We start from the raw sequence: 204,712 nt of genomic DNA, 5'->3' as shown, positions 1-204,712 counted from the left end.
CGTTTAAAAGTCCGAAGACTTGAGTTCCGAAGAACTTGGCTGTTCGCCTCAAACGCCCACGCTTATCGGCTGTATGTTTTTAAGGATCCTGACACTCGACATCTTCTGTCTTGCGTCTTGCTTGCTGCGATCAGCGAAGCCCTCTACTATAACACGATTTTTTGAAGTTCAGAAAAAATTTTTGAAGATTTTTTCTTTTCTTCCCTCCGCCTAACTCGCTACACCCCGAAGGATCTAACTCGTTGCCGTGTTTGGCGAAGCCCTCGATTATGACAGGTTTTTTGAAGAATCGAAAAACTTTTTGAAGTTTTTCTTTTTTCTTCTCCGCCTGACTTCATCGGCCCTTTCGGACTTCTGGGCCTCTAAGCGCTGTCGCGTTTAGTGGAGCCTGCAATTATGACACTGTTTTCGAGCCGCTGGCAAGTCGGCCCGACCTTTTTTGTTCAACCCTACTGCCGTGCAGTGCGTACGTTCTCGGGCAAGGCCTGCGGCCAGCTGGTACGGAACGGATTGATATCCAACCCACCCCTGCGGGTGTACCTCGCGTAGACCGCCAGCTTGTTGGGCTGGCAGCGGCGCCAGACGTCCGTGAAGATCCGCTCCGCGCACGGCTCGTGAAACTCGTTGTGATTGCGGAAGCTGACGATGTACGCCAGCAGGCCCGCCTGATCGATCGGCGGCCCGCTGTAGCGGATCTCCACGCTCCCCCAGTCGGGCTGGCCCGTGACAAGGCAATTGCTCTTGAGAAGACGGCTGCTCAGCGTTTCCGTCACCGGCACCTGGGTCGTGTCGCTTGTCAGCAGCTCAGGCGCGGGCTGATAGTGGGTGCACTCGATATCCAGTCGGTCCAGATCGAGTCCCCCCAGTTCGCGCACCGTCTCGTTCTCGAACGCCGCCGGCGGCACCAGCTTGACGCCGACGCTGCCGGAACGGTCGCTCCCTCGCCAGACCGCCTCGCTCAGGTCCGCGCGCAAGCGCTGCCGAACGGCATCCTGATCCACGAAAACGCTGCTGTTGAAGCTGTTGAGATAGAGCTTGAATGACTTGCTCTCGATGATGTTGGGCGTCTCGCAAGGTACGGTGAAGTGCGCAATGGCGAGTTGTGGCTTGCCGCGGGGGTTGAGCCAGCTCAATTCGAAAGCCGTCCAGAGATCCGCGCCGAAAAACGGCAGCGCGCCTTCCCTGATACCCATCGCTTCCCGTTGCGTGGCACGCGCAATCGGGAAAAGCAGGCTCGGGTCGTATTGGTCAGCGTAAGCAGAGGCACGGCCCAGCTGCGATTGTTCCGGGGTGTTATCGAGGCTCATGATCGGTTCTCGGCCGTCTGTAGAAAAGGAACGATGTGCTGCAGGAGGATTTCGATCACGGGCGGCGGCAGATCGTGCCCCATGCCTGGAATGCCGACGAAACGCGCCCCGGGGATGCGCCGCGCCGTGTCCTTGCCGCACGCGATCGGCACCAGCGGGTCGGCCTCGCCATGCAAGACCAGCGATGGGCTTTCGATGCGCGAGAGCAGATCTGCCCGCCCGTTGTCGGCAGTTATCGCGAGGATTTGCCGCACGACGCCCGCGGGCCGATACGCGCGTCGAAGCGCCCGGGCGATGCGGTCCGCCTGGGTGCGTTCGTCGCGCGCAAAGGCAGGACTCGATATCAAGCGGCTGAACTTGAGGCCATGCTCGACCAAAGCCGCCTCGGTCCGGCTGGCGGGCCGCCGCAGCAACGCGGCGGTCACATCCGCCCGCGGACCCGGCAGGTTGCGCGCCCCGCTTGAACTCATGATGCTGACCAGGCTCGCCATCCTCCCGGGTGCACTGGCCGCGAGCCGCTGCGCGATCATCCCGCCCATCGAAGCTCCGATGACATGCGCGCGCCCGATGCCCAGCGCATCGAGCACGCCGAGCGCATCGTCGGCCATATCCTGAAGCGAGTAGGCCGAACGCACCGGCAGGCCCAGGCGCTGACGGATGCCCTGCCAGATCACGCTGCCGGTGCCGGCTTCGTCGAAGCCCTGGCTCAGCCCGATGTCACGGTTGTCATGCCGGATCACCCTGAATCCACCGTCGACCAGCGCTTGGACGAATTCCGCCGGCCACCCGATCAACTGCATGCCGAGCCCCATGATGAGCAGAATCACCGGGCGCCCCTCGCCCCCGCTGTCTTCGACCTCGATCTGGATCCCGTTCGCCGTGACCTTCATGAGAGCGCGCTCAGCTGGTCAATTGAACTCGCGCTCGCGCAACCATTTGGTCGCGACCCACTTCTCGCCTGCCAGAACCGGCGCGCCTCCGTGCAAGGTGCGCGTCGCCGGGTCCGGGCGCTCGTAGCTGAAGAAGACGCCGGTGCCACGTTTGGGAGCAACTTCCAGCCCGACGTCCGGAAATGTCGTCGCGCCGCCCTGCTCAGGTTCGTGCAGATACATCACGAGCGTGGCAACACGCTGCCCGCCCCGCTTCAGGATGATCGGCGTGCCGGGCTCGCTCGGGTCGAAATAGTCGTAGTGCGGCCGGTACTGCGCGCCGGGCGCGTAGCGAAGGATCTGCAGCCCCTCGCCGAATTCGAGCGGCCACCGCAGTAGCGTGGCGATGCGCTTCTCGATCCGCGCGACCACCGGGTTTTCGCCGCGCTCGAAGAACATGCCGTCACTGGTCCGGTCGACGTTGAGCGCCTCGCCGCCCGTCTGCGTCTCGACGGTCAGGGAGCGCGCCAACCGCTGCCGTGCCGCGGCGATCAGCGCTTCGCACTCCTCGTCGGACAACAGGTCCCCGAAGACGATGACGTGCGGACTCCGCAGGGTCTGCAACACGTAGACACGGCGATCGCCCGCGTCGATGTAGAGCGGCGAGTTGGAGAGATCGGGCCCGGGCATCGCTCTCGTGGCTTCAGCCGCGCCAATCGCTTCCCGCTCCACTTCGGCCAGCGCCGCATCCGCGGCAGCGTCATGCCAGCCGGCAGCCCGCATGGACGCACGCAGGCTCGGGACCGAATGGCCGGCAGCCAGTTGAGTCGCGATCCACTCGCGAAGCTCTGCGCTGATGACTTGTCCTTGACTCATGACGCCCTCCGTCGAAACACCAGCCGATCGGGCTTCGAGGCCGAAGCGTCGAAACCATAGCCTTCGAGGTCGAACTTCTCCAGTGCCCTGGGGGTCGCGGCCTTGTGAAGGACCGCCCAGCGCGCCATGAGGCCGCGCGCCCGCTTGGCGAAGAAGCTCACGATCTTGTAACGGCCGGGATCAGCCGCACCCGCGCCGCCCTTCCATTCTTCGAACACGCACTCGACGACACGCGCCTTGAGCGCGCTCTGATCGACCGACTTGAAATATTCCTGCGAAGCGAGGTTGATGACAACCGGCGTCCGATCCGCGGCAAGCCGCTCATTCAGATACTCGGAAATGCGGCTGCCCCAGAAAGCGTAGAGATCCTTGCCGTGCCGATTGGCCAGTTGGGTTCCCATTTCGAGGCGGTAGGGTTGCAGCAAATCGAGCGGCCGCAGCACGCCGTAGAGCCCGCTCAGGATGCAGACATGGTCCTGCGCCCACGAAAGCTGGCTGGCCGTCAGCGTCTTCGCGTCGAGCCCGCCGTAGACGTCGCCGTCGAATGCGAGCGCCGCCTGCTTTGCGTTCCCGCTGGTGCTCTTGGACGACCACGCCGCGTAGCGCGCCACATTGAGCGCCGAGAGCTTGTCCGACAGGTGCATCAGTTCGGCGATCTGCTGGGGTGACTTCTCCCTCAGGATCTTGATGAGTTCGGCTGCCGCCCCTCTGGGGCCTTCGAAACGAGGCTGAGTGGCCGGAAGGGTGTCGGAGACGGGGGTTTCGAAATCGAGCGACTTGGCAGGCGAAAGCAGGAAAAGCATCGCCGGATTATCAGCGGCACCACGATGGCCGCACCCTGCGGTGCCCCAGTCCCGCCGTCGAATAAAATCTTCCCACTTCCACCCACAAGCGGCATCCTGCGGGATGCCGTTCGTTTTTGTACCGCCATGAGTGAGACCCTGCCCCAACCCGGCCTCGAAAGCCTGTCCAAATCCTTCGAACCTGCCGCCATCGAAGCGCACTGGGGGCCAGAGTGGGAGCGGCGCGGCTATGCGGCCGCCGGCTTCCGCGGCACGCAGAAGCCGAAGGACGGCGCGCCCTCCTTCGCGATCCAGCTGCCGCCGCCGAACGTGACCGGCACGCTGCACATGGGGCATGCGTTCAACCAGACGATCATGGACAGCCTCACCCGCTATCACCGCATGGCGGGCGCCAACACGCTGTGGGTCCCGGGCACCGACCACGCCGGCATCGCGACGCAGATCGTCGTCGAACGGCAGCTGCAGGAGCAGAAGATCAGCCGCCACGACCTCGGTCGCAAGAACTTCGTCGCACGCGTGTGGGAGTGGAAGGAAAAGTCCGGCAACACCATCACGAGCCAGATGCGCCGCATGGGCGATACGGTGGACTGGAGCCGCGAGTACTTCACGATGGACGAGAAGCTATCGAAGGTCGTCACCCAGACCTTCGTGCAGCTCTACAACGAGGGGCTCATCTATCGCGGCAAGCGCCTGGTCAACTGGGACCCGGTGCTCAAGACAGCGGTGAGCGACCTGGAAGTCGAGAGCGAGGAAGAAGACGGGTTCCTCTGGCACATCGCCTATCCCCTGGAAGACGGTTCGGGCTCGCTCACCGTGGCGACCACCCGTCCCGAAACCATGCTGGGCGACGTCGCGGTGATGGTTCATCCGGAGGACGAGCGCTACAGGCACCTCATCGGCCAGCGCGTGAAACTGCCGCTGGTCGACCGGCTGATTCCGGTCATCGCCGACGACTACGTGGACAAGGAATTCGGCACCGGCGTGGTCAAGGTCACGCCGGCGCACGATCACAACGACTATGCGGTCGGCCTTCGGCACGGCCTGCAGACCATCGGCGTGCTGACGCTCGATGCAACCATCAACGACAACGCGCCTGAAAAATACCGCGGCCTGGATCGCTTCGTGGCGCGCAAGGCGGTGGTGGCCGATCTCGAGGCGCTGGGCCTTCTCGTCGAAACCAAGAAGCACAAGCTCATGGTCCCGCGCTGCGCGCGCACCGGGGCCGTGGTCGAGCCGATGCTGACCGACCAGTGGTTCGTCGCGATGACCAAGCCCGACGCCAACGGCCAGTCGATCGCGCAAAAGGCGATCGAGGCGGTTCGCTCCGGCGAGGTGCGCTTCGTCCCGGAGAACTGGGTCAACACCTACAACCACTGGATGGAGAACATCCAGGACTGGACGATCTCGCGCCAGCTCTGGTGGGGCCACCAGATTCCGGCGTGGTACGACGAGCAGGGCAAGGTCTACGTCGCGCACGACGAGGCGGAAGCGCAGGCCCAGGCGCCTGGCAAGAAGCTCACGCGCGACGAAGACGTGCTCGACACCTGGTATTCCTCGGCGCTGGTGCCCTTCTCCTCGCTCGGCTGGCCCGAGAAGACGGAAGACCTCGACCTCTACCTGCCCTCATCCGTGCTCGTGACCGGCTACGACATCATCTTCTTCTGGGTCGCCCGGATGATCATGATGACCAAGCACTTCACCGGCAAGGTGCCCTTCAAGCATGTGTACATCCACGGCCTGGTGCGCGATTCGCACGGCAAGAAGATGAGCAAGTCCGAGGGCAACGTGCTCGACCCGGTCGACCTGATCGACGGCATCGCGCTGCCCGAGCTGCTCGACAAGCGCACGCAGGGGCTGCGCCGGCCCGAGACCGCACCCACGGTGCGCAAGAACACGCAGAAGGAATTCCCGGACGGCATCCCGGCCTTCGGCGCGGACGCGCTGCGTTTCACCTTCGCCTCGCTCGCGTCGCTGGGCCGCAGCATCAACTTCGACTCGAAGCGCTGCGAGGGCTATCGCAACTTCTGCAACAAGCTCTGGAACGCCACACGCTTCGTGCTCATGAACTGCGAAGGCCACGACTGCGGCCTGCGCGAGCACACCAAGGAAGAGTGCGCGCCCGGCGGACCGGCCCATGGCTATCTGAGATTCAGCCAGGCCGACCGCTGGATCACGTCCCAGCTGCAGCGCGTCGAAGCCGAAGTGGCAAAGGGTTTCGAGGAGTACCGCCTCGACAACGTGGCCAACGCCATCTACCAGTTCGCATGGGACGAGTTCTGCGATTGGTACCTGGAGATCGCGAAGGTCCAGATCCAGCAGGGCGACGACGCCCAGAAGCGCGCCACGCGCCGCACACTGATCCGTTCGCTCGAGACGCTGCTGCGCCTGGCGCATCCGGTCATTCCTTTCATCACCGAGGAGCTCTGGCAGAAGGTCGCGCCGGTCGCCGGTCGAGCCGGTGATTCGGTCATGACCGCGGCCTACCCGAAGAGCCAGCCCGAAAAGATCGACGAGGCGGCCGAAGCCCATGTCGCCCGACTCAAGTCGCTCGTGGATGCCTGCCGCACGCTGCGCGGCGAAATGAACGTCTCGCCGGCCACGCGCTTGCCGCTGTACGCAGTTGCCGACGATGCAGCAAGCGCCGCGTTCCTGCGCGAGGCGGCACCCGTGCTTCAGGCGCTCGCCAAGCTCAAGGAAGTGAAGGTCTTCGACGACGAAGCGACCTGGGCCGCGGCAGCCGAAGCCGCGCCGGTCGCGGTGGTCGGCAGTGCCCGCCTCTGCCTGCACATGGAAATCGACAAGGCTGCGGAAAAGGCACGCATCGGCAAGGAACTGGCCCGGATCGAAGGCGAGATTGCGAAGGTCAACGGTAAGCTCGGCAACGAGGCCTTCGTCGCGAAGGCGCCGGCGGCGGTGATCGAGCAGGAGCGCAAGCGGCTCACCGACTTCACCGCCACGCTCGAGCGCCTGCGGGATCAGCTTGTCCGCCTAGGCTGACAGACGGGTGGCATGGCGGTAAATAGTATGTGAGCATGTGGGTTGAGCGTCTGCGACGCCAGCCCTCTTCGATCCACGTCTTCGATTCACACGAAATTCACATGTCCAACTCTCCGATTCGCAAAGCCGTGTTCCCGGTAGCCGGTTTTGGCACCCGTTTTCTGCCGGCCACCAAGGCGCAGCCCAAGGAAATGCTTCCGGTCGTGGACAAGCCACTAATCCAGTACGCGGTCGAGGAAGCGTATGCCGCGGGCATCCGCGACATGATCTTCGTGACGGGGCGCAACAAGCGGGCGATCGAAGACCACTACGACGCCGCCTACGAGCTCGAATCGCAGCTCGAGGCCAGCGGCAAGCACGAACTGCTGGCGATCGCCCGTTCGGTCATGCCCGACGACATGACCTGCTCCTACGTCCGCCAGCCGCGCATGCTGGGCCTCGGCCACGCCGTGCTGTGCGCCGAGCACCTCGTCGGCAACGAGCCTTTCGCGGTCCTGCTCGCTGATGACTTGATGGTCGGTCCGCAGGGCGGCGAGCCGGTGCTGGCACAGATGACCCGCGCCTTCGCGAAGCTCGGCGGCTCGCTGCTCGCGGTGCAGGAAGTGCCGCTGGAGCACGTCAAGCGCTACGGCATCGTGGCCGGCGATGTGATCGAGGAAGGCCTGGTCAAGGTCAATCGCATGGTCGAGAAACCCAAGCCGGAGGACGCACCTTCACGCCTCGGCGTCGCGGGCCGCTACATCCTGACGCCCGCGGTGTTCGGCCACATCCGCAACCAGCCCAAGGGCGCCGGCGGCGAAATCCAATTGACCGACGGCATTGCCGCGCTGATGACCAAGGAACCGGTCTATGCCTACTCGTACGCCGGCACGCGCTACGACTGCGGCAGCAAGGAAGGCTTCCTGCAAGCCTCGGTCGAACTGGCTCTGGCGCATCCTGAAGTGGGCGCCTCGTTCCGCCAGTATCTGAAGAGTCTCGAGCTCTGAGTTCCCCCGCTGCGCCGTTCGCTCAGCGACGGCGCAGCACGTGAATGAACTCGTCGCCGACCGTCTGCTGGTCGACGAGATCGTTGCCGGTCTGCCGGGCGAAGGCCTGGAAGTCGCGCACCGAACCCGCGTCGGTCGCCACGACCCTCAGAAGTTCGCCGCTGTGCATCTCGTTGAGCGCCTTCTTGGCCTTGAGAATGGGCAGCGGGCAATTCAGCCCGCGCGTGTCGATTTCCTTGTTCACTTGCATGTGATTTCCTCCTGCGCGCAACTCAAGTGGTGAGTCCGCGTCGGCGCTCCTCATTCTCGGCATCGGTAAAAAAGCGCGGCTCGTGACCGCGCGAGCGGAGCCACTCGGCCAGCGCATACCCAGTGCCGGCAGGCCAACACTTCAGATCAGGCAGATCGTAGAGCCGGTAGTCCACCAGCTCCGGTGACAGCGACACTTCGCCGTCGGCCACCACGTGATAGGCAATGATGACCTGGTTCATGCGCTGGAAGTCGTAGACGCCCACGAGGTTCACCTCGCTCACGTCGAGGTTCGTCTCTTCCTTCACCTCACGCGAGATACCTCCCTGCGGCGTCTCGCCGGCCTCCATGAAGCCGGTGATCAGCGCATACATCTTGTGCGGCCAGGCCGCGTTGCGGGCAAGCAGCACCTGCCCGCGGTATTCCACGATCGCGGCCAGCACCGGTGTCGGGTTGTTCCAGTGCGTCCAGTCGCAGGAAGAGCAACGGAGCCGCGACTTCGGGCCTCCATCCTCCAGTGCTTCGATTTGGGCCAGCGGCGTGGCGCAGGAGGGGCAGAAGCGGGGTTCGTTCATGACTTGGATGGGCTCGGAAATCAGGCGGGGAACACGCCGGTCGACAGATAGCGGTCGCCCCGGTCGCACACCACGAAAACGATGGTCGCGTTCTCGACCGTCTTGGCAATCTCGAGCGCCACACAGAGCGCACCTGCGGCCGAGATGCCACCGAAGATGCCCTCTTCCCGGGCGAGCCGTCGGCACATTTCCTCGGCGCTGTCCTGGCTCACGTTGACCACTTGATCCACCCGGCTCGGGTCGTAGATCTTCGGCAGGTATTCCTGCGGCCACTTACGGATGCCCGGGATGCGCGACCCTTCGTCGGGCTGGGCGCCGACGATCTGAATGGCCGGGTTCTTTTCCTTGAGGAAACGCGAGACCCCGGTGATGGTCCCTGTGGTCCCCATCGCGCTCACGAAGTGCGTGATGCGGCCTTGCGTGTCGGCCCAGATCTCGGGTCCGGTCGTCTCGTAGTGGATGCGCGGGTTGTCGGGATTGGCGAACTGGTCGAGCACACGCCCCTTCCCCTGCTGCACCATCTGCTCCGCGAGATCACGGGCGTACTCCATGCCGCCGCTCTTCGGCGTCAGCACCAGTTCGGCGCCGAAGGCCTTCATGGTCTGCGCCCGTTCGACGGAGAGGTCCTCCGGCATGATGAGGACCATGCGGTAACCCTTGATGGCGGCCGCCATCGCAAGGGCAATGCCGGTGTTGCCTGACGTCGCTTCGATCAGCGTGTCGCCCGGCTTGATTTCGCCGCGCTCCTCGGCGCGCTTGATCATCGACAGCGCGGGCCGGTCCTTGACCGAGCCGGCCGGGTTGTTGCCTTCGAGCTTGCCCAGGACCACGTTGCCGCGCTTTGCATTCGCTTCCGCGTCGATGCGCTGCAGAGCCACCAGGGGCGTCTTGCCGATCGCGTCTTCAATCGTTGGATATTGCATGGGAGTCACTGTGCCATAATTTCGGGCTTCCTTCCTTCCAGCCCGGGTGGTGAAATTGGTAGACGCAGGGGACTCAAAATCCCCCGCCGCAAGGCGTGCCGGTTCGATTCCGGCCCCGGGCACCAGCGCTTTTCGGTCCGTTCAACGATCGGACACAAGTCCCGACTCGACCGTCGGATAGCGCAGCCGGATGCGCAGTTCGCGCTTGAGGCGCGTGTTGTCGAGCCGGCGCGATTCCCCCATGAAGCTCAACAACGACAGCGGAAGCTGCGCCTGCGCCTCCTCGCGCGCGATGCGCGGTGGCGGCGGCATCCCGTACAGCCTCGCGGCGAGTTCGACGTAGTCGCCCATCTTGATCTCGCTGTCGTCGCTCACGTTGAACACGCGCTGTGGTCCGCCGCGCCACAAGGTCGCAAGGCAGACGCGGGCGAGATCGTCGGCGTGGATGTGGTTGGTGTAGACGTCGTCTTCCGCACGCAGCACCGGCGTGCCGCGCTGGAGTCGCTCGCGCGGTGTGCCGCCCTCGCGATCGGGCGCGTAGATGCCCGGAATGCGCAATATGCGCACAGAGACGCCGGCGCGACCGAGCCACCGCACACTGCGCTCCGCATCGACGCGGCGGTGCGCGCGCGGGGTGTCGGCCCGCACGGCGCGGGTCTCCGCGACCCGCGCGCCACCGCAATCGCCGTAGACCCCGCTGGTCGAGCCATAGACGAACGACAAAGGCATCGACCGCAGGCGCATCGCCTGCACGAGTGCCTGCGTTCGCGCATCGCGCCACCATTCACCGCCTTCGACGCGCGGCGGCGGCGCGAGATGCAGTACCCGGGTCGCAATGCCCGAAAGACGTCGGAGCGAGGTCGGATCATCGAGATCCGCGACAATCGGCCTCGCGCCGACCTGTCGCAGCGCAGGCACGCGCGGCGGTGACGAGGTCGATGCGAGCACGTTGACCCGCCCGCGCAGCAACCCGACCACCCGCAGCCCGACATCGCCGCATCCCACCACGAGCACGCGCTCCCGGCGAAAGCGCGAGGGCTTCGCACCGAGAGGGCTGTTGATTGAGGGCAAAATTTATCTCCCTTTGAGTAGCGGTAAAGAATAACCATGACCAGTGCGGCCCCGAACGAGTCGGGCTTTCATATCACGGTGGAGCCGAGCGGACGCCACTTCCAGGCGTATTCGGACGAGACCATTCTCGCGGCCGGCATCCGCCAGGGCATCGGCCTGCCCTACGGCTGCAAGGACGGCGCCTGCGGTTCCTGCAAGTGCAAGAAGCTCTCTGGCACGGTCACGATGAAATTGCACCAGAGCAAAGCCCTGAGTGCGGAGGAGGAACTGGCCGGCTACGTCCTCACCTGCTGCGCGACCCCCGAAAGCGATGTGGTGCTCGAGTCGCGCCAGGTCACCGAAGCGGGTGCCTTCCCGATCCGCAAGATGCCGGTTCGCGTCGCCGCCATCACGAAGATGTCGCACGACGTCGTGATGCTTCGCCTGCAACTGCCGGCCGGCGAGCCGCTGCAGTTCCACGCGGGCCAGTACATCGAATTCATCCTGCGCGACGGCACCCGCCGCAGCTATTCGATGGCCAACGCACCGCACACACTTCAGGAACCGGGAACAGGCATCGAACTGCACCTGCGCCATCTGCCGGGCGGCAAGTTCACCGACCACGTCTTCGGCACGATGAAGGAAAAAGAGATCCTTCGCATCGAAGGCCCCTACGGCAGCTTCTTCCTGCGCGAGGAATCCGGCAAGCCGCTGATCTTCCTCGCCTCGGGCACCGGCTTCGCGCCGATCAAGGCGGTCATCGAGCACATGAAGCACAAGGGCATCACGCGTCCGGCCAGCCTGTACTGGGGCGGCCGCCGGCCCGAAGACCTCTACATGGACGACTGGGTGCGCGCACAGCTCGCCGAGTTGCCAAACCTGCGCTATGTGCCGGTGATCTCGAACGCGGTGCCGGAAGACAACTGGAACGGACGTACCGGCTTCGTCCATCTTGCGGTGATGGAGGACTTCGACGATCTGTCGGGCCATCAGGTGTATGCCTGCGGCGCACCCGTGGTCGTCGACTCCGCCAAGCACGACTACGTGTCCAAGCGCGCCCTTCCCGAGGAGGAATTCTTCGCCGACGCCTTCACCACGGAAGCGGACAAGGCCATCCCCTGAACATCAAGAAGACATCAACGAACAACAGAGAGACATGAACGCCAGAAGACATTTCCTCGCCGCGCTTGCGGCCACCACGGCCGTCATCGCCGCGCCTCACGCCATTGCGCAGAACCGCCCGATCCGGCTCATCGTGCCGTATGCGGCGGGCGGGCCGATCGACGTCACCGCGCGCGTGCTCGCCGAGGGCGTCAAGGATTCGCTCGGAACGGTGATCATCGACAACAAGCCCGGCGCGGGCGGCAACATCGGCGCGGACATGATCGCCAAGGCGCCGCCGGACGGGCTCACCATCGGCATCGCGGCGACCGCGACGAATGCGGTCAATCCGTGGCTCTACGCCAAGATGCCTTTCAACGCGGCAAAAGACTTCGCACCCATCACCCAGATGGTCCGCGTGCCCAATGTGCTGGTGATGAACGCGGACACCGCGAAGCGCCTCAACATCAACAGCCTGCGCGATCTCATCGCCTACGCCAAGGCGAACCCCGGCAAGCTCAACTACGGCAGCGGCGGCAACGGCAGCGCCGGGCATCTGGCCGGCGAGATGTTCAAGAAGGAAGCGGGCATCTTCGCGGTGCACATTCCGTTCAACGGCGGCAATCCGGCACAGCTGGCGCTGCTGTCGGGGCAGGTCGACTTCAATTTCGACAACCTCGCGACCGCCGCACCCAACATCCGCTCGGGCAAGTTGAAGGCCATCGCCGTGACCACCGCCGATCGCAGCAGCGCGCTGCCCGACGTCCCGCCAGTCGCCGCGACGCTGAAGGGCTTCTCGATCGATACCTGGTGGGGCCTGGTCGCGCCGGCAGGCACGCCGCCGGAGATGGTGGCCAAGCTCAATCAGGCGTTCGTCGCGGCCCTGAAGACGCCCGAGACGAAGACGCGCTTCGCCTCCCTGCTCGCCGAACCCGTCGCGAGCACGCCCGAACAGTTCGGCGCATTCATGAAGAGCGAACTCGCCAAGTACGAAAAGGTCGTCAAGGCCACCGGCGCCCAGGTCGACTGACCGAGGCCCGAACCCAGGGCCGCCGCGGAACCGGCGCCGCCGGGCCGCCGGCGGCGCCCCCTGGAAGGGGGTGGGCGGCTACGCGAAGCGAGCAAGCTTGGGGGTCATTCCCCAAGATACGCGGCGCGCACCTTCGGGTCGTTCAGCATCACCTTCGCGTCGCCGCTCATGGTGATCAACCCCGACTCCATCACGTAGCCGCGATCGGCCAGCTGCAGGGCTCGGCTGGCGTTCTGCTCCACGAGCAGCACGGTGACGCCCTGGTCGTAGACCTGCTTCACCACCTCGAAGATCTTGTCGACCATGATCGGCGACAGGCCCATCGAAGGCTCGTCGAGCAGCAGCACCTTGGGGCGCGCCATCAGCGCGCGGCCCATTGCGAGCATCTGCTGTTCGCCGCCGGACATCGTTCCGGCGAGCTGGCTGGCGCGCTCCTTGAGGCGCGGGAAGGTCGTGAAGACACGGTCGATGTCGCGCGCGATCTCCGCCTTGTCGTTGCGGATGTACGCACCGATCTGCAGGTTCTCGGTGATGGTCATGCGGGTGAACACGCCGCGGCCTTCCGGCACCATGACCAGCCCCTCGCCCACCAGATCCCAGGCGCCGCGTCCCTTGATGCTCTTGCCCAGGAACTCGATGTCGCCACCGAGGAACGGCAGCGTGCCGGTGATGGCCTTCATCGTCGTCGTCTTGCCGGCGCCGTTCGAGCCGATCAGGGACACCAGCTCGCCCTCGCGCACCTCGAAGTCCACGCCCTTCACGGCCTGGATGCCGCCATAGGCAACCTTCAGGCCGCTGACTTTCAATAGGGTTTGCGCCATCTCAATGTCCTCCGGTGCCGAGGTAGGCCTCGATCACCTTTTCGTTCTTCTGCACGTCCGCGGGCGTTCCCTCGGCAATCTGTTTTCCGTAGTCGAGCACCGTGACCCGGTCGCACAGGCCCATCACGAGCTTCACGTCGTGCTCGATCAAGAGGATGGTGCGGTCGTCCTTGCGGATGCGGTCGATGAGCTGGCGCAGTTGCACCTTCTCGGTGGCATTCATGCCGGCCGCAGGCTCGTCGAGTGCAATGAGCTGCGGATCGGTCGCCAGCGCGCGGGCAATCTCCAGACGGCGCTGATCGCCGTAGCTCAACGTGCGCGCCTTGTAGTCGGCGAACTTGCCGATGCCCACGTAGTCGAGCAGTTCGTGCGCCCGCTTGGCAATCGCCGCTTCCTCGGCCTTGAAGCCGCCGGTGCGGAAGATCGCACCGAGCACGCCCGAGTGGGTGCGGATGTGACGCCCGACCATGACGTTCTCGAGCGCGGTCATTTCCGCGAACAGGCGGATGTTCTGGAAGGTGCGTGCGATGCCGGCCTTGGCCACCTCGTGCACTGCGGTTGGCTGATACGGCTTGCCGGCCAGCTCGAAGGTGCCGCTGTCTGGCGTGTAGAGACCGGTGATGACGTTGAAGAACGTGGTCTTGCCCGCGCCGTTGGGGCCGATCAGGCCGTAGACCTGGCCGCGCGTGATCTTCATGCCTACATCGGACAGAGCCTGCAGGCCGCCGAATCGCTTCGAAATGCCTTGTACGTTGAGGATGGTGTCGCTCATGTTCGTTCTCCCATCGCTCAAGGATTGATCGACATCGGACGCGATGCCACGCCAGGCACTTCGTCGGCCGGTTGCTCTACGCCCGGCGCGGCGGCCGGCATGCCCGAAGCAGGCGCCGTCCCCTTGCGGGCCAGCGACTTGCCGTGCTCCGGCGACGGCCAGAGACCGCGCGGTCGCACCAGCATGATGATGATCATCGCGAGCGCGATGAACAGCTGGCGCAGGATCGAGGCGTCGAGACGCCCATCGGTCATGGCCTGCAGCGGAGCCGCGACATAGCGCAGCACTTCCGGCAGCGCCGCGAGCAGCACCGCACCCAGGATGACGCCAGGCAGGTGGCCGATGCCGCCGAGCACGACCATCGCGACGATCATCACCGACTCCATCAGGCTGAACGACTCGGGCGAGACGAAGCCCTGGAAGGCCGCGAACATCGATCCCGAAACACCGCCGAAGCTCGCGCCCATGCCGAACGCCAGCAGCTTCATGTTGCGGGTGTTGATGCCCATGGCCTTGGCGGCGATCTCGTCTTCACGGATGGCCATCCAGGCGCGGCCGACGCGCGACACCTGCAGGCGGTGCGACACCAGGATGGTGACGAGCACCAACGCCAGGAAGAGGTAGTAGTACAGCGTGACCGACGAGATCGTGAAGCCGTCGAACTTCAGCGCCTTGCCCAGATTGAGCCCCCAGAAGTGCACCGGCTCGATGGCGGTAATGCCCTTGGGACCGTTCGTGATGTTGAACGGCTGGTCGAGGTTGTTGAGGAACACGCGGATGATTTCGCCGAAACCGAGCGTCACGATCGCGAGGTAGTCGCCGCGCAGCTTCAGAGTCGGTGCACCGAGCAGCACGCCGAACAATGCTGCGACGCCGAACGCCAATGGAATCACGATCAGCAGCGAACTGTGCAAGCCGCCCGGGAACATGGCCTTGAAGGCCGGGAAGGTCTCAGACAGATGCGGTGATTCGAGCAGTGCAAAGAGATAGGCGCCGATCGCAAAAAAGGCCACGTAGCCGAGGTCGAGCAGGCCGGCGTAGCCCACCACGATGTTCAGGCCCAAGGCCAGCATCACATAGAGCAGCGCGACGTCGGCAATGCGGACCCAGGCATTGCCCTGCGTCTGCAGCAGCAAAGGCAGTGCCAGCAGCGCGATGGCTCCGATCACGACGAAAAGGAGGTTCTTGCCTTGTTTCATGGCCATCTCCTCAGGCACGGTCCGCCACACGCTCGCCGAGCAGGCCGGACGGCCGCAGCGTGAGCATGATGATCAGCACGACGAACGCGATGATGTCGCTGTACTGGCTGCCGAGCACATCGCCGGTCAGCGCGCCGAGGTACCCCGAGCCGATCGCCTCGATCACCCCGAGCAGGATCCCGCCGACCACCGCGCCCGCGAGGTTGCCGATGCCGCCGAACACTGCCGCGGTAAAGGCCTTGAGCCCCGGAATGAAGCCCATCGCATGCTGCGCGATGCCATAGTTGGACGCGTACATCACGCCCGCCACCGCCGCCAGGACGGCGCCGATGATGAAGGTGGCCGAAATCACCATGTCGGGCCGGATGCCCATCAAGGCCGCGACGCGCGGGTTCTCGGCGGTGGCGCGCATGGCGCGGCCGAGCTTGGTGTAGTTGACCAGCCAGGTCAGGATCGCAAGACAGATCGCGGTCACGCTGAGGATCATGACCTGCGTCGGCGAGATCACCGCGCCGCCCACATGAATCGGTGTGGTCGGGAGCAGGTTGGGGTAGGCCTTGTTCGTCGGCTTCCAAATGATCATCGCCAGCGTCTGCAGCAGGATCGAGACGCCGATAGCGGTGATCAGCGGTGCCAGCTTGGGACTGTTGCGCAGCGGCCGGTAGGCCACCTTCTCGATCACGAAATTGAGCGCGGCGGCCACCACGCACGCGATGATCAGCGCGAGAAGCAGAACCACCCAACCCGGCGTGCCCGGCATGGACTGCTGCATGAGGCCGATGACGCTCCAACTGGTCAGCGCCCCGACCATCAGCACTTCTCCGTGCGCGAAATTGATCAAATTGATAATGCCGTACACCATCGTATAGCCCAAGGCTATCAAGGCGTACATGCTGCCGAGAACCAGACCGTTGATGATCTGCTGCAGCAAGATGTCCATAGCGAGGATTCCCTTTTTTTGTGGTGACACCCTTGAGAGGTGCCTCGGTCGACCCGGCGTTCCGGATTGACGCCTGGTTTCACTTAGCAAAAAACCCGCCAGCATGTGTCGACGGCGGGTTTCTTGTGGGCGGAATTCTAGACACGGCTCCCTGACATTTCGGGCGTTTTGGGACCGGGGTTTTCCCGCTGGCGCAAAGAGTCAGGCGCGTCGGGGTCGGAAGTCGCTCACCCTGCGCGCAAATGCGTATCAGCGCGCATCTTCGTTGCGCTTGCGCAGCGCCCTGACCTTCTCGGCGATCTTGATTTCGAGGCCACGCTCGACCGGCCGGTAGAAAGGCGGGGGCTCGACGCCATCGGGCATGTAGCGCTCGCCGGCCGCGAAGCCGCCCTCTTCGTCGTGGGCATAGCGGTAGCCTTTGCCGTAGTCGAGTTGCTTCATCAGGCGCGTCGGCGCATTGCGCAGATGCATCGGAACCGGCCGCGTTCCATCCGACTTGATGAAGGCCTTGACCTCGTTGTAGGCCTTGTAGACCGCGTTCGACTTCGGTGCGATTGCAAGATAGACGACGCACTCGGCCAACGCGAGTTCGCCCTCGGGCGAACCGAGGCGCTCGTAGACCTCGGCGGCATCGAGGGCGAGACGCAGCGCCCGCGGGTCGGCCAGCCCGATGTCCTCGCTCGCCATCCGCACGAGCCGCCTTGCCATGTAGCGCGGATCTGCGCCGCCATCGAGCATGCGCACGAACCAGTAGAGCGCCGCATCCGGATCGCTGCCGCGCACCGATTTGTGCAGCGCCGAGATGGTGTCGTAGAACTGGTCGCCACCCTTGTCGTAACGGCGCATCCGTTCGCCGAGGACGCGCAGAAGCCATTCGTCGGCGATGTGGTCGAGCGACTCCGCGCCGGCGGCGATGGCGAGCGTTTCGAGCGTGTTGAGCAGTCGCCGCGCATCGCCGTCGGCATAGGCGATGAGGCGATCGATCGCCTTCGCCTCGATCGCAGGGACTGCCTGGATGTCCTGCGCGCGGCTCACGATCTGCTTGAGGTCGTCTTCGCCGAGGGGCTGGAGTACGTAGACGGCCGCACGCGAGAGCAGCGCGGAGTTCACCTCGAACGAAGGGTTCTCCGTCGTCGCGCCGATGAAGGTGAAAAGGCCCGACTCCACATGCGGCAGGAATGCGTCCTGCTGGCTCTTGTTGAATCGATGCACCTCGTCGACGAACACGATGGTGCGGCGCTGCTCGAGTCCGTCGCGCGCCACGACGGCACGATCGACCGCGTCTCGGATGTCCTTCACGCCCCCAAGCACGGCGCTGATGCTGAGGAACTGCGCGTCGAATGCGTCCGCCATCAGCCGGGCGATGGTCGTCTTTCCGACGCCGGGCGGCCCCCAGAGGATGCACGAGTGCGGCTGGCCCGACTCGAAGGCAATGCGCAGCGGCATGCCGGGACCGAGCAGGTGCTGCTGCCCGATGACCTCGCCGAGGCTCCTGGGTCGAAGGCGCTCGGCGAGTGGTTGATGCGTGGAGGTGGCCATCACAGGGATGCCGGCCGCCTATTGGCGGACCACATCGGCGCCTGCTGGCGGCTTGAACTGGAACGTGCTGGCCGGAAGGGAGGCATTCACCTCGACCTTGGCGAACTTCAGCACCGACTTCTGGCCGAAGCTGTCGAGGATCTCCAATGCGGCGAGCGAATCGCCCTGGAAACCGATCTGCACGCTCTGGAGTTGGCCATCCCTGCTCTTCGGCGTCGCCTTGACCCACTGCAAGCCGTCGCGCTCGGGCGCGGACTCGAGTGCGAAATCTGCCTGCAGGGCCTTCAGATCGGGCGCGGACGCAATGAGCGCGGCCGGCGTCGAACCGAGCGCCTGCGCCTGCTTGCGCTGGGTGACCTGGTTCAGATCGGCATCGAAGAGCCAGAGCGTTTCACCGTCGGCGACGATGTTCTGCACGAAGGGCTTCTTGTAGTCGAAGCGGAATTTGCCAGGCCGCTGGAATTCGAAGGTGCCGGTCGACACCTTCTCGCGCACCGTCTGCCCTTCCTTCGGCGGCGAGGTCACGGTCTGCGTGAACTCGGCCCGGCCCGACTTGGCGTTCATCACGAAGGCCTCGAGGCTTTCCAGGCCACCGGCCGATGCACTGGCCACGAGCGCCGCAAGCCCGATGCCCGCGATCAGTTTCTTCAGCAACATCTCTTTTCTCCCCGGAAGCGCGCCGGAATCACTCGGTTCGGGCCGGCACCAGGATCTCCCGCTGCCCGCTGCCGCTCATCGCGCTCACGAGGCCGGCCTGTTCCATTTCTTCGACCAGCCGCGCCGCACGGTTGTAGCCAATCTTCAGGTGGCGCTGCACCAGCGAGATGCTGGCCTTGCGGTTCTTGAGCACGACTTCGACCGCCTGGTCGTACATCGGATCCTTCTCGCCGCCTTCGCCGCCCTCGCCGAGCATCTCGCCGTCGCCATCGACTGTGCCACCTTCGAGCACACCCTCGATGTAGTCCGGCTCCCCTTGCGACTTGAGGTAGGCGACGACGCGATGCACCTCGTCGTCGCTGACGAACGCACCGTGGACGCGCACCGGAAACCCGGTGCCGCTTGCCATGTAGAGCATGTCGCCCATGCCGAGCAACGCCTCGGCGCCCATCTGGTCGAGGATGGTGCGCGAATCGATCTTGCTCGACACCTGGAACGCGATGCGGGTCGGGATGTTGGCCTTGATGAGCCCGGTGATCACGTCCACGCTCGGGCGCTGGGTCGCGAGGATCAGGTGGATGCCTGCCGCGCGCGCCTTCTGCGCCAGGCGCGCGATCAGTTCCTCGATCTTCTTGCCGACGACCATCATCAGGTCTGCCAGCTCGTCGATGACGACCACGATGTGCGGCTCGCGGGCGAGCGGCTCCGGGCTGTCCGGCGTGAGGCTGAATGGGTTGTAGATGAACTCCTCGCGCGACTTCGCCTCGTCGATCTTGGCGTTGTAGCCGGCAAGATTGCGCACGCCCAGCTTGCTCATGAGCTTGTAGCGGCGCTCCATCTCGGCCACGCACCAGTTCAGGCCGTGCGCCGCCTGCCGCATGTCGGTGACCACGGGCGCAAGCAGATGCGGAATGCCTTCGTAGACCGACATTTCGAGCATCTTCGGGTCGATCATCAGCAAGCGAACGTCGCGCGCCTCGGCCTTGTAGAGCAGGCTCAGGATCATCGCGTTGATCCCCACCGACTTGCCCGAGCCGGTGGTGCCGGCGACGAGCACGTGCGGCATCTTTGCCAGGTCGGCAACGACCGGATTGCCGACGATGTCCTTGCCGAGCCCCATGGTCAGCAGCGACTTGCCTTCGTTGTAGACCTGCGAGCCGAGAATCTCGCTCAGGCGGATCGATTGGCGCTTGGCGTTCGGGAGCTCGAGCGCCATGTAGTTCTTGCCGGGGATCGTCTCGACCACGCGGATCGACACCAGCGACAGCGAACGCGCAAGGTCCTTCGCCAGGTTCACGATCTGCGCGCCCTTCACGCCGGTGGCCGGTTCGATCTCGTAGCGCGTGATCACCGGTCCCGGCGACGCGAGCACCACGCGCACCTCGACGCCGAAGTCCTTCAGCTTCTTCTCGATCAGCCGCGAAGTCATCTCGAGCGTGTCTGCCGAAACGGTCTCCTGGCGCGTCTGTGCCGCGTCGAGCAGGTCGACCTGAGGGAGCTTGCTGTCAGGCAATTCCCGGAAGAGCGGCTTCTGGCGTTCCTTGGCGACGCGGTCACTCTTGGGCACCTCGACCATCGCAGGCTCGATCTGGACCGGCGGCGAAGGTGCGCGCCGCTTGGGACGCGGCACCGCCCGCAATTCTTCGTCGGGGGCATCCGGCTCCACGCCGGTATCGAAGGCCGTCACCTCCTCGCGCTCGCGGACGGCTTGCTTGCCCATCGCGATGTCATGGGCGATCTCACGCCGCTCGCGCCGCATTTCGAAGAGCGAATACAGGCGCGCGCCGATGCGCTCGGCGATCTGCCCCCACGAGAACCGGAACACGAGCGCGGAGCCGATGACGCCGCAGGCAATGGCGATGAGCGCGGAGCCGGTGAAGCCCATCCACTTGACGCTGGCCGGCCCGACGAAATAGCCCAACACACCGCCGCCATGGCCTGGCAGACGGAATTCCAGGCGATAGAGCCGCGACCACTCGAGGACGGCGCTGGCGCACAGCAGCAGGATCAGGCCGAACCAGAACGCAAGGCGGCTGCGATTGAATCGGCCGCGGGGCGGCTCGTCCGGCTGCGGCGACCCGCCGCCACGCATCCAGTGGGCCAGCGAAGAGAGCCAGACGCGCAGGCCGGCCGCAAGGCACCACCAGACCGAATAACCGGCCAGGAAGTAGCTCGCGTCCGCGACCCAGGCCCCGATGCGTCCGCCCCAGTTCTTCACGTCGCCACCGGTGCCGGAGGTCGACCAGGCCGCGTCCGAGGGCGTGAAGCTCAGCATCGCGAGAAGCCAGAACAGCAGAACGACAAAGCCCGCGATCAACGTGATCTCGTGCGCAAAACGCATCGCGCGCGCCCGGACCGGTTGTCCCTCGGCCGACGACGATTGAAGGGTATTGAGCGAATAAGTCATGAAAGGCAAAGCGACCCGCCCAGGGCAACGGACCGGTGGCTTGAGGAAACTACAACGAAACCCATCGCGGCCGAGATGTCACGGCCGGCGAAGCAGAGAAGCCGGCGCGCCATGGCGCGGCCGGCAGAACCATCAGGCCAGCGATGAGAGCCGTTCCTTGATGATCATGGACCCGTCGGACTGCGTCTGCACGAAGCCGCGCTCCTCGAGATCCTTCATGACGCGGCTGACCATTTCGCGCGATGCGCCGACCATCTTGGCGAGATCCTGACGAGAGATCTTGTCACGCACCTTCATGTTGCCGGCGCCATCATCCACCGCGAATTCGAGCAGCGAACGCGCGACACGACCGTAGACGTCCATGAGCGCCAGCGACTCGATCTTCCGGTCGGCATGACGCAGTCGGGCCACCAGACCGCGCATGATGTTGTAAGACATCGAGGAACTCTCCGGCAGGCAGCGCGCGAAGGCCTCGCGGCCAAGCATCAGCACGTCGGTCTGGATCTCGGTGCGAACCGTGGCCGAGTGCGGTTCATCGTCGATCATGCTCATCTCGCCGATGTAGTCGCCCGGATGAAGGGTCGCCAGGATGACCTCGCGGCCGCGGCTGTCGGTGCTCATGACTCGAGCGCGGCCGGTCAGAATGATGTAGAGGGCATCGGACTTCTTGCCTTGCTCGACCACGACCTCGGCGCGCTTGAAGCGCTTCTTGACGATCGCGTCGGCGATGCTCGCGGACTGCGTGGGCGTCAGCGCTGAGAAGAGCGGCACGCGACGGAGCAATTCAAGATTGGACAGCATCGACATTCATCAATCCCCGGATTCCGCGCGATTCGAACCCCATGGATTAATACAATCGCGCGCATTGAAAACAGCCCCCGCACGGTCTTGAACCGAACGGTGATACTCCATATCTATCACCCCTGAAAATGTACACGCTGACGCAGCGTCAATCCTAGGTTTTCTACTCATGTCCACGTCACGCCACGCCAAGGTTCTCATTCTCGGCTCCGGCCCCGCCGGTTATACCGCCGCAGTCTATGCGGCCCGAGCCAATCTCCAGCCCCTGCTTATTACCGGAATTGCACAAGGTGGTCAGCTCATGACGACCACCGAAGTCGACAACTGGCCCGCCGATGTTCATGGCGTGCAAGGCCCCGATCTCATGCAACGCTTTCTGGAGCACGCCGAGCGTTTCAAGACCGAGATCGTCTTCGACCACATCAACAAGGTCGACCTGAGCAAGCGCCCGTTCACGCTGACCGGTGACAGCGGCACCTACACCTGCGACGCCCTGATCATCGCGACGGGCGCTTCGGCCAAGTACCTTGGCATTGAATCCGAACAGCATTTCATGGGCCGCGGCGTGTCCGCATGCGCGACGTGCGACGGCTTCTTCTACCGCGAGCAGGACGTCTGCGTGATCGGCGGCGGCAACACCGCCGTCGAGGAGGCGCTCTATCTGGCAAACATTGCCAGGAAGGTGACCCTGGTGCATCGCCGCGACAAGTTCCGTGCGGAGCCGATCCTCGTCGACAAGCTCAACGAAAAGGTCGCCGAAGGCAAGATCGAACTCAAGCTTCACAGCGCGCTTGACGAAGTGCTCGGCGACGACTCCGGCGTCACCGGCATCCGGATCAAGAACCTCCAGACGAACGAAACGGAGCAACTCGACCTGAAGGGCTGCTTCGTCGCGATCGGCCACCATCCGAATACCGACATCTTCCAGGGACAACTGGAAATGAAGGACGGCTACATCGTCACGCGATCCGGTCTGCAGGGTTTCGCCACGATGACCAGCATCCCGGGCGTGTTTGCGGCGGGCGACGTGCAGGATCATGTCTATCGCCAGGCCATCACCAGCGCAGGCACGGGCTGCATGGCGGCTCTGGATTCGCAGCGCTTCCTCGAGCAGGAGTAGGCTCGCCCCCAGGCTGCGCGCACTTCGTGTCGCTTCGCCAACCCCCTACCGGGGGCAACACCAGCGGCCCGGCTGAGCCGGTTCTGCGGTGCTTCCCTCAGGGGTGCTGGGGCTGATGGACAGCTGGGTTATAATTTCCGGCTTTGCTGAATTTGCCCGGCTTCTGGCCGGCATGAGCTGCAACTTCCGGGCTACCGCCACCCGATTCTGGCGAGGTCAAGCTGCAAACCATCTCTCGCAACACCCCGTTGCGCCAGGTGCCAGCTGTTCAAGAAAGAGTGTCCTCATGGCACGCGTATGTGAAGTTACGGGCAAGGGCCCGATGGTCGGAAACAACGTTTCCCACGCCAACAACAAAACCAAGCGCCGGTTCCTGCCGAACCTGCAATACCGTCGTTTCTGGGTCGAATCCGAAAACCGTTGGGTTCGCCTGCGCGTTTCGAGCGCTGCCCTGCGCCTGATCGACAAGAACGGCATCGACGCCGTGCTCGCAGACCTGCGCGCACGCGGCCAAGCTTAAGGAGCTGAATCATGGCAACGAGCAAAGGCGGACGCGAAAAGATCAAGCTGGAATCCACCGCGGGTACCGGCCATTTCTACACGACCAGCAAGAACAAGAAGACGATGCCTGAAAAGATGTCGATCATGAAGTTCGACCCCAAGGCACGCAAGCACGTCGAATACAAGGAAATCAAGCTGAAGTAATTCAGGCTTTCCCCTTGTCAAGAACCCGCTGCAATCCAGCGGGTTTTCTTTTTGCCTATTCGCATTGCCGACAAGCAAGGAGACACAAAAAAGCCGGCTCGACGAGCCGGCTTTTTCTTTTGGAAATACCGAGAGGCTGTCAGGCGCGCGCGGCACGCAGGCGCGTGGAGAACTCTCGCAGACCGGCAATGCCGCTCGCCTCGGCGCGGTGGCACCAGGCCGCAAGATCGGCCGCAAGCTGCTCGCGCGATTGCGAGGTGTTGAGCCACAGCTGGCGCAACTCTTCGCGCATCGTCATCATCTTGTCGAGCGCCGGATGGGCAGCGCGCGCCTGAACCAGATGGCTCCGCGCCGCGGCGGGCACCTTGTCTTCGTCTCGGTGCAACCAGCGCTTGGCCGCCTTGAGAACGGAAAGGTCCGCACCCTTGGCCTTGAGCGATGCGAGCTCACCCTTGGTCGCACGGCGCATTTCGCGCGCAAAGTTCGCCATGACCTCGTAACGATTGGCGATGACAGCTTCGAGCGTCTTCGCGTCAGCCACCGGCTGCACGTCGCCCATCTGCATCTTCGGCGGGACCTTCTTGACCTTGGCCCAGCCAATCTTCTGCATCAGGCTGATGTAGACCCAACCGATATCGAACTCGTATTTCTTGACCGAGAACTTGGCCGACGTCGGGTAGGTGTGATGGTTGTTGTGCAACTCTTCGCCGCCAATGATGATGCCCCAGGGGATCAGATTGGTGCTGGAGTCCATGGCTTCGAAATTGCGATAGCCCCAATAGTGACCGATGCCGTTGACCACGCCAGCCGCCCAGAACGGAATCCACAGCATCTGGACCGCCCAGACCGTCAGGCCGATGGCGCCGAACAGCGCCAGGTTGAGGATCAGCATCAGGCCCACGCCCTGCCAGCTGTAGCGCGAATACAGGTTGCGCTCGAGCCAGTCATCGGGCGTGCCGTGGCCGTAACGCTCCATCGTTTCCTTGTTCTTCGATTCCTTGCGGTACAGCTCGGCGCCGCGCCACATGACTTCGTCGATGCCCTTGACTTGCGGGCTGTGCGGATCGTCTTCGGTCTCGCACTTGGCGTGGTGCTTGCGGTGAATGGCCACCCACTCCTTGGTCACCATGCCGGTGCCGATCCACAGCCAGAAGCGGAAGAAATGCGAGGGGATGGGCCCGAGGTCCATGGCCCGGTGCGTCTGGGTCCGGTGCAGGAAGATCGTGACCCCTGCGATCGTGATGTGCGTGGTGACGAGCGTGTACAGCACGATCTGCCACCATGCGAGATCCCACAAGCCGTTTCCGAGCCAATCGATGGCCGCGCTCAGGACGGCAGAGTCAGGAAGCAACATTGAATTCGGTACTCCATGGCCACACGAAGGTGCAGCCTTCAGATAACCACCAATTTTAAAGGATCACCCCCTAAAAAGGGGCTTAAATCCTTGATACATCGCAAGTTTTGGCCGTCTTTGGAGCCTCGTACCTACTTCCGGCTCCAGACGGCGGCAAAGAAGCCGTCCGTCGCGTGGCGATGAGGCCAGAGCCGAAGGTAGCGCTTGCCAACTTCACCGCCCGAGCACAGGGTGTCGGCGCCGTCAACCTTGAGGCCATTCAGCAGCTCGGCCGCATCCACGGCCTCGAAATCCGGGTTCGCGGCACCGAAAGCTTCGGCAATCGCCTCGTTCTCCTCAGGCAACACGCTGCAGGTTGCGTAGACGAGGCGCCCCCCAGACTTCACGAGCCGGGAGGCGCTCTGCAGGATCGCCGTCTGCTTTGCCGTCAGTTCCTGAACCGACTGCGCCGACTGGCGCCATTTCAGGTCGGGATTGCGCCGCAGCGTGCCAAGCCCCGAACATGGCGCATCGACCAGCACGCGATCGATCTTGCCCGCGAGCCGCTTGATCCGGTCGTCGCGCTCATGGGCGATCGCGGCTGGATGCACATTCGAAAGCTTGCTCCGCGCCAGCCGCGGCTTGAGCGCATCCAGACGATGTGCCGAGGTGTCGAAGGCGTAGAGCCTGCCCGTGTTGCGCATGGTCGCGCCGATCGCCAACGTCTTGCCGCCAGCGCCGGCGCAGAAATCGACCACCATCTCACCGCGCTTCGCTTCGAGCAGGAGCGCCAGCAGTTGCGATCCCTCGTCCTGGACCTCCACTGCACCGCGGGCAAAGGCATCGAGCTTCGTCAGTGCCGGCTTGCCTTCGATCCGGAGACCCCAGGGGGAATACGGCGTCGGGCTCGCCTTGATGCCGGCAAGGCCCAGTTCCTTCTGCACGTCCGCCCGCTTGTCCGTGAGCGCGTTGACCCGCAGGTCCAGCGGCGCCGGCTGCTGCAGGTTGTCCGCCAGCGCCCGGAACTCGTCTCGCAACTGCGCCTTGAGAGGCTCGACCAGCCATTCCGGGAGGTTGTGCTTGTGGCGCTCGAGCAGTTCGTCGGGCTTGACCGAATCGCAGTTGTCAAGCCAGCGCCGTTCGGAGTCGTTCAGCGCGCTCTTGAGGAATTCCCTCTGGCCGTGGAAGCCGAGGATGGCCATCCGGCGCTCCTTGGGACCGGTGCCCGAGCGTGCCAGGTGTTCAAACAGGAGTTTCTTGCGCAGGACGGTGTACACCGTCTCGGCCAGCGTGGCGCGCTCGCGCGGACCCAGCTCGCGGTGTTCGCGGAAGAAGCGGGAGACGACCTGATCGGCCGGATGATCGAATTTCAGGACGAGGCCGACCAGGTCGGCCGTGGCCTCAAGCAGGGCTTTGGGATGCATGCCCCGATTGTCTCAGCCACCATCGATGTCATGTGGCGCGTGTCCAGACCGGGCCAAAAGCGTGCCGCTCGATCTCGGTGAGCGTGGGCGAATGCCCTGCCCACAGGACCAGCGCGGCGCCTGGTAGCGAGAGGGTCTGTTCGAGTTCACGGCACAGGCTCCAACGCTCGTCGTCCGTGAGCCCCGGCAGCTCGAGGAACACGATGTAGGCGCGCCGCCACGGAAATTCCCGAAGGTTCTTGCGCACCACCCACGCGCGAGCGACTGCGCTGGACCGCACGAGATCGGCCCGCAACTCCCCGAGCTCGAATTCGCTCAGGTCATGGCGCGCGATCTGCGTGAAGGACGGGGTCGCCGTCATTTCTTCCCAGGCGCGCTGCTCGGCGGCTTCCGCCGTCTTCGCCCGTTCGCGCCAGAGCTTGAGGGAGCGCTCGTCGTGCGCCCCGGCATCGGGATCCTCGAGGATCGACACGGCCGTCTTCGCGGCCCACCACTGGCTGGCGTTGCTGGATTCGTGCAGGCGCTCGAGCACCGCGAGGCGGGGGGCGCGGTCGCGCACGGGCAGCACCTGCGCCAATCCGCGCAAGGCACCGGCGTGGTTGGGCGTGATTTCCAGCGCCCGTTCATACAACGCGCGGACATCGGCTTCGGCATGGAGACGACGGGCGCAATCGGCCCATTCGACCATCTCTTCGGCGTTGTTGCGACCGGCGCTCGCCGCGAGCGCTGCCACCCGCTCGCGCACGCGCACCAGGTAGGCGTGGTGCTGCGTCCAGTCGCTCGCATGACCGCTGCGCCACTCGGCGTCGAAATGCGCGATCCACTTCGGCGCATCCGCCAGGAGCGCCAGCGCCGATTTGGACGACCAGGACGGGACGACGGATTTCTCATCCAGCGCTTCCAGGCGATCGCGCAGCACAGGATGGGTGTCGTCGACGTCGCTGATGCTGCGCAGCGCACCGCGCAACGCAGCGCGGGCGAACTCTTCCTCGACCGGCGCGCAAAACTTCGGCGCGAGAGAGGAGAACGGCCCGACGGGCACCGGCTCGTCGATCGCGCGCGCCCAATGACCGGGCCAGAACCGCTCCGCGTACCAGGCGCTCTTGATCGAGATTTCCTTCAACGCCGAGGCCACCACGCGGGTGCCGAGCAGCCGGGCGGCGACACGGTCGGCTTCGTATTCGTCCTGTCGCGCCAACGCGAACGTCTTCGCGGCAAAGCGCGGGAAGTACCAGCGGAAGAACGCCTGCGAGGCGAAAGCCATCAGGCCCTCGTTGCGCTGGAAGTTGGCATCCAGCTTGAGCCATGAAAGTCGCGTCCGGTAGATCCAAGCGCTCAGCTTTCCGTGGTTGCCGCGCAAATGGCCGTACTCGTGCGCCAGCACGGACACCAGGCGGCGACGGTCCAGCGCCATCAGCAGCGGCAGCCCCACGTTGAGATAGTTGGTCGCGCCGCCGAAAAGACCGTAGCGAGGCAGTTGGCGAATGCTGGCGTTGAAATCGCTGTCGAGATACACGCGATGGACCGGGGGACCGTCGATACGCTGGCGAATGCGGTCGAGCGTTTCGAAGAGACCGGGGGCGTCCTCGCGCCGCAGCTCCACGCCTTCCGGCTCCTCCAGCCGGACCCACAGCGCCCTCAATGTGGCCCACAGCAGGCCAAGCGCAAAAAGCATCAGCCATCCGCGGGTGAAGGTGAAGCGTCCGCCCTGGCCCAGGCCGCCGATGACCCAGACGATGATGCCGACCGCCAGTGCCAGACAGGCGAAGACCCACAGGTATCCAAGGGCGGCGAAAAAAGCGACGCCCCGCCGGTAGCCGAGGCTGTCGTCGGCACTGGCATGCTCGCTCAGTCGCACCAGATGTACAAAATCCGCCCGATTCATCCTGACCTTTCAGCCTTCGAAGGAGTGCCCCCGCTTGTCAGACGCCAGCCTTCCCCCATTGATCGAAACCCCACCCGGCCGCTACCGCCACTACAAGGGTGGCGAATACGAAGTGCTCGGCACCGCACGCCACAGCGAGACGCTGGAGCCGATGACGCTGTACCGCGCCCTCTACGGCGAGCGTGGACTCTGGGTTCGCCCGGCTGCCATGTTCGACGAGACCGTGGACGTGAACGGGGTGAGCCAGCGGCGCTTCATCAAAATCGACTAGACGGGAAGCGAACGCGGCGATCTCCTCCGCCCCCGCGGCACGCCAGGAAGGATTGTGTCAGTTTGTGTCTGCGCGCCGGAGCCAGTCGGCCACCGCCCTAGGGTAAACCCTGTGTTCTTGAGCCAACACCCGGGCCGCCAAAGCATCGGGCGTGTCGTCGGGCAATACCGGTACGGCAGCTTGCGCCAGGATGGGCCCATGATCGAGCTCGACGGTCACTTCGTGCACCGTCACGCCGGCCACCCGACAACCCGCCTCGATCGCACGCCGGTGCGTGTTCAATCCCGGAAAGGCGGGCAGCAGAGAGGGATGGATGTTGACGAGCCTGCCGGCGTAGCGCGTCACGAACCAGGGCGTCAGGATCCGCATGAATCCCGCCAGGACCACGAGCGCCGGCGCATGAACATCGACCTCCCGTGCCAGCGCCGTGTCGAATTCCTCCCGGCTGGCGAAATCCTTGTGTGAAACCACGGCCGTCGGAATGCCGTGCTCGCGGGCGATCGCAAGCCCGCCCGCGTCCGACTTGTTGCTGATGACCGCGGCAACCCGCGCATCGAGGCGAGCCGCCCAGCGCTCGCTTTCGGCAGCCTTGACGATCGCCGCCATGTTGGAGCCACCGCCGGAAATCAGGATCACAATGTTCTTCATGGGACGCGGGATTATCTGTGCTCGCTCGGGCGGCCCTGGCTTGTCGCGACGCGGACACCCCGAACTAGCACGACCGTGCTAAAACCGCCGCTCCCGGAGACGCGCCGCCTTTCGCGGCGTTCGATCAACACAGAGAGGCACGCATGGATTTGAGCTTCACCCCCGAAGAACAGAAGTTCCGCGAAGAGATTCGCGCCTGGGTCAAGGAAAACCTCCCCGCCGAGATTTCGCACAAGGTGCACAACGCCCTTGAGCTCACGCGCGACGATCTGCAGCGCTGGGCCAAGATCCTCGGCAAGAAGGGCTGGCTGGGCTACGGCTGGCCCAAGGAGTTCGGCGGCCCCGGCTGGACCGCGGTCGAGAAGCACCTGTTCGAGGAAGAGGCCGCACTCGCAGGTGCGCCACGCATCATTCCCTTCGGCCCGGTGATGGTCGCTCCGGTCATCATGGCCTACGGCAACGCCGAGCAGCACAAGCGCTTCCTCCCCGGCATCGCAAGTGGCGAAGTCTGGTGGAGCCAGGGCTACAGCGAGCCGGGTTCGGGCTCCGATCTGGCGTCGGTGAAGACCAAGGCAGAGCGCAAGGGCGACAAGTACATCGTCAACGGCCAGAAGACCTGGACCACCCTCGGCCAGTACGGTGAGTGGATCTTCTGCCTCGTGCGCACCAGCAATGAAGGCAAGCCGCAGACCGGCATCAGCTTCCTGCTGATCGACATGAAGTCGCCCGGCGTCACGGTGCGACCGATCAAGCTGCTGGACGGCGGCCACGAGGTCAATGAAGTGTTCTTCGACAACGTCGAAGTGCCCGCGGAGAACCTCATCGGCGAAGAGAACAAGGGCTGGACGTACGCCAAGCACCTGCTCTCGCACGAGCGCACCAACATCGCCGACGTCAACCGCGCCAAGCGTGAGCTGGAGCGCCTCAAACGCATTGCGAAGAGCGAAGGCGTCTGGGAAGACCAGCGCTTCCGCGACGAGATCGCCAAGCTCGAAGTCGACGTGGTCGCCCTCGAAATGCTCGTGCTGCGCGTTCTCTCGGCCGCCACCTCGGGCAAGAACTCGCTCGACATCGCCGGCCTGCTCAAGATCAAGGGCAGCGAAATCCAGCAGCGCTACTCCGAGCTGATGATGCTGGCCGGCGGCCCCTATTCGCTGCCGCTGATCCGCGAGGCCATGGAGGCCGGCTGGCAGGGCGACTTCCCCGGTGGCCATCCGCAGCTCGCACCGCTGTCCTCGACGTACTTCAACATGCGCAAGACCACCATCTACGGCGGCAGCAACGAAGTGCAGCGCAACATCGTCGCTCAAACGGTCTTGGGCTGAACGCGGACTCACAAGGATCAAGCAATGGACTTCAATTTCAGCGACGACCAGCAACAGCTTCGCGACGCGGTCGCCAAGTGGGTCGAAAAAGGTTACGGCTTCGAGCGCCGCCGCGCCACCGAAGCCGCGGGCGGCTTCTCGCGGGAGGCGTGGGACGAACTGGCAGAACTCGGACTCGGCGGGCTTTACATCCCCGAAGACGAAGGCGGCCTGGGCATGGGTCCGGTCGAAGGCATGGTCGTGATGGAAGAGCTCGGCCGCGGCATCGTGCTGGAGCCGCTCTCGCAATCCTTCATCGCCGGCGCCGTGCTGGCCGCCCACGCCGACGAGGACACCAAGGACAACTGGCTGCCGCGCATCGCCGGCGGACAGGCGCTGGTGGTGCTCGCCTGCCAGGAGCGCAAGGCGCGCTACCGGCTGGACGTCTGCGAGACCAAGGCAACGAAGGCGGGCAGCGGCTGGACCGTGAGCGGAACCAAGAGCCTGGTGCCCGCCGGCGACGAGGCCGACGCCTTCATCGTGCCGGCGCAGATCGACGGCAAGATTGCGCTTTTCCTGGTCGAGCGCTCCGCTGACGGCGTCGCCGCGCGCGGCTACGGCACGCAGGACGGCAGTCGCGCCGCCGAAGTCGTCTTCGACAAGGCTGCAGGCATCCTCATCACGCAGGATGGCCTGCCCGAGCTCGAGCGGGCGGTAGACATCGGCATCGCCGCCACCTGCGCCGAAGCCGTCGGCGTGATGGACAAGACGCTGGCGATCACTGTCGAATACATGAACACGCGCAAGCAGTTCGGCGTGGCGATCGCCACATTCCAGGCCCTTCGCCATCGCGTGGCCGACATGAAGATGCAGCTCGAACTGGCCCGCTCGATGAGCTACTACGCCACGCTGAAGCTCAACGCGCCGGCCGCGGAGCGCCGTCAGGCGCTGGCGCGCGCCAAGTACCAGTTGGGCGTCTCGATGCGCTTCGTCAGCCAGCAGGCCGTGCAGTTGCACGGCGGCATCGGCGTGACCGACGAGTACATCGTGAGCCACTACTTCAAGAAGCTCACGCAGCTCGAGATGACCTTCGGCGACACCCTGCACCACCTGGCCGAAGTGTCGGCACGCATGCAGGACAACGCAGGCGTCTTCGCCTGACGACCCCGAACCGCTGACGATCGCGACAGCATGCGACGCCCGCCGGCCCCAAGCTGGCGGGCGTTTGCTTTGGAAGGCCATTCAACATGCACACTCGCCGCCAACTGCTCCTTCTTGGTTTCTCGACAACCATGCTCGCCGCCTGCACCACCCCGCCGTCCAGCAACGAGCGTCCGCCGATCTTGTTCGTGCACGGCAACGGCGATTCCGCCGCGCTGTGGCAGACCACGATCTGGCGCTTCGAATCCAACGGGTGGCCGCCGGGCCGCCTGTTCGCGCTTGACCAGCCCTTTCCGCTGGCGCGCGACGACGACACCGTGGCGCAGCCCGGCCGCAGTTCCACGGCGGAATCGTTGGCCTTCCTGAAGTCGGAGGTCGAGCGCGTGCTGAAGACGACCGGCGCCACGCAGGTGGTGCTGATCGGCAACTCGCGCGGCGGCAATGCGATCCGGAACTACGTCCAGAACGGCGGCGGCGATCGCGTCGTGAGCCATGTGGTGCTCGGCGGCAACCCGGCGCACGGCATCTGGTCGATCAAGGGGCGGCAGGAGCGCAGCGAGTTCTCGGGGCTGAGTCCCTTCCTGCAGCAGCTCAACGCGCCGAAGAACGGCAATGGCGACGAGGTCCCGGCCGGCGTGAAGTGGCTGACGCTGCGCTCCGACAGGAACGACAAATACGCGCAGCCCGACGGCATCTGGATCGGCATCCGCGGCACGCCGACCAACGTCGGCTTCGATGGCCCGGCGCTCAAGGGCGCGACCAATGTGGTGCTGCCGCGCGTGGACCATCGGGAAACCTCGTTTTCGCCCGCTGCTTTCGACGCCACCTGGCGCTTCCTCACCGGCGAGGCGCCGCGCACGCTCAAGGTCGAGCCCGAAGCGCAGATCACCCTGTCCGGCCGGGTCACCGGCCTCGACATCGATCCGCTGAAGCCGGACAGTGGTGCCTTCAGCAACAACCTGCCTCTGGTCGGTGCCCGCCTCGATGTATTCGCCATCGATGCGTCCACCGGCGGGCGGAACGGGCCTGCGGTGTGGCAGCAGACCATTGCGCAGGACGGCCGCTGGGGACCGTTCCAGGGCAGGCCGGACACGCGCTACGAGTTCGTGCTGAGCGCCCCCGGATATGCGACCACGCACATCTACCGCAGCCCATTCCCGCGCTCGAGCAATGTGGTTCATCTGCGACCCGAGCGCATCGCAGAGACCGACCGCGATGCCAAGGCCCTGGTGACCTTCACCCGCCCGCGCGGCTACTTCGACGTCGAGCGCGACTCCTTGCGCTTCGACGGGCAAACCTTGCCGCCGGGCGTGCCGCCGACGGGTTCGGGGGTGTCGAGTTCAAAGATCAAGCTCACGAACGACGCCGCTCGCACGATCGAGGCCGAATTCAATGGGGAAACGCTGATCGGCCAGACCTGGCCAGCGTCGCGCGGCGACGTCAGCGTGCTCGAACTGACCTACTGAACGCTAGCCGTGCAGCCTGGAGCTCTGTGGCAGATGCGCCATCAGGAACTCCATCTGGTCCGCCAGGATGCGCCGATTGCGCAGGATGAAGTCTTCCCACAGGCTCGGCACGTACGGCGTGTACAGCAGCGGCATCCCGGCCTGTTCCGGCGTGCGGCTGCTCTTGCGGTGATTGCAGGGGCGGCACGCGGTGACGACGTTCATCCAGGTGTCGATGCCGTTCTGGGCGAACGGGATGATGTGCTCGCGGGTCAGCTCTTCCTCGTGGAAATGACCGCCGCAATAGGCACAGACGTTCCGGTCGCGGGCAAACAGCTTGGCATTGGTGAGCCCCGGCCGCTGCATGAAGGGATTGATGCGCGGCACGCCCTTCGTGCCGATGATGCTGTTGATCACGATCTGCGACTGCTGGCCCGTGATCGCGTTGTGGCCGCCCCTGAACACCGCGACCTGAGCGCCCACCTCCCAACGAACTTCGTCGGAGGCGTAGTGGATCACCGCCTGCTCGAGCGAAATCCACGATTGGGGCAGCCCTTGGGCCGACAGCTTCAAGACCTTCACCACACGCTCCTCATTCGAAGGAAACACGGAAAGACCAAGACATGGCGCCCGCCGGATCGGCTTGCGCATGACGCAGTGCGTCACAATATACCGGCTTTGTGACAAGACGCGCTGTAGTGCCCATCCTGCGGGCACAAAGTGCTATCAAAAAGATACCGACCGATGCAGATTTTCCGGGGTTTTCGGCATCCGGGGGTGGCTCCGGCCTGCGCCCTGACCATAGGCAACTTCGACGGTGTCCACCGCGGTCACCGGGCCATGCTCGGGCTGCTCAATGCCGAAGCCCGCGCTCGCGGGCTGCCGAGCTGTGTCCTGACGTTCGAGCCGCACCCGCGCGACTATTTCGCGGCGGTCACCAAGCGGCCCGAGTTGGCGCCGGCCCGCATCGGCACGTTGCGCGACAAGCTCAGCGAACTGGCCGCCAGCGGAGTCGCGCAAACCATCGTGCTGCCGTTCGATGCGCGGCTGGCTTCGCAATCGCCCGAAGACTTCATCCGGCATGTCCTCATCGAGGGCCTGGGCGCCAAGTACATCCTGGTCGGCGACGACTTCCGCTTCGGCGCCAAGCGCGCCGGCGACTACGACATGCTCGATCGCGCCGGGGAGCAGGCCGGCTTCGACGTGGCGCGGATGAACAGCTACGAGGTCCACGGACTGCGCGTATCGAGTTCGGCCGTGCGCGAGGCGCTGGCCGAAGGCCGGATGGCCGACGCCCAGGCCCTTCTGGGGCGGCCGTACGCCATCTCGGGCCATGTGGTCCACGGCCGAAAGCTGGGCCGGGCGCTGGGCGCGTCCTCACCCGGCCGCGACGACGGCTTTCGCACGCTCAACCTGCGCTTCAAGCACTGGAAGCCTGCTGCCAGCGGGATCTTCGCGGTGCTTGTGCATGGCCTGACCGAAAAGCCACTGCCAGGCGTCGCAAACCTCGGCGTGCGCCCTTCCCTCGACGCCAACGATGTCAACGGCGGCCGCGTGCTGCTCGAGACCCACTGCCTGGATTGGCCCGCGCATCTCGGCTCGGAGGGGGCCTACGGTAAAATCGTCCGCGTGGAACTGCTGCACAAATTGCACGACGAATTGCGCTACACCAGCCTCGAGGCCCTCACGGCGGGCATCGCGAAGGACGGTCGCGACGCGCGTGCATTCTTTGCTTCCACCCACGCCGAGACCCATCGCCAGACCACGCGCGATCGAATTTAAAGCGGGACCTTCGCTTTCCGCCGCGTCCGGCCGCGCCTTGTTTCGCGAAGGCCGCACGCTTCCCCCGATCCCTTCGCGCGTTGCACGGCAGCGCAGATTTCTGGAACTTCCATGGCTGACAACAAGACCGACGGCGGCACCGATTACCGCGCCACGCTGAACCTGCCCGACACCCCTTTCCCGATGCGCGGCGACCTGCCCAAGCGCGAGCCGGGCTGGGTCAAGGAATGGAACGAGCAAGGCGTCTACCACCGCCTGCGCGACGCGCGCCACGGCGCGCCCAAGTTCATCCTGCATGACGGCCCGCCTTACGCCAACGGTCAGATCCACATGGGGCACGCGGTCAACAAGATCCTGAAGGACATGATCACCAAGGCGCGCCAGCTCGAAGGCTACGACGCGCTCTACGTGCCCGGCTGGGACTGCCACGGCCTGCCGATCGAGAACGCGATCGAAAAGAAATACGGCCGCAACCTGAGCCGCGACGAAATGCAGGCCAAGAGCCGCGCCTACGCGACCGAGCAGATCGCGCAGCAGATGACCGACTTCCAGCGCCTGGGCGTGCTGGGCGAATGGGACCATCCGTACAAGACGATGGATTTCGCGAACGAGGCCGGCGAGATCCGGGCGTTCAAGCGCGTAATCGAGCGCGGATTCGTCTATCGCGGCCTGAAGCCGGTGTACTGGTGCTTCGACTGCGGCTCGTCGCTGGCCGAATTCGAGATCGAGTACGCCGACAAGAAGTCGCAGACGCTCGACGTGGCCTTCAAGGCGCACGACCCGGCCAGGCTCGCGGCCGCCTTCGGCCTGCCTGCGCTGCACAAGGATGCCTTCGCGGTCATCTGGACCACCACCGCGTGGACGATCCCTGCCAACCAGGCGATCAACCTCAACCCCGAGCTCGAGTACTCGCTGGTCGATACCGAGCGCGGCCTGCTCGTGCTCGCGAACTCGCTGGTCGAGATGTGCATGACGCGCTACGCGCTCGAAGGCAAGGTGCTCGCGACCGTGAAGGGCGAGCGGCTCGGCGGCCTCGAGTTCGAGCATCCGCTGTACGACGTGGACGCGGGCTTCCGCCGCCTGTCGCCGGTCTACCTGGCCGACTACGCGACCGCCGAGGACGGCACCGGTCTCGTGCATTCCTCGCCGGCCTACGGCGTGGAGGATTTCAACTCCTGCATCGCGCACGGCGTCAAGTACGACGACATCCTGAACCCGGTGCAAGGCAACGGTTCGTATGCAGCCGACTTCCCGCTCTTCGGCGGCCAGAACATCTGGAAGGCGGTCCCGGTCATCATCCACGCGCTGCGCGACGCCGGCCGCCTGATGACGACCGAGCACATCACCCACAGCTACCCGCACTGCTGGCGCCACAAGACGCCGGTGATCTACCGCGCTGCCGCGCAGTGGTTCATCCGCATGGACGAAGGCGACGGCGTCTTCACCAAGGACAAGGCGCCGAAGACGCTGCGCCAGACCGCGCTGGAAGCCATCGAGCAGACGAGCTTCTACCCGGAGAACGGCAGGGCGCGCCTGCACGACATGATCGCCAACCGGCCCGACTGGTGCATCAGCCGCCAGCGCAGCTGGGGCGTGCCGATCCCGTTCTTCCTGCACAAGGACTCGGGCGAGCTGCATCCGCGCACGATGCAGATCCTCGACCAGGCCGCCGACATCGTCGAGAAGGGCGGCATCGAGGCCTGGAGCCGCGTGACAGCCGAGGAGATCCTCGGCGCCGCGGACGCACCGAACTACACCAAGAGCACGGACATCCTCGAGGTGTGGTTCGACTCGGGCTCGACCTTCTCGCATGTGCTGCGCGGCACGCACCCGAACGTGCACCACGAGACGGGGCCGGAAGCCGACCTCTACCTCGAAGGCCACGACCAGCACCGCGGCTGGTTCCACTCGTCGCTGCTGCTCGCCTGCGCGCTCGAAGGCCGCGCGCCCTATCGAGGCCTGCTGACGCACGGCTTCACGGTCGACAGCCAGGGCCGCAAGATGAGCAAGTCGCTCGGCAACGGCATCGATCCGCAGGAAGTGAACAAGAAGCTCGGCGCCGAGATCACCCGCCTCTGGGTGGCCGCGAGCGACTACTCGGGCGACATCGCAGGCGACGACAAGATCCTCGCGCGCGTGGTCGATGCGTACCGCCGCATCCGCAACACGCTGCGCTTCCTGCTTGCCAACACCAGCGACTTCGACATCGCGAAGGACGCGGTGCCGCTTGGCGACCTGCTCGAGATCGACCGCTACGCGCTCAGCCGCGCCGCGCAGTTCCAGGCCGAGATCCTCGCGCACTACAAGGTCTACGAGTTCCACCCGGTGGTGGCCAAGCTGCAGGTGTACTGCTCCGAAGATCTCGGCGCGTTCTACCTCGACGTGCTGAAGGACCGGCTCTACACCACCGCACCTGGCTCGCGCGCGCGCCGCAGCGCACAGACCGCGCTCTGGCACATCACGCAGGCGATGCTGCGCTGGATGGCGCCGTTCCTGAGCTTCACCGCCGAAGAGGCGTGGAAGTTCTGCGGCGACGGCCAGTCGATCTTCGTGCAGACCTACAGCGACCTCGGCACGCCCGACGACGCCCTGCTCGCCAAGTGGAGCCGTATCCGCGAGATCCGCGATGCGGTCAACAAGGAGATCGAGACGGTGCGTGCGGACGGCCAGGTCGGCTCCTCGCTGCAGGCCAACGTGACGATCACGGCGCCGGCCGACGACCACGCGCTGCTTGCGTCGCTGGGCGACGACCTGAAGTTCGTCTTCATCACCTCGGCGATCGCGCTCGCGGCTGGCGACACGCTTGCGGCCACCGTGACCGCCAGCAAGGCCACCAAGTGCGAGCGCTGCTGGCACTGGCGCGACGATGTCGGCCACGACGCGGCGCACCCGGCCATCTGCGGACGTTGCACCAGCAATCTCTACGGCGCCGGCGAAGCAAGGACCATCGCCTGATGGCCCGCCGCCCCTCTGGCTCGAAGGGCCTCGGTATCTGGCCCTGGCTCGGCCTTGCGCTGGTCATCGTCATCATCGACCAGTTCACCAAGACGCTGATCCTCGGCTACTACAAGTACGGCGACGCGACCTACGTCACCAGCTTCTTCAACGTGGTCCGCGCGCACAACACCGGCGCGGCCTTCTCGTTCCTGGCCGGCGCTGATGGCTGGCAGCGCTGGTTCTTCATGGCGATCGGCATCGGGGCGGCGATCTTCATCATCTGGATGCTGAAGTCCCACGCGGGGCAGAAGCTCTTCTCGTTCTCGATGGCGGCCATCCTCGGCGGCGCCATCGGCAACGTGATCGACCGGATGATGCACGGCTACGTGGTCGACTTCCTCGACTTCCACCTGGCCGGCCGGCACTTCCCCGCCTTCAACGTGGCCGACAGCGCCATCACCATCGGCGCGATCTGCCTGATCCTCGACGAGTTGCGCCGCGTGCGCCGCGGCAAGTCGTAGTCCCCCAGCTTCGGTGCTCTATAGTGCTTCTCTTCCATGAAGCACTTGTTGAATCTGCTCGCAGCGATCGCTCTGCTGGTGTGGGGCACCCATCTCGTCCGAACGGGGGTGCTGCGGGTCTTCGGCACCAACCTGCGCAGGATCCTCGTGCACAGCATGCGCAACCGCTTCACCGCAGCGCTGTCGGGGATCGGAGTGACGGCGCTGGTGCAATCGAGCACCGCCACCTCGCTGATGACCTCGTCATTCGTGGGCCAGGGGCTGGTCACGCTCCCTGCGGCGCTGGCGGTGATGCGCGGTGCGGACATCGGCACGGCGCTGATGTCGGTGCTCTTCTCCGCCGATCTCTCGTGGCTGTCGCCGCTCTTCATCTTCGTCGGTGTGGTGCTGTTCATCACGCGGCCGTCGAGCCCCGCAGGCCGCGTCGGGCGCGTGCTCATCGGGTTGGGCCTGATGCTGCTGGCGCTGCAGCTTGTCGTCGAAGCGACCGGACCGCTCTTCGAGAGCCCGGCCATGCGAGCGGTGCTGGCCTCGATCAACAGCGATGTGCTGCTCGAGATCACCATCGGCGCGGGACTTGCGATCCTGGCCTATTCGAGCCTCGCCATCGTGTTGCTGGTCGCGGCCATGGCCAGCTCGAACGTGGTTCCGCTCGACGTCGCGTTGGGCCTGGTGCTTGGCGCCAATCTCGGCAGCGGCCTGCTCGCGGTACTCACCACGGCCAAGTCGTCGGTCGAGGTGCGACGGGTGACGGTCGGCAACCTGATCTTCAAGCTGCTCGGCGTCGCGATCGCAGCGCCCTTCGTCGGAGTCTGGCTGCGGGAGGTCCGGCCCTACATCGACGACGCCACGCAGTTTGTCGTGCTGTATCACCTCGCGTTCAACGTCGTCGTCAGCATCGGCTTCATCGGGCTCACGAACGTGGTGGCGAAATGGGTGACACGGCTGCTGCCAGCGCCTGAAGAACCGGCCGCAACGCGGCGCCCGCAGCATCTCGATCCTTCCGCGCTCTCGACGCCGACGCTGGCCATCTCGAATGCGGCCCGCGAAGCTTTGCACCAGGCGGACGTGGTCGAGACCATGCTGATCGGCGTGCTCAACGTGATCCGCAACAACGACCTCAAGCTCGCGCAGGAGCTGCGCAACCTCGACGACACGGTGGACCAGCTCTACTCGGCCATCAAGTACTACCTGACCAAGATCTCGCGCGAGGCGCTGGGCGAGGAAGAGAGCCGCCGCTGGACCGACATCATCAGCTTCACGATCAACATGGAGCAGATCGGCGACATCATCGAGCGGGTGATCATCGACATCGAGGACAAGAAGATCAAGCCGCAGCGCAACTTCTCGGATGCCGGCATGCGCGAGATCGTCGAGCTGCACGAGCGGCTGGTCGCCAACCTGCGCTTGAGCATGAGCGTGTTCCTCAACGGCAATGTGCGCGACGCGCAGCGGCTGCTGGAGGAAAAGGCGCGCTTTCGCGATCTCGAGCGCGCCTACGCGACGACGCACCTGGACCGGCTGACCGAGCAGACCGCGTCGAGCATCGAGACCAGCTCGCTGCACATCGACCTGATCAGCGAGCTCAAGCGCATCAATTCGCACATCTGCTCGATCGCCTATCCGATCCTCGAATCGGCTGGCGCGCTGGCGCCGACCCGCGTGCGCGAATCCCGCCTCAGCGAACTGCGCTAGACACATCCGATACCAGGAACACCGCGGAACCGGCTCCGCCGGGCCGCTGGTGTTGCCCCCAGTGAGGGGGTTGGCGAAGCGCCACGAAGTGCGCGTAGCCTGGGGGAGAGCTCAATTCAAGGTGAGGATCGTGCAGCCCGTGGTCTTGCGGGCCTCCAGGTCGCGGTGCGCCTGCTGCACGTCTTCGAGGCGGTAGCGCTGGTCGATCGGGATCTTCACCGCGCCGCTTTCGACCACCGCAAAAAGATCGTCCGCCATGGCCTGCGTGCTCTCGCGCGTCGCAATGTGCGTGAAGAGCGTCGGCCGCGTGACGTAGAGCGAGCCCTTCGCGCCGAGGAGCCCGAGGTTGAAAGGCGGCACCGGCCCCGATCCATTCCCGAAGATCGCGAGCAGCCCGAAAGGCCGCAGGCATTCGAGCGAGCCTTCGAAGGTGTCCTTGCCCACCGAGTCGTAGACCACCTTCACGCCCTTGCCGCCGGTGATCTCCTTCACGCGCTGCGCGAAGTTCTCCTTGCTGTAGTTGATCGCGTGCGCCGCGCCATGGTCCAGCGCGAGCTGGCACTTGGCATCGGTGCCCGCGGTGCCGATGAGCTTCAGGCCCAATGCCTTGGCCCACTGGCAGGCGATGAGGCCGACGCCACCGGCGGCGGCATGGAAGACGATGTAGTCGCCGCCTTGCAACCCCTCCACAGGCAGCGTCTTCTTGAGCAGGTACTGCGCGGTGAGGCCCTTGAGCATCATCGCCGCGCCGGTCTCGAACGAAATCGCATCGGGCAGCTTGCAGACATTGCGGCCCGGCATCACGCGCAGCTCGCTGTAGGCGCCGGGCGGCTGGCTCGCATAGGCGGCGCGGTCGCCGGCCTTCAGGTGCGTGACACCCTCGCCCACCGCCTCGACGATGCCCGAGGCCTCCATGCCGAGCTGCAGCGGCATCGGAAACGGATAGAGGCCGCTGCGCTGATAGGTGTCGATGAAATTGAGGCCCACCGCCTTGTGGCGGATGCGGATCTCGCCGGGGCCGGGGTCTCCAACCTCGACGTCGACGATCTTCAGTTCCTCGGGACCGCCATTGCGGTCGATGCGGACGGCTTTGCTCATGGTTGGAATTCCTTGACTGGTGAGCCGCGTATGCTGCCACGGACTTTGATTCGATGCCGTCGCCCGGAAGCACTGCGCGCAGACGGTACAGTTCAGCCCCATGCAGCAGCGTCTCACTCCGGGCACCGCCCTTCTGCTCGCGGTGCCGCCCCTGCTGTGGGCCGGCAACGCCGTCGTCGGCCGTGTGGTGCGGGACCTCGTCTCGCCGATGACGCTGAACTTCATCCGCTGGCTGCTGGCGTTCATCGTGCTGCTGCCCTTCGCCGCATCCATGATCCGCCCGAAGAGCCCGCTGTGGGCGCACTGGAAGCGATTCACCATGCTCGGCCTGCTCGGCATCGGTTGCTACAACGCCTTCCAGTACCTGGCACTCCAGACGTCGACGCCGGTCAACGTGACGCTGGTCGGATCGAGCATGCCGCTGTGGATGCTGGCGACCGGCACGCTCTTCTTCGGCGCGAGGATCACCGCGCGCCAACTGTTCGGCGCCACATTGTCGATGGCGGGGGTGCTGCTCGTACTGAGCCGGGGCCGCTGGGAGCAGCTCGCCGCACTGCGGCTGGTGCCCGGCGATCTCTACATGATGCTGGCCACCATCTCCTGGGCGTTCTACAGCTGGATGTTGTCCCGCACCACCGAACCGGCCGAAGCGCGTCGAGACTGGGCTTCATTCCTGATGGCGCAAATGGTGTTCGGGCTCGCGTGGTCCGCGGTCTTCGCGGCCGGTGAATGGGCAGTGACTGGCGCGCACATCGACTGGGGATGGCCGCTCGCCGCCGCGCTGGTGTTCATCACGCTCGGCCCGGCGCTGCTGGCCTATCGCTGCTGGGGACTCGGCGTTCAGCGCGCCGGTCCGCAGACGGCCGGGTTCTTCAGCAATCTGACCCCGCTGTTCGCGGCGCTGCTATCGGCGGCGTTCCTCGGCGAGGTGCCGCAGTGGTTCCACGGCGCCGCGTTCATCCTGATCGCCGGCGGGATCTGGGTATCGTCTCGCCGCTGACCCTCAGTACGTGCCCGGGTACGCACCGCCGTCGGCGAGCACGTTCTGCCCTGTCATGTAGCCGGCGTGTGCGCTGCACAGGAAGGCGCAGATCGCACCGAACTCGGCGGAGGTGCCGAAGCGCCCGGCCGGAATGGTCTTCTGACGTGCGGCGCGGATCGTCTCGATGTCCTGGCCCGTCTTCTTCACGGCGCCCTGCATCGTTCCGCGAAGGCGATCGGTATCGAAGGCGCCGGGCAGCAGGTTGTTGATCGTCACGCCCTTGGCCGCGATACCCGAGCGGGCGAGCCCGGCGACGAAGCCGGTGAGCCCGCTGCGCGCGCCGTTGCTCAGGCCCAGGATGTCGATCGGCGACTTCACCGCGCTGGAGGTGATGTTGACGATGCGCCCGAAGCCGCGCGCTGCCATGCCGTCCACGGTGGCCTTGATCAGCTCGATCGGCGTGAGCATGTTGGCGTCGACCGCCTTGATCCAAGCCTCGCGGTCCCAGTCGCGGAAGTCGCCGGGCGGCGGGCCGCCGGCGTTGGTGACGACGATGTCGAAATCCCTGTGCACCGCGAAGGCGGCGGCGCGGCCTTCCACGGTGGTGATGTCCGCCGCCACGTGCTTCACGAAGGGCTTGGCCGGATGCGTCGCGGCAACGGCTTCCAGCGATTTCGCCGCGGCTTCGAGCGCCTCGGCGCCGCGCGCCACGATCACCACGTTGACGCCGTCGCGCACCAGCGCTTCCGCGCAACCGAAGCCCAGGCCCTTGCTTGCGCCGCACACAAGCGCAGTCTTCCCTGCGATTCCCAAATCCATGTTGTGTCCTCCGGGCTCAACGGCCCATGCGTGTGAATACGAAGATGCCGGCGATCACCAGCACAGTGCCGGCTGCGATCCACGCTGTGAAGGGTTCGCCGAGGATGACGACCCCCATGAGGATGGTCGACAAGGGCCCGACCATACCCGTTTGCGCCGCCACGGCGGGCCCGATGCGCTCGATGGCCATCATGACGGCAAGGACCGGGAGCGCGGTGCACACGGTCGCATTGAGGATCGACAGCCAGATGACCTGGGGCGCCACTTCGAAGGCCGAGGCGACCGGCCGCAGGAGCACGAACTGCAGGATGCACAGCAGGCAGGCCACGCTGGTCGCGAGCCCGACGAGGCGCAGCGACCCCAGCCGCTTGACGAACTCGCCGCTCGCGACGAGGTAGATCGCATAGCTCACGGCGCTCAGGAACACCAGCAGCGCGCCCCACGCGGCCGAGGCGCTCTGGCCCAACTGCACTTCATGGCCGAAGACCAGCAGCACCCCCGAATAGCTGATCGCCATACCCACGAACTGGCCACGCGTGATGCGCCGCCGGTAGGCGATCCAGCCGAAGAGCAGCACCAGCGTCGGGTTGAGATAGAGGATCAGCCGCTCCAGGCTCGCGGTGATGTAGGCCAGCCCGGCGAAATCAAGGAAGCTCGACAGGTAGTAGCCCGAAAAGCCAAGCCCCACCACGCCAAGCCAGTCGCGCCGCGTGAGCGGCGGCTTGCCGCGCCCCGCCCACCACGCCATGACCGCGAAGAGCGGTAGGGCGAAGAGCATGCGCAGCATGATGAGCGTGACCGCATCGACGCCGTAGCGGTACGCGAGCTTGACGATGATCGCCTTGCCGCTGAAGGCGATGGCGCCGAGCGTCGCCAGTGCGAGGCCCGGACCGAGGCTTTTATGTGCGTGGGGCTCCGCAGGCACCTGTCAGAACCCGGCCGCAAGGCCGTCGCGGCGCGCGTCGCTCGCGGCGACATAGCCTTCCACAGCCGGATCGCCCGCGCGCCAGATGAACTGGCCGGCACCGAAGTCCTGGTAGGAATCGTTGATGACATCGACCTTGTGGCCCAGTTCCACGAGGCCCTTCACCGTCGCCGGGTTCATTGCCGCCTCGGCGTTGATCTCCAGGCCGGAATTGAAGCGCCAGCGCGGCGCGTCGCAGGCCGCCTGCGGGCTCTGGCGGTAGTCGAGCATGCGCACCAGCGTCTGCATATGGCCTTGCGGCTGCATGTTGCCGCCCATCACGCCGAAGCTCATCACCGGCGCGCCGTCCTTGGTCAGGAAGGCCGGGATGATGGTGTGGAAGGGCCGCTTGCCCGGCGCGACCACGTTCGGGCTGTCGGCCTTCAGGCTGAAGCCGTGGCCGCGGTTCTGCAGGCTGATGCCGAATTCCGGCTCCACGCAGCCCGAGCCGAACCCCATGTAGTTGCTCTGGATGAAGCTCACCATCATGCCGTTCTCGTCGGCCGCGGTGAGATAGATCGTGCCGCCCTTGACCGGGTTGCCCGCCTTGAAGTCCTGCGCCTTGTTCACGTCGATGAGTTTGGCGCGCGACGCCAGGTAGGCCTCGTCGAGCATTTGCAGGGGGGTCACCTCCATCGACGATGGGTCGGACACATAGCGGTAGGTGTCTGCGAAGGCGAGCTTCATCGCTTCGATCTGCAGGTGCTGCGAGGCGACCGAATCCACCGGGATCGAGGCGATGTCGAAGTGCTTGAGGATGCCGAGCGCGATGAGCGCCGCGATGCCCTGTCCGTTCGGCGGAATCTCGTGCAGCGTGTGGCCGCGGTATTCCTGCGCGATCGGCTCGACCCACTCGGGCTTCCAGTTGGCGAGGTCACTCACCTTCAGGCTGCCGCCGTTCGCGTTCGAGAACTTCTCGAGCGCCGCTGCGATTTCACCGCTGTAGAAGGCCTCACCCTTGGTCGCGGCGATCGCCTTCAGCGCGCGCGCCGCGGCCGGAAAGCGGAACAGCTCGCCGACTTCGGGCGCGCGGCCCCACGGCAGAAAGCCCTGTTCGAAGCCCGGCTGCGATCGCAGGATCGGCGTGGCCGCCGCCCACTTCTGCTGCACCACCGGCGGCATCAGGTAGCCGCGCTCGGCGATCTCGATGGCTGGCGCCATCAGGTCCGCGAATGGCAGCCTGCCAAAACGCTCCGACAGCGCGACCCAGCTCGCCACCGCACCGGGAACGGTGACCGAGTCCATGCCGCGCTGAGGCGGCGTGGCGACGTCGTTGCCGTACTTGCGGCGGAAGTAGTCCGGCGTCCATGCCTGCGGCGCGGCGCCGGAGCCATTCAGGCCGTGCAGCTTCTTGCCGTCCCACAGGATGCAGAAAGCATCGCTGCCGAGGCCATTGCTCACCGGCTCGACGATGGTCATCGCAGCCGCGGTGGCGATCGCCGCATCGACGGCGTTGCCGCCCTGGTAGAGGATGCGCAGCCCGGCCTGCGAAGCCAGTGGATGCGAGGTGGAGACGACGTTGCGCGCAAAGACCGGGATGCGCGTGGACGTGTAGGGATTGGCGTAGTCGAATTTCATGGGCGTCATCCAATGGCCGCGTACGGCTGCTTCAGTTCGGGGGACACCGCGGAACCGGCTTCGCCGGCCCGCCGGTGTCGCCCCCGGAAGGGGGTTGGCGGAGCGACACGAAGTGCGCGCAGCCTGGGGGCGAGCTTAGTCTCCGGTGATCTTGCGTTCGACGATGATCTTCTTCCACTTGGCGGCGTCCTCCGCCACCATGCTGGCGAACTGCGCCGGCGTGCTGGTCGTCGGCTCGATGCCCAGGCGCGAGAGCTTGTCGCGCATTTCAGGATCGGAGAGCGCCTGGTTCGCCGCGGTGTTGATGCGCGCCACCAGATCCGCCGGCAGTCCCTTGGGGCCGTAGAGGCCGAACCAGGTGTTCGATTCGAACCCCGGGAGCGTGTCCGCGATCGGCGGCAGGTCGGGTGCGAGCGGGCTGCGCTTGAGCGAGGTCACGCCGAGCGCGCGCAGGCGGCCGTCGCGCACATGCGGCATGCCGGTTGGCAGCGAGTCGAAGAGCACATCGACCTTGCCGGTGATCAGGTCGGGAATCGCCAGCGCCGTGCCCTTGTACGGGATGTGCGTCACGAAGATGCCGGCCTGCGCCTTGAACAGCTCCGCCGTGAGCTGGACGATGGTGCCGTTGCCGCTCGACGCGTAGTTGAGCTTGCCGGGGTTCTTCTTCGCGTGATCGATCCATTCGCGCACCGTCTTCGCGGGCGAGTTGTTCGGCACCAGCATGATGCTCGGCGCATCGCCGACATGGCCGATCGGCGTGAAGTCGCGCACCGTGTCGTACGGCACCTTGCTGATGAACGGGCCGATCGAGTGCGTGCTCGTCGTCGCCAGCAGCAGCGTGTAGCCGTCGGCCGGGGCCTTGGCCGCCATGTCGGAGCCGATTGCGCCGCCCGCGCCGGGCTTGTTGTCGATCACCAGCGTGCCGCCGAGCTTCTCGCCCATCTTCTGCGACAGGGTGCGCGCGAACAGGTCCGTCGCACCGCCAGCCGGGAACGGCACGATCAGCCGGATCGGCTTGGTCGGAAAGGTCTGCGCCATGCTGGCGGACGAGGCGGCAAGGCACAGCGCGGCGGCGCAGGCCTTGAGGAACTGGTGGCGTTTCATGGATCTGGATTGTGTCCCTGTGATGAAGCCCGAATCCTATGCAGCGCGGGCACATCAAACCAGATAATCCGCTTTATCGAACTATGAGCCTTGCTTATGGCAAGGGCGCAGCATGGGCATGGAAGAGATCTCCCTGCAACAGCTCCGGGCCCTGGCGGCGGTGGCCGAATCGGGCAGCTTCACACTCGCGGCAGAGGCCCTGCAACTCACGCAGCCGGCGATCAGCCATCTCGTCAAGCGCATGGAGAGCGAGCTCGGCCAGCCGCTGGTCGTACGCGGCCGCCGCATCCAGATGACCAGCGCGGGCCAGATGATGGTCGACACCGCCGTGCGCGCGCTGCGGCTGATCGATGAATCCGTCGGCGCCTGCCGCTCGCAGTCCCAGTTGCGCGAAGGGCGCGTGGTACTGGCCGTGGGCCATCTCACCGCCGGTGCGCTGCTGCCGCCTCTGCTGCGCCGCTTCTCGGAAACGCGCCCAGGCCTTGCGACCACCCTGCTCGACAGCACCGCGGAACAGATGATCTCGCGCGTGCTCACGCAGGAGGCCGACCTCGGCTTCGGGTCGGACATCGGGCAGACGCATTCCGAGCTCGCCACCGAGCCGCTGTTCACCGAGCGCATGGGCCTGTTCATGCGCGAGGACCATCCGCTGGCGCAACGGGTGGTGATCGATGCGAGGCAGCTCGACGGACTGCCCTTCATCCACGTCAATCCGGATGCCAATGTGTGGCGGTCCGTGAGCCGGATGCTCTCCAGCACGGCCAATGTCTACCCGCGCGTCGTGCACCACGTCTCGATGCTCTCGACCGCGTTCGGCCTCATCCAGGCTGGCGCCGGCGTTGCGCTCCTGCCGCGCTACGTGGAGGTCCTGATGCCGGCCAACCTGCGCGCAGCGACGGTGACCCGGCCTGCGCTCGAATACCCGGTGGTTGCGATCCGGCTCGCGAAGCACCCGCTCAGCCCGGCAGCAATGGCCTTCCTGGCAATGGCGCGGCAGCACATGAAACCCAGGAAATAGTTCACCCCCAGCCTCGCCCACTTCGTGTGGCTCGGACACCCCCTCTCCGGGGGGCAACCCCGACGGCCCGGCAAAGCCGGTTCCGTGGGGTTCCTGAGCCCGGATCAATAAAGAAACGGCACCCGAAGGTGCCGTTGAGCGAGGGGGAAGATCGGTGGGCGATCAGGCCTCTTCCTCCTGGAAGGCTTCCTCGCGCTTGGACTTCACCGCAGGCAAGAGCACGATCACCAGCAGCAGGAGTGCCGCGGCGAGCAGGCCCGCCGAGATCGGGCGCGTGACGAAGACGACCCAGTCACCGCGCGACAGCAGCAGCGCCCGGCGCAGGTTCTCTTCCATCATCGGGCCGAGAATGAATCCCAGCAGAAGCGGCGCGGGTTCGCAGCCCAGCTTGAAGAACATGTAGCCGATGAAGCCGAAGGCCGCGACCATCCAGATGTCGAAGGTGTTGTTGTTGGTCGAGTAGACCCCGATCGCGCAGAACAGCACGATGGCCGGGAACAGGAACTTGTAGGGCACCGACAGCAGCTTGATCCACATGCCGATCAGCGGCAGGTTCAAGATGATCAGCATCGCGTTGCCCAGCCACATCGAGGCGATCAAGCCCCAGAACAGCTCGGGGTTGCTGGTCATCACCTGCGGGCCGGGCTGGATGTTGTGGATGGTCATCGCGCCCACCATCAGCGCCATCACCGCGTTAGGCGGGATGCCCAGCGTGAGCAGCGGGATGAACGAGGTCTGCGCACCGGCGTTGTTGGCCGATTCGGGCGCCGCCACGCCCCGGATATTGCCCTTGCCGAACGGCACTTCGCCTGGGTGCAGCTTGGTCTTCTTCTCGATCGTGTAGGCCGCGAAGGCCGCCAGCAGCGCACCGCCGCCCGGCAGGATGCCCAGCGCGGCGCCCAGGCCCGTGCCGCGCAGCACGGCCGGGAACATGCGCTTGAAGTCTTCCTTGGTCGGGAACAGGCCCGACACCTTCGCGGTGAAGACCTCGCGCTCATGCTCGGGACGCGAGAGGTTGGCGATGATTTCGCCGTAGCCGAACACGCCCATGGCGATGGTCACGAAGCCGATGCCGTCGGTCAGTTCGGGGATGTCGAAGCTGAAGCGCGCGACGCCCGAGTTCACGTCGGTGCCGACGAGACCCATCAGCAGGCCCAGCACGATCATGCCGATCGCCTTGAGCAACGAGCCCGAGGCCAGCACCACCGCGCCGATCAGGCCCAGGATCATCAGCGAGAAGTACTCGGCCGGGCCGAACTTGAAGGCCAGTTCGGTCAGCGGCGGCGCGAACGCGGCCAGGATCAGCGTACCGACGCAGCCCGCGAAGAACGAGCCCAGGCCGGCCGCCGCGAGCGCCGGGCCCGCACGGCCCTTGCGCGCCATCTGGTAGCCGTCGATCACGGTCACCACCGAGGACGATTCGCCCGGCAGGTTGACCAGGATCGCGGTGGTGGAGCCGCCGTATTGCGCGCCGTAGTAGATGCCGGCCAGCATGATCAGCGCCGACACCGGTGGCAGCGCATAGGTCGCCGGCAGCAGCATCGCGATGGTCGCGACCGGGCCGATGCCCGGCAGCACGCCGATCAGCGTGCCCAGGATGCAGCCGATCAGGCAGTACAGAAGATTGGTGAAGGTAAAGGCAACGCCAAAACCCAACGAGAGATTGGTGATCAGATCCATGGCGCAGTCCTCAGCCCGTGATGAAGGTCGGCCACACCTGGATCTGCAGCTTCAGCGCCCAGATGAAGGCGACGTAGCTGCCGACCGCCAGAATGGTGGCAAGGACGAGCACATCCTTGAGATTGAAATGCTCTCCCGCGAGGCTCGAAATGATCACGAGCGCGTAGATCGCGATGATCATCCCCATCGCCGGCACGCCGATGCTCGGCAGACCGCCCAGCAGCACGCCGAAGGCGAGGTTGGCGCCGATGATGTAGACGACCTGCCTCCAGGCCCACGTGCCGATCTTTTCGCCATCCTCGGTCTCGACCGTGAGGCCGGTGAACATGACGCCGAGCCCGATGATGGCCATCAGGATGCCCAGCATCAGCGGGAAGTAGCCCGGGCCCATGCGGGCGCCGGTGCCGACGTTGTACGTCGTGGCACCCCAGGCGAAGGCCACTCCGACGACGGCGAACATCACCCCCGAGAAGAAGTCTTTCTGACTCTTGATTTTCACGAACAGTCTCCACGAAAAAAATTCGATCGCGAATTGTGGAGTCAGCCAAAAGTCAGGTCGATGTGGATTCCACCTACCGCAAATTGAGGGTTATCCCTGCCCTTGCGTCTCTAAAATGCAGCCCCTTTTCACTCATGCCCTGCGCTGCCGCTCCCTCATGGACATCGTCGTCAACGAAGAACTCAAGGCCTACATCGATCCGTTGACCGCCGAGGAGGAAGAGTCGCTCGAACGCAGCATCCTCGAGGAAGGCTGCCGCGATGCGCTCGTGCTGTGGGGCGATGTGCTGGTGGACGGCCACAACCGCTATCGCATCTGCCAGAAGCACGGCGTGCCGTTCCAGACGGTGCAGAACACGCGGTTCAAGTCCATGGCGGACGTGCACCTCTGGATGATCGAGCAGCATCTCGGCCGCCGGAGCCTCTCGGACTTCCAGCGCGGCGTGCTCGCACTGCGCAAGCGCGAGATCGTCGCCGACCGGCGTTCGCGCGCCGCGCCCCCGGCGGGCGATGCCGCGGCGGCCGCCGAAGACGCCGGGCCACGGGGCCGCGAAGCCTCCGCCGCCGCGGATGCACCGCCGCCCGCGCCGTTCGAAAGCCGCGAAGCCCTGGCCCGGGCCGCGCGCCTCAGCAGCAATCAGGTGGTGATGATCGAAAAGATCCAGAAACAGGCCGCGCCCGAAGTGGTGGCCGCCGTCAAGGCCGGCACCATCTCGATCAACGCTGCAGCGGCGGTGGCGACCTTGCCCGCCGACGAGCAGGTCGCCGCAGCAACAGGCGGCAAGGAAGAGCTGAAGCAGGCCGCGAAGCGGGTCCGCGAATCGAAGCGAAAGCCCAGGGAGGAATCCGCCGCTACATCGGATGAACCGGGTCAGGTCGATGAGCTGCAGATGCTGCGCCAGCGGGTCGCCGAGCTGACTGCGGAGAACGAATCGTTGAGGCGCCAGCTGGCCGAGCTGTCCGAATCGCAAGCCGCCGCCTAGGTGAGGCGGTCGCCTGGAAGTCAGTGCAGCATGCCGTGGAGGGTGTCTGCCGATTTCTTGAGCTGGCGGGCCATGCCGCGACTGAGGCGGGATTCCTCACGATGGTTCAGAAGGTCGATCAACCAGCCACCTGCAACGAGCAGTGCCAGTGCGCCAATCGTGAAAACCTCAGAGTCCATGTCGTTCCCCCAAGTCGTCGTAGGTGCGACTTTGCGCCTCGGAACAGGCGCTGGGAATCATCCAAAAAGCCGATGTTGCTATCGGCGCCGATCGTGAAATTCTTCCTTTTTCCAGCTCGCAGAGCTGCAGGGAAGCCGGCTATTCGAGCGGCGGCGTCGCGCTGAGCACTTCCTCGATGGTGGTGAGCCCTTCGGCGATCCTGAGCGCGCCGGCCAACCGCAGCGGCCGCATGCCATCTGCCACCGCCTGCCGCCGCAGCGGCGCCATGCTCGGCTCCTTGGTGACTTCGCTCTTGAACGCTTCGGACACGGTGAGCAACTCGTACAGGCCCATGCGGCCCATGTAGCCCGTCATGCGGCAGTCCACGCAACCCACCGGCCGGTAGGCGCGCACCGAACCACTGATCTGCCAGGGCGCAACGAACTCCGCGAGCTTCTCGCGCGTGATCGATTCGTCGGGCGCCTTGCAGTGCGGACACAGCGTGCGCACCAGCCGCTGGGCCAGCACACCGAGCATCACCGCGTTGATGAGGTACGAGGGCACGCCGAGTTCCATCAGCCGCGTGATCGCGCTCGGCGCATCGTTGGTGTGGAGCGTGCTGAAGACGAGGTGGCCGGTCAGCGCCGCCTGTACCGCCATCTCGGCGGTGGCGAGATCGCGGATCTCGCCCACCATGATGATGTCCGGATCCTGGCGCATCAACGCGCGCAGGCCCTCGGTGAAGCCGAAGTCGAGCTGCGGCTGCACCTGCGTCTGGTTGAACGAGGGCTCGATCATCTCGATCGGGTCCTCCACCGTGCTCACGTTGACTTCCTCGGTCGCCACGCGCTTGAGCGTGGAATAGAGCGTGGTCGTCTTGCCGGAGCCGGTCGGGCCGGTCACGAGGATGATGCCGTGCGGCCGCGTCACGAGCTGCTCCCAGCGCTTCGCATCGTGCTGCGCGAAGCCCAGCGCGTCGAGGTCCTTGACCGCGGTGTCCGGGTCGAAGATCCGCATCACCATCTTCTCGCCGAAGGCGGTGGGCAGCGTGGAAAGCCGCATCTCGATTTCTTCGCCGCGGATGTTGCGGGTCTTGATGCGGCCGTCGAGTGGGCGGCGCTTCTCGACCACGTCCATGCGGCCGAGCAGCTTGATCCGCGACACCATCGCGTTCATCACGCCCATCGGCATCTGATAGGCCGGATGCAGCACGCCGTCGATGCGGAAGCGGATCACGCCCTGGTCGCGGCGCGGTTCGAGGTGGATGTCGCTCGCGCGCTGGTCGAAGGCGTATTGCCAGAGCCAGTCCACAACCTGCACCACGCTCTGGTCGTTGGCGTCGAGCTGCTTGTTGGACTTGCCGAGCTCGACCAGCTGCTCGAAGCTCGCGCTGCCCGCGCTGGAGCCCGCCTTCTGCGCCGCGCGGACCGACTTCGCGAGCGCGAAGAACTCCGCCGTGTAGCGCTGGATGTCCGCCGGATTCGCGACCACGCGCCGCACCGACCGGCGCGACTGGCGTTCGACCTCGGGGATCCAGTCGGTCAGGAACGGCTCCGAGGTCGCGACCACCACTTCGCTCGGCGTCACCTGCACCGGCAGCACCTTGTGCCGCTCCGCGTACGCCGCGCTCATGGTGTCGGCCACCTTGCCCACGTCGACCTTCAGCGGATCGATGCGCAAGTAAGCGAGCCCTGCGCGGCTGGCCAGCCATTGGGTGAGCATTTCCAGATCGAGCGGCTTGCCGTCGCTCTCGCGCGTCATCGCGACGCTGGCGAGGCGCACCAGCGGCGCCTGGCGGCTCTGCGCCTGCGCGCAGCGCGTGAGCGTCCGCTTGGCTTCGGGCGGCGAGATCACGCCATCCCGCGCAAGCCATTCGATCAGGTGCCGCAGATCGAGCGGCCCTTCGAACCGGGGATCAGGAGAAGGCAAGGTCACAGCATTCATAGAGGGAGAGCCTGACGGCGCTCAAGCCACGGGCTTGAACACGCGCAGCCATTTGGGAGCGGGCAGACTCCAGCGAGTCTGGATGGTTTGCGCACGGTCGGCAAGCACGGGCCGTTTCGGCCGGCTGGCTTCGCGCTGCGCCAGCACGATCGTGTTGCCTTCTCGCGTCGGCTTGAAGGCCCAGACCGCCTCCTCGCCAAAGACCGCGACGATCTTCGCGAGGCTGCGCTCGTAGCTGGACGAGCGGCCGAAAAGGTTGACCGTCATGCACCCGTCCTCGGACAGGAGACCGCGGCAGTCGGCGTAGAAGTCTTCGCTGTCGAGCACCGGCGCGGCGGCTTCGTGGTCGTAGAGATCGACCTGCAGCGCATCGACGGTGCCGAGCCATTGCGGCTGGCGGATCTCGGTGGCCGCATCGGCCACCACGATCTGGAGCTTCGCATCGTCCGCCGGCAGCTTGAACCAGCCCCGGCATGCTGCGACCACCTGGGGATTGAGTTCGATCGCGGTGGTGCGCATGCGCAGCGTCTTGCGGCAGAACTTGGTGAGGCTCGCGGCCCCGAGCCCGAGCTGCATCGCATGGCGCTTCGCGACGCTGGCCGGGTCGACGAAGAGCAGCCACGCCATCATGCGCTGCACGTATTCGAGCTCGATGTCGAAAGGCGCGTCGAGCTTCATCGAGCCCTGTACCCACTCCGTGCCCAGATGCAGGTAGCGCACGTCTCCCCAATCGGAGAAGTTGACTTCGGGGAGAGAGACTTTCATGGAATGTCCAGATACCTTTCAAACACTTCGCGCCAGGCGTGGACCTTGCGCTCGAAGCTCCACGATGCGTTGGCGGGACTCGACGACGGCAGCCGATGGACCGGCACGCCGAGCGTGCGCGTGTGCCTTGCATGCTTGAAGCTCTCGCCCCCGTTGTGCGCGATGGCCACGAGCTTCGGCAGGCGCAGGCTCACGATGTCGTTCACGACCGCATCGCGGATCGCCGTGTCGAGGCTGCCTTCGCGCCGGCAACTCGCGTAGACGTCCCACACGCCCAGCCCTCGGTCGAGCAGCCACTCGCTACGCTTTTGATAGCTATCAACGCCCGCTGGGAGCGGGTTTGCGGGCCACAGGGCCTGCAAAATTTTCCAGAAATGATTCTGCGGGTGCGCATAATACCGCTGCTCCGTGATCGAACGTGCGCCAGGAAAGCTGCCGAGGATCAACAAGGCGGTGTTCTCGGACACGATCGGTGCGAGGCCCGTGAGCACGGCGTCCGCGTCGATTGGGCGCGAGGCTGGCTTATCCATAACGCTTGCCGGTGTGAATCGCTGGCACTGTGAGGAGAAGAACTTGAATACGGAAGCGATCTGGACGTTCATCACGACGCAGGGCGTCGATTTTGGCCTGAAAGTCATCGGCGCCCTGATCGCCTGGGTCATCGGCCGATGGCTCATCGGCCTGGCCCAGAAGCTCGTCGGCAAGGCGATCGAACGCGGCAAGCGCATGGACCCGACGCTGAGCCACTACCTGATCTCGATCCTCGGCGTGATCCTGAACATCGTCCTGATCCTCGCGATCCTCGACATGTTCGGCATCCGCACCACCTCCTTCGCGGTGCTGCTGGCCGGCGCGGGCCTCGCCATCGGCACCGCCTGGGGCGGCCTGCTCACGCACTTCGCGGCCGGCGTGTTCCTGCAGGTGCTGCGGCCGTACCGCGTGGGTGATTTCGTCACCGTCGGCGGCGGCGTGACTGGCACTGTCAAGGAACTGGGCCTCTTCGGCACCACGCTCATCTCTCCGGACAACACCGTCGTGACCGTCGGCAACAACAAGGTGTTGTCCGAGACGATCCAGAACTTCAGCACGCTGCAGTGGCGGCGTGTCGACATCACGGCCAAGATCGCGAACGGCGTGGATGTCGGCGACGCCATCCAGCGACTCAAGGCTGCGGTGGGCGAAATCCCCAACGTCTCGAAGGAGCAGCCGGCGGACGTGGAGATCCTCCAGTTCACGCCCGAAGGCCCGCTGCTCGCGGTGCGGCCCTACACGCACACCGACCACTACTGGCAGGTCTACTTCGACACGCACAAGGCGATTGTCAAGACCTTCGGCGCCGCCGGCTACCCGACGCCGGAGACACCGCTGGTGCAGCGCCACCTCACGCCACCGCCCGTCAAGCCGGCCTGAAGCCCCCCAAAAGCGAAACCCGCCTTCCGGCGGGTTTCTTCATTGCGGCGCGCGAAACGCGAGGAACTCAGGGCTTCTTCGCTTCTTGCTTGACCTTCGCGTCATGCTGCTCGGTGCCGGGGATCTGCTCCCCGATCTTGTCGCCGGCCTTGCGCGTGGCGCCGGCGGCCGCGCTGCCCGCATCGCTCACGGCCTTGCCGGTGGCGTGCGCCCCGTGCTTGGTGGCGTCCCAGGCCTTCTGGCTGCCGTGCTTGGTGGCGTCCCACGCCTTTTCGCTACCGCTCTTGGTCGCATCCCAGGCCTTTTCGCCGCCGTGCTCGGTGGCCTTCACCGCCTTCTTGGTGCCGCTCTTGGTGGAGTCCCATGCTTCCTTGCTGGTGTTTTCCACTTTCTCGGTCGTCGAGGGCGCGGCGGTGTTCTGCGCCAGGGCCGGCAGTGCGACCGACGCGACGGCGAGTGTCAATGCGGCAGGAAGGATGCGGACGAAAGTCTTGTTCATCTTGGAAGGCTCCTAGTAAGTTGAAGTGGCCTGGCGAGCCACTGGTGCTTGCACATGGCAATACAACGACTGCCCAGAGCCCAAGGATGACACCGAAAACCCACGCCCGGGCCGCTGTCGCGCAAGTCGAGCGATCGGCCTACGCGGTGCGCAGCATACTTGCCGACACGCCGATCAGCGAAGACAGACGCGGCAGCGCCTCGATCGCATTGCGGGTGGTCGCCTCGGCCAGCGCCTCCACGGACATGCCTCGCAAGTCGGCCACCACTTCGCCGATACGCGGCAGTTCGCCGGGCTCGTTGCGCCCCTGCGGCTCGCCGGCATCGCGCTGGGCCTGCGTGCGGTAGATCCACTGCGGCTGGATGTCGGGCGCGTCGGTTTCCATGACGATCGCCTCCAGCGGAACGGCCTGCGCCAGCCGTCGCAGCTGCAGGGCCCGTTCGAAGGTCACCGCCCCGCCGAAGCCCAGCTTGAGCCCGAGATCGATGCATGCCTGCGCCTGCTGCTCGCTGCCGTTGAACGCGTGCGCGATGCCGTGCCAGCGCTGCCCCGGCGCCGCCTGGCGAAGATGCTTCAGCACCTTGTCCACCGACCGGCGCACATGAATGATCACCGGCAGTTCATGCTTGCGCGCAAGCTGCAACTGAGTGTGAAAGAACTTCGCCTGCCGGTCGGCATCGAGGCCTGGGGCGAAGAAGTCGAGCCCGATCTCGCCGACAGCCACCAGCCGCGGGTCGTCGCGCCGGCGCGCCAGTTCGGCATCGAGTTCATCCAGATGCTCGTCCAGCGCCTGCCCGGTGCACATCGGATGGATGCCGAGCGCGTAGGCGTCGCCCTGCAGATGCGCCAGCTCGCGCACCACGGTGAAGTTGAAGGCTGCCACGGCCGGAATCACGCAAAGCCCGACGCCGAGGCTCGCTGCGCGCGCCCTGATCCGGGGCATCTCGGCGCCGAATTCGGGCGCGTCGAGATGGCAGTGGGTATCGACGAAGACGGCCATCTCGCGATCATGCCCGAAGGGCATGCAGACCTCCGGAAAGCGTGCTACCGTGCCTCCTCAAGCGTTCTCTTTTGCCGGAGGTGCCCGATGCGCAGGCCTGCTTTCTACAGCCGCTCGCCCAGAGAGCCGCGCAACGCGGCAGAACCCGGCGCGACCATCGCACAGAACGCGTCGGACGGTACCGACACGACGCAATCGCAACCCGCACAAGCCGCTGCAGTTCCCCAGGCGCCGCAGCGCTGGCAGCCTGGACGCCGCAGCTTCGCGCTGCTCGTCGCGCTCGTGGTCGGCATGGGCGCCACCGGTGCGGTGATGTGGCCCAAGGGCTACCGCCAGCTCACGCAGAAGGACATCGACCAGGCGGTGCTGCGCACTCTGCACACCACCACCTTGCCCTCGCCCGCGGCCAAGGCGGCCGAGATCATCCGGCCCTCGGTGGTGCGCGTGGTCGGCTACGGCACCGAGAAGACGACGCCCGAAGCCAAGGTCGAGAAGCGCGGCCGCAATCTCGCCAAAGGCAAGCCCGCGGAGACGCCCGCCGACGAAGCGGCTGGCCAGCAGGTGGAGCGCGGCGTCGGCACCGGCGTGGTGATCGTGGACAAGGGGATCATCCTGACCAACCTGCATGTGGTCGCAGGCTCCGAAACGATCAAGGTGACGTTCTTCGATGGGCTCGAGTCGCCCGCCACGATCACCGGCGTGCAGCCCGAAAACGACCTCGCGGTGCTGCAGGCGCAGAAGCTGCCGGACGACCTCATCCCCGCCACGATGCGCTCCACCGCCGATCTCCAGCCGGGGGACCAGGTCGTCGCCGTCGGCTTCCCCTTCGGCATCGGGCCGTCGGTGTCGGCCGGCGTGGTTTCCGGACTGAAACGCTCGTTCCGCTCGCCCGAAGGCAAGCAGGAACTGGGCAACCTGATCCAGTTCGACGCCGCAGCCAATCCGGGCAATTCGGGCGGTCCGCTCATCAACATGGACGGCGAGGTGCTCGGCATCGTCACGGCCATCCTCAACCCGACCCAGCAGCGCACCTTCATCGGTATCGGCTTCGCCGTGCCGATCGAGAACGCGGCATCGGCCGCCGGCTCGCCGCCCTTCTGACCCATCGAAAGAAAGAGCATTCGCATGAGCACAGACACCGAATCGACCTCCGCATCCACGGCCGAGCTGATGGAGCAGATCCTCTATCAGGTCAAGCGCGTCGTCGTCGGCCAGGACCGGTTTCTCGAACGGGTGATGGTCGCGATGCTCGCCAACGGCCACCTGCTGGTCGAAGGCGTGCCGGGCCTGGCGAAGACGCTGACGGTCAAGACGCTCGCCGACACCGTGCGCGGGCAGTTCAAGCGCATCCAGTTCACGCCCGACCTCGTGCCGGCGGACTTGGTCGGCACGCGCATCTACAACCAGAAAACGGGCGACTTCAGCACCTCGCTGGGCCCCGTCTTCGCCAACCTGCTGCTGGCCGACGAAATCAATCGCGCGCCGGCCAAGGTGCAGAGCGCGCTGCTCGAAGTGATGCAGGAGCGCCAGGTCACGATCGCCGGCGAGACGCACCTGGTGCCGCGCCCTTTCCTCGTGATGGCCACGCAGAACCCGATCGAGACCGAGGGCACCTACCCGCTGCCCGAGGCGCAGGTGGACCGCTTCATGATGAAGGTGCTGGTCGACTACCCGACGGACGAGGAAGAGTTCGTGATCGTCGAGCGCGTGATCGGTCCCCCGGTCGCGGCCATGCCCGTGGCGACCACCGAGCAGCTCGCCGCGCTGCAGGCCGAGGCGCGCCGGGTCTATGTCGATCCTTCGCTGATCCAGTACGCGGTCAGGCTCGTGTCAGCCACGCGCACGCCGGAGAAGCACGGCCTGAAGGACCTGCGCCGCTTCATCACCTTCGGCGCGAGCCCGCGCGCGAGCATCAGCCTGACCGAAGGCGCACGCGCGCTCGCGCTGCTGCGCGGCCGCAGCTACGCGCTGCCCGAGGACATGACCGCGCTGGTGCCCGATGTGATGCGGCATCGCGTCACGCTGTCCTACGAAGGCCTCTCCGAGGGCTTCACGCCCGACAGCCTCATCGACAAGATCATGCGGGCCGTGCCCGCCCCCGCCAAACCGCTCGAGCATGAAAAGCTGGTGGCCTAAGCGCGGGAAAGCCGCCAACGACGACGCGCTCGCGGCCGCCGAAGCGGCGGCGAGCGGCGTCGAACGCGCGCTGCGCCGGCTCGAATGGACCGTGATCCGCCGCCTCGACGGCCTGCTGCAGGGCGACTATCGCACGCTGATGCGCGGCGCGGGTCTCGACCTCGCCGACCTGCGCGAATACCAGCACCATGACGACGTGCGCCACATCGACTGGAACGTCACCGCGCGGCTGCAGACGCCCTACGTGCGCGTCTTCACCGAAGACCGCGAGATGGCCGCCTGGTTCGTGCTCGACCTGAGCCGTTCGGTCGATTTCGGCTCCGGTGTGCGCGCCAAGCGCGAGATTTCAGCGGGCTTCGTCGGCGTGATCGCGCGGCTGCTCACGCGGCACGGCAACCGTGTGGGCGCGATGGTCTACGGCAACGACATCGAAGCGGTGATCCCCCCGCGCACCGGCCGCCGCCACGTGCTGCATCTTCTCCACGCGATGGAGCGGCGCGCCACGAAGGTGGAGGTCGCCCAGCAGGGAATGACCCGGCTGGCGGATCTGCTCAAGTCCGCCGCCGTGCTGATGCCGCGCCGCTCGACCGTGTTCGTGGTCTCCGATTTCCTCAGCGAGCCCGGATGGGAGCGCCCGCTCGGCCATCTGGTGCAGCGCCACGACGTGGTGGCGGTGCGACTGTTCGATCCGCTCGAGCTCGAGTTGCCCGACCTCGGCCTCGTACCCCTGCGCGACGCCGAAACCGGCGAGCAGCTCTGGGTCGACACGCACGACGCCGGCTTCCGCAAGCGCTTCGCGCGGCTGGCTGCCGAGCGCGAAGTCGCCTTGCGCGAATCGCTTGCCAAGGTGGGCGTTGACACGATCGAACTCTCGACCGACGATGACCTCGTAGAGGCCATCGTGCGATTCGCCGACATGCGAAAGCGTCGCGTACGCACCGGGCTGGCTAACTCGACCGTGGTGGCAGCATGAATTTCCTCTGGCCCCAATTTCTCTGGCTGCTGCTGGCGCTGCCGCTGCTGGTGCTCCTTTACCTGTGGCTGCTGCGGCGCAAGAAGAAACTCGCGCTGCGCTACGCGAGCCTGTCGATCGTGCGCGAGGCGATGGGCGCGAGCCAGACGATCCGCCGGCACATCCCGCCCTTCCTCTTCATGCTGGCGCTGGCTGCAATGCTCATCGCCGCCTCGCGGCCGATGGCGGTGGTGGTGCTGCCGTCGAACCAGCAGACCATCATCCTCGCGATGGATGTCTCCGGCAGCATGCGCGCCGCAGACGTGCAGCCCAACCGGCTGGTTGCCGCGCAGGAAGCGGCCAAGAGCTTCATCAAGGAACTGCCGCGCACCGTCAAGGTCGGCATCGTCGCGTTCGCCGGCAGCGCACAGGTGGCGCAATTGCCCACCACCAACCGCGAAGACCTCGTGACCGCGATCGACTCCTTCCAGCTCCAGCGCGCGACCGCGACCGGCAATGCGATCGTGGTGTCGCTCGCCACGCTGTTCCCCGATGCGGGCATCGACATTTCCGACTTCGGCCCGCAGAGCCGCGAGCGCGGCACGCCGATCGACCGCGCGGGCAAGCAGCCGGCCAAGGAGTTCACGCCGGTCGCGCCGGGCTCGTACACCTCTGCCGCGATCATCATGCTGACGGACGGCCAGCGCACCACCGGCGTCGACCCACTCGATGCGGCCAAGGTCGCGGCCGATCGCGGCGTGCGCGTCTACACCGTGGGCATCGGCACGGTCGACGGCGAGACCATCGGCTTCGAGGGCTGGTCGATGCGCGTGCGGCTCGACGAAGAGACGCTCAAGGCCATCGCCAACAAGACCAACGCCGAGTACTTCTACGCGGGCACGGCCACCGATCTGAAGAAGGTCTACACCTCCCTGAGTTCGCGGCTGACCGTCGAGAAGAAGGAAACCGAGATCTCGGCGCTCTTCGCGATGGCAGCGGCCGGGCTCGCGCTGCTCTCGGCCGGACTCTCGCTGCTCTGGTTCAACCGCATCCTGTGAGCTGCGGCTCGCTTCCTCGATCCACTTCGCGCTTGCACCTTCGGGCAATGCAAACTGCCGGTGAACAAGGGCGCCGCGCCGAGCGCCGGTTCAAGGGCTGCGAAGAAGGGCGGCAAGAAGTAACCCTCATCCGCAAAAAGGAAAGACAAGGATGTTCGATCTGAAGGGCAAGGTCGCGCTCGTCACGGGCGGCAACGGCGGCATCGGCCTCGGCATGGGGTTGGGCCTGGCGAAGGCCGGCGCGCGCGTCGTGGTGGCAGCGCGCAATGCGCAGAAGTCGGCCGCCGCCGTCGACGCGCTGAAGGCGGCAGGAAGCGACAGCTTCGCGCTCGAAGCCGACGTGACGAACGAAGATTCGGTAAAGGCCCTGTTCGACCAGCTCGCGGCCCGCTGCGGCCGGCTCGACATCCTCGTCAACAACGCCGGCACCACGGTGCGCAAGCCCGTGGACCAGCTCGCGCTCGCCGAATGGAACCAGGTGATGGACACCAACCTCACCAGCGCCTTCCTCTGCTGCCGCGCCGCGCATCCGCATCTGAAGTCGGCCGGCGGCGGCAAGATCATCAACATCGGTTCGATGATGTCGATCTTCGGCGCCCCCTATGCGCCGGCCTACGGCGCGAGCAAGGGCGGCATCGTGCAGCTCACCAAGGCGATGGCGGCTTCGTGGGCCGCGGACGGCATCCAGGTGAACGCGGTGCTGCCGGGGTGGATCCAGACGGACCTGACCGACGGCGCACGCGCGCAGGTGCCGGGCCTGAACGAGCGCGTGATCGCACGCACCGCCGCGGGCCGCTGGGGCCAGCCGCAGGATCTCGCGGGCATCGCGGTGTTTCTTGCCAGCGCGGGCTCGGACTTCATCACCGGCACCGCGATCCCGGTGGACGGCGGCTACTCGATCGCGGCCTGATCCATCTGCATCAGGATGTCGCGCAGGCGGTCGAGCGACGGATCGATGTCTTCCGTCTCGATGACGCCGTAGCCCATCATCAGGCCCTGCCGCACGGGGCCGAAGTGATGAAAGCCGTCGAGCGCATAGAGCCCGACATCGACGCGGCGCGAGAGCCGCAGCAGCATCTCCATGTCGAGCGGCCTGCGGCACAGCGCCGCGAGGTGGATGCCCGCGGTCGCCGGCACCAGCTCGAACCAGGGCGCCAGGTCGCCCGCGAAGCGCCGGATGATCCGCTCCCGCCGCTGCGCATAGACCGCATGGCAGCGCCGGACGTGCCGCAGGAGATCGCCGTCGCCGATGAACTTCGCCAGCGCCGTCTGGGCCGGCGTGGCGGTGTGCCAGTCACTCAGGTGCTTGGCGACGCACACCGCTTCGAGGATGGCGGGCGGCGCGATCAGGTAGCCCAGCCGCAACTCGGGTGACAAGGTCTTCGAGAAAGTGCCGACGAAGGCCACGCAACCCTGCGTGTCCATGCTCTGCAGCGAATCGGTTGGGCGGCCTTCGTAGCGGAATTCGCAGTCGTAGTCGTCCTCGATGACGATCGCGCCGAGCGCATGGGCGCGCGCCAGCAGCGCCTTGCGCCGCCGCATGCTCAATGGCATGCCGAGCGGAAACTGGTGCGCGGGCGTGACGTAGATGAGCCGCGTGCCGTCGGGAATTCGATCGACCACGATGCCTTCCGCGTCGACCGGCACGCCGACCACGCTCGCACCCTGCGCGGCGAACAGCAGCCGCGCCGGCGGGTAGCCCGGCTCCTCGACCACCACCGTGCTGCCCGGCTCGACGAGCACGCGCGCGACGAGATCCAGCGCCTGCTGGGCGCCATTGGTGACGATGACGTCGTCCCCTCCGCAGCGCACGCCCCTTGAGAAAGCCGCGTGCCGGGCGATCGCCGCGCGCAGCACCGGCATGCCTTCCACCGGCCCGTACAGCCCGCGCGAACGCGCCCCTTCGCGCAGCGCATGAAGCACGCAGCGCCGCCAGTCGGCATGCGGAAAGAGACTGCGCGCCGGAGCGCCACCGATGTACTCGTAGCGCGAGTTGCCTTCCGGCGCGGGATGCCGCAGCGGCGTGTCCATGCTGCGCCAGCGCGCCGCGGTGGCCGCGCCCGCGAAGGATGGCGCGGCGGCGGTCACGCCCCGGGGCTTCACATCGCCCGCGACGAAAGTGCCGCTGCCCACGCGACCCACCAGGAGCTTGTCGTAGGTGAGCCGTGCGTAGGCCTCGGACACCGTCTTGCGCGAGAGACCGAGTTGCTCGGCCAGCAGCCGCGAAGGCGGCAGTTTCTCGCCTGCCGGCAGCCGGCCGGTGCGGATCGCGTCCTTCAGTTGCCGGTAGAGCTGCCCGGTCAGGTCCTTGTCACCCTCGATGACGACATGCAACTCCATCCGATTGGCCTCCTGCAAATGGCTGGGATTGGCCGCCTTCGCGGAGGCCATCGGTTCCTAGCATTGACCCCATCAACCACCGCGACGGAGCCACACCATGCAACAACGACTCGATTTTTACAAAGCCTCGCCCGATGCACTCAAGGCGCTGATCGCACTGGAAGTCGCGGCCGGCAAGCTGGGCCTCGAACCCGGGCTGCTTGACCTCGTCAAGCTGCGCGCCTCGCAGATCAACGGCTGCGCCTTCTGCGTCGACCTGCACGCGAGCGACCTGCGCAAGAAGGGCGAGAGCGAACGCCGCGTGTACGCCGTGTCGGTATGGCACGAGACACCCTTCTTCACGCCCCGGGAGCGCGCCGCGCTGGCCTGGACCGAGGCCATCACCCGGGTCGCCGACAGCCATGCACCCGATGCGGACTACGACGCACTGCGCGCCGAGTTCAGCGAAGCGGAGATGGTGAACCTGACGCTCGCGATCGGTCTCATCAACACCTGGAACCGCCTCTCGATCGGCTTCCGCAAGACGCTTACTGCCTGAGGACCCGCCATGGCCGCCGCCGCGAATCCGCCGCTTGCGCAGAAGCTGCCGCTGTATGCGCTGATCGCGGCCCTGCCCTTCAGCGACTTCCTGCAGACGGGCATCGTGGCCTTCAACGCCGCGCCGGTCATGGGCGACATCGGTGCCGGCCCGGAGGAATACAGCCTCGTCGCCACGCTCTATGCGATGGTCGCCATCGGCGTGCTGTCGATGCACCGGTGGGTGGTCGAGCGGCTCGGCTGGCGGCGCACGCTGCTCGCCGCCAGCGCACTTTTCGCCGTCGGCGCGCTGGCCTGTGCGTCGAGCGGCAACCTGCTCCAGTTCGCCGCAGGGCGCCTTGTCATGGCGCTGGGCTGCGCGTCCTTCATGACCGCGGGCCGCGTGCTCGTGAGCCGCATCCCGCCCTCCCCGCGTCGCTTCACCGGCGTGAAGTTCTTCGCCTCGGGCGTGGCGTGGGGCATCGTCGCCGGCCCGATCGCGGCATCCGCCGCGCTCGCGACGGCCGGCTGGCGGGCGGCGTTTGCCGGCCTGCTCCTGCCTGCCGCGCTGCTGGCGGCGCTCGCGGCATGGACGCTGGATGACGCCCTGCCCGTGCCCGAAGCAACGTCCCAGCCGCATCCGACCGGCCTGCTCGCGCTGATGGGCGGCAGCTTCCTTCTGCTGCACGCGTTGCAGCGTTCGGGCTTCGACTTCTTCACCGATGCAGGCACGCTCGGCCTGCTGGCGGCGCTCGCACTGCCCGCGCTCGCGCTCTTCGTGCGCACCGACCGCCGCCGTGCGCGTCCGCTCATCCGTTTCGGCGAACTGGCGCAGACGCGCTACCTCGTCGGGTTGGCGATGTTCGGCCTGTGCTATCTCGTGCTGGGCGCCAACAACCTGATGCTGCCGGTGCTGCTGCAGCGCGCACTCGGACTGCCGCTGGAGACGATCGGCCGCTACCTCGGCATCGGCGCGCTGGCCGGCGTGGCGAGCTGGATCGTGCTGTCGCGACTGCTGCCGCACAGCCCCGGCCCGACGCGCTACTACCTGGTCGGCTTCGGCGCCCTCCTCCTCTGCGCGTGGCAACTTTCCCGGCTCAGCGAGACGGCGAACCCGCTGCACAGCGTGGTGCCGGCGCTGCTCTTCAATGGCGCGTTCGTGATCGTGGTGCTGTCGACCACCGCGATGCAGACCTTCCAGACGCTCCAGCGCGACGACACGACCTTCTCGCACGCCAACCAGGTGAAGAACATGCTGGCCCAGTTCGGCATCGCCGCCGGCACGGCGCTCGCGACGCTGTGCATGCAATGGCGCAGCAGCGTTCGCTTCACGCGGCTGAGCGAAAGCCTGTCACCCTCGAATCCCGCGGTCGGGCAGACGCTGGACCAGCTCACGCGCCATTTCGCCGCCACGCACGGCCCTGCCGAAGCACCCCAGATCGCCATCGCGCAACTCGGCCTTCAGGCGGCGCAGGAGGCAACCTTCATGGCGGCGCTCGACTACTTCTTCGTCGTGATGCTGGTGGCGATCGCGTGTCTCGCGCTGGTGCTCGGCGAACGTGCGCTCCGGGGCGCGCCGGCCCTCAGGCGTCGCGCTACGTTCAGCCCGCGAGGCGGCCGGCCGTGAGCCGCAGCACACGATCGCAGCGCGCCGCCAGGCTCTCGTCGTGCGTGACCAACACGAAGGCCGTGCCGCGCTCATGCGCCAGGCGCAGCATCAGCGCAAAGACCGCATCCGCCGTCGCGCGGTCCAGATTGCCGGTGGGCTCGTCAGCCAGCACGCAATCGGGTTGCGTGACCAGCGCACGCGCGATCGCCACGCGCTGGCGCTCGCCGCCGGACAGCTCCGCCGGGCGATGCTGCACGCGCTCGCCGAGCCCCACCGCGCGCAGCATCTCGACGGCGGCGCGATGCGCTTCGGGAGGCTCCATGCGGCGAATGCGCAGCGGCATCGCGACGTTGTCGAGCGCGCTGAACTCCGGCAGCAGGTGATGGAACTGGTAGACGAAGCCCAGATGCATGTTGCGCAGGCGCCCCTGCTCGGCCGCATCGACCAGCGCCATGTTCTCGCCGTGCAGCTCGACGCTGCCGCTGGTGGGCGCATCGAGGCCGCCCATCAGGTGCAGCAGCGTGCTCTTGCCCGAGCCGGACGCACCGACGATCGCGAGCGTCTCGCCGGCATGCACGTCGAGGTCCACGCCGTGCAGCACGGTGAGATCGATGCTGCGGCCTTCGTTGAAGCGCTTGGTCAGCCCGCGTACCTTCAGCACCGCGCCGTTCTTCGATTCACTCATACCGCAGCGCCTCCGCGGGATTGACGCGGCTCGCACGCCAGCTCGGGTAGAGCGTGGCCACGAAGGCGAGGATCAGCGAGATCACGGTGATCGGGATGATGTCCCCGCGCTGCGGATCGCTGGGCATCTGGCTGATGAGGTAGATGTCCTTCGGCAGAAAACTGGCGTGGAAGAGCCGTTCCAGCGCCGGCACGATCACGTCGATGTTGTAGGCGATGCCCAGGCCCAGCAGCAGCCCGCCGAGGGTGCCCATGACGCCGACCATCGCGCCCTGCACGACGAAGATGCCCATGATGCTCTTCGGGCTCGATCCGAGCGTGCGCAGGATCGCGATGTCCGCGCGCTTGTCGGTCACCGTCATCACCAGCGTGGAAACGAGGTTGAAGGCCGCCACCGCGACGATCAGCGTGAGGATGATGAACATCATGCGTTTCTCGACTTGCACCGCCGCGAACCAGGTCTTGTTGGCACGCGTCCAGTCGCGGATGAGGAACTGGCCCGGCAGCGTCGCGGCGAGTTCCTCGGCCACTTCGCGGGCCTGGTGCAGGTCTTTGAGCTTGAGGCGCACGCCGCTCGGCCCTTCGAGGCGGAAGATCCGCGCGGCATCCTCCTCGTGGATCATCGCGAGCGAGGAGTCGTACTCGTAGTGGCCCGAATCGAAGGTGCCGACCACGGTGAACTGCTTGAGGCGCGGCACCACGCCCGCCGGCGTGACCTGCCCGCCCGGCGCCACCAGCGTGACCTGATCGCCTTCGCGCACGTAGAGCGACCGCGCGAGCTCGATACCGAGCACGATGCCGAACTGGCCCGGCACCAGCTTGTCCAGCGCGCCATGCTGCGTGGTGCTCGAAAGATCGGTCACCTGCCCTTCGAGCTTGGGCTCGATGCCGCGGATGATCGCGCCCTTCATGTCTTCGCCGCGGGCAATCAACGCCTGTGCGGCAATGAACGGCGCGACGCCGATCACCTGCGGGTTCTTGCGGGCCTCGGCCATGATCGCGTCGATGTCGCCGAGCGCCTGTCCGTCGCGCGAGAAGATCTCGATGTGCGAGATCACTCCGAGCATGCGGTCGGTCACTTCTTTCTGGAAGCCATTCATCACGCTGAGCACGATGATCAGCGCCGCGACGCCCAGTGCGATGCCGAACATCGACACGCCGGAGATGAATGAAATGAAGCCGTTGCGCCGCGTCGCCCGGCCCGCGCGCGTGTAACGCCAGCCGAGTTGCAGTTCGTAGGGGAGTCGCATAGGGCTCGAATTGTGGCATCCCGGACAATAGGCCCATGTCCGCCCCGCCCTCTCCCCGCCATTTGTTGATTCCCTTCGCCGGCCGCGGCTCTCCCGCCTGCCGCGAAGCCCTGGCTGGGCTGCGGCTGCCGAAGCTCGAAGCGCTGCTGTCGCGGCTCGCGCTGGTCAGCGGCGATACGCAGGAGGACACCACCCTGACACCCCCGCATGAGCGCGCGCTTGCCAAATCGCTGGGCATTTCGGCAGCCGACGGCTGCATTCCGTGGGCGGCGCTGGAAGCACGCAGGCTCGGCCTGCAGCCCACGGACGCCGGCGCGAGCTGGGGCGCCGCGACGCTGTGTCACTGGCAGGTCGGCATCGACGATGTGGTGCTCGGCGATCCCGCGGCGATCGAGATCGATGCCTCCGAATCCGCCGCGCTCCTCGCGGTGGCGCAACCCTTCTTCGCCGAGGACGGCATCGCGCTGCACGCCTCGTCGGTGCCCAGCCGCTGGCTGGCCTGCGGCAAGGTCTTCGACGGTCTCGCGACCGCGTCGATCGATCGCGCGGTCGGCTTTCCGATTTCGGAGTGGTCGCCGCTGTCCGATGCCGCGCGACCCCTGCGGCGCCTTCAGAATGAAATGCAGATGCTCCTCTACACCGAGCGCGTGAACGACGAGCGCGCGGCGCGCGGCGCGCCACCGATCAATTCCTTCTGGCTCAGCGGCACCGGCGCCCTGCCGGGCCTGTTCACCGACAGCCCTTCATCCGAACCGGAGGTGGTCGGCGACCTGCGCGCGCCCGCGCTGCGAGACGACGGCCTCGCGTGGGCGGCGGCATGGCAAGCGCTCGACAAGGGCCCGATCTTCGAACTGCTCACGGCTTGCGCGAACGGCGCGGATGTGGCGATCACCCTCTGCGGCGATCGCGGAGCACAGCGCTTCGGCGTGCAGTCGCGCGGCATCGGGCAACGGCTTCGCAGCATGTTCAGCCGGCCCTCGGCCATCGCGGTGCTCGGAGGGCTGTGACGATGAAGATCATTGCCAGGGACATCCCCCCCCGCAGCGCCTGGGCGCTCGAGCAGGCCGGCGTGCATCCGCTGCTCGCACAGCTCTACGCGGCGCGCGGCGTGCTGAGCCGGGCCGAGCTCGACGACGGCCTCGCGCTGCTGCTGGCGCCAGACACGCTGCGCGGCGCGCGCGAAGCGGCCGTGCTGCTGGCGGATGCGATCCGTGACGACAAGCGTCTGTGCGTGGTCGCGGACTACGACTGCGATGGCGCGACGGCCTGCGCGGTCGCCATTCGCGGCCTGCGCCTGCTCGGCGCGAAGCATGCGACCTACCTCGTGCCGGACCGGGTGACCGACGGCTACGGCCTCACGCCGCCGATCGCGCAGCGCGTGGCGGGCAGCGGCGCGGACGTGCTCATCACCGTGGACAACGGCATCGCGAGCGTCGACGGGGTGGCGGCCGCGAAGGCGCGCGGCCTGTCGGTGCTGGTGACCGATCACCACCTGCCGGGCATCGAGCTGCCCGCCGCGGATGTCATGGTGAATCCGAACCAGCCGGGCTGCGAGTTCGAAAGCAAGAGCATCGCCGGCGTCGGCGTGATGTTCTATGTGCTTCTGGCCCTGCGCTCGGAGCTGCGGCAGCGCGGCGTGTTCGACAAGACGCAGCAGCCCAAGCTCGACACGCTGCTGCCGCTGGTGGCGCTTGGCACAGTGGCCGACGTCGTGAGGCTCGACGCCAACAATCGCAGGCTGGTCGCGCAGGGCCTGCGCCGCATCCGTGCGGGTGCGATGCCGGCCGGCGTCGCGGCGCTGTTCAAGGCGGCGGGGCGAAATGCGGCGATCGCGACCACCTTCGACTTCGGCTTCGCGCTCGGCCCGCGCATCAACGCCGCCGGCCGCCTGGCCGACATGACGCTGGGCATCGAATGCCTGCTGACCGATGACGCCGGCCGCGCCGACGAACTCGCGCGCATGCTCGACGGCATCAACCGCGAGCGCCGCGACATCGAAGGCGGCATGCGCGACCAGGCACTGCGGCTGGCGGAATCGATGTTCGACGACACCCAGCAGCCGCCGGCGGCCATCAGCGTGTTCGGCGCGGACTTCCACGAAGGCGTGGTGGGCATCGTGGCCTCGCGCATCAAGGAACGCTTTCACCGGCCGACGTTCGTCTTCGCGGCCAGCGGCGCCGACGGCAAGGAGCACGAGCTCAAGGGATCGGGCCGTTCCATTCCGGGCTTTCATCTGCGCGATGCGCTCGACCTCGTCGCCAAGCGGCATCCCGGCGTGCTGCTGCGCTTCGGCGGCCATGCAATGGCGGCGGGCTGCACTGTGGCGCGCGAGCAGTTTCCGGTGTTCGAGAAGGCGCTCGCCCAGGTCGCACAGGAGTGGCTCGATGCGGCCACGCTCACGCGCAGGCTCGACACCGACGGGCCGCTCGCGCCGGAGTATCTGCGCGTCGACCTGGTCGACACGCTGCATCGCGAGGTGTGGGGCCAAGGCTTCGCGCCGCCGACCTTCAGCGAGGAGGTTGAGGTCGTCTCGCAGCGGCTGGTGGGCGAGAAGCACCTCGCACTCAAGCTCAGGCACAAGGGCAAGCCTGTCGACGGCATCTGGTTCGGCCACACCGAGCCATTGCCGCCGAAGGTGGTGATCGCCTACCGGCTCGATGCCGACGAGTGGCAGGGCGTGCGACGCGTCAGGTTCCTGGTCGAAGGCGCCGAGATCTGAGTCAACGCACTCGGCCAGGGCGTCATGTATTGCCGGCCTTCATTGTCTGAACGACCGATCCCTCCTGTCGCGTTCGACACAGAATGCATGGATGGGCTCGATTCGTCCGCGCAGCGCCAGCATGCCAAGGTCGTGGGTACGGATGTCAGGTGGCGGACCCAGGGAGGCGAGCGCTTCCGCCGATGCGATGAAGAAGCATCCGACTTCGCGGGTCGCTTGCTCCAGGCGACCGGTCGTGTTCATGACGTCGCCATGAAAGACGATCGCACGGCGCACCTGGCCGACCTCGCCGGCGATGACCTCGCCCAGATGCAGGGCCGCACGCAGTTCCGGTGACACGCCAAAGCGCTGGACGAACCGGGGTGCGTCCGCGGCGAGCGCCGCTCGCATCGCGAAGAAGCAGCGCAGGGCCCGCGCATCGGCAAGGCCGTCGGCCTCGACCCAGGTGATGACGATCTCGTCACCGACGTATTGGTAGATCTCGCCTCGACACAGCTCGATCGGTTCGGCCACTGCCGAGAACACTGCGGCGAGGAAGCGATGCGCCTCCAGCGGGCCGAGGCGCTCGGCGATCGCGGTCGAGCCCACCACGTCGGCAAAGAGGAAGAAGCGACGCTCGACGAAGGGCCTGCGATATCTTCCAAGCAGAAGCGCCGTGAACGTGCGGTACCCGACGAGGCCCGCAGCCTGAAACATCATCACGAGGACGGCAACGGGCACGAGCGAGAGGAAGACCGCAATCAGGCCGGTGCGCGCGTTATAGACGTTGACGACGCCCAACAAGCGCTCCCCCGGCTGTCCAGTGAGGACCACCCCTGCGATCGCGCCATAGACAAGCGTCTTCAGGACAAACACCGCAGCGAAGGGCAGCGCATCGAGCCATCGCATCCAGACGCGAGGCAGCATGAAGAGCTCGATGCCGGCGATCCATGCAGCCGTGACCAGGGCGTCGATGACCCCAATCGGTATGGAGATCAGCAGGGAACCGAGTAGCGCGCGAGCACCCGATCCGGCGATCGCGCCACCGTAGACCGCCCCGACGCCCGCACCGATGACCGCGGCCACGCGCAGGACGCGCATGAAACGTCGCAGCCGTTCTCGCGTGACGGCGGAAAGTGTTTCGACCATTTGCGCTCGAGTCTGAGGACCCCGCCTCACGCAGCCCGGTGGGGCCGAAGTTCCTCGCCCGGCTGCAGGATGACCGGCTCGGCGCCGGCCTCGAACCAGGGTGCCGCATGCAGCCCCGCCAGACGGACCCGCTCGTCTTCCACGTCGAGCCAATCGCCTTCCGGCAAGCCGATGACGCGCATCGCCGGCCGGGCCTTGAGCAGTTCGGCGAGCCGCTCGTTGCGCGTCTCGCCTTGATGGCCCGCCGGCAGCGCATTGGTGTAGTGCGCGTTGATCTGGAAAGGCACCAGCCCCAGCGCGTCGAAGCCGCCCGGGTCGACGATCGGCATGTCGTTGGTGGTGCAGATCGTGGGGCACGCGAGGTTCGCACCCGCGCTCCAGCCCATGTAGTCCGCCGCGCCACTTCGCACGCGCTCGGCGATCGCGCCGAGCAAGCCGCGCTCGCGGCAGCACTTTAGCAGATGGAAGGTGTTGCCGCCGCCGACGATGATGAGTTCGGCCTTGTGCACCGCATTCAGTGCATCGGGCTGCGTATGAATGCCTTCGATCGTGAGCGACAGCGGCGACAGGGCCTGCCGGACCTTGTCGGTGTACGCATCCCATTCGATCGTGACGCCGGCGAACGGCACGAAGAGCGCCCGGCGCCGGTCGCGAATGAGCGCGCGGGCCGGCTCCAGCGCGGCCGTCAGGTATTCGCCCGTGGGCGTGCGTGAGTTGCTCAGGAGCAAGAGGCGCATGACAGAAGCCTTTCAGGAAGGTTGGACCAGTTCCGGCAGCAGCCGCGCGATCACCGCATTGGACCCGACTCGTCATGCGGGATTACCCGGACGAGCGCATGCGACCCCTGGCGCGCGCTCAGCGCTCAGGAGCGACTTGTGAGTTCAGGCATCAAGGTGGGCCGTCGGACGGCATGTGGTGCGGCCACGCCGGGCCGCTGCAGGCGTCTGCGCCTCCCGCTGGAAGGGCGCGCAGTTCTGTTTCGCTCAGAACGTGCGCTGCTGCGCCCGTGATCGCCGGTTGCGGCTTTCGGCTTCGGCGGCCTCGTGGTCTTTGGCGATGGCCGCGATGACATTCGCGTCCCGCTGGCGTCGGGAGAGCTGCGGTTGCTCATCCACGCCCTCTGCCGCGGTCACCACGACGATCTCCTCCACGCAGACCGGCGGCACGTCTTCCACCGCGCCGCGCAGTGCTTCCATGACATGTGCAGTACCGTGCGGCGATTGCATATCGATGAGGATGCGGCGCGCCCCGAAGGCACGCGCGTTGACCTGGAGAAAGTCCGCAAGATGCGCGCGAAGCTCCGACCAATGGAGTTTGTCCCAGATCACCTTGCGCGGCACCGCGCTCAGTGGCAGAGGGAAGAAGGTGGCCGCCTCGTCGCGCTGGTTGATGCGGCTGACGATCTCCTCCACCTGGTCACGTGGAACACGGCGCTTCGTGTAGTGCGGCAAGGGGCCGAAGCCCGAGTCGGCATACGTCAGCACGTGGTAGTCGGAAATCGGGCCTTCGACCTTGTTCGACGGGGTCCGCACGATTCGCATAGCGAGCCTTTCGCGGGGTTTTTTCGACTGCGAATCAGTGTGCAAGGATGCTTCGTATCGCGACATAGCGTGGTCAGTCCTCACTTGCAATAAGCGTGAACTACATCACGGTTGAATGAAGCAGCCATGACGCGCGGCCAGCGCACGCCGCGCATTGCGGGAACCACCATTTCGTCTCCTGTGCCGTTGCGACGAGGCGGAGTCTGCATTCGACAATGGCCTTTGCACATCCGCCGTTCGGGGGATGCATGCGCTCACTCGGCCCGGACGCAGGGCGTATGCCATGCGCCGCGGCGATCGCCTAGAAGCCGCGGAACTCGTGGTTGAGACCGATCGCGTAGCCCCAGACGCCCTGCGTCCCGCTGCGCGAGGCGCTGAGGTCGATGCTGACGGACGGGTTCACGCTGTAGCGCAGGCCGCCGCGCGAGGTCCATGTGCCGAGCGCACGGAAGCGCTCGAAGATCAGCGAGACGGTATCGTTCACCGCCCACTCGGCCTGCAAGCCGCCGCGGCCGGTGCGCTCGCCGGTGCCCGTGGCCCAATCCGCACCGAGGTTGGCGTGGATCCACAGGCTGTCGAGCGCACGCCAGCTCACGGGAATCACCAGTTGTCCACCCGTGCGGCCGCCACGTGTGACATCGAATGTCAGGCTCGCCGACACCGCCGCGGCGAGCCGTGCCTCGGGGTCCTGGCCGAAGAAGGTCCACTTGACCTGCGGCCCGAGGAAATAGGCATGCTCCCCCGGGACCGAATAGCGGTCGATGTTCAGGCCCAGTTCGACCGGGCCGACCCGGCAGGCAGGGCCCAGGTGATAGTCGGTGACCTTGTCCTCGCCGAAGCGGCCGGCCCAGACCTCGTACTGGCAGCGGCCCGGGTCCAGCGTGCCGGCGTCATCGATATCGAAATGCCCGCCCGCCTGAGAACCCGAGGCGAGCGAAAAAAGGAAGGCGGCGAGGATCCATCGAGACATGGCGGCGGATTCTATGGAGCGCCGATGAATGCATCGCAACAATGCCGCTCCGGCGGCCGCGGCTCAGATCTCGAACTGCGGCTGCAACTCCCGGATGCGTTTCATCGCGACGCCGGCCGCGGCGGTCCGGGTCTCGACACCGAGCTTCACGTACACCCGCTCGAGGTGCTTCTTGGCGGTGGCCGGGCTGCTGCCGAGGATCTCGCCGATGTCCTTGTTGGTCTTGCCCTTGACCACCCAGTACAGCACCTCGGCCTCGCGCAGCGTGAGCTTCAGGCTCAGGCTCATGGCCTCGATCACCGCCGTGTCCGACATCTCGCGCATGATGATGAGCCACTCGCCGCCACTGTCGTCCTGGCCGGTCTGCTGGTGCAGGCGCAGGTTGAGGCTGGCTGCACCCTGTTCGATCGACAACACCGGCGGCTCGAGCTGCCGCTCCACGGCATCGGGCAGATGACGCTGCAGCCATTCGATCACCGCGGGCGGCGTCACCGGCGCGCTGGTGCCGCAATAGCGCAGGAGCAGCTCGCGCGCGAGCACGGTCTGCCAGATCAGCTTGCCCTCGGGCATGCGCACCGTGAAGCTCGCATAGCCGAAGGCATCGAGCGCATTGCGCGCCTGTCCGGCCTGCCGCGCGTCCTGCCGCGCCCGCCGCGCACCCTGCAGATGCACGTTCATGCGCGCGAGCACTTCCTTGGGCTTGATCGGCTTGGTGACGTAGTCGACGCCACCGGCCTCCAGCGCGGCGACCAGGTGCTCGGTCTCGGTGAGCCCGGTCATGAAGACGATCGGTATGTGCGCGGTCGCCGCATCGGCCTTGAGCCTGCGCGCGACTTCGAAGCCGTCGATGCCCGGCATCATCGCGTCGAGCAGGACGATGTCGGGCTTGGCCTGCGCGGTCCGCTGCAAGGCCTGCTCGCCGCTGGTGGCGACGAGCACGGTGTAGCCGGATTCGTCGAGCGCATCGTGCAGCACCGCGAGGTTGTCGGGCACGTCGTCGACGATGAGCACGAGGTCGGTGTTGCCGCCGCTTTCCCGGAGCGATTGCACGAGTGGGGTGGACGGTGTCGAACTCATGCCGCACCTGCCGCCGCGTTCAACGCGCGGGTCATGGCTTCGAACTGGAACTGGCGGGCCAATCCGCGCTGCGTGGAAGTCCACTCCGCGCACTCGGGCTGGGCCGCATCGATGTCATCGAGCTGGTTCATGATTCCGCGAAAGTAGCCCAGGCCCACGGCCTCCTCGAGCGCGCGAAGGCGTTCCGGCGTGGGGACGACGGTGCGCAGCGCCTGCGGGGCGGGAGCCGGGGCCGCTGCCGCGTTGTCGGTCCATTGCAGGGCCAGCCGGCGCTCGAGCCAGTCGAGCAGTTCGCTGTGGCGCACCGGCTTGACGAAGAAGTCCTCGGGCGTGATGCCGACGTCGTTCTCCAGCCGCTTGTCGAAGGCATTGGCGGACACGATCGCCACTGCGGCGTCGGCGAGGCCGAGGGCACGAGAGCGACGGATGGTCTCCCATCCGTCGATGCCCGGCATCGCCAGGTCGACGAACATCGCATCGGGGCGCCAGCCGGCCGCGATCAGGTCGAGCGCATCGTGACCACTCGCCGCGGTGCGCAGTTCGAAGCCGAGCGGCGCGAGCACATGCACCAGCAGGTCGCGATCGGCCTCCTCGTTGTCGACCACCAGCAGGCGCCGGCGCTTGCCCTCGTAGCCCCGGCGCGCGCGTGGCGCCCGCACGCGGCGCGCACTGGCCACGGGCGCTTCGTGCACATGCGGCAGGAACAGGCGCACTCGGAACACCGAGCCTACGCCCGGGGTGCTCTGCACCGTCATCTCGCCGCCCATGAGGTCGATCAGCATCTTCGCGATCGTGAGGCCGAGCCCCGCACCCGACGCCGCGCCGGCGGCGGTCGATCCGCGTGCAAAGGGCTCGAAGATATGGCCCAGCTCCTCGGGCGACATGCCGGGGCCGGTGTCCTCGATCTCGATCGCGGCGAACTCGCGCGCATAGCGCACGCGCAGGGCGACCTCACCGGCCGCAGTGAACTTGATCGCATTGCCGAGCAGGTTGATCAGGATCTGGCGCACGCGCTTCTCGTCGGCGCGCACCACCTCCGGCAACGCGCCGGTCGGCTCGAACCGGAACGCCAGGCCCTTCTCGAGCGCCTGCAGCTCGAACATGTCCGCAAGCTCTCGCATGACTTCGGCGAACTGCATCGGCTTCGCACTGAGCGTGAGCTTGCCCGCCTCGATGTGCGCGATGTCCAGCGTGCCCTCGATCAGCGACAGCAGATGCTCGCCGCCGCGCTTGATGACCGCGACCGCCTGCCGGCGATGCGGCGGCACGGCGCTGTCCTCGCCCATCAGTTGCGCATAGCCGAGGATGCTGTTGAGCGGCGTGCGAAGCTCGTGGCTGATCGCGCTGATGTAGCGGCTCTTGGCCTGGTTGGCCTGATCGGCGATGCGCTTGGCTTCCTGCAGCGCGCGATCCGTCTCGCGGTGCAGCTCGATCTCGCGCATCAGCAAATGGGTCTGGCGGTTGGATTCTTCCTGCGCCACCTTGCGGCTCTGGTGCGCGAGCACCAGCCACCACGCGATGATGCCGGCGATCAGCAGCAGCGCCATGTACGCCTTGAGGAAGCCGGAGCGCAGCGCGGCGGGCTGCATGTCGAGCATCGCGCTCTCCGTCAGCGCGCCTTCGGCCAGCGCGCGCAGTTCCTGCTGGTAGAGCACACCGAACACCGCCGCGAGCAGCGGCGCAAGGATCAGCATCAGCAGCAGGAAGTGCCCGAGCCCCGTATCGAGATAGGGCCACACGCGGCGCGGCAGCAACCAGCGCAGCGCACCGGACCACTGCGCCGAAAGGCTCGCGTGCGGCTTGCACAGGTCGCCGCAGCGCGCATCGAGCGTGCAGCACAGCGAGCAGATCGGCCCCTGGTAGGCCGGGCAATGCGCCATGTCGGGCCCTTCGTATTCGCGCTCGCAGATGGCGCAGCGCTGCACGGCCAGCCGCTGGTAGCTGCCGGCATCGTTCTCGGCGCGCATCCAATGCACAGCGCCGACGGCGGGCCGCGCGATGTAGTACTTGCCGCGCGTGGCCCAGGCAATGACGGGCGAAGCCACGAAGGCGGTGCCCAGCGCAATCAATGCAGAGAACGCCTGCGCGAGCGGCCCGAAGACGCCGAGGTGCGCGGTGATCGACACCACGGACGCCAGCGCCATCGCGCCGACGCCGACCGGATTGATGTCCCACAGGTGTGCGCGCTTGAACTCGATGCCCGGTGGCGACAGCCCGAGCGGCTTGTTGATCACCAGGTCGGCCACCACCGCCATCATCCAGGCGATGGCGACGTTCGCGTAGAGACCGAGCACGTCGCCCAGCGCCTCGAACACGTTCATCTCCATCAGCATGAAGGCAATGAGCGCGTTGAACACCACCCACACCACGCGCCCAGGGTGGCTGTGCGTGACGCGCGAGAAGAAATTGCTCCATGCGAGCGAGCCCGCGTAGGCGTTGGTGACGTTGATCTTGAGCTGCGAGATCACCACGAACACCGCGGTCGCGATCACCGCCCAGCCATAGTTCGGGAAGACGTACTCGTAGGCGGCGAGGTACATCTGGTTCGGATCGATCGCGCGCTCGGGCGGCACCATGTGGCTGATCGCGAGATAGGCGAGCAGCGCGCCACCGAGCATCTTGAGCACGCCGAGCACCACCCAGCCCGGCCCGCCGGCCAGCACGCCCGCCCACCAGCGCCCGCGATTGGCCGGCGTGCAGGCCGGCATGAAGCGCAGGTAGTCGGCCTGTTCGCCCATCTGCGTGATGAGCGCAATGCCGACAGTGAGTGCAGCACCGAAGAGGTGCAGATCGAACCCGATCGAGGACGACTTCACGCCAACATAGTGCGCGATGCCCGAGAACGCACCAGGATCGCGCGCGAGCACATAGCCGAAGGGCACCACCAGCATCAGCAGCCAGATGGGTTGCGTCCAGACCTGAAGGCGGCTGATGGCGGAGATGCCGTGCGTCACCAGCGGGATGACGACCAGCGCGCACACGAGGTAGCCCCACACGGGCGGAATGCCGAGCGCCAGTTCCAGCGCATACGCCATCACAGCCGCTTCGAGCGCGAAGAAGATGAAAGTGAAGCAGGCGTAGATCAGCGAGGTCAGCGTGGAGCCGATGTAGCCGAAACCCGCGCCGCGCGTGAGCAGGTCCATGTCTACGCCGTAGCGCGCCGCATAGACGCTGATCGGCAGCCCTGCAAGGAAGATGATGAGCCCGGTGACGAGGATGGCCCAGAAGGCGTTGACGAAGCCGTACTGCACCAGCAGCGTGGCGCCGACCGCCTCGAGGATCAGGAAGGACGCCGCGCCGCCGAACGCGGTGCTCGCCACGCGCCATTCGGGCATGCGGCGAAAGCGCTGCGGGGTGAAGCGAAGCGCGTAGTCCTCGAGCGTTTCCCGGGCGACCCAGCTGTTGTAGTCGCGCCGGACCTTGACGATGCGCTGCGGCGCGTCATCGCTCGGGGCGGGGGGAACGGCGGTCGGGTGCACGGGGAAACGGTGCAACAGTCGTGCCACGGCACGACTGTTGCAAAGCGTCATGCCTGCCCATAATGGCCGCGCCGAAAAAGCGCCAAGGTCCACCCATGGAACTGACACCGAGAGAAAAAGACAAGCTCCTCATCTTCACCGCCGCGCTGCTGGCCGAACGGCGCCGCGCGCGCGGCCTCAAGCTCAACTACCCCGAAGCGGTCGCGATGATCTCCGCCGCGGTCATGGAGGGCGCGCGCGACGGCAAGAGCGTGGCCGCGCTCATGAGCGAAGGCCGCGCGGTGCTGACCCGCGCCGACGTCATGGACGGCGTGCCGGAAATGATCCCGGACATCCAGGTCGAAGCCACTTTCCCCGACGGGACCAAGCTGGTCACCGTGCACCAGCCGATCCTATGAACACCCCCAGGCTCGCGCACTTCGTGTCGCTCTCCACCCCCTTGCAGGGGGCAACACCTGCGGCCCGGCGAAGCCGGTTCCGCGGTATTTCTGGCCTCACGATCCACGGTTGTCTCCGTCATTTGCAAGGACTTTCCATGCGCCCTATTCGCTCTGCATCTGTCATCGCCCTCTTGTCTGCCCTGCCGCTGGCCGCCAGCGCGCACACGGGAGTCGACGGGGGAGTTCATCACGGCTTCGCCACCGGCTTTCTTCATCCGCTGACCGGCGCGGATCACCTCGCGGCGATGGTGGCCGTCGGCATCTGGAGCGCACTCACCGCGCGCCGCGCGTGGCCCGACCTCTTGTGGGCACCGCTGGGCTTTGCCGTCATGCTGCTGGCCGGCGCCGTGGCCGGACTGGCGGGCATCCAGCTGCCGGCCGTGGAGCCGATGATCGCCGCCTCGCTGCTCGTGCTCGGCCTGCTGGTGGCCACGCAGCGCCGCCTGCCAGCCCTCGCGGCTGCATCGCTGGTGGGCGTGTTCGCGGTTTTCCACGGCGTGGCGCATGGGCAGGAACTGGCCGGCGAGTCGGGCGCGGCCCTCACCCTGGCCGGCATGCTGGCCGCAACCGTGCTGCTGCATGTCGCCGGCATCGCCATCGGCTGGTCGCTGCGCCATGGCCATCGCTGGGCGCCGCGCGTGGCGGGCGCGGTCGTGGCCCTCTTCGGTGCCGCGCTGCTCGGCGGCCTGGCCTGAGGCGCAGCCGATGATTCCCGGCGAACTCATCACCGACGAGGGCGACCACGTCCTGAACCCCGGCCGCCGCACGATCACGCTGGTCGTGCAGAACACCGCGGACCGACCGATCCAGGTCGGCTCGCACTACCACTTCGCGGAAACCAACGGCGCACTGGGCTTCGACCGCGAGGCCGCGCGCGGCATGCGGCTGAACATCGCATCCGGCACCGCGGTGCGTTTCGAGCCGGGCCAGCAGCGCACGGTCGAACTGGTCGATTTCGCCGGCGACCGCGTGGTCTACGGATTCCGCGGCCTGGTGCAAGGAAAGCTCTGATGGCAACCATAGGACGCCGCGCCTACGCGGAAATCTTCGGACCCACCGTCGGCGACCGCGTGCGCCTCGCCGACACCGACCTCGTGATCGAAGTCGAGGAGGACTACACCCTGCATGCCGGCGGCTACGGCGAAGAGGTGAAGTTCGGCGGCGGCAAGACCATTCGCGACGGCATGGCGCAGGGCCAGCGCACGCGCGCCGAGGGCACGGTCGACACGGTGATGACGAATGCACTGATCCTCGATCACTGGGGCATCGTGAAGGCCGACATCGGCTTGAAGGACGGCCGCATCGTCGCGATCGGCAAGGCCGGCAATCCGGACGTGCAGCCCGGCGTGGACATCGTGATCGGCGCGGGCACCGAAGTCATCAGTTGCGAAGGCAACATCGTCACCGCAGGCGGCATCGACAGCCACATCCACTTCATCTGCCCGCAGCAGATCGAGGAAGCGCTGGCCTCGGGCGTGACCACCATGCTCGGCGGCGGCACCGGCCCTGCGACCGGCACTTTCGCGACCACCGCGACGCCGGGGCCGTGGCATATCGAGCGCATGCTGCAGGCAGCCGATGCCTTCCCGATGAACCTGGGCTTTCTCGGCAAGGGCAACGCGAGCCTGCCGGCTTCGCTGCACGAGCAGATCGATGCGGGCGTGATCGGCCTCAAGCTGCACGAGGACTGGGGCACTACGCCGGCCGCGATCAGCAACTGCCTGGACGTGGCCGACGCCACCGACACGCAGGTCGCGATCCACAGCGACACGCTCAATGAATCAGGCTTCGTGGAAAACACCATCGCGGCGGTGAAGGGCCGCGCGATCTGCGCCTTCCACACCGAGGGCGCGGGCGGCGGACATGCGCCGGACATCCTGCGCGTGGTGGGCGAGGCGAACTTCCTGCCCTCATCCACCAACCCGACGATGCCCTACACCGTGAACACGCTCGACGAGCACGTCGACATGCTCATGGTGTGCCACCACCTCGACGCGGGCATCGCCGAGGACCTCGCCTTCGCCGAAAGCCGCATCCGCAAGGAAACCATCGCGGCCGAGGACATCCTTCACGACATGGGCGCGATCAGCATGTTCAGCTCCGACAGCCAGGCCATGGGCCGCGTCGGCGAAGTCATCATCCGCTGCTGGCAGACCGCCCACAAGATGAAGGCGCAGCGCGGCAAGCTGCCGGAGGACGCCGAGCGCCACGACAACTTCCGCGCGAAGCGCTACGTGGCCAAGTACACGATCAACCCGGCGATCTCGCACGGCATCTCGCACGAAGTGGGCAGCATCGAAGTCGGCAAGTGGGCCGACCTCGTGGTGTGGAAGCCGGCCTTCTTCGGTGTGAAGCCGTTTGCGATCCTCAAGGGCGGCACGATCGCCATGGCGGCCATGGGCGATCCGAACGCATCGATCCCGACGCCGCAGCCAGTGCACTACCGGCCGATGTTCGGCTCGTTCGGCGGATCGGTCGCGAAGAGCTCGTTCACTTTCGTCTCGCAAGCCGGTCTTGCAGGGGGGATCGGCCAGCGCTATGGACTTGCGAAGCACCTGAGCGCGGTCAAGAACATCCGCGGCGTGCGCAAGCAGCACATGATTCACAACGCGTACACGCCGAAGATGGAGATCGATCCGCAGACCTACGCGGTGCGCGCGGACGGGCAGCTGCTGACTTGCGATCCGGCGGTGGCGCTGCCGATGACGCAGCGGTACTTTCTGTTCTGAATGTCAGGCGCTGCGCGTCCCAAGGCGGGTCCGGACCCACGCCGCAAGGGCGTCCTCATCCATCTGCCCGGCAGCGAGGCCGAGCATCGCGAAGACGCAGTCTTCATCGGACGCGTCGAGTTCGTATCCGTTGAGGTCAAGAAAAAGCTCCAGCGCAACGAAGGCCGTGCGCTTGTTGCCATCGACGAACGGATGGTTGCGCGCAATGCCAAACGCATAGCTCGCCGCGAGCGCCGCAGCGTCGGGCGAGTCATACAGCGCCCGGTGCTGGGGACGCGCCAAGGCGGAAGCCAGGAGGCCTTCGTCGCGCAAGCCGCCAGGGCCTCCATGCTCGGCCAACTGCTCGTCGTGCGCCGCCTGGATCGTGCGCACGCTGAGCCAGGTCCAGGATTCGTTGGCTGCCGTCACTTCGCGAGCTCGCGCAGCACGTTGCGTCGCTTCTTCATGATGCGCCGCGCCGCCTCCATCTGCCGCTCGAACTCATCGTCATACGGCGAGAGGGTCACTCCGCCGTTGCTGGCTTCGGTCAGGTAGACCGTGTCTCCCTTGCCGAGGTTCATTCGCGCCAGGACTTCCTTGGGCAGGATCACTCCGACCGAGTTGCCGATCTGGGTGAGTTTGAGAGCGGACATTGATGGCTCCGTAGGCTCGAAGTTATAACAAGCGTTATATTATCCTTCCGTCATCCAACGCCGCAAGCATCGATGCTCACAGCCAACAAACTCATGCCCCAGGGCGGCGGCCTCGCGCCGGTCCTGCTCAAGCGCGCCGCCACCGTCGAACTCGACTGGGACGTGCGCCAGAAAAGCCGCTTCGACATCACCGATTCGCAAGGCCGCCAGATCGGCGTCTTCCTGCCGCGCGGCACTGCGGTGCGCGGCGGCGACGTGCTGGTCGCGGAAGACGGCTCGCTCATCCGCGTGATCGCGGCGCCGCAGCCTGTCCTGGTCATCACGCACTGCACAGAACACGGCACCCCGTTCGACCTGACGCGCGCCGCCTATCACCTCGGCAACCGGCATGTGCCGATCGAGCTGAAGCCCGATCACCTGAAGATCGAGCCGGATCACGTGCTGGCGGGAATGCTGCGTTCGATGCATCTCATCGTGCGCGAAGGCGAAGAGGCCTTCGAGCCCGAAGGCGGCGCGTACGGTGCGCACGGTGCGGGCCACGGCCATTCGCACGGAACCGCGCCCGTGGGGCCGGTGCTGCATCCGGATGCCTATTCAGGCACGCATGGGCATCACGACCACGACCACGACCACGACCACCATGGCCACGATCACGGCCATTCGCACTGATGGACGACGCTCCGGCCGCCCTCCCCGCCGCAAGCCTCCTGCAGCTGATCTGGCTGGCGTCGCCGGCGCTTCCCGTCGGCGGGTTCTCCTATTCCGAGGGGCTTGAGGCGGGCATCGAATGGGCCGGTATCGACAGCGAAAAAAAGGCGGCCGACTGGCTGGCCGACCAGCTCCACCTGAGCCTTGCGCGAGCGGATCTCGCGATCGTGGCGCAGGCGATTCCGGCGTGGCGCCGCGGCGATTTGTCGCGCATCGGCGCGCTCAACGACTGGGTCTTCCACACGCGCGAGTCGTCCGAGTTCCTGCTGCAGACCGAGCAGATGGGCCGCTCCTTCGTCGAATGGCTCAAGCTGCACCACGACGATGCCGCGCAGGTCTTCGAAAAGCTGCCCGCCAGCTACCCCGTCGCCTTCGCATTTGCCGCAAGCCGCACCGACGCCAGCGCGCACGACGCCTGCCTCGCCTTCGCCTTCGGCTGGGCCGAGAACATGACCGCCGCAGCGGTCAAGGCGGTGCCGCTCGGCCAGAGCGCCGGGCAGCGCATGCTCGCGCGGCTCGCATCGGAAATCCCCACGGCCGTCGGGCATGCGCTCACACTGTCGGATGACGACCGGCAGGCCTTTTCGCCCATGTTGGCGGTGCTCTCGTCCCGGCACGAATCCCAATACTCGCGACTCTTCAGAAGCTAGCATGGAGCTCACCCCCGGACTCGGGCGCCTCACGCCATACGTCAATTTGCTGAGAAACTGATATGTCCTCCGCCCTTCACCACATTCCCCATCGCACCAAGAAGCTGCCGCCGCTGCGTGTCGGCATCGGGGGCCCGGTCGGATCGGGCAAGACGACGCTGCTCGAGATGCTCTGCAAGGCGATGCGCGACAAGTACGACCTCGTCGCCATCACCAACGACATCTACACCAAGGAAGACCAACGCTTGCTGACCGTCGCCGGGGCCTTGCCGGCCGAACGCATCATGGGCGTGGAGACCGGCGGCTGCCCGCACACCGCGATCCGCGAGGACGCATCGATCAATCTCGAGGCCATCGACCGGATGCTGGCGCAGTTTCCCGACGCCGACGTGGTGTTCGTCGAATCCGGCGGCGACAACCTCGCCGCGACCTTCAGCCCCGAACTGTCGGACCTCACGATCTACGTCATCGACGTCGCCGCCGGCGAGAAGATCCCGCGCAAGGGCGGACCCGGCATCACCAAGAGCGATCTCTTCGTGATCAACAAGACCGACCTCGCGCCCCACGTCGGTGCGGACCTCGGCGTGATGGAAGCCGACACGAAGCGCATGCGCAAGCAGCGCCCCTTCGTCATGACCAACCTCAAGACGCTGTCGGGGCTTGCCGATGTCGTCGCCTTCATCGAGGACCGCGGGATGCTCACCGCGCACTGAAACATGTTTGCCGGACGGACCGTGAAATGGTCCGCAACTTGCTGAGGGGTCATAGGACAAAGGACCTATGTTCGGCGTTGCAGTTACGCCAGACACTCTTTGAAACGAGTCAGCAGTTGAGATCCATCATGGCTTCCGAAGCAATCTTCCTCCCCGCGGCCGCCAGCGTTCAGTTCGCCATCTACCCGGATGGCTACGACGGTGCCCGCATCATTGCGCGGATCGACGAGGAGGCGCTCCACAAACGCTTCCACGCACCGGAAGGCCCGGAAGACCTCGTGCAGGCCTACGCGCAGAACTCGGACTCGATCGATGCGCTCGCGATGGAACGCTACCGCGCCAATCCGAACGAGGCGATCTGCCTGCACAGCGCCGATTTCTGACGCCGCACCGCACCATTCAGGAGAGCGCGCACCATCGCTTGACCTTGTAGTCACTTCAGGGTTTCCAATGGGTGCATGGCAAGAAGCTCCCTAGAAACACCGGTCGGCGGCGTGCACGTCGCACGCGGCGCACACGGCGCACATGACCACTGCTGCGCCGCCGATCACGCCCACGAAGCCGCCGCACCGATCGGGCCCGTCGCGGACAACACCTTTCGCATTCCCACCATGGACTGCAGCGCGGAGGAATCCGACATCCGCAGGGCAGTCGAGCCGATCGCCGGCATCCGCGGGCTGCACTTCCAACTCGGCCAGCGCACGCTGAGGATCGATGGCACTCCGGGCGCCGTGGCGCTGGCGCTCGATGCGATCCGCAAGGCCGGCTACGCGCCCTCGCCGCTGGCCCTGTCGTCGACGCACGGCGACGGCGAGCACGTCGATGAGCATCAGCAGGACCAGCCCAGCGGCTACCTGCGCTTCGCCGCCGCACTCGCGCTGGCATTGACGTCCGAAGGCATCGCCTATTTCGCGCCCGACACCATCGCCTGGAAAGGCTTCGGCATGGCGATCGCCGCCATCGCGATCGGACTCGCCGGCCTCGAAACCTATGCCAAGGGCCTGAGCGCGCTGCGGCAGGGCCGGCTCAACATCAACGCGCTGATGTCGGTGGCGGTGACTGGCGCATTCGTCATCGGCCAATGGCCCGAAGCGGCGATGGTGATGGCGCTGTACGCGATCGCCGAGCTGATCGAAGCGCGCTCGGTGGACCGGGCGCGCAATGCGATCAAGGCGCTGGTCGATCTCGCGCCGAGCGATGCCGAGGTGCAACAGCCGGATGGCACATGGCTGCGCATGCCGGCCCAGGCCATCGCGATCGGCGCCGTCGCGCGCGTGAAGCCCGGCGAGCGGCTGGCGCTCGACGGCATCGTCGTGCGAGGCAACAGCAGCATCAACCAGTCGCCCGTCACTGGCGAGAGCATCCCGGTCGACAAGGAGCCCGGCGATCCCGTCTTCGCAGGCACCATCAACGAGCATGGCGAGATCGAGTTCCGCGTGACGGCCGCCGCCAGCAACACCACGCTCGCACGCATCATCCACGCCGTCGAGGAGGCGCAGGGCTCGCGCGCGCCGACGCAGCGCTTCGTGGACCGCTTCGCGGCCGTCTACACGCCGGTGGTCTTCGCGCTGGCCGTGGCGGTGGCGGTGCTGCCGCCGCTGTTCCTCGGCTGGGCCTGGCTGGCGTCGATCTACAAGGCGCTGGTGCTGCTGGTGATCGCCTGCCCCTGCGCACTGGTGATCTCGACGCCGGTGACGATCGTGAGCGGCCTCGCGGCAGCCGCGCGACGGGGCATCCTGATCAAGGGCGGCACGTACCTCGAAGATGCGCGGCTGCTCAAGGCAGTCGCGCTGGACAAGACCGGCACCATCACCGAAGGCGCGCCGAAGCTCGTGGCCTTCAGCGCGTGGGGCAGCATGCAGGCAGACGAAGCCGCCGTATCGCAGCTCGCCAAGTCGTTGGCAGCGAGGTCGGATCATCCGGTCTCGAAGGCCATCGCCGAGGGGCTGGAAGTCGGAGCTGTCGAAGTCGACGGTTTCACCGCGCTGCCCGGCCGCGGGGTCGCCGGCACGGTGGGCGCAGAGGCGCTGGTTCTCGGCAACCACCGGCTCATGAGGGAGCGCGGCCAATCGGATGCGAGGCTCGAAGCGGAACTCGCCACGCACGAAGCGCTGGGGCGCACCGTGACGATTCTGGCGAACGAACGCAGCGTGCTCGGCGTCTTCGCGGTCGCCGACACGCTCCGTTCGGATGCGGCGAGCGCCCTCGCGCAGCTCCGTGCGCTGGGCGTCGCCCCGGTCATGCTGTCCGGCGACAACGAAGCCACCGCGCAGGCCGTCGCGCGCGACGCGGGCATCACCGATGCGAGGGGCGGACTGCTGCCGCAGGACAAGCTCGGCGCGATCCGCGAGATGCGCGAGCGCTACGGGCCGGTCGCGATGGCCGGCGACGGCATCAACGACGCGCCCGCGCTGGCGCAGGCTGACATCGGATTCGCCATGGGCGCAGCCGGCACCGACACCGCCATGGAAGCGGCCGACGTGGTGATCATGAACGACCGGCTCGGCCGCATCGCCGAGACGATCCGCCTGTCGCGCCGCACGCACGCGGTGCTCTGGCAGAACATCAGCCTCGCGCTCGCGATCAAGGCGGTGTTCTTCGTGCTGGCGGTGTTCGGGAGCGCGACGATGTGGATGGCCGTGTTCGCGGACATGGGCGCGAGCCTGCTGGTCGTCGGCAACGGCCTGCGACTGCTGCGCGGCGTGCCGCGCTGAAAAAGAAAACGGCCCCGAAGGGCCGTTGTCGTCGCATGCAGCCAAGAGGCTGCGGCGAATTACTTCTTCGCCTTCTTGGCCGGAGCTGCAGCCTTCTTGGCCGGAGCAGCCTTCTTGGCGGCGGGCTTGGCCGCAGCCTTCTCGGCCTTGCGCTTGGCGGCCTTCGGGTCGATCGCGGCCTTGAACGCTGCGCCCGGCACGAACTTGGGCACCTTCTGCGCGGCGATCTTGATCTTGGCGCCGGCTTGCGGGTTGAAGCCGGTGCGAGCGGCGCGGGCCACCTGCTTGAAGGTGCCGAAGCCGATGAGCTGAACCGGGTCGCCCTTCTTCACTGCGGCAATGATGGAACCCGTCACCGTTTCCAGGATGCGGGCGGCTTCGGCCTTGCTGACGTTGTGGGCGGTTGCGATCTTTTCGACCAGTTCGATACGGTTCACGAGAAATTTCCTTTGATTGAATAACGCCATGTTGCCGATGGCGGCGCAGCATTCGAGACAAGCTGCAAGCGGCGCGGAGTATAGGGCAGCGCGGAAGCGGCCCTTCCGGATCACCTTTCCGAAGGCTTCCTGGAGGACCTCGAAGCATGGTCCGCCATGAAGGAATACTGCGCGGCGGCATCGCCGGTGCGGCCGGTGCGCATCTCGGTTGCGGTCAAGCGATCAGCACCGTTTCCGGGGGACGACGAACGCAGCGTGTCGCCGGTGAATGCCGCGCCGCAGGGCCGGTCGGACAGGACCGTTTGTCCCTTGTCGTCCTTGCAGCGGTGGATCTCGGCCGAGGCCGAAATGCTCGTGATGCCGATCGCCACCACGAGCGCAGCCTGGAAAACGTGCAGAACCTTGGATGGCATGTGTCGCGCCTTCAGAGTTGTTACGACATGTTAACGACATCGTTCAACTCATCCACGGATTTTTCGCGATGGTCACGCCCTTCGTGAAAAAGGCCGCACCCGGCGGCCTTCGATCGCCAACAGGCTAGCCTGCTCGCGGCATGGGCACCCTCGCCACGCGGAACTACTTCTTCGGCTCGACCGGCATCTCGTTGCGACGGATCTTGCCTCCGCCTTGCACGCTGCCGTGGACCTTCGTGTTGCCGGCGCCGGTCACACGCTTCTCGCAAGCCGTGCGCGCGTGGCCGGCGGGCTGATGCTGGCAACGCCTTAGCGCGTTCTCGTCGTAGCCGCCCGGGCTGTTCAGACGGCCTTGCCGCTTGGCCTCTTGCGCTGCCGCCGCTTCGCGGTAGCAGGCGGTCCGGTCGACACGCGGATCTTCGCAAGTGACGGTGGCCTGAGCGAAGGCACTTGCCGCCACCATCACCGCACCTCCAGCGACCAAAGCCCTTGATGCGATGTGAAAGATGGAATTCACGGGCTTCTCCTTGCGAGTTGAGACGGCGCGGAGTTTGGCTCCGTCCACAAGGTTTGCCAAGTCTTTCGTTTGGAGGAGGCGCGCACCGCTTGACGGTGACATGTTGACGGACTCTTGCAAACGGAAGGCGTGCCCCGCCTTCCGTTTTGCGTCATCGAACTTTCGTTTTCAAGGCGTACAGACCGCCGTGAAGTCCCAGGCAAGGTAGAGCGAACGCGCGACACGCCCGCTTTCTTTAGCGTCGCGAAAATCGATTCCATGAGACCAGGCGGCTTCAAGACCTCGGCTGCGATGTGCCTGCGCTGGTACATACGGGATAGCGCTTCTTAGTAGGGAATCCGAAGGGGAAGTCTTGGATTTCGAGACGCGAAGCGACCGGCGGAGAGTGTGAGATTCGAACTCACGGACGATTGCTCGTCGGCAGTTTTCAAGACTGCTGGTTTAAACCACTCACCCAACTCTCCTGGACTGCCCTTGCGTTGCACAACGGCAGGAGCGGGATTTTAGTCGCTGCGCTGCTCGCTTCTCGGCGCCCAGCCTTGCAGGACCAGGTCGGCAATGCCCTCGGCCCAGACGCGGCGCTCCTCGGGCCCGGCCAGCGGCTTCGAAATGAAGAAGCGAACGCCGCCGAAAGCCAGCGTCGACAGTTGCACCGCCGCGAGTTCGGGCTGGGGCACGTGCAGTGTTCCCGCGCGATGGGCCTCGGCGAGGTACTCGACCACCGGCGCGAGCACATAGCTGTTTTCCGCATAGAGCGACTTGGCGAGCTCGGGAAAGCGCACCGCCTCGGCGATCACGAGGCGCAGCAGCGCAAGCGTCTTTGGCTCCGTGGCGCTCAGGTACATGCGCTCGATGAGGTCCAGCAGCACCTGCCGCCGATCCTGGTCGTGTTGGACCAGCGTGGACTGCATGGTCTCGCGGGCCCCGGTCACGGCACGGTGCACCACCTCGCGGAACAGGGCTTCCTTGTTGTCGAATTGGCGGTAGATCGTGATCTTGGCGACGCCCGCCTCCCGTGCGATCGCCTCGATGCTGGTGGCCGCGTAGCCCTTTTCGAGGAAGGATTCGAGCGCCGCCGCGAGGAAGGATTCGCGCAGCGCGATCGCCTGCTCCGGGCTCGGCCTTCCGCGTGACCGGCGCTTGATCTCAGGAGATTCGATGTTGTTGTCCATGGCAGTGTCTCTTTTTCATGAGTCCGGCAGAAAGATCGCCTGAAGGTCGCTCAGGAAGTCGAATCCGCGTGTCGTCGGCCAGACCCGAGCGAGGTCCCGTTCGATCAAACCCTTTCGCTCGGCCTCCTCCAGGCCGCGCTGGATGGCGGTGATCGCCACTCCTGTCCGCTCCCCGAACTGCGCAAGCGTAAACCCTTCTTTCAGGCGCAGCGCGTTGAGCATGAACTCGAATGGCAATGCGGCAATGCCGACATCGTCGCTCTGTGCGACGGCCTGACCCGCGAGCGCCTTGTCCATGTAGAGCCGGGGCTCGCGGAAACGCACCTGCCGCACCACACGATGCGCGAAGCTGAGCTTGCTGTGCGCACCTGCACCGATACCAAGGTAATCGCCGAACTGCCAGTAGTTCAAATTGTGCGCGCACTGGTGGCCGCTGCGCGCGTAGGCGGAGATCTCGTAGCGCTCGAGCCCGGCCGCGGCGGTGCGCTCGGTGAGCCGGTCGAGCATCGCATAGGCAGCATCGTCTTCGGGCACCTCCGGCGGGTACTTGGCGAAGTAGGTGTTCGGCTCAATCGTCAGGTGATAGACCGACAGGTGCGGCGGCGCCAGCGCGAGCGCCTGCGAAAGGTCGGCGTCGAGCCGCTCCAGCGTCTGGCCCGGCAGCGCATACATCAGGTCGAGGTTGAAGGTGTCGAAGGTAGCCGCGGCCTCTTCCACCGCCGCGATGGCCTGGGCGCGATCGTGAACGCGCCCGAGCGCCTTCAGATGCGCATCGTTGAAGGATTGCACACCCACCGACAGCCGGGTCACGCCCGCCGCACGGTAGGCGCGGAAGCGGTCGCGTTCGAAGGTGCCCGGGTTGGCTTCGAGCGTGATCTCGCAATCGGGCGCGAGCCTGAGTCGCGCGCGCAGATCGCCGATGAGGCGGTCGATGGCGGCGGGCGAGAACAGGCTCGGCGTGCCGCCGCCAATGAAGATGGTGTGGACCGTACGGCCCCAGACCAGCGGCAGCGCCGCGTCGAGGTCGGCCACCAGCGCATCCAGATAGCGCTGCTCGGGCAACTCGCCCGTATCGTCGCGCCACTCGTGGGAGTTGAAGTCGCAGTACGGGCACTTGCGAAGGCACCACGGAAGATGGACGTACAGCGAAAGCGGCGGCAGCGCCGACAGCTGGAGCGGGCCCGGACGCATCTGGTGCAGCGCATCGTTCGCGCCGGCAGCGCCGTCGGGCGCGCTGTCGCCGCTGGCTGCGATCGGGATGATCTCGCTCACGACCAGCGCTCGCGCATCAGCGCCAGCATCGCGCGGGCTGCCTGTCCGCGATGGCTGTTCGCGTTCTTCACATCGGGGGGGAGCTGGGCGAAGGTCTTGCCGAATTGCGGCAGGAACATCACCGGATCGAAGCCGAAACCGTTGTCGCCCACCGGCTCCTTCGCAATCAGGCCCGCCACCCGTCCCACCGCGATCAGCGGCTCGGGATCGTCCGCGCTGCGCAGCGCGACCAGCGTGCTGACGAGCGCGGCGCGGCGGTCGGACTGGTTGGCCAGCTGTTCGAGCAGCGCGCGAACGTTGTTCTCGTCGCCCTTCTCGTAGCCGAATTTCGTCGCATAGAACGCGGTGTCCACGCCGGGCAGGCCCCCGAAGGCTTCCACGCAGAGGCCGGCGTCGTCCGCGATGGCGGGCAGGCCGGTGTGCGCGGACGCATGGCGCGCCTTGGCCAGCGCGTTCTCGACGAAGGTGCGGAAGGGCTCCTCGGCCTCGCCGACACCGAGCTCCGACTGACGAACGAGCGTCACGTCGAGCGGCACGAACAAGGCCTGCAGTTCAGCGAGCTTGCCGGCGTTGTTGGATGCGAGGACCAGTTTCATCGCGGTTTCCGTGTTGGCCGAACTTCAACCCGCAAGCGCCTGGCTCTGCAGCCCGATCAATTCGGTGATGCCCTTTTCGGCCAGCGCAAGCAGTTGGTTCATTTCCTCGCGGGAGAAGGCGGCTCCTTCGGCGGTGCCCTGCACTTCCACGAAATGTCCGGCGCCCGTCATCACCACGTTCATGTCGGTGTCGCAGGCCGAGTCCTCGATGTATTCGAGATCCAGCAGCGGCGTGCCCTGCACGAGCCCGACCGAGATGGCCGCCACATGGCCGCGGATGGGCGAGGTGGCGACCCTGCCCTCGGCGAGCAGCTTGTTGACCGCGTCCTGCGCAGCCACGAAGGCCCCGGTGATCGCCGCGGTACGAGTGCCGCCATCGGCCTGGAGCACGTCGCAGTCGAGGTGGATGGTGCGCTCGCCGAGCGCGGCCAGGTCGAAGACCGCGCGCATCGAGCGGCCGATGAGACGCTGGATCTCCTGCGTTCGCCCGCTCTGCTTGCCGCGTGCAGCTTCGCGGTCGCTGCGGGTGTGCGTGGCACGCGGGAGCATCCCATATTCGGCGGTCACCCAGCCTTCGCCACTGCCGCGCTTGTGCGGCGGTACTTTCTCTTCGACCGAGGCAGTGCACAGCACGCGCGTCTGGCCGAACTCGATCAGCACCGAACCTTCGGCATGGATGGTGAAGCCGCGGGTGATGCGAACCGGGCGCAACTGGTCTGCGGCACGGGCGCCGCTTCGTACGAAATCAGTCATGGTGATGAACGGAAAAAGGAAAAGAAGACCTAGCCCTTGCGCGCGGCGGATCGCTTGATCGCTTCGTTGATTTCGGCGATCGACCGCTCGATGGCGTCCTCGTCGAGATCGTCGAGCTCGCTGTCCGAAGGCATGCCGGCCTGGATGGTGGACGCGAACACGCCGTCGCTGATGCTGTCGGTGGAAACGCCGCGCTTCTGCCCCGGCGCGTCAGGCGTTTCCCATTCGAGTGCGATCAGGGTCACGTTGTCGCTGTGGGTGCCACCGTTGCGCAGCGCCATTTCGGCGAGGTCGGGAGCGGCATCCGACACCGGCTTGCCGGACGAGAGCACATGGACGATCACGCTGTCGTCGAGCACGCCCCAGACACCGTCGGAGCACAGCATGATGCGGTCGCCGCGCTGCAGTTGCAGCGGCGCCGAGACGTCGAAGAGCGGCGGTGTCGGCGAACCCAGGCAGGTGAGCAGGAGGTTGCGGTTGACCGGCTCCGGCCCGCCACCGACGCGGGGGCGCTCGGCATGCGAATGGTCGCGGGTGCGCATCAGCAAGGCGCCGTCGCGAACCACGTAGAGCCGGGAGTCGCCGCAATGGATCCAGGTCGCCGTGTTGTCTTGAATGACCGCCGCGACCACGGTGGTGCGGGGCGTGTCGAGCATGCCCTTGTTGCCCGCATACCGCATGATCTGCTGATGCGCGGCCATCACGGAAGACGTGAGGAACGCCTTGACGTCCTTGACGACCGGCCGGGCCTCGCGCTGGTAGAGCGCCGCGATGGTCTGCAGCGCGAGTTGGGCCGCGACTTCGCCCTCGGGGTGACCGCCCATGCCATCGGCCAGCACGAACAGGCCCGATTCGCGCGTGTAGCAATAGCCCATGCGGTCTTCGTTCTTGAGACGACCGCCCTTGCGACTGACCTGGAAGACGGAGAACTTCACAGTACCTGCCCGGCCGCCCGAAAGGCACTGAGCCCCCCCCGGGGGGGCAGCGAATACACGAAGTGATGAGCTTGGGGGGTCATGCCGGACGTGTGGTGGGAGCCGCCGCCTTCGGCAGCCCCTTCTTTTCAGGGGAACGCATGTTGTCGATGGAGAGGCGGACCTTCTCGCCCACCGTGAGTTTGGTATAGCGGCGCTCGCCTTCGCGGCTCAGCTCCTTCTGCAGCGCGAACACCGACTGCGGGCGCGAAAGCGGATCGAGCGACATGCACCATTCGACGACCTCGATCAGATTGTCCGAATAGATGCCGCGCAGCCGGGAGAGCGAAAGCCCGAGGCGGTCCTTTTCGATGCGCTGCGGCGCGTCGTTCGGGGGATAGCCCTGCATGCAGGCGTAGATGCAGGCGCCGATCGCGTAGATGTCGGTCCACGGCCCCATCGAAGAATCGCGCCGGTACATCTCGGGCGCCGCGAAGCCGGGGGTGTACATCGGACGGATGAAGTTGCCTTCCTTCGACAGCACCTCGCGCGCCGCGCCGAAATCGATCATCACCGCCCGGTCGTCGTCGGTCACGAAGATGTTGGCCGGCTTGATGTCCAGGTGCAGCATCTTGTGCTGGTGGACGATGCGAAGACCCCGAAGAATCTCATCGAAGAGCGAGCGAATCGTCGATTCGCGGAATACTTTCTGCTTCTTCAGGTCGCGCGCGGTGACGACGAAGTCCTGCAGGGTCGCGCCCTCCAGGTAGTTCATGACCATGTAGACGGTTTCGTTCTCGCGGAAGAAATTGAGAACGCTCACCACCGAGGCGTGCGAGATCTGCGCCAGCGACCGGCCTTCCTCGAAAAAGCTCTTGAGCCCGAGCCGATAGAGCGACAACTTCTCGGGTGGAACCTGCGGCGCCAATTCCCCCGTTCCCCGTGTTGCCAGGGAGGAAGGCAGATATTCCTTGATGGCGACCTGCTGCCCGCTCTGGTCGACGGCCAGGTAGACGACCCCGAAGCCACCGGCGGAAAGCCGGCGCACGATTCGGTAGCCGCCGATCATCGTGTCTGGCAGCAGAGGCGAAGGTTTGACCTTTGACATAATCCGGGAGTTTCGCCCGAAGGCGAAGGTGCGGCAAGCGAACGCTGTGCCGACGCCACGGTGCAACAACAGATCACAGCGAGGCGCGATGCCAGTTTACAGCATGACCGGCTACGCCAGCGGGCAGAACAGCCCCGCCGGCAGCCACTCCGAAGCCGATACACGGGCTCATCCAGCCCCTCGGCTCGGTGTCGAAATACGCTCGGTCAACAGCCGATTTCTCGACCTGACCTTCAAGCTGCCCGAAGAGCTGCGGCAGCACGAACCCGCCTTGCGCGAAATGCTCACGGCGAAGCTGAAACGCGGCAAGGTCGAGCTGCGCGCCGCGATCGAAAGCGGGGCAGCGTCCGGTATCGGCGACCCGTCCACGAAGCTGCTTCAGCGCCTCAACGCCGTTCAGGACCACATCCAGGCCTGGTTGCCGGATGCGCGCGACCTCAGCGTGGCCGATGTGCTGCGGCTCGCCGCCGGCGACAGCGTCGCCAAGGGCGACTGGGCAGCGGACCTGACCGAGGTCACCGAAAAGGCGCTCAAGGACCTGCTCTCTGCACGCGAACGCGAAGGTACACGCCTTGCCCGCATGCTGCAGGACCATCTCGCGCAACTGCGTGCGCTTGCAACCCAAGCGCTGCCGCTGGTGCCGCAGCTCGTGGAGCAGCAGCGCACGCGATTCCTCGAGCGCTGGCAGGAAGCGATGGGCCTGAGTGGCGGCACGGCACCCGAGGCCGCCCAGGACCGCGCCCTGACCGAAGCCACCGCATTCGCGATCCGGATCGATGTCGCGGAGGAGCTGACCCGGCTGAACTCTCATCTCGACGAGATCGAACGGCTCGTGAAGAAGGGCGGCGAGATCGGCAAGCGCCTCGACTTCCTGATCCAGGAGCTCCACCGCGAGGCCAACACGCTCGGCTCGAAATCCGCCACGCTCGAGCTGACCCGCATCGGCGTGGACATGAAGGTCCTCATCGAGCAGATGCGCGAGCAGGTCCAGAACATCGAATAGAAAACGGAATCCATGGATTACCCCGGCAACATCTTCGTGGTCGCAGCGCCCAGCGGCGCAGGCAAATCGAGCCTGGTCAAGGCGTTGATGGAACTCGACTCCGCCGTCCAGCCCTCGGTCTCCCATACCACCCGGGCGCCGCGCGGCCAGGAAAAGCATGGGCGCGAATATTTCTTCGTGTCCGAGCCCGAATTCGATGTCATGGTGGCTACCGACGGATTCGTGGAGTGGGCGCACGTCCACGGACGGCGCTACGGCACATCGAAAAAGGCGATCGAGGAGCGCATTGCCCAAGGCGCGGACGTCGTCCTCGAAATCGACTTCCAGGGCGCGCTGCAGATCCGCAAGGCCTTTGCCAACGCCGTCATGATCTTCATCCTGCCGCCGAGTTGGGAAGAGCTGCGTTCCCGGCTCGAGCGCCGCGGGGAAGACAGCCCGGAGGTCATCGAACTTCGCCTGCGGAATGCCGCCGAAGAGATGGCACAGGCCTCGGCCTTCGATTTCGTTATAATCAACGAGGTATTTGAGCGCGCACTTTTCGACCTGAAAGCGATCGTCCACGCTCAGCGGCTTCGCTACTCAGCACAGCGCCGCGCACGTGCTGGCACGTTTGCCGCACTGAACATCCCCTGATCCGCCCAACGTTCCGCACACAGTCGAAAGATCATCATGGCCCGCATCACCGTCGAAGATTGCCTGCAACAGATCCCGAACCGCTTCCAGCTCGTGCTCGCCGCCACCTATCGCGCGCGCATGCTGAGCCAGGGCCATGCTCCCAAGATCGAGAGCAAGAACAAGCCCGGCGTTACCGCACTTCGCGAAATTGCAGAGGGCAAGATCGGTCTGGAAATGCTCAAGAAGGTTCCCGGCTAATTGACGTAGCCGTGCAACAAGGAAGCACCGCATGCGGTGCTTTTTTTATGCCTGAATGCGTCTTAGGCGCAGCCACGCTAAAGTGGTGCTCATGAGCGCGGTTGTCAAGCCTCAGTCAGAAGCACGTAGAAGCCCGCAGCCCAGCCCTGCGGCATTGAACGCGGCCGCCGCCAGCTTTGCCGCATTGACCGATCGCCTCGACTACCTGGGCACGGAAGATATCGAACTGGTGCGGCGCGCCTACCGTTTCGCAGACGAAGCCCACCTGGGTCAGTTGCGCAACAGCGGCGAGCCATACATCACCCATCCGATTGCCGTGGCCGCTCAGTGCGCGGAATGGAAGCTCGACGCTCAGGCCTTGATGGCTGCATTGCTGCACGATGCGATCGAAGACTGCGGCGTCACGAAGTCCGAACTGATCGAGCGATTCGGCGCCCCGGTAGCAGAACTGGTCGATGGCCTCACCAAGCTCGACAAGCTTCGCTTCAACACCCGCGAGGAGAATCAGGCGGAGTCGTTCCGCAAGATGCTTCTGGCGATGGCGCGCGACGTGCGCGTGATCCTCGTCAAGCTCGCCGACCGGACGCACAACATGCGCACGCTCGACGATGCGCCGCGAGAAAAATGGGCACGCATCTCGCGCGAGACCCTCGAAATCTACGCCCCCATCGCGCACCGGCTGGGCCTGAACCAGACCTACCGCGAATTGCAGGATCTTTCCTTCCGGCACCTCAGGCCCTGGCGCTATGCAGTGCTCGCCAAGGCCGTGGCCAAGGCACGCGGACGGCGACGCGACCTCATCCAGAAGGTCCAGCAGGAAGTCGAGAACGCCTTCGCCGCCTCGGAGATGAGCGTACGCATCGCGGGCCGCGAAAAGACGCTCTACTCCATCTACCGCAAGATGGTCGAGAAGCACCTGAGCTTTGCGCAGGTCACCGACATCTACGGCTTCCGCCTGATCGTACCGACCGTGATCTCGTGCTACACCGGGCTAGGCATCCTGCACCAGATGTACAAGCCGCTGCCCGGCAAGTTCAAGGACCACATCGCGATCGCCAAGCTCAACGGCTACCAGTCGCTGCACACGACGCTGGTCGGCCCGGCGGGCGTCAACATCGAATTCCAGCTTCGCACCGAAGCCATGCACGTGGTGGCCGAATCGGGAGTGGCTGCGCACTGGTTGTACAAGGCAGCCGATCCGGCGACGGTGGCGACCAGCGACCGTCTCGGCGCGAAATGGCTCCAGTCGCTGCTCGACATCCAGGATGAGACACGCGATGCAGCCGAGTTCTGGGACCACGTCAAGGTCGACCTCTTTCCCGATGCCGTCTACGTGTTCACACCGAAAAGCCAGATCATGGCGCTCCCTCGCGGTGCGACCGTGGTCGATTTCGCGTATGCGATCCACAGCAACATCGGCGATCACACATCTGCTGCACGCATCAACGGCGATCAGGTTCCTCTGCGCACCGAGCTCAAGAATGGCGACGTGGTCGAGATCATCACGGCGCCGGTTTCCACGCCGAATCCAGCGTGGCTGGGATTCGTCCGCACAGGGCGGGCGCGATCGAAGATTCGCCACTACCTGAAGACGCTCGCCCATGCGGAGTCCGAAGGGCTTGGCGAGAAGCTCCTCGCGCAGGCCCTGCGTGCCGAAGGACTGGGCAAGCTGCCCGAAGACGACGCCGACCACCAGCAAGTCTGGGAAAAGCTGCTGCGCTTCACCGGCAACCGCACGCGATCCGAACTACTCACGGACATCGGCCTCGGCAAACGCATCGCCAGCATCGTGGCAAAGCGGCTGATGGCGCTGCTCGCCGAACGGGGCGCGAAGCCCGACGCGCTCATGTTGAGCCGCGAGCGGTTTGCGGCCAGCGATGGCGTGTCGCAAGGCGCGGTGACGCTGGACGGCAGCGAGAATTCGTCCGTGCGCTTCGCGCTCTGCTGCCGACCGATCCCCGGCGATCCCATCGTCGGCTATCTGGGCCACGGCGAAGGACTCGTGGTTCACACAGAGGAATGCGGCGTCGGACAACGGCTTCGCTACAAGGACAGCGAGCGGTTCTTCGCGGTCGAGTGGGCCGACGATCCGGTTCGAACGTTCGAGGCAGGTGTCGTGATCACCGTGCGAAACGACAAGGGCGTGCTCGCACGTGTCGCTGCCGCGCTCGCCGATGCCGAAGCCGACATCACCCACGTCGAAATGGCCGACGAGACGCCGCAGGATTCGACGGACCTTCGCTTCGTGATCGCAGTGCGCGATCGCACGCATCTCGAAGCCGTGCTGCGGGCCGTGCGCCGCACCTCCTCCGTGCTCGCCGCCGCACGGATGATTCCGGTCCCCTGAGAATCTCTGCCCGTCAGTTGGGCTCGGACGAAGGCACTGGATAGCTGACGGTCAGCACCTCGATGTCGTGCACGCCACCCGGTGTGGCGAGCTTGACGACATCGCCCTCTCGCGCCTTGAGCAGCGCCCGCGCGATCGGGGAGATCCAGCTCACCTGCGCGTGCGCGCTGTTGGCTTCATCGATCCCGAGAATCGTGACCTCGCGCTCATCGCCGCTCTCGTCGGCGTAGCGGACCGTCGAGCCGAAAAATACCTGATCGCTGCCGTGATGCACGGAAGGATCGGTGACCTCGGCGATCTCGAGGCGCTTGGTGAGGAAACGGATCCGCCGATCGATTTCGCGCAGTCGCTTCTTGCCGTAGAGATAGTCGCCATTCTCGGAGCGATCCCCGTTCTTGGCGGCCCAATGCACAGCCTCGACGACCTTGGGGCGCTCGACGTCCATCAGCTCCAGCAGCTCCGACCGCAGCCGCGCATACCCGATGGGCGTGATGTAGTTCTTGCCGCCGGCGGGCAGGGGCGGCAATCCACCGCCGTCGCCATCATCGTCGTCGGCTTCGTTTTCCTTCGTGAAAGCCTTGCTCATTTCTACAACTGCCGACCCGCAAGGTCGGGCGGTGGTTGTATCACACGGCAAAGAAACGATTCGAGGATCCGACCTTCGATCCAGGTCGATCTCGGCCGGCCGGTTCAGCCCGATTGCTGGTCAGGCGCTGTCAAATCCGGATCGGGAATCGACTGCTGACTTTGAGGGACACCGGCCTCGAGAACCGCGCGCCGGCCCTGCTCACCTCGCGCGATGCCCTTGACGAGATGACGCGGCAGGTGGTGACTGCGCTGAAGCTTGGCCAATGCCTCGCTGCGCGCGGGCTCCGAAGCGGGCAAGAACATGTGCAATGAACTCATCGTGGTCGTCCCCAAATATGAGCGCCAGATGATGGATGCGTCCGACCCTGGCCGGATGGGTTGGAAACGGTAACGTTCCGGGCGGCCCTGGCTTTGCCGCCGTGACGATTATTGCCTTGGAACAGGCGGGGGCGCATCCACAGCCCTGAAAGCGATAGTGTCAACTGCCGCGCGATGTTGCAGCATGTGACGTAGTTCCTTTCACTGTGCCGCGAAGTGGTTCACAATGGACTCTCTCCTCTGGACTCCAAGGTCCTTAGCCCGCTCCGGCGGGCTTTTTCGTTCTTGGGTCCTGTCGTCTGCAACGTAGCACCGTCGCATGCCGCGCGGGCAGCTGCATTAGCATCCGCGCATGCCCGAACTCACACTGGAAGCCACTTCCGCGATTGCGGTCGCCTTTGCCGCCGTGATGACCGTCGGATTTGCCGCGCGACAACAGCGCTGGGGACCGGGCCTCATGGTGGTCGGCATCCTGGGATTCCTCGGCATCATCAGTTTTGGCATCGTGACGCGACTCTGAATCCAGGACTGCACCGCGCGCGGATGGCGCGCAGGATGCGACTTGGACGCATCAAAAGAAAAAGGGTTGGTCCGTGATGGACCAACCCTTTGTGAAGTGGTGCGGCTGGCAGGATTCGAACCCACGACCCCTTGGTTCGTAGCCAAGTACTCTATCCAACTGAGCTACAGCCGCACAGCTTGCAAGTATAGCATCCAAATTGGAGCCATTTGCCGAAGCCTTGAATTTTGTTGAATCTCTCAAGCAAACAACGTCGCCTGCATTCCAGATTCAGTGGTAGGCCGTGCTGGGCTTGAACCAGCGACCAACGGATTATGAGTCCGCTGCTCTAACCAACTGAGCTAACGGCCCACGCGCTCCGGATTCTAGTGGCCAAGGGCCGCACGCAACTCACTTGCGATGACTCAGCGCGTTCGTGACGAGCTTCGAGGTGATGTCCACGATCTGGATCATGCGGTCGTAGGGCATGCGCGTCGGCCCGATGACGCCGAGCGTTCCAACCACTTGGCCATCGACTTCATAGTTCGCGCTCACGATGGAGAGATCATCGAAAGGAACGATCTGGCTTTCGCCGCCAATGAAGATGCGCACGCCTTCGGCCTGGCTGGAGACATCGAGAAGGCGCATCAGTTGCGCCTTCTGTTCGAAGAGATCGAAAGCCCTGCGCAAGTGACCCATGTCGCTGGAGAAGTCGCTCACCGAGAGAAGATTGCGCTCGCCCGCGATGACCACTTCTTCCTGCGCCTCGGTGAGGACTTCGGAACTTACCTTGACGGCCGCCTGCATCAGCGCCGCGATCTCGCCGCGCAGCTGCTCCATTTCGGACTGAAGCCGATCGCGCACCTGCTCGATGGACAGGCCCGCATAGTTCGCATTGATGTAGTTGGAGGCCTCGACCAGTTGCGACTGCGAGTAGTCGGACTCCGGAAAGATCACCCGGTTCTGAACGTCCCCATCGGGTGAGACGATGATGACGAGCAACCGGCGCTCCGAAAGTCGAAGGAACTCGATCTGCCGGAAGACCGAAGCGCGCCGGGGCGCCATGACCACGCCCACGAACTGCGACAGGTTGGACAGCAGGTTCGCCGCGTTGGCAATGACCTTCTGTGGCTGGTCGGGTGCAAGACTGGGCGCGGCAAATTGCTCGCGCTGCGCAGTCAACATGGTGTCAACGAAGAGGCGGTAGCCTCGGGCGGTGGGAACGCGACCCGCAGACGTATGGGGACTCGCGATCAGGCCCAGAACCTCCAGGTCGGACATCACGTTCCGGATCGTCGCCGGCGAAAGATCCAGCCCGGAAGCCCGGGACAGCGTGCGCGATCCGACGGGCTGGCCTTCGGCGATATAGCGCTCGACGAGTGTCTTTAGCAGCAACTTGGCGCGGTCGTCCAGCATCGGGCAATTTTAATGTTGTAATTTGTTCATGAGCTCTCGCTTTCGTCACGTCGCACTCATTGGCAAATACCAGGCTTCGGGTGGGCGGGCGCAGGGCGGTGCGCTCGATGTCGTCATGGAAGACATTGCCGCTTTCCTCGAAGCCCAGGGTTGCACCGTGTTCGTCGAGGAGTCGCAGGCCGACGGCGTCCCCGTCGGGCGATACAAGGCACTCACGGTCGAAGAGATCGGCGAGGAATGCGATCTGGGTCTGGTCGTCGGCGGCGACGGCACGATGCTCGGCATCGGGCGGCAACTGGCACCCTATGGTGTTCCGCTGATCGGCATCAACCGCGGCCGGCTCGGCTTCATCACGGACATCGCGCTGGACGACTACCAGGCCACGCTGGTTCCGATGCTCGCAGGCGAGTACGAGGAAGACCACCGCAATCTCATGCACGCGCAGGTGATGCGCAACGGCGTGTCGGTCTTCGATGCGCTGGCGATGAACGACGTGGTGGTCAATCGCGGCGGCACCTCCGGCATGGTGGAACTGCGCGTGACAGTGGGCCGCCATTTCGTCGCCAACCAGCGTGCCGACGGGATGATCATCGCTTCATCGACAGGCTCCACGGCCTACTCGCTTTCAGCAGGCGGGCCGCTGCTGCATCCGGCGCTTCCAGGGTGGGTGCTGGTGCCGATCGCGCCGCACACGCTTTCCAACCGTCCGATCGTGTTGCCGGACGCCGAGGAAGTCTCGATCGAACTCGTCGGCGGGCGCGACGCCAGCGCCAATTTCGACATGCAATCCCTCGCCTCGCTGGCCATCGGCGATCGCGTCGTGGTCCGCCGCTCGGACTACCGCGTCCGCTTCCTCCATCCGCGCGGCTGGAGCTATTTCGACACCCTGCGCAAGAAACTGCATTGGAACGAAGGAGGTTCCTGAGATGGCATTGCGCCGCATCGCCATGCGCGATTTCGTGATCGTGCGCGCATTGGAACTCGACCTGTCCACCGGCTTCACCGTCCTGACCGGCGAAACCGGCGCCGGCAAATCCATCCTCATCGATGCGCTGCAACTGGCGCTCGGCAACCGGGCCGATGCCGGATCCATCCGCGAGGGCGCCGAGCGGCTCGACGTGAGCGCCGAATTCGATGCCGATCCGGAGCTTGCCGGCTGGCTCGACGAAGGCGGCTTCGAGCCCGGCGACGGACTGCTGTTGCGGCGGACTGTCGATCTCCAGGGACGCAGCCGCGGCTGGATCAACGGCAGCCCGGCCACAGCCGCGCAGTTGCGGGAGCTCGGCGATCGCCTTCTGGACATCCACGGCCAGCATGCTTGGCAAAGTCTCACACGACCGGATGCCGTGCGCGGTCTGCTCGATGCCTACGCCGGCGTCAGCAACGACGTGCTCGACGGCGCCTGGCAGGAGTGGCGTCGCGCCATCTCGGCTCTCGAGGGTGCACGCTCCGCGCAAGACACCCTGCAGCGCGAGCGCGAGCGGCTCCAGTGGCAAGTCTCCGAAGTCATGAAACTCGCGCCAGGCGCCGACGAGTGGGAAGAGCTCTCGGCCGCCCACTCGAGAATCTCGAACGCCCAGGCCCTGATAGACGCGGCGGAAGGCGCGTCCAGCGCGCTCGAGGACGACGACAACGGCGCGCTGGCAGCGCTGAGCCGAGCGGTCACGCTACTGCAGAACTGCGAACACATCGAGCCGGAGTTCAAGGCGCTCGGCGAGGTCCTGGCGTCGAGCGTGGCGCAGGCGGCCGATGCGGCGCATTCGTTGCACGGCTATCTGAGGCAGGCCGACACCGATCCCGAAAAGCTCGCCGAACTCGACGAGCGGATGGGCCTGTGGATGTCGCTCGCGCGGCGCTACCGGCGCCAACCCGCCGAGCTCCCCGCCCTGCTCGCAGGCTGGCAAGCCGAATTGCAGGCGCTGGACGCCCAGAGCGACCTCAACGCACTGGAGCGTGCGGAGCAGGCCGCACAGCAGGCCTACATGAAGGAAGCGAAGGCGCTCGGCAAGGCCCGCAAGCAGGCCGCGCCCAAGCTTGCGCAGGCGGTGACGCAAGCCATGCAGGAACTCGGCATGAAGGGCGGACGCTTCGAAGTCGCGCTTCAGCCGCTCGCGCAGCCTGCTCGCTCCGGCCTCGAAGACATCGCATTCCTCGTCAGCGGACACGCCGGGAGCACGCCGCGATCGATCGGCAAGGTTGCATCCGGTGGCGAGTTGTCGCGGATCGCGCTCGCGATTGCAGTGACGACCAGCGAGCTCGGCGCCGCGCAGACGCTCATCTTCGACGAGGTCGATGCCGGCGTCGGCGGCGCTGTGGCCGAAACCGTGGGCCGGCTCATGAAGCAGCTCGGCCGCGACCGGCAGGTGCTCGCGGTCACGCACCTGCCCCAGGTGGCTGCGTGCGCGGATCACCACCTCGTGGTGGCCAAGCGGCAGACAAGCGCCAAGGGCCAAGAGGGGACTCGCACCGAAAGCAGCGTCGCGGTGCTGGACGCCGAAGGCCGCACGCAGGAAATCGCCCGCATGCTCGGTGGCGAGCGCGTCTCGCAGACCTCGCTCGCGCATGCGCGCGAGATGCTGGGCGCGAAGACCGCGGAGGCCTCCTCGTGAGCCTCGACCTCGTCCTGATCACCGGAATGTCCGGTTCCGGCAAGTCCGTGGCGCTTCATGCCCTCGAAGACGCGGGCTACTACTGCGTCGACAACCTGCCGCCCGAGCTGCTTGCACCCTTTGTCGCGTTGCAGCGGCAACAGCAGACCGCGCGAGTGGCCATCGCGATGGATGTACGAAGCGGGGTGTCGCTGCCGCTCGTCCCGCAGCAGCTGGACGGCCTGCGCCGCGAAGGGGTGTCGCTGCGATCGCTGTTCCTCGATTCGACCACGGACGCGCTGCTGCGCCGATTTTCCGAGACCCGGCGGCGACATCCGCTGTCGCGCCAAGAGGCCCGCACCGACGTGCCGGACCAGCAGCGCGCGCTGACACAGGCCATCGAACTCGAACGCGAGCTGCTCGCGGACCTGCGTGACGGTGCCGACGTGATCGACACCAGCATCATCCGGCCTGCCCAGTTGCAGAGCTACATCAAGGCGCTGGTCTCGGCACCGGAGAGCACGCTCACGCTGGTGTTCGAATCCTTCGCCTTCAAGCGCGGGGTGCCGCTGGACGCGGACTTTGTCTTCGATGTCCGCATGCTGCCGAATCCGCACTACGTGTCCACGCTTCGGGCGTTGACCGGCCGCGATCAGCCTGTGATCGACTGGCTCCGCGAACATGACGATGTCGCGCGCATGTACGCCGACATCGAGCAGTTCCTCGCGCGCTGGCTGGACGCGCTCGCAAAGGATCACCGAAGCTATGTCACCGTCGCGATCGGCTGCACCGGTGGCCAGCATCGCTCGGTCTTTCTCGTGGAGCAGTTGGCGCGCGCGTTCGGCGCGAAGTGGGGCGCACTCAAGCGACACCGCGAACTCGACGGGGCCTGATCCCGCTCAAGGGCGAAATCAGCCGCCGCTGGCCAGCAGCTTGCGCACAGGGGCCGGCATCCCGAGGGCCGGCCACTCGCGGTCGTCGAACCAGCCCCCCTCCAAGGTGCCGGCATGCGACTCGCGGCACACGACCGAAATCGGGTGCAGGTGAAGATCCTTGTGCGTCAGCACATGCACGAATCCCGCTTCGTCGCGCGCGGACTGGCGATCCGCGGGTGCCAGTTCGTCGAGTAACGCGGACCGGCTTTCGAAGACGGGCAGGCAATACAGCCCTGCCCAGATGCCGCGCGCCGGCCGCTTTTCGAGCCATACGCGCCCCTGGGAATCACGGGCGTTCAACATCCAGAGTGACTGCGCGGTCCGGCGCAGCTTGCGGGTCTTGACGGGGTACTTCTCGGGCCCACCCTCTTCCCGGGCCACGCACATATCGGCGACCGGACAGATGATGCAACTCGGCTTGCGCGGCAGACAGACCGTGGCGCCCAGGTCCATCAACCCCTGGGTGTAGCGACCGATCGACCGTGGTGCGGAGGCCGGCGGCAGGAGTTCGGTCGCCTCGTTCCACAGGGCACGCTCCTGCGCCGCGGACGCGAGATCGCCGCCAAAGCCGAGTACGCGCGAGAGCACCCGCTTCACATTGCCATCGAGAATCGCCACGCGCTCGCCGAAGCAGAAGGCTGCGACCGCCGCCGCAGTCGAGCGACCGATGCCGGGCAGCGTCTGCAGTTCGGCCGCCGTCCGCGGGAATTCACCGCCGAAGCGCGACACCACCTCTTGCGCGCATCGATGCATGTTGCGCGCGCGGCTGTAGTAGCCGAGGCCGCTCCAGAGCCCGAAAACCTCGTCTTCCGTCCCCGCGGCGAGCGACTGCACTGTCGGAAAGCGATCGAGGAATCGCGCGAAGTAACCCAGCACCGTCGACACCTGGGTCTGCTGGAGCATCACCTCGGACAGCCAGACGCGATAAGGATCCTGCGTGTTCTGCCACGGCAACTCGCTGCGCCCATGGCTGCGCTGCCATGCGACGACGCTGTCGGCAAACCTCGGCACGATGCGCTGCGTGGCCGACTGCACGTCTTCAGGCGGCACTGAGTTCGCTGCGATAGGAAGAGGAGTTCGGCGCCTCGTGGTTCAAGAGCACGGCGGTGAGCTCTTCCAGCCGATGGTGCAGGTCGGCGAGATCGCGCTCCTGCGCTGCGAGTTCGGCCAGTCGCTCATCGAGATTGCCCGCCGCACCCTGGATGCGCTCGACGGCCTCGATCCGCTTGGTGAACGTACGGCGCCGCTCCTTGAGCTGGGCATCGAGCTGCGCGCCTGCACCCTTGCTCCAGCGCTCGACCTCGGTCATGGCCGCCTCGTTGACCACGCGCAGGCGGCTCGCGAGCGCGCGAACCAGCTTGTCGCAGAAATCAGGCTGCGCGAGCTTCAGCATGTTGCTCACGCCGAGGTAGTGCACATGGCTCTGCTCGATCTGCGAGAGCTGCTGCTCGAAGTCGGTCAGGTCCGGCTCGGGCGGTGCCTGCAGCGTGAAACCGTGCTCGGCATTGAGCTGCCGGAACGTCGCGTGCAGCATCGACTGGATCTCGGCCGTGGTCGCCTGGACCTCGCGCAGATTGTTGCGCAGCGCATCGAAGGTCTCGCCGTAGACCTTGCGCACATTGAACTTGATGCCGCGCCGCTTCAGCGCGGTCGCCAGACGGCCCATGTCCGCCTTGAGCGCCGTGCTGCCGAGCACTGCATAGACCTCGCGCAGCAGCTTGCCCTGCACCGAACGCAAGGCGAGGATGCGGGTGTTGCTGCCTTCGAATTCCGACTGCTCCTGCTCGATGCGCGTGCGCATGTGCCGGATGACGGAGCTGTTCTTGCCCCGCAGCCCCTGCAACTCCAGCGCCTGCTCCGACAGGTCGCGCTGACGCACGTTCAGGATGCGGGAGGCCTCGGTCCGGAGGGCGGCGATGCTGGCATCGACGGCCAGCCGCAACATCGTTTCGCGCTTGCCGAGCAGCCCCTCGCCCAGAATGACTTCGAGCGCGGGGAGGCGGCTCGCCTGCAACAGCGGCACGTCACGGCGGATCTTGGCTTGCAGGCCCTTTTGAGCGGAGACGGGAAGCACCTGCGTCAGCGGCACACCGAGCACATCGGCGGCGCCCTTGCGCTGCCGCTGGATTTGCGCGTCGACCTGGGCGGGCGTACTCAGGATGTCCCACATCGTGTCGATCTTGTTCAAGACCACGATGCGCGTTTCGGTGGCGTCCCCCTCGGTGACCAGGTGCTCGCGCCAGATCGCGAGATCGGATCGCGTGACGCCCGTGTCGGCACCGAGGATGAAGACCACGGCATGCGCTTGCGGAATCAGGCTGACGGTGAGCTCCGGCTCCGCGCCGATCGCGTTGAGGCCCGGCGTGTCGAGAATCACCAGGCCCTGCTCCAGCAACGGATGCGGCATGTTCAGCACCGCATGCCGCCAGCGCGGAATCTCGACGCGGCCGTCGGAATCCGGTACGGGGTTGTCGTCGGGGCTGTCGTCGCTCCAGAAGCCCAGCGCCTTGGCCTCGTCCACCGGGACCCAGCGCACCTCCGCGACCTTGCTCATCGCCTGCGAGAGCAGTTCGGCGTTATCGACGTCGATGTCGACGTGAGTCCAGCGCGCCGGCTCATCACGCCAGTGAACCAGCGAGTACGGCTCGAGCCGCGTCTCGATCGGCAGCAGGCGCAGGCTCGGCGGCTGAGCCGGGTCGTATCCCAACTCGGTTGGACACATCGTCGTGCGCCCAGCGCTCGCCGGCATGATGCGGCGCCCGTAACCCGCAAAGAAGATCGCGTTGATGAGTTCCGATTTGCCGCGCGAAAACTCGGCGACGAACGCGACCATGACCTTGCTGGTGCGCAATTGCGATTCGACGTCGTGCAGCCGTTCAGCGACGCTCTGGTTCAGCAGCTCGTTCTCATTCAGCCAGCGCGCCAGCCACTTCAGGCGGTGCGCGAAATTTCGCCGCCAGGTGCCGTGTTGGTCGAACTGCTGAGTGAAGGAAGCGGTCAACGGCGTAAATGTAAAAACAATTTACAAAAGATGGTAGCACCGGGCCGGCCCCCCATAGGCCCTATAGAAGCCACTCCCGACGAATGGTCTCATGAATTTTGACACTTCGGGCAGAAATACGTGGAGCGTTGCCCCTGCCGCAACTGGCGGATCGGCGTTGCGCAAACCCTGCATGGCTCGCCTGCACGGCCGTAGACCGTCGCTTCGAGTTGGAAGTAGCCGCTCTGGCCGTCGACATTCGAAAAGTCGCGCAGCGTGCTGCCGCCACGGTCAACGGCACGCGCGAGGATTTCACGGATGGCCGCATGCAGACGGAGCGCCCGGGGCCTGCTGATGCGCGAAGCCGCAAGGGTGGGCCGGATGCCCGCCAGGAAAAGCGCTTCGGACGCATAGATGTTGCCGACGCCCACCACCACGTCGCCGGCAAGCAGCACCTGTTTCACGGGCGCACGCCGGCGGCGCAAGCCCGTGTGGAAGGCCTCGAAGTCGAAGGTGTCGCCAAGCGGCTCCATGCCCAGCCCCCCCAGGAGCTTGCCGGCGAGTGGCGACGCTTCGTCCTCCACATAGACCACGGCGCCGAAGCGCCGCGGATCATTGAGCCGAAGCGTGCCTTGGCTGGTCACCAGGTCGAAGTGGTCATGCGCGCCGGCGGCCGGCAGCGAGGCATCGAAGCGAAGGCTGCCGGACATGCCCAGATGCAGCAGCAAAAGGCCCACGTCGAGGTCCACCAGCAGATATTTGCCGCGCCGGCGCACGCCGCTGACCGTGCGTCCGACGAGCAACCCCGGCTCGACGGACAGGGCCCACCGCAACGGCTTGCCGACGCGGACGGCCTCGATACGGGCGCCGGCGATGCGGTCCGCGAAACCGCGGCGGGTGACTTCGACTTCGGGTAGTTCGGGCATGACGGGAAAGCCTGACGCAAATCACGCCGCATCCGGCGCTGTGGCTCTCGTTTAAGAAGCGTGGATTATTATGGTTCGATGAATCTTTCGCTCCGTCGATCCCGCCTCGCGGCGGCCGCATTCACGGCACTTGTCGCCCTTGCCGCGCAGGCCCAGACAGACCCACCGGCACCTGCCGCTCCCACCAGCCCCGCACCGATCATCGAGCCCGCCGAACCTGCGGTCACGCCGGCGGCAACTGCGCCTGCGCCCGACAAGCCGGATGTACAGCCTTCCGCGATGACTGCGGATCTCTTCTACGAAGTGCTGATGGGCGAACTCAACGCTCGCGGCGGCGACCCGGGTGGCGGCTACGGCCTGATCCTCGATGCGGCACGGCGTTCGCGCGATGACAAGCTGTTCCAGCGCGCGGTCGAGATCGCGCTGCAATCGCGCTCCGGGGACGCAGCGCTCGTGGCGGCCCGGGCCTGGAAGGAATCCATTCCGGAATCGCGCGACGCGCGGCGATTCGAGCTCCAGATCCTGATCGCACTGAATCGCATCGGCGAGACGGTCGAGCCGCTTCGGGCAGAGATCGCGGCCACTCCGCAGATCGAGCGCCCCTTCCTGATGGCGGTGATCGCACGCAACTACAGCCGCGCAACCGACAAGAAGCTTGCCGCCTCGGTGGTCGAACAGGCGCTCACCGACGAGCTCAAGAACCCCGCCACCGGTGGGGCAGCATGGGCAACCGTGGGCCGACTCAAGCTGGCAGCCGGCGACACCGCCGGCGCACTCGAGGCGGCGATCAAGGGCCAGGAGATGAACCCGTCTTCGGAAGGCCCGGCGTTGCTGGCGCTCGAACTCATGGACCCCTCGCAGCCGCAGGCCGAGCCGATCGTCAAGCGCTATCTCGAGGGCGCGAAAGCACAACCTGAGATGCGCATCGCCTATGCGCGCGTGCTGGTCGAAGGCCGACGCTACGCCGATGCGACCGCGGAGCTCACGAAACTCACCGCCGCCAAACCCGAGCTTCCGGAGCCTTGGCTGCTGCTCGGCAGCCTGCAGGCGCAGGCGCGGCAGGACGCAGCGGCCGAGGCCTCCCTGCGCAAATACATGTCGCTGGCCGAAACGCAACGCGACCAGGACGCGAAGGACAGAGGCTTGACCCAGGCCTATCTGCTGATGGCGCAGTTGTCCGAACGGCGCAAGGACTTCGCATCTGCCGACAACTGGCTGGCGCGCATCGACAATTCGGACGACCTGCTCGGCGCGCAAGTCCGTCGTGCATCGCTGCTCGCTCGGCAGGGCAAGCTGCCGCAGGCTCGGGAACTCGTCCGCAGCCTGCCGGAGCGCACTCCCGAAGAGAAGCGGGAGAAGTTCCTTGCCGAAGTGCAGTTGCTGCGCGACGCGAAGCAGTACCAGGCCGCCTACGACATGCTGGGCCAGGCGAGCGCCTCTTCGCCCACCGACACTGATCTCATCTATGACCAGGCGATGGTCGCCGAGAAGCTGAACCGCCTCGACGACATGGAGCGGCTGCTGCGCCGGCTGATCGAGCTCAAGCCCGACAACCAGAACGCCTACAACGCGCTCGGCTACTCGCTCGCGGATCGCAAGGTGCGCCTCGAAGAGGCGAGGACATTGATCCAGAAGGCTGTCCAGCTTGCGCCCGAGGATCCATTCATCGCCGACAGCCTCGGCTGGGTCGAATTCCGCCTCGGCAACACGAGCGAGGCCATGCGCATCCTCGAAGACGCCTACAAGCGCCGCCCCGATCCCGAGATCGGCGCGCATCTCGGCGAAGTCCTGTGGACCACGGGCCAGCGCGACCGGGCCCTCAGTATCTGGAAGGAAGCCAACCTCGCCGATGCCGACAACGAGACGTTGCAGGAAACGCTCAAGCGCCTGCGCGTGAAGCTTTGAACCGGCGCGCCATGCTGCTGGCCGCTTGCGCCGGGGCGCTCGCGGTCGCGGGCTGCGCGACCCCCGGCGCACCGAAGCAATCCGGACTGGTACAGAGCGAGGCATGGAGCGGACGCCTCTCGCTGCGGATCGACAGCCAGCCCGTCCAGACCTTCGCGGCACTGTTCGAACTGCGAGGCGCCCCGTGGGCCGGCAATCTCACGCTCACGAGCCCGATCGGCAACACGCTGGCGCAGCTTCACTGGGCCCCAGGCGAGGCTCTGCTGATGAACGGCAAGGAAACGCGGCGATACGACTCGGTCGACGCGCTGATCGAAGCAGCGACGGGCGCCGCAATTCCGGTCGCCGCGCTCTTCGGATGGCTCGCTGGCCGCGACGAGCAGGTACCCGGCTGGCGGCCGGATCTGTCCCAGGTCGGTGCCGGCAAGCTTCAGGCAACGCGCGAATCACCCGAGCCGCGCGCCGACCTGCGCATCGTCTTCGAACGCGCATGAAGGCCATCTACGACGTGCCGGCGCCGGCCAAGCTCAACCTCTTCCTGCACATCACCGGCCGGCGTGCGGACGGCTACCACCTGCTGCAGTCGGTGTTCATGCTCATCGACTGGAGCGATACGCTTCATTTCGAGCACCGGAACGATGGCCAGGTCACGCGCGAGGACCTGACCACACCGCTGCCCGCCGACGATCTCGTCGTCCGCGCTGCCCGAGCCCTGCAGGGGTTCACCCGGACGACGTGGGGCGTGCACATCGGCATTGCCAAGCGCGTCCCGGCGCAGGCCGGAATGGGAGGCGGGTCGTCCGATGCGGCGACCTGCCTGCTCGCGCTGAATCGCCTCTGGGACCTGCATCTGCCGCTTGCGAAGCTCGAGCAGATCGGCCTGGGCCTGGGCGCGGACGTGCCTTTTTTCCTCCGTGGACACAACGCGTGGGTCGAGGGGATCGGCGAGGAGATCACGCCGGTTTCGCTTCCGCCCGGTCGCTTCGCTGTCGTCAAGCCTGACCGAGGCATCGACACCCGAGATATTTTTTCTGCGCCGGACCTGCAACGCGCAACTCCTGCTGCTATACTCTCTGGCTTTGCTGCATACAGTGAAGCGGAAGCAAACAGTTTTCGCTTTGACTTCGGTCATAACGACTTGCAGCCGGTAGCGCAGAGGCTCTGCCCCGCGGTCACCGAAGCCATCGATTGGCTCGGTCATCAAGGGTTGGATGCACGCATGACTGGCTCGGGAAGTTCAGTGTTCGCGGCGATGCGGCATGATGCAGAATTGGCCGAGCCCCCTCCGGGCTGGCAGGTTCGCAAGTGCAGCAATCTGGCAGTTCATCCTCTGGTGGGGTGGGCGGTCTAGAAATCAGAGCGCTCTGCGGTCTGATGCGACATATATCGGTGAATGGCATTGGCCATTGACCTGTGTAGGGGAGTCGCCAAGCTGGTTAAGGCACTGGATTTTGATTCCAGCATGCAAAGGTTCGAATCCTTTCTCCCCTGCCAAATCTTCATTCACAAGATTGTTGGCGGCTCCTACAAGAGCCATTTCGCATTGCCGGATGCACTTCGCCGGGACGCTCATGCAGGCACATAACCCTGATTTCATGGTTTTCACCGGCAATGCCAATCCAGGGCTTGCCGCTGAAATTTCTCAGCACCTCGGTACTTCGCTGGGCGCCGCGCGTGTCGGCCGCTTCTCTGATGGCGAAGTCACCGTCGAGATCAACCAGAACGTCCGGGCGCGCGATGTCTTCGTGGTCCAGTCGACCTGCGCACCCACCAACGAAAACCTGATGGAACTGCTCATCATGGTCGACGCGCTCAAGCGCGCTTCGGCCGAGCGCATCAGTGCCGTGATCCCCTATTTCGGCTATGCCCGCCAGGACCGCCGTCCGCGCTCGAGCCGGGTGCCGATCTCGGCCAAGGTGGTCGCCAACCTGCTCGAGACCGTGGGCGTGGCGCGCGTGCTGACCATGGACCTGCACGCCGACCAGATCCAGGGCTTCTTCGACATTCCGGTCGACAACATCTACGCGTCGCCGGTGCTTCTGGGCGACCTTCGCCAGAAGAACTACGAAGACCTGATCGTCGTGTCGCCCGACGTCGGCGGCGTGGTTCGCGCCCGCGCGCTGGCCAAGCAACTCAATTGCGACCTCGCGATCATCGACAAGCGCCGTCCGCGTGCCAACGTGAGCGAAGTCATGCACGTGATCGGCGAGATCGACGGCCGCAACTGCGTGATCATGGACGACATGATCGATACCGCCGGCACCCTGGTCAAAGCCGCCGAAGTGCTGAAGGAACGCGGCGCCAAGAAGGTCTACGCCTATTGCACGCACCCGATCTTCTCGGGCCCGGCCATCGAGCGCATCGCGCAGGGCACCGCGCTCGACGAAGTCGTCGTGACCAACACGATCCCGCTCTCCGCCGGCGCAACCGGCTGCACCAAGATTCGCCAGCTCTCCGTGGCGCCGCTGATCGCCGAGACGATCCAGCGCATCGCCAAGGGCGAGTCGGTCATGAGTTTGTTCTCCGACCAGGAAAACCTCTTCTGAGATCCTGATCCGAGCAAAAAGCCGGGCTTCCTTCGGGAAGCCTTTTTTAAACCGGAGTCGCACTGGTCGCGGTCGACTTCCACAGGAGCTAGTTATGAAATTCGTCGCTTTTGAGCGCGCCAAGCAGGGTACGGGTGCGAGCCGCCGTCTGCGCATCTCGGGCAAGACGCCCGGCATCGTCTACGGTGGTGAAGGCCAGCCGCAACTGATCGAACTCGATCACAACGCGCTGTGGCACGCCCTCAAGAAGGAAGCCTTCCACTCGTCGATCCTCGAGATGGAACTCGGCGGCCAGGTCGCCAAGGTGCTGCTGCGTGACGTGCAGTACCACCCCTTCCGTCCGCTCGTGCAGCACGTCGACTTCCAGCGCGTCGATGCCCGCACCCGCATGACCGTCAAGGTGCCGCTGCACTTCAAGGGTGAAGAAGAGTCCACGGCCGTCAAGCTCGATCACAACCTCGTGAACCACGTGATGACCGAACTCGAAGTCAGCTGCCTGCCGGCCGACCTGCCGGAGTTCATCGAAGTCGACCTGTCGGGTCTGACCAAGAACGCGACGGTCACGGTCAAGGACATCAAGCTGCCGAAGGGCCTGAAGTTCGTGGCCCACGGCAAGGGCAACCCGGTCGTGGTGTCCGCCGTGTCGCCGCTGGTCGCGGAAGAAGCGCCTGCCGAAGGCGCGCCTGCAGAAGGCGCTCCGGCTGCAGCCAAGGCAGACGCCAAGGCCCCCGCCAAGAAGAAGTAATTCGCGCATCCTCCGCGCTTTCGATGGCCCGCCCCGTGCGGGCCATTTTGTTTTGGGAATCACCCAACCCAGATAATCCACGCATGATCAAGTTGTTCGTCGGCCTCGGGAACCCCGGCCCGGAATACGAAGCCACGCGCCACAACGCCGGCTTCTGGTGGATCGACGCACTCGCGCGCGATCTGAAGGTCACGCTCACGCCCGAGCGCTCGTACCACGGCCTCGTGGCCCGCACGCAGGTGAACGGCAAGCCGCTCTGGCTGCTCGAGCCGCAGACCTTCATGAACGTCTCGGGCAAATCGGTCGCTGCGCTGGCCCGTTTCTTCAAGATCGAGCCGAAGGAAATCCTGGTGGTCCACGACGAACTCGACGTGGTGCCGGGTCAGGCCAAGCTGAAGCTGGGCGGAAGCCACGCCGGCCACAACGGTCTGCGCGACATTCACGCCCAGCTCGGTACCGGTGATTACTGGCGCCTGCGCCTCGGGATCGGCCATCCGGGCGTGAAGTCCGAAGTGGTCAACTGGGTCTTGAAGAAGCCGCTCAAGGAACAGAGGGAGGCGATCGACGACGCGATCGTCCGCACGCTCCATGCATTTCCGGCCCTGGTGGCCGGCGAGATGGACAAGGCGACCTTGCTCATCCACACGAGCAAGCCGCCCCGCCCCAAACCGCCGAGGCGCGAGCCCGACGGCGGAGGCGAACCCGCCGCGGGCTAGCGGAAGAAGAGAGAAGGAAGGGAGTTACAAGAATGAAGCCGTCACACACAACAACGATCACTGCGCGATGCGCCGCGCTGCTCATGGCGACGTGCATCCCCTGGAGCGCCGTCGCCGCCGAGGGCGGTGGCACCTGGCGCTGCGGCAACGCCTATACCGACCAACCCTGCAAGAACGGCAGGCTGGTCGAGGTCGATGATGCTCGCGACGCCAGCCAGAAGCGCGCGGCCGACGACACCATTCGCGGCGCGCACGCAGCGGCCAACCGCATGGAAGGCGATCGCCGGCGACTCGAAGCGACAGGCGCTCGCAACCGGCCGATCCTCATCGACAACAGCCCGGTACAAGATGGCGGCGAGCGGAAGACCAGCGCCAGCAAGGACTCACCCGAAAAACTCCGCAAGGGCAAGAAGGAAGTGCTCTACACGAGCATGCAGACCGGGCAGGACGCCGAGTCCACGAAAAAATCGAAGAAGGCGAAGAAGAAGAAATCCGGCGACTAGCCGGATTCAGGACATCGAGGCAGCGCCGGCGGAACCCGGCCCGCCCGCTGCTTCCTTGGCGACCGTGAGCCGCTGGAACTTCTGCCACAGGGTTTCACGCGACTCGACGTGCGCAGGATTGACCGGAATGCACGCAACCGGGCAGATCTGCACGCACTGCGGCTCGTCGAAGTGGCCGACGCACTCGGTGCACTTGTGCGGGTCGATCTCGTAGATCTCCTCGCCCATGTAGATCGCGTCGTTGGGGCACTCCGGCTCGCAGACATCGCAGTTGATGCATTCGTCGGTGATCATGAGAGCCATCGCGTGATTATCGGCCCGACGGGCGTCTCCCGCCCGGCACCGCCGGATGCCCCCACAGCCGGCGAAAACGCGCCGCCCCAGGCAAGCACGGGCACGGTCGTTGCGTAACTGCGGTTATGCTGCGCCCCGCCTTATGAGTTTGTTCCTGTTCAAGCGCTTCGTGACGCTGATCGCGACATTGATCGGCGCCTCCATCATCGTTTTCCTCGTGCTCGAGATCCTTCCGGGCAACGCGGCCCAGATCCTGATGGGTCCGGATGCGGCACCCGATGCGGTGGCGGCACTCGCGACCAAGCTCGGGCTCGACCAGCCGGCCTGGACTCGCTACTGGCACTGGATCGGCGGCCTGCTGACGGGGAATCTCGGCGACAGCTACGCCTACAGCTCGCCGGTCATCGACCTCATCCTCGAACGCCTCGCGTTGACCATTCCGCTGGCGCTCCTGGCCATGACCTTCACCACCGCGCTGGCGCTCCTCGTCGGCGTGACGGCGGCGGCGCGCCACAACAAGCTGGGCGACGTGGGCCTGATGGGCCTCACGCAGGTCGGCATCGCGATCCCGAATTTCTGGTTCGCGATCCTGCTGATCCTGGTCTTCTCGGTGCAGCTCCAGTGGTTTTCCGCGGGCGGCTTCGAGGGCTGGGACGAAGGCATCCTTGCCGGCCTCAAATCCCTGCTGCTCCCCGCGCTGTCGCTCGCCGTGGTGCAGGCCGCGATCCTCGCCCGCATCACACGCTCAGCGGTACTCGAAGTGATGCGCGAGGACTTCGTGCGCACCGCACGAGCCAAGGGCGTCTCGCAACGGGCGGTGCTCTGGCGCCACGTGCTGCGCAATGCGCTGATCCCGGTCATTACGGTGATGGGCATGCAGTTCTCCGAACTGCTCGCCGGCACGATCGTGGTCGAAAACGTCTTCTACCTGCCGGGGCTCGGCCGCCTCATCTTCCAGGCCATCAGCAACCGCGACCTGATCGTGGTGCGCAACTGCGTGATGCTGCTGGCGGCGATGGTGGTCATCGTCAATTTCGTGGTCGACGTGCTCTATGCCGTGATCGACCCCCGCATCAAGGCCCACGACATATGAGTGCAGTTCCTGCGGCAGTTCCGAGCGCCGCCGCCCTCCAGATTCCCGGCTTCTGGCGCCGCGCGATGCACCACCGCAGCTTCGTCATTGGCGGCGTGCTCACGCTGCTGCTCGTACTGGCCGCCGCGGTGTCGCTGGTGTGGACGCCGTGGTCGCCCTACGAGATGGACCTCGCCAGCAAGTTGCAGAAGCCCAGCGCGGCGCACTGGCTGGGCACGGACACCTTCGGGCGCGATGTGGCTTCGCTGCTGCTCGTCGGCGCGCGCGCATCGATTCTTGTCGGCATCATCGCGGTCGGTATCGGCCTGACAGTCGGCACCGCGCTCGGCCTGCTGGCGGCGGCCCGCCGCGGCTGGGTCGAGGAAGCGATCATGCGCTTCGCCGACTTCTCCATGGCCTTCCCCGCGATCCTGTCGGCCATCATGATGACCGCGGTCTTCGGCGCGGGCATCGTCAACGCGATCATCGCAATCGGCATCTACAACATCCCGACCTTTGCGCGCATCACGCGGGCCTCGGCCAACTCGATCTGGTCGCGTGAATACATCGCGGCGGCGCGCGCCTGCGGCAAGGGGTCGTTCGCGATCACCATGCAGCATGTGCTGCCCAACATCTCGGCGGTGCTGATCGTGCAGATCACCATCCGCTTCGCGATCGCAATCCTCGCCGAAGCCGCCCTCTCCTATCTCGGCCTCGGCACGCAGCCCCCGCAGCCTTCGTGGGGCCGCATGCTGAGCGAAGCGCAGACCATGATGTTCCAGGCGCCGCTGCTCGCGGTCTTCCCGGGCGTGGCCATCGCGCTCGCCGTGCTGGGCCTGAACCTTCTCGGCGACGGTCTGCGCGACCTTCTGGACCCACGACTTGCCCGTGCCCGCTGAGCCCGACATGCCTCTCCTCGAAGTCAAAGATCTCCACGTCCAGTTGCAGACGCAGCGCGGCCCCGCCGAAGCGGTGCGCGGCATCGACTTCACGCTGGAGCGCGGCGAAACCCTCGGCCTCGTCGGCGAATCGGGCTGCGGCAAGTCGATCACGGTGCAGTCGCTGATGGGCCTTCTTCCCTCGACCGCGAAGGTCAGCGGGAGCATCCGTTTCGACGGCACCGAGCTGGTCGGCCTTTCGGAGCGCGCGATGTGCAAGATCCGCGGCGACCGCATCGGCATGATCTTCCAGGAGCCGATGACGGCGCTGAACCCGGTCCACACCATCGCGCGGCAGGTCGGCGAGCCGCTGCGGCTGCATCGCGGCCTCTCCGCCGCCGATGCACGCAAGGAAGTGCTCGCGCTGCTCGACCGTGTCGGCATTCCCGACCCTTCGTCGCGCCTCGATGCCTATCCGCACCAGTTCTCCGGCGGCCAGCGCCAGCGCATCGGTATCGCGATGGCGCTGGCCTGCGGACCGGACCTGCTCATCGCCGACGAGCCCACGACGGCGCTCGACGTCACCATCCAGAAGCAGATCCTCGACCTGATCCGCGGCCTCGTCGCGGAGCGCGGCATGGCCCTGATCCTGATCTCGCACGACCTCGGCGTGATCGCGCAGAACGTGTCGAAGATGCTGGTGATGTACGGCGGCAGCGTGGTCGAAAGCGGACCCACCTCGTCCGTCTTCGCCGAGCGCGCTCATCCCTACACACGCGGCCTGTTCGCGGCGCGGCCCGAACTCGGCACGCCGCGCGGCGCGAGGCTCGCCACGATCAAAGGCAGCGTGCCCGAGCTGGTCGACCTGCCGAAGGGCTGCCCCTTCGCGGGCCGTTGCCGATACACGGTCGATGCCTGCCACGCGACGCGCCCCCCCGAGGAGCGACTGCCGCACGAGCACCTGGTGCGGTGCATCCGGCTCGAAGAAATCGCCGCCGAGGAGCGCATCGCCGCATGACGAACACTCTGGCCGACACCCCCTTGCTCGAAGTCACGGACCTCGTCCGCCACTACACGCTGCCGCGCGAGCGCCTCTTCGGCACACCGCCGATGGTCAAGGCGCTCAATGGCGTGAGCTTCAGCGTCCGACCGGGCCGCAGCCTCGGCATCGTCGGCGAATCGGGCTCCGGCAAATCGACCATCGCGCGGCTGGTGATGGCACTCGACCAGCCGACGTCCGGCACCATCAAGCTGCTCGGCGAAGACCTGCATGCCTTGCCCAAGGACGCGCTGCGCAAGGCCCGTCGCAACTTCCAGATGGTGTTCCAGGACCCGTACGGTTCGCTCGACCCGCGCCAGACGGTCGCGCGCATCGTGGCCGAACCGCTGGAAGCGCTCGGAGAAACCACGCGCGCACAGCAGCGCGAGCTTGCCGGCGAATCGCTCGCAGCCGTCGGCCTGCGCCTCGCCGACCTGCACAAGTACCCGCACGAGTTCTCCGGCGGGCAGCGGCAGCGCATCGCGATCGCGCGGGCGTTGATCACCCGGCCGAAGCTCATCGTGGCCGACGAACCGGTGAGCGCGCTCGACGTCTCGGTGCAGGCGCAGGTGCTCAACCTGATGCAGGACCTGCAGCAGCAGTACGGCATCAGCTACCTCCTCATCAGCCACGATCTCGCGGTGGTCAACCACCTATGCGACGAAGTCTGCGTGCTGCACCGCGGTCTCGTCGTCGAACGCGGCGAGCCGCAGCACCTTTTCGCGCATGCGGAACATCCCTACACGCAGGCCCTGCTGGCCGCGGTGCCGCGTGCGGAACCCGTCGCTGCGTCATGAGCAAATACTTGCCGAGCCCGTGCGGGCCCGCCATGATGTAACGTTTGTTTCTTCACATCACAGCCTTTCCCTGGAGCCCCGAAACCATGTTGAAACGCCGCACCCTCCTGACCACCGCCGCACTCGCCACCGTGCCGCTCTCGCTGCCGCAGATGGCGTTGGCGCAAGGCCGCAAGGACTCGATGGTGCTGGCGATGACACTCGAACCGCCGGGACTCGACCCGACGGCCAACGCAGCCTCGGCGATCGCCGAGATCGTTCAGTACAACATTCTCGAAACGCTCACGAAGATCAATTCCGACGGCAGCGTCACCCCGTTGCTGGCCGAGAGCTGGGAGGTCTCGCCGGACCTGCGCACGTACACCTTCAAGCTACGCCGCGGCGTGAAGTTTCAGAACGGTGAACCCTTCAACGCGCAGACAGTGAAGTTCTCCTTCGACCGCGCCGGCGGCGAGAAGAGCACCAACAAGGACAAGCGCACCTTCGCGAACATGAGCACCCAGGTGGTCGACGACTACACGGTCGTGATCATCAACAAGGAGATCGACCCCGACTTTCCCTTCCTGCTGGGCCAGGCGACGGCGGTCATCGTCGAACCCAAGAGTGTGGACACCAACGCCACGAAGCCCGTCGGCACCGGTCCCTACAAGCTCGACAGCTGGAGCAAGGGCAGCTCGCTGGTCGTGAGCAAGTGGGACGGCTTCCGCAACCCGGGCTCGATCAAGCTCAACAAGGTGACATTCCGATTCATCTCCGACCCGGCCGCCCAAGCGGCCTCGCTGCTCGCCGGAGACGTCGACGCATTTCCTCGCATTGCCACCCGCGTCGTGGCGCAGTTCAAGGCCAACCCCCAGTTCCAGGTGATCCTGAGCGGATCGCGTGCGAAGACCATCCTGTCGATCAACAACAAGCGCAAGCCGCTCGATGACGTGCGCGTGCGCCGCGCCATCTCCGCGGCGATCGACCGCAAGGCGGTGATCGAAGGCGCCGTCGACGGCTTCGGCGTGCCGATCGGCAGCCACTACGTGCCGGGCGCGCCGGGCTATGTCGACACCACAGGTGTCAACCCGTTCAACATCGAGAAGGCCAATCAGTTGCTGGCCGAAGCCGGCGTGAAGACGCCTCTCGAACTCACGATGACGCTGCCGCCGCCGCCATACGCCCGCCAGGGCGGCGAGGTGATCGCCGCGCAGTTGGCCAAGATCGGCATCAACGTCAAGATCCAGAACGTCGAATGGGCGCAGTGGCTCAGCGGCACCTACGGCAACAAGGACTACGACCTCAGCATCGTCTCGCACGTGGAGCCCTTCGATCTCGGCAACTACGCGAAGGCGGACTACTACTGGCAATACCAGTCGAAGGACTTCAGCGCGGTGTATGACAAGATCAAGGCGACTGGCAACGCGGCCGAGCGCAACAAGCTGCTTGGCGACGCCCAGCGCATCCTGGCCAACGACGCGGCCAACGTCTTCCTGTTCCAGCCGCAGTGGCCCACCGTCGCCAAGAAGGGCGTGAAGGGCCTGTGGAAGGACATGCCGATCTTCGTCAACGACCTGTCGACGCTGTCGTGGTGAGTGGACCACTGAATGAGCTGAGCGCACGGGAACTCGTTGCCGCGTACCGCAAGGGAGACCTGTCGCCAGTCGAGGTGACGCAGGCGGTGCTCGATCATGTCGAGCGCTGGGAGCCGCACCTGCAGGCGACGTGGCTGCTGCGGCCCGGGCCCGCGCTCGAACAGGCGCGCGCATCCGAGGCGCGCTGGCGGCGCAACGAGCCCCGCGGCCCGCTGGACGGCGTGCCCACCACCATCAAGGAAAACATCGCAACGCGCGGCGATCCGATGCCCGCAGGCACCGCCGCAGTCACGCTCCTGCCGGCCAGCGCCGATGCGCCGCCCGCCGCGCGACTGAAGGAAGCCGGCGCGGTGATCTTCAGCAAGACGACGATGCCGGACTACGGCATGCTGTCTTCCGGCCTGTCGAGCTTTCACACGCTGGCGCGCAATCCGTGGGATCTGTCGAGAACGCCCGGTGGTTCCAGCGCGGGCGCCGGTGCGGCGGCCGCGGCGGGCTACGGTCCACTGCACATCGGCACCGACATCGGCGGCTCGCTGCGTCTGCCGGCCGGTTGGTGCGGCATCTTCACGCTCAAGCCCAGCCTGGGTCGAATTCCGATCGACCCGCCCTACATGGGCCGCGCCGCCGGGCCGATGACGCGCGCCGTGGCCGACGCCGCGCTGATGATGCAGACGCTCGCACAGCCCGACGCGCGCGACAGCATGAGCCTGCCTGCCCAGGAGATCGACTGGGACGCTTTCGACACCACCGTGGACGATCTGCGCGGCCTGCGTATCGGCCTGCTGCTGGATGCCGGCTGCGGCCTCGCAGTCGATCCCGAGATCCAGCAGGCGGTCGAGCACGCGGCGCGGCTCTTCGAGCGCGCCGGTGCCATCGTCGAGCCGATGCGCCCCTTCATGTCGCAAGCCATGCTCGACGGCATGGACCACTTCTGGCGGATGCGCTCGCTGGTGGACATGAAGGCGCTCCGGCCCGAGCAGCGCAGCAGGGTCCTGCCCTACATCCGCGCCTGGGCCGAGAGCGCCGAAGGCTTCGGCGGCGAATACGTCTTCCGCGCCTTCAGCCAGTTCCATGCGACCCGCCTCGCGGCAGTCGCCGCGTGCTCAAGGTACGACTACGTGATTTCGCCCACCGCACCGAACATGCCGGCCGCGGCAGAGGCGCCCTCGCCCACCAACGACCCATTGCGGCCGCTGGAGCACATCGGCTTCACCGTCCCGTTCAACATGTCGGAGCAACCGGCTGCGTCGATCAACTGCGGGTACGCAAGGAATGGCCTGCCGATCGGCTTGCAGATTGCCGGAAAGCGCTTCGACGACCTGGGCGTACTCAAGGTCTCGCGCGCATTCGAGCTCATTCGCGAACCGCAGCGGCCCTGGCCGCAACCGCCGGCGGCCTGACGACGCAACTCAGGCGAAGTGCGTCGCCAGAAGTTCACGGGCGCGGGTGACGAAGTCGCTTTCTCCACGTCGCGCAGGCAGAAAGTGAAAGGCCGCACGCGGCAACCCTGGCAAACCGTGCGGCGCCGCGAGCGGCGCAACGCCGTCCGTCAGCGCCGATTCGTTGAGGCAGGCCACGCCCAGGCCCGCCGCGAGCGCCGACTGAAGTCCCGCGACGCCCGACGCCACATGCGCCACTTCATAGGGGATGCGGCGCTCATCCAGCAGCTTGACGGTGTACTGGTGCAGCGAGCACGTGTCGGGCAGCACGAGCAGCCGCAGCGGCTCGCCGCGCACGAGCCGCATGCCGGCAGCGCCCATCCAGGTCAGCGCTTCGCGCCGCAGCACCTGCGAGCGCTCGGGCGCATTGCCTGAGGCGGCGCCGCCCATGATGCGCATCGACAGGCCTACGTCGAAATCACCCTGCGCATAGCCGGCTTCGATCGCGCCGCTCTTGAGGATGTGCACGCGCAGGCGGACCTGCGGATAGCTTTCGCCAAGACGGCTCAGCATCCCCGTGAGGTCGCGCGGCCGGAAGTAGTCGGTCACCGCGAGGCGAAGTTCGCCGTGCAGGATTTCGCCGCGCAGATCGCGAACGGCTTCGTCGCTGAGCGCGAGGATGCGCCGTGCGTGGCCGGCGAGCCGCAACCCGGCGCCGGTGGGCGCGACGCCGGCCTTGCTGCGCGTGAGCAGCGCCTGCCCGGCCCGTTCTTCGAGCTTGCGAATCTGTTCGCTCACGGCCGACTGCGACAGGAAGACCCTCGGGGCGGCGGCGGTCAGGCTGCCGGCCTCGACGACTTCGACGAAGGTCCGGAGCTGTTCGATGTCGAAGGCCTGCATGGATCTATCCATCCGAAATTCCGATGATATCCATCATATCTTCCCGCTTTTCAGATGGTATGGAAACTTTCAGAATTCACTGCACCCAACGCAGAAAGGACGCCACCATGCCCCACATCGTCATCCATCTGTCCGGCAATCCCGACACGACCCTCACGCGGCGCGTGGTCGACAAGGTTGCGGAACTGACGCAGACCGTGCTCGACAAGAAGCTGCCGGTGATCGCCGTCACCGTGCAGTACATCTCGTCCGATGCCTGGTTCATCGGCGGCCAATCACTCGCCGAGCAGGGAAGGTCCGCCTTCCATCTCGACATCAGCATCACTGACGAGACCAACACCAAGGCGGAGAAGGCGCGCTACGTGCGCGAGGTGTACGCAGCGATGGCCGCATTGAGGAGCAACCTGCACGAAGTCTCGTATGTGCACCTGATCGACGCGCGTGCTGCCGCCTACGGCTACGGCGGACGAACGCAGGAATATCGACACCAGCAAGCCGGCGTGTGAACGCCGGGCGTGGCAACATGGCTGCTTCCCCGATCGATCCACGCCAGGAGCCGCCTTGAGTTCAGCGCCCCGCCTCTCCGACAGCCTCGGCAATCCGCTCAGCCTCGATGACCCGACGAGCCTGCGCGCGGTCAATGCCTTCATCGAAGGCTTCATCTCGTGCGAGGCACGCGCGGTGGATGTTCTGGCCGCCGCGCGCGACCCGAGCCCCATCGTGCAGGCGTATTGCGCGACGCTGCATCTGTTCGCGGAGTCGGGCGATGCGGCCGCGAACGCGCGTCCCTTCATCGATCGCGCGCAAGCCGCTTCAGCCCGCGCGACTTCACGTGAACGGCGCTATATCGCAGCCATCGCCGCATGGGCCGAAGGCGACATCACGCGCGCCATCGCGCTGCACGAGGAGCAGGCGAAGGAGCATCCGCGCGACCTCGCTTCGCTGAAGCTCGGGCAGTATCACTGCTTCAACGTCGGCGATTGCCCGGGCATGCTGCGCCTGGCGTTGACGGCGTTGCCGCACGCCGGCGACATCCCTTATCTGCACGGGATGGCCGCATTCGGCCATGAGCAGTGCCACCGGATGCGCGAGGCTGAAGCCAGTGCACGCCGCGCGATCGCAATGGAGCGCAAGGAGCCCTGGGCGCATCACGCGCTCGCCCACGTGATGCTCACCGAAGGCCGGCTCGCGGAGGGACTCGATTTCATGCAGGGCGTGAGCGACACCTGGGTCGGACTCAACTCCTTCATGGTCACGCACAACTGGTGGCACGTCGCGCTCTTCCTGATCGACCTGGGACGTGACGCGGACGCGCTGGCGGTCTACGACAACCACGTATGGGGCGTCGTCAAGGAATACTCGCAGGACCAGATCGGCGCCGTGTCGCTGCTGGCGCGGTTCGAGTTGGCGGGCATCGACGTGGGCGATCGCTGGCAGGACGTGGGCGGCTATCTTGCGCATCGGCTCGATGACCATGTGCTGCCCTTTCTCGACCTGCAGTACCTCTACGGTCTCGCGCGTGCTCGGCGACCGGAGGCGGACACGCTGCTGCAGCGCATCGAAGACTTCGCGCCGAATGCGCCGCGCTCGACACGCAGCGCATGGCAACGCGTGTGCGTACCGGCCGCGCGCGGACTGCTCGCGCATGCGCGCGGGGAGCACGCGACCGCGATCGAGGCGTTGGGGCAGGCGCTGCCGCGCCTGGTCGAGATCGGCGGCAGCCATGCGCAGCGCGATCTCTTCGAGCAGGTCTATCTCGACGCGCTCATCCGCAAAGGTACGGGCAGCTCGCTCGCCGGTGCGCAGGGCATCCTGCAGCAGCAAGTCAATCGCCAACCCGAATCGCGGCGACTGCGGCGGCAGGCATCGGCGGTCTACGCCCGCCTCGGCCTGCCCGCCTGAATTCAGCCCTTCGCGACTTCGTGTGCGGCCATCTGCTCGAGCGCCTTGACCAGCGCCGAGTGGTCGAGCTGGTCCCATCCATGCGCGGCGCAGGACTGCATGAGCTGCGCGGCCGACGCGGTCTGCGGCAGCGCCACCGACATGGCCTTCGCGCCTGCAAGCGCAAGGTTCAGATCCTTCTGGTGCAGGCCGATACGAAAGCCCGGATTGAAGGTGCGCTTGATCATCCGCTCGCCGTGCACTTCGAGGATGCGGCTGGCCGCGAAGCCGCCCATGAGCGCCTGGCGCACCTTGGCCGGGTCCGCGCCGGCCTTGCTCGCGAACAGCAGCGCTTCGCCGACCGCCGCGATGTTGAGCGCCACGATGATCTGGTTCGCCACCTTGGTGGTCTGTCCGTCGCCGTTGCCACCGACCAGCGTGATGTTCTTGCCCATCTTCTCGAACAGCGGCCTGGCGCGCTCGAACACCGCTTCGTCGCCACCGACCATGATCGTGAGGCTCGCGGCTTTGGCGCCGACTTCGCCGCCCGAGACCGGCGCGTCGAGGTAGTCGCAGCCGAGTTCGTTGATCTTCTTGGCGAAGCGCTTGGTGTCGATCGGCGAGATCGAGCTCATGTCGATCACCGTCTTGCCCTTCGAGAGGCCCGAGGCCACGCCGTCTTCGCCGAAGAGAACCTGCTCGACGTCCGGCGTGTCGGGCAGCATCAGGATCACGATGTCCGCCGCGCGCGCCACGTCGGCGTTGCTCGCGCAGGCGGTCGCGGCCTTGAGTGCCTCGGGCACCTTGCTACGCGTGCGCACGAACATTTCGTGGCCGGCCTGCAGGAGGTTCTGCGCCATCGGCGCGCCCATGATGCCGAGTCCGATGAATCCGATCTTCATGATCAATGGTCCTTTCAGTAAGAAGTTGAGCCGGCGGCCGGTTGTGCGGCGCGCATCTTCGCGAGCACCTGCTGCGAGCCCGCGGCCATGAGGCGCGCATCCGAACTCACGGTGACGAACTGGAAGCCCTTGGCAATGCGTGCGAGCGCGCCATCGGGCGTGCCGTTGTGAATGCCGGCGACGAGCCCGTGCGCCTTCGCGCGCTCGAGGATGTGGTCGATCGCCTGCGCGACCGGCGGATCGACATCGTCGAACACCGGCCGGCAGCCCAATGCGAGCGAAAGATCCGAAGGGCCGATGTAGACCGCATCGAGCCCTTCGACCGACATGATGGCGTCGAGGTTCTCAAGCGCCTGCGCCGTTTCGATCATCGCGAAGGTCACGATGGTGTCGTTCGCATGCTGCGGGTAGTCGGAGCCGCCATAGAGCAAGGCCCGGATCGGACCGAAGCTGCGCGTGCCGCGCGGCGCGTAGTGCGTGTAGGCGACGAGGCGCGCGGCTTCGTCGGCCGTGTTGATCATCGGGCAGATGACGCCGTAGGCGCCGGCATCCAGCGTCTTCATCAGCGCCGCCGGGTCTAGCCACGGCACGCGCACCACGGGCACGGTCTCGGTGGTGGAGATCGCCTGCAGCATCGGGATCATCGACTGGTAGTCGACGACGCCGTGCTGCAGGTCGATGGTGAGTGAATCCCAGCCCTGGTGAGCCATGGTCTCGGCCGAAAAGCCGTTGGGAATCGCGAGCCAGCCATTGACCGCGGCGCCTCCCGATTTCCAGAGCGTCCGCAGGGGGTTTTCTCTCATGTCGTCTCCTTGTCGTGTCGTCGAGCGGTCGGCAGGCTCAGCGATCGAAGGCCGGTCGCTTGGGATCGAACTTCCAGCCGGGGATCAGGCACTGCATCGCAACCGCATCATCGCGCGAACCGAGGCCGTGCTGCTTGTAAAGCTGATGCGCCTTCTCGACTTCGGCCATGTCCAGCTCGATGCCGAGGCCGGGCTTCTTCGGCACCTGCACCATGCCGCCCTCGATGCGCAGCGGCTCCTTGGTCAGCCGCTGGCCGTCCTGCCAGATCCAGTGGGTGTCGATGGCGGTCACGCGGCCCGGCGCGGCGGCGCCGACGTGGGTGAACATCGCGAGCGACACGTCGAAATGGTTGTTGGAGTGCGAACCCCAGGTGAGCCCCCAGTCGCGGCAGGTCTGGGCGACGCGCACGGAGCCCGCCATGGTCCAGAAATGCGGGTCGGCCAGCGGGATGTCCACCGACTGCAGCGAGAGCGCATGCGCCATCTGCCGCCAGTCGGTGGCGATCATGTTGGTCGCGGTCGGCAGGCCGGTGGCGCGGCGGAATTCCGCCATCACTTCCCGTCCGGAAAAGCCCTCCTCCGCGCCGCAGGGATCCTCGGCATAGGCGACCACGCCGCGCATGCGATGGCCGAGGCGGATTGCGTCCTTCAGCAGCCAGCCTCCGTTCGGGTCGAGCGTGACGCGCGCCTCGGGGAAGCGCTCGTGCAACGCAACGATGGCATCGACTTCCTCGTCGCCGCGCAGCACCCCGCCCTTGAGCTTGAAATCGTTGAAGCCGTAGCGCTCGCGCGCCGCTTCAGCCAGGCGGACGATCGCCTCGGGCGTCATCGCCTTCTCGTGCCGCAGGCGGAACCAGTCGTTGTCGGCCTCCGGCTCGCGCGCGTACGGCAAATCGGACTTGTCGCGATCGCCGACGAAGAACAGATAGCCGAGCATCTCGACCGCATCGCGCTGCTGGCCTTCGCCAAGCAACGCAGCCACCGGCACTTCGAGGTGCTGACCGAGCAGGTCGAGCATCGCGGATTCGATCGCGGTGACTGCATGAATCGTGGTGCGCAGGTCGAAGGTCTGCAAGCCGCGTCCGCCGGAATCGCGGTCGGCGAACTTCTTCTGCACGCGCTGCAGCACGCCCTGGTAGGCACCGAGGGTCTGCCCGACGACGAGATCGCGCGCATCCTCGAGCGTCTGGCGGATCTTCTCGCCACCGGGCACTTCGCCCACGCCGGTGCGGCCGGCGCTGTCGGTGAGGATCAGCAGGTTGCGGGTGAAGAACGGGCCGTGCGCACCGCTGAGATTCAGCAGCATGCCGTCGCGCCCCGCGACGGGAATCACCCGCAGGTCGGTGATCTTGGGCGTTGAAGTGGACATGGTCGAGGCTCTCAAGAAAAGAAGGTCAATCAGCGGCCGCGCAGCAGGCCCCTTCGCAGGCACCCGCGGAACCGGCTCCGCCGGGCCGCCGGGTGCGCCCCCTCGAGGGGGTGCAGAGCGACACGAAGTGCGCGAGGCTGGGGGCGGTCTCAATCAATCGTGATCTTGCCGGTCTCGATCACTTTCTTCCAGCGGGCGTATTCCTGTTGCTGGAAGGCGGCGAACTGCGCCGGCGTGTTGGCGACGACTTCGAGACCGATGGCGGTGAACTGGCTCTTCACGGTCGGATCGTTGAGGGCCGCGACCATCGCGCTGTGCGCCTTGTCGCGGACCGCCGTGGGCAAGCCCTTGGGCGCGACGATGGCTTGCCACGAATAGACGTCGACGTTCTTCACGCCGGCTTCGGCAATGGTCGGCACATCGGGCAGAACCGGCGAGCGCTTGTCTCCGGTGACCGCGAGCGCCTTGAGCTTGCCGCCCTTGATGTACTGCACCACCGCGTTGACGTTCTGGAACGACGCATCGACCTGGCCGCCCAGCAGGTCGGTGATGGCCGGCGCACCGCCCTTGTACGGCACGTGCAGGCCATGCGTTCCTGTCTGCTGCCAGAAGAGTTCGGCCGTCAGGTGGTCGCTCGATCCGTTGCCGGACGACGCAAAGGTCATCTTGCCGGGATTGGCCTTCAGATTGGCGATGACGTCTGCGACCGATTTGTGCGGTGAGTTGGCCGGGACGACCAGCACGTTGGGCGCCTGCACCGCGACGGTGATGACATCGAAGTCCTTCAGCGCGTCGTATTGAAGGCCCTTGATGAGGTGCGGCGCGATCACCAGCGGACCGAGCGAGCTGACGAGGAAGGTGTAGCCGTCCGGCGGCGAGCGCTTGACCTGCGTCGTGCCGATCGTGCCGGTCGCGCCGGCCTTGTTGTCGACGATGAAGCTCTGGCCCAGCTTTTCGCCGAGCTTGGGACTGATGGCACGGGCGACCATGTCGGTCGAACCGCCGGCCGGGAAGGGAACGATGATGCTTACCGTCTTTTGCGGCCAGTCCTGCGCGTGGGCGCCGGTCGCGGCAGCGAGAGCGATGGAGCACGCGGCAATCAATTTCCCGAGGGTCATGGTGGATGTCTCTCTTTCGATGGTAGCGCTATCTTAGGAATCTGAATGATAGCGCTACCGTGCAATTCGACAACGGGTTCGAACCTAGGGTTTACGCGGATCAGGCGCTGTCGCGCTCGACGATCGAGAAGCCGATGTCGACCACGCGCTGGTCGACCGGGCGCCCTTCCGCGCGCTCGACGATGAACTGCGCGGCCTGGCGGCCGATGGCGGCACCGTCGATGCGGACCGTGGTCAGCGCGGGCTGCAGATCGGCCGCGAATTCGAGATCGCCAAAGCCGACGACCGCGAGCTGGCCGGGCACCGGGATGCCGCGTGACTGCGCTTCGATCATCACGCCCAGCGCCAGCAGGTCCGAGCTGCAGAACACAGCATCGATGCCTGGATGCTCGTCGAGCAGCTCGGCCAGCGCCGCACGGCCGCTCTTCAGCGTCGTCGGCGCAGGCACGCGCTTGATCGGCACCTCGGGCAAGCCGGCCGCGCGCGCGGCGTCGCAGAAAGCGCCGTGCCGCCTGCGCGCACGTTCGTCATCGCCCGCGACCACCGCGAGGTGCCGGCGTCCCTTGGCATGCAGGAATTCGGCGACCTTGCGCCCCACTTCGACGTGCGAAAAGCCTACCAGCATGTCCAGCGGAGTCGGCGTGAGATCCCAGGTCTCGACCACCGGAATGCCCGCCGCCAGCAGCCGCTTGCGCCCTTCGGGCGAATGCATGATGCCGGTGAGCACGATGCCGTCGGGCCGGCGGCCGATGATGGCTTCGAGCAGCGCATCCTCGCGCGAATTCACATAGCCGCTCTGGCCCAGCATGAGCTGGTAGCCACGCTCGCCGAGCGCCTCGGTCAGCGACTGCACCGTCTGGAGGAACACCGGCCCCGCGATCGTCGGCACGACCGCCGCGACGAGCCGGCTGCGCGTCGATGCCAGCCCGCCCGCGAGCACGTTGCGCACATAGCCGGTACGGCTGACGGCGTCGGTGACCTTCCTGAGCACCTCGGCGGACACCTGCGAAGGCGAGCTCAGCGCACGCGACGCGGTGATCGGCGCCACGCCGGCGAGCTTCGCGACGTCGTGCAGAGTGACCGCGCCGCTGCCACGGCGGTTACGGCGAACGGGGGCGGCGCCATCTTTGCTCATGCGCGCCATTCTAGGCGCGCTGATAGCGCTACCGGATGCTGCCGCTGCGCTTACTTCTTCTTCAGATGACGCCGCTGGTCGTAGGTCGGTTGGGCCGGCAGGTCGGCCAAGTGCCGCGTGTCGGCCCAGTCGACGATCTCGATGCGATCCGGCGCGGAAGCGTCGGCAAGGCGAATGCGGTTGAAACCCGCGTTGGGAATCTCGCTCTGGCGCGGACCGTTCAGGCCCAGCCCACGGGCGGTTCGCCAGACCATGTCGAGCACGCCGCCGTGCGTCACCACCAGCACGCTCCGACCCGAATGTGCCGTGGCGATGCTGCCGAGCGCATCCATGATCCGCCCGTGGAACTGCCTTGGCGACTCGCCTTCGGGCATTGCATGGTCCTCGCGGAACTGCAGCCAGTCTTCCCACGCGCGCGGATGCAGTGTCTGGATCTCCTCGGCTCGCATGCCCTCGACCACCCCGAAGTTCTGCTCGCGCAGCGTGACCGTGGTCGCGATCGCCAGTTCGAGCTGCTGCGCCGCCGGCGCGGCCGTCTGCTGCGCACGCATGAGATCGCTGCAAACGAGGTACTGCACGGACTCACCGGCCAGCCGCAGGCCGAGCCGTCGGGCCTGCTCGTGGCCCATGTCGTTGAGGGGCACGTCGATGTGGCCCTGAAAGCGGAGTTCGCGGTTCCAGTCGGTTTCGCCGTGGCGGATCAGGATGAGTTCGGTGGTGGGCATTGGCGCCTATTGTCCGCGCTCGGGGTGACGTCGCGATGTCCGCATGCGATCGCGGAGAATCTGCGCATGCCACGTCTTGTCCTGCTGCCTGGGCTCGCCTGCGACGAGCGCCTCTGGGAAGCGCAGTTGCCCGTCCTGCGCCCAACACTCGATGTCCGCGTCACCGACGTGCACATGCGCCACGACCGCATCGAGGCCATGGCGACGGCGCTGCTCGCAGAGCACCCCGGTCCGCTGGTTCTCTGCGGCGCATCGATGGGCGGCATGATCGCGATGGAGGCAACCAGGCAGGCGCCCGATCGCATCGTCGGACTCGCCCTGCTCGGCACCAATGCGCGGCCCGAGACACCCGACATGGCCGAGCTGCGGGAATCGGCGATCGAACTCTTCGAGCGCGGCGAGGCGCGCGACGTGATCGAGCTCAACGCGGCCTTCGCATTTCATCCTGCGCAGGCGCGCGACGCGGCGCTCGTCCGGCGCTATGTCGACCTGGTCCTCGACGCCGGCGCCGCGCAACTGATCCGCCAGAACCGCGCGCTGATGGCGCGGCCCGACGCAAGACCGCATCTCGCGAATCTGCGCTGCCCGACGCTCGTGCTTTGCGGCGACGGCGATCGCCTCACGCCGCCGGAGTGCTCCCGCGAGATCGCGTCGCTGATGCCGCACGCGGAACTCGTCTGGGTCGCCGAATGCGGCCACATGCTCACGATGGAGAAGCCGGCCTTCGTCAACGCGACGCTCGGCCCTTGGGTGCAACGCGTCATCGAAGCCGCGTGACGAGACGCACCTAGTGCAACCGGCCGCCCGTTTCGCGCACGTCCTCGCGCAGGTTCATTGAGGTCGCAACGGCGATCCGCAGCGCGGCGACCACCGCGTCGAGCGACATGCTCGGCATTCCCGGCAACCGTGCCGCCTGCTCCGGCAGATAGGGGATGTGAATGAACCCGCCGCGCATCCCCTGCACCGGCCGGGTCGCAATGCGGTGCATCAATCCGAAGAACAGGTGGTTGCAGACGAAGGTGCCCGCCGAGTTGGACACCGCCGCCGGAATCCCCGCCGCACGCAGGTCGCGCACGATCGCCTTGATCGGCAGGCTCGAGAAGTACCCCACCGGCGCACCCGCGACCACAGGCTCGTCGATGGGCTGGCAGCCGGCGTTGTCGCAGATGCGGCCGTCGTCGATGTTGATGGCGACGCGCTCTGGCGTGATCTCGCTGCGCCCGCCCGCCTGGCCGACGCCAATGACGAGTTGCGGTCGAAGCTCGTCGATGGCCGCATCGAGCTCGTGCAAGGCCGCGCCGAACACGCACGAGATGCGCCGCGCATGCACCGTGGCGTCTTCGACGCGCGCGCCATCCAGCGCGCGCACCGCTTCCCACGACGGATTGATTGCATCCTTGTCGAACGGCTCGAAACCAGTCAGGAGGATGTTCACGATGTGCGCCGGATCGCTCAGGCGGTGGCGGCGACGGTGATGCCTTCTGCCGCGAGCCGTTCGCGGATGCGTCGCGCAAAGGCCAGCGCATGCGCGCCGTCGCCGTGCAGGCACACCGTCTGCGCATTGACCGGCACCACGCTGCCGTCGATCGCGGTCACCTGGTGGTCGCGCACCAGCGACAGCGTCTGGGCGAGCGACTGCTCTTCCTCCTCGATCAGCGCACCGGGCTGGCTGCGGGGGACGAGGCTGCCGTCGGGCTGGTAGCCGCGGTCGGCGAAGACCTCCTCGACCGGCGTGAGCCCCGCGCGCTCGGCCGCCGTGATCATGCCGCTGCCGGCGAGGCCAAAGAAGCGCAGCTTCGGATCGAAACGCCGCACCGCCTCGCAGATCGCATCGGCCAGCACCGGGTCCTTCACCGCCTGGTTGTAGAGCGCGCCGTGCGGCTTCACATGCGCGAGCGTTCCGCCCTCGGCCTTCACGATCGCCGCCAGCGCGCCGATCTGGTAGAGCATGCCGGCCACGATTTCCTCGGGCGGGAGATTCATCGTGCTGCGGCCGAAGTTCTCGCGGTCCGGAAAGCTCGGATGTGCACCGATCGCCACGCCCTTGTCGATGGCCCAGCGCACGCACTGGCGCATGGTGCGCGCATCGCCCGCGTGCCAGCCGCAGGCGATGTTGGCCGAACTCACCAGTCCGAGCAGCGCTTCATCGTTGTCGCACCCTTCGCCCAGGTCGGCATTGAGATCAATCCGCATGCGTTTCTCCATGGATGGAATTCTGCGCCGGCGCAAGCCACCCCATCGACGCCAGGCCTTGCGCGAGGTGGGCGAGATAGCGCTTCTGTTCGTCCCAGGCCGCGAGCGCCTCGCCGGCATCGACCACGCGGAAGCGCAGGCGGCCATCGAGCGGCGCCTGCGCCAGCTTCCAGAGATCGGCTCGGATGACCACGCCGACGCGCGGATAGCCGCCAGTGGTTTGGGCATCGCCCATCAGCACGATCGGCTGGCCCGAAGGCGGCACCTGGATCGTGCCGGGAATCACGCCCGACGACAGCATGTCCCCGTTGCGCTTGCGCTTGAGCTCCGGGCCTTCGAGCCGGCTTCCCATGCGGTTGCTCTGCGGTGTGATCCGCCACGCATCGCGCCAGAGCTGCTCTCGCGACGCGACCGTGAAAAGCTCGAGTTCGGGCCCGGGGATGATGCGAAGCTCGATGGCGCCATCCGTCGGATCGATGCGCCACGGCGGCATGCGGGCGCCGAACGACCGGCTTTCCAACTGGGCCTTCGTGAGCGGACATGGGCCGCAGGCGAGGGTGTCGCCAGCCTTCAGGGCACGGCCCTGGTGGCCGCCGAAGCCGGCCTTCAGATCGGTACTGCGCGACCCGAGGATCACCGGCACGTCGATGCCCCCGGCCACCGCCAGCCACGTGCGGATGCCCGCCTTCTCGCGCGACCGATTGGCACGTCCGAACTTGAGGATCTGTCCAGCGCGTACCGGTACGCTCCAACCCGGCCAGACCGGTCGGCCGTCGAGCCGGGCGTCGAAGTCGTCGCCGGCCCACGCGACGCGCGTCGGCGACTCAAAGCGCAGTTCGCAGCCGCCCATGGTGAGCTCCAGCCCCGCCGCACCGTCGGGATTGCCGACCAGGCGATTTGCCAGCACCAGCGCCAGCGTGTCGAGCGCACCTCCGGGACAGATGCCGAGCTGCCGATGGCCATGCCGACCCAGGTCCTGAACCGAAGCCAGCATGCCCGGGCGCAGGACCGTGACCGCGCCGGTCAAAGCTCCACCCTTTCCGCGACGAAGCGGACATGATCCCCGGGACGCAGCAGCGTCGGCGCATCGGCGCCCGGATCGAACAGCGGCACGGAGGTCCGGCCGATCAGGTTCCATCCACCAGGCGAGACCATCGGGTAGATGCCCGTCTGCTCGCCACCGATTCCGACCGAACCGGTCGGCACGGCCACGCGTGGCGCCGCACGACGCGGCGTGGCGAGTTCCGGCGCGAGCCCGCCCATGAACGCGAAGCCCGGCAAGAACCCGAGCAGGTACACGACGTAGTCGCCTTCGCAGTGCCGCCGGACCACGTCCGCCGGCGTGAGGCCCGTGTGCGCGGCCACATCGGCCAGATCGGGCCCCCACTCACCGCCATAGACCACCGGGATCTCGATGCGCCGCCCCTCGACGGTTGCCGCCGCCAGTTGCGGCCACGCAGACAGCACCTGCATCTCGAGTTCGACGCCATCGATCTGCTCGGGATCGAAGAGCAGGCTGAGGTTGTTCATGCCGGGCAGCACTTCGCTCACGCCATGCCATTGCACGGCTTCGGCAGCCAGAGCCCAGATCTGCTGCTGCTGCGCGAGCGTCGCGGGCGGCGGCAACTCGCACACCAGCGCCGCCTCGCCGAGGGGATGCAGGCGAGGCAATGCAGCGGCGTTCATGTCATCCCTGGCTGCGCACCTTGGCGAGCAGGGCTTCCTGCACCTTTGGCGAGACGAACTTGTCGACTTCGCCGCCGAGCATCGCGATCTCGCGCACGAAGGTGCTGGAAATGAACTGGTACTTGTCGCTCGGCGTGAGGAACACCGTCTCCACTTCCGGCATCAGCGAACGGTTCATGCCCGCGAGCTGGAATTCGTAGTCGAAGTCGGTTACCGCGCGCAGTCCGCGCACCATCGCCTTGCCGCCGCGCGCGACGACAAAGTCGCGCAAAAGCCCCGAGAAGCTCTCGACGGTCACTTGATCGCTGTAGGCGCTCACCGCAGTGCGGGCCATGTCGATGCGCTCCTGCAGCGTGAAGAGCGCCTTCTTGTGATGGCCAGCGGCGACGGCGACGATGACCTTGGAGAAAAGCTGCGTTGCACGCCGCACCACGTCTTCGTGGCCGAGCGTCATCGGATCGAATGTGCCGGGATATACCGCGATCACGTTGCTGGTCATGGTTGCTCCTCTCATGCAGCCGCTCGCGGCCCTGTGTTTCGGCGGATTATGCAGCCGCGTCCGCGGCGCGCTGCAGAAGGTGCGCATGCACCGCACCGGCCTTGAGATGCCGGTACACGACGAGGCCGAGCGAGGAGAGCTCCTCGTCGTTCCAGCGCCGCGCGGCTTCGAGGTAGATCACGCCGGCTGGCCGCAGCGCGCGCACAGCCGCACTCAATGCGGGCGCGTAGAGGCCCGCGTTGTCGAACGGTGGATCGAGGAAGACGGCATGAAGACTGCCGGCGGGCGTGCGCTCCAGCGCAGTGACGCCGTTACCGCGCTCGACACGCACCGCTTCGGCAGAGAGCTTTGTCTTGAGCACCTGCAACTGCGCGACGAGCGCCGGATCCTGCTCGCACAGCAGCACCGACGCGGCTCCCCGCGAGGCGGCTTCCAGCCCGAGCGCGCCGGTGCCCGCGAAGGCATCGACGCAACGCCATCCGGGCAAATTGCCACCGCCGGCGCCTGCGACGCTGGCGAGCCAGTTGAAGAGGGTCTCCCTCACCCGGTCGGGCGTGGGACGCAGGCCGGCCTTGTCGGCAACGGCGAGGCGGGTTCGTTTCCATTCGCCGCCGATGATGCGGACGAAATGCGGCGCCTTGGCAAGCTTGGCTGCGACGGAAGGCGACTTGGCGGGGGCGGTTTTTCGGGGCGCGGGTTTCACGCCCAAAGCTTAACGGCATCGAAGGCGCGTATTGCGCCTTCGATGCCTTCGCGCCTTCAGGGCTGCTTGGCGCCGACGATGACCGTCACCATGCGTTCCGGCTGCAGCTTGCGCGCGAACGCGCCTTTGACGTCCGCCACCGTGACCGCGTTCATGCGAGCCGTCCAGGTTTCCAGGTAGTCGAGCGGCAGGTCGTACCAGGCGATGTTGGCGACGTTGCCAAGCAACTTGCGATTGCTGTCGAGCAACAGCGGAAACCCGCCGATCAGGTTGTCCTTCGCCGCCTTGAGCTCGGCTTCGGTCGGCCCTTCGGCAACGAATTTCGCCAGCACCTCGCGCGAGACCCTGACCGCTTCTTCGGCCTGGTCCGGCCGCGTCTGGAAACCGATGCGGAATGCGCCCGCCTGCAGGCCCGGCGAGAAGCCGCTGTAGATGCTGTAGGTCAACCCGCGCTTCTCGCGCACCTGCTCGGTGAGGCGCGAAACGAAGCCACCGCCGCCGAGCACGTAGTTGCCGAGGTTCAGCGCGAAGTGGTCCGGATCGGCGCGCCGGTAGCCCGGCTGGCCGATGAGCACGTGCGCCTGCGCGGAATCGAAGGGGATGCGCGTTTCCTTCGCGGCGGCAAGCGGCTCCACTTCGGGCACCGCGGGCAGTTCCGGGCACGATGCCGATGAGGGCAGGCGCGACAGCAACGTCTTGGCAATGTCCTCCGCCTGCGGGCGGGTCACGGCGCCGACGATGCTGATCTTGGCCCGGCAAGGCACGATGAGCTGCTCGTAGCGCTTGCGCATCGTCGCCACGTCGATCTGCGCGAGCGTCGCTTCGGTCGTCTCCACGCCGTAGGGATGCGTGCCGTAGACCGCCTGCGCGAAGGCCTTCTCCGTGACGGTGGCGGGCTTGGTATTGGCTTCCTTGATGGCCGCATTGAGCCGCTCGCGTTCGCGGCCCCATACGTCTGCCGGAAATGCCGGCTCGCCGATCTGGCGCGCGGCGAGTCGCACCGCCTTGTCGAGCAGCGCGGGCTGTGCCAGCGTACGCAGCGTGAAGCTGGTGCGCTCGCCGCCGGCGCTCACATCGAAGTTCGCACCGAGGTCGGCCCAGGCTTCGCCCAGGGCGTTCTGGTCCATCGCCGGGTCGCCGCCGCTCGCGCGAATGCCCTTCTCGACCATCGTGGCGGTCACGTTGGCAAGGCCGGCCTGGGCCGCCGGATCGCGGCGGGAGCCGGCGTCGAAATCCGCTTGCACATCGACGATGGGCAATGCGTTGGTGGCGGCGAGATAGACCTTGGCGCCGTTCGCCAAGGTCCACTGCTGGATCGGAATGGCGGCCTGGACGCTCGCGCCCATCAGCACTGTGGCGCCGAAGAAAATGGCGCGAAGGCCGCTTGTCGGGAACTTGAACATGGATCTCGGGCCTTCCATCAACGCATTTCACCCATCGGCGCGGCGAATCCCCGCGGACGACGGTTCGCCTCGGGCGGCAGCGGACGCAGCGTGGCAACCGTAAGCTGGTCATCACCGAAGTACTTGGCGGCTGCGGCCTTCACCTGCTCCGCGGTGACGCTCTGGAGCCGCTCGATGATGCGCACGCTCGCGTCGAGCGGAAGCCCCTGCACCCAGTTGCTGCCGAGTTCGCGCGCCTGCGCCATGACCGAGTCGAGCTTGTAGGTTTCGCTCGCGACCCACTGGGTCTTGACGCGCGCGAGCTCGGCTTCGCCGACGCCGTCGCGGGCGATCTTGGCGACCTCGGCGCGCAACGCCGCCTCGACCGCTTCAGCGGTCTTCCCAGCGGCCGGCACACCATCGAGCACGAACAGTTGCGGCCCGCGGCCGACGAAGCCCGAGTAGGCACCTGCCGAATCCGCAACCCGATTGGGACCCTGCGTCAAGGCGCGATCGAGCCGCGACCCCGGATAGCCGTCGAGAACCGCCGCCAGCACCACGAGCGCGTAGGGATCGACGTCGCCCTTGAAGGTGTCGGCCGTATCGATCTGGGGCACGCGGTAGGCGAGCGAGACATAGGCCTGCTCTGCCGGCGCCTTGTATTCGATGCGACGAATCCCGCGCTGTGCGGGTTCCGTACGCGGCTTGCGGGTCGGCACCACGCGTGCCGGGATCGAACCGTAGTACTTCTCGGCCATCGCGCGGACCTGTGCCACGTCGACGTCGCCCACCACGACGATCGCGGCATTGGCAGGCGTGTACCAGCGCGCGAAGAAGTCGCGGACATCGTCCGGGGTCATCGCATCGAGATCGCTCATCCAGCCGACCACCGGGCGGTGATACGGCGAGGCGGTGAACACCGCCGCGTTCTGCTGCTCGCCGAGCAAGGCGCGCGGCTGGTCATCGGTGCGCATGCGGCGCTCTTCCTTGATCACCTCGATCTCGCGCTTGAACTCGTCGTTCGGCCACTGGTTGCTGGCGAAGCGGTCGGATTCGAGCTTCATGACCTGCTCCAGCTTTTCGACCGGGATCTGCTGGTAATAGCCGGTGTAATCGCGGGTCGTGAAGGCGTTCTCGCGGCCGCCGAGTGCCGCGACCCGGCGGGAGAACTCGCCCGGCTTGAGCGCCTTGCTGCCCTTGAACATCATGTGTTCGACCGCGTGCGCGACGCCTGAGGTGCCGTCCACCTCGTCCATCGAGCCGACGCGGACCCAGAGCATCTGGACCGCGGTCGGCGCGCGCCGGTCGGGCTGCACGATCAATGTCATGCCATTGCTGAGGGTGAATTTCTCGGCGGCCGGCGTCCCGTTGGAAGGCGACGCCGTTGCGGATTTCGAGGGGGAGGATTGCGCAAAGGCGGGCAGCGCCCAGGGTGCAGAGAGCACCAAGGCCAGCACCGCACCCAGCGCAGCGCGGCGTGGCGAGGGGTGTTTCATAGAATGGCTCGGATTGTAAAAACGCGCCAATGTTCAGTTTCTTCAAGAAAAAACCACAGCCCGATGCCGCCCCGGCACCGGCGCCTTCTCCCGAGGTTTCATCGGGTGAAACACCGGCGGCTCCAGCCACGCCGGCAAGGTCGGTCTTTTCGCCATCCAGCTGGTTCGGCAAGGGTGCTCCGCCGGCACCGCCACCCGCACCCTCGCCTGCTCCCGAAGTCGAAGCACTCGCCACTCCGGCGATTCCCCCTGAAGCGCCGACCCTTCTCGGCCAGCCCGAGAGTCCGCAGCCGACACCCGCCGAGCCTGCCCCTCCGCCCGTCACGGCACCAGCGCCCGCGCCAGTCGTCATCGCGCCGGTCCCCGCACCAGCACAACCCGAGCGCAGCGGCTGGCTGGGCAAGCTCAAGAACGGCCTGCGCAAGACCGGCAACAGCATCACCGCGGCCTTCGTCAACGCCCAGATCGACGACGAGCTCTACGAAGAGCTGGAAGAGGCACTCTTGATGGCCGACACCGGCGTCAAGGCGACCGAGCATCTGCTGGAGGACCTGCGGCGCCGGGTCAAGAGCAACATGGCCACCGATGCCAGCCAGGTCAAGTCGCTGCTCGCGGATGCGATCGCCGACCTGCTGCGCCCGCTCGAAAAATCGCTCGTGATCGGCGAGTACACCCCGACCGTGATCATGGTGGCCGGCGTGAACGGCGCGGGCAAGACGACGTCCATCGGCAAGCTGACGAAGCATCTGGCCAACGAGGGCGCCTCGGTGCTGCTGGCCGCCGCCGACACCTTCCGCGCCGCCGCACGCGAGCAGTTGCTCGTCTGGGCGGACCGGAACACCGTCGAGATCGTCAGCCAGGAAGGCGGCGATCCGGCCGCCGTGAGCTTCGATGCTGTCAATGCCGGCAAGGCGCGCGGCAAGGACGTGGTCCTGGTCGACACGGCAGGCCGGCTCCCGACGCAGATCCATCTCATGGACGAGCTCAAGAAGATCAAGCGCGTGGTCAACCGGGCAGACCCAACGGCGCCGCATGAAGTGCTGCTGGTCATCGACGGCAACACGGGGCAGAACGCGCTGGCGCAGGTCAAGGCATTCGACGAGGCGCTCGGCCTGACGGGGCTGGTGGTCACCAAGCTCGACGGCACCGCCAAGGGCGGCGTGCTGTGCGCGATCGCGCGCGAGCGGCCGATCCCGGTCTATTTCATCGGCGTCGGCGAAAAGCTGGAAGACCTGGAAACCTTCGACGCGCGGGAGTTCGCGCAGGCGCTTCTCGGCTAAATAAACGGTCGGGTTCATCCTCCTGTCGCGCTGGAGCCGCTCTGGCATCATGTCCGCGGCACCAGAACAAGGAGACTGCATGGACACCACCGCCACCCCGCTCGCCGGCAGCGACCGGAAGGTCGATCGCCTGCTCGCCCACTACGAGGAGAGCCATCGGAACCCGGTCAACGAGGCGATCCACATGGTGGCGATCCCGGCGATCATGCTGAGCATCGTCGGACTTCTCTTTGCCTTGCATCCCTGGGTTGCCTACGCATTCGTGGGTGCGAGCCTCGTGTACTACGCGAGGCTCCAGGTCCCCGCTTTCCTGATCACCATGCTCGTTGGCACCGTGCTCCTTCTGGCTGCGGTGCACGCCATGGGAAGCCTTGTTTTGGCGGTGTCCGGCGCCATCTTCGTGGTGGCATGGATCTTCCAGTTCGTGGGCCACAAGATCGAGGGCAAGAAGCCTTCCTTCTTTGAAGATATCCAGTACCTCTGGGTTGGGCCACTTTTTGTACTTTCGAAGATTTTTCAGCGTCTTGGTATCCGTTGGTGATACCTCGAACGCGCCGGACAGCGCCGAAGGCGGTGCTGTCAAGCTATCGCCGCCATTGACGCGGCCAGGGAACCCTTGTCTTAGCACTCCCTCTAATCGAGTGCTAACATGGTCAAGAACGAAGGAGTTTCCCGAATGACAACACTGTCTGGAGCCTCTGCCAACCAGCTCGCCGTCGCCAATCCGTGGTCGATGGTGCCTCCGCTGGGTAACCTGGACGCCTACATCTCGGCAACCAACCGGCTGCCCTTGCTGACGCTCGAGGAAGAGCAGGGCTACGCGCGCAAGCTGCGCGACCACAACGATCTCGAAGCCGCCGGTGCGCTGATCCTGTCGCACCTGCGTCTGGTCGTCTCCATTTCCCGCCAATACCTGGGTTACGGGCTGCCGCACGGCGACCTGATCCAGGAAGGCAACGTGGGCCTGATGAAGGCCGTGAAGCGCTTCGATCCCGATCAGGGCGTGCGGCTGGTGAGCTACGCCATGCACTGGATCAAGGCCGAGATCCACGAGTACATCCTGAAGAACTGGCGCATGGTCAAGGTCGCGACGACCAAGGCCCAGCGCAAGCTGTTCTTCAACCTGCGCTCGATGAAGCAGGGTTTCAAGGCCGAAGCCGCCATTGACGGCGACACGCACCGCGACACCCTGAGCGCCGATCAGGTCTCGCAGATGGCCACCCGCCTGAACGTGAAGCCGGAAGAAGTCCTCGAGATGGAAACCCGGCTCTCCGGTGGCGATGTGGTGCTCGACCCGAGTCCGTCCGACGACGGCGAAGAAGGCTTCGGCCCGATCGCCTACCTGGCGGATGCAAGCCAGGAGCCGACCGCCCTGCTGGAGTCGCGTCAGCGCGACCGCCTGTCGACCGACGGCATCACGACGGCACTGGAGGCCCTCGACGACCGCAGCCGCCGCATCGTCGAAGAGCGCTGGCTGAAGGTGAACGACGACGGTTCGGGCGGCATGACGCTGCACGACCTCGCCGAGGTCTACGGCGTGAGCGCCGAGCGCATCCGCCAGATCGAGGTGGCGGCCATGAAGAAGATGAAGAAGGCGCTCGCGGAATACGCTTGAGGCGCCTGCGCTCCGACAAGCCCGGCCCCGCCGGGCTTTTTCTTTTTCAGACCGGTACGGGCGCCTGCCTGGACAAGGTGCGCAGAGCGCGGCGCGTGATGTAGCGGGTTGCCGACAGGTCGCTTTCGCGCTGCCACCGCGCGCAGGTCTCTTCCACCCAGTCGGGTTGGGTCCGGCTCGCATCATTGAGCCAGTTCGCCACGGAGTTCTGGACGTAGCGGCTCGGGTCGGCCCGCAAGGGTTCGAGGAGTTCGATCGCCAACCAGGGCGCGGCCTTCAGTTGCTCGATCTGGGCGCACCACACGCCACGCGGCCGCGTCAGCTCGCTTGCGAAGCGGCGGATGTTCGCGTCGGGACTGAGCACCCACGGCTGCAGGAGCCGCAACGCTTCATCGAGCGAGCGGATCGTCGCGTCCCGCACGGCCATCCACGCCATCTCACGGACGCCGAAATGGGGATCCGCGGCGAAGCGCCAAGTCGCCTCCAGCTGCGCCTGCAACGGAAGCCCTGACATCGGAATCCAGTGCGTCGCCCAGCAGCGCGCCACATCGCTCCGATGCGTCGCGAGCCGGTGGGCGACGGCATCGCGATCGGCGTGTTCGGCCGTCAAGTCGTACAGCGCGCGTGCGATATGGCCGTGCCGCTGCATGGGCTTGAAGGACGGCAGCATCGCAAAGGTATCGATCAGGCGCTCGCTTTCCGCATCGAGCCCGATGTGCGCCGCGACGTTGCGTGCCAGGCGCGGCAACTCCAGCGCCAGGAACTCGTTGAGATTGACGGTTTCGAGCTTCCCGTCATTGAGCGCCTCGAGCACCTCCGCCGGGATCAGGGCGATGCGGAACGCGCCCTTGCGCGACCTGAGGTGATCGACGCTGTCGTCCACGGCGGTGCGATCAGGACTTCAGCAGCGCCCGTATGTCGGCCACCATCGGCGGAATGCCGGCGCCATACCGCGCATACAGCCTCAGCCGGCCCTGCGGGTCGTAGATGAAGCTCGCCGCGGAGTGGTCCATCGAATAGCTGGTCGGCGTCTTGCCTTCGACCTTCTTGTAATAGACCTTGAAGTCCTTGGCGAGCGCCGGCAGTTGTTCGGCGGTCGGGATCAGCGCGACGAACGACGGATCGAACGCGCCCATGTACGCCTTCATGACCTCCGGCGTGTCGCGCTCGGGATCGACAGTGACGAACACCACCTGCAGCTTGTCGCCGTCGCTTCCGAGCTGCTGCTTGACCTGCGCCATCTCGGTCATGGTGGTCGGACAGACGTCCGGGCACTGGGCATAGCCGAAGAACAGCACGACCGCCTTGCCCTTGAAGTCCGCCATCGTCCGCACACGCCCGTTCGCGTCGGTGAGCGAGAAGTCCTTCGCGTAGTCGGCGCCGGTGATGTCGACGGCATTGAAGGTCGGCTTGGATTCGGTGCAGCCCGCGAGGTTGAAGCCCGCGCAGGCGGCCGCGACCGAACCTGCCGCCATGGCGATCCGGCGCAGGGCCTGACGCTTGTTGATGGTTGAAGTCATCGGAGATAGTGGTCGACGAGCAGTGCGGCGAACAGCACGCTCAGGTGGATCAGCGAAAAGCGGAAAGTCTTGCGCGCCAGCGCATCGGAGTAACTGCGCCACAGCGCGAACGCATAGCCTGTGAACCCGATGCTCACGCCGAAGGCCACCACCAGGTAGAGCCAGCCGCTCATCCCGTAGATGAACGGCATCAGGCATGCCGCGAAGAGGATCAGGGTGTAGAGCAGCACATGCAGCCGCGTGAACTCGTTGCCGTGCGTGACCGGCAGCATCGGCAGACCGGCCTTGCGGTAGTCCTCGACGCGGTAGAGCGCTAGCGCCCAGAAATGCGGCGGTGTCCAGAGAAAGATGATCAGGAAAAGGATCAGCGCCTCGGGGCTGACCTCGCCGGTCATCGCTGCCCATCCAAGCACTGGTGGCATCGCGCCGGATGCGCCACCAATGACGATGTTCTGCGGCGTCAGCGGCTTCAGGATCACCGTGTAGATCACCGCGTACCCGACGAAGGTCGCGAAAGTCAGCCACATCGTGAGCGGATTCACGGCGAACCAGAGGATCGTGGAGCCCAGGGTGCACAGCGCGATCGAGAAGATCAGCGCCTGGCGATCGCTCAGCTCGCCGCGCGCGGTCGGACGCCATGCGGTCCGCTTCATCTTGGCATCGATGCCCTTTTCCACGAGGCAGTTGAACGCCGCCGCCGCGCCGGCGACCAGCCAGATGCCGATGCAGGCCAACACGGCTTGCTGCAGCTCGGCCCAGCCAGGAACACCCGGCACGGCGAGCACCATGCCGATCAGGGCGCAGAACACGATCAACTGCACCACGCGCGGCTTGGTCAGCGCGTAGAACTGCCGCATCACGCTGGCGGTGTGCGAGCTGTGAACGGAAGCCGGTGCGCTCATGCCGCCTCCATTCTTTCGCGCCGGCCGCCGGCGGTCGCCGCCACGGTGGCGCCCTCGCGCCGGCTTTCGCACAAGGTCCAGGTCAATACCACCGCGAGCGCGGCGGCGCCGCCGGTGTGCAGCACGGCGGCCGCAAGGGGCCAGCCAAGCAGCACATTGCCGAGACCGGTCGCGAGTTGAAGCAGCGCGAGCCCGCCCAACCAGCGGGCCTGCGGACGCAGCGGCCGTACGCGACGAAGAGAACGCACCAGCAGCGCGATGGCAATGAAGACGAGATAGGCCATCAGGCGGTGAACATAGTGAATCGCGGTCAAGGCAGCAAAGTCGATGGGGGTGCCGTCCGCCGTTTCCCCGAGATGGCGCCAGAGCTGGAATCCCTGCGCAAAGTTCATCGGCGGCCACCAGCTGTCCTGGCAGGTCGGGAACTGGGTGCAGGCGAGCACCGCGTAGTTGGTGCTGACCCAGCCGCCGAGTGCAATCTGCAGCACCAGCAGCACGGTGGTCGCGATCAGCAGGTTGCGCAGCGCCGAAGGCACCGGCGCCGGCGGACGTCGCATCGCATCCTGCTGGTAGCGCACGGCCTGGATGCAAAGCAGCGCGAGCAGAACCATGGCGCCGAGAAGATGGAGCGTGACGATGGCGGGGAAGAGCTTCCACGTCACGGTCAGCGCGCCGAAAGCCCCTTGGAGGCAGACCCATGCCAATGTTGCAGCAGGCCACCAGGCGCTCAGCGGTCTCGCGCCGCTGTGTTCCGCGCGTTGTCGCCGCCGCGCAACCCAGGTGGCGACGGCCAGTGCGAGGATGAGCGCACCGACACCGGTCGCCAGATAGCGATGGACCATTTCCACCCAGGCCTTGCTGTGCGTGACGGGCCCGGTCGGCTGGGCGGCCTGCGCCATCGCGATCTCGTGCCGTGCACCGACCGGGCTCGCGTTGCCGTAGCAACCCGGCCAGTCCGGACAGCCAAGACCGGAATCCGTGAGGCGGGTGAATGCGCCGAAGAGCGTGAGGTCGAAGGTCAGAAACAGTGTGAGCACGGTCAGTGCGTGCAACCTGCGCGCCGGGCCGGCACCGGCATTGCGCCGCCAGACCCAGATGAGCGGCCCGAGCGCGAGCAGCACGCCGACCGCCAGGAGCCAGGCGATCGGGGTGAGGTCGTAGAGCGAGGTGGTGTCCATGACCCGATCAGCGCCCCGGCTCGTCCCACGACACGGAGGCGCGCATCAGCCTGTCGAGGTCGCGCTTCGCGCGGCTCGCACCGGCGGTGTCCATGCGCGCCGGGAATCGCATCATCCAGTGGCCCATCGGATCGACCAGGTAAAGGTGATCCGCCAGTGCGTGGCCCGCAGCCGGCGCCAGCCATTGCGCCAGTTGCGACTCTGGTACGCGGACGACCGTCGCGCCGTGCAGAGCGTTCTCCAGGCGGTTCGGCAGCGGCGCCGCATCACTGACGATCCATACGCGATCGAGCCTGTCTTTCTCGCGCCCGAGGCTTTCGCGCAGTTGGCGCTGCAGATAGAGCTGCTGTTCGCAGACCGAATCGCAGGCGGCTCCGGCCACCGTGATCAGCAGCCATTGCCCTTGCAGCGATTGAAGCTGGATCGTCGTTCCGTCGGCCGAAGTGGCCTGGATGTTGGGCATCGGGCGCTGCGGATCGATCAATTCGCCGTAGACGCTGCGGCCCTCCGGCCGAATCACGTAGTACGTGAAATACGAGGCGATCACCGGCGCCGCGCAGCACAGCAGGACCAGGATCATCTTCCACCGACCGGTCACCGTGCGGCGCGTCGCCGCCTCGTCGAGCGCCTGGCGCGGCGACGGCATCGAGTGCACCGTCAGGCCGAGCGGCTCGTCAGCTGCGGCGGGCAAGGCGTGCGCGACGGTAGGGGGCGATGAATTGGAACCAGACATAGAGAATTAGGACGAGGGCCGACAACCCGAACCACTGGAACGCATAGCCGTAGTGCTTTTCGACACCCAGCGCGGGAGCCGGCCAATCTCGCTGCAGGCCCTCGGATGCCTCGCCGGTCTGCTGGAGGGAGATATCGGTCCGCAGTGGCAAACCGGTCTCGGCTCGATACGCTTCAAGGTCGAGATTCTGCCGGATGGGGGAAGACCCCGCGCCGTCCGGCATTGGCGCGCCCGGCTCGGCCTTGCCGAGGTCGAGCAGATGCCCCGGCGGCGGCGAAATCGTCCCGACCACTTCGACCAGGCCCGGCGGCGTCACGACCGGCTGGAGCTGGGTCCTGTCGTTGAAATTGCGCTGGATCCAGCCCCTTTGCACCATCACGGTCTGGTTGGAGCCTTCGATGGCGAACGGCGTGAGGACATAGAAGCCGGGGACTCCATGCATCTGCCGGTTGTCGAGATAGACGGTCTGCGGCTGGAGCCAGAGCCCGCGCAGTCGAACCGGCCGGTGGAGGGCCGTTGAAGAAGCATTGTCCAGCGCCAGGAAGGCCGCCTGATCGAGCGGAGCCAGGTTCTTCTGCGCATCGATCTCGGCCTGGATGGCCTCCTTCTGCGCGGCGCGGGAGAGCTGCCAGCGCCCGAGCGAGGCGGTGCCAGCGATGGCGATGACAGCCATCAAGGTGACCACCCAGAAACGGCCTCGGCGCGTGGATGATGCGTTGACAGGGATATCTGTGTTCAAACCGTGAGGCCGTCTCTGCGGCCGATAATGGGATTCATGAAGTACTTTGTCGCCCTCGCCTTCGCGGGCATCCTGGCGAGCCTTGGGTTCGCGCTGTTCTTCATGCTGAGGGATGGGCGCAACGGCCGCGCCAAAGGGGGCGGCATGGCGCGCGCGCTGACGGTTCGGATCGGGCTGTCGGTTGTTTTGTTCCTGTGCATCCTGGTGGCCTGGAAACTCGGATACATCCAGCCAGGGGGCTTGCCGGTGGGCAAGTAGCTCGCTCCCGTTGCGGGAGAACCATGAAAAAAGCGCCTTGCGGCGCTTTTTTGTTGTGCCGTCGATGCTGCTCAAAGCCAGTAGACCGTGATGTAGAGGCCGAGCCACACGACGTCGACGAAGTGCCAGTACCAGGCAGCGCCCTCGAAGCCGAAATGACGCTCCGGCGTGAAGTGGCCGGCACGAATGCGCAGCGTGATGAAGAAGAGCATCAGCATGCCGATGAACACATGCAGCCCGTGGAAACCGGTGAGCATGAAGAAGGTGGACCCGTAAGTGCCGGAACTGAGCTTGAGGTTCAGTTCGGTGTACAGGTGGTGGTATTCGTAACCCTGCACGAAGAGGAAGGTCAGGCCCAGCAGCACCGTCAGCCACATGAACCGCACCGTCTGCGCACGATGACCGGCGCGAAGCGCGTGGTGCGCGATCGTGAGCGTCACGCCGGAGCTCAGCAGCAGCGCGGTGTTGATGGTCGGCAGCCAGAACGGACCGACCGTCTGGAAGGGCTCGACGATGTCGGCGGGCGAGCCGGTCGCGCCGGCGGCGACGGTCGGCCACACGGCCTTGAAGTCGGGCCAGAGGATGGCGTTGTCCAGGCTGCCGAGTGCGGGCAGCGCGTGCGTGCGCGCCCACCACAAGGCGGTGAAGAAGGCGCCGAAGAACATCACCTCCGAGAAGATGAACCAGCTCATGCTCCAGCGGAACGACAGGTCGACCTTGTAGCCGTACTTGCCGCTTTCGCTCTCGCCGATGGCCGTCCGGAACCACACGAACAAGGTGCCGAGCCAGACGATCATGCCGAGCAGCAGCGACCATGCGCCCCACTGGTGGCCGTTGATCCACTGGGCCGCCCCGAGAATCACGAAGAGCAGGCCGGTCGCGGCCATCACCGGGTAGGCAGAGGGCCCGGGCACGAAGTAGTAGGGCGTGGTGCCGTGCGTCGTTGAACTCATATCAGGTCCTGGCTTTCTTCTCTCTCGGTTCAGTTTCTTGTGGGGTTGATCTTCACGCGGTGGCGACCCAGCGGACGACCAGGATCAATGCGCCGACAAAAATCACCACGGCCACGAGGCCGACCGCGATGATGTGCAACGGATTGAGCTTGGCGACGTCGTCCTGGAAGGCACTGTTCTTGCGCACGCCGAAAAACGACCAGCCGACCGCACGCAGCGTTCGCCAGAGCGATCCCTTGCGCGGTGTTTCGGGCGACGTCGTCATGAGCGCGGCTCCGTCGAAGGTGGCGACGCGCCATTGTTGGCCACGGGGGCCGGAGGCGTCTTGCCGCCCACCTCGAAGAAGGTGTACGACAGCGTGATCGTCTTGACGTCCTTCGAAATCTTGGGGTCGATCACGAAGGCCACCGGCCACTGCTTCTTCTCGCCCGCATCGAGCGTGTACTGGTTGAAGCAGAAGCACTCCAGCTTGTTGAAGTAAGGCGCCGCCTGCTGCGGCGCGTAGCTCGGGATCGCCTGCGCGGCCATGCGGCGGTTCTGCACGTTCTGGAATTCGTACATGACCGTGTGCAGCTCGCCCGGATGCACCTGCATCGACCTTTGCGCGGGTTGGAAGTCCCACAGCCCGTGTGCATTGGCGTCGAATTCGACCGTGATCGTCCGGCTCATGTCGACCTGCGTGTTATCGGGCAAACGCACGTCCTTGCCGCCGGAAGCGCCGCCCGGCACTTCGAGTTCGGACCGCGCGAGGATGTTGATGCCGGTCATCTCGCAGATCGCCCGGTACATCGGAACCAGCGCATAGCCGAAGCCAAACATGCCGACAGCGACAACGGCCAGCTTGCCGACCATGCGGACATTTTCTCGACGGATGCGCTGGCCGATCTTCATCGCGGTGTTCCTAGCGGCCGACCCAGACCATGCGGACGATGAAGCCGATGAAGAACATCAGCGCGATGGAGGCCAGCGTCAGCCCCAGGCGGCGGTTGTTCCTCTTTTGCTCGGGTGTCATCACGCGCCCTGCCTCAACCGATCACCTTGGTGGCGGTGGCGTCGAGCTTGGGTGGGGTCTCGAAGGTGTGGAACGGCGCGGGCGAAGGCACTTCCCATTCCAGGCCCTCGGCGGCTTCCCATGGCTTCTGCGGCGCCTTTTCACCCTTGCCGAGCATCGTCGGCAACACGATGAAGAAGAAGAAATAGACCTGCGCCAGTCCGAACGCGAACGCGCCGACCGAAGCAACCGCGTTGAAGTCAGCGAACTGCATCGGGTAGTCGGCATAGCGACGAGGCATGCCGGCCAGGCCGAGGAAGTGCATCGGGAAGAAGGTAATGTTGAACGAGATCAGGGACCACCAGAAGTGGACCTTGCCGCGCGCTTCGTTGTACATCACGCCGGTCCACTTCGGCGCCCAGTAATAGAAGCCGGCGAACATCGCGTAGAGCGAGCCGGCCACCAGCACATAGTGGAAGTGGGCGACGACGTAGTAGGTGTCCTGCAGCTGCGTGTCGATCGGGGCGACCGCGAGGATCAGGCCGGTGAAGCCGCCCATCGTGAACACGAAGATGAAGCCGACCGCGAACAGCATCGGGGTCTCGAAGGTCATCGAGCCCTGCCACATGGTGGCGATCCAGTTGAAGATCTTCACCGCCGTCGGGACCGCGATCAGCATGGTCGCGTACATGAAGAAAAGCTGGCCGGTGAGCGGCATGCCGGTCGTGAACATGTGGTGCGCCCACACGATGAACGACAGGATCGCGATCGACGAGGTGGCGTACACCATCGAGGCGTAGCCGAAGAGCTTCTTGCGGGCGAAGGCCGGGACGATCTGGCTGATGATGCCGAACGCCGGCAAGATCATGATGTAGACCTCGGGGTGGCCGAAGAACCAGAAGATGTGCTGGTACATCACCGGGTCGCCGCCGCCGGCGGGATTGAAGAAGCTGGTGCCGAAGTGGCGGTCCGTCAACGTCATCGTGATCGCGCCGGCGAGCACGGGCATCACGGCAATGAGCAAGTAGGCGGTGATGAGCCAGGTCCAGCAGAACATCGGCATCTTCATCAGCGTCATGCCGGGCGCACGCATGTTGAGGATGGTCACGATGATGTTGATCGAGCCCATGATCGACGAGGCGCCCATGATGTGCATCGCGAAGATGCCGGCGTCCATCGACGGGCCCATCTGCAGCGTGAGCGGCGCGTAGAGCGTCCAGCCCGCGGCGGGCGCGCCGCCAGGCATGAAGAACGAACCCACCAGCATGAGCGCCGCAGGGATCAGCAGCCAGAAGCTGAAGTTGTTCATGCGCGCGAACGCCATGTCCGATGCACCGACCTGCAGCGGGATCATCCAGTTCGCGAACCCGACGAAGGCCGGCATGATCGCGCCGAACACCATGATCAGGCCGTGCATCGTGGTGAACTGGTTGAACAGCTCGGGGTTGACCAGTTGCAGGCCGGGCTGGAACAGCTCGGCGCGGATCAGCAGGGCCAGGACGCCGCCCACCATCAGCATGGTGAACGAGAACAGCAGGTACAGCGTTCCGATGTCCTTGTGGTTGGTCGCGAACACCCAGCGACGCCAGCCGGTCGGCGCGTGGTGGTGATCGTCGTGGGCATGGTCGCCGTGGCCGTGTGCTTGACCGTGGGGATCGAGGACTGCGCTCATCTTGGTATTCCTTGCAAACTCTTCGTCACGGGGCGGGCGGCTTACTTGCCGCGCTCCGCCAGCACTTCGGCCGGTTGCACCAATTGGCCGGTCTTGTTCGACCAGGCGTTCTTCGTGAAGGTCACCACGGCAGCGATGTCGGTGTCGCTGAGCTGCTTCCATGAGGGCATGGCGCCGTTGTTCTGGCCGTTGAGCACCGTGTGCAGTTGCAGCTTGTGGTCTGCATTGAGCACGGTCGCCGAGCCGTCGAGCGGCTTGATCGGGCCAGCGCCCTTGCCATTGGCCTGGTGGCAGGCGGCGCAGTTGGCGGCGTAGACCTTCTCGCCGCGCGCGAGCATTTCGGGCAGCGTCCAGACCTTGCTGGGGTCGTCCTGCTTGGCCGCGGCTTCCTTGCGCTTGCCGTCGACCCAGGCGGTGTAGTCGGCAGCGGCGAGCACCTTCACATGGATGGGCATGAAGGCGTGTTCCTTGCCGCAGAGCTCCTGGCACTGGCCGTAGTAGTCGCCGACCTTCTCGGCACGGAACCAGGTGTCGCGCACGAAGCCCGGAATCGCGTCCTGCTTGACGCCGAACTGGGGCACCGCAAAGGCGTGGATCACGTCGTTGGCGGTGGTGATGATGCGAACCTTGGTATCAACCGGCACGACCAGCGGGTTGTCGACCTTCAGCAGGAAGTTGTCAGGCACGTCGCCGCGGGCACCCGCATCGGAAAGCGCGCGGTGCGAAGCGTCGAGCGTCGAGATGAACGACAGGCCTTCGCCTTCGCCCTTGAGGTAGTCGTAGCCCCACTTCCACTGGTAGCCGGTGACCTTGATCGTGAGATCGGAGTTGGTGGTGTCCTTCTGCGCGACCAGCACCCGGGTGGCCGGCAGCGCCATCAGGATGACGATGATGAAGGGGACGATGGTCCAGATGACCTCGACCACCACCGATTCATGGAAGTTGGCCGCCTTGTGGCCCACCGACTTGCGGTGCTTCCAGATCGAATAGAACATGACGGAGAACACGGCCACGAAGATGACGGTGCAAAGCACCATCATCACGGTGTGGAGGAAGTGTTGCTCCTGGGCGATCTTCGTGACGCCCACCGGAAGATTCAACTGACGCACCGACGGGCCGCCGGGCAGGTCATTGACTGCGTGTGCTGCGCCGCTGAACGCCGCACTGGCCGCCAGCAGCAGATTCGCTGGCCAAATCTTGTTCCGCCAATTGCTCTTCATCGTGTTCACTTCTTCATTTTCCTGTTAACCCACCGGTCCCCACGGTGACGCACTGCACAGGCCCCCTCAGGCGCTGCGTAATGCCATGCGAATTTCGCGCGCCAGCGCCGCACGCAACTCCGGGCGCACATAGCGCCCCACCCTGACCGAACGACCCTGACCCGAGACCTCGATCAACGAACGATCGCTGTCCCGGGGCTCGACCCGCACCTGGTGCGGCAAGAATTCCGTACGCTCGTAGTGGCCGCCGTTTTCGAGCTCGACCACCAGCCGCCCACCTTGCAGGGCAATCTTCTCGCCATCAGTGGCGTGGCGTGCGTAGAGGATGAATGCGATCCCGACTGCGGTGAGCTCGAGCCAGGCGAACGGCAGGACGAGCCGTGCCCCGTTCAGCCAGAAGACAGCGCCGATGCCTAGGGAAACTACGCAGAGCGATGCGTAGAGCCAGCCGAGCTGGCTCGGCGTGACCGAGCAATTGCGTTTCAGAAACCAATGAACGCTCTGTCCTGAAACGGTGGCAAAACGAAACACGGAATTCGACACGGGCGAGTTCAGCAAATCGGTGCGTCGATCGCTGTCAAACCCATGTTCGACAGGCCTCGGTCACGGGACAATACCCGGAGTTCACGCAGCGCCGGATTGTAGCGGGTGAACAAGCGCCGCCTCACGCACCTGGGCGACCGCGCTGAAGCATGGTGCGCATCTCGCGCAACGAGACCGCACTCTCGGACGAAAGCGCCACTCTCGGCGCAGGTTTGAAGGCGTGTCCGTAGATGATTTCGAAGGTCAGCGCGATCTTCCCTCCGCCCTCCTCGGCCGGCGCCAGCTCGGGCAGCGCCTCGCACAGCGCCTGCCGCCAGTGCTTGCCGCGCAGCGCCGGAAAGCGGGCTGGATGGAGGTTTCGGCCAAGCGAACGCAGTTCGGTCAGCGCCGCGTCCGCGCTCGTCCAGGTCAGGACGATGCGCTCCATGTCCATCACCGGTTCGGCGAAGCCGGCCCCGACCAGCATGTCGCCCCAGTCGTGCATGTCGGTGAACTGGTGGCTGGCCGGCGGCCAGCCGAGCCGCTCGTGAACCGCGCGCAATTCCTGCAGGGTGTCCGGCCCGAAGCACGAGAACATCAGGAAGCCGTCGGTCGCGACCCGCCCGTGCCATTGGCTGATCAGCGCCCCCGGATCGGCCGCCATGTGCAGCGCCATGTTGGCCCAGAGCAGATCCACGCCGTCTTCCGGCGGCGCCTCGAACGTCGGCTGACCACCCTGCCACCGCCGGGCGGTCCACCAGGGCGCGGTCAGCGCCTTCGTGGTTGGCGCCACCAGCGAGGGTTCTGTTTCGATGACGTAGGCCGCGGCATCCCGGTACCGGCGCGCCACTAGCTCGTGGGCTTCCAGTCCGCCCCGAAGCGGCGACCAATCGGCCCAATGGCGGGGGCGGGCCTTGATCCATTGGAGCCGGTCCTCCATGCGGCGCCCGATCTCCTCGTGCAGCCAGGGCGACCCCGAGGGCGGTGCCAGCCGGTTCCACCGCGCGGCCGCCGGGGCGTCGATCGTCGGCGGGCGTTGGGGAGAGACAGGAGGCATGGGCTGCTCAGTATATTGAGGGATGTTCAGACGCTGGGCCCAAAGGGCTTTCTCATCGGTTGCCGCCGGGCTGCCGAGCCAGTGTTCGGTTTGCCGGGCCTGGCCTGCACGGCCGATCTGCGATGCGTGCGTGGCGCGCTTCGCGCCGCCGAAACCGCGATGCATGACCTGCGCGCTGCCCCTGCCGCCGGGCGTTTCGCGCTGCAGCGCCTGCGTGTCGAGCCCGCCGCCGCTGGACGCGTGCCACGCAGCCTGCGCCTATGAGTGGCCCTGGCCGGAGCGCATCGCCGAGTTCAAGTTTCGCGGCAGCGCCGGACTGGCCTCGCCGCTTGCCACGCTCCTTCGAAGCGCGCCATGGATCGAGGCGGCCATCGAAAAAGCCGACCTCGTTCTGCCGATGCCGCTCACCACGGCGCGGCTGCGCGAACGGGGCTTCAATCAGGCGCACGAACTGGCCAAACGCCTCGCGCCGGCCACCACCGACCCCGGGGTTCTTCTGCGGACCCGCGAAGCGCCCGCTCAACGCGGACTGACGCGCGCCGAACGACTGAGCAACCTCCGCGGCATGTTCGCCCTGGAGCCGCTCCGGGCCACCGCCGTTCGTGGCCGGCGTGTCGTGCTGGTGGACGATGTGATGACCACCGGTGCATCCGTCTTCACCGCCGCAGAGGTGTTGCGCAGGGGCGGCGCATCGCACATCACCGCGATCGTGCTGGCGCGAACGGACCCGCCGGCCTGATCGCCACGGCGGCGCGGACAATCGCAGCCATGTTCCATATCGTTCTCGTCGAGCCCGAAATCCCACCCAACACCGGCAACGTGATCCGGCTGGCGGCCAATACGGGCTGCACGCTGCATCTGGTCGAACCGCTCGGTTTTTCCATGGACGACAAGCTGCTGCGCCGGGCCGGCCTGGACTATCACGAGTACGCGAAAGTGCTCCGGCATCCGAGCTGGCAGGCATTGCTGGACGCCGAACGGCCTCCCACCGATCGCATGTTCGCGCTCACCACGCGCGGCTCGCAACCGGTGTACGACGTCGCCTTCCGTCCCGGCGACTGGCTCGTCTTCGGCGCCGAAACCCGCGGACTGGCGCCTGAGCTGCGCGAGACCTTCCCGCCGGCGCAGCGCCTGCGCCTCCCGATGCGCGAAGGACAGCGCAGCCTCAACCTGTCGAACGCGGTCGCGGTGACCGTGTTCGAGGCGTGGCGGCAGAACGGATTCGCGTAGGCAATCAGGGATAGCGCCGCGCCACCGATTCCGCGACGCAGGCCGGCTTGGGCGATCCTTCGAGCTCGATGGTGACCTCCCACGTCATCTGCAGCCCGTTGTTCGCGATCGGCTCCGACGCCAGCAGCTTCAGGCGACCGCGCACCCGCGCACCGACCGGCACCGGCGACATGAAGCGCACGCGATTGAGCCCGTAGTTCACCCCCATGCTCGACTCGACCACGCTGATGGCGGTCTCGAAGATGCGCGGCACCAGCGAGAGCGTCAGAAAGCCATGCGCGATCGGCCCACCGAAAGGCCCGGCCTTGGCCTTCTCGACGTCGACGTGAATCCATTGATGGTCGCCGGTCGCCTCGGCGAAGAGGTTCACCTGTTCCTGCGTGATGGTGATCCACTCGCTCACCGCGACTTCCTGGCCGACGCACGCGGCCAGATCCTGAAGGGTCTGGAAGGTCTTTGTCATGCGAATCACTTTAGCGGCCGGGTTCGACCCCGCATGTCCGCGCGGCGACAAAAGCACATAGGGAAAACCAGCCCCGAGCCGAGCCGGGAAACCCCGCGGAACCGGCTTTGCCGGGCCGCTGGGGTCGCCCCCGGAGGGGGTGTCAGAGCCACACGAAGTGGGCGAGGCTGGGGGCGAGCTACTGGTCCAGCCAGCGGCAGATCGGCGCCCATTGCTCGAGGTCGCGTTGAACCCGGCCCGGCGCGATGTCGAACAGCGTCAGCCCGCGAGCCGCAAGCTGCACGTAGTTCTGCGTGTCGCGCAGCTCGCCGAGCACGGTCACGTCGAGCCCGGCCACGAATTCCCGCAGGCGTTCGGCCGCGAGGGTGCGCGCATCCACCCGCATGCCGACCACGGCCACATGCGTCTTGTCGATGCGGCGGTGCGACAGCAGCCTGTCGAGGAATTCGCGGGTCGCATAGATGTCGAAGATGCTGGGCTGGAGCGGCACCAGAACCTTGTCGGCGAGTGCGACGGCCTCCTTGAAGCGCGAGCCGTGGAAGCCCGCCGGCGTGTCGAGGACGGCATGCGTCGTGCCACGCGGCGGGCGGACCACGTCGCCGTCCTCCGAGGCGTCCCAGGTCCTGATCTCGCGCGCCTCGGGCGGCCTCAGGCTGAGCCAGAGTCTGGAAGACTGCTGGCGGTCGATGTCGCCGAGCATCACCGCATGGCCGCGGCTGGCGAGGTAACCCGCGATGTTCGTCGCAAGCGTGGATTTGCCGACCCCGCCCTTGGGATTGGCGACCAGGATCACCGGCATCTGTGACTCCTCGAGGCTGAAGACAGGCGCCATGGTAGCGGCCCGCCGAGTGCGCTATGTTCTCGGGATGCCGACAACAACAAATACGGAAAGCGACGCCCGCATCTACGTGATCGCCGCGCACCCCCGATGGCGAGATTCCCGCGTCAACCTCCAGTTGCTGAAGGCGGCACGCGATGTCCCGGGCATCGACGTGAACGACCTCTACAACAGCTACCCCGACTACGCGATCGACGTGAAGACCGAGCAGGCCCGGCTCGCCCGCGCCGAGATGCTGGTGCTGCTGCATCCGATCCAGTGGTACTCGATGCCGTCGCTGCAGAAGCTCTGGCTGGACGATGTCTTTAGCTACGGCTGGGCCTACGGCCGAGGCGGCAACACGCTTGAAGGCAAGGATGTCTGGCTCGTCGCGACCACCGGCGGACCGGAAGAGAGCTATCACCCGCAGCGCTACAACCGGTACTTCTTCGACGCGTTCCTTCCGCCCTACGAGCAGACCGCGGCCCTGTGCGGCATGCGCTTCCTGCCGCCGCTGATCTTCCACGGCGCCCGCAGCGCATCGGATGCCGCCGTGGCCGAGCACGTGGCGGTCTTCAAGGACCGGCTGCAGACCTACCCGAACTGGCCCGAACTGGACGACCTGGGCGGATGCGCGAGTTGCGTGGTGCCCGAAACCGATCGGCCCCTCGGCCAGGAAGAAGCTTGACGATGGAACACCACCTGCCGGGCTGGCTGCTCAACTCGCTCATCTATCTCGGCGCCGCGGTGCTGGTCGTACCGCTGTCTAAGGCCATCGGGCTGGGCTCGATCATTGGCTACCTCGCAGCCGGCATCGCCATCGGTCCCTGGGGCCTGGGGCTGGTCACGAACGTCGAGGACATCCTTCATTTCGCCGAATTCGGCGTGGTGCTGATGCTGTTCCTCGTCGGACTCGAGCTGGAGCCCAAGCGCCTCTGGAGCCTGCGCGGACCGATCTTCGGCTGGGGCTCGGCGCAGGTGCTGGGCTGCGCGGCGGTTCTGTTCCTCGCCGGTTTCGTGGCGGGCGCCGGCTGGCGCGTCGCACTGGTGGCGGCGCTCGGGCTCGCGCTCTCGTCGACCGCGATCGCGCTTCAGGTGTTCGGGGAACGCAACCTGCTGCTGACGCCGAGCGGCCAGTCAGGCTTCTCGATCCTGCTGTTCCAGGACGTGGCAGCCATTCCGATCCTCGCGCTGCTGCCGCTGCTGGCGGTCAGTCACGACGTCGACACGGGCGCGAGCGGGCTCGACCGTCTCACCGAGGGCTTGAAGATCGTCGCCGTGATCGCCGCCATCGTGATCGGCGGCCGGCTGGCCTTGCGGCCGCTGCTGCGATGGATCGCGCGCAGCAAGACGCCCGAGATCTTCACCGCCGCCTCTCTGTTGCTGGTGGTCGCCATCGCCGCGCTGATGCAGTTCATTGGTCTCTCGATGGCGCTCGGCGCCTTTCTCGCCGGCGTGCTGCTGGCCGAAAGCGAATACCGCCGCGAGCTCGAAACCGACATCGAGCCCTTCAAGGGCCTGCTGCTCGGCCTCTTCTTCATCGCGGTGGGCATGAGCATCGATTTCGGCGTGCTGATCGCGCATCCATTGCTGATGGCGGCGGTGGTCATCGGCTTCATGGTGCTGAAGGCCGCCGTGATCTACGGCCTCTCCAGGCTGATGCACGTGCCTTACCAGCAGCGGCCGGTGCTCACGCTGCTGCTCGCCCAGGGCGGCGAGTTCGCCTTCGTGGTGTTCCAGGCGGCCGGACCGGACGTGCTGCCGCCCGGCGTCGCCTCGTTCCTGATCGGTGCGGTCGCGCTGTCGATGCTGCTTTCGCCGCTGCTGCTCGTGGCGATCGACAAGTGGGTGCTGGCGCGCCACAGCCTCCAGAAGCCGACCTCGATGGAGGAAATCTCCGAGCAGCAGGACGCGAAGGTGGTCATCTGCGGATTCGGCCGCTACGGGCAGATCATCGGCCGCATGTTGGTTGCGCAAGGCCTGAAGATCACCGTGCTCGACCACGACCCCGACACCATCGAAAGCCTGCGCGAGTTCGGCTTCCGCGTGTTCTATGGCGACGCGACCCGGCTCGACCTGCTGCGCACCGCGGGCGCCGGCACCGCCAAGGTCGTGGTGGTCGCGGTGGACGACATGGAACAGTCGCTCAAGATCGTCGACCTGCTGCGCGAGCATTTCCCCAACGCGAAGATCATCGCGCGGGCGCGCAACGTGGCGCATGTCTACCAGCTGCTCGACCGCAAGATCGAGACGGTGGAGCGCGAAATGTTCGAGTCCTCGCTGCGCAGCGCCCGCTCGGTGCTCGAGGGGCTCGGGTGGCCGGCCCACGAGGCCCGCGAATCGGCGATGCGCTTCCGCCTGCGCAACATTCAGCTCATGCACGAGACCTATCCGCACTACAAGGACCGCGCCAAGCTGATCGCGGTGGCCAAGGAAGGCCGCCAGCAGTTCCAGGAGCAGATGGCGCGCGAGCGCGAGGAGCGGCGGCAACGCACCCACGTCGACTGGGATCAGGTATAGAGCTCACCCCCAGGCTCGCGCACTTCGTGTCGCTCTCCACCCCCTCGCCGGGGGCAATCCCGGCGGGCCGGCAAAGCCGGTTCCGCGAGATTTCTGGTCTCGGCTGTACCGGTTGCGATGGACCTACTTGGTGGCGAGCTTGAGGAGGCGGATCGCGTTGTTCTTGAGGATGCCGGGCATCACTTCGGGCTTGAAGCCGGCTTCCTCGAAGTCCTTCATCCAGCGGTCGGGCGTGATCAGCGGGTAGTCGCTGCCGAAGAGCACGCGGTCCTTGAGCAGCGTGTTCGCATACTGCACGAGCTGCTTCGGAAAGTACTTGGGGCTCCAGCCAGAGAGGTCGATCCAGACGTTTGGCTTGTGCGTTGCCACGCTCAGCGCCTCGTCCTGCCACGGGAAGCTCGGGTGCGCCATGACGATCTGCATGTCGGGGAAGTCGATGGCGACATCATCGAGATGCATCGGGTTGCTGTACTCGAGCCGCAACCCGCCTCCGCAGCGCATGCCGGAGCCGATGCCGCTGTGGCCGGTGTGGAAGACCGCCGGCAGGCCGTATTCGTTGATGACTTCGTAGATCGGCCAGGCCATCCGGTCGTAGGGGTGGAAGCCCTGCACCGTCGGATGGAACTTGAACCCCTTGACGCCGTGCTCCTCGATGAGCCGCCGCGCCTCGCGCGCGCCCATCTTTCCCTTGTGCGGATCGATGCTGGCGAAAGCGATCATGATGTCCGGGTTCTTCTGCGCGGCCTCCGCGATCTCCTCGTTCGGGATGCGGCGGCGGCCGAGATTCGACTCCGCGTCGACCATGAACATCACGAGGCCGATCTTGCGTTCGCGGTAGTAGTCGATGCTCTCCTGGATGGTCGGCCGGCGGCTCGAACGGAAGTATTTGTCGGCTGCGCGGTCGTATTCCTCGCCGTAGTTGTCGAAGGGATTCCAGCAACTCACCTCGGCGTGCGTGTGCGTGTCGATGGCAATCAGGTTCTCGTAGTCCATGGCGTTGTCTCCAACGGGTTTTAGGCTTAGGGTAAGTCCTCATGCCGCAGGTCAGTATGCGGCTTGAATTGGTTATTTTTCATAACCATAATCGATCGCAACCCGGAATGCAATCATGACCCACACCGATCTCCAGCTCGAACTCCAGGACAACATCGCCATCGTGCGCCTCACCCGCGCCAGCAAGCGCAACGCGCTGTCCGATGCGCTCATCCTCGCGCTGCGCAACACATTTGAAAACCTACCTTCCTCGGTGCGCGCCGCGGTCATCGACGGCGAGGGTCCGCACTTCTGCGCCGGCCTCGATCTGTCCGAGCTGCAGGAGCGCGATGCGGGCCAGGGACTCATCCATTCGCGCATGTGGCATGCGGCGCTCGACCTCGTGCAGCACGGCCCCGTGCCGGTGATCGCTGCGCTGCACGGCGCGGTGGTCGGCGGCGGCCTGGAGCTCGCGAGCGCCTGCCACATCCGCGTGGCCGACAGCACCACCTTCTACGCGCTGCCCGAAGGCTCGCGCGGCATCTTCGTCGGCGGCGGCGGCTCGGTGCGCATTCCCAAGCTGATCGGCGCGGCGCGCATGACCGACATGATGCTCACCGGCCGCGTCTACAACGCCGAGGAAGGCGAACGCGCCGGCTTCGCGCAATACCTCGTGCCCGAAGGCACCGCTTTCGACAAGGCGGTGGAGCTTGCCAAGCGCGTGGCGACGAACGCGCCGCTGACCAACTACGCGCTGATGCACGCGCTGCCGCGCATCGCCGAACAGCCGGCCGACCACGGCTTCTTCACCGAAGCCCTCATGGCCGGCATCGCCCAGGCCGCCCCCGATGCCAAGGAGCGCGTGCGCGCCTTCCTCGAAGGCAAGGCCGCCAAGGTCCAGAAGAACTGAGACACCCCGGGATTTCCATGCAAGCCACTCGCCAACCCACCATCACGCCACGCTACCGGCCCGTGACCTTCGGCGTGCGTCACGTCAAGGTGCGCGAAGGCGCCCCCGGCGTTCGCTACATCGAAGCGTCCGAGCCGCTCGGCAGCTACGCCGAGCGCATCACCGACCGCCTGATGCACTGGGCCGAGACCGCACCCGACCGCAGCTTCATGGCGCGTCGCGAGCAACTGCCTGACGGCAGCACCGGCGAGTGGCAGCATCTGAGCTATGCGAAGGCGCTGCAGGACGCCCGCCGCATCGGCCAGGCGCTGCTGAACCGCGGCCTGAATGCCGAGCGGCCAGTGATGATCCTGAGCGAGAACAGCCTCGAGCACGCGCAGCTCGCACTGGCCTGCATCTATGCCGGCATCCCCTACTGCCCCGCATCGCCCGCGTATTCCACCGTCAGCCAGGACTACGAGAAGCTGCGCCACATCTTCAACACGCTGACGCCTGGACTGGTGTTCGCGAGCGACGCGACGCGCTTCGGCCGTGCGATCGCTTCAGTCGTGCCCGCCGACGTCGAAGTGGTGCTGCACCGCGAAACCCCCTCGGCCGATCTCGCGGGCCGCGCCATCACCCCATTCCAGAGGCTGCTCGACACGCCCGCCACGCCGGCCGTCGATGCCGCGATGGCCGCCACCGGGCCAGACACGATCACCAAGTTCCTGTTCACCTCGGGCTCGACCAAGATGCCCAAGGCGGTCATCAACACCCAGCGCATGTGGTGCGCCAACCAGGTGCAGATCGCGCAGTCGATGCCGTCGCTCGCCGAGGAGCCGCCGGTGCTCGTCGACTGGCTCCCGTGGAACCACACCTTCGGAAGCAACCACAACGTCGGCATCACGATCTACCACGGCGGCACGCTCTACATCGACGACGGTAAGCCGACGCCCGCCGGCATGGCCGAGACCCTGCGCAACCTGCGCGAGGTCGCGCCGACGGTCTACTTCAACGTGCCGACTGGCTTCGAGGCGATCGCGCACGCCATGCAGACGGATGCGCAACTGCGCAAGACGCTGCTGTCGCGCGTGCGCATGTTCTTCTATTCGGGCGCGGCGCTCGCGCAGCCGGTGTGGGACCTGCTGCACTCGATCCAGGAAGCCGAGATCGGCGAGCGCATCGTGATGGCGACCGGCCTCGGCATGACCGAATCCGGCCCCTCGGCGATGTTCATCAACAGCCCCGACGTGCGCGCCGGCGATGTCGGCGTGCCGACGCCGGGCATGACGCTCAAGCTCATCGAGGTCGACGACAAGGTCGAGGTGCGCTATCGCGGCCCCAACGTCACGCCCGGCTACTGGCGTTCGCCGGAAGCCACGCGCGAGGCCTTCGACGAGGAAGGCTACCTGTGCACCGGCGACGCCGTGCAGTGGATCGACGAGACCAACATCCACCGCGGCCTGCGCTTCGACGGTCGCATCGCCGAGGACTTCAAGCTCGCCACCGGCACCTTCGTGAGCGTCGGGCCGCTGCGCGCGAAGATCATCACGGCCGGCGCACCCTATGTGCAGGACGTGGTGCTGACCGGCATCAACCTCAAGGAGGTCGGCGCCCTGCTCTTCCCGACGCAGGCCGTGCGCCAGCTCGCGGGCCTTGCGGCCGATGCGCCGATGCGCGAGGTGGTCGAAAGCGCGGCGGTGCAGGCGCAGTTCCAGCAACTGCTCGACACGCTCGCCGCATCGAGCACCGGCAGCGCCAACCGCATCGCGCGGGCGCACATCGTTTCGGAGCCGCCCTCGATCGACAAGGGCGAAGTCACCGACAAGGGCTCCATCAACCAGCGAGCCGTCCTCAAGCACCGCGCGGAACTGGTCGAAGCCCTGCATGCCGACACCCTGCCTTTCACGCTGAAGGCCCGTTGATCAACCCAAGGAGACAAAGAGCCATGAACATCCAAGGACAAGCCGCGCTGGTCACCGGCGGCGCATCGGGCCTGGGCGAAGCCACCGCGCGAGAGCTCGCGCGGCTCGGCGCCAAGGTGGCGGTGCTCGACCTCAACGCCGCACTGGCCGAGAAGGTCGCCGCGGAAATCGGCGGTATTGCCTGCGCCTGCGACATCACGCAGGCCGACAGCGTCAATGCGGCGCTCGACAAGGCCGAGGCCGCGCACGGCCCGGCGCGCATCCTGATGAACGTCGCCGGCATCGGCAGCGCCAAGCGCATCGTCGGCAAGGACGGCAACGCCGCGCCGCTGGAAGACTTCGTGCGCGTGGTCAACGTCAACCTGATCGGCGCCTACAACATCAGCCGCCTGTTCGCGGCGCGCTGCGCCAAGCTCGAGCCCATGGAAGGCGGCGAGCGCGGCACGATGCTCTTCACCGCATCGGTCGCGGCATTCGACGGCCAGGTGGGCCAGCAGGCCTACAGCGCCTCGAAGGGCGGCCTGGTCGGCATGACGCTGCCGATGGCACGCGATCTCGCGCAGCACGGCATCCGCGTGTGCACGATCGCGCCCGGCCTGTTCGCGACGCCGCTGCTCAAGGAGCTGCCGGAGCCCGTCCAGCAGTCGCTTGCCGCATCGATCCCCTTCCCGCCACGCCTGGGCAAGCCGTCGGAATTCGCCGAGCTGGCCTGCCATTTCGTGACCAACGGCCACCTGAACGGCGAAGTGATCCGCCTCGACGGCGCGCTGCGCATGGCACCCCGCTGAACCGAACTTTTGTAGCGACCCAAGGAGACAGTCACATGAACTTCAAGAAAGCAACCCTTGCCGCCGCGCTGACGCTCGGCCTCTTCAGCCTCGCGCATGCCGACCTCACGGTGGGCGTGGTGCTGCCGCTCACCGGTCCGGCGTCCGGCCTCGGCATTCCGATGAAGAACCAGATCGCACTGTGGCCCAAGTCCATCGCGGGCGAGAACCTCAAGGTGGTGGTGCTCGACGATGCCACCGACCCGACCACCGGCGTGAAGGACGCGCAGCGCCTCGTGACGGAAGACAAGGTCGACGTCATCATCGGCTCGGCCGCGACGCCGGTGGCGATCCCCATGGCCGACGTGGCGGCCGAATCGGGCACGGCGCAGCTCGCCGCCTCGCCGGCCGGCCTGCCGCCGGGCAAGGACAAGTGGACCTTCCGCCTGCCGCAATCCAACGACGTGATGGCCTATGCCGTCGTGCAGCACATGAAGAGCCAGAAGGTGAAGACCATCGGCTTCCTCGGCTACACCGACGCCTACGGCGAACTGTGGCTCAAGGCACTGACCGCCGAGGCCGAGAAGAACGGCATGAAGATCGTGGCCGCCGAGCGCTTCGGTCGTGCCGACACCAGCGTCACCGCGCAGGTGCTGAAGCTCACCTCGGCCAATCCGGACGCGATCCTGATCGTGGCCTCGGGCAGCGGCGCGGGCATGCCCCAGAAGGCAGTGATGGAGCGCGGCTTCAAGGGCAAGGTCTACCAGACGCATGCCGCGGCGACGCAGGACCTGATGCGCACCGCCGGCAAGGATGCCGAGGGCACCTTCGTCGTGTCCGGCCCCGCCACCGTCGCCGAGCAGCTGCCCGAGAGCCATCCGTCGAAGAAGCAGGCCGTCGCCTTCGTCACCGAGTACGAGAAGGCCTACGGTCCCAACTCGCGCAACCAGTTCGCCGCCCACAGCGCCGACGCGCTCACGATCCTCGAAAAGGCGGTGCCGATCGCGCTCAAGAAGGCCAAGCCCGGCACGCCCGAGTTCCGCGCCGCCCTGCGCGATGCGTTCGAGACCATGGGCCGCACCACGATCGCGCACGGCGTGCTCGAGTGGACGCCGCAGAACCACTGGGGCTACACCAACGAAACCGGCGTGATGCTGAAGGTCGTGGGCGGCCAGTTCAAGGTCGAGCAACCGCAGTAAACGCAGCCAGCGAATCGCGCAGAGCCCCGCCATGGACTTCTCAATTGCCAGCATCCTGACGCTGGACGGACTCACGAACGGGGCGATCTACGCGCTGCTCGGCATGGGCATCGTGCTCGTGTTCACGGTGACCCGCGTCATCTTCATCCCGCAGGGCGAGTTCGTCGCCTATGGCGCGCTCACGCTCGCCATCTTCCAGACCGGCAAGGTGCCCGGCACGGTCTGGCTGCTGCTGATCCTCGCGGGGGTCGCGGCCGTCATGGAGCTCGTCGACACCTGGCGGCATCGCGGACGTCTCGCACCGGCGCTCAAGGCGGCCGGGCGCACGTTCGTGCTGCCGGCCATCGTTTGCGCGGTGTCGGCGTGGGCCGCGCCGCGCAACCTGCCCCTGGCGGTGCAGGCGTTTCTCACGCTCTGCATCGTCACCGCCTTCGGGCCGCTGGTCTACCGCGTGGCGTACCAGTCGCTGGCGGGCGCGAGCTCGCTGGTGCTGCTGATCGTCTCGGTCGGCGTGCATTTCGCGATGACCGGACTCGGCCTGCTGTTCTTCGGCGCCGAAGGCTTCCGCAATCCGCCGTTCTGGGACGAGCGGTTCTCCGTCGGCCCGCTCAACGTGAACGGGCAGGCGATCATCATCTTCCTCGCCTCGGCTGCATTGATCGTGATGCTGTGGCTCTACTTCGAGCGCACGCTCTACGGCAAGGCGCTGCGCGCGACGGCGGTCAACCGGCTCGGTGCGCGCCTGATGGGCATCTCGACGCAAGCCGCGGGGCAACTGACTTTCGCGATGGCGGCATTGATCGGCGCGCTCTCGGGCCTGCTGATCGGGCCGACCACCACCATCTTCTACGACTCGGGCTTCCTCATCGGCCTCAAGGGCTTCGTCGCCGGCGTCATCGCGGGGCTCGCGAGCTATCCGGGTGCGCTGATCGGTGCGCTCGGCGTGGGGGTGATCGAATCCTTCGGGTCGTTCTGGGCCAGCTCGTTCAAGGAAGTGATCGTGTTCACCATCATCCTTCCCGTCCTGCTTTGGCGCTCGCTGCGCAGCGGCCACTCGGATGAGGAGCATTGACATGCAAGCTACGCTGAATCTCCCCATCGCGGATACGCGCAAGAGCCGGCTGCGCACCTGGGGCCCGCTCGCGCTGGTGATCGTGCTCGCCGTGTTGCCGCTGCTGCCGCTGCCCAACTTCTGGATCATCCAGCTCAACTACATCGGCATCTACACGCTGCCGGTGCTGGGCCTGGTGCTGCTCACCGGCGTGGGCGGCCTCACCTCGTTCGGGCAGGCGGCCTTCGTCGGCATCGGCGCCTACACCACGGCGTACCTGAGCGTGAACTACGGCCTCTCGCCCTGGCTCACGCTGTTCATCGGCCTGGCGCTGACCGGCATCAGCGCCGCGATCATCGGCGGCATCACGCTGCGGATGTCGGGCCACTACCTGCCGCTGGCGACCATCGCCTGGGCGCTGTCGCTCTACTACCTGATGGGCAACCTCGAGGCGCTGGGCAAGTACGACGGCATCCTCGGCGTGAAGGGGCTGCAGCTCTTCGGCCTCGACGTCGGCCAGCAGCGCGGCTTCTATGCAGTCACCTGGGCCTTCGCGCTCGTCGCCGCGTTCGCGGTGATCCGCCTGCTCGATTCGCGCAGCGGCCGCGCCATCCGCGCGCTGGCGGGCGGCTCGCAGATGGCCGAGGCGATGGGCGTGAACACCCTGCGCCACAAGGTCGGCATCTTCGTGCTGGCCGCCATGCTGGCGTCGGTCTCGGGCTGGCTCTTCGCGCATTTCCAGCGCACGGTCAACCCGTCGCCCTTCGGCATCAAGATGGGCATCGAGTACCTCTTCATGACGGTGCTCGGCGGCGCGGCGCATGTGTGGGGCGCGCTCGCCGGCGCCGGCGTCGTCAAGCTGCTCGAAGACCAGTTGCAGGTGCTGCTGCCGAAGCTCATCGGCACCAGCGGCAGCTACGAGCTGATCGTCTTCGGGATCATGATCGTGCTGGTGCTCAAGTACCTGCCGGACGGGCTCTGGGACTTCGTCGACCGACGCCTGCCGCGCAGGCAGCGTGTGGTGGATTGGCAGGACGCGGCGGACCTTCCGGTACGCACCAAGCCCGCGCAAGGCGAGGTCGTGCTCGACGTGCAATCGATCCGCAAGACCTTCGGCGGCCTCGTCGCGGTGAACGACATCAGCTTCCAGACACGCGCCGGCCAGGTGGTCGGTCTCATCGGCCCGAACGGTGCAGGCAAGTCGACCACCTTCAATCTCGTGACCGGCGTGCTGTCGCTGTCGGGCGGCGACGTGCGATTCCGCGGCGAAGCCATCGGCGGTCTTTCGTCGCGCGCCATCGCGGAGCGTGGCGTGTCGCGCACATTCCAGCACGTGAAGATGGTGCCGGACATGACGGTGCTGGAAAACGTCGCACTGGGCGCGCATCTGCGCGGCGGCAAGGGCGCGATCGCCGCGATGCTGCACACCGACCGCGCCGAGGAGCGCCAACTCTTGCGCGAAGCCGAACGGCAACTGCAGCGCGTCGGCATGGGTGACTACCTGCACGAGCTCGCGGGCAACCTCGCGATGGGCCAGCAGCGCCTGCTGGAGATCGCCCGCGCCCTGTGCGCCGACCCGGCCCTGCTGCTGCTCGACGAACCGGCCGCCGGCCTGCGGCACAAGGAGAAGCAGGCGCTGGCCGACGTGCTGCGCACCTTGCGCAACGAAGGCATGAGCATCCTGCTGGTCGAGCACGACATGGACCTCGTGATGGACATCTGCGACCACATCGTGGTGATGGAATTCGGCACGCACCTGATGGAAGGCACGCCGGCCGAAGTGCAGGAGAGCCCGAAGGTACGCGCCGCCTACCTCGGAACGGAACACTGACATGACCACGCCCCTCCTCCGAATCCGCAACCTGCGCGCCGGCTACGGCCGCGCCGAAGTGCTGCACGGCATCGACCTCGAAGCCGGCCAGGGCAGCGTCGTCACCGTGATCGGCCCCAACGGCGCGGGCAAGTCCACGCTGCTCAATGCGCTGATGGGCGTGCTGCCGTCCAAGGGCGTGATCGAGTTCCGCGGCCAGCCGATCGACAGCCTGTCGCTCGAAGAGCGCGTGATGCTCGGCGTCGCGCTGGTGCCCGAGAAGCGCGAGCTTTTCGGCACCATGCCGGTGGAAGACAACCTCGTGCTCGGCGGCTTCCGCCAGGTGCGCCTTCGCAACCGCCAATGGCGCGAACGCATCGACGAGGTCTACACCATCTTCCCGCGCCTGAAGGAACGCCGCACGCAGCTCGCGGGCACGCTCTCGGGCGGTGAACGGCAGATGCTCGCGGTCGGCCGCGCGCTGATGTCGCGGCCCGCGCTGCTGATGCTCGACGAACCGAGCCTCGGACTCGCGCCGCTGGTGGTGCAGGAGATCTTCCGCACCGTGAGCGCTTTGCGGCAGACCGGCGTGACGATCCTGCTGGTGGAGCAGAACGCGCGTGCGGCACTCGAAGTGGCCGATCACGGCTACGTGCTCGAAATGGGCAGCGTGAGCGTCGAAGGCGAAGCGCGACAGCTCGCGAGCGATTCGCGCGTCATCGACACCTACCTCGGAACCAAGCGGCGCTGACAGTCGCGCCGGCACTCAACGGAGACAAAACGATGGACGTACGCAAGAGCCTTTCGGCCGGCACCTGTGCGACGCTGCTCGCTGCCTGTGCCGGCATGGGCGGACCCGGCGGCTCGACGCCGCAGCTCGTGGCAGCGAAGCCGGGCATGCTCCAGGTGTGCAGCGACCTGGTGGAGAAGGCGGCCTTCCCGGGCGCCCTCTACACGCAGGTCACGGCAGTTCCTGCCGGCAAGGTGCCCGTTGGCAACGCCAGTGTCGACGCACCGGCCCATTGCCTGGTGCAGGGCCGCATGCACGAGCGTGTCAGTGCGGTCGATGGCAACCGCTATGCGATCGGGTTCGAGATGCGTTTGCCGGTCGACTGGAACGGCCGGTTCTTCTATCAGGCCAACGGCGGGCTCGACGGCGTGGTGATTCCGGCCATGGGCGGTATTGGCGGCGGTGGACCGGCCCGCACGGCCTTGCAGATGGGCTTTGCCGTGATCAGTTCCGATGCCGGTCACGCAGGGTCGCTGGGGCCGCGCTTCGGCATCGACCCGCAGGCGCGGCTCGACTACGGCTACAACGCCGTCGCGCAACTCACGCCAATGGCCAAGAACCTGATCGCGAAGGCCTACGGCCGCGGACCGGACCGGTCGTACATCGGCGGCTGCTCCAATGGCGGCCGGCATGCGATGGTGGCGGCGGCGCGGTCGGCCCGCGACTACGACGGCGTACTGGCGGGCGATCCCGGCTACAACCTGCCGCGCGCCGCCGTGGCGCAGCTGTACGGGGCGCAGCAGTACGCGAAGGTGGCCAACGTGACGGCAGGTCAACCCGACCTGCAGAGCGCGTTCACACCCGCAGAGATGAATTTTGTCGCACAGCGCGTGCTCGCCCGGTGCGATGCCCTCGACGGCCTGGCGGACGGCATCGTCTCCGACGTGAAGGCCTGCAAGACCCAGTTCGACGTCGAACGCGACGTGCCGGCCTGCACCGGCGCACGCGACGGCCAGTGCCTCACCTCCGCGCAGAAGACCGTGCTGGCCAACGTGTTCGCAGGTGCGCGCAACAGCGCCGGCAAGCCCATCTACAACAGCTTTCCCTTCGATGCGGGCATCAGCGGCAGCAACTGGCGCGAGTGGAAGTTCGTGAGCCCGCCGACCCGGGATGCCGGCGCGGTCGGCTTCATCTTCGCCACGCCGCCGATGGCCGACCGACCGGGTGGTCTCGCCTTCGCGCTCGGTTTCGACATGGACAAGGACGCGCCCGCGATCGAGGCGACCGACCCCGTCTACCGCGAATCGGCGATGTCCTTCATGCCGCCGCCCGATGCGTCGAACCTCTCCACGCTGCGCAACCGCGGCGCGAAGATGATCGTCTACCACGGCACGAGCGACCCGGTGTTCTCGTCCGACGACACCGCCGCCTGGTACGAGCGACTGCAGGGCGCGAATGGCGGCGATGCATCGTCCTTCGCGCGCTACTTCCCGGTGCCGGGCATGAACCACTGCGCCGGCGGTCCGGCCACAGACCAGTTCGACATGCTCACCGCGCTGGTGAGCTGGGTCGAACAGGGGCAGGCACCCGAGCGCGTGACCGCCAGCGCACGCGGCCCGGGCACGCCGGCGGTCAACACCGAAGTCCCGGCCGACTGGTCACCGAGCCGCACGCGCCCGCTGTGCCCCTATCCGCAAGTCGCGGTCTATACCGGCGGCGATGCGGAGTCCGCCGCGAGCTTCGCCTGCCGCGCCCGCACGCCTTGAAGCCATTGCCATGAACTACCAACCTCGCCCCGAAGACGTGGGCTTCATCCTGAATGCGGTGCTCGCCGCCGTGCCCCGCCTGCACGCCCTGCCCGCCTTTGCCGACTACGACGAAGCGCTGCAAGGCCAGGTGCTCGAGGAAGCAGGCAAGTTCGTTGCCGAAGTCATCGCGCCGATCAACCGCGACGGCGACGAGATCGGCTGCCGGCTGGTCGATGGCGCGGTCGTCACGCCGCCGGGCTTTCGCGATGCGTACCGCGCCTTCGTCGATGGCGGATGGCCGGCGCTCTCGGCCGCGACGGCCGACGGTGGCCAGGGACTGCCTTCGGTGCTCGAAGCGGTGCTCTACGAATGGCTCAGCGCGGCCAATCACGGCCTGACGATGGCGCCCGGCCTGCTGCATGGCGCCTACGAGTGCATCCGGCACCACGGCAGCGACGAACTCAAGCAGCGCTATCTCTCCAAGATCGCGACCGGCGAATGGCTCGCGACGATGTGCCTGACCGAAGCGCACGCGGGCAGCGACCTCGGCCAGGTGCGCACGCGCGCCGTGCCGCAGGCCGACGGCAGCTTCCGCGTCTCGGGCGGCAAGATCTTCATCTCCGGCGGCGAGCACGACCTGAGCGACAACATCGTCCACCTCGTGCTGTGCCGCCTGCCGGACGCGCCTGCGGGTCCCAAGGGTCTTTCGCTGGTGCTGGTTCCCAAGGTGCTGCCTGACGGATCGCGCAACGCGGTGCATTGCGAACGCATCGAGGAAAAGATGGGCCTGCACGGCAGCTCGACCTGCGTGATGCGCTTCGACGACGCGACCGGCTGGCTCATCGGCGAGCCGAACCGCGGGCTCGCCGCGATGTTCGTGATGATGAACGCCGCGCGCCTGCATGTCGCGCTGCAGGGCATCGGCCTGCTCGATGCGGCCTGGCAGAAGGCCGATGCCTATGCGCACGAGCGCCGCCAGATGCGCGCGCCCGGCCCGGCGCCCGAGAGCCGCGGCGGCGAAGCGGCCGACCTCGTGGCGGAGCATCCGGCGATCCGCCGCATCCTCGACACCCAGCGTGCGTGGATCGACGGTGCCCGCGCCATCGCCTACCGGACCGCGGTGCAGCTCGACGTGGCACGGCACGACGAAGATCCCAAGGCGCGCGAACAGGCGCAGCGCTGGTGCGCGCTCGTCACGCCGGTCATCAAGGCCGCGTGCACGCAGCAGGCCTTCACCGGCGCGAGCGAATGCCTGCAGGTCTTCGGCGGCCATGGCTACGTGCGCGAATGGGGCATCGAGCAGGTCGTGCGCGACTCGCGCGTGACCATGATCTACGAGGGCACAAACGAGATCCAGGCGATCGACCTGCTGGTGCGCAAGGTGCTCGCCAACGGCGGCGCCGGCATGTCGGGCCTGCTGATCGAGCTGCGCGATGAGCTCGATGCCTCGCGCGACATCGATGCCGACGTGCAGCGGCGGCTCGCGCAGTTGCGCTATCTCACGACCACGATCGCCATGGCGGCGGACAAGGACGCCAGGCTGCCCTACGAGGTGGCCGACGACTATTTGCGCGTGGTGATGCTGGCCTTCCTGGCATGGGCCTGGGCCCGGCTGGAACACGCCGCGCCGGGAGATGCCCGCTGGGCCGCGCCGGCCGCTGCCTTCCGGCGCTGGGTGCTGCCGGAATTCGAGATGCGGCTCGGCATCGTCAAGCGTGCCTGCGAGGCGGTGACCATGCCGGCCGCGGCCTGAACTGCCGGGGAAAACGCGGTCCGCAAGCATCCCGAAGGCAGTTACGCTCGCGTTCATGCCAGCACTCCGCAAGAAAACCACGCCCGTCTCCCATGCGCAGGCTCCCCGGTCCGATCGTCTGGATACCCGCGTGCTAGAGACCTTCGTCGGCTACAACGCACGCCGGGCCTGGCTGGTGGTGAGCCAGGTGTTCGCCGAACGCATGGCCCCCTACGGGCTCAAGCAAGTGGATTTCTCGGTGCTGTCGCTGCTCGCTCACAACCCCGGCGCGACCTCGCGGCAGCTGTGCTCCACGCTCGACATCCTGCCGCCCAACCTCGTGAGCCTGATCGCTGCAATGGACAGCCGGGGACTGATCGAGCGGCGTCCGCATCCGCATGACGGGCGCGCGATCGGCCTGCATCTCACGCCGGCCGGCGAAGAACTGATCCGGGAGGCGGAGCGGACCGTGACGGAGCTCGAAGCCGACGCCAGCGCGCGGCTCACGGCGCGCGAGCGCGAGACGCTCATCCGCCTGCTGCAGAAGGTCTACCAGCCATCCTGAAGCTCGCGCGCTAGAAGCGCTCGGTCATCCGCAGCAGCTCGTGCGCGGCACGGGCGACGAGCGCGGGGTTGGGGTAGTAAAGCTCGCCATTGAAGTCATGGCGCGCGTAGGCGGAACGCGCCTCGGCGTAGCGCCTGCGCGCCGTCTGCATGGCGGCCCGGCGCCAGCTCGGCTGCATCGCTTCGAGCCGTGCCCAATGCGCGGGCGACAGGGTGGGACCGTCCGGCACCGGCGCCGCGCTCTCGCGCATCAGGAGCTCGCGGGCTTCGCGGGTGATCGGATCGATCTCGCGCGACCTGTCGCGAAGATAGGCGAGGAGATTGGAGAGGAAGGTCGCACCGAACAAACTCAACAGCGCCAGGCCGATGCCGAAATCAATCTTGCTCACCAGAACTTCCACCAGGGCCTCTTGCGCGAATACATCGAGGATGCGGCCGGCGGCAGCGTCTGCAGGCCGGTGTCGCGGATTCGGCGGCGTTGTTCCGCCTCGAGCGCCTGCGCCATACGGTGCGCAAGCTGGTCGCCCTGCATCGCGCGAATGCGCCACTCCGACGCGAGGCTCTGGAGCTCATCGTCATCGAGACTGGCAGGCATTGTCGACGGGGCGGACATACCGAAATTCTGCCGATTGGCAGACATCGCGACAATCGTAGAGATTTGCATTACATCGATGGCATTGCATCGATGGTGCGTCACGCGACGAAGCCGTCCCACGTGAGCTTGATGCCGGTCAGCAGCATGCCGAGATAGACGAAGCGGTAGAACCAGGCGGCATCGATACGGCGAGCGATGCGAATGCCCACCCACACGCCCAGCGGTGCGATCGGAAGCAGCACCAGCGAGGTCGCGAGATTGCGCCAGTCCAGCAGGCCGAGCCACGCATAAGGCACCCACTTGCTGAGATTCACGACGAAGAAGAAATAGGCCATCGTGGCGGTGTAGGCCAACGGCGACAGGCGCAGCGGAATGACGTACGCGGTCACCGGCGGTCCCCCGGCATGGGCGATGAAACTGGTGAAGCCGCTGATCGTGGTCAGCAACGCGCCGGTGGCTTTCGAAGGCAGGGGCGAGTTCGCCTTCGGCGGGAACACCAGCCGCTGCGCAAGGAAGATCAGCGTGAACACCCCGACGATGCCTGCGACCGTGTGCGCGGGCAGCGCCTTGAAAAGCAGCGTGCCGATCAACGTGCCGACCAGCCCGCACGGAATGAGGAACCACAGGAGCCGCCTGTCGAAATCGCGCCGGAAAGCGGCCAGCCCCAGCAGGTCCATGAGCAGCAGCACCGGCATGAGGATTGCAGCCGCCTGCGGAACGGTGACCGCCAGTGCCATGAGCGGCACGGCGAGGGATCCGAACCCGGCGCCGAATCCGCTCTTGCTGACGCCGAGCAGCAGCACGGCAGGAATGGCAACCGCGTAGAAGTGCGGATCGGTGATGACGGGAAGGCTCACGATGGCGACGGCCGGCAGTGCGGCGCAGGGGAAGCGCGAAGGCTACATTCTCCATGCATGAAGACTTTCGACGCAGCGCGGACCCGCGCCCACCTGGCCTTCGACCGGCTCGTGCCCGCATTGCGCGAGGCATTCACGGGCCATGCATCGGTGCCGCAGCGGCATGTGCACACGATCGAGAGCGGCGGTGCGCGCGGCACGGTGCTGATCATGCCGGCGTGGAGCGAAGCCGGCTTCCTGGGCATCAAGACGATCAACATCTTCCCGGGCAACAGCGCACGCGGACTGCCCGGCCTGCACGCAACCTACGTGCTGTACGACGCGCACACCGGCGTGCCGCTGGCGCAGATGGATGGCAACGAGATCACCGCGCATCGGACGGCCGCCGCGTCGGCGCTGGGTGCGTCCTTCCTCGCGCGCGAGGATGCCTCCACGCTGCTGGTGCTCGGCACCGGCCGCGTCGCGCGCCTTCTGCCGGCGGCGCATGCGAGCACGCGCCCCATCCGCAAGCTGCGTGTCTGGAATCACCGGCCCGAAGGCGCCCGCACGCTCGCTGCCGAATGGCGGCAGGCGGGCTGGGATGCCGAAGCGGTCGATGACCTGCCGGCCGCCGTGCGCCACGCTGACATCGTGAGTTGCGCGACGCTCGCGACCGCACCGCTGGTTCGCGGCGAATGGCTTGCGCCGGGTTCGCATCTCGACCTGATCGGCAGCTTCACGCCCGCGATGAAGGAAGCCGAGCCGTCGTGCTTTGCCGGGGCGCGCGTCTTCGTCGACACGGAGGAAGCACCGACCAAGGCCGGCGACCTGCTCGACGCATTCAGCGCGGGGACGCTCACGCCGGAGGACATCCAGGCCACGCTCACCCAGCTCTGCCGAGGCGAAAGGCCCGGGAGGCTTTCGCCGTCGGAGCGTACGGTCTTCAAGGCCGTCGGCAGCGCACTCGAAGACCTTGCCGCCGCGACGCAGGTGTGGACAGGCGCCGCGGAATGACGCCGGGCATCGGCGCGTGCGACATCACACGCGCTCGAGGATGACCGCGATGCCCTGCCCCACGCCGATGCACATCGTGCACAGCGCATAGCGGCCGCCGCCCTTGTGCAGCTGGTTGATCGCGGTGGTCGCAAGACGCGCACCGCTGGCGCCCAGCGGATGGCCGAGCGCGATCGCCCCGCCGTTGATGTTGACGCGGGCGTCGTCGTCCTTGAGGCCCAGCAGGCGCAGGACGGCCAGACCTTGCGCAGCGAAGGCTTCGTTGAGTTCGATCACGTCGATCTGGTCGAGCTTGAGGCCCGTCAGTGCGAGCACCTTCTGCGTGGCCGGCGCCGGGCCGATGCCCATGATGCGCGGCGCGACGCCGGCGGTCGCCATGCCCACCACGCGGGCGCGCGGCGTGAGGCCGTTCTTCGCGGCGGTCGCTTCATCGGCGAGCAGCAGCGCGCAGGCGCCATCATTCACGCCGCTGGCGTTGCCCGCGGTCACGGTGCCGTCGGGGCGCACCACGCCCTTGAGCTTGGCGAGCGCTTCGAGGCTGGTGTCGCGCGGATGCTCGTCCTTGGAGACGATGATCGGATCGCCCTTCTTCTGAGCGACGCTCACGGGCACGATCTCGGCATCGAAGAAGCCGGACTTCTGCGCGGCAACCGCGCGCTGCTGCGAAGCCAGCGCCATGCGGTCCTGCGCCTCGCGCTCGATCTTGTAATCGGTCGCGACGTTCTCGGCCGTCTCGGGCATGGAGTCGACACCGTACTGCGCCTTCATCAGCTTGTTGACGAAGCGCCAGCCGATGGTGGTGTCGTACGCCGCGTTGTTGCGGCTGAAGGCGCTTTCGGCCTTGGGCATCACGAAGGGCGCGCGGCTCATGCTTTCGACGCCGCCGGCGATCATCAGGCCGGCTTCGCCCGCCTTGATCGCACGCGCTGCGCTGCCGACCGCATCGAGGCCCGAGCCGCAGAGGCGGTTGATGGTGCCGCCGCCCACTTCGATCGGCAGTCCAGCCAGCAAGCCGGCCATGCGCGCGACGTTGCGGTTGTCTTCGCCGGCTTGGTTGGCGCAGCCGTAGAGCACGTCGGCAACGGCTTGCCAGTCCACGTTCTTGTTGCGCTCCATGAGCGCCCGGATCGGCACAGCGGCGAGGTCGTCGGCGCGCACGCTCGACAGCGAGCCGCCGTAGCGGCCGAAGGGCGTGCGGATGGCGTCGCAGATGAAGGCTTCCTTGGTCATGATGTGTCTCTCAGTCGGTTTCGGATATTCAGACGGCGATCGGCAGGCCGACCAGCTTTTCAAGTTCGGCATGTTCGAGGCCGTCGACCTTGTCGATCAGCTTCAGGCCAGAAGGCGTGCATTCGAGGGTCGCGAGATCGGAATACACCCGCTTCACGCAGCCGATGCCGGTCAGAGGATAGGTGCATTTCTCGACGATCTTGCTTTCACCCTTCTTGGTGAGCAGGTCCATCATGACCCAGGTCTGCTTGGCGCCGATGGCGAGGTCCATGGCGCCGCCCACGGCGGGAATCGCACCCTCTTCGCCAGTGCTCCAGTTGGCGAGGTCGCCGGTTGCGGACACCTGGAACGCGCCGAGCACGCAGATGTCGAGATGGCCGCCGCGCATCATCGCGAAGCTGTCGGCGTGATGGAAGAACGCGCCGCCCGGCAGCAGCGTGACGGGCTGCTTGCCGGCGTTGATCAGGTCGTAGTCCTCCGCGCCTTCGGCAGGCGCGGGGCCCATGCCGAGGATGCCGTTCTCGCTGTGCAGGATGACTTCGCGGCCGGCGGGCAGATGATTGGCGACGAGCGTGGGCTGGCCGATGCCGAGGTTGACGACGGCGCCGTCGAAGATGTCCTGCGCGACGCGCGCGGCGAGCTGGTCCTTGGTGCGGCGTTGATAGTTGCTCATGGTCACGCTGCCTTCTTGAAGCCGCCGGCCTGGGTGGCGACGCGGTCGATCTTGACGATCCGGTGGACGAAGATGCCGGGCGTGACGATGGTCTCGGGATCCATCTCGCCAAGTTCGGCGATCTCGTGCACGGTGGCGATGGTGCGGCTCGACGCCATCGCCATCACCGGCCCGAAGTTGCGCGCCGCCTTGCGGTACGTGAGGTTGCCCCAGCGGTCGCCGCGCTCGGCCTTGATGAGCGCGACATCGCCACGGATGGGGTATTCGAGCACGTACTGCTTGCCGTTGATCTCGCGCGTTTCGCGGTCGCCCGCGAGCTGAGTGCCGAAGCCCGTCGGGCAGAAGAAGGCGCCAATGCCCGCGCCGGCCGCGCGGATGCGCTCGGCCAGGTTGCCCTGCGGCACGAGTTCGAGTTCGAGTTTGCCGGTGCGGTAGAGCTCGTCGAAGACGTAGCTGTCGGCCTGGCGCGGGAAGCTGCAGATGATCTTGCGCACACGGCCTGCCTTGAGGAGCGCGGCCAGCCCGGTGTCGCCATTGCCTGCGTTGTTGTTGACCACCGTAAGGTCCCTGGCGCCCTGCTCGATCAGGCCGTCGATGAGCTCGCCGGGGATGCCGGCGGTGCCGAAGCCGCCGATCAGCACCGTGGCGCCGTCCTGGATGCCCGCCATCGCATCGGCGATCGAGCGCGCGATCTTGTTGATCATGAAATCTGTCTTTCGGGAAGGGAAGAAAGCCGATCGAGAACTCGAACGGGCTGGTTCGGGATGTCGTCGATTTGTTCGCTATACGAACACTTGTTCTTATAATGAATTCTAGGCAGGATCACCCCCCATGGCAACCCACAAGAAACACCCCGTTGCACCCGCACCCGGCGACAGCTACGTGCAGTCCTTCGCGCGCGGGCTGCGGGTGATCCGCTCCTTCAGCGCCACCGCGCCGCGCCAGACGCTCACCGAGGTCGCGGCTGCGAGCGGCCTCACGCGGGCGGGCGCACGCCGCATCCTGCTCACGCTGCAGACGCTGGGTTATGTGGCATCGGACGGAAAGCTCTTCAGCCTCACGCCGCGCATCCTCGACCTGGGGTTTGCGTACCTGTCGTCGATGCCGATCTGGGACCGCGCCGAGCCCGTCATGGAAGCGCTGGTGCAGCAGGTGCGTGAATCGTGCTCGGCCGCCGTGCTCGACGCGACCGACATCGTCTATGTGCTGCGCGTGCCGACGCACAAGATCATGCGCATCAGCCTCGGCGTGGGTTCGCGCCTGCCGGCCTATTGCACCTCGATGGGCCGGTTGCTGCTGGCCGACCTCGAAGATGACGAGATCCGCGAACGGCTGTCGACGTCGACGCGCGAGGCCTTCACCAAGCACACGGTGACCGACCTCGACGCGCTCTTCGCCAAGGTGATGCAGGCGCGCCGGAACGGCTGGTGCCTGGTCAACCAGGAGCTCGAGGAAGGATTGATCTCGATCGCGGCACCGATCGTCGATCGCGCCGGCCGCGCGGTCGCGGCGCTCAACATCAGCGGGCAGGCCAACCGCACCAGCGCGAAGGTGATGCAGGAGACGATGCTGCCCGCACTGCTGGATTCGGCGCGGACGATTTCGCGCCTGCTGTAGCGGCGGCGCTCAGGCGTCCGAGCGAATGCCTCGCATCAGGATCACGCCGCCGAGCTGGGTGGTGTCGGTGCGCATGCGGTAGGCCAGCGACTGTGGGGTGCCCGCATTCGCCTGCCAGCCGCCGGCCAGCAGGCGCTGCTGGACGTCGGCGGAATGGACGACCTCCACCAGCGCGGCATTGAGCCTGGCGACCGCCGTCTGCGGCAGGCTCGCGGGCGCGGCGATCGCGGTCCATATCTCGAGATCGGCGCCGCGCACATTGGCCTCGCGCAGCGTCGGCAGTTCGCCGAAGAGCGGACTGCGTTCCGGCGAGGTCACGCCCACGGCCTTGAGCTTGCCCGACTTCACATGCGGCTTGGCCAATCCGGGCGGCAGCAGCGCAAGCTGGATCTTGCCGGCGAGCATCGCCTCGATGACCTGCGGGTTGCCGGTGAAGGGCACGTGCCGCGCGCGGATGCTGGTGCGGGTCTTCAGCAGCTCCATGCCGAGGTGGCCGACGGTTCCGACGCCGGGCGTGCCGTACTCGCCCGAGTCGCCGAGATTGCGCGCCCAGAGCAGCAGCTCTTCAGGATGGGCGCCCACGGCGTCGCCCGACACCGCGAGCACCAGCGGCGCGGTGCCGATCAGGCCGACCGGCGAAAAGTCCTTCTCGGGGTCGAACGGCGTGTTCGGATTGAGCAGCCTCGCGATAGTGAGATTGCCGTTGATCAATGCGCCGATGGTGTGGTCGTCCTGCGCCTTCGCGACTTGGTCGGCCGCGAGGTTGCCGCTCGAACCGGGACGGTTCTCGACGGTCACAGGTTGCCCCAGCAGCTTGGAAAGAGGCTCCGCAATGGCACGGGCTGCGAGGTCCGGCGAGGCGCCCGCCGGAAACCCGACCAGGAGCCGCACCGGCTTGGTCGGCCAGACGCCGGGCCCGGCCGCGGGGCGCGCTGCGGCGCGCGAGCGCGACGGATCCTGGGCCCACGCACCTGAAGTGCAGAGGGCCGCAGCCATGGTTTGCAGGAGGCGGCGTTTCGTGAGCATGGGGCGGAAAAATCGCAAATCTGAAGTTACAGAACGTTACGCGACCTGAACTCCCTGACGCAAGTCAGCCCAAATGATTCGTTCTTGATAGGGGTTAACCACTAGAGGGAAATCCCCCTGCGCTTCTGGTCAGACCACTGATAAAACCACGGCATGACAACACGGACGCAGCAACCGCTGATCACCCGCGTGGCCGAGGCCGAGGGATCGGGCTTTTCGAAGGTGTTCGCCTTCTTGCGCGACCGCCTGCTCGAAGGAAGCATCCAGTCCGGCGACCGCCTGATCCCCGAACGCGAGCTCGCCGCGCAGCTCGGCGTGAGCCGCCCCATCGTTCGCGAGGCGCTCCGCGCGCTGTCGATGATGGGGGTGGTGGAGATCCGCGAGCGGGTCGGCACGGTGGTGCGCAAGCCGGATGTCTCGGTGCTCGGCGACTTCTTCGCGTTCTCGATGGCGCAACAGGCCGACATCGTCGATGACGTCATGCAGGCCCGCATCGCGATCGAGGTCCAGGCGGCCCGGCTGGCGTGTCGCCACGCCACCACCAGCGACCTGGAACGCATCGCCGCGGCGGTGGACCATATCGAGGCGACGGTGAACGATTCCGAGGAAGGCAGCCGCGCCGACTACGAATTCCATTCCGCGCTGGTGCGCGCGAGCCGCTCCGAGACGCTGTTGCAGCTCTACGCGGCGATGTCGACATTGCTGCTGCGCTCGCATCACGAACGCCGCGACGTCGTGGGCGGCGATCCGGCCATCAAGCAATACCTGGTCGAGGACCACGCCCGCATCTTCCAGGCACTCATCGCGCGCGACGAGGACCGTGCAGACCAGGTGCTGCGCAAGCATTTCAGCATCGGCGACGAATACCGCCGCAAGGCCGCCGCCGACCCGGCCGCGCGCGGCCGCCCACCGGAGCGCAAGGAACTCGCGTGATGGAACTGGACTTCGGGTCGGTGCTCGAGCGCTGGCCGCTGTTCGTCGACGGCGCCTGGCTCACGATCCGGCTGGCACTCGTCGCCACGATCTCCGGCTTCGCGATCGGCACCCTTTGCGCCGTCGGGCGACGCAGCCGCCATGCCGTGCTGTCCCGCCTCTGCGGCGGCTATGTGGAGCTCATCCGCAACACGCCGCTTCTGGTGCAGATCTTCCTCGTGTACTTCGGCCTGTCGAGCCTGGGCCTGAAACTGCCGGCCTTCACGGTCGCGGTGATCGCGCTCGCCGTCAACGCCGGCGCCTACGCGACCGAGATCATGCGCGCCGGCTTCGATTCGGTGAACCGCAGCCAGCTCGAGGCCGCCGAATGCCTCGGCCTGTCGCGGCTGCAGGTGTACTGGCATGTGGTGCTGTTCCCGGCCATGGAGCGCGTCTACCCCGCGCTCACCAGCCAGTTCGTGCTGCTGATGCTGGCCTCGTCGATCTGCTCGCAGATCTCGGTCGAAGAACTCACCGCTGTCGCCAACCACGTGCAGTCCGACACCTATCGTCCGTTCGAGACCTTCCTCATCATCGGCGCCGGCTACATCGTGCTGTCGCTGCTCATGCGACTCGGCTTCTGGGGCCTGGGCGCCCTCCTGTTCCCGCGCCGGCGCCGGCTCGGCACCGCCCTGTGATGCTCTCGACCGCCTTCAACGCCAACCACTTCACCTTCCTCCTGCAGGGGGCGATGTGGACGCTGGCGCTCTCGCTGATCGCCTTCATCGGGGGCGGGCTGGCGGCCTTCGTCGTGGCGCTGGCGCGCGTCTCGCCAAGCCGCGCGGTGCGCATCGGTTCCGGCCTGTGGGTGCAACTCGTGCAAGGCTCGCCCTTGCTGGTGATCATGTTCCTCGCCTACTTCGGCCTGCCGACGCTGGGCATCAAGGTCTCGGCGCTGCTGGCCGCGGGCGCCTCGCTCACGATCTATGTGTCGGCCTACCTGGGCGAGATCTGGCGCGCCGCGATCCAGGCGGTGCCGCGACCGCAGTGGGAGGCGGCAGAGTGCCTCGCGCTCAGCAAGACGCAGCGCATGTTCAAGGTCGTGCTGCCGCAGGCGGTCCGGCTCGCGACGCCACCCACGGTCGGGTTCATGGTGCAGATCATCAAGAACACCTCGCTCGCCTCGGTGGTCGGTTTCGTCGAACTTGCGCGCTCGGGCCAGATCATCAACAACTCGATCTTCGAGCCCTTCATCGTCTACCTCGTGATCGCGGCGATCTACTTCGCGATCTGCTATCCGCTGTCCGTCTGGAGCCGCCGCCTCGAAAGCCGGCGTGCCGCCCCTTCGCGCGCCGCGGCGACTTCCCTTTCGTCCCATGAACCCCTCCTCTCCCAATCCTGACGGCGCATCGTCGCCGGTGGTTCGCCTGCGCGACGTGCACAAGAGTTTCGGCAGCCTGAAGGTCCTGCAGGGCGTCGGCTTCGAGGTCGATCGCGGCCAGGTCACGGCGATCATCGGCCGCAGCGGCTCAGGCAAGAGCACGGCGCTGCGCTGCATCGATCGCCTCGAACGCATCGACAGCGGAGAGATCGTCGTCTGCGGTCACCGCGTGGATGCACCGGACATCGACCTGAAGGCCCTGCGGCTCGACGTCGGCATCGTCTTCCAGAGCTACAACCTCTTTCCGCACCTCACCATCGAGCAGAACATCACGCTCGCGCCGCGCTCTGCCAAGGGGCTGTCCAAGGCCGAGGCGAAATCCATCGCACTCGACGTGCTCGCCAAGGTCGGCCTGTCGGACAAAGCCTCGTACTACCCCGAGCAGCTCTCGGGCGGCCAGCAGCAGCGCGTGGCCATCGCACGATCGCTCGCGATGCAGCCCAAGGTGATGCTGTTCGACGAAGTGACCTCGGCGCTCGACCCCGAACTCACGGGCGAAGTGCTGCGCGTGATCGAAGACCTCGCAGCCGGCGGCATGACGATGGTCATGGTCACGCACGAGATGGCCTTCGCGCGCAAGGTCGCGGACCAGATCGTGTTCATGCACAAGGGCAAGGTCTGGGAGCGTGGCGGCCCCGAGATTCTTTCCGAACCCCGGACCGCCGAGTTGCGGCAATTCGTCGCCAGCGACCTCTAGGCTGGCTTTCCCGAGCATTCCCAAAGACCAAGGAGACATACCTGATGAAAGCGCACCGTTCCCTTCTGACCCTGTTGGCAGCCGCCTGCCTGACCCTCGCAAGCGCAGCCCACGCCGACCTGCTCGACGACGTGATGAAGGCGAAGAAGATCCGCATCGCCACCGACTTCTCGATCCCGCCGTCGGGCATGCTCGACAAGGACCTCAAGCCGGTCGGCTCCGATGTCGAGACGGCGCAGCTGCTGGCCAAGGACTGGGGCCTGGAGCTCGAATTCGTGCAGACCACCGGCGCGACCCGCATCCCGAACCTGCAGACCGGCAAGGCGGACATCGTGGTGTCGACCCTCTCGGTGACGCCGGAGCGCCAGAAGGTCATCGACTTCTCGAAGCCCTACGCAGCCCTCGTCTCCATGATCGGCGCGCGCAAGGACCTGCCGATCAAGGACTGGGCCGACCTCAAGGGCCAATCCGTCACCGTGACGCGCGGCACCACGCAGGACACCGAGCTCACCGCCATGGCGAAGGACAAGGACTTCAAGGTCGTGCGCTATGACGACGACGCGACCATGGTCACCGCCGGCGTCAGCGGCCAGGCCGATATCGTCTCCACTTCGGTGACGATCATGAACCAGATCACGGCAAAGAACCCGCAACGGCCCTTCGAGCAGAAGATCGTGCTGCGCAACCTCGACCTCGCCATCGGCGTGAAGAAGGGCGAGGAGCGCATGGTCGCCAAGCTCAACGAGTGGGTGACGGCCAACCTCAAGAATGGCAAGCTCAACGCCATCTACAAGAAGTACCACGGCAGCGACCTGCCGGCGAGCATGCTCCCCTGAACTCCATCACAAGAGAAAGAAAGAAGAACCCATGCGTCTCGTCATCGGATCGGACCACGCAGGCTGGATGCTGAAAGGCGTCGTGGTCGACCACATCAGGAAGCTCGGCCACGAGGTCATCGACGTCGGCAGCCATGACGACCAGCCGGTCGACTTTCCCGACATCGCACGCGCCGTGGCGGCGAAGATCGTGGCCGGCGATGTAGAGCGCGGCATCATGGTGTGCGGCACCGGCGTGGGCGCGTCGATCGCCGCCAACAAGATGAAGGGCATCCGCGCGGCGGTCTGCCACGACGTCCACTCGGCCCACCAGTCGGTCGAGCACGACGACGTGAACGTCATGTGCCTGGGCGCCCAGATCGTGGGGCCCTGGCTGGCGACGGACCTGATCACGGCGTACCTGGATGCCCGCTTCGCGAGCGAGGACGAGGACTTCCGGCGCCGCGTCGAAAAACTCCACGCGATGGACGCCGAAGCCTAAGCAGGGTGCGCACCATGCCTGATATCGCCGTCTTCGGCAGCCTCAACATGGACCTGGTGGTCCGTGTGCCGCGCGTTCCCGACGCCGGCGAAACCCTGCAGGCGCACAGCTTCATGACCAACCCGGGCGGCAAGGGCGCGAACCAGGCCGTGGCGTGTGCGCGGCAAGGCGCCGGTGTCGCGATGGTCGGGCGCGTGGGCGACGATTCGTTCGGCCACGCACTGAAGGCGTCGCTCGCGGCCGATGCCATCGAAACGGGGCACGTGGCGACGGCGCCCGCATCGACCGGCGTGGCGCTGATCATGGTCGACGACAGCGCGCAGAACCGCATCTCGCTCATCCCGGGCGCCAACGCCTTCGTGGGCGACGAAGACATTGCGCGGCTGGAAGACGACCTCGCGTCCGCGCGGCTGCTGTTGCTGCAGCTCGAAGTGCCGATGGAAGCCGTGCTGAAGGCCGCGACGCTCGCACACGCGAAGGGTTGCACCGTGGTGCTGAATCCGGCACCGGCCCAAAGCCTGCCTGACGCGATGTGGGGCCTGCTCGACCTGCTGGTGCTGAACGAGACCGAAGCCGCGCTCCTGTGCGGCCTGGCGGTCCACGACGTCGCCAGCGCCGCACGCGCCGCCGACGCGCTGCATCGACGCGGACCGCCACAGGTGATCCTCACGATGGGCGGCGAAGGCGTCGTGGTCTGCGACGCCTCGGGCTGCCGCCACTTCGGCGCGCTGAAAGTGCACGCGGTCGACACCACGGCCGCGGGCGACACCTTCATCGGCGCACTCTGCGCCGCACTCGCGCGAGGCGAAAGCATGGATGCCGGCATCGCCATCGGCATCCAGGCCGCGGCGCTGTGCGTGACGCGCGCGGGCGCGCAGGCGTCGATCCCGCATCGCAGCGAACTCCAGGCGCTCGCCAAGGTCGACTGTCCCACCCTTGTGACGCTTCGCTGAAAGTCTGGCGCGGCGACTGCCGCAGGTCTAGACTTGTTGCCCCTCATCTGCCGGCGCATCACGAGACGCGATGCGCAGCCACCCGTCAGGTCAGCCAACCGCTTGCATCCGGGGACCGCGGCCCGAGCTCATCCCCTCCACCGGCCCGTGCCGCAGCCGCGGCGACCGGGCATTCACTGCAACGAGGGCAGCACCATGGCCACTTTCATCTCGCTCGTCAACTTCACCGACCAGGGCATCCGCAATGTGAAGGAATCGCCGAACCGCGCCGAAGCCTTCAAGGGACTGGCCACCAAGCTGGGCCTCACCGTGAAGAGCATGTACTGGACCTCGGGCTCCTACGACCTGGTGCTCGTGACCGAAGGCACCGATCAGGCGGCCATGGCCACGCTGCTCAGTGTCGGTTCGCTCGGCAACGTGCGTTCGCAGACGCTGCTCGCCTACTCCGCGGACGAGATCAAGAAGATCATTGCGCTGATGCCCTGAACTTCAGGCCGGCCGAACGGCCGTGTACTCGGAGAAGATGCCGAGTTCGGTGTGGCGCATCGGCTCTTCTCGCCCAGGAAGTCTTCGACAAGCATCGGTCAACTGACCGATGGTCGCCCGATGTGTGGCTGCACCGAGGCATAGCGGCAATTTCAGATTGTTCTCAATGCCCAACAGCCTTCCCCCTGCCTAGGATCGCCCACTCTGGTCTGGGCGCCGACGGCTCCAGAGCTCCGTCGCCGGACTCGTACCACCACGCTTCAACGTGCTTGGCCGCAGTGGCCGAGAACGTCGGGCGATCCATCTCGCATGACCATGACTTTCACACGACTTCCCCTCGCGGCCGCCGCCTTGGCAGGCCTCTTCGCACTGGCCGGGTGCCAGACCACCGACATGCAACTCGGAAGCCAGGGCGCCAAGACGGTCGCCACCGGAAGCGCCGCGGGCACGGCCACTGCCGACGCAAACAGCCAGCTCGAACGATGCAGTTCACCGCTCGGCACGGTGTCGCTGACTGAAAACCAGTCGGCCGGTTGGTACACGGTCCTACGCGACGAATACAAGCTGCCGCCGACGGCCACCCTCCTGCGGCTCCTCGTGCAGCAGTCCAACTGCTTCGTGGTGGTCGAACGTGGCGCTGCCGGCATGAATGCCATGGGCCGCGAGCGAGCACTGATGGAATCCGGCGAGATGCGCAAAGGCAGCAACTACGGCAAAGGCCAGTTGGTCGCTGCCGATTACGGACTGTCGCCCGAGATTGTCTTTAGCAACAGCGACGCTGGCGAGATGGGTGCGGCGCTCGGCGGCTTGGTCGGGGGGCGCTACGGCAGCATGATCGGAAGAGTCGGTGGCTCCCTCAAGACCAAGGAAGCCTCCACGCTGCTAACGCTGGTCGATCAGCGCTCGGGTGTCCAAATCGCTGCTGCCGAGGGCAGTGCGTCCAAGACCGACTTCGCCGGTCTTGGCGCGCTTGGCGGCGCAAGCGCGGCCGGCCGGATCGGCGGCTACGTCAACACGCCACAGGGCAAGGTGATCGCAGCAGCCTTCATGGACTCCTTCAACCAGATGGTTCGTTCACTGCGGGAATACAAGGCGCAAACGGTGGACGGGCAAGGACTTGGCGGCGGCGGTCGCCTGGCTGTCGACGGCGCGGCAGGTCCGTCGGATACCAATGCACCCGGCGCGCAGTCTGTCAAGGGCAAGCGGCGCCGCTGAAGGCCGTGGACCGGAGGAGCGCAGGGGCGGTGCCGGGCTACGGCGCTCAGACTGGCTTGACCGCCGTGTACTCCGAGAAGACGCCTAGCTCGGTGTGGCGGTTCACCTGCTCGAAGCCTGCATCGCGCAGTGCCTCGAGCACAAGGTTCGGAACGATGCACGCCTCGATCGTGTCCCAGTAGTAGCGCCAGAGTTCCGCCGTATCGTGCCGATGCGCCACCACCTTGGCGATCACCGGCACCACGGTGCGCATGTAGGCCTTGAGCACCGCCGTGCCGACGCGGCCTGCCGGCTTGGTGATTTCGAGCACCACCAGCCGACCGCCCGGACGCAACACACGGAAGAACTCCGCGAAAGCCGAATGCACGTCGGAGATGTGCCGCAACGCGTAGCCCATGCTGACGAAGTCGCAGCTCGCGTCGGGACGCGGAATCGATTCGGCACGGCCCTGCACCAGTTCCACGCCGGGCAGCGACACCTCGCCCATCATGCCGGGGCTCGGGTCCACACCGACGAGCCGGCCCTGCGGCCCGATCAGCTTGAGCGCCTCGCGTGCGACGAGGCCGGTGCCGATGCCGACGTCAAGCACCTCGGCGCCCTCGCCCAGCCCGGCACGCTGCAGCGCCGAACGCCGGTACCAGGGGCCCGACCCCATCGCGAGCACGCGCTCGATGCGGTCGTAGTCGGGCGCGGTGTCGTCGAAGATGCGACGCAGGAACCGCTGATGGTCGGCTTCGTCGCCGTAATAGTCGTGCAGCGGCGCGTGCGGTAGCAGCACCTCGTTCGAAACAGCGGTCTGATGCGATTCCTGCATGCGGGCCATTATGGCGATCCGCCCAGCAGGCGTCGATCAGGTCGGACTGGGCTCCAGCACGAAATCGAACGCCAGCGTGTGGAAAGGCCTTGCCTGCACGCTGCCGTCAGGCGCCACGCCGCCGGGGTGCGATTCGAAGTTGCCGATCAGCGAACTGCGCACGCCGAACACCGCGTCGCTGTCGAGGTAGGCATCGTCGCCGCGGAACACATGCGTGATCAGCGTTTCGTAGCCCGGCGCCTGGATCATGAAGTGCACATGTGCCGGACGCCACGGATGCCGCTTCGTGGCCTTGAGCATCACACCCACCGGCCCGTCGGTCGGGATCGGATAGGCCACCGGCAACACGCCACGGAACCACAGGCGGCCCTCGGAATCGGTGCGGAACACCGCGCGCCCCTGTGGCCAGTCGAGCCCGGCGCGCTGCACGTCGTAGAAGCCTTCGGCATCGGCTTCCCAGACGTCGACCTGGGCGTTGGAGACAGGCTCGCCGTCGCGTCCGCGCACGGTCGCGTTGACGAACAACGGCTCGCCCCTGGCGCCGCCCGAGATGTCATCGCCCAGCGCGAGCTCCGGCGCGCCCGGCACGTGGAACGGACCGAACACGGTCGCTTCGGTGGCCTGCGCGCTCTTCGCGTGATTGAGCGCGACGACGAGCATCGAGAGCCCCAGCGTGTCCGACAGCAGGATGAACTCCTGCCGCTTGTCGGTGCACTTCTGCCCGGTCGCGGTCAGGAACCCGATGCCCTCGGCCCATTCGGCCTCGGTCAGTTTCACCTCGCGCGCGAAGTCATGCATGTGACGCACCAGCGCCGACATGATCTCCTTGAGGCGAGGATTCGGGCACTCCGCCATGCGCTCGAGCACGGCGGGCGTGATGGTGTCTTCATTGATGTTTCGCATGGGCGTGAAACTCCAGGTGGGATGCATTGGACGACGAGGTCGCCGGGATGGCGCGCTTCGGCAGGGCTGCCTCGCGCAGTACCAGACGCCGCTGCGTCGGGAAGAGCGACCAGCCCCAGCGCTGCTGAGCGAAGCCCCACAGCCCCTGCTTGAAGAAGATGGTGGTCACGATCGCAAGCAGGCCGAGTCCGAGCAGATACCAGGTGCCGTAGTCGCTCAGGAACTTGTTGAGCGCCCAGAAGATGACCGCGCCGACGATCGGCCCCTCGATGCGCCCGATGCCGCCGATCACCACCATGAAGATCGCGAACGCGGTCCAGTTGACGCTGAAGGCTGCATCGGGGCTGATGCGCAGGTTGCCGACGAAGTAGAGCGCACCCGCCAGCCCCGCGCCGAAGGCCGCGACCACGTACACCGCGAGCTTCATCCGCGCGACCGGGATGCCCTGCGACTCCGCCGCCACCTCGTTGTCGCGGATCGCCAGCAGCGCGAGCCCGCGCTTGCTGCGCAGGAACAGATAGACCAGCGCGATGGCCGCGACCACGCAGGCCAACGCCATCCAGTAGGTGACGCTTTCGCGCGTGGCTTTCTCGATGCCGCGCAGCGCGGTCAGCGTGGTGCCCGAACCGCCGCCCACTGCCGAGACGTTGGCGAAGCTGAGCCTGAACACCTCCGCGATCACCCAGGTGCCGATCGCGAAATAGCCCCCCGACAGGCGGAACGCGACGAACGACACCGGCACCGCGATCAGCCCCGCCGCGAGCGCGCCGAGCGGAATCGCGACGAACGGATTGAGCCCCGCGAAGTTGCCGAGGATCAGCATCACATAGCCCCCGAAGCCGAAGAAGGCCTGCTGACCGATGCTCACCATGCCGCCATAGCCCGCGAGCAGGTTCCACATCATCGCGAAGATGAAGTAGCAGGCGATCTCGACGAACTCGCGCATCCAGCTCGATTCGCCCCAGAACGGCAGGCTCGCGGCGAGCAGCGCAAGCACGACGCCGACGACGCCCGCCATACGGCTCATGGCCGTGGCGCGCTCGACCGAGAAAGGAAGCGACGGCGTCATGGCAGGCTCAGTCCAGTTGCAGGTTGGTGCGCTCGGCCACCTTGGCCCAGCGCTGGCTCTCGGTCTGCAGGCGCTGCGCGGCCTCCTTGGGCGTGTTCGCGAGCGGCTCCAGGTCCAGCGCCGCGAGGCGCTCTCGCACCTCGGGCGCGGACAGCGCCTTCGCCACTTCGACCTGCAGCCGGTCGACCACCGCGGGCGGCGTCGAGCGCGGCATCGCCATCATTTCGGCAAAGCTCGCCTCATAACCCTTGGCGCCGGCCTCGGCGGCCGTGGGCACGGAAGGCTGGCTCGCGAGCCGCTTCGAGCCCGACACCACGATCGGTACCAGCTTGCCGTCCTTGATCAGCGGACCGACCACCGGCGACGCGAGGAAACCGCAGGGCACCGTGCCGCCCAGCACATCCTGCATCGCGGGGCTCGGCCCCCGATAGGCCACATGCTGCATGTTCGCGCCGGTCGTCGAAAGCAGCATCTCCATCGCCATGTGGCCGGGCACGCCGGGGCCGCCCGAGGCGTAGCTCATCGGCGTCTTCTTCGCGGCGGCGAGCAGTTCCGGCAGTGTCTTCACGCCGACGGAGGGATGACAGACCAGCTCCTGGCTGAAGCTCGCGAGCTGCGTCACCGGCACGAAGTCCTCCATCGGCTTGAAACTCAGCTTCTTGTAGAGGTGGGGGTTGATGGTGAGCATCGTGTCCGGCCCTACCAGCACCGTGTGCGAATCGTTGGCGCGCAGCACTTCCTGCATGCCGATGTTGCCGCCGGCGCCGGGCTTGTTATCGACCACCACGGGTTGGCCCAAAGCCTTCTGCAGGCTCGGCTGGATCAGGCGCGAAACGATGTCGCCCGGCGCGCCGGCCGGAAAGGCGACCACGAGGCGCACCGGCTTGGTCGGCCACGCCGCATCGGCGGCCGCGGCGCCGAACGGCAGCATCGCAGCGGCGGCGAGCGCGGCGGTCAGGGGTCTGGCAATGAAACGCATGGAGTCTCCGTTGTGGGTTGTCGTCGCGGCGCTCACCACGCGCCGATGAGAATGCCGGCCTCTCGCTCGCGCCTGTTCCAGGCCTCGATCGCGGCCGGCGCGATGGTGGGAAAACGGTGGCGGGCGCGCAGCCAGGCGAAGAGACGCGCGAGCATCTGTTCGCGCACCGCCGCGTGCGCCGGGTCGCGTCCGAGATCGACCAACTCGTGCGGATCGGCCTCCAGGTCGAACAGCATCGGCGGCAGGTCCTCGAAGTGAACGAACTTCCACCGACGGTCACGCAGCATCGTCATGTGGCAACGGTCGACCGGCTGGCCGATCGGCAAACGCACCGCGTCGCGGAAGGCGTAGCTGTTCTCGCAGACGACGAAGTCCTTGCCTTTCGCACCTTCATGCGCGTGCACCAGCGGCAGCAGCGATTCGCCTTCGAGCCACTGCGAAGGCCGCTCGATGCCCAGCGCTTCGAGCACCGTCGGCACGATGTCGATGCACTCCACCAGCGCATCGCTGACGCTGCCGCGCGAGGCATCCGCCTCGGCACGCGGATCAGCCACGATCAGCGGCACGCGCACGATCGGTTCGTGGAACAGCTCCTTCTCGCCGAGCCAGTGATCGCCGAGGTAGTCGCCGTGGTCGCTGGTGAAGACGATCAGCGTCTCGCGGTCCAGCCCCTGCTCGCGCATGAAGGCGAACAGGCGGCCCAGCTGGTCGTCGACCTGCTTGACCAGGCCCATGTAGGTCGGGATCACGGTGCGACGCACTTCGTCGCGGCTGAAGCTCTCGCTCGCGGTGTCGCGACGGAATCCTTCGAGGACCGGATGCGCGTTCTGCCGCTCGGCTTCGCTGCGCACGGCGGGCCGCACCTCGTCGGGTCCGTACATGTGGTGGTACGGCGCAGGAACGACGTAAGGCCAGTGCGGCTTGATGTACGACAGATGCAGCACCCACGGCGTATCGCCGGCCTGCTTCATGAAGTCGATCGCGCGGTCGGTCGTGTAGGGTGTCTCGCTGTGAGGCTCCTCGATCGCCGCAGGCTTGTCGGCCCAGCGCATCTGCCAGCCGCTGAGGATCTCTCCGTTCGGCCCACGACCGGAGTTCGCGAAGTCGTGCCACGGGTTGTCCGACACATAGCCACGCTCGCGCAGCCAGTCGCAATACGCATTGCCGCTGACCTTGAAGCCCGGTGGCCAGATGCCGTCGTCGCGCGCATAGGGCTCGAAGCCGCCTTCCATCGCGAGGCGTCCTTCGCCTTGCGTGACATCGATGCCGAGCCGCTTCGCGCCTTCGACGTCAGCTTCCACGTGTGTCTTGCCCACCAGCGCGCACCGCACGCCATGCGGCCGAAGATGCTCGCCAAGCGTCTTCTGGCCGACCGAGAGCGGCACGAAGTTCCACATCGCGCCGTGCGTGCTGACATAGCGCCCGGTGTAGGTCGACATGCGCGATGCCCCGCAGACCGAGCCCTGCACATAGGCGCGATCGAATCGAACGCCACGCGCCGCGAGTGCATCGATGTTCGGCGTGAGCAGGCGCGGATGGCCATAGCACGAGAGGTAGTCCGCGCGCAGCTGGTCGCACATGATGAACAGCACGTTGCGCAGCGGGCGGGACGAGGAGGTCGAGGAGGAGTTGCCGGTCATGTCCGTTCAGCCCACGGTCTTGGGGAAAAGCCCCTGCGGCCGCAACACCAGCACGCCCAGGAACACCAGATGTCCGACCCAGATGCCCCAGCCCGGATCGAGACGGAAGCCGATCTGCTGCGTAATTCCGAGGATCATCGCGCCGGCCAGCGTTCCCCAGAAGGAGCCCATGCCGCCGATGATCACGGCCTCGAACGCAAAGAGCAGCAGCAGCGGGCCGTCGGAAGGCGACACCGTCGTGCGCATGCCCTGCAGCGCGCCGGCGATGGCGATCAGCACGAAGGCGATGGCGGTCGCGAGCGCATAAACCTTCTTCGCGTTGAGACCCATGAGCTCGGCGATCTCGCGGTCGTCCGACACCGCGCGGAACGAACGCCCGAGCGCGGTGTTCGCGAACAGCCATTGCAGGCCGCCCGTCGCCACGAGCGCGACCGCGAGCACGATCAGCGGCAGCACGCCCACCGACAGCGATTCGCCCAGGTGCAGGCCCTGCGTGTTGAGCCCGCCGGTCTCGATCGAGCGCGGGTCGGCGGAGAACAGCTCCAGCAGCAGGTTCTGGATCACGATCGAGAGCCCGAAGGTCACGACCAGCGAGGGCAGCGGGTCCTTGCCCAGCGTGCCGTTGAGCACGTATCGTTGCAGCACGTAGCCGAAGCCGAAGGCCACCGGCAGCACCGCGAGCGTGATGAGAAGCGGCGCGTCGCCGAAGAGCGTAGTGCCCGCGATCACCGCGAAGGCGCCGAGGATGATGAAGTCCCCTTGCGCGGTATTGGTCAGGCGCATCACGCCGAACATCAGCGACTGCCCGAGCGCGAACAGCGTGTAGAGCCCGCCTAGCAGCACGCCCTGGACGATGGTTTCAAGCACTTCGATGACTCCCCGCTCACAGCCCGAAATAGGCCTGCGAAATCTGCTCGCGCGTGAGCGCATCCGAGCGCCCCTGCAGCGATACGCGTCCTTCCTGCAGGCAGTAGATGCGCTTCGACACGCGCTGCGCCATGGTCACGTCCTGTTCGACGATCACGACCGTCATGCCTTCACGGACCAGCGTCGGCATCGCGGCGTATATCTCATGGATCACGATCGGCGCGAGGCCGAGCGAGAGCTCGTCGCACAGCAGCACCTCGGGGTTGCTCATCAGCGCACGGCCGAGCGCGACCATCTGCTGCTGGCCGCCCGAGAGCGCGGTGCCGGGGTTTTGGCGCTTCTCGGCCAGGATCGGGAACAGCTCGTAGACGCGCTGCAGGTTCCACGGCCCCTTGCGCGCGGTGAGTCCGCCCATCTGCAGGTTCTCTTCCACGCTCAGGCTCGGGAACAGACGGCGGCCTTCCGGCACCATTGCGAGCCCGCGACGCACGATGTCGCCCGGCGGGAGGCCGCCGATGGCCTCGCCCTTGAAGTGGATGGCCTCGCGCGGTGCGCGCACCAGCCCCGTGAGGCACTTGAGCAAGGTCGACTTGCCCGCGCCGTTCGCGCCGATGACCGCGACCACCTCGCCCTGCGAGAGCGAGAAGTCGATGCCGAAAAGCGCCTGTGCGTCGCCGTAGAAGGCCTTCAGCCCTTGTGTCGCGAGCAATGCGGTCATGCCTCCACCCCCATGTACACGCGCCGCACTTCGGGGTCGTTCATCACCGCATGCGGCTCGCCTTCAGCGAGCTTCTGGCCGAAGTTGATGACGAAGAGCCGGTCGGCCAGCGAGAGCAAGGCATGCACCACATGCTCGATCCAGATCATGGTCACGCCGCGCGCCTTGATCTGCTTCAACTCCTCGACGAGTTGCTTCGCCTCGGGCTCGGTGAGTCCGCCCGCGATCTCGTCGAGAAGCAGAAGCTTGGGCCGCGTGGCAAGTGCACGTGCGAGTTCGAGGCGCTTGCGGTCCAGCAGCGTGAGCCCGCCGGCCGGTTTGTTGGCGTGCGGCATGAGGCCGGTCTGCGCGAGCACTTCGTGCGCGGTCTGCCAGGCGTCCTGCTCACGCTCTTGCGCGCCGAAGCACGCGGCGGTCACGAGGTTCTCGAACACGGTCATGTTGCCGAAGGGCTGCGGCACCTGGTAGCTGCGGCCGATGCCCGCGTGGCAGCGCTGGTGCGGTTTGAGCGCGGTCACGTCGTGGCCTTCGTATTCCACGCGACCCGCGTCCACGCGCGCGTCGCCCGAGATCAGGTTGAACAGCGTGGTCTTGCCCGCGCCGTTGGGGCCGAGGATGCCCAGCGTCTCGCCTTCGGTTACCGCGAGCGAGATGTCGTCGGTGACCTTGAGCGCGCCGTAGGACTTGCTCACGGCATGGAGGGCGAGAAGGGGCATCGCTTCGGCTCCTCGTGGTTCAGCTCGGCATCGGGCGCAAGGTGCCGCCGGTCGGAATGTTGGGCGCAGCCTCGTTGCTCACGATGGTGAGCTCGTACTTGAACTTCTTGCCCTTGCCCCACTGGCCCAGCACCAGCGGCGTCTTGCTGACGTTCTTGAACGGGCCCTGCCCGCCCCACTTCACCGGCCCGACGACGGTGTCGAGCGAGGTCGCGGCCACCGCGTCGCGCACATCCGCGGCCTTCGTCGACTTGGCGCGCGAGAGCGAATTGGCCGCCACCTCGAAGAGCGCATGCGCAAAACCGATCGGCTGCGTCCACTGCTTCTTCGCGCCGGCCTCATAGGCTTCGGAAAGCGACTTCGCGCTCTGCTTCGTCAGGCTCGACGTGAACGGGTGCGACGGGCTCCACCACACTTCGGTCGATAGACCATCACCCAGATCGCCGAGCGCCTCGATCGCGCCCGGGAACAGCAGCGCCTTGCCGAGCGTGATGATCTTCGGCCGAAAGCCCTGTTGCCGCGCCTGCGTGAGGAAGGTCTTCGCGTCGGGCGGGATCACCACGCCGGTGACGATCTCCACGCCGCCGTTCTTGAAGGCCGCGATCTGCGCGCTGAAATCCTGCGTGCCGTTCTGGAAGCGCCCCGGATCGAGCAGCGTGAAGCCCATTTGCGTGAGCGGCTTCGGAAAGCCCAGCTCCTTGTCGCCCCAGGCGTTGCCGTCGCCATCGTTCGGGAACAGGCCGCCGACCTTCTTGTTGGTCGGCACCGTCTTCCAGCCGTTGGTGAAGTTGGCGATGACGTCCTCCAGCCCCCAGAAGAGGTGGTAGGTCCAGTCGAAGCCCTTCGCCGGATCGCCCTTGCGGCCGAAGAACCACGGCTGCCACGGCACCACGCTGGAGATGCACGGCAGCTCGTTGAGCTCGCAGGCATCGCTGACCGGATTCGCGGTCTCGGGCGTCCCGGCCGTGAGCACCAGCGCGACCTTGTCCTTGAGGATGAGGTCGTTCGCGACCTCGCCCGCCCGGTTCGGGTTGGACTGGCTGTCCTTGAGCACGATCTGCACCGCGTACTTCTTGCCGCCGATCGGGATGCCGTCCTTGAAGGCGGTCTTCATCTGGTCGATGACCCACTTGTCGGCCTCGCCGAACGGCGCGAGCGGCCCGGTCTGCGGCGACACGTAGCCGATCTTGATGGTGTCGGCCGCGAAGGCATGCGGCACGGCACTGGTGGCGGCCAGCGCGGCGGCGGCCTGGGTGAACTGCCTGCGATTCAATGTCATGGTCGTCTCCTTTTCTGTTCTTTCTCTTCCTGCACAAGAAATCGCGCGGCTCAGCGCGGCGGATCGCCGTCGAAGGCGCGCTGCAGCAGCGCACGGATCGCATCGCGCTCGGCGGGCCCGAAGGGGCGGGGGTTCCAGTAGGGATTGCTCACCGCGATGTCGGCGGCGCGGTCGAGGTCCTCGGCCTTCATGCCGATGTCCTTGAGCGCGACCGGGGCGCCGTTGTCGCGCGCCAGCGCTTGAAGGCCCGCGGGCGCCGAGGATGCGCCGAGCGCCTTGGCGATGCGCTCCATCGCACGCGGCGCGGCTTCGGCGTTGAACGCGATCGCGTGCGGCAGCACCACCGTGTGCACCTCGGCATGCGGCAGGTTGAAGCTGCCGCCCAGCGTGTGGCATAGCTTGTGGTGCAGTGCCATGCCGACGCTGCCAAGCACCGTGCCGCAGAGCCACGCGCCGTAGAGCGCATCGGCGCGCGCCTCGATGTCGTCCGGCTGCTGGCGGATCACCGGCAGCGCACGCGCGATCGCGGCGATGCCTTCCTGCGCCATCAGGTCCATCACCGGATTGCTGTCCTGCGCGTAGAGCCCTTCGGCCGCATGCGCGATCGCGTTGATGCCGCTGGTCACGCTCAATCCCACCGGCAGGCTGCGCGAGAGCTCGGGGTCGTAGATCACGGTGCGCGGCAGCACGCGCGGGTCCTTGCCGGTCTTCTTGAGGCCGGCTTCGGTGAGGCCGTAGATCGGCGTCATCTCGCTGCCGGCGTAGGTGGTGGGAATCGCGAGGATCGGCAGGCCCGAATCGAGCGCGATCGCCTTGCCGAGCCCGGTGGTCGAACCGCCGCCGATCGCCACTGCGCAGTCCGCGCCGAGCTTCTTCGCGACTTCTCGTGCTTCACGCGCAGTCTCGATCGGCACGTGCATCACGGCACGATCGAAGACGCCCGCCGCATGCGCGCCCAGCATCTGCGCCACGCGCTCGGCCTGCCCGCGCTGCTCGGGCGTCGACAGCACGAGCGCACGCCGGGCACCCAGCGCATCGATCTCGCGGGCCAGGTGCTGGAGCGAGCCCGCGCCGAAGACGACGCGTTGCGGGTGGCTGGTGTAGACGAAGTCGCGCATGGGAGTCCTTCAACGAACGAAGTGGGGGGGAATCTGCGCGTCGATGTTCACCCAAACGCTCTTGACCTGCGTGTACTCGCGCATCGCATCGAAGCCCATCTCGCGGCCGTAGCCGCTCTGGCCGACGCCGCCGAAGGGCGAGCCGGGGTTCACGCGCTTGTAGCTGTTGATCCAGACCATGCCCGCGCGCAGGTCGCGCGCAAAGCGGTGGGCGCGCGGCAGGTTGGCGGTCCACAGGCCGCTGCCAAGGCCGTAGTCGGTGCCGTTGGCGATCTCCATCGCCTCCTCGTCGTTCTTGAAGGTCAGCACCGTGACGAAGGGGCCGAAGACTTCTTCCTGCGCCACGCGGTCGCGGTACGAGCTGGCGCGCACGATGGTTGGCTCGACATAGCAGCCACGTTGCAGTTCGCCGCCCGGCGCCTTGCCGCCGGCGAGCACCTCGCCGCCCTCGCCTTTCGCGACTTCGACGTAGCTAAGCACCCGCTCCTGATGCTGCGCGCTGGTGAGCGGCCCCATCTCGGTCGCATCATCGAGCGGGTTGCCGAGACGGATCGACTTCGCAAGCGGCAGGAACTTGTCGAGGAACTCGTCGGCGATCTTCTCGTGCAGCATCAGCCGCGAGCCCGCGATGCAGGCCTGCCCCTGGTTGTGGAAGATGGCCCAGGCGCTGCCATTGACCGCAGCGGGCAGGAAGGCATCCTCGAACACGATGTTCGGCCCCTTGCCGCCGAGTTCGAGCTGCACCTTCTTGAGGTTGCCGGCGCTGGCCGCCACCACGCGCTTGCCGGTCGCGGTGCTGCCGGTGAAGGCGATCTTCGCGATCTCCGGATGCTCGGCGATGTACTGCCCGACCACATGACCGAGCCCCGGCACCATGTTGACCACGCCGTCGGGCATGCCGGCCTCGGCCATCAGCTCGACGATCTTGAGCGAGCTGAGCGGCGTGATCTCCGCCGGCTTCATCACGATGCAGTTGCCGGCCGCAAGCGCCGGGCCCATCTTCCAGCTGGTGAACATCAGCGGGAAGTTCCACGGCACCACCTGGCCGACGATGCCGACCGGCTCGCGCAGCGTGTAGTTGAGGAAGCCCGCCTCGACCGGAATGGTCTCGCCCTGGAACTTGTCGGCCATGCCGCCGAAATAGCGGAAGCACGCGGCGGTGCGCGGCACGTCGAGCTTGCGCGAATCGCGGACGGGGTGGCCGGTATCCAGCGATTCGAGGCGCGCGAGCTCCTCGGCGTTGGCTTCGATGAGGTCGGCCAGCTTCAGCAGGATGCGCCCGCGATCGGCTGCCGCCATGCGGCTCCACGCCGGAAAGGCGCGCCTGGCCGCCGCGACCGCCTTGTCCACGTCGGCCTTGCCGGCGAGCGCCACCTCGGCGATGGTGGAGTTGTCGTGCGGGTTCAGCGTGGCGAGCGTCTCGCCGGATTCGGCATCGACGAAACGGCCGCCGATGAAGAGCTGGTGGCGGATGGGTGTCTTCAGGCCGGCGGCCTTCTGGATGTCTGCGAGATTCATGGCGTCCTTGGGGTCATTGGGTCTTGCCGGCAAGCCAGGGGTAGCGGCTGGTGTCCTTGCCGGCGTAGTCGGGATCGAGATAGATGAAGCAGCGCTGGATCAGCCAGTCGCGCACCTCGAACACATCGCACCAGCGGCCCGCGCCCCACTCGGGCACGCCGGCGCGCCATGGGCCGTCGGCGTGTTCGCCGTAGCTGGTGCCTTCGCAGGCAAAGAGGTCGGTGTGCGTCATGATCCAGTTGAAGCCCGCGTAGTCGTGCCGGATGGACTTGCCGCGGCTGCCGACCTCGCCGAACAGCTTGCCGATCTGCTCCTTGCCGTTCGCGAGGCCCCATTTGGGGAAGTACACCTGCGCGTCATCCGCGAACAGATCGAGGATCGATCCGCCGGTGGACGTGACGCCGCCGTTGTCATAGGCCTTGAGGTACTCGAGGGCCACCGACTTGCGCTGCTCGTCGGTCATGGTCTGACGTGTGAGTGCCATGGTGTGTCTCCTTCCTTGGGTTGAGTCACTTCAGCGATTGGAGGTAGTCGATCAGCGCGGCGCGCTTCTTCGGGTCGTCCTGGAAATAGGCCATCGTGCTGCCCGGCGCGACGGCCTGCGAGTCCGTCAGCCAGCGTTCGAGCAGGGCGCGATCCCAAGTCTTGTCCTTCATGGCCGCGATGTACTGCTTCGAATAGGTGAAGCCCGGGCTCGCCGCCGCCTGGCGGCCGAGCAGGCCGAACAGGTTCGGCCCGACGCCGTTCGGTTCGCCCTTGCCGAAGGTGTGGCACTGGGCGCAGGCGGCCTGCGCGAGGCGCTCGCCCGGCGACTGGGCGTGCGCCGCGATCGCCCCGAGGGCCAGCAAGCCGGGCACGAGGGTGGAGGCGAGTCGGTTCTTCATCATGCTGCGCTCGCGGTTTCGGCGTGCGCCGCGTTGGCGGCACGGTAGGAGAAGGCGATGATCGGACCCAGCGTCGCGCCGCCCGCCCAGTAGGCGCGGCCCGAGGCGGAAGCCACGCAGTTGCCGACGCCATAGAGCCCCGGGATCGGCCGGTCGCGCGCATCGAGCACGCGGCCGTGCGTGTCCGTCTTCGGGCCGCCCTTGGTGTCCAGGGTGCCCGGGACGACCAGCGCGGCGTAGTACGGACCCGCGTCCGAGATCGGCCACATGGTGGGATTGCTGCGGCCTGGCTCTTCTTTCACGTCGCCGTTGAAAAGCAGCTCGACCACGCGGTCGCCACGCTTGAAGTCCAGGTCCTTGCCAGTCTTCGCGAATCCGTTGAATCGCGTGATCGCGTCCTGCAGGTTCGGCAGGAAGTCCGCCGACAGCTTCGCACCGCCGGTCACGCCCGCGTACTTGGCCATCCGTTCGTCGATCGCCCGGGCTAGTTCCGCGAGCGTGGCGCCCTTGATGACGTGCCGGTCATCGGTGCCCGGCGGCACGATCAGCCGTCCGTACTCGGCGCTTGCCGAATGGTCCTGCGAACGCTGATCCCATACCGCGATGCGCACCAGATTGGGGTACTCGGCCCTGGCGCCGTCCCATTCGAAGAAGGTCTGGGCCAGCTCGTTGTACTGCAGCTTCTCGTTGACAGTGCGCCGGCCGTACTTGTTCACGAAGATCATCGAATCTCCGGCCACCGAGAACATGCCCGACATCGATCCGTCGCGGGCCACCGCCTTCTCGAGCGGCACGGGGCAACTCCAGGCGTAGTTCATGTTGCGCAGTTGCGCCCCCAGCGCGCCCGCCATCTGGACGAAGTCGCCTTCGTTGCTGGGTGCGGCACAACCGCCGTAGATCGGGCCGTTCAGGAAATTCTTGCGCAGTTCCACGTTATGCGTGAATCCGCCAGTCGCGAAGATCACGGCCTTGCGGGCGCGGATGCGCGTCACGGCACCGAGTTCGTCCTCGGCCTCCAAGCCGATCACGCGGCCGGCCGGGTTTTGCAGGATCTTCTTCACCCGCATGCCCGTGCGGATCGGAATACCTTCCTGCCGCGCCTTGGTCGACATGGTCCGTACTGCGACCAGGCCGCCATCCGACATGCTCGGGATCGCCTCGGCGGGCACCAGCACGCGGCCCTTGGGCGCCTTGTCTTCGGGCAGTTCGGCGAAGTAGTCCGGCACGTCGGGCACGTGGCGATAAGGCAATGCACCCTTGGCGGCGAGCAGTTCGGCTGCCGGCGAGGCGCTGTCGTAGATAGCGCTGCACATGTCGTATTCCCACTGTGTGAGACCGAAGCGGGGATGTGCGGGGTCGAAGCCCTGCGGGTTCGACAGCCGGGCCACGTACTTCAGGAAGTCGGGCTTCGGATCGGCGATGCCCGCCTTCTTCATGGCCTCGTTGTTCGGAACCCAGTACCAGAAGGCCGCCTTTGCGGTCGTCCCGCCGATGCTGCCCGCCTTCTCCAGGATGACGGCAGTGTTGCCCTGCCATCGCGAGAAGAGCGCCGACGCCAGGCCGCCGCAGCCACTGCCGCATACCACCATGTCGTAAGTGGCGTCGAAGGCCTGTGCGGCGTCTGCAGGCGTTGCCGACAGGCCAAGCGATGCGGCCGCGACCGCCGCCGAGCCCACGCCTGCCTGTTGCATGAATCGCCGGCGCGAGGCTGCGCCGGCACCCGACCGGATAGGGTCTGCCATGTCGATGTCTCCTTGTAGTGACGCCGTGCGGCCGGGCCGCGCGGCGCCGGGGCGGACTAGAACTGAACCGGGATCTCCGGGCTCTCGCCCTTCTGGATCTCGTAGACGAGCGTGGGCGATCCGTTCTCCCACACCAGCAGCATCGAGCGCTTGGGGCTGTAGCCCTGATGCCGGCAGTAGGCAGGCATCGCGGCCATGTCGCCGGCCTTCATGATCACGCGGGCCATGGGCTTGCCGGTGTTCTTGTCGCCGCAGTCCCAGTGGATCTCGTCGGTCATCTGGAAGAACCACTCGACGCGGTCGTTGCCATGGATGATCGGCAGGATGTGCTCCTCGGTGGTCGGGCACATGTAGCTGTGCTTGACGACCGAGGTGAAGCTCGGGTTCCAGGTGACCTGCGAACGGCTCAGGAAGCCGAAGAGATTGAAGGCATGCACCTCGTTCTCGAAGCCCGGCTCCGGATGCAGCTCCGGCTGGCCTTGCGGCACGTCGGCGAAGGCGCGGTTGACCGGCGCGCCCGTGTCGTCGCTGCGCAGGCGGAGGTCATCCTTCAGGCCCACGCAGCGCGTGGCCAGCTCGCGGGCCCGCGTGATCTTCGCGGTGTTGCTGCCGTTCTTTCGGCCGTAGGGCGAGCCGGTTTCCTGCGGTGCGGCGAAGGGGTCGAAGGTCTGGTTGGTCCAGTCGTCGAGCATCGCCTCGAAGGTCGCGCGGATCTGCGCGGTCGGGAAGTTCTCCAGCAGGTCGATGCCGGCTTCCTTCATCGTGCCGTTGTAGCTGCCGGCGTACAGGTCCACCGACTGGTAGTGGTTGACGGTGCCGACCACGTCGTCGAAGTTGACCCAGCCGTAGAAGAAGCCCCAGGCCACGTCGCGCATCAACGCACGCAGGTAGTTGCCGACGTCCATCGTGTGGCTCATCGGGCGACCGTCGCGGGTCTTCCACGTGATGTGTGCGAAGTACTCGTCGCGATGGAAGCCGAAGCTGCCGAGCGAGAAATCCTTGTAGCCGTGCGTGGCGTCGGGCTTGGACGCGATCACCTTGGCGAGTTCAGCGGGTGCGTTCATGGTGAAACTCCTCGATGCGATGGTTCAGTGCGTCTGGCAGATGTCGGCCCACTTCTCTACGGAGAGGTCGCCCTTGCAGGTTTGAAGGACGACCACGCCCGGATCACCGGCCACGCGGAACTGGTAGGCCGTGTTCTTCGGCAACAGGCCCTGATGGCCGCGCGTGAGCTTCATCCAGCCCATCTTCTGGCCCTTGGGCTCGCCCTTCACGAGCACCGCGCCGTTCTTCTCGGTGTCCTGCACGGTCTGGCTCGCGTCGAGCTTGACGAGGTGCACCTCCACGTCGCCGTCCATGACCAGCGCAAATTCGTCGTGCGCGCTGGTGTACCAGGGCGAGGTGCCTTCGGCACGCAGCGCTTCGAGCACATAGATCTGGTTCTGGCCGAACACCACCTTCTCGTAAGGCTTGCTCTTGCTCGCGATGTCGAAGCAGTTCGAGAAAGCGTAGTGGCGGACGTCATCGGCGATGGGCTCGACGTGGCCCTTCTCGTAGCTCTTGAGCGAGCCGAAGCGGGTCTGGTAGGCAGCAGTCATGTGTGTCTCCTCGGGTGCCAACGGTGCAGCGATGTCGCTGCGGTGAAGGAACTTTAGGAAACGAAACCCACCATGGGTAGGGACCAAATGCGGGCCGCATTGTTCGGCGAATCCGATCAATCGACAGGGTTTACCCGGGCACCTCGCCTCGTAAAGAGGGCGCCGAAACCCGGCTTCAGGGTCGGCCGGAGAGAACGATGGCGGCGAGCGATACCGAGACCAGCATGCCGCACACGGACCCGATGAACCACTTCACCGTGACCTTGTAGGTGGCCTCGTCGTCGTCCTCGACGAGCAGTGCGCGGTACAGCGTGTAGATCTCGGCGGCGATGGGGATCAGCAGCGCGATGAGCGCAATGATCGAGCGCCCTGTCCAGTCACCCGGCGCTTCGAAGGCCCAATAGCGCACAAAGGAAAGCGAGAAGCCGATGATGACCGTGACCGCGGTGATGATCCCTTCGCGGTAGCCGGCCGGCAGCGGTCGCCTTCGCGCGGGAGCGGGCGACGGTTCTGGTGCGGGCGATGGCGCAGGTGCGTCGCTCATGGCCGCAATCTAGTCCGCAATCAGCGTTTCGGGAATCAGCCCGCGTTCGATCATCGCCGCGTCCCAGGGCGGCACACGCGTGAAGGCCGCCGTGAGGTGCTCGATGAACAGCCGCAGCTTGAAGGCATTGCGCGAGGTGCCCGCGTAGACCGCGTTGAGCGAGAAGGACGAGAGCTGGTGCTCCGCCAGCACCACTTGCAGGTCGCCCCGCAGGATCGCATCGCCGGCCACCAGCGTGGGCAGACAGACGATGCCGGCGTGCTCCATGGCGTATTCGCGCAGCAGGTGCACGCTGTTGGTCAGGAGCGCCGCGCTCATGTAGAGCGTGACCTGCTCGCCCGCGTGATGGAAGGTCCAGCGGTCGCGCGTCGGGTAGCCCGAATAGAGGCCCAGGGTGTGCTTGTGCAGATCGCGCGGGCTCTCCGGCACGCCGCGCGTGCGCAGGTACTCCGGCGTCGCGCAGAACACGCGGCGCACCGGGAAGAGCGGGCGCGACACCAGCTCGGTCGAAGCGGCCGGAAAGATCTGCAGCGCGCAATCCACGCCGGCCTTGACCGGATCGACCACCGCATCGCTCACGATCAGCTCCAGGTGGATGTCCGGAAAGCTGACCTGGAACGCGCGCAGCAGCGTCGCGAAATGCCCGAGCACGAAGCCCGTCAGCGCATGGATGCGCAGGGTGCCGGTCGGGCCGGCGCGAGCGTCGCGCATCTGGTCCAAGATGTCGTTGGCCCGCCCGACCAGCTCGGTGCAGTCGCGCAGGAAGGCCTGCCCCACGTCGCTGAGCCGCACCACGCGCGTGCTGCGGTGAAAGAGCGGCGCGCCGACGTGGTCTTCGAGCTGCTTCACGCGGGTGGTGACCACCGACTTCGCCACGCGCATCTGCCGCGCCGCCTCCGCGAAGCTCTGGGTCTGCGCGACACGGACGAAGGTCTCGATGTTTTCCAGGCGATCCATGGGCTGGCAATGTAGCCGTGCGAAGCGCCGAATGGAGTGAGGGTCGGTGCTAATCTCTGCCCATGTTCAATCCCACCCAGGAAGAAGTCCGCCGCTTCTTCTGCGACGTCTTCGCCAAGAGCCGCACCGGCCAGCCGATGGAGGCGCTCGAGATCATCGCCGCCCGCTGGATCGACGAGCACCCCGAATACCACGCCGACCTCGAAGATGCCGATGCGGCGGCCCTGCGCATCTACGACGGCAAGGACGGGCGGGAAAACCCGTTCCTGCACCTGTCGATGCATCTTTCGATCAGCGAGCAATGCTCCATCGACCAGCCGCGCGGCATCCGGCAGGCGGTCGAGCTTCTGGCCAAGCGGCGCGATTCGCTGATGGATGCCCATCACGAGGCGATGGATTGCCTCGGCCAGATGATGTGGGAGAGCCAGCGCGCCGGCCGCCCGCCTGATGGCGAGGGCTATGTGGCCTGCGTCCAGCGCCGGGCGACGAAGGATTGATCACCCCCAGGCGCCAGTTTCATGCGCCATGAATAACAAAGCCCGCATTCCTGCGGGCTTTGTATCTGGTGAGGCGATGCGCAGCGCTTACTTGGATTCGTGGAAGCGCGATTCCGGCACCGTCTTCAGGTCGCCCGGCAGCGCGCTGATGTAGCTCGTGAGCTCCTTGATTTCCGCATTGGTGAATTTCTTCGCCTGGCTACCCATGACCGGGTGCGCGCGGCCGATCTGCGTCTGGTTCTGGACCTTGTACGACTTCAGTGCGACGTAGAGATAGTCGGCGTGCTGGCCGGCGAGCTTCGGCACCGAGCCGTCGTTCGGCGTGTTGAAGTTGGCGCCGTGGCACTTGGTGCAGGAGTTGTCCTTGTCGCGCGCGATCAGGTCCGCAACGCGCGGGCTCGGCGCGGCGGCGGTGGCCGGCGGCGGCGCGTCGCCTTCCTTGAGACCGAGCTGGCTGTAATAGGCGGCCAGATCGGCCATGTCCTGCTCGCTCAGGGTGTCCGCGATGGCGTGCATGGTGGGGTGCTTGCGCTCGCCGCCCTTGTACTGGGTGAGTGCGGAGATGATGTAGGAAGCGCTCTGGCCCGCGATCATCGGGACCTTGTGAATCTCAGGAAAGCTGGCCTGGTACCCGATGATGCCGTGGCACCCCATGCACATGGCGACCTTCTTGGCGCCTGCTTCCGCGTTGCCGGTGATCTTCTGTGCCTGGGCCGAGACCGTCACGCAAGCGACAGTGAAGGCAAACATCGTGGTCAACAACTTCTTCATTTTGCGCGCACAATCTCGTGGAGTTTTAGGGCAAATCAACGTTTGATTATATGGGTCGCCCTTTTGGGAACCCATGCAGGAGTCTCCCTGAGCGACTCGTCTTGCGAATCGATGTTGTGTTCCCCCAACCAACCATCCCGCTCGAAGCCATCCATGAAATTCAAGGGTTCTGACAACTACGTCGCCACACAGGATCTGATGCTCGCCGTCAACGCGGCCATCACGCTCAAACGCCCCCTGCTCGTGAAGGGCGAGCCGGGCACCGGCAAGACAATGCTCGCCGAGGAAGTGGCGCAGTCGCTCAACCTGCCGCTGCTGCAGTGGCACATCAAGTCCACCACGAAGGCGCAGCAGGGCCTCTATGAATACGACGCGGTGAGCCGACTGCGCGATTCGCAACTCGGCGACGAGCGGGTCAAGGACATTCACAACTACATCGTCAAGGGCGTGCT

The 204,712-nt window shown here is 66.3% G+C and carries 210 protein-coding genes and 5 tRNA genes (1 of these 215 only partly in view); 94 read left to right on the top strand and 121 right to left on the bottom strand.

Annotated features, from left to right (window positions below):
* Positions 1–449: 449 nt before the first annotated feature.
* The 4 genes from queF to yaaA are packed head-to-tail and all read right to left on the bottom strand — an operon-like array spanning position 450 to position 3,855.
* Entirely contained in the window at positions 450–1,307 is an 858-nt protein-coding gene (gene queF / locus BLW05_RS13285; protein WP_093163103.1) for an NADPH-dependent 7-cyano-7-deazaguanine reductase QueF, read from the bottom strand.
* Entirely contained in the window at positions 1,304–2,197 is an 894-nt protein-coding gene (locus tag BLW05_RS13280) for an alpha/beta fold hydrolase (protein ID WP_093163101.1), read from the bottom strand. The genes queF and BLW05_RS13280 overlap by 4 nt, the downstream gene beginning before the upstream one ends.
* Before the next feature lie 18 nt (positions 2,198–2,215).
* The gene (locus BLW05_RS13275) at positions 2,216–3,052 is read right to left on the bottom strand and encodes a 2OG-Fe(II) oxygenase (RefSeq protein ID WP_093163099.1); all 837 of its coding nucleotides are present in this window, start codon (positions 3,050–3,052) and stop codon (positions 2,216–2,218) included.
* The gene (yaaA, locus tag BLW05_RS13270) at positions 3,049–3,855 is read right to left on the bottom strand and encodes a peroxide stress protein YaaA (protein ID WP_093163097.1); all 807 of its coding nucleotides are present in this window, start codon (positions 3,853–3,855) and stop codon (positions 3,049–3,051) included. Before yaaA ends, BLW05_RS13275 begins: the two co-directional genes overlap by 4 nt.
* 126 nt (positions 3,856–3,981) lie before the next feature.
* Here yaaA and BLW05_RS13265 point away from each other — a divergent pair, with 126 nt between their 5' ends.
* Entirely contained in the window at positions 3,982–6,852 is a 2,871-nt protein-coding gene (locus BLW05_RS13265) for a valine--tRNA ligase (RefSeq protein ID WP_093163096.1), read from the top strand.
* 101 nt (positions 6,853–6,953) lie between these two features.
* Positions 6,954–7,838, top strand: coding sequence for a UTP--glucose-1-phosphate uridylyltransferase GalU (gene galU / locus BLW05_RS13260; protein ID WP_177142640.1), 885 nt, complete (start codon positions 6,954–6,956; stop codon positions 7,836–7,838).
* 22 nt (positions 7,839–7,860) lie between these two features.
* On the opposite strand, the gene BLW05_RS13255 is transcribed toward galU, so the two are convergent.
* From BLW05_RS13255 to cysM, 3 genes are read right to left on the bottom strand one after another with little or no spacing between them, the layout of a single operon-like run.
* Positions 7,861–8,088, bottom strand: a complete 228-nt coding sequence (locus tag BLW05_RS13255) for a sulfurtransferase TusA family protein (RefSeq protein WP_093163094.1) — start codon at positions 8,086–8,088, stop codon at positions 7,861–7,863.
* 22 nt (positions 8,089–8,110) lie between these two features.
* Positions 8,111–8,662 carry an NUDIX domain-containing protein gene (locus tag BLW05_RS13250; protein WP_093163092.1) on the bottom strand — a complete coding sequence of 184 codons (552 nt, stop codon included), beginning with the start codon at positions 8,660–8,662 and terminating at the stop codon, positions 8,111–8,113.
* A gap of 20 nt (positions 8,663–8,682) precedes the next feature.
* Positions 8,683–9,585, bottom strand: a complete 903-nt coding sequence (cysM, locus tag BLW05_RS13245) for a cysteine synthase CysM (protein ID WP_093163090.1) — start codon at positions 9,583–9,585, stop codon at positions 8,683–8,685.
* 40 nt (positions 9,586–9,625) lie between these two features.
* Between cysM and BLW05_RS13240 the strand changes: the two genes are divergently transcribed.
* Positions 9,626–9,710, top strand: a tRNA-Leu gene (locus tag BLW05_RS13240).
* 16 nt (positions 9,711–9,726) lie between these two features.
* Here the strand turns inward: BLW05_RS13240 and BLW05_RS13235 are convergent.
* Positions 9,727–10,656, bottom strand: coding sequence for an SDR family oxidoreductase (locus BLW05_RS13235; RefSeq protein ID WP_093163088.1), 930 nt, complete (start codon positions 10,654–10,656; stop codon positions 9,727–9,729).
* Positions 10,657–10,692: 36 nt separating this feature from the next.
* Between BLW05_RS13235 and BLW05_RS13230 the strand changes: the two genes are divergently transcribed.
* Both BLW05_RS13230 and BLW05_RS13225 read left to right on the top strand, forming a co-directional pair.
* Positions 10,693–11,757 (top strand): CDP-6-deoxy-delta-3,4-glucoseen reductase, encoded by a 1,065-nt coding sequence (locus tag BLW05_RS13230; RefSeq protein ID WP_093163086.1) that lies wholly within the window; start codon positions 10,693–10,695, stop codon positions 11,755–11,757.
* Between the two features lie 34 nt (positions 11,758–11,791).
* Complete coding sequence (locus tag BLW05_RS13225; protein ID WP_093163084.1) at positions 11,792–12,766, top strand: Bug family tripartite tricarboxylate transporter substrate binding protein; 975 nt, start codon at positions 11,792–11,794, stop codon at positions 12,764–12,766.
* 104 nt (positions 12,767–12,870) lie between these two features.
* Here the strand turns inward: BLW05_RS13225 and BLW05_RS13220 are convergent, their stop codons facing one another.
* The 8 genes from BLW05_RS13220 to BLW05_RS13185 form a co-directional block, all read right to left on the bottom strand.
* Complete coding sequence (locus BLW05_RS13220) at positions 12,871–13,587, bottom strand: ABC transporter ATP-binding protein (protein WP_093163082.1); 717 nt, start codon at positions 13,585–13,587, stop codon at positions 12,871–12,873.
* Position 13,588: 1 nt separating this feature from the next.
* Positions 13,589–14,359: an ABC transporter ATP-binding protein gene (locus tag BLW05_RS13215; protein WP_093163080.1), complete on the bottom strand. Its 771-nt coding sequence runs from the start codon at positions 14,357–14,359 to the stop codon at positions 13,589–13,591.
* Between the two features lie 17 nt (positions 14,360–14,376).
* A complete protein-coding gene (locus tag BLW05_RS13210; protein ID WP_093163078.1) occupies positions 14,377–15,558 on the bottom strand; it encodes an ABC transporter permease subunit in 1,182 nt (393 codons plus the stop codon).
* A gap of 10 nt (positions 15,559–15,568) precedes the next feature.
* Positions 15,569–16,498, bottom strand: coding sequence for a branched-chain amino acid ABC transporter permease (locus BLW05_RS13205; RefSeq protein ID WP_093163076.1), 930 nt, complete (start codon positions 16,496–16,498; stop codon positions 15,569–15,571).
* 249 nt (positions 16,499–16,747) lie between these two features.
* Complete coding sequence (locus BLW05_RS13200; protein WP_093163074.1) at positions 16,748–18,037, bottom strand: replication-associated recombination protein A; 1,290 nt, start codon at positions 18,035–18,037, stop codon at positions 16,748–16,750.
* A gap of 18 nt (positions 18,038–18,055) precedes the next feature.
* A complete protein-coding gene (gene lolA / locus BLW05_RS13195; protein ID WP_093163072.1) occupies positions 18,056–18,694 on the bottom strand; it encodes an outer membrane lipoprotein periplasmic chaperone LolA in 639 nt (212 codons plus the stop codon).
* Positions 18,695–18,722: 28 nt separating this feature from the next.
* A complete protein-coding gene (locus tag BLW05_RS13190) occupies positions 18,723–21,101 on the bottom strand; it encodes a DNA translocase FtsK (protein ID WP_093163206.1) in 2,379 nt (792 codons plus the stop codon).
* 132 nt (positions 21,102–21,233) lie between these two features.
* Entirely contained in the window at positions 21,234–21,908 is a 675-nt protein-coding gene (locus BLW05_RS13185) for a Crp/Fnr family transcriptional regulator (RefSeq protein WP_093163070.1), read from the bottom strand.
* A 163-nt stretch (positions 21,909–22,071) separates the two neighbouring features.
* Here BLW05_RS13185 and trxB point away from each other — a divergent pair, with 163 nt between their 5' ends.
* From trxB to rpmG, 3 genes are all read left to right on the top strand, one after another.
* Positions 22,072–23,022, top strand: a complete 951-nt coding sequence (gene trxB / locus BLW05_RS13180; RefSeq protein ID WP_093163068.1) for a thioredoxin-disulfide reductase — start codon at positions 22,072–22,074, stop codon at positions 23,020–23,022.
* 286 nt (positions 23,023–23,308) lie between these two features.
* Positions 23,309–23,542, top strand: a complete 234-nt coding sequence (gene rpmB, locus BLW05_RS13175) for a 50S ribosomal protein L28 (RefSeq protein ID WP_088955402.1) — start codon at positions 23,309–23,311, stop codon at positions 23,540–23,542.
* 11 nt (positions 23,543–23,553) lie between these two features.
* Complete coding sequence (gene rpmG / locus BLW05_RS13170) at positions 23,554–23,727, top strand: 50S ribosomal protein L33 (protein ID WP_007830291.1); 174 nt, start codon at positions 23,554–23,556, stop codon at positions 23,725–23,727.
* 139 nt (positions 23,728–23,866) lie between these two features.
* Here rpmG and BLW05_RS13165 read toward each other — a convergent pair whose 3' ends face one another.
* The 3 genes from BLW05_RS13165 to BLW05_RS13155 all read right to left on the bottom strand — a co-directional run bounded on the left by BLW05_RS13165 (position 23,867) and on the right by BLW05_RS13155 (position 28,369).
* Entirely contained in the window at positions 23,867–25,081 is a 1,215-nt protein-coding gene (locus BLW05_RS13165; protein WP_093163066.1) for a DesA family fatty acid desaturase, read from the bottom strand.
* A gap of 131 nt (positions 25,082–25,212) precedes the next feature.
* Positions 25,213–26,484, bottom strand: a complete 1,272-nt coding sequence (locus BLW05_RS13160) for an RsmB/NOP family class I SAM-dependent RNA methyltransferase (protein WP_093163065.1) — start codon at positions 26,482–26,484, stop codon at positions 25,213–25,215.
* A 28-nt stretch (positions 26,485–26,512) separates the two neighbouring features.
* A complete protein-coding gene (locus BLW05_RS13155) occupies positions 26,513–28,369 on the bottom strand; it encodes a M48 family metallopeptidase (RefSeq protein ID WP_093163063.1) in 1,857 nt (618 codons plus the stop codon).
* Positions 28,370–28,403: 34 nt separating this feature from the next.
* Between BLW05_RS13155 and BLW05_RS13150 the strand changes: the two genes are divergently transcribed.
* Positions 28,404–28,640: a DUF1653 domain-containing protein gene (locus BLW05_RS13150; protein ID WP_093163061.1), complete on the top strand. Its 237-nt coding sequence runs from the start codon at positions 28,404–28,406 to the stop codon at positions 28,638–28,640.
* Between the two features lie 57 nt (positions 28,641–28,697).
* Here BLW05_RS13150 and purN read toward each other — a convergent pair whose 3' ends face one another.
* Positions 28,698–29,288, bottom strand: coding sequence for a phosphoribosylglycinamide formyltransferase (gene purN, locus BLW05_RS13145; protein ID WP_093163059.1), 591 nt, complete (start codon positions 29,286–29,288; stop codon positions 28,698–28,700).
* A gap of 143 nt (positions 29,289–29,431) precedes the next feature.
* Here purN and BLW05_RS13140 point away from each other — a divergent pair, with 143 nt between their 5' ends.
* The 3 genes from BLW05_RS13140 to BLW05_RS13130 all read left to right on the top strand — a co-directional run bounded on the left by BLW05_RS13140 (position 29,432) and on the right by BLW05_RS13130 (position 33,219).
* The gene (locus BLW05_RS13140) at positions 29,432–30,613 is read left to right on the top strand and encodes an acyl-CoA dehydrogenase family protein (RefSeq protein WP_093163058.1); all 1,182 of its coding nucleotides are present in this window, start codon (positions 29,432–29,434) and stop codon (positions 30,611–30,613) included.
* Between the two features lie 24 nt (positions 30,614–30,637).
* The gene (locus tag BLW05_RS13135; RefSeq protein WP_093163056.1) at positions 30,638–31,753 is read left to right on the top strand and encodes an acyl-CoA dehydrogenase family protein; all 1,116 of its coding nucleotides are present in this window, start codon (positions 30,638–30,640) and stop codon (positions 31,751–31,753) included.
* A gap of 86 nt (positions 31,754–31,839) precedes the next feature.
* Positions 31,840–33,219 carry an alpha/beta fold hydrolase gene (locus BLW05_RS13130; protein WP_093163054.1) on the top strand — a complete coding sequence of 460 codons (1,380 nt, stop codon included), beginning with the start codon at positions 31,840–31,842 and terminating at the stop codon, positions 33,217–33,219.
* Positions 33,220–33,222: 3 nt separating this feature from the next.
* On the opposite strand, the gene BLW05_RS13125 is transcribed toward BLW05_RS13130, so the two are convergent.
* The gene (locus BLW05_RS13125) at positions 33,223–33,780 is read right to left on the bottom strand and encodes an HNH endonuclease (protein WP_093163205.1); all 558 of its coding nucleotides are present in this window, start codon (positions 33,778–33,780) and stop codon (positions 33,223–33,225) included.
* 162 nt (positions 33,781–33,942) lie between these two features.
* On the opposite strand from BLW05_RS13125, the gene BLW05_RS13120 reads away from it, so the two are divergent.
* From BLW05_RS13120 to BLW05_RS13105, 4 genes are all read left to right on the top strand, one after another.
* Positions 33,943–34,980 carry a bifunctional riboflavin kinase/FAD synthetase gene (locus tag BLW05_RS13120; protein WP_093163052.1) on the top strand — a complete coding sequence of 346 codons (1,038 nt, stop codon included), beginning with the start codon at positions 33,943–33,945 and terminating at the stop codon, positions 34,978–34,980.
* A 111-nt stretch (positions 34,981–35,091) separates the two neighbouring features.
* Entirely contained in the window at positions 35,092–37,935 is a 2,844-nt protein-coding gene (gene ileS, locus BLW05_RS13115; protein ID WP_093163051.1) for an isoleucine--tRNA ligase, read from the top strand.
* On the top strand, positions 37,935–38,438 hold the full coding sequence (gene lspA, locus BLW05_RS13110) for a signal peptidase II (RefSeq protein ID WP_093163049.1): 504 nt from the start codon (positions 37,935–37,937) through the stop codon (positions 38,436–38,438). The genes ileS and lspA overlap by 1 nt, the downstream gene beginning before the upstream one ends.
* A gap of 36 nt (positions 38,439–38,474) precedes the next feature.
* Positions 38,475–40,133, top strand: coding sequence for a Na/Pi cotransporter family protein (locus tag BLW05_RS13105; RefSeq protein WP_093163048.1), 1,659 nt, complete (start codon positions 38,475–38,477; stop codon positions 40,131–40,133).
* A gap of 111 nt (positions 40,134–40,244) precedes the next feature.
* Here BLW05_RS13105 and BLW05_RS13100 read toward each other — a convergent pair whose 3' ends face one another.
* A complete protein-coding gene (locus BLW05_RS13100) occupies positions 40,245–41,231 on the bottom strand; it encodes a quinone oxidoreductase family protein (RefSeq protein ID WP_093163046.1) in 987 nt (328 codons plus the stop codon).
* 100 nt (positions 41,232–41,331) lie between these two features.
* On the opposite strand from BLW05_RS13100, the gene BLW05_RS13095 reads away from it, so the two are divergent.
* Positions 41,332–42,231: a DMT family transporter gene (locus BLW05_RS13095; protein WP_093163045.1), complete on the top strand. Its 900-nt coding sequence runs from the start codon at positions 41,332–41,334 to the stop codon at positions 42,229–42,231.
* A 3-nt stretch (positions 42,232–42,234) separates the two neighbouring features.
* Here the strand turns inward: BLW05_RS13095 and BLW05_RS13090 are convergent, their stop codons facing one another.
* The 4 genes from BLW05_RS13090 to BLW05_RS13075 form a co-directional block, all read right to left on the bottom strand.
* A complete protein-coding gene (locus BLW05_RS13090) occupies positions 42,235–43,032 on the bottom strand; it encodes an SDR family oxidoreductase (RefSeq protein ID WP_093163043.1) in 798 nt (265 codons plus the stop codon).
* A 16-nt stretch (positions 43,033–43,048) separates the two neighbouring features.
* Complete coding sequence (locus BLW05_RS13085; protein WP_093163042.1) at positions 43,049–43,957, bottom strand: DMT family transporter; 909 nt, start codon at positions 43,955–43,957, stop codon at positions 43,049–43,051.
* 3 nt (positions 43,958–43,960) lie between these two features.
* Positions 43,961–45,574 (bottom strand): gamma-glutamyltransferase family protein, encoded by a 1,614-nt coding sequence (locus tag BLW05_RS13080; RefSeq protein ID WP_093163040.1) that lies wholly within the window; start codon positions 45,572–45,574, stop codon positions 43,961–43,963.
* A 135-nt stretch (positions 45,575–45,709) separates the two neighbouring features.
* On the bottom strand, positions 45,710–46,678 hold the full coding sequence (locus BLW05_RS13075; protein WP_093163039.1) for a Bug family tripartite tricarboxylate transporter substrate binding protein: 969 nt from the start codon (positions 46,676–46,678) through the stop codon (positions 45,710–45,712).
* 118 nt (positions 46,679–46,796) lie between these two features.
* On the opposite strand from BLW05_RS13075, the gene BLW05_RS13070 reads away from it, so the two are divergent.
* Positions 46,797–47,696, top strand: a complete 900-nt coding sequence (locus tag BLW05_RS13070) for a LysR family transcriptional regulator (RefSeq protein WP_256330263.1) — start codon at positions 46,797–46,799, stop codon at positions 47,694–47,696.
* Positions 47,697–47,858: 162 nt separating this feature from the next.
* On the opposite strand, the gene BLW05_RS13065 is transcribed toward BLW05_RS13070, so the two are convergent.
* Both BLW05_RS13065 and BLW05_RS13060 read right to left on the bottom strand, forming a co-directional pair.
* Positions 47,859–49,376, bottom strand: coding sequence for a tripartite tricarboxylate transporter permease (locus BLW05_RS13065; RefSeq protein WP_093163036.1), 1,518 nt, complete (start codon positions 49,374–49,376; stop codon positions 47,859–47,861).
* 10 nt (positions 49,377–49,386) lie between these two features.
* A complete protein-coding gene (locus tag BLW05_RS13060) occupies positions 49,387–49,875 on the bottom strand; it encodes a tripartite tricarboxylate transporter TctB family protein (protein WP_093163034.1) in 489 nt (162 codons plus the stop codon).
* Between the two features lie 157 nt (positions 49,876–50,032).
* Here BLW05_RS13060 and BLW05_RS13055 point away from each other — a divergent pair, with 157 nt between their 5' ends.
* Positions 50,033–50,857: a ParB N-terminal domain-containing protein gene (locus BLW05_RS13055; protein ID WP_093163203.1), complete on the top strand. Its 825-nt coding sequence runs from the start codon at positions 50,033–50,035 to the stop codon at positions 50,855–50,857.
* Between the two features lie 20 nt (positions 50,858–50,877).
* On the opposite strand, the gene BLW05_RS35920 is transcribed toward BLW05_RS13055, so the two are convergent.
* From BLW05_RS35920 to BLW05_RS13040, 4 genes are all read right to left on the bottom strand, one after another.
* On the bottom strand, positions 50,878–51,036 hold the full coding sequence (locus tag BLW05_RS35920; protein WP_177142639.1) for a hypothetical protein: 159 nt from the start codon (positions 51,034–51,036) through the stop codon (positions 50,878–50,880).
* A gap of 139 nt (positions 51,037–51,175) precedes the next feature.
* The gene (locus tag BLW05_RS13050; protein ID WP_093163033.1) at positions 51,176–52,960 is read right to left on the bottom strand and encodes a type IV pilus assembly ATPase TfpB; all 1,785 of its coding nucleotides are present in this window, start codon (positions 52,958–52,960) and stop codon (positions 51,176–51,178) included.
* A gap of 21 nt (positions 52,961–52,981) precedes the next feature.
* Positions 52,982–53,725 (bottom strand): class I SAM-dependent methyltransferase, encoded by a 744-nt coding sequence (locus BLW05_RS13045; RefSeq protein WP_093163031.1) that lies wholly within the window; start codon positions 53,723–53,725, stop codon positions 52,982–52,984.
* On the bottom strand, positions 53,722–54,255 hold the full coding sequence (locus tag BLW05_RS13040) for a DNA-deoxyinosine glycosylase (RefSeq protein ID WP_093163030.1): 534 nt from the start codon (positions 54,253–54,255) through the stop codon (positions 53,722–53,724). The genes BLW05_RS13045 and BLW05_RS13040 overlap by 4 nt, the downstream gene beginning before the upstream one ends.
* A gap of 43 nt (positions 54,256–54,298) precedes the next feature.
* On the opposite strand from BLW05_RS13040, the gene BLW05_RS13035 reads away from it, so the two are divergent.
* Positions 54,299–55,135: a mechanosensitive ion channel family protein gene (locus BLW05_RS13035; RefSeq protein ID WP_093163028.1), complete on the top strand. Its 837-nt coding sequence runs from the start codon at positions 54,299–54,301 to the stop codon at positions 55,133–55,135.
* A 67-nt stretch (positions 55,136–55,202) separates the two neighbouring features.
* On the opposite strand, the gene BLW05_RS13030 is transcribed toward BLW05_RS13035, so the two are convergent.
* Both BLW05_RS13030 and BLW05_RS13025 read right to left on the bottom strand, forming a co-directional pair.
* The gene (locus tag BLW05_RS13030) at positions 55,203–55,634 is read right to left on the bottom strand and encodes a hypothetical protein (RefSeq protein ID WP_093163027.1); all 432 of its coding nucleotides are present in this window, start codon (positions 55,632–55,634) and stop codon (positions 55,203–55,205) included.
* 139 nt (positions 55,635–55,773) lie between these two features.
* Entirely contained in the window at positions 55,774–56,634 is an 861-nt protein-coding gene (locus tag BLW05_RS13025; RefSeq protein ID WP_093163201.1) for a TatD family hydrolase, read from the bottom strand.
* Positions 56,635–56,721: 87 nt separating this feature from the next.
* Here BLW05_RS13025 and BLW05_RS13020 point away from each other — a divergent pair, with 87 nt between their 5' ends.
* The 5 genes from BLW05_RS13020 to BLW05_RS13000 all read left to right on the top strand — a co-directional run bounded on the left by BLW05_RS13020 (position 56,722) and on the right by BLW05_RS13000 (position 61,690).
* A complete protein-coding gene (locus BLW05_RS13020; RefSeq protein ID WP_093163025.1) occupies positions 56,722–57,735 on the top strand; it encodes a S1C family serine protease in 1,014 nt (337 codons plus the stop codon).
* A gap of 24 nt (positions 57,736–57,759) precedes the next feature.
* The gene (locus tag BLW05_RS13015; protein ID WP_093163024.1) at positions 57,760–58,770 is read left to right on the top strand and encodes an AAA family ATPase; all 1,011 of its coding nucleotides are present in this window, start codon (positions 57,760–57,762) and stop codon (positions 58,768–58,770) included.
* Entirely contained in the window at positions 58,751–59,743 is a 993-nt protein-coding gene (locus BLW05_RS13010) for a DUF58 domain-containing protein (protein WP_093163022.1), read from the top strand. Before BLW05_RS13015 ends, BLW05_RS13010 begins: the two co-directional genes overlap by 20 nt.
* A complete protein-coding gene (locus tag BLW05_RS13005; RefSeq protein WP_093163021.1) occupies positions 59,740–60,780 on the top strand; it encodes a VWA domain-containing protein in 1,041 nt (346 codons plus the stop codon). Before BLW05_RS13010 ends, BLW05_RS13005 begins: the two co-directional genes overlap by 4 nt.
* A 151-nt stretch (positions 60,781–60,931) precedes the next feature.
* Positions 60,932–61,690: an SDR family NAD(P)-dependent oxidoreductase gene (locus tag BLW05_RS13000; RefSeq protein ID WP_093163020.1), complete on the top strand. Its 759-nt coding sequence runs from the start codon at positions 60,932–60,934 to the stop codon at positions 61,688–61,690.
* Here the strand turns inward: BLW05_RS13000 and BLW05_RS12995 are convergent.
* Positions 61,672–63,120, bottom strand: a complete 1,449-nt coding sequence (locus BLW05_RS12995) for a MocR-like pyridoxine biosynthesis transcription factor PdxR (protein WP_093163200.1) — start codon at positions 63,118–63,120, stop codon at positions 61,672–61,674. The two genes, BLW05_RS13000 and BLW05_RS12995, sit on opposite strands and share 19 nt — an antisense overlap.
* A gap of 97 nt (positions 63,121–63,217) precedes the next feature.
* On the opposite strand from BLW05_RS12995, the gene BLW05_RS12990 reads away from it, so the two are divergent.
* Together BLW05_RS12990 and BLW05_RS12985 are read left to right on the top strand one after the other, a co-directional pair.
* The gene (locus BLW05_RS12990; RefSeq protein ID WP_093163019.1) at positions 63,218–63,658 is read left to right on the top strand and encodes a carboxymuconolactone decarboxylase family protein; all 441 of its coding nucleotides are present in this window, start codon (positions 63,218–63,220) and stop codon (positions 63,656–63,658) included.
* 9 nt (positions 63,659–63,667) lie between these two features.
* Positions 63,668–65,263: an MFS transporter gene (locus BLW05_RS12985; protein ID WP_093163018.1), complete on the top strand. Its 1,596-nt coding sequence runs from the start codon at positions 63,668–63,670 to the stop codon at positions 65,261–65,263.
* Here the strand turns inward: BLW05_RS12985 and lolD are convergent.
* The gene (gene lolD / locus BLW05_RS12980) at positions 65,238–65,930 is read right to left on the bottom strand and encodes a lipoprotein-releasing ABC transporter ATP-binding protein LolD (protein WP_093163016.1); all 693 of its coding nucleotides are present in this window, start codon (positions 65,928–65,930) and stop codon (positions 65,238–65,240) included. The two genes, BLW05_RS12985 and lolD, sit on opposite strands and share 26 nt — an antisense overlap.
* Positions 65,923–67,179: a lipoprotein-releasing ABC transporter permease subunit gene (locus BLW05_RS12975; protein WP_093163015.1), complete on the bottom strand. Its 1,257-nt coding sequence runs from the start codon at positions 67,177–67,179 to the stop codon at positions 65,923–65,925. Before BLW05_RS12975 ends, lolD begins: the two co-directional genes overlap by 8 nt.
* 35 nt (positions 67,180–67,214) lie before the next feature.
* Here BLW05_RS12975 and BLW05_RS12970 point away from each other — a divergent pair, with 35 nt between their 5' ends.
* Together BLW05_RS12970 and recJ are read left to right on the top strand one after the other, a co-directional pair.
* A complete protein-coding gene (locus tag BLW05_RS12970) occupies positions 67,215–68,186 on the top strand; it encodes a hypothetical protein (protein WP_093163013.1) in 972 nt (323 codons plus the stop codon).
* A gap of 2 nt (positions 68,187–68,188) precedes the next feature.
* A complete protein-coding gene (recJ, locus tag BLW05_RS12965) occupies positions 68,189–69,898 on the top strand; it encodes a single-stranded-DNA-specific exonuclease RecJ (protein ID WP_093163012.1) in 1,710 nt (569 codons plus the stop codon).
* A gap of 39 nt (positions 69,899–69,937) precedes the next feature.
* Here recJ and BLW05_RS12960 read toward each other — a convergent pair whose 3' ends face one another.
* The 6 genes from BLW05_RS12960 to BLW05_RS12935 form a co-directional block, all read right to left on the bottom strand.
* On the bottom strand, positions 69,938–70,963 hold the full coding sequence (locus BLW05_RS12960; RefSeq protein ID WP_177142638.1) for an adenylate/guanylate cyclase domain-containing protein: 1,026 nt from the start codon (positions 70,961–70,963) through the stop codon (positions 69,938–69,940).
* 89 nt (positions 70,964–71,052) lie between these two features.
* Positions 71,053–71,763, bottom strand: coding sequence for a dipeptidase PepE (pepE, locus tag BLW05_RS12955; RefSeq protein WP_093163008.1), 711 nt, complete (start codon positions 71,761–71,763; stop codon positions 71,053–71,055).
* Between the two features lie 246 nt (positions 71,764–72,009).
* Positions 72,010–72,651, bottom strand: coding sequence for a hypothetical protein (locus tag BLW05_RS12950; RefSeq protein WP_143044826.1), 642 nt, complete (start codon positions 72,649–72,651; stop codon positions 72,010–72,012).
* A gap of 217 nt (positions 72,652–72,868) precedes the next feature.
* Positions 72,869–73,537, bottom strand: coding sequence for a hypothetical protein (locus BLW05_RS12945; protein WP_256330257.1), 669 nt, complete (start codon positions 73,535–73,537; stop codon positions 72,869–72,871).
* A gap of 63 nt (positions 73,538–73,600) precedes the next feature.
* Positions 73,601–74,614: a response regulator transcription factor gene (locus tag BLW05_RS12940; RefSeq protein ID WP_093163005.1), complete on the bottom strand. Its 1,014-nt coding sequence runs from the start codon at positions 74,612–74,614 to the stop codon at positions 73,601–73,603.
* The gene (locus BLW05_RS12935; protein WP_256330273.1) at positions 74,611–78,108 is read right to left on the bottom strand and encodes a hybrid sensor histidine kinase/response regulator; all 3,498 of its coding nucleotides are present in this window, start codon (positions 78,106–78,108) and stop codon (positions 74,611–74,613) included. Before BLW05_RS12935 ends, BLW05_RS12940 begins: the two co-directional genes overlap by 4 nt.
* Positions 78,109–78,188: 80 nt before the next feature.
* On the opposite strand from BLW05_RS12935, the gene BLW05_RS12930 reads away from it, so the two are divergent.
* The 4 genes from BLW05_RS12930 (at position 78,189) to ureC (ending at position 81,262) form a co-directional block, all read left to right on the top strand.
* A complete protein-coding gene (locus tag BLW05_RS12930; RefSeq protein WP_093163002.1) occupies positions 78,189–78,491 on the top strand; it encodes an urease subunit gamma in 303 nt (100 codons plus the stop codon).
* Positions 78,492–78,628: 137 nt separating this feature from the next.
* Positions 78,629–79,228, top strand: coding sequence for a HupE/UreJ family protein (locus BLW05_RS12925; protein WP_093163000.1), 600 nt, complete (start codon positions 78,629–78,631; stop codon positions 79,226–79,228).
* Positions 79,229–79,238: 10 nt separating this feature from the next.
* Positions 79,239–79,544, top strand: coding sequence for an urease subunit beta (locus tag BLW05_RS12920; RefSeq protein WP_088958853.1), 306 nt, complete (start codon positions 79,239–79,241; stop codon positions 79,542–79,544).
* On the top strand, positions 79,544–81,262 hold the full coding sequence (gene ureC, locus BLW05_RS12915; protein ID WP_093162999.1) for an urease subunit alpha: 1,719 nt from the start codon (positions 79,544–79,546) through the stop codon (positions 81,260–81,262). The genes BLW05_RS12920 and ureC overlap by 1 nt, the downstream gene beginning before the upstream one ends.
* A gap of 3 nt (positions 81,263–81,265) precedes the next feature.
* Here the strand turns inward: ureC and BLW05_RS12910 are convergent, their stop codons facing one another.
* Both BLW05_RS12910 and BLW05_RS12905 read right to left on the bottom strand, forming a co-directional pair.
* Entirely contained in the window at positions 81,266–81,670 is a 405-nt protein-coding gene (locus BLW05_RS12910) for a type II toxin-antitoxin system death-on-curing family toxin (protein WP_093162997.1), read from the bottom strand.
* Positions 81,667–81,894: an AbrB/MazE/SpoVT family DNA-binding domain-containing protein gene (locus BLW05_RS12905; RefSeq protein ID WP_093162996.1), complete on the bottom strand. Its 228-nt coding sequence runs from the start codon at positions 81,892–81,894 to the stop codon at positions 81,667–81,669. Before BLW05_RS12905 ends, BLW05_RS12910 begins: the two co-directional genes overlap by 4 nt.
* 72 nt (positions 81,895–81,966) lie before the next feature.
* On the opposite strand from BLW05_RS12905, the gene ureE reads away from it, so the two are divergent.
* The 5 genes from ureE to BLW05_RS12880 all read left to right on the top strand — a co-directional run bounded on the left by ureE (position 81,967) and on the right by BLW05_RS12880 (position 86,679).
* Entirely contained in the window at positions 81,967–82,563 is a 597-nt protein-coding gene (gene ureE, locus BLW05_RS12900; RefSeq protein WP_093162994.1) for an urease accessory protein UreE, read from the top strand.
* The gene (locus tag BLW05_RS12895; protein ID WP_093162993.1) at positions 82,563–83,252 is read left to right on the top strand and encodes an urease accessory protein UreF; all 690 of its coding nucleotides are present in this window, start codon (positions 82,563–82,565) and stop codon (positions 83,250–83,252) included. Before ureE ends, BLW05_RS12895 begins: the two co-directional genes overlap by 1 nt.
* Positions 83,253–83,314: 62 nt before the next feature.
* A complete protein-coding gene (ureG, locus tag BLW05_RS12890; RefSeq protein ID WP_093162991.1) occupies positions 83,315–83,965 on the top strand; it encodes an urease accessory protein UreG in 651 nt (216 codons plus the stop codon).
* Between the two features lie 128 nt (positions 83,966–84,093).
* On the top strand, positions 84,094–84,348 hold the full coding sequence (locus BLW05_RS12885; protein WP_093162990.1) for a DUF1488 family protein: 255 nt from the start codon (positions 84,094–84,096) through the stop codon (positions 84,346–84,348).
* 75 nt (positions 84,349–84,423) lie between these two features.
* A complete protein-coding gene (locus tag BLW05_RS12880; protein ID WP_143044825.1) occupies positions 84,424–86,679 on the top strand; it encodes a heavy metal translocating P-type ATPase in 2,256 nt (751 codons plus the stop codon).
* A gap of 59 nt (positions 86,680–86,738) precedes the next feature.
* Here BLW05_RS12880 and BLW05_RS12875 read toward each other — a convergent pair whose 3' ends face one another.
* The 10 genes from BLW05_RS12875 to BLW05_RS12830 form a co-directional block, all read right to left on the bottom strand.
* Positions 86,739–87,116 carry an HU family DNA-binding protein gene (locus BLW05_RS12875; protein WP_093162988.1) on the bottom strand — a complete coding sequence of 126 codons (378 nt, stop codon included), beginning with the start codon at positions 87,114–87,116 and terminating at the stop codon, positions 86,739–86,741.
* A gap of 110 nt (positions 87,117–87,226) precedes the next feature.
* Positions 87,227–87,529, bottom strand: coding sequence for a DUF4124 domain-containing protein (locus BLW05_RS12870; RefSeq protein ID WP_093162987.1), 303 nt, complete (start codon positions 87,527–87,529; stop codon positions 87,227–87,229).
* Positions 87,530–87,692: 163 nt separating this feature from the next.
* Positions 87,693–88,046 (bottom strand): hypothetical protein, encoded by a 354-nt coding sequence (locus BLW05_RS12865; protein WP_143044824.1) that lies wholly within the window; start codon positions 88,044–88,046, stop codon positions 87,693–87,695.
* 379 nt (positions 88,047–88,425) lie between these two features.
* Positions 88,426–88,510 (bottom strand) — tRNA-Ser (locus tag BLW05_RS12860).
* Positions 88,511–88,549: 39 nt separating this feature from the next.
* Positions 88,550–89,218: a TetR/AcrR family transcriptional regulator gene (locus tag BLW05_RS12855; protein WP_093162983.1), complete on the bottom strand. Its 669-nt coding sequence runs from the start codon at positions 89,216–89,218 to the stop codon at positions 88,550–88,552.
* Between the two features lie 15 nt (positions 89,219–89,233).
* A complete protein-coding gene (gene hemW, locus BLW05_RS12850) occupies positions 89,234–90,490 on the bottom strand; it encodes a radical SAM family heme chaperone HemW (RefSeq protein ID WP_371126938.1) in 1,257 nt (418 codons plus the stop codon).
* Positions 90,487–91,086, bottom strand: coding sequence for a non-canonical purine NTP pyrophosphatase (locus BLW05_RS12845; RefSeq protein WP_093162982.1), 600 nt, complete (start codon positions 91,084–91,086; stop codon positions 90,487–90,489). Before BLW05_RS12845 ends, hemW begins: the two co-directional genes overlap by 4 nt.
* Before the next feature lie 24 nt (positions 91,087–91,110).
* Positions 91,111–91,839, bottom strand: a complete 729-nt coding sequence (gene rph / locus BLW05_RS12840; RefSeq protein ID WP_093162980.1) for a ribonuclease PH — start codon at positions 91,837–91,839, stop codon at positions 91,111–91,113.
* 29 nt (positions 91,840–91,868) lie between these two features.
* Entirely contained in the window at positions 91,869–92,774 is a 906-nt protein-coding gene (locus tag BLW05_RS12835) for a PP2C family protein-serine/threonine phosphatase (protein ID WP_093162979.1), read from the bottom strand.
* A gap of 79 nt (positions 92,775–92,853) precedes the next feature.
* On the bottom strand, positions 92,854–93,861 hold the full coding sequence (locus BLW05_RS12830; protein WP_093162977.1) for a serine/threonine protein kinase: 1,008 nt from the start codon (positions 93,859–93,861) through the stop codon (positions 92,854–92,856).
* Positions 93,862–93,949: 88 nt separating this feature from the next.
* On the opposite strand from BLW05_RS12830, the gene BLW05_RS12825 reads away from it, so the two are divergent.
* The 4 genes from BLW05_RS12825 (at position 93,950) to BLW05_RS12810 (ending at position 98,084) form a co-directional block, all read left to right on the top strand.
* Positions 93,950–94,864: a YicC/YloC family endoribonuclease gene (locus tag BLW05_RS12825; RefSeq protein ID WP_093162976.1), complete on the top strand. Its 915-nt coding sequence runs from the start codon at positions 93,950–93,952 to the stop codon at positions 94,862–94,864.
* Positions 94,865–94,876: 12 nt separating this feature from the next.
* Entirely contained in the window at positions 94,877–95,497 is a 621-nt protein-coding gene (gene gmk, locus BLW05_RS12820; RefSeq protein WP_093162975.1) for a guanylate kinase, read from the top strand.
* 36 nt (positions 95,498–95,533) lie between these two features.
* Entirely contained in the window at positions 95,534–95,737 is a 204-nt protein-coding gene (gene rpoZ / locus BLW05_RS12815) for a DNA-directed RNA polymerase subunit omega (protein ID WP_093162973.1), read from the top strand.
* Between the two features lie 91 nt (positions 95,738–95,828).
* Positions 95,829–98,084: a RelA/SpoT family protein gene (locus tag BLW05_RS12810; RefSeq protein ID WP_093162971.1), complete on the top strand. Its 2,256-nt coding sequence runs from the start codon at positions 95,829–95,831 to the stop codon at positions 98,082–98,084.
* A 13-nt stretch (positions 98,085–98,097) separates the two neighbouring features.
* Here BLW05_RS12810 and greB read toward each other — a convergent pair whose 3' ends face one another.
* Positions 98,098–98,670, bottom strand: coding sequence for a transcription elongation factor GreB (gene greB, locus BLW05_RS12805; protein WP_093162969.1), 573 nt, complete (start codon positions 98,668–98,670; stop codon positions 98,098–98,100).
* A 672-nt stretch (positions 98,671–99,342) separates the two neighbouring features.
* Here greB and BLW05_RS35915 point away from each other — a divergent pair.
* On the top strand, positions 99,343–99,510 hold the full coding sequence (locus BLW05_RS35915) for a hypothetical protein (RefSeq protein ID WP_177142637.1): 168 nt from the start codon (positions 99,343–99,345) through the stop codon (positions 99,508–99,510).
* A gap of 97 nt (positions 99,511–99,607) precedes the next feature.
* Here BLW05_RS35915 and BLW05_RS12795 read toward each other — a convergent pair.
* From BLW05_RS12795 to hrcA, 3 genes are all read right to left on the bottom strand, one after another.
* A tRNA-Arg gene (locus tag BLW05_RS12795) sits at positions 99,608–99,684 on the bottom strand.
* 100 nt (positions 99,685–99,784) lie between these two features.
* Positions 99,785–99,861: transfer RNA gene (locus tag BLW05_RS12790), tRNA-Ile, on the bottom strand.
* A gap of 39 nt (positions 99,862–99,900) precedes the next feature.
* On the bottom strand, positions 99,901–100,905 hold the full coding sequence (gene hrcA / locus BLW05_RS12785; protein WP_093162965.1) for a heat-inducible transcriptional repressor HrcA: 1,005 nt from the start codon (positions 100,903–100,905) through the stop codon (positions 99,901–99,903).
* Between the two features lie 28 nt (positions 100,906–100,933).
* Here hrcA and BLW05_RS12780 point away from each other — a divergent pair, with 28 nt between their 5' ends.
* Genes BLW05_RS12780 through rapZ form a run of 3 tightly spaced genes read left to right on the top strand, consistent with a single transcriptional unit; the run spans position 100,934 to position 104,386 of the window.
* Complete coding sequence (locus BLW05_RS12780; RefSeq protein WP_093162963.1) at positions 100,934–101,830, top strand: NAD kinase; 897 nt, start codon at positions 100,934–100,936, stop codon at positions 101,828–101,830.
* A gap of 1 nt (position 101,831) precedes the next feature.
* Complete coding sequence (recN, locus tag BLW05_RS12775; protein WP_093162961.1) at positions 101,832–103,514, top strand: DNA repair protein RecN; 1,683 nt, start codon at positions 101,832–101,834, stop codon at positions 103,512–103,514.
* Positions 103,511–104,386: an RNase adapter RapZ gene (gene rapZ / locus BLW05_RS12770; protein ID WP_093162959.1), complete on the top strand. Its 876-nt coding sequence runs from the start codon at positions 103,511–103,513 to the stop codon at positions 104,384–104,386. Before recN ends, rapZ begins: the two co-directional genes overlap by 4 nt.
* Before the next feature lie 18 nt (positions 104,387–104,404).
* On the opposite strand, the gene mutY is transcribed toward rapZ, so the two are convergent.
* From mutY to mutM, 3 genes are all read right to left on the bottom strand, one after another.
* The gene (gene mutY / locus BLW05_RS12765) at positions 104,405–105,478 is read right to left on the bottom strand and encodes an A/G-specific adenine glycosylase (RefSeq protein WP_371126937.1); all 1,074 of its coding nucleotides are present in this window, start codon (positions 105,476–105,478) and stop codon (positions 104,405–104,407) included.
* Positions 105,468–107,429 carry a dynamin family protein gene (locus tag BLW05_RS12760; RefSeq protein ID WP_093162958.1) on the bottom strand — a complete coding sequence of 654 codons (1,962 nt, stop codon included), beginning with the start codon at positions 107,427–107,429 and terminating at the stop codon, positions 105,468–105,470. Before BLW05_RS12760 ends, mutY begins: the two co-directional genes overlap by 11 nt.
* An 89-nt stretch (positions 107,430–107,518) precedes the next feature.
* Positions 107,519–108,334: a bifunctional DNA-formamidopyrimidine glycosylase/DNA-(apurinic or apyrimidinic site) lyase gene (gene mutM, locus BLW05_RS12755; protein WP_093162956.1), complete on the bottom strand. Its 816-nt coding sequence runs from the start codon at positions 108,332–108,334 to the stop codon at positions 107,519–107,521.
* Between the two features lie 78 nt (positions 108,335–108,412).
* On the opposite strand from mutM, the gene BLW05_RS12750 reads away from it, so the two are divergent.
* The 8 genes from BLW05_RS12750 to BLW05_RS12715 all read left to right on the top strand — a co-directional run bounded on the left by BLW05_RS12750 (position 108,413) and on the right by BLW05_RS12715 (position 114,749).
* Positions 108,413–110,239 carry a tetratricopeptide repeat protein gene (locus BLW05_RS12750; RefSeq protein WP_093162954.1) on the top strand — a complete coding sequence of 609 codons (1,827 nt, stop codon included), beginning with the start codon at positions 108,413–108,415 and terminating at the stop codon, positions 110,237–110,239.
* An 11-nt stretch (positions 110,240–110,250) separates the two neighbouring features.
* Complete coding sequence (locus BLW05_RS12745) at positions 110,251–110,733, top strand: lipoprotein insertase outer membrane protein LolB (RefSeq protein WP_093163192.1); 483 nt, start codon at positions 110,251–110,253, stop codon at positions 110,731–110,733.
* Positions 110,730–111,590, top strand: a complete 861-nt coding sequence (ispE, locus tag BLW05_RS12740) for a 4-(cytidine 5'-diphospho)-2-C-methyl-D-erythritol kinase (protein ID WP_093162953.1) — start codon at positions 110,730–110,732, stop codon at positions 111,588–111,590. The genes BLW05_RS12745 and ispE overlap by 4 nt, the downstream gene beginning before the upstream one ends.
* Positions 111,591–111,656: 66 nt before the next feature.
* Positions 111,657–111,733: transfer RNA gene (locus BLW05_RS12735), tRNA-Gln, on the top strand.
* A gap of 77 nt (positions 111,734–111,810) precedes the next feature.
* Complete coding sequence (locus BLW05_RS12730) at positions 111,811–112,785, top strand: ribose-phosphate pyrophosphokinase (protein ID WP_093163190.1); 975 nt, start codon at positions 111,811–111,813, stop codon at positions 112,783–112,785.
* Between the two features lie 94 nt (positions 112,786–112,879).
* Positions 112,880–113,530 carry a 50S ribosomal protein L25/general stress protein Ctc gene (locus tag BLW05_RS12725; protein WP_093162951.1) on the top strand — a complete coding sequence of 217 codons (651 nt, stop codon included), beginning with the start codon at positions 112,880–112,882 and terminating at the stop codon, positions 113,528–113,530.
* Positions 113,531–113,613: 83 nt separating this feature from the next.
* A complete protein-coding gene (pth, locus tag BLW05_RS12720) occupies positions 113,614–114,246 on the top strand; it encodes an aminoacyl-tRNA hydrolase (RefSeq protein WP_093162949.1) in 633 nt (210 codons plus the stop codon).
* A 32-nt stretch (positions 114,247–114,278) separates the two neighbouring features.
* The gene (locus tag BLW05_RS12715) at positions 114,279–114,749 is read left to right on the top strand and encodes a hypothetical protein (protein WP_093162948.1); all 471 of its coding nucleotides are present in this window, start codon (positions 114,279–114,281) and stop codon (positions 114,747–114,749) included.
* A gap of 6 nt (positions 114,750–114,755) precedes the next feature.
* Here the strand turns inward: BLW05_RS12715 and BLW05_RS12710 are convergent, their stop codons facing one another.
* On the bottom strand, positions 114,756–115,052 hold the full coding sequence (locus BLW05_RS12710; protein ID WP_093162946.1) for a YfhL family 4Fe-4S dicluster ferredoxin: 297 nt from the start codon (positions 115,050–115,052) through the stop codon (positions 114,756–114,758).
* A gap of 133 nt (positions 115,053–115,185) precedes the next feature.
* Between BLW05_RS12710 and BLW05_RS12705 the strand changes: the two genes are divergently transcribed.
* The 6 genes from BLW05_RS12705 to BLW05_RS12680 all read left to right on the top strand — a co-directional run bounded on the left by BLW05_RS12705 (position 115,186) and on the right by BLW05_RS12680 (position 121,806).
* Positions 115,186–116,136: an ABC transporter permease gene (locus tag BLW05_RS12705; RefSeq protein ID WP_093162945.1), complete on the top strand. Its 951-nt coding sequence runs from the start codon at positions 115,186–115,188 to the stop codon at positions 116,134–116,136.
* Complete coding sequence (locus BLW05_RS12700) at positions 116,133–117,014, top strand: ABC transporter permease (RefSeq protein ID WP_093162943.1); 882 nt, start codon at positions 116,133–116,135, stop codon at positions 117,012–117,014. Before BLW05_RS12705 ends, BLW05_RS12700 begins: the two co-directional genes overlap by 4 nt.
* Before the next feature lie 7 nt (positions 117,015–117,021).
* The gene (locus BLW05_RS12695; RefSeq protein ID WP_093162942.1) at positions 117,022–118,011 is read left to right on the top strand and encodes an ABC transporter ATP-binding protein; all 990 of its coding nucleotides are present in this window, start codon (positions 117,022–117,024) and stop codon (positions 118,009–118,011) included.
* Positions 118,008–118,829 carry an ATP-binding cassette domain-containing protein gene (locus BLW05_RS12690; protein ID WP_093162940.1) on the top strand — a complete coding sequence of 274 codons (822 nt, stop codon included), beginning with the start codon at positions 118,008–118,010 and terminating at the stop codon, positions 118,827–118,829. The genes BLW05_RS12695 and BLW05_RS12690 overlap by 4 nt, the downstream gene beginning before the upstream one ends.
* A gap of 86 nt (positions 118,830–118,915) precedes the next feature.
* A complete protein-coding gene (locus BLW05_RS12685; RefSeq protein WP_093162938.1) occupies positions 118,916–120,403 on the top strand; it encodes an ABC transporter substrate-binding protein in 1,488 nt (495 codons plus the stop codon).
* Positions 120,400–121,806: an amidase gene (locus tag BLW05_RS12680; RefSeq protein ID WP_256330248.1), complete on the top strand. Its 1,407-nt coding sequence runs from the start codon at positions 120,400–120,402 to the stop codon at positions 121,804–121,806. Before BLW05_RS12685 ends, BLW05_RS12680 begins: the two co-directional genes overlap by 4 nt.
* Before the next feature lie 9 nt (positions 121,807–121,815).
* On the opposite strand, the gene BLW05_RS12675 is transcribed toward BLW05_RS12680, so the two are convergent.
* Positions 121,816–122,685 carry a LysR family transcriptional regulator gene (locus BLW05_RS12675; RefSeq protein ID WP_093162937.1) on the bottom strand — a complete coding sequence of 290 codons (870 nt, stop codon included), beginning with the start codon at positions 122,683–122,685 and terminating at the stop codon, positions 121,816–121,818.
* A 107-nt stretch (positions 122,686–122,792) separates the two neighbouring features.
* Here BLW05_RS12675 and BLW05_RS12670 point away from each other — a divergent pair, with 107 nt between their 5' ends.
* Positions 122,793–123,191 carry a tautomerase family protein gene (locus BLW05_RS12670; RefSeq protein ID WP_093162935.1) on the top strand — a complete coding sequence of 133 codons (399 nt, stop codon included), beginning with the start codon at positions 122,793–122,795 and terminating at the stop codon, positions 123,189–123,191.
* A gap of 55 nt (positions 123,192–123,246) precedes the next feature.
* Positions 123,247–124,587, top strand: coding sequence for a tetratricopeptide repeat protein (locus BLW05_RS12665; protein WP_093162934.1), 1,341 nt, complete (start codon positions 123,247–123,249; stop codon positions 124,585–124,587).
* A gap of 2 nt (positions 124,588–124,589) precedes the next feature.
* Here BLW05_RS12665 and glxR read toward each other — a convergent pair whose 3' ends face one another.
* The 6 genes from glxR to BLW05_RS12635 all read right to left on the bottom strand — a co-directional run bounded on the left by glxR (position 124,590) and on the right by BLW05_RS12635 (position 130,618).
* Positions 124,590–125,468, bottom strand: coding sequence for a 2-hydroxy-3-oxopropionate reductase (gene glxR, locus BLW05_RS12660; protein WP_093163187.1), 879 nt, complete (start codon positions 125,466–125,468; stop codon positions 124,590–124,592).
* Positions 125,469–125,482: 14 nt separating this feature from the next.
* Positions 125,483–126,271, bottom strand: a complete 789-nt coding sequence (locus BLW05_RS12655) for an HpcH/HpaI aldolase family protein (protein WP_093162932.1) — start codon at positions 126,269–126,271, stop codon at positions 125,483–125,485.
* Positions 126,272–126,308: 37 nt separating this feature from the next.
* Complete coding sequence (gudD, locus tag BLW05_RS12650) at positions 126,309–127,640, bottom strand: glucarate dehydratase (protein WP_093162931.1); 1,332 nt, start codon at positions 127,638–127,640, stop codon at positions 126,309–126,311.
* A 149-nt stretch (positions 127,641–127,789) separates the two neighbouring features.
* Positions 127,790–128,758 carry a Bug family tripartite tricarboxylate transporter substrate binding protein gene (locus tag BLW05_RS12645; protein WP_093162929.1) on the bottom strand — a complete coding sequence of 323 codons (969 nt, stop codon included), beginning with the start codon at positions 128,756–128,758 and terminating at the stop codon, positions 127,790–127,792.
* 100 nt (positions 128,759–128,858) lie between these two features.
* Complete coding sequence (locus tag BLW05_RS12640) at positions 128,859–129,893, bottom strand: LacI family DNA-binding transcriptional regulator (protein WP_177142636.1); 1,035 nt, start codon at positions 129,891–129,893, stop codon at positions 128,859–128,861.
* 50 nt (positions 129,894–129,943) lie between these two features.
* Entirely contained in the window at positions 129,944–130,618 is a 675-nt protein-coding gene (locus BLW05_RS12635) for a histidine phosphatase family protein (protein WP_093162925.1), read from the bottom strand.
* A gap of 66 nt (positions 130,619–130,684) precedes the next feature.
* On the opposite strand from BLW05_RS12635, the gene BLW05_RS12630 reads away from it, so the two are divergent.
* Entirely contained in the window at positions 130,685–131,395 is a 711-nt protein-coding gene (locus tag BLW05_RS12630; protein WP_177142635.1) for an alpha/beta fold hydrolase, read from the top strand.
* A gap of 10 nt (positions 131,396–131,405) precedes the next feature.
* On the opposite strand, the gene pcp is transcribed toward BLW05_RS12630, so the two are convergent.
* Genes pcp through BLW05_RS12590 form a run of 8 tightly spaced genes read right to left on the bottom strand, consistent with a single transcriptional unit; the run spans position 131,406 to position 138,577 of the window.
* Positions 131,406–132,056, bottom strand: a complete 651-nt coding sequence (gene pcp, locus BLW05_RS12625; protein ID WP_093163184.1) for a pyroglutamyl-peptidase I — start codon at positions 132,054–132,056, stop codon at positions 131,406–131,408.
* 14 nt (positions 132,057–132,070) lie between these two features.
* The gene (gene pxpA, locus BLW05_RS12620; protein ID WP_093162923.1) at positions 132,071–132,811 is read right to left on the bottom strand and encodes a 5-oxoprolinase subunit PxpA; all 741 of its coding nucleotides are present in this window, start codon (positions 132,809–132,811) and stop codon (positions 132,071–132,073) included.
* Positions 132,801–133,838 carry a 5-oxoprolinase subunit C family protein gene (locus BLW05_RS12615; protein ID WP_256330241.1) on the bottom strand — a complete coding sequence of 346 codons (1,038 nt, stop codon included), beginning with the start codon at positions 133,836–133,838 and terminating at the stop codon, positions 132,801–132,803. Before BLW05_RS12615 ends, pxpA begins: the two co-directional genes overlap by 11 nt.
* Positions 133,835–134,497: a 5-oxoprolinase subunit PxpB gene (pxpB, locus tag BLW05_RS12610; protein ID WP_256330240.1), complete on the bottom strand. Its 663-nt coding sequence runs from the start codon at positions 134,495–134,497 to the stop codon at positions 133,835–133,837. The genes BLW05_RS12615 and pxpB overlap by 4 nt, the downstream gene beginning before the upstream one ends.
* A 1-nt stretch (position 134,498) precedes the next feature.
* On the bottom strand, positions 134,499–134,996 hold the full coding sequence (gene coaD, locus BLW05_RS12605; RefSeq protein WP_093162921.1) for a pantetheine-phosphate adenylyltransferase: 498 nt from the start codon (positions 134,994–134,996) through the stop codon (positions 134,499–134,501).
* 46 nt (positions 134,997–135,042) lie between these two features.
* On the bottom strand, positions 135,043–135,699 hold the full coding sequence (locus BLW05_RS12600) for an RsmD family RNA methyltransferase (RefSeq protein WP_177142634.1): 657 nt from the start codon (positions 135,697–135,699) through the stop codon (positions 135,043–135,045).
* A 56-nt stretch (positions 135,700–135,755) separates the two neighbouring features.
* Positions 135,756–137,102 (bottom strand): M16 family metallopeptidase, encoded by a 1,347-nt coding sequence (locus BLW05_RS12595; RefSeq protein ID WP_093162917.1) that lies wholly within the window; start codon positions 137,100–137,102, stop codon positions 135,756–135,758.
* A gap of 17 nt (positions 137,103–137,119) precedes the next feature.
* Positions 137,120–138,577 carry a M16 family metallopeptidase gene (locus tag BLW05_RS12590; RefSeq protein ID WP_093162915.1) on the bottom strand — a complete coding sequence of 486 codons (1,458 nt, stop codon included), beginning with the start codon at positions 138,575–138,577 and terminating at the stop codon, positions 137,120–137,122.
* 29 nt (positions 138,578–138,606) lie between these two features.
* On the opposite strand from BLW05_RS12590, the gene ftsY reads away from it, so the two are divergent.
* The 3 genes from ftsY (at position 138,607) to rpoH (ending at position 141,472) form a co-directional block, all read left to right on the top strand.
* A complete protein-coding gene (gene ftsY / locus BLW05_RS12585) occupies positions 138,607–139,857 on the top strand; it encodes a signal recognition particle-docking protein FtsY (protein WP_093162913.1) in 1,251 nt (416 codons plus the stop codon).
* Between the two features lie 79 nt (positions 139,858–139,936).
* Positions 139,937–140,398 (top strand): Mpo1 family 2-hydroxy fatty acid dioxygenase, encoded by a 462-nt coding sequence (locus BLW05_RS12580; protein ID WP_093162912.1) that lies wholly within the window; start codon positions 139,937–139,939, stop codon positions 140,396–140,398.
* A 135-nt stretch (positions 140,399–140,533) separates the two neighbouring features.
* Complete coding sequence (gene rpoH, locus BLW05_RS12575; RefSeq protein WP_093162911.1) at positions 140,534–141,472, top strand: RNA polymerase sigma factor RpoH; 939 nt, start codon at positions 140,534–140,536, stop codon at positions 141,470–141,472.
* Positions 141,473–141,518: 46 nt separating this feature from the next.
* Here rpoH and BLW05_RS12570 read toward each other — a convergent pair whose 3' ends face one another.
* Genes BLW05_RS12570 through BLW05_RS12545 form a run of 6 tightly spaced genes read right to left on the bottom strand, consistent with a single transcriptional unit; the run spans position 141,519 to position 146,478 of the window.
* Positions 141,519–142,355, bottom strand: coding sequence for a DNA alkylation repair protein (locus tag BLW05_RS12570; protein WP_093162909.1), 837 nt, complete (start codon positions 142,353–142,355; stop codon positions 141,519–141,521).
* A 10-nt stretch (positions 142,356–142,365) separates the two neighbouring features.
* Entirely contained in the window at positions 142,366–142,992 is a 627-nt protein-coding gene (locus tag BLW05_RS12565) for an SCO family protein (RefSeq protein ID WP_093162908.1), read from the bottom strand.
* The gene (cyoE, locus tag BLW05_RS12560; protein ID WP_093162907.1) at positions 142,989–143,894 is read right to left on the bottom strand and encodes a heme o synthase; all 906 of its coding nucleotides are present in this window, start codon (positions 143,892–143,894) and stop codon (positions 142,989–142,991) included. Before cyoE ends, BLW05_RS12565 begins: the two co-directional genes overlap by 4 nt.
* Positions 143,891–145,072: a COX15/CtaA family protein gene (locus BLW05_RS12555; RefSeq protein WP_093162905.1), complete on the bottom strand. Its 1,182-nt coding sequence runs from the start codon at positions 145,070–145,072 to the stop codon at positions 143,891–143,893. Before BLW05_RS12555 ends, cyoE begins: the two co-directional genes overlap by 4 nt.
* Positions 145,073–145,079: 7 nt before the next feature.
* Positions 145,080–145,805 (bottom strand): SCO family protein, encoded by a 726-nt coding sequence (locus BLW05_RS12550; RefSeq protein WP_093162904.1) that lies wholly within the window; start codon positions 145,803–145,805, stop codon positions 145,080–145,082.
* Positions 145,747–146,478 carry an SURF1 family protein gene (locus tag BLW05_RS12545; protein WP_093162902.1) on the bottom strand — a complete coding sequence of 244 codons (732 nt, stop codon included), beginning with the start codon at positions 146,476–146,478 and terminating at the stop codon, positions 145,747–145,749. Before BLW05_RS12545 ends, BLW05_RS12550 begins: the two co-directional genes overlap by 59 nt.
* 102 nt (positions 146,479–146,580) lie before the next feature.
* On the opposite strand from BLW05_RS12545, the gene BLW05_RS12540 reads away from it, so the two are divergent.
* Positions 146,581–146,802: a twin transmembrane helix small protein gene (locus BLW05_RS12540; protein WP_177142633.1), complete on the top strand. Its 222-nt coding sequence runs from the start codon at positions 146,581–146,583 to the stop codon at positions 146,800–146,802.
* A gap of 71 nt (positions 146,803–146,873) precedes the next feature.
* Here BLW05_RS12540 and BLW05_RS12535 read toward each other — a convergent pair whose 3' ends face one another.
* From BLW05_RS12535 to BLW05_RS12505, 8 genes are all read right to left on the bottom strand, one after another.
* The gene (locus BLW05_RS12535; RefSeq protein WP_093162900.1) at positions 146,874–147,755 is read right to left on the bottom strand and encodes a cytochrome c oxidase subunit 3; all 882 of its coding nucleotides are present in this window, start codon (positions 147,753–147,755) and stop codon (positions 146,874–146,876) included.
* Between the two features lie 52 nt (positions 147,756–147,807).
* Positions 147,808–148,020 carry a DUF2970 domain-containing protein gene (locus BLW05_RS12530; protein ID WP_093162898.1) on the bottom strand — a complete coding sequence of 71 codons (213 nt, stop codon included), beginning with the start codon at positions 148,018–148,020 and terminating at the stop codon, positions 147,808–147,810.
* Positions 148,017–148,646, bottom strand: a complete 630-nt coding sequence (locus BLW05_RS12525) for a cytochrome c oxidase assembly protein (protein ID WP_093162897.1) — start codon at positions 148,644–148,646, stop codon at positions 148,017–148,019. Before BLW05_RS12525 ends, BLW05_RS12530 begins: the two co-directional genes overlap by 4 nt.
* A gap of 10 nt (positions 148,647–148,656) precedes the next feature.
* Positions 148,657–148,767: a cytochrome oxidase small assembly protein gene (locus BLW05_RS36280; RefSeq protein ID WP_218135165.1), complete on the bottom strand. Its 111-nt coding sequence runs from the start codon at positions 148,765–148,767 to the stop codon at positions 148,657–148,659.
* 13 nt (positions 148,768–148,780) lie between these two features.
* Positions 148,781–150,418, bottom strand: coding sequence for a cytochrome c oxidase subunit I (ctaD, locus tag BLW05_RS12520; RefSeq protein WP_093162895.1), 1,638 nt, complete (start codon positions 150,416–150,418; stop codon positions 148,781–148,783).
* A 41-nt stretch (positions 150,419–150,459) separates the two neighbouring features.
* A complete protein-coding gene (gene coxB, locus BLW05_RS12515) occupies positions 150,460–151,638 on the bottom strand; it encodes a cytochrome c oxidase subunit II (RefSeq protein ID WP_093163180.1) in 1,179 nt (392 codons plus the stop codon).
* A gap of 66 nt (positions 151,639–151,704) precedes the next feature.
* Positions 151,705–152,181 carry a DUF2244 domain-containing protein gene (locus BLW05_RS12510; RefSeq protein ID WP_093163178.1) on the bottom strand — a complete coding sequence of 159 codons (477 nt, stop codon included), beginning with the start codon at positions 152,179–152,181 and terminating at the stop codon, positions 151,705–151,707.
* A gap of 121 nt (positions 152,182–152,302) precedes the next feature.
* Positions 152,303–153,217 carry a methyltransferase domain-containing protein gene (locus BLW05_RS12505; protein WP_093162893.1) on the bottom strand — a complete coding sequence of 305 codons (915 nt, stop codon included), beginning with the start codon at positions 153,215–153,217 and terminating at the stop codon, positions 152,303–152,305.
* 22 nt (positions 153,218–153,239) lie between these two features.
* Here BLW05_RS12505 and BLW05_RS12500 point away from each other — a divergent pair, with 22 nt between their 5' ends.
* The gene (locus BLW05_RS12500) at positions 153,240–153,956 is read left to right on the top strand and encodes a ComF family protein (RefSeq protein ID WP_093162892.1); all 717 of its coding nucleotides are present in this window, start codon (positions 153,240–153,242) and stop codon (positions 153,954–153,956) included.
* Between the two features lie 29 nt (positions 153,957–153,985).
* Positions 153,986–154,447, top strand: coding sequence for a tRNA (cytidine(34)-2'-O)-methyltransferase (locus BLW05_RS12495; protein WP_093162890.1), 462 nt, complete (start codon positions 153,986–153,988; stop codon positions 154,445–154,447).
* A gap of 4 nt (positions 154,448–154,451) precedes the next feature.
* Here the strand turns inward: BLW05_RS12495 and BLW05_RS12490 are convergent, their stop codons facing one another.
* On the bottom strand, positions 154,452–154,919 hold the full coding sequence (locus BLW05_RS12490) for a MaoC family dehydratase (RefSeq protein ID WP_093162889.1): 468 nt from the start codon (positions 154,917–154,919) through the stop codon (positions 154,452–154,454).
* A gap of 169 nt (positions 154,920–155,088) precedes the next feature.
* The gene (locus tag BLW05_RS12485; protein ID WP_093162887.1) at positions 155,089–155,709 is read right to left on the bottom strand and encodes a ParA family protein; all 621 of its coding nucleotides are present in this window, start codon (positions 155,707–155,709) and stop codon (positions 155,089–155,091) included.
* 67 nt (positions 155,710–155,776) lie between these two features.
* On the opposite strand from BLW05_RS12485, the gene BLW05_RS12480 reads away from it, so the two are divergent.
* The gene (locus tag BLW05_RS12480; protein WP_093163176.1) at positions 155,777–156,415 is read left to right on the top strand and encodes a glutathione-regulated potassium-efflux system oxidoreductase KefF; all 639 of its coding nucleotides are present in this window, start codon (positions 155,777–155,779) and stop codon (positions 156,413–156,415) included.
* Between the two features lie 2 nt (positions 156,416–156,417).
* Positions 156,418–158,247, top strand: a complete 1,830-nt coding sequence (gene kefC, locus BLW05_RS12475; protein ID WP_093162886.1) for a glutathione-regulated potassium-efflux system protein KefC — start codon at positions 156,418–156,420, stop codon at positions 158,245–158,247.
* A gap of 123 nt (positions 158,248–158,370) precedes the next feature.
* Here kefC and BLW05_RS12470 read toward each other — a convergent pair whose 3' ends face one another.
* On the bottom strand, positions 158,371–159,240 hold the full coding sequence (locus BLW05_RS12470; protein WP_093162884.1) for an amidohydrolase family protein: 870 nt from the start codon (positions 159,238–159,240) through the stop codon (positions 158,371–158,373).
* A 115-nt stretch (positions 159,241–159,355) separates the two neighbouring features.
* Here BLW05_RS12470 and BLW05_RS12465 point away from each other — a divergent pair, with 115 nt between their 5' ends.
* Genes BLW05_RS12465 through BLW05_RS12420 form a run of 10 tightly spaced genes read left to right on the top strand, consistent with a single transcriptional unit; the run spans position 159,356 to position 171,635 of the window.
* Positions 159,356–160,129: a crotonase/enoyl-CoA hydratase family protein gene (locus tag BLW05_RS12465; RefSeq protein WP_093162883.1), complete on the top strand. Its 774-nt coding sequence runs from the start codon at positions 159,356–159,358 to the stop codon at positions 160,127–160,129.
* Positions 160,130–160,146: 17 nt separating this feature from the next.
* Positions 160,147–162,033, top strand: a complete 1,887-nt coding sequence (locus tag BLW05_RS12460; RefSeq protein WP_093162881.1) for a feruloyl-CoA synthase — start codon at positions 160,147–160,149, stop codon at positions 162,031–162,033.
* A 23-nt stretch (positions 162,034–162,056) separates the two neighbouring features.
* The gene (locus tag BLW05_RS12455; RefSeq protein ID WP_093162880.1) at positions 162,057–162,821 is read left to right on the top strand and encodes an SDR family NAD(P)-dependent oxidoreductase; all 765 of its coding nucleotides are present in this window, start codon (positions 162,057–162,059) and stop codon (positions 162,819–162,821) included.
* A gap of 35 nt (positions 162,822–162,856) precedes the next feature.
* Complete coding sequence (locus BLW05_RS12450; RefSeq protein ID WP_093162878.1) at positions 162,857–163,999, top strand: ABC transporter substrate-binding protein; 1,143 nt, start codon at positions 162,857–162,859, stop codon at positions 163,997–163,999.
* A gap of 31 nt (positions 164,000–164,030) precedes the next feature.
* Positions 164,031–165,071, top strand: coding sequence for a branched-chain amino acid ABC transporter permease (locus BLW05_RS12445; protein WP_093162877.1), 1,041 nt, complete (start codon positions 164,031–164,033; stop codon positions 165,069–165,071).
* Position 165,072: 1 nt separating this feature from the next.
* Positions 165,073–166,881 carry a branched-chain amino acid ABC transporter ATP-binding protein/permease gene (locus BLW05_RS12440; RefSeq protein WP_093162875.1) on the top strand — a complete coding sequence of 603 codons (1,809 nt, stop codon included), beginning with the start codon at positions 165,073–165,075 and terminating at the stop codon, positions 166,879–166,881.
* 1 nt (position 166,882) lies between these two features.
* Entirely contained in the window at positions 166,883–167,611 is a 729-nt protein-coding gene (locus tag BLW05_RS12435; RefSeq protein WP_093162874.1) for an ABC transporter ATP-binding protein, read from the top strand.
* A 32-nt stretch (positions 167,612–167,643) separates the two neighbouring features.
* Entirely contained in the window at positions 167,644–169,356 is a 1,713-nt protein-coding gene (locus tag BLW05_RS12430) for a tannase/feruloyl esterase family alpha/beta hydrolase (RefSeq protein WP_093162872.1), read from the top strand.
* 10 nt (positions 169,357–169,366) lie between these two features.
* Positions 169,367–171,091 (top strand): acyl-CoA dehydrogenase family protein, encoded by a 1,725-nt coding sequence (locus BLW05_RS12425; protein ID WP_093162871.1) that lies wholly within the window; start codon positions 169,367–169,369, stop codon positions 171,089–171,091.
* Positions 171,092–171,146: 55 nt separating this feature from the next.
* On the top strand, positions 171,147–171,635 hold the full coding sequence (locus tag BLW05_RS12420) for a MarR family winged helix-turn-helix transcriptional regulator (RefSeq protein ID WP_093162869.1): 489 nt from the start codon (positions 171,147–171,149) through the stop codon (positions 171,633–171,635).
* Between the two features lie 10 nt (positions 171,636–171,645).
* On the opposite strand, the gene BLW05_RS12415 is transcribed toward BLW05_RS12420, so the two are convergent.
* From BLW05_RS12415 to BLW05_RS12405, 3 genes are all read right to left on the bottom strand, one after another.
* Positions 171,646–172,023, bottom strand: coding sequence for a hypothetical protein (locus BLW05_RS12415; protein ID WP_093162868.1), 378 nt, complete (start codon positions 172,021–172,023; stop codon positions 171,646–171,648).
* Positions 172,020–172,247 carry a hypothetical protein gene (locus BLW05_RS12410; protein ID WP_256330236.1) on the bottom strand — a complete coding sequence of 76 codons (228 nt, stop codon included), beginning with the start codon at positions 172,245–172,247 and terminating at the stop codon, positions 172,020–172,022. The genes BLW05_RS12415 and BLW05_RS12410 overlap by 4 nt, the downstream gene beginning before the upstream one ends.
* An 80-nt stretch (positions 172,248–172,327) precedes the next feature.
* Positions 172,328–173,086, bottom strand: a complete 759-nt coding sequence (locus tag BLW05_RS12405) for a sulfite exporter TauE/SafE family protein (RefSeq protein ID WP_093162865.1) — start codon at positions 173,084–173,086, stop codon at positions 172,328–172,330.
* A gap of 57 nt (positions 173,087–173,143) precedes the next feature.
* Here BLW05_RS12405 and BLW05_RS12400 point away from each other — a divergent pair, with 57 nt between their 5' ends.
* Positions 173,144–174,079 carry a bifunctional Delta(1)-pyrroline-2-carboxylate/Delta(1)-piperideine-2-carboxylate reductase gene (locus BLW05_RS12400; RefSeq protein ID WP_093162863.1) on the top strand — a complete coding sequence of 312 codons (936 nt, stop codon included), beginning with the start codon at positions 173,144–173,146 and terminating at the stop codon, positions 174,077–174,079.
* A 24-nt stretch (positions 174,080–174,103) separates the two neighbouring features.
* Here the strand turns inward: BLW05_RS12400 and pcaF are convergent, their stop codons facing one another.
* The 3 genes from pcaF to BLW05_RS12385 are packed head-to-tail and all read right to left on the bottom strand — an operon-like array spanning position 174,104 to position 176,686.
* Positions 174,104–175,309: a 3-oxoadipyl-CoA thiolase gene (gene pcaF, locus BLW05_RS12395; RefSeq protein WP_093162862.1), complete on the bottom strand. Its 1,206-nt coding sequence runs from the start codon at positions 175,307–175,309 to the stop codon at positions 174,104–174,106.
* A gap of 28 nt (positions 175,310–175,337) precedes the next feature.
* On the bottom strand, positions 175,338–175,982 hold the full coding sequence (locus tag BLW05_RS12390; RefSeq protein ID WP_093162860.1) for a 3-oxoacid CoA-transferase subunit B: 645 nt from the start codon (positions 175,980–175,982) through the stop codon (positions 175,338–175,340).
* Positions 175,983–175,984: 2 nt separating this feature from the next.
* Entirely contained in the window at positions 175,985–176,686 is a 702-nt protein-coding gene (locus tag BLW05_RS12385) for a 3-oxoacid CoA-transferase subunit A (RefSeq protein ID WP_093162859.1), read from the bottom strand.
* Between the two features lie 127 nt (positions 176,687–176,813).
* Between BLW05_RS12385 and BLW05_RS12380 the strand changes: the two genes are divergently transcribed.
* Positions 176,814–177,599: an IclR family transcriptional regulator domain-containing protein gene (locus tag BLW05_RS12380; protein WP_093162858.1), complete on the top strand. Its 786-nt coding sequence runs from the start codon at positions 176,814–176,816 to the stop codon at positions 177,597–177,599.
* 9 nt (positions 177,600–177,608) lie between these two features.
* Here BLW05_RS12380 and BLW05_RS12375 read toward each other — a convergent pair whose 3' ends face one another.
* Positions 177,609–178,625 carry a Bug family tripartite tricarboxylate transporter substrate binding protein gene (locus BLW05_RS12375; RefSeq protein ID WP_093162856.1) on the bottom strand — a complete coding sequence of 339 codons (1,017 nt, stop codon included), beginning with the start codon at positions 178,623–178,625 and terminating at the stop codon, positions 177,609–177,611.
* Positions 178,626–178,778: 153 nt separating this feature from the next.
* Here BLW05_RS12375 and BLW05_RS12370 point away from each other — a divergent pair, with 153 nt between their 5' ends.
* The 9 genes from BLW05_RS12370 (at position 178,779) to BLW05_RS12330 (ending at position 185,646) form a co-directional block, all read left to right on the top strand.
* Positions 178,779–179,558, top strand: a complete 780-nt coding sequence (locus BLW05_RS12370; protein WP_093162854.1) for a FadR/GntR family transcriptional regulator — start codon at positions 178,779–178,781, stop codon at positions 179,556–179,558.
* Positions 179,558–180,235, top strand: coding sequence for an amino acid ABC transporter permease (locus tag BLW05_RS12365; protein ID WP_093162853.1), 678 nt, complete (start codon positions 179,558–179,560; stop codon positions 180,233–180,235). Before BLW05_RS12370 ends, BLW05_RS12365 begins: the two co-directional genes overlap by 1 nt.
* On the top strand, positions 180,235–180,939 hold the full coding sequence (locus tag BLW05_RS12360; protein WP_093162851.1) for an amino acid ABC transporter permease: 705 nt from the start codon (positions 180,235–180,237) through the stop codon (positions 180,937–180,939). The genes BLW05_RS12365 and BLW05_RS12360 overlap by 1 nt, the downstream gene beginning before the upstream one ends.
* Positions 180,914–181,675: an amino acid ABC transporter ATP-binding protein gene (locus tag BLW05_RS12355; RefSeq protein WP_093162850.1), complete on the top strand. Its 762-nt coding sequence runs from the start codon at positions 180,914–180,916 to the stop codon at positions 181,673–181,675. Before BLW05_RS12360 ends, BLW05_RS12355 begins: the two co-directional genes overlap by 26 nt.
* Positions 181,676–181,719: 44 nt before the next feature.
* Positions 181,720–182,511 (top strand): transporter substrate-binding domain-containing protein, encoded by a 792-nt coding sequence (locus BLW05_RS12350; RefSeq protein WP_093162848.1) that lies wholly within the window; start codon positions 181,720–181,722, stop codon positions 182,509–182,511.
* A 31-nt stretch (positions 182,512–182,542) separates the two neighbouring features.
* The gene (gene rpiB, locus BLW05_RS12345) at positions 182,543–182,992 is read left to right on the top strand and encodes a ribose 5-phosphate isomerase B (protein WP_093162847.1); all 450 of its coding nucleotides are present in this window, start codon (positions 182,543–182,545) and stop codon (positions 182,990–182,992) included.
* A 14-nt stretch (positions 182,993–183,006) separates the two neighbouring features.
* Positions 183,007–183,945: a ribokinase gene (gene rbsK, locus BLW05_RS12340; protein ID WP_093162845.1), complete on the top strand. Its 939-nt coding sequence runs from the start codon at positions 183,007–183,009 to the stop codon at positions 183,943–183,945.
* Between the two features lie 195 nt (positions 183,946–184,140).
* Positions 184,141–184,431: a GYD domain-containing protein gene (locus BLW05_RS12335; protein ID WP_093162844.1), complete on the top strand. Its 291-nt coding sequence runs from the start codon at positions 184,141–184,143 to the stop codon at positions 184,429–184,431.
* Positions 184,432–184,746: 315 nt separating this feature from the next.
* Positions 184,747–185,646 (top strand): CsgG/HfaB family protein, encoded by a 900-nt coding sequence (locus tag BLW05_RS12330; RefSeq protein ID WP_093162843.1) that lies wholly within the window; start codon positions 184,747–184,749, stop codon positions 185,644–185,646.
* A gap of 46 nt (positions 185,647–185,692) precedes the next feature.
* Here the strand turns inward: BLW05_RS12330 and BLW05_RS12325 are convergent, their stop codons facing one another.
* The 18 genes from BLW05_RS12325 to BLW05_RS12240 all read right to left on the bottom strand — a co-directional run bounded on the left by BLW05_RS12325 (position 185,693) and on the right by BLW05_RS12240 (position 202,992).
* Positions 185,693–186,460 (bottom strand): class I SAM-dependent methyltransferase, encoded by a 768-nt coding sequence (locus tag BLW05_RS12325; protein WP_093163175.1) that lies wholly within the window; start codon positions 186,458–186,460, stop codon positions 185,693–185,695.
* A 36-nt stretch (positions 186,461–186,496) separates the two neighbouring features.
* Positions 186,497–187,363: an intradiol ring-cleavage dioxygenase gene (locus BLW05_RS12320; protein ID WP_093162841.1), complete on the bottom strand. Its 867-nt coding sequence runs from the start codon at positions 187,361–187,363 to the stop codon at positions 186,497–186,499.
* Positions 187,347–188,432 (bottom strand): branched-chain amino acid ABC transporter permease, encoded by a 1,086-nt coding sequence (locus BLW05_RS12315; RefSeq protein WP_177142631.1) that lies wholly within the window; start codon positions 188,430–188,432, stop codon positions 187,347–187,349. The genes BLW05_RS12320 and BLW05_RS12315 overlap by 17 nt, the downstream gene beginning before the upstream one ends.
* A 7-nt stretch (positions 188,433–188,439) precedes the next feature.
* Complete coding sequence (locus BLW05_RS12310) at positions 188,440–189,411, bottom strand: Bug family tripartite tricarboxylate transporter substrate binding protein (RefSeq protein ID WP_093162840.1); 972 nt, start codon at positions 189,409–189,411, stop codon at positions 188,440–188,442.
* Positions 189,412–189,443: 32 nt separating this feature from the next.
* Complete coding sequence (locus BLW05_RS12305; protein WP_093162838.1) at positions 189,444–191,051, bottom strand: alkaline phosphatase family protein; 1,608 nt, start codon at positions 191,049–191,051, stop codon at positions 189,444–189,446.
* A gap of 6 nt (positions 191,052–191,057) precedes the next feature.
* The gene (locus BLW05_RS12300) at positions 191,058–191,918 is read right to left on the bottom strand and encodes a branched-chain amino acid ABC transporter permease (RefSeq protein ID WP_093162837.1); all 861 of its coding nucleotides are present in this window, start codon (positions 191,916–191,918) and stop codon (positions 191,058–191,060) included.
* A 16-nt stretch (positions 191,919–191,934) separates the two neighbouring features.
* The gene (locus BLW05_RS12295) at positions 191,935–192,636 is read right to left on the bottom strand and encodes an ABC transporter ATP-binding protein (RefSeq protein WP_093162836.1); all 702 of its coding nucleotides are present in this window, start codon (positions 192,634–192,636) and stop codon (positions 191,935–191,937) included.
* Positions 192,633–193,352, bottom strand: a complete 720-nt coding sequence (locus tag BLW05_RS12290; protein WP_093162834.1) for an ABC transporter ATP-binding protein — start codon at positions 193,350–193,352, stop codon at positions 192,633–192,635. The genes BLW05_RS12295 and BLW05_RS12290 overlap by 4 nt, the downstream gene beginning before the upstream one ends.
* Before the next feature lie 19 nt (positions 193,353–193,371).
* Positions 193,372–194,631 carry an ABC transporter substrate-binding protein gene (locus tag BLW05_RS12285; RefSeq protein WP_093162833.1) on the bottom strand — a complete coding sequence of 420 codons (1,260 nt, stop codon included), beginning with the start codon at positions 194,629–194,631 and terminating at the stop codon, positions 193,372–193,374.
* A gap of 50 nt (positions 194,632–194,681) precedes the next feature.
* Positions 194,682–195,749 (bottom strand): maleylacetate reductase, encoded by a 1,068-nt coding sequence (locus tag BLW05_RS12280; RefSeq protein ID WP_093162831.1) that lies wholly within the window; start codon positions 195,747–195,749, stop codon positions 194,682–194,684.
* Between the two features lie 9 nt (positions 195,750–195,758).
* Complete coding sequence (locus BLW05_RS12275) at positions 195,759–197,222, bottom strand: aldehyde dehydrogenase family protein (protein WP_093163171.1); 1,464 nt, start codon at positions 197,220–197,222, stop codon at positions 195,759–195,761.
* Positions 197,223–197,280: 58 nt separating this feature from the next.
* Complete coding sequence (locus BLW05_RS12270) at positions 197,281–197,751, bottom strand: nuclear transport factor 2 family protein (RefSeq protein WP_093162830.1); 471 nt, start codon at positions 197,749–197,751, stop codon at positions 197,281–197,283.
* A gap of 25 nt (positions 197,752–197,776) precedes the next feature.
* A complete protein-coding gene (locus tag BLW05_RS12265; protein ID WP_256330231.1) occupies positions 197,777–198,154 on the bottom strand; it encodes a c-type cytochrome in 378 nt (125 codons plus the stop codon).
* Complete coding sequence (locus tag BLW05_RS12260) at positions 198,151–199,893, bottom strand: FAD-dependent oxidoreductase (RefSeq protein ID WP_093162827.1); 1,743 nt, start codon at positions 199,891–199,893, stop codon at positions 198,151–198,153. Before BLW05_RS12260 ends, BLW05_RS12265 begins: the two co-directional genes overlap by 4 nt.
* Positions 199,894–199,949: 56 nt before the next feature.
* On the bottom strand, positions 199,950–200,957 hold the full coding sequence (locus tag BLW05_RS12255) for a hydroxyquinol 1,2-dioxygenase (RefSeq protein WP_093162826.1): 1,008 nt from the start codon (positions 200,955–200,957) through the stop codon (positions 199,950–199,952).
* Positions 200,958–200,981: 24 nt separating this feature from the next.
* Positions 200,982–201,491 (bottom strand): cupin domain-containing protein, encoded by a 510-nt coding sequence (locus tag BLW05_RS12250; protein WP_093162824.1) that lies wholly within the window; start codon positions 201,489–201,491, stop codon positions 200,982–200,984.
* Between the two features lie 175 nt (positions 201,492–201,666).
* The gene (locus BLW05_RS12245; RefSeq protein WP_093162823.1) at positions 201,667–202,035 is read right to left on the bottom strand and encodes a hypothetical protein; all 369 of its coding nucleotides are present in this window, start codon (positions 202,033–202,035) and stop codon (positions 201,667–201,669) included.
* A 9-nt stretch (positions 202,036–202,044) separates the two neighbouring features.
* Entirely contained in the window at positions 202,045–202,992 is a 948-nt protein-coding gene (locus BLW05_RS12240) for a LysR family transcriptional regulator (RefSeq protein WP_093162821.1), read from the bottom strand.
* 62 nt (positions 202,993–203,054) lie between these two features.
* Here BLW05_RS12240 and BLW05_RS12235 point away from each other — a divergent pair, with 62 nt between their 5' ends.
* Positions 203,055–203,489 (top strand): DUF1841 family protein, encoded by a 435-nt coding sequence (locus BLW05_RS12235; protein ID WP_093162820.1) that lies wholly within the window; start codon positions 203,055–203,057, stop codon positions 203,487–203,489.
* Between the two features lie 87 nt (positions 203,490–203,576).
* Here the strand turns inward: BLW05_RS12235 and BLW05_RS12230 are convergent, their stop codons facing one another.
* Positions 203,577–204,260, bottom strand: a complete 684-nt coding sequence (locus BLW05_RS12230; protein WP_093162818.1) for a c-type cytochrome — start codon at positions 204,258–204,260, stop codon at positions 203,577–203,579.
* A 153-nt stretch (positions 204,261–204,413) separates the two neighbouring features.
* Here BLW05_RS12230 and BLW05_RS12225 point away from each other — a divergent pair, with 153 nt between their 5' ends.
* Positions 204,414–204,712, top strand: the 5' end (the start) of a protein-coding gene (locus tag BLW05_RS12225; RefSeq protein ID WP_093162817.1) for an AAA family ATPase. 544 nt of this gene lie beyond the right edge of the window; 299 of the gene's 843 nt are visible here — the first part of the coding sequence; its start codon is at positions 204,414–204,416; the stop codon falls past the right edge of the window.

The sequence above is a fragment of the Variovorax sp. YR216 genome, from assembly GCF_900107745.1.
Taxonomy (GTDB): Bacteria; Pseudomonadota; Gammaproteobacteria; order Burkholderiales; family Burkholderiaceae_C; genus Variovorax.
Note: the sequence above shows the minus strand (reverse complement) of the source record. Positions and strands in the feature narration are given on the sequence as shown.

What these genes read in the sequence shown, in the direction of transcription:
- BLW05_RS12925 (WP_093163000.1), top strand. Translation starts at nt 78,629, where the DNA reads ATGCGCCCTATTCGCTCTGCATCTGTCATCGCCCTCTTGTCTGCCCTG.
- BLW05_RS13215 (WP_093163080.1), bottom strand. Translation starts at nt 14,359, where the DNA reads ATGAGCGACACCATCCTCAACGTACAAGGCATTTCGAAGCGATTCGGC.
- lspA (WP_093163049.1), top strand. Translation starts at nt 37,935, where the DNA reads ATGGCCCGCCGCCCCTCTGGCTCGAAGGGCCTCGGTATCTGGCCCTGG.
- rpoZ (WP_093162973.1), top strand. Translation starts at nt 95,534, where the DNA reads ATGGCCCGCATCACCGTCGAAGATTGCCTGCAACAGATCCCGAACCGC.
- BLW05_RS12265 (WP_256330231.1), bottom strand. Translation starts at nt 198,154, where the DNA reads ATGATGAAGAACCGACTCGCCTCCACCCTCGTGCCCGGCTTGCTGGCC.
- BLW05_RS12920 (WP_088958853.1), top strand. Translation starts at nt 79,239, where the DNA reads ATGATTCCCGGCGAACTCATCACCGACGAGGGCGACCACGTCCTGAAC.
- pepE (WP_093163008.1), bottom strand. Translation starts at nt 71,763, where the DNA reads ATGCGCCTCTTGCTCCTGAGCAACTCACGCACGCCCACGGGCGAATAC.
- BLW05_RS12440 (WP_093162875.1), top strand. Translation starts at nt 165,073, where the DNA reads ATGCAAGCTACGCTGAATCTCCCCATCGCGGATACGCGCAAGAGCCGG.
- pxpA (WP_093162923.1), bottom strand. Translation starts at nt 132,811, where the DNA reads ATGCGGATTGATCTCAATGCCGACCTGGGCGAAGGGTGCGACAACGAT.
- BLW05_RS12940 (WP_093163005.1), bottom strand. Translation starts at nt 74,614, where the DNA reads ATGAGTTCGACACCGTCCACCCCACTCGTGCAATCGCTCCGGGAAAGC.
- BLW05_RS12975 (WP_093163015.1), bottom strand. Translation starts at nt 67,179, where the DNA reads ATGCGACTCCCCTACGAACTGCAACTCGGCTGGCGTTACACGCGCGCG.
- BLW05_RS12845 (WP_093162982.1), bottom strand. Translation starts at nt 91,086, where the DNA reads ATGAAACTGGTCCTCGCATCCAACAACGCCGGCAAGCTCGCTGAACTG.
- BLW05_RS13135 (WP_093163056.1), top strand. Translation starts at nt 30,638, where the DNA reads ATGGACTTCAATTTCAGCGACGACCAGCAACAGCTTCGCGACGCGGTC.
- BLW05_RS12645 (WP_093162929.1), bottom strand. Translation starts at nt 128,758, where the DNA reads ATGACCCTCGGGAAATTGATTGCCGCGTGCTCCATCGCTCTCGCTGCC.
- BLW05_RS12635 (WP_093162925.1), bottom strand. Translation starts at nt 130,618, where the DNA reads ATGCCCACCACCGAACTCATCCTGATCCGCCACGGCGAAACCGACTGG.
- BLW05_RS35920 (WP_177142639.1), bottom strand. Translation starts at nt 51,036, where the DNA reads ATGGACTCTGAGGTTTTCACGATTGGCGCACTGGCACTGCTCGTTGCA.
- BLW05_RS13160 (WP_093163065.1), bottom strand. Translation starts at nt 26,484, where the DNA reads ATGCATCCCAAAGCCCTGCTTGAGGCCACGGCCGACCTGGTCGGCCTC.
- BLW05_RS12655 (WP_093162932.1), bottom strand. Translation starts at nt 126,271, where the DNA reads ATGAGAGAAAACCCCCTGCGGACGCTCTGGAAATCGGGAGGCGCCGCG.
- recJ (WP_093163012.1), top strand. Translation starts at nt 68,189, where the DNA reads ATGAAGATCATTGCCAGGGACATCCCCCCCCGCAGCGCCTGGGCGCTC.
- BLW05_RS13080 (WP_093163040.1), bottom strand. Translation starts at nt 45,574, where the DNA reads ATGAAATTCGACTACGCCAATCCCTACACGTCCACGCGCATCCCGGTC.
- mutM (WP_093162956.1), bottom strand. Translation starts at nt 108,334, where the DNA reads ATGCCCGAACTACCCGAAGTCGAAGTCACCCGCCGCGGTTTCGCGGAC.
- BLW05_RS13010 (WP_093163022.1), top strand. Translation starts at nt 58,751, where the DNA reads ATGAAAAGCTGGTGGCCTAAGCGCGGGAAAGCCGCCAACGACGACGCG.
- BLW05_RS12290 (WP_093162834.1), bottom strand. Translation starts at nt 193,352, where the DNA reads ATGCCCCTTCTCGCCCTCCATGCCGTGAGCAAGTCCTACGGCGCGCTC.
- BLW05_RS12315 (WP_177142631.1), bottom strand. Translation starts at nt 188,432, where the DNA reads ATGACGCCGTCGCTTCCTTTCTCGGTCGAGCGCGCCACGGCCATGAGC.
- BLW05_RS12855 (WP_093162983.1), bottom strand. Translation starts at nt 89,218, where the DNA reads ATGGACAACAACATCGAATCTCCTGAGATCAAGCGCCGGTCACGCGGA.
- BLW05_RS12450 (WP_093162878.1), top strand. Translation starts at nt 162,857, where the DNA reads ATGAACTTCAAGAAAGCAACCCTTGCCGCCGCGCTGACGCTCGGCCTC.
- BLW05_RS12690 (WP_093162940.1), top strand. Translation starts at nt 118,008, where the DNA reads ATGACGAACACTCTGGCCGACACCCCCTTGCTCGAAGTCACGGACCTC.
- BLW05_RS12385 (WP_093162859.1), bottom strand. Translation starts at nt 176,686, where the DNA reads ATGATCAACAAGATCGCGCGCTCGATCGCCGATGCGATGGCGGGCATC.
- BLW05_RS13155 (WP_093163063.1), bottom strand. Translation starts at nt 28,369, where the DNA reads ATGAATCGGGCGGATTTTGTACATCTGGTGCGACTGAGCGAGCATGCC.
- BLW05_RS12390 (WP_093162860.1), bottom strand. Translation starts at nt 175,982, where the DNA reads ATGAGCAACTATCAACGCCGCACCAAGGACCAGCTCGCCGCGCGCGTC.
- BLW05_RS12320 (WP_093162841.1), bottom strand. Translation starts at nt 187,363, where the DNA reads ATGCGAAACATCAATGAAGACACCATCACGCCCGCCGTGCTCGAGCGC.
- BLW05_RS13095 (WP_093163045.1), top strand. Translation starts at nt 41,332, where the DNA reads ATGCAGCAGCGTCTCACTCCGGGCACCGCCCTTCTGCTCGCGGTGCCG.
- ureG (WP_093162991.1), top strand. Translation starts at nt 83,315, where the DNA reads ATGTCCTCCGCCCTTCACCACATTCCCCATCGCACCAAGAAGCTGCCG.
- BLW05_RS12930 (WP_093163002.1), top strand. Translation starts at nt 78,189, where the DNA reads ATGGAACTGACACCGAGAGAAAAAGACAAGCTCCTCATCTTCACCGCC.
- BLW05_RS12970 (WP_093163013.1), top strand. Translation starts at nt 67,215, where the DNA reads ATGTCCGCCCCGCCCTCTCCCCGCCATTTGTTGATTCCCTTCGCCGGC.
- cyoE (WP_093162907.1), bottom strand. Translation starts at nt 143,894, where the DNA reads ATGAGCGCACCGGCTTCCGTTCACAGCTCGCACACCGCCAGCGTGATG.
- BLW05_RS13030 (WP_093163027.1), bottom strand. Translation starts at nt 55,634, where the DNA reads ATGAACAAGACTTTCGTCCGCATCCTTCCTGCCGCATTGACACTCGCC.
- BLW05_RS12895 (WP_093162993.1), top strand. Translation starts at nt 82,563, where the DNA reads ATGGACGACGCTCCGGCCGCCCTCCCCGCCGCAAGCCTCCTGCAGCTG.
- BLW05_RS12480 (WP_093163176.1), top strand. Translation starts at nt 155,777, where the DNA reads ATGCCGACAACAACAAATACGGAAAGCGACGCCCGCATCTACGTGATC.
- BLW05_RS12705 (WP_093162945.1), top strand. Translation starts at nt 115,186, where the DNA reads ATGAGTTTGTTCCTGTTCAAGCGCTTCGTGACGCTGATCGCGACATTG.
- hrcA (WP_093162965.1), bottom strand. Translation starts at nt 100,905, where the DNA reads ATGCTGGACGACCGCGCCAAGTTGCTGCTAAAGACACTCGTCGAGCGC.
- BLW05_RS12565 (WP_093162908.1), bottom strand. Translation starts at nt 142,992, where the DNA reads ATGACTTCAACCATCAACAAGCGTCAGGCCCTGCGCCGGATCGCCATG.
- BLW05_RS12310 (WP_093162840.1), bottom strand. Translation starts at nt 189,411, where the DNA reads ATGCGTTTCATTGCCAGACCCCTGACCGCCGCGCTCGCCGCCGCTGCG.
- BLW05_RS12810 (WP_093162971.1), top strand. Translation starts at nt 95,829, where the DNA reads ATGAGCGCGGTTGTCAAGCCTCAGTCAGAAGCACGTAGAAGCCCGCAG.
- BLW05_RS12825 (WP_093162976.1), top strand. Translation starts at nt 93,950, where the DNA reads ATGCCAGTTTACAGCATGACCGGCTACGCCAGCGGGCAGAACAGCCCC.
- BLW05_RS12700 (WP_093162943.1), top strand. Translation starts at nt 116,133, where the DNA reads ATGAGTGCAGTTCCTGCGGCAGTTCCGAGCGCCGCCGCCCTCCAGATT.
- queF (WP_093163103.1), bottom strand. Translation starts at nt 1,307, where the DNA reads ATGAGCCTCGATAACACCCCGGAACAATCGCAGCTGGGCCGTGCCTCT.
- recN (WP_093162961.1), top strand. Translation starts at nt 101,832, where the DNA reads ATGGCATTGCGCCGCATCGCCATGCGCGATTTCGTGATCGTGCGCGCA.
- galU (WP_177142640.1), top strand. Translation starts at nt 6,954, where the DNA reads ATGTCCAACTCTCCGATTCGCAAAGCCGTGTTCCCGGTAGCCGGTTTT.
- BLW05_RS13120 (WP_093163052.1), top strand. Translation starts at nt 33,943, where the DNA reads ATGCAGATTTTCCGGGGTTTTCGGCATCCGGGGGTGGCTCCGGCCTGC.
- BLW05_RS12365 (WP_093162853.1), top strand. Translation starts at nt 179,558, where the DNA reads ATGGAACTGGACTTCGGGTCGGTGCTCGAGCGCTGGCCGCTGTTCGTC.
- BLW05_RS13090 (WP_093163043.1), bottom strand. Translation starts at nt 43,032, where the DNA reads ATGGATTTGGGAATCGCAGGGAAGACTGCGCTTGTGTGCGGCGCAAGC.
- BLW05_RS13005 (WP_093163021.1), top strand. Translation starts at nt 59,740, where the DNA reads ATGAATTTCCTCTGGCCCCAATTTCTCTGGCTGCTGCTGGCGCTGCCG.
- BLW05_RS12375 (WP_093162856.1), bottom strand. Translation starts at nt 178,625, where the DNA reads ATGCTCACGAAACGCCGCCTCCTGCAAACCATGGCTGCGGCCCTCTGC.
- BLW05_RS12425 (WP_093162871.1), top strand. Translation starts at nt 169,367, where the DNA reads ATGAACTACCAACCTCGCCCCGAAGACGTGGGCTTCATCCTGAATGCG.
- BLW05_RS13070 (WP_256330263.1), top strand. Translation starts at nt 46,797, where the DNA reads ATGGAAGAGATCTCCCTGCAACAGCTCCGGGCCCTGGCGGCGGTGGCC.
- BLW05_RS12550 (WP_093162904.1), bottom strand. Translation starts at nt 145,805, where the DNA reads ATGTCTGGTTCCAATTCATCGCCCCCTACCGTCGCGCACGCCTTGCCC.
- BLW05_RS12525 (WP_093162897.1), bottom strand. Translation starts at nt 148,646, where the DNA reads ATGAAGATCGGCCAGCGCATCCGTCGAGAAAATGTCCGCATGGTCGGC.
- kefC (WP_093162886.1), top strand. Translation starts at nt 156,418, where the DNA reads ATGGAACACCACCTGCCGGGCTGGCTGCTCAACTCGCTCATCTATCTC.
- pxpB (WP_256330240.1), bottom strand. Translation starts at nt 134,497, where the DNA reads ATGAACGCCGCTGCATTGCCTCGCCTGCATCCCCTCGGCGAGGCGGCG.
- BLW05_RS13050 (WP_093163033.1), bottom strand. Translation starts at nt 52,960, where the DNA reads ATGAATGCTGTGACCTTGCCTTCTCCTGATCCCCGGTTCGAAGGGCCG.
- greB (WP_093162969.1), bottom strand. Translation starts at nt 98,670, where the DNA reads ATGAGCAAGGCTTTCACGAAGGAAAACGAAGCCGACGACGATGATGGC.
- ftsY (WP_093162913.1), top strand. Translation starts at nt 138,607, where the DNA reads ATGTTCAGTTTCTTCAAGAAAAAACCACAGCCCGATGCCGCCCCGGCA.
- BLW05_RS12580 (WP_093162912.1), top strand. Translation starts at nt 139,937, where the DNA reads ATGGACACCACCGCCACCCCGCTCGCCGGCAGCGACCGGAAGGTCGAT.
- BLW05_RS12435 (WP_093162874.1), top strand. Translation starts at nt 166,883, where the DNA reads ATGACCACGCCCCTCCTCCGAATCCGCAACCTGCGCGCCGGCTACGGC.
- BLW05_RS12710 (WP_093162946.1), bottom strand. Translation starts at nt 115,052, where the DNA reads ATGGCTCTCATGATCACCGACGAATGCATCAACTGCGATGTCTGCGAG.
- BLW05_RS12695 (WP_093162942.1), top strand. Translation starts at nt 117,022, where the DNA reads ATGCCTCTCCTCGAAGTCAAAGATCTCCACGTCCAGTTGCAGACGCAG.
- BLW05_RS12270 (WP_093162830.1), bottom strand. Translation starts at nt 197,751, where the DNA reads ATGGCACTCACACGTCAGACCATGACCGACGAGCAGCGCAAGTCGGTG.
- BLW05_RS13205 (WP_093163076.1), bottom strand. Translation starts at nt 16,498, where the DNA reads ATGGACATCTTGCTGCAGCAGATCATCAACGGTCTGGTTCTCGGCAGC.
- BLW05_RS12590 (WP_093162915.1), bottom strand. Translation starts at nt 138,577, where the DNA reads ATGAAACACCCCTCGCCACGCCGCGCTGCGCTGGGTGCGGTGCTGGCC.
- cysM (WP_093163090.1), bottom strand. Translation starts at nt 9,585, where the DNA reads ATGCAATATCCAACGATTGAAGACGCGATCGGCAAGACGCCCCTGGTG.
- BLW05_RS12780 (WP_093162963.1), top strand. Translation starts at nt 100,934, where the DNA reads ATGAGCTCTCGCTTTCGTCACGTCGCACTCATTGGCAAATACCAGGCT.
- BLW05_RS13015 (WP_093163024.1), top strand. Translation starts at nt 57,760, where the DNA reads ATGAGCACAGACACCGAATCGACCTCCGCATCCACGGCCGAGCTGATG.
- gudD (WP_093162931.1), bottom strand. Translation starts at nt 127,640, where the DNA reads ATGTCCACTTCAACGCCCAAGATCACCGACCTGCGGGTGATTCCCGTC.
- BLW05_RS13200 (WP_093163074.1), bottom strand. Translation starts at nt 18,037, where the DNA reads ATGGCCACCTCCACGCATCAACCACTCGCCGAGCGCCTTCGACCCAGG.
- purN (WP_093163059.1), bottom strand. Translation starts at nt 29,288, where the DNA reads ATGAAGAACATTGTGATCCTGATTTCCGGCGGTGGCTCCAACATGGCG.
- BLW05_RS12445 (WP_093162877.1), top strand. Translation starts at nt 164,031, where the DNA reads ATGGACTTCTCAATTGCCAGCATCCTGACGCTGGACGGACTCACGAAC.
- rpoH (WP_093162911.1), top strand. Translation starts at nt 140,534, where the DNA reads ATGACAACACTGTCTGGAGCCTCTGCCAACCAGCTCGCCGTCGCCAAT.
- BLW05_RS13255 (WP_093163094.1), bottom strand. Translation starts at nt 8,088, where the DNA reads ATGCAAGTGAACAAGGAAATCGACACGCGCGGGCTGAATTGCCCGCTG.
- BLW05_RS12250 (WP_093162824.1), bottom strand. Translation starts at nt 201,491, where the DNA reads ATGACTGCTGCCTACCAGACCCGCTTCGGCTCGCTCAAGAGCTACGAG.
- BLW05_RS12535 (WP_093162900.1), bottom strand. Translation starts at nt 147,755, where the DNA reads ATGAGTTCAACGACGCACGGCACCACGCCCTACTACTTCGTGCCCGGG.
- coaD (WP_093162921.1), bottom strand. Translation starts at nt 134,996, where the DNA reads ATGACCAGCAACGTGATCGCGGTATATCCCGGCACATTCGATCCGATG.
- BLW05_RS12350 (WP_093162848.1), top strand. Translation starts at nt 181,720, where the DNA reads ATGAAAGCGCACCGTTCCCTTCTGACCCTGTTGGCAGCCGCCTGCCTG.
- BLW05_RS13275 (WP_093163099.1), bottom strand. Translation starts at nt 3,052, where the DNA reads ATGAGTCAAGGACAAGTCATCAGCGCAGAGCTTCGCGAGTGGATCGCG.
- BLW05_RS12280 (WP_093162831.1), bottom strand. Translation starts at nt 195,749, where the DNA reads ATGCGCGACTTCGTCTACACCAGCCACCCGCAACGCGTCGTCTTCGGC.
- BLW05_RS12430 (WP_093162872.1), top strand. Translation starts at nt 167,644, where the DNA reads ATGGACGTACGCAAGAGCCTTTCGGCCGGCACCTGTGCGACGCTGCTC.
- BLW05_RS12985 (WP_093163018.1), top strand. Translation starts at nt 63,668, where the DNA reads ATGGCCGCCGCCGCGAATCCGCCGCTTGCGCAGAAGCTGCCGCTGTAT.
- ileS (WP_093163051.1), top strand. Translation starts at nt 35,092, where the DNA reads ATGGCTGACAACAAGACCGACGGCGGCACCGATTACCGCGCCACGCTG.
- BLW05_RS12240 (WP_093162821.1), bottom strand. Translation starts at nt 202,992, where the DNA reads ATGGATCGCCTGGAAAACATCGAGACCTTCGTCCGTGTCGCGCAGACC.
- BLW05_RS12670 (WP_093162935.1), top strand. Translation starts at nt 122,793, where the DNA reads ATGCCCCACATCGTCATCCATCTGTCCGGCAATCCCGACACGACCCTC.
- BLW05_RS12830 (WP_093162977.1), bottom strand. Translation starts at nt 93,861, where the DNA reads ATGTCAAAGGTCAAACCTTCGCCTCTGCTGCCAGACACGATGATCGGC.
- BLW05_RS12420 (WP_093162869.1), top strand. Translation starts at nt 171,147, where the DNA reads ATGCCAGCACTCCGCAAGAAAACCACGCCCGTCTCCCATGCGCAGGCT.
- BLW05_RS36280 (WP_218135165.1), bottom strand. Translation starts at nt 148,767, where the DNA reads ATGACACCCGAGCAAAAGAGGAACAACCGCCGCCTGGGGCTGACGCTG.
- BLW05_RS12870 (WP_093162987.1), bottom strand. Translation starts at nt 87,529, where the DNA reads ATGCCATCCAAGGTTCTGCACGTTTTCCAGGCTGCGCTCGTGGTGGCG.
- coxB (WP_093163180.1), bottom strand. Translation starts at nt 151,638, where the DNA reads ATGAAGAGCAATTGGCGGAACAAGATTTGGCCAGCGAATCTGCTGCTG.
- BLW05_RS13105 (WP_093163048.1), top strand. Translation starts at nt 38,475, where the DNA reads ATGAAGCACTTGTTGAATCTGCTCGCAGCGATCGCTCTGCTGGTGTGG.
- BLW05_RS13185 (WP_093163070.1), bottom strand. Translation starts at nt 21,908, where the DNA reads ATGTCGATGCTGTCCAATCTTGAATTGCTCCGTCGCGTGCCGCTCTTC.
- BLW05_RS12485 (WP_093162887.1), bottom strand. Translation starts at nt 155,709, where the DNA reads ATGCCGGTGATCCTGGTCGCCAATCCCAAGGGCGGGGTCGGCAAATCC.
- BLW05_RS12245 (WP_093162823.1), bottom strand. Translation starts at nt 202,035, where the DNA reads ATGAGCGACGCACCTGCGCCATCGCCCGCACCAGAACCGTCGCCCGCT.
- BLW05_RS12640 (WP_177142636.1), bottom strand. Translation starts at nt 129,893, where the DNA reads ATGAGCAAAGATGGCGCCGCCCCCGTTCGCCGTAACCGCCGTGGCAGC.
- BLW05_RS12370 (WP_093162854.1), top strand. Translation starts at nt 178,779, where the DNA reads ATGACAACACGGACGCAGCAACCGCTGATCACCCGCGTGGCCGAGGCC.
- BLW05_RS35915 (WP_177142637.1), top strand. Translation starts at nt 99,343, where the DNA reads ATGCCCGAACTCACACTGGAAGCCACTTCCGCGATTGCGGTCGCCTTT.
- BLW05_RS12630 (WP_177142635.1), top strand. Translation starts at nt 130,685, where the DNA reads ATGCCACGTCTTGTCCTGCTGCCTGGGCTCGCCTGCGACGAGCGCCTC.
- BLW05_RS13025 (WP_093163201.1), bottom strand. Translation starts at nt 56,634, where the DNA reads ATGGCCGTCTTCGTCGATACCCACTGCCATCTCGACGCGCCCGAATTC.
- BLW05_RS12530 (WP_093162898.1), bottom strand. Translation starts at nt 148,020, where the DNA reads ATGACGACGTCGCCCGAAACACCGCGCAAGGGATCGCTCTGGCGAACG.
- rpmG (WP_007830291.1), top strand. Translation starts at nt 23,554, where the DNA reads ATGGCAACGAGCAAAGGCGGACGCGAAAAGATCAAGCTGGAATCCACC.
- BLW05_RS12995 (WP_093163200.1), bottom strand. Translation starts at nt 63,120, where the DNA reads ATGGAGTTGCATGTCGTCATCGAGGGTGACAAGGACCTGACCGGGCAG.
- BLW05_RS12905 (WP_093162996.1), bottom strand. Translation starts at nt 81,894, where the DNA reads ATGTCCGCTCTCAAACTCACCCAGATCGGCAACTCGGTCGGAGTGATC.
- BLW05_RS12730 (WP_093163190.1), top strand. Translation starts at nt 111,811, where the DNA reads ATGCAGGCACATAACCCTGATTTCATGGTTTTCACCGGCAATGCCAAT.
- BLW05_RS13130 (WP_093163054.1), top strand. Translation starts at nt 31,840, where the DNA reads ATGCACACTCGCCGCCAACTGCTCCTTCTTGGTTTCTCGACAACCATG.
- BLW05_RS13190 (WP_093163206.1), bottom strand. Translation starts at nt 21,101, where the DNA reads ATGACTTATTCGCTCAATACCCTTCAATCGTCGTCGGCCGAGGGACAA.
- BLW05_RS12325 (WP_093163175.1), bottom strand. Translation starts at nt 186,460, where the DNA reads ATGCAGGAATCGCATCAGACCGCTGTTTCGAACGAGGTGCTGCTACCG.
- BLW05_RS12675 (WP_093162937.1), bottom strand. Translation starts at nt 122,685, where the DNA reads ATGCAGGCCTTCGACATCGAACAGCTCCGGACCTTCGTCGAAGTCGTC.
- BLW05_RS13140 (WP_093163058.1), top strand. Translation starts at nt 29,432, where the DNA reads ATGGATTTGAGCTTCACCCCCGAAGAACAGAAGTTCCGCGAAGAGATT.
- BLW05_RS13000 (WP_093163020.1), top strand. Translation starts at nt 60,932, where the DNA reads ATGTTCGATCTGAAGGGCAAGGTCGCGCTCGTCACGGGCGGCAACGGC.
- BLW05_RS13040 (WP_093163030.1), bottom strand. Translation starts at nt 54,255, where the DNA reads ATGGATAAGCCAGCCTCGCGCCCAATCGACGCGGACGCCGTGCTCACG.
- BLW05_RS12285 (WP_093162833.1), bottom strand. Translation starts at nt 194,631, where the DNA reads ATGACATTGAATCGCAGGCAGTTCACCCAGGCCGCCGCCGCGCTGGCC.
- pcaF (WP_093162862.1), bottom strand. Translation starts at nt 175,309, where the DNA reads ATGACCAAGGAAGCCTTCATCTGCGACGCCATCCGCACGCCCTTCGGC.
- BLW05_RS12885 (WP_093162990.1), top strand. Translation starts at nt 84,094, where the DNA reads ATGGCTTCCGAAGCAATCTTCCTCCCCGCGGCCGCCAGCGTTCAGTTC.
- ctaD (WP_093162895.1), bottom strand. Translation starts at nt 150,418, where the DNA reads ATGAGCGCAGTCCTCGATCCCCACGGTCAAGCACACGGCCACGGCGAC.
- BLW05_RS12540 (WP_177142633.1), top strand. Translation starts at nt 146,581, where the DNA reads ATGAAGTACTTTGTCGCCCTCGCCTTCGCGGGCATCCTGGCGAGCCTT.
- BLW05_RS12880 (WP_143044825.1), top strand. Translation starts at nt 84,424, where the DNA reads ATGGCAAGAAGCTCCCTAGAAACACCGGTCGGCGGCGTGCACGTCGCA.
- BLW05_RS13220 (WP_093163082.1), bottom strand. Translation starts at nt 13,587, where the DNA reads ATGGCGCAAACCCTATTGAAAGTCAGCGGCCTGAAGGTTGCCTATGGC.
- rbsK (WP_093162845.1), top strand. Translation starts at nt 183,007, where the DNA reads ATGCCTGATATCGCCGTCTTCGGCAGCCTCAACATGGACCTGGTGGTC.
- BLW05_RS13210 (WP_093163078.1), bottom strand. Translation starts at nt 15,558, where the DNA reads ATGAAACAAGGCAAGAACCTCCTTTTCGTCGTGATCGGAGCCATCGCG.
- BLW05_RS13225 (WP_093163084.1), top strand. Translation starts at nt 11,792, where the DNA reads ATGAACGCCAGAAGACATTTCCTCGCCGCGCTTGCGGCCACCACGGCC.
- BLW05_RS12360 (WP_093162851.1), top strand. Translation starts at nt 180,235, where the DNA reads ATGCTCTCGACCGCCTTCAACGCCAACCACTTCACCTTCCTCCTGCAG.
- BLW05_RS12470 (WP_093162884.1), bottom strand. Translation starts at nt 159,240, where the DNA reads ATGGACTACGAGAACCTGATTGCCATCGACACGCACACGCACGCCGAG.
- BLW05_RS12355 (WP_093162850.1), top strand. Translation starts at nt 180,914, where the DNA reads ATGAACCCCTCCTCTCCCAATCCTGACGGCGCATCGTCGCCGGTGGTT.
- rpmB (WP_088955402.1), top strand. Translation starts at nt 23,309, where the DNA reads ATGGCACGCGTATGTGAAGTTACGGGCAAGGGCCCGATGGTCGGAAAC.
- BLW05_RS12230 (WP_093162818.1), bottom strand. Translation starts at nt 204,260, where the DNA reads ATGAAGAAGTTGTTGACCACGATGTTTGCCTTCACTGTCGCTTGCGTG.
- pth (WP_093162949.1), top strand. Translation starts at nt 113,614, where the DNA reads ATGATCAAGTTGTTCGTCGGCCTCGGGAACCCCGGCCCGGAATACGAA.
- BLW05_RS13265 (WP_093163096.1), top strand. Translation starts at nt 3,982, where the DNA reads ATGAGTGAGACCCTGCCCCAACCCGGCCTCGAAAGCCTGTCCAAATCC.
- BLW05_RS12750 (WP_093162954.1), top strand. Translation starts at nt 108,413, where the DNA reads ATGAATCTTTCGCTCCGTCGATCCCGCCTCGCGGCGGCCGCATTCACG.
- glxR (WP_093163187.1), bottom strand. Translation starts at nt 125,468, where the DNA reads ATGAAGATCGGATTCATCGGACTCGGCATCATGGGCGCGCCGATGGCG.
- BLW05_RS12455 (WP_093162880.1), top strand. Translation starts at nt 162,057, where the DNA reads ATGAACATCCAAGGACAAGCCGCGCTGGTCACCGGCGGCGCATCGGGC.
- BLW05_RS12495 (WP_093162890.1), top strand. Translation starts at nt 153,986, where the DNA reads ATGTTCCATATCGTTCTCGTCGAGCCCGAAATCCCACCCAACACCGGC.
- BLW05_RS12595 (WP_093162917.1), bottom strand. Translation starts at nt 137,102, where the DNA reads ATGTTCAAGTTCCCGACAAGCGGCCTTCGCGCCATTTTCTTCGGCGCC.
- BLW05_RS13100 (WP_093163046.1), bottom strand. Translation starts at nt 41,231, where the DNA reads ATGAGCAAAGCCGTCCGCATCGACCGCAATGGCGGTCCCGAGGAACTG.
- BLW05_RS13165 (WP_093163066.1), bottom strand. Translation starts at nt 25,081, where the DNA reads ATGTTGCTTCCTGACTCTGCCGTCCTGAGCGCGGCCATCGATTGGCTC.
- BLW05_RS12505 (WP_093162893.1), bottom strand. Translation starts at nt 153,217, where the DNA reads ATGCCTCCTGTCTCTCCCCAACGCCCGCCGACGATCGACGCCCCGGCG.
- yaaA (WP_093163097.1), bottom strand. Translation starts at nt 3,855, where the DNA reads ATGCTTTTCCTGCTTTCGCCTGCCAAGTCGCTCGATTTCGAAACCCCC.
- BLW05_RS12990 (WP_093163019.1), top strand. Translation starts at nt 63,218, where the DNA reads ATGCAACAACGACTCGATTTTTACAAAGCCTCGCCCGATGCACTCAAG.
- ispE (WP_093162953.1), top strand. Translation starts at nt 110,730, where the DNA reads ATGAAGGCCATCTACGACGTGCCGGCGCCGGCCAAGCTCAACCTCTTC.
- lolD (WP_093163016.1), bottom strand. Translation starts at nt 65,930, where the DNA reads ATGAGTGAATCGAAGAACGGCGCGGTGCTGAAGGTACGCGGGCTGACC.
- BLW05_RS13055 (WP_093163203.1), top strand. Translation starts at nt 50,033, where the DNA reads ATGGACATCGTCGTCAACGAAGAACTCAAGGCCTACATCGATCCGTTG.
- rph (WP_093162980.1), bottom strand. Translation starts at nt 91,839, where the DNA reads ATGACTGATTTCGTACGAAGCGGCGCCCGTGCCGCAGACCAGTTGCGC.
- gmk (WP_093162975.1), top strand. Translation starts at nt 94,877, where the DNA reads ATGGATTACCCCGGCAACATCTTCGTGGTCGCAGCGCCCAGCGGCGCA.
- BLW05_RS12335 (WP_093162844.1), top strand. Translation starts at nt 184,141, where the DNA reads ATGGCCACTTTCATCTCGCTCGTCAACTTCACCGACCAGGGCATCCGC.
- BLW05_RS12715 (WP_093162948.1), top strand. Translation starts at nt 114,279, where the DNA reads ATGAAGCCGTCACACACAACAACGATCACTGCGCGATGCGCCGCGCTG.
- BLW05_RS12295 (WP_093162836.1), bottom strand. Translation starts at nt 192,636, where the DNA reads ATGACCGCATTGCTCGCGACACAAGGGCTGAAGGCCTTCTACGGCGAC.
- BLW05_RS13065 (WP_093163036.1), bottom strand. Translation starts at nt 49,376, where the DNA reads ATGGATCTGATCACCAATCTCTCGTTGGGTTTTGGCGTTGCCTTTACC.
- BLW05_RS12945 (WP_256330257.1), bottom strand. Translation starts at nt 73,537, where the DNA reads ATGTCTCGATGGATCCTCGCCGCCTTCCTTTTTTCGCTCGCCTCGGGT.
- BLW05_RS12305 (WP_093162838.1), bottom strand. Translation starts at nt 191,051, where the DNA reads ATGACCGGCAACTCCTCCTCGACCTCCTCGTCCCGCCCGCTGCGCAAC.
- BLW05_RS13230 (WP_093163086.1), top strand. Translation starts at nt 10,693, where the DNA reads ATGACCAGTGCGGCCCCGAACGAGTCGGGCTTTCATATCACGGTGGAG.
- ureE (WP_093162994.1), top strand. Translation starts at nt 81,967, where the DNA reads ATGCTCACAGCCAACAAACTCATGCCCCAGGGCGGCGGCCTCGCGCCG.
- BLW05_RS12725 (WP_093162951.1), top strand. Translation starts at nt 112,880, where the DNA reads ATGAAATTCGTCGCTTTTGAGCGCGCCAAGCAGGGTACGGGTGCGAGC.
- BLW05_RS12465 (WP_093162883.1), top strand. Translation starts at nt 159,356, where the DNA reads ATGACCCACACCGATCTCCAGCTCGAACTCCAGGACAACATCGCCATC.
- BLW05_RS12260 (WP_093162827.1), bottom strand. Translation starts at nt 199,893, where the DNA reads ATGGCAGACCCTATCCGGTCGGGTGCCGGCGCAGCCTCGCGCCGGCGA.
- BLW05_RS13020 (WP_093163025.1), top strand. Translation starts at nt 56,722, where the DNA reads ATGCGCAGGCCTGCTTTCTACAGCCGCTCGCCCAGAGAGCCGCGCAAC.
- BLW05_RS13045 (WP_093163031.1), bottom strand. Translation starts at nt 53,725, where the DNA reads ATGAAAGTCTCTCTCCCCGAAGTCAACTTCTCCGATTGGGGAGACGTG.
- BLW05_RS13250 (WP_093163092.1), bottom strand. Translation starts at nt 8,662, where the DNA reads ATGAACGAACCCCGCTTCTGCCCCTCCTGCGCCACGCCGCTGGCCCAA.
- BLW05_RS12745 (WP_093163192.1), top strand. Translation starts at nt 110,251, where the DNA reads ATGCTGCTGGCCGCTTGCGCCGGGGCGCTCGCGGTCGCGGGCTGCGCG.
- BLW05_RS12380 (WP_093162858.1), top strand. Translation starts at nt 176,814, where the DNA reads ATGGCAACCCACAAGAAACACCCCGTTGCACCCGCACCCGGCGACAGC.
- rpiB (WP_093162847.1), top strand. Translation starts at nt 182,543, where the DNA reads ATGCGTCTCGTCATCGGATCGGACCACGCAGGCTGGATGCTGAAAGGC.
- BLW05_RS12460 (WP_093162881.1), top strand. Translation starts at nt 160,147, where the DNA reads ATGCAAGCCACTCGCCAACCCACCATCACGCCACGCTACCGGCCCGTG.
- BLW05_RS12330 (WP_093162843.1), top strand. Translation starts at nt 184,747, where the DNA reads ATGACTTTCACACGACTTCCCCTCGCGGCCGCCGCCTTGGCAGGCCTC.
- BLW05_RS12400 (WP_093162863.1), top strand. Translation starts at nt 173,144, where the DNA reads ATGAAGACTTTCGACGCAGCGCGGACCCGCGCCCACCTGGCCTTCGAC.
- BLW05_RS13280 (WP_093163101.1), bottom strand. Translation starts at nt 2,197, where the DNA reads ATGAAGGTCACGGCGAACGGGATCCAGATCGAGGTCGAAGACAGCGGG.
- BLW05_RS12255 (WP_093162826.1), bottom strand. Translation starts at nt 200,957, where the DNA reads ATGAACGCACCCGCTGAACTCGCCAAGGTGATCGCGTCCAAGCCCGAC.
- BLW05_RS12500 (WP_093162892.1), top strand. Translation starts at nt 153,240, where the DNA reads ATGTTCAGACGCTGGGCCCAAAGGGCTTTCTCATCGGTTGCCGCCGGG.
- BLW05_RS12545 (WP_093162902.1), bottom strand. Translation starts at nt 146,478, where the DNA reads ATGGCTGTCATCGCCATCGCTGGCACCGCCTCGCTCGGGCGCTGGCAG.
- BLW05_RS13075 (WP_093163039.1), bottom strand. Translation starts at nt 46,678, where the DNA reads ATGAAACGCCACCAGTTCCTCAAGGCCTGCGCCGCCGCGCTGTGCCTT.
- BLW05_RS12555 (WP_093162905.1), bottom strand. Translation starts at nt 145,072, where the DNA reads ATGGACACCACCTCGCTCTACGACCTCACCCCGATCGCCTGGCTCCTG.
- BLW05_RS12685 (WP_093162938.1), top strand. Translation starts at nt 118,916, where the DNA reads ATGTTGAAACGCCGCACCCTCCTGACCACCGCCGCACTCGCCACCGTG.
- ureC (WP_093162999.1), top strand. Translation starts at nt 79,544, where the DNA reads ATGGCAACCATAGGACGCCGCGCCTACGCGGAAATCTTCGGACCCACC.
- trxB (WP_093163068.1), top strand. Translation starts at nt 22,072, where the DNA reads ATGTCCACGTCACGCCACGCCAAGGTTCTCATTCTCGGCTCCGGCCCC.
- BLW05_RS12235 (WP_093162820.1), top strand. Translation starts at nt 203,055, where the DNA reads ATGTTCAATCCCACCCAGGAAGAAGTCCGCCGCTTCTTCTGCGACGTC.
- lolA (WP_093163072.1), bottom strand. Translation starts at nt 18,694, where the DNA reads ATGTTGCTGAAGAAACTGATCGCGGGCATCGGGCTTGCGGCGCTCGTG.
- BLW05_RS12410 (WP_256330236.1), bottom strand. Translation starts at nt 172,247, where the DNA reads ATGTCCGCCCCGTCGACAATGCCTGCCAGTCTCGATGACGATGAGCTC.